Source organism: Robbsia betulipollinis, from assembly GCF_026624755.1.
Classification (GTDB): domain Bacteria; phylum Pseudomonadota; class Gammaproteobacteria; order Burkholderiales; family Burkholderiaceae; genus Robbsia; species Robbsia betulipollinis.
The window spans coordinates 227,494-458,179 of the sequence record NZ_JAPMXC010000010.1; the positions used below are offsets into that span (position 1 = coordinate 227,494).

Below are 230,686 nucleotides of genomic sequence, written 5' to 3' on the forward strand. Positions count from 1 at the left end.
CGCGCCCAGGTGCAGCGCGGCTTCCTCGTGATTGTTCGCGGAAATCATGTGGATCGGCAGGTGGCGCGTGCGCGGGTCGCGCTTCAGGCGCTCCAGTACCGTGAGACCGGAATCGTCGGGCAGGCCGACATCGAGCAGGATGCCGCTGGGCTGCAGCAGTTGCGCCAGACGGGTGCCATCCGCACCGGTGGCGGCATGCACGCAGTCGAAGTCGAGTTCGTGCGCGAGTTCGTACAGGATCTGCGCGAATGCCATGTCGTCCTCGATCACGAGGATCAGGCGGCCCGGGCGCGTGAGCTTGTCGCGGTCGTCGGCCACGCCGGTGCGCGGCACGGGGCCGGTCGGCGTGGCATCCGCGCCATCGTCGGTCCCCGCGCCCGACGGGGCGGCAAAGGCGCGGGCGCTGTCGCGTGATGCGCCTGGGAGTCCGGGCACGCCCGGGCGCGCCGGACGCGTGAAATGCGGCTCCAGACTGGGGCCGGTGCGCCCCGGGGAAAGCGGTTTCACGGGCCGCGAGACCGGTGCGGCCGCGCGGGCGGACGCGGGCGTCTGTTGGGCGGTGCCGGTGGGCGCCTTCGCGTCCGGCGTATATTCGATCGGCAGCGTCAGCGTGAAGGTGCTGCCTTGTTCGAGTTCGCTCGTCACCTCGATGTCGCCGCCCAACAGGCTGGCGAATTCGCGCGAGATCGACAGGCCCAGACCGCTGCCGCCATATTTGCGGCTGGTCGTGCCGTCGGCCTGCCGGAAGGCATCGAAGATCGCCGACAGGTTCTGCGTCGCGATACCGATGCCGGTATCCTGCACCGCGAAGCGCAGATGCGCGGGCGGCGCGGCCAGTATGTGCAGGACGACTTCGCCCTGCGCGGTGAACTTGAATGCGTTCGACAGCAGATTTTTCATGATCTGCAGCAGGCGCTGGTGATCGGTGACGATCGATTTCGGCGCATCCGGAGCGCGCTCGACACGCAGGCCGAGCTTCTTTTCGGTCGCGACCGGTTCGAACGTCTGCAGCAGCGACTGCACGACCGAATCGATCGTGATCGGCTCGGCCTCGACTTCCATGTGTCCGGCCTCGACTTTCGCCAGGTCGAGAATGTCGTTGATCAGCGAAAGCAGGTCCGTGTTGGAGGAATAGATGGTGCTGGCGTAGCGCACCTGTTCGGCGCTCAGGTTGCCATGCTTGTTGTCCTGCAGCAGCTTCGACAGGATCAGCGAACTGTTGAGCGGCGTGCGCAACTCGTGCGACATGTTCGCCAGGAATTCGGACTTGTACTGGTTCGCGCGCTCCAGTGCCCGCGTATTCTCGGTCAGATCGTGTTGCGCGTTCAGCAGATCCTGCTTTTGCCCTTCGAGGCGTTGCGCGTGTTCCTCGAGCTGCACGTTGGTCTGTTCGAGCTCCGCCTGCTGCGTTTCGAGCCGGGCCTGCGAATCCATCAACGCCCGGCCGCGTTCCTCCAGTTCTTCGTTCGACACCCGCAGCTCTTCCTGCTGGACCTGCAATTCCTCGGCCTGATGCTGCGTTTCCTCCAGCAGCAATTCGAGCCGGCCGCGATACAGCGCAGCACGTACCGCCATGCCGATGTTTTCCGCGCCGGCGGTCAGCAGTTCGACGGCGTTGTCGGCCTGCCGGACGTTACCGGAAAAACCCAGTTCGACGATGCCGCTCACGTCGCCGTCGGCGGTCAGGGGGGCGGCCACGACATGCGTCGCCTGACCGTCGCCCAGCGTGGAATTGATGCGCAGGTAGTCCGAAGGCAGGTCGTGCGCGATGATCGGCTTGCGTTCGATGAGGACCTGGCCCGTCAGGCCGGTGCCGGGCGCCACCGTGGCGGGCGTGCCGGTATCGGCCAGCGCCCAGGCCGCGAGGCGCTGCAACTGACCGTTGTCGAGCACGTAGAGCACGCCGACCTTGGCGCCGCTATAGCCGACGATCTTGCGCAGCACGGCCGTGGCCACCTCCGCCGCGCTCAATGCGCCGCGGGTGGCCTCGGCCGTCTCCGTCAGTCCCTTTTGCAGCCAGGCGTGCCGCCGCAGCTTGTTGCGCGAGGCGATGTACAGGAAGGCCGCGATCGCGATCGCCCACATCGTCAAGCCGCCCATGCCCCGGTTCAGGACCGAATAGGCATTGCCCATACCGGGCGAGAGAATGAAGCCCACCGCGATCAGTACGCAATTGACCGCCGCGGCGGCCAGGGGCAGGACCGGCCGGTCCACGAACAGACAGAGCGCGACCGGAATCAGATACAGGATCCAGAGCGCGACATTGCGTGGCGTGAAGGCGTCGGCCACGAAAATCGCCACTATCAGGGCAACGATCGCGATGTGAAGGATGGACAGGCGGTTGCGGCGGGTTTGCGGCATGGTGAAGTCGGTGAGCAGACGATGAAATCGGCAAGGTATTTGCCCGGACAGCCGCGACGTTGCAAATCCGCATGTTTGCGTGATGGGCGTTGCGACGCACGGACCATGCGGCAAGCGAGCGCGCCACCAGCGGCAGGAAAGCGCGCAAGCAAGGAAAAACGACCGTCCTAGATCATACTAAAAGTCGGCCCGAATATCCCGCAATAGAAATACCCGTGTGCCGCGCCGGCGTCGCGCTTCCACGGGCTGCTTTTTCAGGACGGGGCGTCGGCATCCGCCGCTTCCGGTGCCGGCCAGTCGAACGGCGCGAGCGCGGTGATGCGCTCCGCGAGCCAGCGGGCGGCGGGACGCGGATGCGTATCCGCGCGGGCGATGAGATACAGACTGTAGGCGAATGCATGGCGGTCCGCCGGCCGGATGCGCACGAGACGGCCGGCGGCGAGATCGGCGGCGACCAGATGTCGCGGCATGCCGCCCCACCCCAGGCCGGCGAGCAACAGACGATGCTTGGCGCCCAGATCGCCGATGCGCCAGCTGTGGTTGGCGTAGACGCCATGCATCGGACCTTCGGCGAGCCGCGAGCGGTCGGTCAGCACCAGCTGCGTATGCTCGCGCAGTTCATGCGTGGGGATGCGCCCGTCGCGGCGCGCCAGCGGGTGGCCCGGCGCGGCGACGCTGATCAGACTGATCGCGCCCAGCAGGTTCGGCGCGATGGCGTCGGGCCAGCTCCCGAGCGGCCCGGAAATGCCCAGTTCGCATTCCCGTTCGACCACCAGCTTGAGCACGCCGCCCAGGGGCTCCATGCGCAGGCGCAGCGTCACGGTCGGAAACACGCGGGCGAAGTCCTCCAGGATGCCGACGAGGGGATCGATCGGAAACATCACGTCCACCGCCAGCGAGACCTCGGCTTCGAGCCCCAGCGTCAAACCGGCGGCGCGTGCCTGCAAGTCGTGCATCGTCGTGTCCACGCGCCGGGCATCGGCGAGGATCGCCCGGCCCGCCTCGGTCAGCACCGGGCGCCGCCGGGTGCGCTCGAACAGTGTCAGACCCAGCAGCGCCTCCAGATTCGCGACCGTGTAGCTCACGGCGGATTGCGCGCGTTCGAGCCGCTGCGCCGCCAGCGAAAAGCTGCCGGCGTCGGCGACCGCCGCGAACACCTGCAATTGATCCAGCGTCGGGCCGCGCGCTTTCTGTGGGGTGTCCGGAGGCTTGGGCATGCGCGGTTGCCATCGATTTTCAAGATATTGATAATCGATTTTACGCGATTGATTCGATGGCTGGGTCCGCGTACAGTGCTCGCTCTGGGGCGACGCGTGCGAATCCGCAACATGGTATTGTCCGGATCGCGGCAAAGGCGTAAAAAGCGCAGAGTGCAACCGTCCCGCCCGGCCCGCGTGCCCATTTTCGGATCGCATGGATGAACCCCTCTCGCCGTCTCGCCGTTCGCCGGTATTCCGGACCCGCCATCGCGTTGCACTGGCTGATCGCGGTGCTGATCGTCGGGGGGTTCGCGTTGGGCTGGGTGATGACCGACATTCCCGGTTTCACGCCGACCAAGCTGCGCTATTACGCCTGGCACAAGTGGATCGGGGTGACCGTGCTGCTGTTGGCGGTCGTGCGGCTCGCGTGGCGGGCGACGCATACGCCGCCGCCGCTGCCCGAGAGCACCGGCCGCCTGAACGCCGCCGCGGCGCACGGCACGCACCACCTGCTGTATCTGCTGATGTTCGCGGTGCCGGTCTCGGGCTATCTGTACAGTTCCGTGGCGGGCATCCAGGTCGTCTATCTCGGCGTGCTGCCGTTGCCGACGCTGCTGGCCCCGCACCCGGCGTGGCGCGACACGATGCGCACCGTTCATGTCTGGCTCGACTGGACGCTGGCAGGGTTCGTCGGCCTGCACGTGCTCGCGGTGATCAAGCACCAGTTGCTGGATCGCGACCGGTTGCTGGCGCGCATGCTGCCCCGCGCACGCCCTTCCCCGCACGACTAGCGGCCACGGTCCGCCCGCCGCGCGCCGCGTCGTTTTCCGCATTTTCCTTTCCCAACCCAGGACGTTCACCATGAAGCTTCGCACCCTTGCCGCCGCCGTCATCGCTTTCGCCGCGGCGCCGGCCTTCGCCGCCAGCGTTACCTACAATCTGGACCCGTCGCATACCTATCCGAGCTTCGAAACCGACCACTTCGGCGGCGCGTCGGTGTGGCGCGGCAAGTTCACGAAATCGAGCGGCACGGTGACGCTGGATCGCGCGGCGAAGACCGGCAGCCTGGATGTGACGATCGACGCGAGTTCGATCGACACCGGCAACGCCGCGCTCGACAAACATGTCGCGGGCCCGGAAATGCTCGATGCGGCGAAATTCCCGACGGCCGTCTACAAGGGCACGAGCATGCGCTTCAAGGGCGATACGCCGACCGAAGTGATCGGCACGCTGACGCTGCACGGCGTGACGCGGCCGTTGAATCTGAAGATCGATTCCTTCAAGTGCTACACGAACCCGATGATGAAGAAGGAAGTCTGCGGCGCGGACGCGAAGGCCGAGTTCAACCGCGACGATTTCGGCGTCGATTACGGCAAGACCTATGGTTTCAAGATGTGGACCCGCCTGGAAATCCAGGTCGAAGGCGTGAAGGCGGACTGACCCGCACCGCTGCATCCTATAATGTCGTCACGCGGCGGGCACCCGCCGCGAACTCGGACGACATGAGGGAAACGACATGGCGCAGCGCGTCGTATTGATAACGGGCGCCGCGAAACGCGTGGGCCGCACGATCGCCGAGCGTTTCGCCCGCGACGGTTACCGGGTGGCCGTCCACTATGGCAGTTCGGTGGAGGACGCGCAGGCAACGGTCGATACGCTGCGCGCGCGCGGCGTCGATGCCCACGCGCTGCATGCGGACCTGAGCGACGCGGCGCAGCTCGACGCGCTGGTCGCCGGGGCCTACGCCCTTTTTGGACGCTTGGATGTCCTGATCAATTCGGCGTCCATCTTTCCCGATGACCGGCTCGAGGATTTTTCGGTCGAGACCTTCGACCATGCCTGGGCGGTCAACGGCCGCGCGCCGCTGCTGCTGACGCGGGCCTTCTACGCGCGCGCCGGCGCGCTGGGGCACACCGGCGTGGTGATCAACGTCGTCGACCAGAAAGTGCGCGGCAATTTTCACCGCGACCACTTCTCCTATACGGTCGGCAAGACGGCGATCGGACACCTGACGACGATGCTGGCGAAGTCCGCCGCGCCGGTGCTGCGGGTCAACGCGGTCTATCCGGGGCTGATGCTGCCCAGCGGCGATCAGACCGACGCGGACTTCGCCTATGCCGAACGCCGCGCCACGCCGCTGCACCGCGTGGCAACGCCGGGGGATCTCGCCGACGCGATCCTGCTGCTGACCGGCCCGGCCTACAACGGCGCCGACTGGGTCGTCGACGGCGGGCAGAACCTGGTGCCGGTCGACCGCGACGTGGTGTTCGAGTACCGCAGCCCGGCAGCGTGAGCGAGCGGTCGCGGGTCGCGGGCACAGCGGCGTACGTTGCGCTCAGGCCGCCGGGTCCGCCTGGCGCACCGCCTGCAGCAGGGTCTCCCCCGCGGTATCGAGCAGCGAGCCCTTGCGCAGCACGCGGAACACGGTGTCGGTGGTCGCGGGCATGCCGCGCGGCGTGACCGTGCGTACCCGCCTGGCGCGCAGTGCGGCGTCCAGCATATAGGCGGGCACGATCGACAGGCCGCGTCCGGCCGCGACCATCGCGATCGCCTCCTCGATTTCCGTACACCGCCCCATGGTGCGCATCTGCGGCGGCATGCCGCCCAGCTGCGCACCGAACCAGCCCGCGAACGCGGGTTCGCAATCGTCGTAGGTGATGAAGCCGGCGTCGGCGACCCACTTCGCCAGCGCGCCCGAGGGCTTTTGCGCGAACGGCGCGATCAATACCAGCGGATAGCGGTAGACCAGCTCGAAGGTCAGGCTGTTCGAGGCGACCATCGTGTACGAAAACCCCAGGTCCGCCCGCCCCGCCGCCACCGCCGCGCAGACATCGTCGTCGATCCCGAAGCGCAGGTTGATGACCGTATCGGCGAACGCGTCCTGGCTCAGGATGGGCGTGAGCACATAGCGGCCGAACGACGAGCCGGTGGCGATGCGCATCGCCTCCCGGGTCGCGCCCGCGCGCCCGCGCGCCGCCGCGCGCAGCGTGCCGATCTCATCGATGAACTGCCCGCAGATGGCGAACAGCCGTTCCGCGAGCGCCGTGGGCAGCACCTTGCGCGCCGAGCGCTCGAACAACGGGGCGCCGATCCATTCCTCCAGTTGGCGGATCTGGTAGCTCACGGTCGACGGCGTCACGTGCAGTTGCTCGGCGGCGCGCACGAAGCTGCCCGCCTCGATCGCGGCGACGAAGGTATCGATATATTTGGTCTGGGTGCGCATCGTTCGATTATCGATCGAAATTCTCGAACCATTCAAGTGAAACGTTTCGCTGGATTCGTTCTTTTTACTTCCTTATGATCCGCCTGGTCCATACGCTCCAGGAGGCCGAGATGAACACCGCAACCGCTTTTCCCGATGCCACGCTGACGGACCTGCCGCCCCTTTCCGCGCGTGTGACGCAGACCCTCGCGCTCGACGCATGCGTCAACGCGCCGATCTACGCGTCCCTGCCGATCGTCGCGACGCGGGCCGAGGGCGCCTGGATCTGGGACGTCGACGGGCGGCGTTATCTCGACATGATGAGCGCGTATTCCGCCGTCAGCTTCGGGCACGCGCATCCGCGCCTGCTGGCGGCGCTGGTGGAGCAGGCGGGCCGTCTCGCGGTAACCTCGCGCGCGCTGCACTCGGATCAGCTCGCGCCGTTCCTCGCCGACCTGGTGCGGGTCACGGGGTACGACAAGGCCCTGCCGATGAACAGCGGCGCCGAGGCGGTCGAGACGGCGATCAAGGCGGCGCGCAAGTGGGGTCATCGGATCAAGGGCATCGCCGACGGCGCGGCCGAGATCATCGTGTTCGACAACAACTTTCATGGCCGGACCACGACGATCGTCAGTTTTTCGTCGCATCCGGAATATCGGGCGGGTTTCGCGCCGCTGACGCCGGGCTTCGTTCGCGTGCCGTATGGCGATGCGGCGGCGGTGGCGGCGGCGATCACGCCCCGCACCTGTGCGGTGCTGGTCGAGCCGATACAGGGCGAGGGCGGTGTCGTCGTGCCGCCGGCGGGATTTTTCACGGCCCTGCGCGAGCTGTGCGACACGCACCGCGTGTTGCTGATCGCCGACGAGATCCAGACGGGGCTGGGTCGCACCGGCCGCACGCTGGCGCTCGAACACGAAGGGGTGCGGGCGGACGCGGTGTGCCTGGGCAAGGCGCTGGGCGGCGGCCTGCTGCCGGTGTCCGCGCTCGTCGGCACGAATGCGGTGATGAACGTTTTCGAACCGGGCGACCACGGCAGCACGTTCGGCGGCAATGCGCTGGCGGCGCGGGTCGCACGCGAAGCGCTGTCGGTGCTCGAAGAGGAGCAGCTGAATGCGCGTTCAGCGGCGTCGGGCGCGGCGCTGCGCGGCTGGCTGGAAGCCGCGCGGCATCCGGCGATCGCGGAAATCCGCGGCCGGGGCCTGATGCTGGGGGTGGAAATCGTCGCGTCGATCGACGCGCAGGACGTCGTCGACGGGCTGGCGCGCGCCGGCATCATCACGAAGCTCACGCATCGCAACACGCTGCGCCTGTCGCCCCCGCTGACGATCGCGCTGGACGACCTGCGGTGGGCGACGGACCGCCTGCTGGAGGTACTGGATCACACCACCACCGGACGCCGTGCGCGTCCGCACCCGGAGTCGCTGTCGTGAAGAAAAGGATTGAACTCGTCACCGCCGTGATCGGCGCGGGCGCGCAGGTCACCGGCTGCCGTTTCGGGCCGGATGCGCTGATCGCGTCCGGCATCGTCGCGGCATTGCGCGATGCCGGGCACGCCGCGTTTCACGATGCCGGACGGAGCGCCGTGCGCGACCTGTCATGCGACGCGGACCCGGCTCAAGCGGCTCAAGCGGCCGACAAGATGGCGACGGTGAGCGCCTTCACGCCGCGGCTCGCCGACACGGTGCGCGGCGTGGTCGCGAACGGCCGCTTTCCGCTGGTGCTGGGCGGGGACCATTCCTGCGCCGTCGGCACCTGGAGCGGCATCGCCGACGCCTGGCATGCCACCGGCCGCATCGGCCTGATCTGGATCGATGCGCATCTCGACAGCCACACGCCGCAGACCTCGGACAGCCAGGCGCCGCACGGCATGCCGCTGGCGGCGCTGCTCGGACACGGCGCGCCGGCGCTGACCGATCTCTACGACTGGCGGGCGAAACTGTTGCCGCAGCACGTGGTGGTGATCGGCGCGCGCAGCTACGAGCCGGGCGAAATGGCCCTGCTGCAACGCCTCGGCGTGCGGGTGATGGATATCGACGAAGTGGAGCGACGCGGGCTGAACGCATGCGTCGCGGAGGCGATCGACATCGTGTCGCGCGGCACGCACGGGTATGGCGTGACCTTCGACCTCGATGCGATCGATCCGGGCGATGTGTCGGCGGTGGGTTCGCCGGAGGCGCGGGGCATCGGCGCGGATGCGGCCGTCGCCGCGCTGCGCGGCTTCGCGGGCGACGCACGCCTGCTCGGTTTCGAACTGGTGGAATACAACCCGGAACTCGACGACGCGGCGCGGCGCGGCGCGGCGGTCTGTCGCGAATTGGTGATGGCCGCGCTGGGCACGGATGCAACGGCCGGGGCACCCCCCCACGCCGCCGCCGGGTACGCGCCGCTGGCGGCCTAGTTTCAGAACGTGGTGCCCACGCCGACGCCGATGATCCAGGGGTTGATCTTCAGCGTGCCGAGCGGCGCGCCGCCCATCGTCGCATCGGTCTTGATCCAGAGTTTCTTCAAGTCGACGTTGACGAAGATCCGCTTGCTGACCTGGTAATCGAGGCCGACCTGCAGGGCCGGGCCGAAACTGTGGTTCTTGACGGCGATGTCGGCGCCGCCCGCGGAAAGCTTGTCGTCGTAGAACAGCGTGTAGTTGAGGCCGGCGCCCACGTACGGGCGCAGCTTCGCGGCCGGCGTGAAATGGTATTGCAGCGTCAGCGTGGGCGGCAGGTGGCTGATGCGGCCCAGCTCACCGATGTTGGAGGTGACGGTGTGACGCGCGGTGCCGGCGATCAGCTCGATGCCGATATGGTCGCGGATCATGTAGGTGAAATCGACTTCCGGGACGATCGCCGGATTGACGTCGACGCCCAGCGTGGACAGGGTGTTGCTCGTCGATACGTCAGGCTGGATGCTGAGGGCGCGCACGCGCGCGATGATGTCGCCTTGCGCCGCCATGGCGACCGAACTTGCCATCAGGCCCAGCGCGGCCACGGCAATTTTCCACTGCTTCATTTTTTTTGCCCTCGAACGAGACATTCTCGATTGTGTAAAACGAGATCATCATCGGACAAGGCCGGGGGGGCGGTATTGATCGGGATCAACAAGCGATCCTTCAGACCGCTTTCAGGCGCTCCAGGTCCAGGATGCGCACCAGACGGCCGCGGGCGTCGATCAATGCCTCGCGCTGGAAGCGCGAAAACATCCGGCTCACCGTTTCGAGCTTCATGCCCAGATAGCTGCCGAGTTCGTCGCGCGTCATGCGCAGGTTGAATTCGGTGGGCGAGTAGCCGCGCGCCTTCATGCGTTGCGAGATATTGAGCAGGAACGCCGCGACGCGTTCATCCGCGCGCATATTGCCCAGCTGCATCATCAGGCCGGACTCGCGAACGATTTCGCCGCTCATCATCTTGTGCAGGTGGCGCTGCATCGCGCGCACTTCGCTGCACAGGGTTTCGAGCCGATGAAACGGAATGATGCAGACGACGCTGTCCTCGAGGGCGATCGCGTCGCAGGTATGGCGGTCGTCATGAATGCCGTCGAGACCCAGCGCATCCCCGGCGAGATCGAAACGGGTGACCTGCTGCCGTCCGTCCGGATGCGCGACCACGGTCTTGAACGAACCGACCCGCACCGCGTAGATGCTGTGAAACGGCGTACCGGCGCGAAACAGGGAATCGCCGCGGGCGACGCGCCGCGAGGTGCAGATCACTTCGTCGAGCCGGGCATACGCCTGCGCGTCGAGTCCGGCGGGCATGCAGATGTTGCGCATCGCGCAGCTGGAGCAGCGCCCGGATTGCTCGGTCGGCAGGTCGGCGGCGGAGGTGGCGCAGGGGCGTGCATCGCCGGGGCATGCGGCGCCCGCGTCCGAAAGGGAAAAGGTCGAAGAGCTCATGCCCGCAGTATCCGCGCGCGCGCGCGCGGCGCCAATCAGGGTTGGATGGAATTGCGGTAAGGAAAGCGCGGCCCGGTTTGTCGGGGTTTCCCTACAGCGCACGTGGCACGCCTGCGCGTGCCGGCGCGGCTGCTATCATCGGTCTGCTCCCATTCCGCCGACCTCATCCATGCCAGAAATTTCGAGATATGAAGCCGCCGCGCCGGATGCGGGTGCATCGGGTGCATCGGGTGCATCGGGTGCATTGGGTGCATTGGGTGCATCGGGTGCATCGGGTGCCGGTGCATCCGGCCCGGCGGCTTCGGTTCCGGGCCTCGCGGCGCAGCGCCGGCTCGAAGGCATTATCCGTTTCGCCACCGAGGCCATCATCACGGTGGACGACGCGCAGACCATCCTGCTGTTCAACCCGATGGCGGAGAAACTGCTGCGGTGCGCGGCCGGCGACGCGATCGGCACGTCGCTGGCGCGCTTCATTCCGGCGCGCTACCGCGCGGCGCATGGGCAGCAGGTCCGGCAGTTCGGTGTCACCGGTATTTCCGAGCGGCAGATGGGTCCGCAGCGGCCGCTGTTCGGCCTGCGCGCCGACGGGGAAGAGTTTCCGATCGAGGCGTCGATCTCGCAATTCGTCGATGGCGGGTCGCGCCTGTACACGGTGATGATGCGCGACATCACCGCCCGGCTGCGGGCGGATGCGGAACTGAAGGCTTCGCGCAACGAGCTGCGCGAATTGTCGGCCAGCATCCAGACCGCGCGCGAGGCGGAAAAAGCCCGGATCGCGCGCGAGCTGCACGACGATCTGGGACAGCGCCTGACCGCGTTGAAGATGGACGTCTCGCGGCTGGAGAGCGAACTCGACGAGCGGGACGCGAAGGGCGACTGGCGCGCGCGCACGCAGGCGATGCAGCGTCTGCTCGACGACACGGTGACGGCCGTGCGCGGTATCGCCGCGGATCTGCGCCCGGTCATGCTCGACGATCTGGGGCTGGTCGCGGCGGTCGAATGGCTGGCGCACGAGTGGCGCACGCGTCACGGCATCGTCGTGCGGCTGGAGGATGAGGGCGTTGCGGTGCGAATGAATCTCGATGCGTCCACGGCGATTTTCCGCATCGTGCAGGAAGCGCTGACGAATGTCGTGCGGCATGCGAATGCGACGCGCGCCACGGTCAGCCTGATCCGCGAGGGGGCGGCCTACGTCGTGCGGATCGCGGACAACGGCGTGGGCGGCACCCCGGCGCCGCGCCGGGCCGCTCCTGCCGCTCCTGCCGCGCCTGCCGCTCCTGCCGCGCCTGCCGTGCGCCAGTCGTTCGGCCTGATCGGCATGCGCGAGCGCGCCCGTTTGCTGGGCGGCGACATCGTGTTCGACAGTCCCGCGGGCGGAGGTTTCGTGGTCACGGCGACCTTGCCGATCGCGACGATCGAGCATGCCGCGGCGCAACCGGCATCGCGCCCTGACACCGCCCCCCGGACGGATGACGGCGACCGGGCCAGCCGCGCCGCGCCGACCGGTTCCGCTTCAGACCAGACGAGGACCTAGCATGGTGCGCATCCTGATCGCCGACGACCACGCGCTGGTGCGCGACGGTCTGCATCACATTCTGCGCAAGGCCGAGGGCTTCGATGTCGTCGGCGAAGCGGCCGACGCCGCCGGCGTGATGGCGCTGGTGGAGCGCGAGCACGCGGACGTGCTGCTGCTCGATCTGTCGATGCCGGGTGGCAACGGTCTCGACCTGATCCGCAAGATCGCATTGCTGCGTCCCGGGCTCAAGGTGCTGGTGCTGACGATGCACGCCGAACAGCAGTACGCGGTGCGCGCCTTCAAGGCGGGAGCGTCCGGCTATCTGACGAAAGAGAGCGCCTCGGCCGAACTCGTCAACGCGGTGCACCGGATCGCCGCGGGACATGTGTATGTGAGCACGGCGATGGCCGAGAATCTGGCGCGGGCGCTGACGCGGCCCGCCGGCGAGGACGGCGCCCGTCCGGAATCGCTGTCCGACCGGGAGCTCGACGTCTACCGGCGGATCGTCGACGGCGAGTCGCTTGCGCAGATCGCGGTGGCGCTGAGCGTGAGCCCGAAAACGGTCAGCACCTACAAGGCGCGGTTGCTCGAAAAAATGCGGATGGGCAGCGATGCGGCCTTGATCCGCTACGCGGTGAAGCACGCACTGTTCGACTCGGACGGCGGTTGAGGCCTGACGGCACGCCGCGCCAGGCACATCGCATGGCTCCGGTTTTCGTTTTCGTTCGCCGCGGAAGCATTCTCTTCGGATGTCGCCTGCCTGCCAGGCGACGACGGCTCGTAAACCGCCGCGATCAGAAGATCGTTCGTGTTCGTCTCATCGGCAATCCTGCCTTTCGAGTCGTCGTCACCCGCAACGGAGCATCAACGAATACCATCGAGATTGGAAAATACCGGGTCGTGGAGCAGGGGCAGCACAAGGTACTCCGAATGGCGGACAACGAAACCTGCAACCTCAGCGTCATGGACCCCCTCAACCCGGCACGCTCGACCTCCCGTACGTCAAGGTGATGCTGCAACCGCTCGTATTTTTCGCGTCGCCGCGGGAGGTGCTCCTGATCGGTCTCGGCGGAGGACGGCAGGCGAAATTTCTGCATCGCCATTTTCCTTCGGTGAATATCGTCGCCGTGGAGATCGATCCGGTCGTGGTCGATCCGGCGCGCTCGCATTTCCAGTTGCCCGGCGACGACGAGAGGCTGCGCGTGGTCGTCCAGGACGCCGCGGCGTGTGTGCACGAGGACGATGGCAGCTGTGATTTGATCGTGTCGGATGGCTTCATGGAAGGCGACCAAGTCGTGGCGGCGTTTCATACGCCCGACTTTTATAAAGCCCGCCATCGCAAGCTGAGCCCCGATGGCATCATGACCGTCAACGTTTTCCGCCCCTCCTCGGATTGGGCGAGCGCGAACGGAACGGCGTTTGATACCGCTCGATGCCGCTGGCGATGCCCGCGGCGACGTCGTTTGCGATCGGCCCACCGCACGACGCCATGTCGCGATCGTTCGCACGGCCCGGCCGGGCGCGCCGGGATGTTGATCCAGATCAAAAAGGCGCGATGGCGGTCCCGCTAGACTGGGAACCTGCCTCTCGACCGCGCTTCCCGCGCCCCCAGACCATGAACGCCGTGATCGACCTCCCCGCCGTGCGCGCCTATCTGCTCGCCTTGCAAACCCGTATCGTGGCCGCGCTGGAAACGTGCGACGGCACGCCTTTCCGGCGCGATGTCTGGCGCAATGCCGACGACGCGCGGCTGCGTGGCGACGGCGTCAGTTGCGTGATCGAGTCGGGCGGTGTGTTCGAGCGCGGCGGCTGCAATTTCTCGCACGTGCGCGGCGATGCGCTGCCGGCGTCGGCGACCGCGTCGCGCGCGCAGCTCGCCGGCCGGCCGTTCGAGGCACTGGGCGTGTCGATGGTGTTGCACCCGCGCAATCCTTATTGCCCCACCACGCATATGAACGTTCGCCTGTTCGTCGCGCTGCCGCGCCCGGGCAGCGGCGAGCAGGCGGTCTTCTGGTTCGGCGGCGGCATGGACCTGACGCCGATCTACGGTTTCGAGCGCGACGCAGCGCATTTCCATCGGGCCTGCGCGGACGCGCTCGCCCCCTTCGGCGACGATCTGTACGCGGGTTTCAAGCTCTGGTGCGACGAGTATTTCTTCCTGCCGCACCGCGGCGAGGCGCGGGGCGTGGGCGGTATTTTCTACGACGATTTTTCCGAAGCCGGTTTCGACGCGAGCTTCGCGATGACGCGCGCGGTGGGCGATGCCTTCATCGACGCCTACCTGCCGATCATCGCGCGTCGTCGCGCGAACCGCTACGGCGAACGGGAACGGGCGTTCCAGTCGTACCGCCGGGGCCGCTATGTCGAGTTCAACCTGGTGCACGACCGCGGCACCCACTTCGGCCTGAAGACCGGCGGCCGCACCGAGGCGATCCTGATGTCGATGCCGCCGCTGGCGAGCTGGCGGTACGATTGGACGCCGCAGCCCGGCAGCGCCGAGGCGCGCCTCCATACCGATTTCCTCGCGCCGCGCGACTGGCTGGCATACCGGGATGCGTGCCGCGAAACCGAGGTGGCGGCGGTTTAAGGGGGCGTTTTAAAGGGACGGGGTAAAGAGACGGGTTAAAGAGGAGGGGTAAAGGGGTGCCCGACGCGCCCGCTTTGTGGCCCCGGCCCGCGCGGCGACCACGGCGGGCAAATGCAGGCGCGCTAGTCGCTCCAGGGCGTGGCGTCGCGATCCAGCACTTTGTCGAGCTTGTACGCGGCGCTGATCAGCGCGAGATGCGGCAGGCCCTGCGGAAAATTCCCGAGCGGGTCGCCGGCGGCGGAGATCTCCTCGGAATACAGACCCAGGTGGTTTGCATACCCAAGCATCTTCTCGAACACCAGCCGGCCCTCGTCGACGCGTCCGGCGCGCACCAGCGCCTCCGCGTACCAGAAGCTGCAGGCCGTGAAACTGCCTTCCTCGCCGTCCAGGCCGTCCTTGCCGTCCGGCGGATAACGGTACACCAGCGGGTCGTCGACCAGATGCCGGCCGATGGCTTCCAGCGTCGACAGCCAGCGCGGGTCTTTCGGCGCGATGAATTTGACCAGCGGCATCATCAGCGCCGCGGCGTCGAGCCGGTCGCTGCCCTTCGATTGCACGAAGGCCTGCAGATCCTCGTTCCAGAAATGATCGAAGATATCCTGGTGGATCTCGCTGCGGACCTGCGTCCAGCGCTCGGTGGGGCAAGGCAGCGAGCGCTTGCCGGCCAGCCGCAGCGCGCGGTCGATGCTGACCCAGCACATCAGGCGCGAGTGCAGCAGTTCGCGCTGCGCGTCCCGGAATTCCCAGATGCCGGCGTCGGGCTCGCGCCAGTGCGCGGCCACGTAGTCGACGATCTTGACGATATGCTGCCAGCCTTTGTACGACGTCGCGGTACCGTATTTGTTGTACAGGTAGACCGCGTCCATCAAGGCGCCGTAGATGTCGAACTGCAACTGTGTGGCGGCGGCGTTGCCGATCAAGGGCGGCTGGCGCGCATGGCCGTCGGCGAGCGAAGGCAGCGCGACCTCGGTCGCGGGGCATTCGCCATCGATCGCGTAGACCAGGTTGATCCGCCCGTCGAAGGCGGGATCTTCGGTGCGCCGTCCGGTCCAGGCGACGAAAGCCGATGCTTCGTCGACATGACCGAGCCGCAGCAGGGCGTAGACCGAAAACGCCGCGTCGCGGATCCAGACATAGCGGTAATCCCAGCGGCGCGCGCCATCGGCGGTTTCCGGCAGGCCGAAGGTGGGCGCGGCGATGATCGCGCCATGCTCGCGTGAACTCAGAAGCTTGAGCAGCAGCGCGGAACGGTTGACCATCTCGCGGTAGCGGCCGCGGTAGGTCGAGCGCGCGCTCCATTCGCGCCAGTGCGCGATGGTTGCGTTCAGGCAGGGGTCCGTATCGAGCGCCGCCTCGGAGGGCGCGCAGAGATCCTCGCCCGCGGCGCCCGGCCCCAGGATGAACGTGGCGCTTTCCTTGTGACCGAGCGTGAAGCGGGCCACCGCATCGCCTGCTTCGAGGGTCAGCGCCACGGAGGCGAAGAGTTGCATCACCGGCTGGACCGCGGGTGCGGCGGCAGCGGTGGGCGCGTCGCGAGCGGCTGCGGCGGCGCGATCGGGTGTGAACGCGACCGACCGTGCGCCGAGCATGCGCGCCTGGTGCGGCGTGCGTGCGTAGTCGAAGCGCGGCGCGCAGCGTACCACCAGGCCGACGGTTCCCCGCACGACCGTGATGAGCCGTATCAGCCGGTTCGGATCGTTTTCCGCCGTGCGCGTGATCGGCATGAAATCGGTGATCTCGACGACGCCTTCGACGGACATGAAGCGCGTGAGCAGCACGTTCGTGTCGGGCACGTAGACCTGCTTGACCCGGGCATCGGTCAGCTCGGGCGTGATCGAGAACGCGCCGCCGCGCTCGGGGTCGAGCTGCGCGGCGAAGATCGTCGGCGAGTCGAAGGCCGGAAAGCACATGAAATCGACCGCCGCCGCCGTGTTGACGAGCGCGACGGTGCGCATATTGCCGATGACGCCGTGCTTGCCGATCGCGCTGGCGTCGGGGTGGCGCTCGGCACGGGTCTGCCCGGGCCGTTCCGTTCTGGCAGTGCCGGCGGCGCCGGGATCGGGCATCGGGTCAGCCATTGTCTTCGAAGCCCGGGTACAGGGTCATGCCGCCGTCGACGAACAACGTCGTGCCCACGACATAGTCGCTGTCGTCCGAGGCCAGCCAGACCGCCGCATTGCCGATGTCTTCCGCTTCGCCGATGCGCTTGTACGGCACCAGCTTCATCAGTTTTTCGAGCGCCTCGGGCGTCGACCAGGCGTCCTTGTTGATCGGCGTGCGGATCGCGCCCGGCGCGATCGCGTTGATCCGGATCTTGTGGGGCGCGACTTCCTGCGCGAGCGAGCGCATCAGCATCGCGATGCCGCCCTTGGTGGCGGCGTAGTTGACGTGACCGGCCCAGGGAATCACTTCGTGCACCGAACTCATGCAGATGATCTTGCCGAGCGCGCGCGAGACCTCCGGACGCGGGCCGCGGCGCAGGAATTCACGGATCGCCGCCTGCGCGGTCAGGAACTGGCCGGTCAGATTGGTCTCCAGGACCGCGCGCCACTGCTCGATCGTCATGTCCACCACCGCGGCGTCGCGCTGGATGCCGGAGTTGGCGATGACGATATCGATATCGCCCAGCGCGTCGCGGGTCTTCTCGAACAGCCGCGCGACGTCTTCCGGCTGGCCGACGTCGGCCTGCAGCGCGACCGCGCGGCCGCCGCCCGCGGTGATCTCGGCGACGACTTCGTCGGCGCTCTGGCTGTTCGAGTGGTAGTTGATCGCCACCGCCGCGCCCGCGCGGGCCAGCGCCAGCGCCACGCCGGTACCGATCCCCGAACTGGCGCCCGTCACCAACGCAGTCTGTCCCGTCAGTTTGTTTTGCATCGCGCTTTTTCCTTGCTGTTTACTGGTATGGATAGCGGAGCGCCACCCTGCAGGGCGGCAAGTCCCTGGCAGGATGCAGCAATCATGCCACCCGCCGTGTCGGTTCGCGGTGACGCGCGAGAAAGGCGGGGTGCCGTCCGGTGCGTCCTACGCAACGTGTAGGAACTACTGTAGCGGATGCGAAGACACGGCGTGTGGCACGCAAATATTAGGATTTGTCCGATGGCGAATGATCGGCAATCCGGGATGATCGGCTTCTCGTCCTCCGGCCCGCCCCATGCACAGAAAGCCGCTCCCGCAGACGCCATCCCGGCCGTCCCGTTACCGCGCCCATGCGACGTCGCCCATGCTGCGTTGCGCCACGACGCTGCCGGCCTGGCGTTCGCGCGTGCTGCTGGTCATCGTGCTGCTGGCGTTCGCGACGCTGCTCGGACGCGCGGCATGGGTCCAGCTGATCAACGGGAAATTCTATGCCGAGCAGGGGCGCAAGCGTTTCGAGCGCATCATCGACATCCCCGCGGCCCGCGGCGAGATCTTCGACCGCAACGGGCGCCTGCTGGCGATCAGCCGGCCGCTGCGCGCGGTCTACGCGATGCCGGCGGCCTTCCCCGGGCCGATCCCGGCCGACAGGGTGGCGGCGCTGGCCGGGCTGCTCGACGTGCCGGTCGCGGACGTGGCGGCGCGCCTGCAGGGGGATCGCGCCTTCGTTTACCTGAAACGGCAGGTGCCGCTCGCCGTGGCGGCCCGCATCGATGCGCTGGGCATCGCCGCGGTGCGGTCCTTCGACGAATGGAAGCGTTTCTATCCCGACGGCGATGCGTCGGCGCAGGTAGTGGGCTTCGCCGGCGTCGACGAACACGGGCAGGAAGGGATCGAAGCCTCGCAGGATGCGCGACTGCGCCCCCGGCCGGGGCGGCGCATGGTGATCCGCAACCGGTTGGGTGATGTCGTCGAGGATGCGTTGATCCAGGCGCCACGCCCGGGCGAACCCGTGCACCTGACGATCGATGCACGTTTGCAGCACATGGCGTTCGCGGCATTGCGCTCGGCCGTCGCGCAGCATGGCGCGCAGGCGGGCGGCGCGGTCGTGGTCGACGCGTTGAATGGCGAGATCCTGGCGCTGGCGAACTGGCCGTCTTTCGATCCGAACGCGCCGCGCGGCAGGCAGCCGGGCGCGGTGCGCAACCGCGTCGTGACCGATACCTTCGAGCCGGGTTCGACGATCAAGCCCCTTCATGTCGCCACCGCGCTGGAGAGCGGACGGATCACGCCGCAGACGGTTTTCGATGTGTCGCCGGGGTGGTTGCAACTCGGCAAGTTCACGGTGCGCGACGTCTCGCCACAACGGGCGCTGTCGGTCGAGGATATCGTGCAGCGTTCGAGCAACGTGGGAATGGTGCGGATGACGCAGCACGGCAGCCGCGAGGAGATGTGGCGCTCCCTGCGGCAGGTGGGATTCGGCGAGGCGCCGGACATCGGTTTTCCGGGGGCGGCGGCCGGGCGGCTGCGGGACGTGCGTGCGTGGAGCGGCATCGATCAGGCGGCGCTCTCCTATGGGTATGGGGCGTCGGTGTCGCTGCTGCAACTGGCGCGGGCCTATACGATGTTCGGCGCCACGGGCCGGCCGCTGCCACTGTCGCTGGTCGGCCCTGCGTCCGGCATGTCCGGTGCGTCCGGTGCGTCCGGTGCGTCCGGTGCGTCCGCCGCCGCCCCGATGGCGCCGGCGCCAGGCACCTTCCCGGGCCAGGGCGTCTCGCCGCGCACCGCGTGGCAGGTGCGGCACATGCTGGAGCGCGTGACGGAACCGGGAGGCACCGCGCGGCAGGGGCGGGTCGCGCATTACCGCGTGGGCGTCAAGACCGGCACCACGCGCAAGATCGACGGCGGTGTGTACGCGCAGCGGCGTTATCTGGCGACGGCGGTCGGCATCGCGCCGGTGGGCGCGCCACGCTTCGTCGTGGCGGTGATGATCGACGATCCCACGGGCGGCACACGCGGTGGCGGCGCGGTGGCCGCGCCGGTGTTCTCGCGGATCATGGGGGAGACCCTGCGGTTGAGCAATGTGGCGCCGGACTATGTACCGCCTGACTCGTCCGCGATGTGAACGCCGGCACCCGATTTCCCCTCGTGACGTCCCGCATGCGCAGGACTTGCCGGGCATTTCCCCCGCGAAACTGGCACACTCGGTAAGATTCGCGCAAGATGCCGATTATCCGATCGGCGCATCCCGCCATCGTAGAAGACAACCCGCAGGCCGGCCGGTCCCGCGCGCCCCACCGGCGAGCGGCCCCGCGCGCCGGATTAGGAGAGGACCATGCCCCGTTTCGCCGCCAACCTGTCAATGATGTACCAGGAGTACGCCTTCCTGGACCGCTTTTTCCCGGCCGTCGACGATGGCTTCAAAGGCGTCGAGTTCCTGTTTCCCTACGAATTTTCGATCGCGGAAGTCGCGTTGAAGAAAAACGACTCGGGCCTTAACGTGGCCCTGTTCAACGCGCCGCCGGGCGACTGGTCGGCCGGCGAGCGGGGCATCGCGTCGCTACCCGGGCGCCAGGACGAGTTCAAGCGCAGCCTGGATACCGCGCTCGAATATTCCTCGGCGCTGGGCAACAGCCGCCTGCATGTGATGGCCGGCCTGCTGGAGCCGGGCGCGGACCGCGCCGCGCATCGCGCGGTCTATCTCGAAAATCTCGCCTACGCGGCGCAGCAGGCCGCGCCGCTCGGCCTGACGATCGTCATCGAACCGATCAACGTGCGCGACATCCCAGGGTTCTTCCTGAACCGTCAGGACGAGGCGCACGCGATCTGCCGCGAAGTGGGCGCGACCAATCTGAAAGTGCAGTTCGACTTCTATCACTGCCAGATCACCGAAGGCGATCTCGCCACGACGCTGCGGCAGTACATCGAAAGCGTGGGCCACATCCAGATCGCCAGCGTACCGGACCGGCACGAGCCGGACGAAGGCGAGGTCAATTTCGCCTACCTGATGAAGCTCGTCGACGAACTGGGCTACCACGGCTGGGTGGGCGCGGAGTACCGCCCGCGCGGCAAGACCAGCGAGGGGCTGGGCTGGCTGCGGGCATGGGAGTGATGCCATGACGGATACCCTGCCTCCCCATTTCGAAGACGGCCTGCTCGACGTCGGCGACGGGCATGCGCTCTACTGGCGCGCGCACGGCGATCCGGCCGCGCCGGTGATGCTGGTCGTGCATGGCGGCCCGGGCGGCGCGCACAACCCGAGCTGGGGCAAGTTCTTCGACCCCGCGCAATGGCGCGTCGTGTTCTTCGACCAGCGCGGTTGCGGCCGCTCGACGCCGTTCGGCAAGACCGCGTGCAATACGCTGAACGACCTCGTCGGCGATATCGAGAAACTGCGCACCGCGCTGGGCGTCGAACGGTGGGCGCTGTTCGGCGGCTCGTGGGGCACGACGCTGGCGCTCGCATACGGCATCGCGCATCCGCAGCGTTGTACCGGTTTTCTGCTGCGCGGCATCTTCCTCGCGCGGCAGCAGGATATCGACTGGTTCATCTGGGACGTGCGCCGCATTTTCCCCGAGGCGCACGCCGCCTTCCTCGACGCGATCGAACGCGCGAGCGGCAGCCGGCCGCGCGACCGCGACGAAGTGCTCGCGCTGGCAGCCGCGCCGCTCGCCCGCTACGATGCCGCGGGAATCGCGCTGGCGCGCGCCTGGTCCGGTTTCGAGGCCAAGCTGTCGTCGGTGCAGCCCATGCCGGCCGCGCCCGTGGTGCTCGCCGCGGGCGCGGCGCCGGGCGATGTCGCCGCGCCTCCCGGCGTCGCCGCGCCGTCCACGCCCGCCGCCACGGCGCCGGCCGGCACGGCCGGCACGCCGGCGGGCGGTGCGGCCGTGCCGCCCGATCCGCTCGAAGGACAACGGCGCGCGGTCTCGATGGCCCTGCTCGAGCATCACTACATGGCGCACGAACTGCCGGCGCCGGACTTTCTCGGTCGCCTGTCCGCGCTCCAGGACCATCCCTGCCACATCGTCCATGGCCGTTTCGATATGGTCTGCCCGGCCGAGCAGGCCCTGTCGCTGGCCCGCGCCTGGCCCGGAGCGACGGTGAAAATCGTCGACGCCGCGGGCCACTGGACCTTCGAGCCCGGCATCGAGAAGGCGTTGTTCGCGGCCAGCGCCGCGCTGCGCGACACGCTGCAGAAGGCATGACGCCTTCCGGTGCGCCGCGACGGCCGTCGCGCGGCCGTCGCGGCGCGCTGTCGCGAAATTACCGCATCCCGACACGATTCTGGCGAGGTAGGATGAGGCGTGAAACGCCGGCCCGAATCTCCTCCACACATCATGCTCAGGGTTCTCCTCGCGGTCGATACGGACCGCTCGATCGCCGGCATGCGCGACGCGCTGCAACGCGCCGGCTATGACGTCATCGCCGAGGTGGCGTCGGCGCGCGCGCTGCTGCGCGCCGTCGAGACCGAACGCCCGGACGTGGTCATCATCGATACCGAATCGCCCGCCCGGGACACGCTCGAACAACTGGCGGCCATGAACTCGGCCGCGCCGCGGCCGGTCGTGATGTTTTCCGGCACGGGCAATGCGGCGATCATCCGCGCGGCGGTGAGCGCCGGGGTGACCGCCTACGTGGTCGACGGGCTCGCCCCCGAGCGCCTGGCGCCGATCCTCGAAGTGGCGCGCGCGCGCTTCGACGAGGAGTCGCGCCTGCGGCAGCGGCTGGCCGACGCGGAGCAACGGCTCGCGGACCGCAAGCTGATCGAGCGCGCCAAAGGCATCGTCATGGCGCGCCGGGGGCTGACCGAGGACGCGGCGTTCGAGCTGATGCGCAACAAGGCGATGCAGCAGGGCCTGACGATCGCCGACATCGCCCGCCAGCTCATCGCGGTGTCGGACCTCCTCAGTTGACGACCTTGCCATGACCGACCTTCCCGACGCTCCGGATTCCTCCAACGCCCGCGCCGTGCCCGCCGTGCCCGCGGCGCATGCCAGCGGCAGCGACGCCCCGGAAAAACGCGTGCTGCGCGTCGGCTTCGTGCCGCTCAGCGATTGCGCGCCCCTGGTGCTGGCGGTCGAACGCGGCCTGGACCGGCGGCACGGCATCGAAATCGAACTGTGCCGCCAGCCTTCCTGGGCAGCGGTGCGCGACAAGTTGCTGTCCGGCGAACTGGATGCGGCGCACGCGCTCGCCGGGCTGCCCATCGGGGTCGAGCTGGGCATCGGCGGCCCGCGGCATCCGATGGCGGTGCTGATGACGCTCAACCAGAACGGGCAGGCGATCACGCTATCGCGCGCGCTGGCCGCGCGCTGGACGGCGTCCGGCGGGGTAGGCGAGGCTGGCGCACTGGCGCGCGCGCTGCACGCCGGCGCGCGTCCCGGACCCGACGGGCGGCCCGTGTTCGCCCACACGTTTCCCACCGGCACCCATGCGATGTGGCTGTATTACTGGCTCGCGGCGCAGGGCATCGATCCGCTGCGCGCGATCGACAGCGTCGTGATCCCGCCGCAGCAGATGGCCGCGAGCATGGGAATCGGGGAACTCGACGGCTTCTGCGCGGGCGAGCCGTGGAGCGCGCAGGCCGAGGCGGGCGGCGCGGGCGTGACCGTGGCCACCACCGACGCGGTCTGGCCCGATCATCCGGAGAAGGTGGTGGCGACCACACGGCGCTTCGTCGACACGCATCCGCATGCGGCACGCGCGCTGGTGACCGCCTTGCTCGACGCGTGCCGGCGGCTCGACGCCCCCGCCGAGCGCCGCGTCGCGGCCGAACTGCTGGCGCGGCCGGGCTGGATCGATGCGCCGTACGCGCTGATCGCCGGGCGCCTGTGCGGCGACTATCGCCATACGGCGGGCGGCGTAACGGCAGGCGTTGCGCCGCCACGCTGGCCGGCCCTGCACGTGGCCCGGCCGTTGCGCTTCTTCGGCGACGGCGCGGTCAATTTTCCGTACGTGTCGGATGCGGTCTGGTTCATGACGCAATACCGCCGCTGGGGCATGCTGAGCGTGCCCTGCGACTATGCGGCGGTTGCGGCGACGCTGTGCAGGACCGCGCTCTACCGCGAGGCCGCCGGCCGCCTCGGGGTCGCGACGCCCGCGCGCGACGCCCGCGCGAGCGTGCTGATGGACGGCCGCCGCTGGGATGGCAGCGCGCCGTGGGACTGGGACGGATCGGGCGCGCCGGCATAAGACCCGGCGAGACCGGCCAGGGTCGCTGGCGATCAGCGATCAGCGGCGGTCGGCAATCGTGCCCGCGTGCACCGTGTTCGCGCGGCATCGGGGCCCTATCGCACCGCGGTGGCGCCAGACTGCGTACGGCAACAGTGCGCGCGTGCACCAAGGCGGTTCGTCGCACGGTTCCCGTTGCGCGTCCCGGGCGGCGGCGGCGTCGCGGCCATGTCGCCGAAATGCGCCTTCCCTGTCGATAAACAAAGGCATTGCACTCCGAAAGTCCCTTCGAAAATGCAATATATCTCCCGCACGCGACAAACCGGCACGACCATTGCATAGTCCTCGTGGGGCCGCAACGGCGCGGTGCCCGCTTCGCGGCAGCGCATCAACGACGATGGGTTGCCGCACGAACAACGGCGTTCGCTCCGTTCCGGCCATATCGGAGCGAGGCGAACGCCGTTTTTGTTTTCGGGCGACGAATTCTCCCTAGGCGAGGACATCATGCGGCGCGGTTTCTGGCAGTCTGGGCATACGCCCACCTTGTTCAGTGCATTCCTGTATTTCGACATGAGTTTCATGATCTGGTATCTGCTCGGCCCCTTGCAGATCCAGATCGCGCAGGACCTGCATCTCAGCGCCCAGCAACGCGGCCTGATGGTCGCCACGCCGATCCTCGCCGGGGCGATCCTGCGGCTGGGCATGGGCGCGCTGGTCGATCGCATCGGTCCGAAGCGCTCGGGGCTGGTCGCCCAGGTGGTGGTGATCGCGGCGCTCATCGCGGCCTGGCGTCTTGGCGTGCATTCGCTGCCGCAGGCCTTGCTGCTGGGCCTGTTTCTCGGCGTCGCGGGGGCCTCGTTCGCCGTGGCGTTGCCGCTGGCGTCGCGCTGGTATCCGCCCGAGCACCAGGGCACCGCGATGGGCATCGCCGGCGCGGGCAATTCGGGCACCGTGTTCGCCGCGCTGTTCGCGCCGGTGCTGGCCGTCGCCTTTGGCTGGCGCGCGGTCTTCGGCCTGGCCGCGCTGCCGATGGTCCTCGCACTGCTCGTCTACTGGATCTGCGCCAAGGATGCCCCCGGTGCCGCGAAAAAGAAATCGATGGTCGATTACCGGCGCATCCTGGCGTCGAAGGATGCATGGGTGTTCATGGGCCTGTACGCGATCACCTTCGGCGGTTTTTCCGGCTTCGCCAGCGCCCTGCCGGGCTATTTCCACGACCAGTTCGGCTTCGGACCGAAGCTGGCGGGCTGGAGCACCGCGGGCTGCGTGTTCGCCGGCTCGGTGATGCGGCCGATCGGCGGCGTGATCGCCGATCGTATCGGCGGCACCCGTTCGTTGCTGGTGGTGTATCTGGCGTGCGCGGTGCTGATCGCCGCGGCCGGACTCGGTTTGGGCGGCCCGGCCCTCGCGCTGGCCCTGTTCGTCGCCGCGATGTTGTGTCTGGGCGCCGGCAACGGCGCGGTGTTCCAGCTCGTGCCGCAGCGCTTCGGCGCCGACATCGGCTTGATGACGGGGCTCGTCGGCATGGCCGGCGGCGTGGGCGGCTTCGCGCTGGCCGCCGGTCTGGGCGCGATCAAGCAGGCCACGGGCGGGTATGCGGCGGGGCTGTGGGTCTTCGCCGCGCTGTGCGTGGTCGCCTGGATGGGGCTGCGCAGCGTCACCACGCAATGGCGCAGCAATTGGGGCATGGCGGCCACGCGCGTCTGACATTTCGTCTCTGATTCACCCGTTCGAGAATCTCATGCACAAGCGCAAACTCGTCGTCGTCGGCAACGGCATGGCCGGCATCCGTACTCTCGAGGAGCTGCTGCACCTGGCGCCCGAGCAGTACGACATCACGGTATTCGGGAGCGAGCCGCACCCGAACTACAACCGCATCCTGCTGTCGCCGGTGCTGGCCGGCGAGCAGGAGTTCAAGGACATCATCCTGAACTCGCTCGAATGGTACGAGCAGAACGGGATCACGCTGCGGCTGGGCTGCACGGTGACGAAGATCGACCGCGTGCGACGCGTGGTGATCGCCGACGACGGCAGCGAGGCGCCGTACGACCGGCTGCTGCTGGCCACCGGTTCGCGGCCGTTCATCATCCCGGTCCCGGGCGCGGACCTGAAGGGCGTGATCAGCTATCGCGACATCTACGACACCGAGGCAATGATCGCGGCGGCGCGCGTCAGGCGACGCGCGATCGTGATCGGCGGCGGGCTGCTCGGGCTGGAGGCGGCGAACGGCCTGAAACTGCGCGGCATGGATGTGCAGGTCGTGCACAACGGCGAGACGCTGCTCGACCGGCAACTCGACGCGACCGCGGGCGAGCTGCTGCGCCAGGCCCTGGAGGCGCGCGGTATCGGCTTCCTGATGGCGCATGGCACCGCCGAGATCCTCGGCGACGCGGGGGGGCAGGTACGGGCGCTGCGTTTCGCGAACGGCGAGGAAGTCGCCACGGAACTGGTCGTGATGGCCGTGGGCATTCGTCCGAACACCGCGCTGGCGGAGGCCGCGGGGCTGTATTGCCGCAACGGCATCGTCGTCAGCGACGTGCTCCAGACCTTCGACCCGCGCATCTACGCCGTGGGGGAATGCGTGAACCATCGCGGTACCGCCTACGGCCTCGTCGCGCCGCTGTTCGACATGGCGAAGGTGGCGGCGAACCATCTCGCGGGTCTGGGGTACGGGCGCTATTCGGGTTCGGTGCTGTCGACCAAGCTGAAGGTGACCGGCATCGACCTCTTCTCCGCCGGCGATTTCAAGGGCGGCGAGGGCACCGAGGAAATCGTCCTGTCGGACCCGTCGGGCGGCATCTACAAGAAACTGGTGCTGCGCGAGGACAAGCTCGTCGGCGCCTGCCTGTACGGCGACACCAGCGACGGCGCCTGGTACTTCAAGCTGCTGCGCGAGGGGCGCGCGATCGGCGAGCTGCGCGAGTCCCTGATGTTCGGCGAATCGAATCTGGGCGATGCCGGTCACCAGGGGCAGAGCCGCGCGATGGCGATGCAGGACAGCGACGAGGTCTGCGGCTGCAATGGCGTCACCAAAGGCAGGATCGTCAAGGCGATCCGGGAACAGGGCCTGTTCACCCTCGACGAAGTGAAGAAGTGCACGAAGGCGTCGGGTTCGTGCGGTTCGTGCACCGGTCTCGTCGAGCAGATCCTGATGAACACGCTGGGCAGCAGCTTCCAGGAAACGCCGAAGACGCGCGCGGTCTGCGGCTGCACCGACCACGGCCACGCGGACGTGCGCCGCGCGATTCGCGAGCACAAGCTGCTCACGCATGCGCAGGCGTACCGGTTTCTCGACTGGCGCACGCCGAACGGTTGCGCGACCTGCCGCCCGGCGATCAATTACTACCTGCTGTCCACCTGGCCGCGCGAGGCCGTCGACGATCCGCAAAGCCGCTTCATCAACGAACGCGCGCACGCGAACATCCAGAAGGACGGCACGTTCTCGGTGATCCCGCAGATGAAGGGCGGCGTGACGAACGCGGCGGAATTGCGGCGCATCGCCGACGTGGCCGACAAGTACGCGGTGCCGATGGTCAAGGTCACCGGCGGACAGCGCATCGATTTGCTGGGCGTGAAGAAGACCGATCTCGTGGATGTCTGGCGCGATCTGGGCATGCCGTCGGGGCACGCGTACGGGAAATCGATCCGCACCGTGAAGACCTGCGTGGGCAGCGAGTTCTGCCGCTTCGGCACGCAGGACAGCACCAGCATGGGCATCGCGCTGGAGACGATGCTCGGCTATATGTGGAGCCCGCACAAGGTGAAGCTCGCCGTGTCCGGTTGCCCGCGCAACTGCGCCGAGTCCGGTATCAAGGATGTGGGCGTGATCGCCGTCGAGAGCGGCTGGGAACTGTACGTGGGCGGCAATGGCGGCATCAAGACGGAGGTCGCGCAGTTCCTCGTCAAGGTGAAGACGCCGGAGGAAGTGAAGGAATACACCGGGGCCTTCCTGCAACTGTACCGCGAGGAAGCCTTCTATCTGGACCGCACGGTGCACTACATCGCGCGGGTCGGACTGGAGTACGTGAAGGCGCAGGTGGTCGCCGACGCGGCGAACCGGCGCGCCCTGTACGAGCGGTTGCTGTATTCGCTGGAAGGCATGTCGGACCCGTGGGCCGAGCGCATCGCGGGCAAGGCGCATGACGAATTCACGCCGCTGACGGTATCGGTATGACCCCGGCGGGCGGATCGCGGCTGTGGATAATTTTGTGGATAAAACGTTCCCGCCGATTGAATGCCCTGTGTGCAAGCCGTGCATAAGCCTGTGGGCAAGGCGTTGACAAGATGTGGGCAGCCTGTGGGTAACTGCTGTGCATAAACCGGTGTATAAGGCGGTGCATAAGATCGCCCGCAGAGGATGGAAAAATGGACGGACATGCGGTGGAGCGGCAATCTGCATGGCGTCTCGGCGTATTCCGGGCTGGCTTGACGCAGCCTGTTAACAAGTCTGTGTATAACTCGGTAAAAGGCGGGAATCGCGATGAGCGTCATGACGATCGATCACTGGACGCGGGTGTGCCGCGTCGACGACATCCCCGCGCTGGGTAGCCGGGTGGTGGTGCGCGAAAGCGGCAATCTCGCGCTGTTTCGCACGCAGGACGACGCCGTGTTCGCGCTGCTCGACCGCTGCCCGCACAAGGGCGGCCCGCTCTCGCAGGGCATCGTGCATGGCGAGACCGTGACCTGTCCGCTGCACGGCTGGCAGATCGCGCTCGACACCGGCACGGCGCGCGCGCCCGACGAGGGGTGCGCCCGGCGCTTTCCGGTGCGGGTGGAGGGCGGCGACGTCTATCTCGACCTGTCATGACCGCGCCGCTCGCGCTGGTCACGGAGATCGCGCCGACGGTCGCGCCGACTGCCGAGGTCGCCTCGACCTGCTGCTATTGCGGCGTCGGCTGCGGCGTGCTGATCGAGACCGATGGCCGGCGCATCGTCGGCGTGCGGGGCGACCCGGATCATCCGGCGAACCAGGGCCGGCTGTGCAGCAAGGGTCTGGCGCTGGCCGATTCGGCGCGCAGCGCGCGCGGCCGCCTGCTCCATCCTGAAATGCGTCGCGCGCGCGCGCTGCCGCGCGAGCAAGTGGCGTGGGATGCCGCGCTCGACGAGGTCGCGGACCGGTTCGCGGCGATCGTCGCCGAGCACGGTCCCGATGCCGTGGCGTTCTACGTTTCCGGCCAGTTGTTGACGGAGGACTACTATCTTTTCAACAAGCTGGCGAAGGGGCTGATCGGCACCAACAACATCGATACGAATTCGCGGCTGTGCATGTCGACCGCGGTGGCGGCCTACAAGCTGGCCTTCGGTGCCGATGGCCCGCCCGGCTGCTACGAGGATCTCGATCACGCGCGCACCGTGCTGTTCGCCGGCAGCAACGCGGCCTGGGCGCATCCGGTGCTGTTTCGCCGGCTGGAAGCGGCGCGCGCGGCGCATCCGGGGACCCGCTGGATCGTCGTCGACCCTCGCGTCACCGACACCGCCGCGATGGCCGACCTGCATCTGCGCATCCAGCCCGGAACCGATGTCGCGCTGTTCAACGGCATGCTTCATCATCTCATCTGGGAGCAGCACGTCGATCCGGCCTTCATCGCCGCGCACACGCAGGGCTTCGACGCATTGAAGCAGCGCGTGCGCGACTACACGCCGCGCTTCGCCGCGGAGATCTGCGGCATCGCCGAACAGGACCTGCTGACCGCGGCGCAATGGTTCGGCGAGAGCCCCGCCTCGCTGTCGCTGTACTGCATGGGCCTGAATCAGTCGAGCCACGGCACCGACAAGAACCTGGCGCTGATCAATCTGCATCTGGCCAGTGGCCAGATCGGCCGCCCGGGCGCGGGGCCGTTCTCGCTGACCGGTCAGCCGAACGCGATGGGCGGGCGCGAGGTGGGCGGCATGGCGACGATGCTCGCCGCGCACCGCGAGATCGGCAATGCCGACGACCGGGCGGAGCTGGCGCGGCTCTGGGGCATCGATCGGGTATCCGACAAACCGGGTCTGCCGGCCGTGGCGATGTTCGACGCGATCGCCGACGGCCGGATCAAGGCGGTATGGATCGCCTGCACGAATCCCGCGCATTCGATGCCGGATATCGGCCGCGTGCACGAGGCGCTGGAAACCGCCGAGTTCGTCGTGGTTCAGGACGCTTTCGCCGGCATCGACACCGCCGCCTACGCGGACGTGCTTTTGCCCGCCGCGAGCTGGGGCGAGAAATCGGGCACGGTGACGAATTCGGAACGGCGCATCTCGCGCGTGCGGCGCGCGGTCGACGCGCCGGGCGAGGCGCGCGCCGACTGGCGGATCGTGCGCGACGTGGCGCGGCGCATCGAGGCGCGGCTGGCGCGCGGGCGTGGCGTGGAGAAGGCGGGCCGCTCGGCGAACGGGGACGGCGGGATCGGCGGTACCGACGCGGTATCTTTCGCATCGCGGCTGTTCGCGCACGACGGCGTGGAGGCGGTTTTCGACGAGCACCGGCTGCTCACCGAAGGGCGCGACCTGGATATCGGCGGGCTCAGCTACGCGACGCTCGAACGCGACGGCCCGCAGCAGTGGCCTTATCCGGCGCATGCCGCGGCGGGACAGGCACGCCGCTATACCGATGGCGTGTTCGCGACGCCCGACGGGCGGGCGCGGTTCCACGCGGTGGACTATCTGCCGGTGGCCGAGCCCATCACCGCCCGTTTTCCGTTCCAGTTGACGACGGGCCGGGTGCGCGACCAATGGCACGGCATGAGTCGTACCGGGCGCGTGCCCGGCCTCGCGACGCATGCGCCGGAACCCACGCTGACGATGCACCCCGGCGACGCGCTGCGGCGTGGTTTCGCCGACGGCGAACTGCTGCGCATCGCCAGCCGCCGCGGCGCGCTGGTGTTGCCGCTGGCGACGTCCGCCGACGTCTCGCCGGGCAGCGTCTTCGCGGCGATGCACTGGAACGGGCAGATGCTCAACTCGGGCGGCATCAACGAGACGACCATCGGCGCCGTCGATCCGCGTGCGTTCCAGCCGGAACTCAAGCATGCCGCGGTGCGCATCGAACGCGCGCTGCTGGGCTGGGCGGTGTCGCTGGCGCGGGTCATCGGCGACCTGGATCACCTGCTGGACCTTCAGGCGGGATTGGCGCCGTTGCTCCGGGAGTGCGGCTACGCGGCGGTGAGCGTGCATCGGGTGATGGCGGCAGCGCCCGCCGGTGCGGCGGTGGCGGGCGCCGCGAGCCAGACCGGCCAGGCGGATGCTGCCGGGGCGGGAGGCGCCCACCCCGGCGCGCAGCGAGAGCGCGACGACGGCCCCTGGGTGTTGGCCCTGCGCGCCGCCGCCGATACGCCGCGGGACGACTGGCTTGAGCGCGTCGCCGTGCTGCTGTCGCTACTGCCGGGGCCGGATGCGCTCGATTATCGCGATCCGCGGCGCGGCACGCTGAAACGGGCCGTCTGGGCCGGCGCGCGGCTCGATGGATTCATCTTCGCGGGCGAGGCGGCCAGCATCGCGCTGGGCGAACGCCTGCGCGGGCAATTGATCGACGGCGCGCCCTGGCAGGGCTCGCGGCTCGCGGCCTTCGCGCCCACGGGCGCGCAGCCGGACACGCCGCGCGACCGGGTGGTGTGCAGTTGCCGGAACGTGCGTGAATCGGTGATTCGTCGGGCGGTGGCGAACGGCGCGGACGTGCCCACGTTGAAGCACACCTTGGGCTGCGGTACGGTATGCGGCTCCTGCGTGCCGGAGTTGACGCGGCTGTGCGCGGCGCGCGTGCCGGCCTGAACCCTGAGTCGGCCGCGAATGGCAGGGCAAAGCGGCGAAATCCGTCAGGATCGATGATAATCGTCCGATAACATCCCAAAATTCCTGGCGTTCAGGCGCCTTTGCCCAAAGGAAGCAGATCCATGACGAAGCAACAGCTTTTGAATGTACGTGCCCGCCGGTCCGTCGTCGGTGTGATCGCGGGTGCCTGCCTGGCCGTCGCATGCGGGCAGGCGCTGGCCGAACCGGCCGCCGCCGCGGCTTTCGAGAGGCCGTCGGCGAAAAGCCCGCACCGGCAGTCGCCGCAGTTCGTCCTGTCGGTTCCCGGCAGCCCCGACGGCGCGACGTTTCCGCCGCAGCGCGAGGCCAACGGCGGCTCCTGCCACAGCGACAACGTTTCGCCGCCGCTTGCCTGGACGGGCGTGCCCGCCGGCACGCGCAGCTTCGCCGTCGTGATGTCGGACCCGGACGGGCGTAGCGGATTGGGCGTCGTGCACTGGATTCACTACGGTCTGCCGGGCGACCTCACGCAACTCGCCGAAGGCGCGGGCACGGCGGCCGACCTGCCGGGCCGGGGCGGACGCAACAGCGGCGACACGCTGGACTATCACGGCCCCTGCCCGCCGCTGGGCGAAGTCGCGCATCACTACGTGATCCAGGTCTTCGCGCTCGATTTGTCGCCCGAAGCGCTGCCCCTGGCGATGAAGCGCGAAGCGCTGTTCGCCGCGATGGACGGCCATGTGCTGGCCGCAACCAGCGTGGTGCAGCGTTACGGGCGTTGAGGGAGCGGGCCCGGGGCCGCATGAATCTCATGCGGCCCCGGCCGGTCGGCCGGGAGGCCGTTGCTGCACGGCCCCTCAGTTGCCGCCCAGCGCCGGATAATCCGTATAGCCCTTCGCGCCCGGCGTATAGAACGTGTCCGGATCCGGCTTGTTCAGCGCCGCATGCTCGGCGAAGCGCTCCGGCAGGTCCGGATTCGCGATGAAGAGCACGCCGAACGCGAACGCGTCGGCCTCGCCCGCGTCCAGCGTCGCCTGCGCGGTCTCCGGCGTGAACTTCTCGTTGGCGATGTAGACGCCACCGAAGGCCGCCTTCAATTGCGGTCCGATACGGTTCTCGCCCAGGCTTTCGCGCGCGGCGATGAAGGCGATCTTGCGCTTGCCGAGTTCCCTGGCGACATAGGTGAACGTCGCCAGCGGATCGGCATCGTGCATCGTGTGCATGTCGCCGCGCGGCGAGAGATGCATGCCGACCCGCCCCGCGCCCCAGACGCCGATCACGGCATCGGTGACTTCGAGCAGCAGGCGCGCGCGGTTCTCGATCGTGCCGCCGTACTGGTCGGTGCGCTTGTTGGTGCCGTCCTGCAGAAACTGGTCGAGCAGATAGCCGTTCGCGCCATGCACTTCGACGCCGTCGAAACCGGCCTTCTTCGCGTTCTCGGCGCCCTTGCGGTAGGCCTCGACGATGCCGGCGAGTTCGGCGGTTTCGAGCGCACGGGGCGTCTTGAACGGGGTGATCGGACGCAGGAGGCTGACGTGCCCTTCGGCGGCGATCGCGCTCGGCGCGACCGGCAGCTGGCCGTCCAGGAAGCTCGGGTCCGAAATGCGGCCGACGTGCCAGAGTTGCAGCGCGATGCGCCCGCCCTGCGCGTGCACCGCGTCGGTGATCTGCTTCCAGCCCGCCACCTGCTCGTCGCTCCAGATGCCCGGGGTGTCGGCATAGCCGACGCCCTGCGGGGAGACGCTGGTGGCCTCGGTCAGGATGAGTCCGGCGGACGCGCGCTGCGCGTAGTACTGCGCCATGAGCGCGTTCGGCACGCGCGCGCCGCCGTTGGCGCGCGAACGCGTCAGCGGCGCCATGATGATGCGGTTCGGCAGGTTCAGGTCGCCGACCTGGAGGGGATCGAAAAGCGTAGGCATCGTAGAGGTCCTTGAAGAAGGGTTGAATCGCGCACGGGGTTACGGCGCGAGGGGGGAGGCCGCTTGCGGCAGGGCGCGGCGCGCCAGCCGCAGGGACTGCAGGGTCGTGCACAACGCGATCACGGCGAGCAGCGCGGCGGCGGGCGTCACCGCGCGCAAGCCGAGGTGGTGATCGATCACCGATCCTCCCACCCAGGCGCCCAGCGCGTTGCCCAGATTGAAGGCGCCGATGTTCAGCGTCGAGATCAGATTCGGCGCATTGCTGCCGAAGGTCATGACATTGATCTGCAGGGCGGGCACCGCGGCGAAGGTGACGATCGCCCAGAGCAGCAGCGTGAGTTCCGCGGGAAGCCATGCGCGGCTGCTCCAGAACAGGGCGAGCGCGGTCAACGCCATGCCGATGAAGGCCCCGATCAGCGTGTTGCCGAGATGGCGGTCGGCGCTGCGCCCGCCGATGAAATTGCCCAGCGTCAGCCCGACGCCGATCAGGAACAACGTCCAGGTTACGCCATGCGGCGCGAGACCGGTGATCTGTTCGAGGATCGGCGCGATGTAGGTGAAAAGCGCGAACATCGCGGCGGAGAAGAACATCGTCGTCAGCAAGGCCATCGCGACGCCCCAGTTCTTCAGCGCGCGCAACTCGGCGAGCAACTGCGGCGGGCTTTCGTCGTGACCGGCGGGCATCACGCGGGCGAGCCCGACGAAAGCCAGCACGCCGATCACGGCGACCGCCCAGAAGGGCGTGCGCCAGCCGGCCGCCTGGCCCAGCGCGGTGCCCAGCGGCACGCCGAGCACGTTCGCCAGCGTGAGGCCGGTGAACATCAGGGCCACCGCCGAGGCCTTGCGGTTCGGCGGCACCAGACCGGCCGCGGCGACCGAGCCGATGCCGAAGAAGGCGCCATGGCACAGCGCGGTGACGATGCGCGCGACCATCAGGAAACCGTAGTTTGCGGCAAGCGCGCACAGGATGTTGCCGGCGATGAAGATCGCCATCAATACCAGCAGGGCGGTCTTGCGGCGCAGGCGCGCGGTGGCCGCCGCCATGAGCGGCGCACCGATCGCCACGCCCAGCGCGTAGCCGCTGATCAGCCAGCCCGCGGCGGGAATCGAGATGTCCAGATTGCGCGCGACGTCGGGCAGCAGGCCCATGATGACGAATTCGGTCGTGCCGATCGCGAAGGCGCTGAGCGCGAGAACCAGTAGGGCCAGGGGCATGAGGTGCGGAGTTAGAGGTCGGTATCGATGTGCCGCTTGAAACGGGCGATCGTCGCGTCGTCGCGCTTGAAGAACACCCACTGTCCGATCCGCTTCGACGTCACCAGCCCGGCGCGTTGCAGCGTGGCCAGATGCACCGAGACGGTCGACTGCGACAGCCCGGTGCGCGCGTCGATAAGGCCGGCGCAGACGCCGACTTCGAGCGGCAGATGGTCCTGCATCGAAAAATACGCGGCCGGGGTTTTCAGCCAGTCGAGAATCTGGCGTCGTACGGGGTGACTCAATGCCTTGTGGATGGCGTCGACGTCCATGCCTGTTTCCAGGAAAAAAGAGATATCGCGAAGGGGCGCGCCGCGACGCACGTATCGCCATTTCTCGAATTACGTATCGTCATTCTACGATATGCGGTTCGCCCTGGTGGTAGAGGGGTCAAACCGAAGGGTCAAACCGAAAGGCGATCGTCAGCAAACCGTCATCGGCGCGTCTTGGCCGTCGCTTAATGTTACGCGGCCTTCCCGGAAAACCGCCTCCGGCACCCGCCGGAACAAGAGGATGTATGCCGCGCCCCCCCTTTGCCCTCCATGCCGTGATTCCCGTAATGTCGATTGCGCTGCTGTGCGCGATGCAAGCCGCCTGCGGCGGTGGATCGTCGGCCGCGCTTACCGCGCAGGATGCGGTGTCGACCGCGACGCCGATCAAGCACGTGGTCGTGATCTTTGGCGAGAACATTGCGTTCGACCATTATTTCGGGACCTATCCGAATGCGACGAACCCGACGGGCGAGCCGGCATTCACCGCGCTGGCGGGTACGCCGAGCCTGAACAATCTGACGACCGCGTTGCTCACCGCGAACCCGAACAGCACGAATACCCTCAACGGCACCGGCGCGGCGAATCCCTTCCGTCTGGACCGGTCGCAGGCTCTCACGGCGTCGCAGAACCATAACTACACGCCGGAGCAGAACGCGTTCGACGGCCTGAAGATGGATCTTTTCCCGCTGTACACGGGGCGCACGTCGGCGTCGGGCGGCGCCGGCCCGTTCTATACCACCGGCCTGGTGATGGGCTATTACGACGGCAATACCGTCACCGCGATGTGGAACTACGCGCAGCATTTCGCCCTGAACGACAACTCCTTCGACACGCAGTTCGGACCCTCGACGCCGGGCGCGCTGAACCTGATTTCCGGGCAGACCAACGGTGCGGTGGCGGCGGTGGGAACGGCCACCGCCAACGCGCTGATCGCCGACGGTCAGGGTGCCTACACGATGATCGGCGATACCGATCCTGCCGGCGACGTGTGTTCGTCGACCACGGCGAACGCGTCGATGAGCGGACGCAACATCGGCGACCTGCTGAACGCGGCGCATGTCAGCTGGGGCTGGTTCGAGGGCGGTTTCGATCTGACGGCGACGAACGCCAACGGCACGACCGGCTGCGCGCGCAGTTCGTATTCGGCGGTGGTGGGCGGCTACAAGGCGGACTACGTGCCGCATCATCAGCCGTTCCAGTACTACGCGTCCACGGCAAACCCGAAGCACGTGCGGCCGACCTCGACCGCGCTCATCGGCAACAGCGCCGACGCGGCCAACCACGGGTACGACATCAACGATTTCTACGCGGCGATCAACGCGGGCAATTTTCCGTCGGTCAGCTTTCTGAAGGCGCCGGCGTATCAGGATGCGCACGCGGGCAATTCCGATCCGCTCGACGAACAGACCTTCGTGACGACGGTGGTGAATTTCCTGCAGAAGCAGCGGGACTGGAAGGACACGGTGGTGATCCTGGCCTATGACGACTCGGACGGCTGGTACGATCATGCGAACCATCTCGTCAATCCGTCGTTCTCGACATCCGATACCCTCAGCGGCACGTCGGCCTGCGGCAGCGGCACGCCGCTGGCGGGTCTGACCGGCAAGCCCGTGAACGGCCGATGCGGGTATGGCCCGCGCCTGCCGCTGCTGGCGATTTCGCCCTACGCGAAGGCGAATTACGTCGACCATACCCTGACCGATCAGACCTCGGTGCTGCGTTTCATCGAGGACAACTGGCTCTCCGGCGCGCGCATCGGGCAAGGGTCGTTCGACGCGATCGCCGGCACGATCGACAATATGTTCGATTTCTCGGGCGGCGGCCAGACACCGAAGCTGTTCCTCGACACGGGCACCGGCCTGGCGACGACGACCGCAACCGTGGCGACAACGGCCACCTCCACCACGACGACCGAGACGACGAGCGGTGAGTGAGATGCGCTGGCTGGCCGCTCTGCTGGCACTGCTCTCGCTGAGCGCGTGCGAAAAGGTCGCGCCGGCATCCGGTGCGTCCTCGGCCGCGACGCCGGTCGTCGCGCCCCTTTCCGCCTCCGCGCCGGTGCCGCTCGCCACGCCCGTCACGGCGGCCGTTCCCGGCGCCCCAGGCCGCGGCGCGCCGTACCATGCCGCGCCGCTGGCCGGCCGCCCCGTGACGTTGAGCGCGGCGGCGGAACTCGGCAGGCGGATGTTTTTCGACGCGTCCCTGTCGGCTTCGGGACGCATGGCCTGCGCGTCCTGCCACAGTCCCGAGCATGCGTACGGGCCGCCGAATGGCCTGGCCGTGCAGCTGGGCGGCACGCGCCTGCGCGACCAGGGCACGCGGGCGGTGCCGTCGCTGCGCTATCTGGAACACAATCCCAATTTCACGATCGGGCCGAACAGTTCGGTGCCGGATACCGATGCGGCGCTCGCGCCGCCCCCGCCGCCGGCCGGCGACGTGAAGGTGGCCTCGGTGGCGAAAGGCGGCAACGCCACGGGCGCGCAGGCGGCGCAGCAGGCTGCTGCGGCGGCGAACGTGCCGCAGGGCGGCCTCGACCGGGACGGCCGCGCCGACTCCTTCCAGGATCAGGCCGACGGCCCGTTTCTGGACCCGCACGAGATGGCGAACGTCAGCGACGCGGCGGTGCTCGAGCGCCTGCGCCGCACGCCGTATGCGGAGGACTTTCGCAAGCTGTTCGGCCCAGCGGTGTTCGACAACGCGCCGCTGGCGATGAGCGAGGCGCTGTTCGCGCTGGCGCGCTACCAGTTCGAGGACCCGAGCTTTCATCCGTACGACAGCAAATACGATTACTACCTCGCGGGAGACGCGACGCTGACGCTCCAGGAAGCGCGCGGTCTGCAATTGTTCGAGGATCCGAAGAAGGGCAACTGTTCGTCCTGCCATATCGACAAGCCGTCGGTCGACGGCATGTTTCCGCCGGTGTTCACCGATTTCCAGTTCGAGGCGTTCGGCGCGCCGCGCAATATGACGCTGCTGGCGAACCGCGATCCGCATTATTACGATCTGGGCCTGTGCGGACCGATGCGCCGGGACCTGCGCGGGGCAAGCGCGTATTGCGGTCTGTTCAAGACCCCGACGTTGCGCAATGTCGCCACGCGGCAGGTGTTTTTCCACAATGGCGTGTTTCACACGCTCGACGACGTGATGCACTTCTATGTGGAGCGCGAGACCGATCCGGCCCGCTGGTATCCGCGCCGTCGCGACGGCACGATCGACGTCTACAACGATCTGCCGGCGCGCTACAGGAAGAACGTCGATACCGCGGATGCGCCGTTCGATCGCAAGGCCGGCGACGCCCCGGCGTTGAACGCCGCGGAGATCCGCGACGTGATCGCCTTTCTCGGCACGTTGAGCGATGGGTATCGACCGGAGCGGCCGGTGGCCGCCGCACGCCGCCAACCGGGCTGACGGGGCTAACCGGGCCGATGAGGGCGAGCGAAACCCCCGAAGAACTGCGCCATATTGTCCTGTAGTGATGCGATATGGTAGCCGCCTTCCTGGACGATCAGCGTCGGCACGCCGAATGCCGCGACGGTTTCGCCCAGGCGGCGAAAGCCCTCGCGGGTCACCGCGACCCGCGTCTGCGGGTCTTTCTCGAAAACATCGAAGCCGAGCGCGAACACCAGCGCGGCGGGTGCGAAGCGTTCGATGGCGGCCACCGCCTGGTCGATTCTTTCGAAGAAGACGGCTTCGCTCGCGCCGTGCGGCATCGGCAGATTGAGATTGCAGCCTGTGCCCGGGCCGTGGCCGGTTTCATCGTCGAAGCCGGCCACGACCGGATAGAAGTTGACCGGGCTGCCGTGCACCGACGCGTAGAAGACATCGTCGCGATCGTAGAAAATTTCCTGGATGCCCTGGCCGTGATGCATGTCGGCGTCGAACACCGCGACGCGTCCGAAACGTTCGCGCAATACCTGGGCGGCGATCGCGGCATTGTTCAGATAGCAGAAGCCGCCCGCGGCCGCCCGGCGCGCGTGATGGCCGGGCGGCCGGCACAGCGCATAGGCGGACGGCACGCCGTCGAGCAGCGCCTGCGCGCCCGCGATCGCGTCCTGCGCCGCCCAGTAGGCGGCGCGCCAGGTCAGCGCGCCGATCGGGCAGCTGCCGTCGGCGAGGTAGTACGCGGCTTTTCCGAGGATGCTGCGCAAGCCATTGGGGTCGCGCACGAAGACGTTGGACATGACTTCGTCGCCGAAATCCTCCGGGACGGCCTTCCACGCCGCGTGCGCGGTTTCGAGAAACTGGAGATAACCGGCGTCATGGACCGCCGCGAGCGCCCGCAAGCCGCTGTCGCCGGGCTGCCGGACGTCGAAGCCGAGCGCGTGCGCGCCGGCCACCAGTTGCACCGCCCGCTCCGGCACTTCCTGCGGGGAACGCATCTGTCCTCGGGACAGATAGCTGCGGGGATGATGGAGCAGTTGGTCGGGGTGGAAGAAGGTCAGCATGTCGGAGGCCTTTGTTCACTGCGCGAGGGCGTGCGGGGGAGCACGTGAACACAGTGTAGCCTGCCGAAATTCAGTCCCGCATCAGGCGTACGCGCACCGTCTTGCCCTTGATCGTGCCGGCGTTCAGGCGCCGCGCGGCCTCCTTCGCGATGCTGCGCTCGACGGCGACATAGGTGGAGAAGTCGGTGATGTTGATCTTGCCGATCTGCGCGGCGGTGTAGCCCGCCGCGCCGGTCAGCGCGCCCTGGACGTCGCCGGGACGGATCTTCTCCTTGCGCCCGCCGAGGATCTGCAGCGTCGCCATCGGCGGCAACAGGCGGCCGCTGCCGGTGGGCGCGAGCTGGTCGAGCGGCTCCCAGCGGATCTCGTTGCCGAGCGCCTGTTCGACCGAGGCGACCCGGCCCATCTCGTCGAGGCTCGCGAGCGTGACCGCGGTGCCTGCATGATCGGCGCGACCGGTGCGACCGACCCGGTGAATATGCACTTCGGGGTCCGGCGTGACGTCGACATTGATGACGAGCGCGAGTTGGTCGATGTCGAGACCGCGCGCGGCGACGTCGGTGGCGACGAGCACCGAGCAACTCCGGTTCGCGAACTGGATCAGCACCTGGTCGCGTTCGCGCTGTTCGAGTTCGCCATGCAGCGCCTGTGCCTCGAAACCCTGGCCGCGCAGGAATTCGACGAGTTCGCCGCAGCGCCGCCGCGTGTTGCAGAAGGCGAGCGCGCTCACCGGCCGGAAGTGGTCCAGCACCTGCGCGACGGCGGGCAGGCGCGCGGCCTTGTCGATCTCGTAGAACACCTGCCGGATCTTGCTGGGTGCGTGCTGCGCCTCGACGGTGATCTGCTGCGGCTTGCGCAGGAACTGCTGGCTCAGCTTGCCGATGCCCTCGGGGTAGGTGGCCGAGAAGAGCAGCGTCTGCCGCTCCTTCGGGCAGCGCTGGGCGATCGCGGCGATGTCGTCGTAGAAGCCCATGTCGAGCATGCGGTCCGCTTCGTCGAGCACCAGGGTGCGCAGCGTGTCCAGTTGCAGGCTGCCGCGATCGAGGTGGTCGATGATGCGCCCGGGCGTGCCGACGACGATATGCGCGCCGTGTTCGAGGCTGGCGATCTGCGGGCGCATCGAGGCGCCGCCGCACAGCGTCAGGATCTTGATGTTCTCCTCCGCGCGGGCCAGCCGGCGGATCTCCTGCGCCACCTGGTCGGCGAGTTCGCGCGTGGGGCACAGCACCATCGCCTGCAGGTCGAAGCGGCGCGGTTCGAGGCGCGTGAGCAGGGCGAGCGCGAACGCGGCGGTCTTGCCACTGCCGGTCTTGGCCTGCGCGATGAGGTCATGGCCGGCAAGCGCGACCGGCAGGCTGGCGGCCTGGATCGGCGTCATGCTCCGGTAGCCCAGTTGCGCGAGATTGGCGAGCATCGCCGGCGACAGCGGCAATTGTTCGAAGGCGGCGGCGGCGGCGTCGGGCGCGGCGGGAGGAGTCTGGGATTCGGTCATCCCCGATTATAGCGGGCGGCGTGCGGCGCATCGCGATCGCGCCGCCGAATACGCGCGATATCGTCGAAATACCCGTACAAGACCGCAGCCTGCGGTTATTCCGCTTATTTCGCCACCGAGGCGATCTGCCGCAGCCGGCGCGCGAGCGCGCGCGACACCACCGGTGCGCGCCGCGCCGCGCCGCTCGCCGCGGCCTCGCTTTCCCGCAGGAACACCACGGTTTCCCGGGCGACGATCTCGCGCTCGTTGTCGACCGTGATCATATGGTAGGAATCGTCGAGAAAGATCGCGCGCTGGAATACCGAGCCGATGCGCGCCAGCACCAGGCGCGCGTTTTTCGGGCTGGCGGTTTCGTCGTCGATCGCATGGATCAGCAGACAGTCGCTGCGGATGACCGGCAGGCGTTTCCTGACATGAACGGCGAGACGGCTGGCCTCGTGGATCGCCGGCAGGGACAAGGTAGCCGGTCCGATTTCGCTGAAGTCGGTATTTTCCATCGAGCGCGCCACCTTGGCGCGCAGCGCCGCGTTCCTGAGTCCGAACGGCGCGGTTTCCCGGTAGCGCCAGCGCCGCCGCCATGGCGAATAATAGAGCCAGCTCAGCACAAAACGGTACCAGGGAATCGCCCAGCCGTCGTAGTCGAGCGTGGTCGACAACAAGGCGAGCGCCTGCGCCGAGGGCCGGCGCTGCGCGACCGCCAGCGCCAGCGTCGCGCCCATCGACAGGCCGCAGACCGACACGAACCGGTACTGCCGCGCGAGGGCGTCGAATTCCGCGACCGCGGCGTCGATCCAGCCTTCCATCGCCGGCCGGGCCGGGTCGAGGCTGTAGCCGTCGATCATCGGGGCGCTGACGGTGAAGCCTTCGCGATGCAGCGCCCGCGCGAGAAAGCGCATTTCGAGCGGCGAACTCGACAGGCCGTGCAGCAGCAGCACGGCGTGGGCGTCGCCGGCGTGGAAGATCGCGCCGTCCGTGCTCATGCCGGCACCTGCGCGCGAGAAAAGCGGTGCACCGGCATCACGCCTCCAGTCTCAAAATGAAGAAGTCGCCGGCGGGCGTCGTGAAGCGTTCGCAGAGTGCGTCCGTCAGCCGATAGTCGCCGGCGGCGGTGAGCAGCCTGACGCGATGCGCGCCGGGCGTCAGCACGGTCAGCACGCGTTCGATGTCCGCCGGGTGCACGGCGTCGAAGCGGTCGCCGGCTTGCAGACCGTTGCCCAGCGAGCGGGTGGCCGGCCGCGTGCCGGGCACGACCTCTGGCGCGATGGCGGGTACCGCGGCGGGATCGTTCGCCAGCGGCGTCGGGTTCACCGCCCGGATGAACACCAGCTGGTCGCGGCGGTGCGTCAGTTCACGCAACAGGCGGTGCGTTTCGTCGGCGTGGCGGCGCGCCAGCAGCCGCTCGTTGTCGGATCGCAGCAGGATCTCGTAGCGGCACTGCGCCACCGAGGCGACCAGCTCGCTGCGATATTGCGCACGCCGCAGCCGTTCGATCAGCACGATCACCACGATCGTGATGAGGGGATAGGTGACGAGCAAGGTCACGTCGCTGCGGTCGAAATACGTGAGATCGCCGTAGGGCGGCACGAAGAGATAGTCGGCGATGACCAGACCGACCGTCATGACCGTGAGCGCGGGGGCGAGTCCGAAGAAATATTCGATCAGCGCGGCGGCGATGCAGAAGGCGAAACCGGGCGACGCCGGTCCCAATACCGGGTGCAGGGAGCCGCGCACGGCGCTGGCGAGCAGCAGGGACAGCGCCGCGAACAGCCAGGCGCGCGGACCCGTGGGTGCCCAGCGTCGGGCGTTTTGAACTTTCATCGAAGGCGGGCGACGCGTCGCGCAGGGGCGCCGTGGGAATCATTGGGATAAGGCGGATTCTACGATACGGCCATTCCGGCTTTTGTAATCGTTTGTGCCTGTGCCGCGCGCGCCACGCCGCCGCCGCGGTCCGAGCGGTTTCCGCTGCCCGGCGCGCGCCCGATCTTTCAGCGGTGGGACAGGAACTCGGCGACGACCCGCTGCACCTCGCCCAGCGAGACCGGTTTGACAAGGTAGGTGTCGAACCCCGCTTCGAGCGCCTCCTGTACGTCGTGAGGCTGCCCGAAAATGGTCAGCGCGACGGTCACCAGTTTCCTGTCCGAAGGCAGGGACTTCAGTGTCGTGCCCAACGGATGGCCGCGCATTTCCGACATGCCGGGGTCGGCGATCAGCAGGTCGTATGCCTTGCCGTCCCGCAACTGTCGCGCCGCTTCGGCCGCTGGCGCGACGGTGACGATGGCGCCATCCGTTTCCAGCAGCGCTCCCAGGGCCTCGATGGATTCGGGCATGTCGTCCACCAGCAGGATGTGCCATCCGTGCAACGATGGCACCATCGGCCGCGAGGGATCGGGGTCCTGCTGCTGGCGGTCCTGCAGCGGAATCCAGACGCTGAATTTCGTGCCCTGGCCGATCCCCGCGGAACGGGCTTCCACGCGGCCGCCATGCGCGCTGGCCAGCTCCTTCACCAGTGCCAGTCCGATGCCCAGCCCGCCCATGCTTTGCGGGCGACCGTTCGCCTGTTTGAACAGATCGAAGACGAGCGGCAGAAAGGCCGGATCGATGCCGTCGCCGGAATCCGCCACGTCCAGTCGCGCGCACGATCCCTCGACCGTGGCGTGAAGGCGGATCCGGCCATCCACCGGCGTGAATTTCAGGGCGTTGCTCACCAGGTTCCAGATGATCTGCTCGATGCGGACCCCGTCGGCGAAAACCGGCAGCGAGGGGGCGCTGCTGTCGAAGGTCATCGTGATCCGCTTCGCCGCGGCGGCCTCCCCGGCGGCCTTGACGATCGACTGAATGCACGGGACGATGTCGAATGGCGCGCGATTGAGCGCCAGCTTGCCGGTGTTGACGCGCGAGAGGTCGAGCAGGTCTTCGATGATTTTCGCCTGACTCTTGACGGCCTTGCTGATGGTGCCGAGCGCGCGCTCCATCAGGCCATAGCCCTGTACGCCGGGCAGCCGGCTCGCCAGTTCGGCGTTGACGCTGATCAGGTTCAGCGGGTGCTTGAGTTCGTGCGACATGATCGCCAGGAACTCGTCCTTGAGGTGATTGGCCTGCTGGCTGGCCTGCCGCACCTCTTTTTCGCGCACCAGCCGCTTCGCGCGATAGTGGGCGAGGCGCTGTTGCTGGGTCATGTTGCGCGCGATCTTCGCGAAGCCTTCGAACGTACCGGCCTCGGTATAGAGCGGCACCGTGATGCCGCTGCAGAAAACCGGGGTGCCGTCCTTGTCGACATACCAGCGCTCGTCCTCGACGCGGCCCTGCGTCAGGGCATTATGCATTTCGGCTTCGAAGGTGCCTTCTTCCCGGCTTTCGGTTCTGAAAATCCGCGAGCCGTGCGCACCCATCGCCTCCGCTTCGGTATAGCCGAAAATCTTCTCCGCGCCCAGATTCCAGGTGACCAGCGTGCCGTGCGGGTCGAGCATCACGATCGCGTAGTCTTTCAGGCTCTGGGCGACACGCTGCATCCGCGTTTCGGTGGCGCGCGCGCGCGCTTCCGCATCGCGCAGGCGGGTGACGTCGACGAACGTCAGCACGGCGCCCTGCACTTCGTCCGCCCCGGTGCGGTAGGGCGAGATGCGGGCGATGTAGAAGCGCTTGTTGATGCTCTCGATCTCGCGCTCCACCACGCGGTTCGATCGCAGCGTCTCGTGCAGGTCCTCGACGAGCGTTTCCCATTGCAGGTCGTGGGTGATGTCGCGCAGGGGCCGTTCGATATCCGAGGTGATCAGCCTGAAGAGATTCAGCGCGCGCGGCGTGAAGCGCTTGATGCGCAACTCGCAGTCGACGAAGATGGTGGGAATGTCCGAGGACGCGATCAGGTTCTGCAGGTCCTCGTTGGCCTTGGCCGATTCGTCCACCTTGGTCTTGAGTTCCGCGTTGACCGTGATCAGCTCTTCGTTGATGGACTGCAATTCCTCCTTGCTGGTTTCCAGTTCCTCGCTGGCCGAGCGCAGTTCCTCGTTGACCGACTGGAATTCCTCGTTGGAGGCCTTCAGCTCCTGACTGGAGAAATCCGCGTCGTCGATGGTTTCCTGGAGCTGCTGCTTGAGATTGCGCACCTCTTCCTCGAGCTGCGCAATGACCACGCTGTGGCCCGCGCCGGTTTCCATGCCGGTGTCGATGGTGCTGCCGACGGCGTCGAACAGCACCAGGATGTATTTCCGGTCCTCGATCGAAACGGGCTTGGCGGTGATGTTGACATTGACGACGCCGTCCCTGAGCGAGAAGCCGCGACGGCGCGCGTCCACGCTCGTGCCGGACTTCACCGCCTGATAGAGCGCGGTGCGCAGATCGAGCCGCAGGTCCGGGTGCACCAGGGTCAGCAGATTCAGGGTGGGGACGCCGCTCACATAGCGAAGGAACTGATCGACGCGGTCCGTGATGTGAACGATGTTGTAGGCGGCGTCGATCAGCACGCTCGGGGGCGCATACTGGCTCAACAGCAACTGGTGCGCGTCGCCGAAAGGAATGGCGTCACGGTGGGGATAGGGACTCACAGACTCCTTGTATGGGCGCTTCCCCCCGTCATCGGCGAGTGCCTTGCTCGACAGATAGGTACGGGGCCGCGAGACCACGTTTGCTCGATAGATGCGGTTCTTCTTGTCGATCACGCTGAACAGCGTCCCGGCCATGTCCGCGGATTCGGAACTGCCGAGAAACAGGAATCCGCCGGGTTTCAGCGCGAAATGGAAGGTTTCGAGAACGGCCTGCTGCGCTTCGCGTTCGAGATAGATGAGAAGGTTGCGGCAGCACACCAGATCGAGGCGCGAAAACGGCGGGTCCCGCAGGATGTTGTGCGGCGAGAACAGCACCTTGTTGCGGATGATTTTCTTGATGCGATAGCCATTGTTTTCCCTGGAAAAAAAATGGCGCAGCCAGGCCGGCGGAATATCGACGGCGATCGACTCCGGATACAGGCCACCGCGGGCGAAAGCCAGCGCCGGCTCGTCGATGTCGGTGGCGAAGATCTGGATGTTGTCGCGTTGCTGCGGCGACGCGATGTGATCGCACAGCAGCACGGCGAGCGAGTAGGCCTCTTCGCCCGTGGCACATCCGGCGACCCAGGCGCGCAGGGGCTGCTCGGCGCGATCGGGCGAGGCGAGATGATCGATGACCGCGCGCTCCAGCGCTTCGAACGCCAGGCGGTCGCGGAAGAAGTTGGTCACGGAAATCAGCAGATCCTTGAGCAGGCCGGCCGTTTCTTCGGGATAGGCGCTCAGGAAATCGAGATAGGCGGGCGTGTCGCGCAGACCGTTGACCTGCAGCCGGCGCTCGATCCGGCGCAAGATCGTCGCGCGCTTGTAATGCGTGAAATCGTGGCCCGTGCGCGCGTAGAGCTTTGCCATCACGCCGCGCAGCGCGTGTTCCGACTCCTCGGGCGAGACGCCTTCCACTTTTTTCCCGACACCGGGCTTCAACCACAGACCTGGCAGCGCGATCGCCTGCGCGTTTTGCCAGAGCGCCACCAGTTTCGCGGGCATGTCCGCCACCGGCATGACGAAGTCGATCAGACCGGTGGCGATCGCGCAGCTCGGCATGCTGTCATATTCGGCGTCGTCGGGCGTCTGGGCGAAGGCCAGGCCGCCGCATTCCTTGATGCGCTGGATGCCCACCGAGCCGTCGGCCCCGTTGCCGGAGAGGATGACGCTGATTGCCTGCTCGCCGTGCGCCAGCGCCAGCGTGCGGAAAAAGATGTCGATCGACGTGCGCGGCCCTTTCATGATCTCGCCGGCGCGCAGCTCCAGCTTGCCGTCGTTCATCAGCAGCGTGTACGCGGGCGGAATCACGTAAACGTGGTTGACCTCGATCGCCGTTTCTTCCGTCACCTGCCGCGTGGGCAGTTTCGTCACGCGCCGCAGGATTTCCGCGATGCTGCTCTCGTGCGCCGGCGACAGGTGCAGCACGAGCACGAATGCCATCCCCGGGGAATCGGGCATGTTTTCGAAAAACCGGACGAGCGCCGGAATGCCTCCCGACGAGGCACCGATGCCCACGACCGCGAAGTCCAGCACGCTACGCTTGATATAGGTGTCATCCTCTGGCGACGACGGATTGCCGTTGTCTTCATCTACCATGGGTCATTCGCGGGCGGCGTGCAATCGGTGGAAACGGGGGCATGGCGGGAACAGGCTGGTAACTGCTCAATAATGGCACCGGAATTGCACGAGAGCCAGCCATTTGCATGCCGATAGGCCAACATTCGACGAATATGCGCGCCGCGGGCGGGGGCGACGCGCTATTTTCGGCGCCGTCGCACGCCGTCGCACGCCGTCGCATGCCGCCGGGCCGCCGCGCGCTCAGCCGCGGTTGAAACGCGCCAGGAAGGCCCGGGTGGCCGGTTCGACGGGCGCGTCGATGACCTGCGCCGCCGGGCCGGCCTCCACGACGACGCCATCGCGCATGAAAACCACCTGGTCGGCCACTTCACGGGCGAACGCGACCTCGTGCGTCACCAGCACCATCGTCATGCCTTCGTCCGCCAGCGTCTTCATCACCGCCAGCACTTCGCCGACGAGTTCCGGATCGAGCGCGGAGGTGGCCTCGTCGAACAGCATCACCTCCGGGCGCAGCGCGAGCGCCCGGGCGATGGCGACGCGCTGCTTCTGGCCGCCGGAAAGGCGGTCCGGATGGCGCTCGGCCAGCGCCGCCAGACCGACGCGATCGAGCAGGGCGAGGGCGGTCGTGCGCGCGGTGGCCGGGTCGAGCTTGCGCACCGTCACCATGCCTTCCATCACGTTGCCGAGCGCCGTCATGTGCGGAAACAGATTGAAATGCTGGAAGACCATGCCGGTACCGGCGCGATAGGCGGCGAGCTCGCGCGGGCGCGGCAGGGCCGGCGCGCCCGCGCCGAAGGCCAGGGTGCGCGCGCCCACCCGGATGCTGCCGCCATCGGGTACCGTCAGCAGGTTGATGCAGCGCAGCAGCGTCGATTTGCCGGAGCCCGAGGGGCCGATCAGGGCGACCACGCCGCCCTGGTCCACGCGCAGCGAGATGTCCTTCAGGACGACGTTGTCGCCGAAGCGCTTGCTCAATCGCTGGATCTCGATCATCGGCGGTGCGATCAGTGGCGGCGGTGTCATGGGCGACGGTATCGGGGGGACGGCCATGTCAACCATGGTCCTGGCGGGCAAGCCGGCTCTCGAGGCGTTTGGACGCGAGCGTCGCCGGGAACAGCACGAGGAAATAGCACAGCGCGACGATCGTGTAGATTTCCAGCGGCCGGTAGGAGTCGTGGGCGGCGGACTGGCCCTGGTACAGCAGGTCCGGCACGGCGAGCACCGACAGCAGCGACGTGTTCTTCAACTGCATGATCGACTGGCTCATCAACGGCGGCACCATCCGTTTGAACGCCTGGGGGAGAATCACGCGGCGCATCACCTGCGCGGCCGTCATGCCCATCGCCATGCCCGCCTCGGTCTGCCCGGGGTCGATCGAATTGACGCCGGCCCGGACGATTTCCGAATAGAACGCGCCGCCGTACAGGGACAGCGCCAGCACCGACGCGGTCACCGGCGTCATCTCGATATGCATCAGTACCGGCAAGGCATAATAGAACCATATCAACTGCACCAGCAGCGGCGTACAGCGAAACACCTCGACGTAGGCGCGCAGCGGTCCCGAAATCAGGCCGGACGACGACAGACGGCCGATGCCCACCACGCAGCCGATCAGCAAACCGAGCGCGATGCAGACGGCGGTGTAGAGCACGGTGTAGAAAAGACCGCTGGCGAGCAGCGAGCGGTAGACCCAGATGGCGCCAAAATCCCAGTGATACACAGCAGCTCCAGAAGGGCAGTGTTGGCCGATGATTCCCGGCGGGGCGCGGATGTCGGTGTCGGATGCCGCCATGCGGGCCCGCGTCGGCGCGGCACGCCCTTCGACACGCACCCAGGCGCGATTGTAAGATAAACGTTTTTTTGCCGGACGTTACGTTGCCCGAGGATTCGATGACCGCCCCCGGAACGCTGGGCATCCTGATGCTCGATACCCGTTTTCCCCGGCCGCCGGGCGACGCGGGCAATCCCGCGAGCTACCGCTATCCCGTACGGCGGCGCGGCGTCGCCGACGCCACGCCCGCGCGCGTCGTCCACGACCGGGCCGCCGGTCTGGTCGATGGCTTCGTCGAGGCGGCCGTGGCGCTGGAGCGGGCCGGCTGCCGCGCGTTGATCACCAGTTGCGGTTTCATGGTGCTGCATCAGTCCCGGCTGGCGGCGGCGGTGCGCATACCGGTCGCCGCGTCGGCCTTGCTGCTGCTGCCTTTGCTGCAGGCGAGTTTCGGGCCGCGGGCGCGCATCGGCGTGCTGACCGCTTCCGCCGCTGCGCTGGGCGCCGCGCATCTGGCCGCGGCCGGCGCCCGGTCCGACACGCCGGTGGCGGGCGTGCGCGCCGACGGCGAATTCGCCCGCGTCATTCTCGGCGACGCCGCCACCGGGGACTTCGCGCGCATTGGCGAGGAGATCGTCGATGCTGCCGTTCGCCTGGCGCAGGCCACGCCGGGGCTCGCCGCGATCGTCCTCGAATGCACGAACATGCCGCCGTACCGCGATGCGATCCGGGTCCGTTGCGGCGTGCCGGTCTTCGACCTGATCGATCTCGCCGATCTGCTGATGCGCTGACGCGCGGCCTGCCGGAGGGCGCATGACACCCTCTAGAACGTCACTTCCTTCGGAAAGGCCGCCGGGTCGATACGGGCAAGTGCCTGCATATTGTTCAGAATGGTCTTGCGCACGTCGCCCGCGGCCCGCGTCTTCGTCAGCCACGCATTGATCTGATCCAGCAGCGCGGGGTCGGTTTCCTTTTGCACGCCGATCGCCGTCGGCGCGAAGCTGGGTGGCGTGGGCACGATGAGATGCCCGAGCGACGGTGCCTTCGACAGTACCGTGGCCGCGAGCAGAACGACCAGGACCTGCGCATCGACCTGACCGGTCTGCAGCGCGAGCGTGGCATCGCCCGACGTATCGAAGCGCCGCAGCGCCGCCTGTTTGAGGTTTTGCGTGGCGAAGGTGTCCTGGTTCGATCCGATGTCGACCGACAGCTTCACGCCCGGCCGGTCGACCTCGGCCCAGGTCTTCGGCGCGAAACCCGGCCGCGCCACCAGCGTGAAGGTATTCTGGAACAGCGGTTTGCTGAAGCCGACCATTTTTTCACGTTGCGGGGTGGGCGCGAGACCGAACATGCAGTCGATCTTGTTCGCCTGCAGATCGAGTACCGAATTGCCCCAGGTGGTCTCGACCACCTGCAGGCGCACGCCGAGAAACGCGGCCAGGGAATTCGCGAAATCGACGCAGAACCCCTGCCACTGGCCGGTCGCCACGGATTTCGTGTAGTACGGTGCGGCGCCCGCGACGAAACCGGTACGCAACACGCCGGTGCGCTTGATGCGCGCGAGCGCGGATTCGCCGGCTTGCGCGAAGGCGAGCGAGGGCAGGGCGCAGCCGAGGCCCACTACCGCGGCGGCGGTGACGAATTCCCTGCGTGTCCAGCGCTTTGACATCGTTCGTTTCTCCGGTTGGCGGACGACGTGCGCGGGGGTGCGCGTCCGCCGTCATTGTAAGTGCTGTGCGCGCCCTGACAAAAAGCAATGGCGGTGATACCGTATTCAGTACATATGCACCGGGAGGTGTCACGGATGACGGATCTGGGAAAGGACGGCGCTGCCGAAGCGGGCGGCGTGGGCGAGCGATTCGTATTGAAGTCGGGTGACACCTTCGTCGTCAACGATGTCTTCGGCAACGTGGGCGGCGCGCAGCAGGGTCTGTTCGTCAACGATACCCGTGTGCTGTCGCGCTTCGACCTCAGCCTGGGAACGCGCGCGCCGTCCCTGCTGTCGGGGAATGTCGACGACAGCAATACGGTGTTCACCGCGCATCTCACCAACCTGCCGCTGCCGGGGCTGGGCGAGCGCAGTCCGGCGGGCGGCACGATCCATCTCAAGCGGATGCGGGTGCTGACCGGGGAGGGCATGGACGAGGCGATCGCCGTGACGCATTACGGCCTGACGGCGCCCGCCGAGGGCGGGTCCGCATCGGCCACGGATGAGCCGCCCGCCGCGCCCCTGCCCCTGTCGGTCGCGTTCGCGGCGGATTTTCGAGATATGTTCGAGGTTCGGGGCTCCGACCGTGCGCAGCGCGGGGAGACCTTCGCGCCGGTCATCGAGGATGGTGTCGTCGTGCTGCGCTACCGGGGTCTCGACGCCAAGGAACGCATCGTGCGGGTCAGTTTTTCCCCGGCGCCGCATGCGCTGACGGTCGACCGTGCCGATTACCTGCTCGAATTGATCCCGGACTGCTGCACCACGCTGTATCTGTCGGTGGCGTACGAAGAACGGGCCATGCCGGGCACGGCGCCCCTGCCCGCCCTCGATATGCCCGATGCACCCGATGCGCCGGTGGCCCCGCCCGCCGTGGCCGGCCGTGCCGGCATGCGCGCCGCGCTGCTGGGCGCGCACACCGCGATGCGCGTGCGCCACCATGCCGGCGCGGTCGTCCAGTCGCGCAATACCCTGTTCAACGCGTGGCTGGCGCGTTCGAAGGCCGATCTGGACCTGCTCACCACGGACCTTCCGTCCGGCCCCTATCCCTACGCCGGCATTCCGTGGTTTTCGACCGCCTTCGGCCGCGACGGCATCATCACCGCCTTGCAGATGCTGTGGCTGCAGCCGGCACTGGCGCGCGGCGTCCTGCGCTTTCTCGCGCAGCATCAGGCGCGGGATACATCGGCGTTCCGCGACGCGGCGCCGGGCAAGATCCTGCACGAGACCCGCAAATGCGAGATGGCGACCACCGGCGAGGTGCCATTCGGCATGTATTACGGCGGGGTGGACACGACGCCGCTGTTCGTGGTGCTGGCCGGCGCCTACCACACCCGCACCGGCGACGATGCGCTGATCGAGGAACTCTGGCCGGCGCTGCAGGCCGCCACCCGGTGGATCGCCGATGTCTGTGACAAAAGCCCGTTCGGCCTGCTGGCCTATCAGCGCGGTGCCGAGAGCGGCCTGGCGAACCAGGGCTGGAAAGACAGCCAGGACTCCGTCTTCCATGCCGACGGCCGTTTTCCCGAGGGCCCGATCGCGCTGGTCGAGGTGCAGGCCTACGCCTGCGTGGCGTTCGAAACGATGACGCGCCTCGCGGCGGGGCGCGAGGCGGCACAAACCCCGCAACCCTCCTACGCGGCACGCGCGGCGACGCTGCGCGACCGCCTGGAGACGATGTTCTGGATGGAGGATCAGCAATTCTACGGAATCGCCGTTGATGGCAAGGGCGCGCTGTGCCGGGTGCGTGCATCGAACGCGGGCCATCTGCTGACGTTCGGGTTGCCGTCGCCTGCGCGCGCCGACGCGGTGATCGGGCATCTGCGCGCCAGCGAATTCCAGAATGGCTGGGGGGTGCGCACCCTGGCATCGGGCCAGGCGCGCTACAACCCGATGTCCTATCACAATGGCTCGGTCTGGCCGCACGACACCGCGCTGTGCGCGAAAGGCATCGCGCATTACGGCGACAAGCACACCGCGGTGCGTCTGTTGCAAACCCTGCATGAAGCCGCCGTGGGTTTCGGCATGCGTCTGCCGGAACTGTTTTGCGGCTTTACGCGTTCGCGCGGCGAGGTGCCCACCGCCTATCCGGTTGCCTGCCTGCCGCAGGCCTGGGCGACCGGCGCGCCCTTCATGATGCTCGAAGCCTGCCTCGGGCTGGAGATCGATGCGGCGCGCGGCGAAGTCACCGTCACGCAGCCGGCGCTCCCCGACGGCATCGACCATCTCGCGATCACCGATTTGCAGGTGGGCGAGGCGACCATCTCGCTGGTCTTCGAGCGCGAACGCGGTCGCATCGGCGTGACCGGCACGGACAGCGCGTTACGCCTGCTCACGCCGTCGGCATGAACGACGGGCGGTGCGGGGTGCCCGGGCGCCAGCGCCCGGGGATGTCGGTGCATGACACCCTCCAGGCATCCGTGCCCGGGCGTCGTTGCCGAACCTCAGTGCCCCAGCGACAGCGTGCCTTCGGCATCGGCATGCTTTTCCGCATAGGCCTTCGCCTCGGGCGACACGCGCAGGAAGATCGTCAACACGGCCGAGAGCACGTACATGCCGGAGAAAATCCAGACCACGCCCTCGATGCCGACGCTGCTGCGAAACAGCGTGACGACCAGCGGGCCGAGCCAGACGCTGATGCCGGCGCCCAGCCCCAGGATCGACAATGCCGCGGCTTTTTCCTTCGGCGCCAGTTGCGGCACCAGGCCGGACAGCGGCACGAAGCAGGCGAGCGTCGCGCCATAGAGGACGCCGAACACCGCGATCATCGCGAAGTCGCCCTTGAACAGCAGCGGCATGTAGTACATCAACGGCACGCTGATCGCCGAGCCGAGACCGCCGGCGAAGCCGATCACGCGCCGGTAACCGATGCGATCCGCGGCGATGCCCGACGCCAGGTTGAAGACGATATTGCTGAGGAAAATGATCGACAGCAGGTGCAGCCAGTCCTGCAGCGTGAGGCCGATGACCTTCGTGAAGAACGCCGGCATGATCACCAGGAACGCATATTCGGACGAGGTATTGATCGCGCGGGTGATGCCGGCCATCATGATCTTCGGCTCGCGCCAGATGATGGTGACGCTGCCGAACACGATCGCGAACGGGCTGTGACCGCCGCGCGCCATGCGCGCCGAGCCGGATGCGTCGCGGCAGCACAGCAGCGTGATGCCGCCGCCGAGGACGACGAGGCCGAGGGACGCCCAGAATGTCGCCACCTCGCCGATCAGCGGAATCGTGATGCTGGCGAACAGGGAGCCGAGCGTGGGCAGGCCCGCGGCGAAAGCGAACCAGAACCAGCCGACCGCCGATCCCAACTGTTTCGACGGCGTGGCCGCCGCGATCCAGACGAGAAAACCGAACGCGAACAGCGGATAGCCCAGGCCGCGCACCGCGTAGGCCAGCAACATGGCCGCGTAGCTGTGCGTACGGACGCCGAAGGTCAGGAACACCACTTCGAAGACCATCCAGATCAGCAGTCCGATCGTCATGACGCGCTTGGGCCCCCACAGGTCCGACAGGGCGCCCGAGAGCCAGGAGGAGATCGATACCGTCAGACCGTAGACGGTGAAGAGCAGGGCGATCCTGCTGTTCGAAATGCCGTGACTGGAGAGGAAAGGCGCGAGATAGCCGGCTTCGACCCCATCGCCGATCATGAACAGCAGCAGGCCGAGGAAACCGACCGCAAGCGAACGGGGCAGGCCGATCCGGTCGAACAGGCCGGTGCGGGAAGAGGGAATCGTATTGTCGAGGGACATCTGGTGCATAGCTCCGTGTGAAGGTGCCGGCGCGGTTCCGGAAAAAGACGAATCCGCAGGCGAGCACGTGCCTGCCCGGGCGCGAGGCCGCAGAGGACCCGGCGCGCGAGCGCAGGCAAATCGCCGGCATTGCGCCGGGCGGTGGCGTTGAGTCGGTGGCGCTAGGCCGGTGACGCTAAGCCGGTGACGCTAAAAGTCGGTGGCTTTGAATCAGCGCGCCGCTAGACGCGAAAACGCGTGTCGTGAGAGAAAATCATGACTTGGCCGTCCTGGTTGGAACCGTTTCCATCGATGCCCCACGTCATTCGGGGTGTTCATCGCTTCGACGATTCGAAGGGGTTGTCGCACGATCTGTAGCCGCACTTCGGGGAAGTCGCCAGCGTCTCCTCTGGCCCTTCACCGCCTGCCTTGCAGACGACATCCCGGTGTTTTTCACATCCGGGAGAGTGACATGTCGACGGCGACGCGCTGCGTTGCCGTGCATGATTGAACCGCTGATTGTTCGATACTGCGCTGTACTGCCGATGTCGTCCTGCCGTACAGCGACAAGGGCGAATCGGAATTATACCCAGGGTCGCGACATGTATCAAAATATAACCGCCGTTCGGCATGCGACACGCGGTCCCACCCCCGCGGGATGCGACGCTCTGCCGGCGCGGCGCGGCGCACCCCATTTTTCATCAACCGTTCGCCATGACATTACGGACTCCCCGACAATGATGCAACTCACGCCTGAAATGGCCGTTAAATTCAGTACCCTCGCGCTGGACCATCTGACGCGCGAATACCCGAACAAGCTGACGCACGTGCTGGCCGGGCCCGACGATGCGCGCGGCCCGCGGGAGCTGCATCCCATTTTTTATGGCAGTTACGACTGGCACTCCTGCGTACATGGCTACTGGCTGGTGCTGCGCCTGCTCGATCGTTATCCCGATTTCACCCCGGCAGCACGCATCGTTGCGCTGGTGGATGCGCATTTCACGCCGGCCAATGTCGACGTGGAGATGGCGTACCTGACGCAGGCGCACAACCGCGGCTTCGAGCGCCCGTACGGCTGGGCCTGGCTGCTGGCGCTGGCGGGTCAGCTCGAGGCGTCGACGCTGCCGCAGGCCGCGCGCTGGGCACGGACGCTTGCGCCCATGACCGAGTTCTTCGTCGCCAGTTTCGTCGCGTTTCTGGAAAAAGCCGATTACCCGCTGCGCGTGGGCACGCATTTCAATACGGCCTTCGCCTTGTCGCTGGCGCTGGATTTCGGCCGTCGGACCGGGCGCGTCGCGCTGGTGGCGGGGATCGAGGCCGCGGCGCTGCGCTGGCATGCCGGGGACCGCGACTGCCAGGCATGGGAGCCGGGAGGCGACGAGTTCCTGTCGCCGGCGCTGATGGAGGCGGCACTGATGCGCCGCGTGCTGCCCGCGGCGGCGTTTCTCGACTGGTTCGGCGCGTTCCTGCCCGATCTGGCCATGCGGCGGCCGGCAGCGCTGTTCGTGCCGGCGACGGTTTCGGACCGCAGCGACGGCAAGATCGCGCACCTCGACGGCCTGAACCTGAGCCGCGCCTGGTGCCAACGCGATCTTGCCGCCGCGCTGCCGCCCGAGGATGCGCGCCGCGCGGTGCTGCTGGACGCCGCCGCGCGGCATCTGGACACGGCGTTGCCGCATGTGGCGGGAGACTATATGGGCGAACACTGGCTTGCGACCTTCGCGCTGCTCGCGCTGGAGGCATAGGACCGGGGCGCACGCCGCTTGCATCCCGTGCACGGGCGCGCCGCCGCAGCGGTCCGTCCCCGCAATGCACGACATGCGCTAGCGCGCGGCCGGCCTGCCGGCGTGTGCGGCCAGCACCGTGAGCAGGCCGTGAAAATCCACCGGTTTGGTGAAGTGGTGGTCGAAGCCGGCGGCCGCCGCGTCCCGTTTGTCCTGTTCCTGGCCCCAGCCCGTCAACGCGATGAGCAGCAGGCGTTTGCCCCAGCCGGTTGCCCGGATTCGCCGCGCCACCTCGTAGCCGTTGATATCCGGCAGGCCGATGTCGAGGATGACGACATCGGCGCGAAACGTTTCGGCGGCGTGGAGACCGGACAGGCCCGTGAAGGCCGTGCGGACTTCCTGATTGCCCGATTCCAGCACCATCGACAGGCTCAGCGCCGCGTCCTCGTTGTCGTCGACGATCAGGATGCGCCGCCCGTCCCGCGAGGCCAGCGGCAGCAGGCCGGACTCGGGCGCCGCGGGCGGCACCGGGACGTCGCAGACCGGCAGGCGCACGGTGAAGAGGCTGCCCCGGCCGTCGCCGTCGCTATCGGCGCTCACCTGGCCGCCGTGCAGTTCGGTCAGGGCCCGCACCAGCGACAGGCCGATGCCCAGCCCGCCCTGCGCGCGGTCGAGCGCCGGCGAAAGCTGCGAGAACATCTCGAAAATGCTCGTCAGATGCTCCTGCGCGATGCCGATGCCCGAATCGCGCACCGAGATCACCGCCTCGTCGCCGACGCGTTCGGCGCTCAGGGTGACCAGGCCGCCCGCGGGCGTGTATTTGGCTGCGTTGTTCAGCAGGTTCTGCAGCATTTGCGACAGCCGGGTGGGGTCGGCATCCAGCACGATCGGCGCGTTCGGAAACTGTACGACGAGCTGGTGCGCGCCGGCGAGCATCAGCGGGCGCGACGTTTCCACCGCCGCGCTCATCACGCTGGCGAGTTCGACCGGCTGCTTGCGCAGTTCGAGCTTGCCCTGGGTGATGCGCGACACTTCGAGCAGATCGTCGACGAGGTGCGTCATGTGCTGCAACTGGCGTTCGAACACCTCGCGCGACCAGAGCACCTGCGGATCGCTGAATTCCTTCTGCCGCAGCAGTTCGAGCACGTTGCGCATGGGCGCGAGCGGATTGCGCAGTTCGTGGGCAAGCGTCGCCAGGAACTCGTCCTTGCGCCGGTCCGCGTCGGACAGTTGACGATTCAGCTGCGTGAGCAGGGCTTCGCCCTGCTTGCGTGCGGAAATATCGATAAAGAGCCCGTGTAGCGACAGCGCCTGGCCGTCGGCATCGTACAGCGCGCGGCCGCGCCCTTCCATCCAGCGCCATTGCCCGTCACCATGGAGCAGGCGGAATTCGACCGTATAGTCCGCGCGTTGCGTCAGCGCCCGTTCGACCGCCTGCCGCACCATCTCGCGATCGTCGTCGTGCACGCGCGCATAAAACGCCGCGACCGACGCCTGGAAGCGGCCGTCGGAGAGGCCGATGAGTTCCTCCAGTTCGCGGCTCCAGGTGATCTCCTGCGTCGTCAGGTCGCGCGACCACACGCCCATGCGCGCGCCGCGCAGCGCCAGACTCAGGACGTCGCGGTTTTCCTCGAGCGCGCGCTGCGCGACCAGGCGTGCGTCCAGCGCGGTCTCGGCGTGTTTGCGCGCGAGCAGCAACTCGCTTTCATAGCGGTGCCGCTCGGTCACCACCATCACCGCCAGTTCGTCGAACTCGCCTTCGCCATAGCGCCGCCGGGTCGCGTTGATCAGCATCGGCACGAGCCGCCCGTCGCGATGCATGACGTCGAGCTTGACCTCCGCCACGGAGCGCTGTATTTCCAGCAGCGGTGCCCAATGGGTCTGGTGGAAGGCGCGCCCGGCAAGCGTGAGGAAATCCTGAAGCCGGCGCTGCGCGATGATTTCCCCGGCCTCGTATCCCAGCCACCGGCTGAACGTCGCATTGGCCCGCACGATCAGGCCGCGCGTCGTCGTGACGAGCAGCCCGCAGGGCGCGTGCTCGATCATCTGCGCATAAGGTGGCAGCGCCGCTGGCAGCGTGTCCATCGCTCAGAGACCGCGCCCGTGCAGGTAGGACGCGATGGCGTCGGTACAGGCCGCGGGCGCGCTCAGATGCGGGCAGTGGCCGGTGTTCTCGATGACGGAGAGGGTACAGTCGGGGATGTTCCGCTGCATGTATTCGCCGACGGCGAGCGGCGCGAGGAAGTCCTCGCTGGACTGCAGGATCAGCGTGGGAACGCGGAGCTTGTCCAGTTTGTCGCGGGAATCGGTGAGAAAGACGACGCGCGCGAAGTGCTTGGCGATGTCGGGGTCGGCGCGGCACAGGCTGGCGGCCATCTCGTCGCCGAGTTCCGGCCGCTCGGGCGCGCCCATGATGGTGGGCGCGATGCCGTTGGACCAGCCGAAATAGTTGCTCTCCAGCGTTTCCAGCAGTTCGTCGATATCGGCGCGGCCGAAGCCGCCGATATAGTCGCCGCTGTCGATGAAGGAGGGGGACGGCGCGACCATCACCAGCGCGGCGAAGCGCTCGGGTGCCTGGATCGCGGTCAGCATGCCGATCGTGGCCGAGACCGAATGCCCGATGAACACGACCGGCGCATCGGTGAATTCCGTGAGGATGTCCAGCAGATCGGCGGCATAGCCGCTCAGGGAGGCGTACTTCGTCCGATCGTAGGCGCCGAGGTCGGAACGGCCGCTGCCCACCAGGTCGAAGACCACGATGCGGTACCGGCCCTCGAACGCCGAGCGCAGGTAGCGCCACATCGCCTGGCTGCCGCCGAAGCCATGGCCGAAGACCAGGGTCACGGGGCCGCTGCCGCTGACATGGACGTTATTGCGCTGCTGCACACTCATTGCTTCCCTCGGAAAGATGTCTCTCCGAGCATTCTTTCACAAGCGGCGGGAAAGGGGCACTGCCGCGCGTCGCGGCCGTGCGATTCGGACCCGAGCGTCGGGTCCTTGCCACACCGGCTCCCCGCCGTGAGTCGGATCAGAAAATGACGTAGATCTTGCGCATCGTTTCCTCCACCACCCACAGCCCCTCGGTATTCGCCTCGAAGAACAGCGTGTCGCCGGCGGTGAAATGGATCGTCTCCTCGCCGTCCGCGGTGAAATGGCCGCGCCCGGCGATCATGTGCATCACCTCGGCCTGCTTCACCGAGCGGCGATAGGTGCCCGCCGAGCACTCGAAGACGCCGGTATCGACGGCCTCGCTGCCCTTGATGACCTTTTGCACGCCGGACACGTGCACCGGCGGCGTGTCGGGCAATCCGGCGCTTCCCCAATCCTCCAGGTCCGTCAGATTGACGCTTTGCTTGATTTGCTGAACCTTCACGATAGATGTTCCCGGTAGAGGAGGGGCGTGTTCAATCCAGGCCGCCCTGGCACAGGTACTTGATCGACAGATAGTCGTCGAGGCCGTATTTCGAGCCTTCGCGGCCGTAGCCCGATTCCTTGACGCCGCCGAAGGGTGCCGCTTCGCTCGCGAGCGCGCCTTCGTTGATGCCGACGATGCCGGCTTCCAGCGCGCGCGAGACACGGTCGATGCGCCGCAGGTCCTGGCTGTAGAAATACGAGGCCAGGCCGAACGCGGTGTCGTTGGCGGCCTGGATCGCTTCGGCTTCGTCGACGAAACGGAACAGCGGCACGACGGGTCCGAAGGTTTCCTCCTGGTTCAGCTCCATCGCGCTGGTGGCGTCGGCGAGGACCGTGGGGGCGAAATAGTTCACGCCGAGTTCCGGCAGGCGCTTGCCGCCCGCCAGCACCCGCGCGCCGTGCGCGAGCGCATCGTCGACGTGGCGCGCGATCTTGTCGATCGCGCGCGCGTTGATCATCGGGCCGATCTGCGCGGCGGGATCGGTCGCGGGCGCCACTTTCAGCGCGCTCACCCGTTCGCTCAGGAGTTTCCCGAATTGCTCGTAGACGCCGGCCTGTACGTACACGCGGTTCGGACAGACGCAGGTCTGGCCGCCGTTGCGGAACTTCGCGGCCAGCAGGCCGGTGACGGCCGCGTCCAGATCGGCGTCGTCGAACACGATGAAAGGCGCGTTGCCGCCCAGTTCCAGCGAGAGCTTTTTCAGCGTCGCCGCCGATTCGCGCGCCAGATACTTGCCGACCGGGGTCGAGCCGGTGAAGGTGATCTTGCGCACCCGGCCGTCCGCCAGCCAGTCGCCCACCGCCGGCACGGTCTTCTCGCGCGACGCGGTGATGATGTTCAGCGCGCCGGCCGGCACGCCCGCCTCGTGCGCGAGCATGACCAGCGCCAGCGCGGTCAGCGGCGTGTCCTCGGCGGGTTTGGCGACCACCGTGCAGCCGGCGGCCAGCGCCGGCGCGATCTTGCGGGCGATCATCGCCAGCGGGAAATTCCATGGCGTGATGGCCGCGACGACACCGATCGGCTCCTTCACCGCCATCATCCGCTTGCCGCGCTGCTGCTGCGGAATGATGTCGCCGTAGATGCGCGTCGCCTCGTCGGCGAACCACGCGACGTAGGAGGCGCCATAGACGGTTTCGCCGCGGCCCTCGGCCAGCGGCTTGCCCTGTTCGAGCGAAATGAGCTGGCCGAGCGCGTCCTGGTTCGCCAGGATCAGCGCATTCCAGCGGTGCAGGATCGCGCCGCGCTCCTTGGGCAGCAGGTTGCGCCAGGCGGGCAACGCGCGTGCCGCGGCATCGGTCGCCGCGCGAGCGTCCGCGGCACCGCTGTCGGGCACCTCGACGAGGGTCTCGCCGGTCGCCGGGTTGGTAACCGCGAAGCGTGCGCCATCCTGCGCGTCGGTCCACTCACCCCCGATGAAATTCTGCGAACGGATCAGGGACTTCAAATCAAAAACCTTGGACATCGTGCAACTCCTTTCTGGCTTGCGCGGCGACGCCGCTGTTCGCTCACGCGGCGATGCGTCGAGCGATCGCCTGACCGACTTCCGTCGTGCCCGCCTTGCCGCCGAGGTCGCCCGTCAGCGGGCCTTCCTTCAACGCCGCCTGCACGGCCGCCAGCATCGCGTCGTGCGCCTCGCGCTCCACGCCCTGGCCGTTGCCGAGGAAGTCCAGCATCATGGCCGCGGACCAGATCATGGCGATCGGGTTGGCGATATTGCGCCCGGCGATGTCGGGCGCGGAACCGTGCACGGGTTCGAACAGCGACGGGAATTTGCGGTCCGGATTGAGATTGCCCGACGGTGCGAGACCGATCGTGCCGGTGCAGGCCGGGCCGAGATCGGAAAGAATATCACCGAACAGGTTGGTCGCCACCACCACGTCGAAACGGTCCGGCTGCAGCACGAAGCGCGCGCACAGGATGTCGATGTGCTGCTTGTCCCACTTCACGTCCGGATACAGCGCGGCGACTTCCGCTGCGCGCGCGTCCCACCAGGGCATGCTGATGCCGATGCCATTGCTTTTCGTCGCCACCGTGATCTTCTTCTCGCGCTGCTGCGCGAGATCGAAGGCGAACTTCAGCACGCGCTCGGTGCCGTGGCGGGTAAAGACCGATTCCTGCAGGACGAACTCGCGCTCGGTCCCTTCGAACATGATGCCGCCCACCGACGAATACTCGCCCTCGGTGTTTTCGCGCACGATCATGAAGTCGATGTCGCCCGCCTTGCGGCCGGCGAGCGGCGACGGCACGCCCTCGAACAGCCGTGCCGGACGCAGATTGATGTACTGGTCGAATTCGCGCCGGAACTTCAGCAGCGAACCCCACAGCGAGATGTGGTCGGGCACCTTTTCCGGCCAGCCCACCGCGCCGAACAGAATCGCGTCGGCACCGCCGATCTGCGCCTTCCAGTCGTCGGGCATCATCTTGCCGTGTTCGAGGTAGTAATCGCAGCTGGCCCAGTCGATGTGCTGGTATTCCAGCTCGATGCCGAAGCGCCGGCTCGCCGCGTCGAGGGCGCGCAGACCTTCGGGCATCACTTCGACGCCGATGCCATCACCCGGGATGACGGCGATGCGATATTTCTTGCTCATGTCGTGGTTCCTTCCAGAGGCCTGCGTGTGGAGGGCGTCCGGGGCGCGCATGACGCGTCTCGAAGCCAGTGGGGGATAGTCTATTCCTGCTGGGCGAAGATAGAATGGTTGTTTTGGTTAATCCACTGAACACAATTCGTGAACAATCCCGTCGCCCCTTCCGTCCCTGGCCTGCCATGTCGTCCTCCGCGCTTCCGCCCGCTTTCCCGCCCGCTCTTCCCCCTGTGTCCCCCACCGCCCATCCCGCGCCGCACGCCCGCGCGCCGCATATCGACGACCTGCGGGTATTCTGCGAAGTAGCGCGCCGGTGCAGCTTCAGCGCCGCGGCCGAGGCGCTGGCCGTGTCGCCTGCCTACGTCAGCAAGCGCGTGAATGTTCTGGAAGAGACGCTGGGCACGCGGCTGTTGTTTCGCTCGACGCGGCGCGTCGCGGTCACCGAGGCGGGCGAGCGCGTCTACGCGTGGGCGGAACGCATCCTCGACGACGTCGACCAGCTCGTCGAGGACGTCTCGACGACGCGCCGCGTGCCCCGGGGTACCGTGCGCATTTCGAGCAGTTTCGGTTTCGGCCGGCACATCGTCTCGCCGGCGCTGTCGCGCCTGACGGCGCAGTATCCGCAGCTGAGCGTGCGGCTCGACCTGTTCGACCGGCTGGTCGACGTCGCGGGTGAGGGGTTCGATCTGGATATCCGCATCGGCGACGACATCGCCTCGCACCTGATCGCCCGGCGGCTCGCGTCGAACCACCGCGTGCTGTGCGCCGCGCCCGCCTATCTGGCGCGGCACGGCACGCCGCGCCAGTTGTCCGAGCTGTCCGGGCATGCCTGCCTCGCCATCAAGGAACGCGATCATCCGTTCGGGCTGTGGCGGCTGCACGAGCGCGGCGAGGTGGTGTCGATCAAGGTCACCGGGCCGCTGTCGACCAACCATGGCGAGGTGGCGGTGCAATGGGCGCTCGACGGGCGGGGCATCGTGCTGCGCTCGGTGTGGGACGTCCAGCCATTGCTGGAGAGCGGCGCGCTGCTGCGCGTGCTGCCCGAGGTCTGGCAGCCGGCGAATGTGTGGGCGGTGTATCCGGCGCGCCTGGCGTCGTCGGCGAAGGTGCGGCTGTGCGTCGATTTCCTCGGCGAGGAGTTTGCGCAATGGAACGTGACGCCGCCGCGCGGAGGCGCCACGGCGACCGGCGAGCCGTGATCAGCGGCCAGTGATCAATGATTCTGGGAAAACAGCGATTCGAGCGGGTAGTGGGTCTTCACGAACGGCGACTTGATGATCACGAAGCTGAAATATTTCTCGATGCCGATGTCGCGTTCGAGCAGACCTTCAATGATGCTCTGGTAATGGCTGACGCTGCGGGTGACGAACTTCAGCAGATAGTCGTAGCCGCCGCTGGCGAGATGGCATTCGACGATCTCGTCGATGTCGCGGATCGCCGCCACGAATTTGGTGAAGTCCTCGCGCCGGTGGTCGGCGAGCGTCACTTCGGTGAAGACGGTCTGCACGTCGCCCAGCTTTTCGAGCTGGATCTGCGCGCCGTAACCGGCGATGAAGCCGGCTTTTTCAAGACGCTTGACGCGGATCAGGCAGGGGCTGGGGGACAGGCCGACTGCGTCGGCAAGCTCGACATTGGTGATGCGCCCCTTTTTTTGCAGCTGGGCCAGGATACGCAGGTCGATTCGGTCAAGCTTGCTGTCGCTACTCATCTCTATGGTGTCGGTCCGGGCGGGTCGGGAAAGAAGGCCGCGCCCGGAGCCCTTCCTGCCGTCGCACCGCGGCCGGCGCCATGCAGCGTGCCTGAAGCACGAGGCGTCGGCAGGGCCGATGCGCGGTCGGGTCAGCGGCGGAAAGCAGCCGGAACGCGCATCGATCTTATCATGCGGTGACGGCCGCCCTGGGCTCTTTCGTGCGCAGCGCCGCGCGGACTTCGGGCTGGTCGAGCACGTCGTCGAGCGTCTTCTTCAGGCGCGCGAACAACAGGTCGAATTCGTCGGCCGTGTAGCACAGCGCCGGCGCGAAGCCCAGGATGTTGTCGCCGAACGCGCGGAACACCAGGCGGTTCTGGTAGGCGGACGCCGCGATGCGTTCCGAGAGTTTCAGCGCCGGATCGAAGCCTTCCTTGCTGTCCTTGTCGGCCACGAGTTCCAGCGCGCCGAGCAGGCCGCGATGCCGCGAATCGCCAACCAGCGGATGCGCGAGCAGCGCGTCGAGCCCGGCGGCAAAGCGCGGACCCTGGGCGACGCCGTTCGCGAGCAACCCGCCTTCATGATACAGACGCATGACTTCGAGACCGATCGCGGCGCTGACCGGGTGCGCGGAGTAGGTGTGGCCGTGACCGACGATCGCGGTCGCGTCGCCATCGGCGATGCCTTGGTAGACGGCGTCGGACATCAGGACCGCGCCCATCGGCGCATAGCCGGAGGTCAGCCCCTTGGCCACCGTCATCAGGTCGGGCTCGACGCCTTCGGCCGCGCAGGCGAACAGCGGGCCGGTACGACCGAAGCCCGTGATGACCTCGTCGGCGACGAACAGGATGTCGAGCTTGCGGCACGCCTCGCGCATCGCCTTGAGCCAGCCGAACGGCGGCACGATCACGCCGCCGGAACCCTGGATCGGCTCGCAGAAAAAGGCGGCGACGTTCTCGGCGCCGAGTTCCGCGACCTTCGCCTCCAGCGCGCCGACCGACGCGGCGATCAGCGCCTGCGCGTCATTGCCGTGTGCGCTGCGGTAGGCATATGGCGAGGGCAGATGATGCTGGGTGGGCAGCGGCAGGTTGAAATTGCGATGGAAGGCCGGCAGCGCGGTCAGGCCGGCGCCGACCGACGAGGAGCCGTGATAGCCGCGCTGCAGCGCGATCATGTGCTTCTTCGCCGGGCGGCCGGTCGCATTGTAGTAATGCGTGATGAAGCGCAGCGCGGAATCCACCGCGTCGGAGCCGCCGAGCGTGAAATACACGTGCTGGAGGGAGGCGGGCGCGAGATCGACGAGCTTTTCCGCGAGTTCGATGGCCGGCGCCGAGCCGAAATGGAAATAGCCGGTGGCGTAGGGCAGGCGGGTCATCTGCTCGGTCGCCACCTTGACGATGCTGTCCTGGCCGTAACCGACGTTCACGCACCAGAGCCCGGAGAAGGCGTCGAGCAGTTCGTTGCCGTTCGCGTCGCGCAGGAAGGCGCCGTGGGCGGATTCGAGGACGGTGACGCCGCGCGCTTCATGCGCACGGTAGTTGATGACGGGGTGGATCAGGTGCTTGCGGTCGGACTCGATGAGCGTTTGGATCGGCAGGGTGGGCATGGTGGGTCTTCTCGTCGCGGAAGTGGGCTGCGGGGTGAGCGCGGGACTGAACGGGATGGTGACTCCATACTACTGATTCCTTCCCCGTGCCTGTACCGCCAAAAAAAACCCGAAAGAGCGCGAGAATGGCGTTTTGCCCCGCGCATCCGGCATTTTCTGCTGCCGGCCCTTCCGGCCGGCGCCCCCCCCAAAAAATCTGACCCGGCACCGCCGGGGCGCTTACCCGAGCGCCTGGCTGATGATGCCGAACGCTTTCGGCGCCGCGGGCGCATTGGCATCGGCACCGGCCTCGCCCACCAGCGGGCCCGACGCTGCGCCGCGAACCATCTTCACGACGGTATCCACGCGCGGCATGCCGAGCCCTTCGAGCCATTGCGTCAGGCCGCTGTCGCCGGGCGTATCCATGCGCACGAAGACGCCTTCGTTCAGGGCCAGCCAATGGCTGATCAGCGCCTTCGCGCGGCTCGATCCGGGGGCATCCGGCGCCACCACCGGGCCGATCGTGAAACCCCGGCCGAAGCGGCGGAACAGCGCGAAGCCCAGCAGTTCGCCGTCGCGATCGAGTGCGATGCCGTCGGCGACGTCGAGCAGCAGCGGGAACAGCGCCTGGCGCTCGAGCCCGCACGCGCGCGAGGCGAGTTCCGCCAGCCGCGGCGCGTCGTTCGCGCCCAGCGGGCGCAGGCGTTCGCCGGGCGGCAGGGAGATCAGCGGCGGCTGGAACACGGTGCCCTGGTGCTGATCGACGGTGCCGACCGCGCGGAAACCCAGTTTCTCGTAAAGCGGCTTGCCGGCCGGCGTGGCATGCAGCAGGATGGCGCGGCCCTCCAGCGCGGCGATCAGCCGTTCCATCAATTGCCGGCCGATGCCCTGGCCCTGGTGGTCGGGCGAGACGATCACCATGCCCAGCGAGGCGCGATCGGCGCCATACCGCCAGGACAGCCCGGTACCGATCACCTCCCCGTCCCGCTCCGCCACGAAGCCCGTGCCGGCGGTTTCCAGCAGGCGCCAGTCGTCGGCGCGGTGCGGCCAGGCGACCTTGACGGACAAGGCATGCGCCGCGGGGATGTCGTCGGCGGTGAATGGGCGGTAAGAAATCGGACCGGCATGGGAACCAGGCACGGCGTACTCCTGTAAAGGCGTGAAAAACGAACCAGCAAGCGGGAAAGCAGGCGTTTGTCCGTGGAAGGGGACGCTACCGGCACTCTGGCAGCGGTGGACGGCGATGACTAGGACGATCTTTCTATCTCGCGGGGGGCTGCCCGCAAACGGGGAAATCGATGCAAAACACGGCGTCGAAAACGACATTACGCGTGCGATCTGCCGAATCGGGTTTTTTATCGGCGCAATATGCGGCGCCCGCGGGCATACGATTCCGGTATGGGTTTTTCAGCGGCATTTCCGACCGATGCCGCGCTCGATTTTTCCACGCCGCCGGCCGGTGCCGGAGCGATACAGGGGACGCGTCATGGACAGTTTCGACCCGAAGGGGATCACGGTGCGCAGCGGCCATTTCATCGGCGGGGAGTATGTCGCGGAACATGCCCATGAGGGGTCGCGGCGCATCGATGTGTCGCGCCCTTCGGACGGCGTCGTCTACGCGTCCGTGCCGCTCGCCGACGCGGCGCTGGTCGACCGCGCGGTGGAAAACGCCTGGCAGGCGTTTCGCACCAGCGGCTGGGCGACGATGGCGCCGCGCGAGCGCGCGCGGATCCTGCGCCGCTTCGCGGACCTGATCGCCGCCGACGTCGCCACGCTCGCTCCGCTCGAGGCGCTCGGCTCCACGCGCCCGGTGCGCGACGCGGCGGCGTGGGACGTGCCCTTCACCGCCGAAGGCATTCGCTTCTACGCGGAATTCGCCGACAAGGTGGGCGGCGACGTGGCCGCGACCGACCACGATCACCTGGGCATGACGATCGCCGAGCCATACGGCGTGATCGGCGCGATCGCGCCCTGGAACTTCCCGCTGGTGATGGCGTCCTGGAAAATCGCGCCGGCGCTCGCCGCCGGCAACGCGGTGGTGCTCAAGCCCTCGGAAATGACGCCGTTCTCGATCCTGCGTCTGGCCGAACTCGCGATCCAGGCGGGCGTGCCGGCCGGCATCCTGAATATCGTCCAGGGCGACGGCCAGGTCACGGGCGACGCGCTGGTGCGGCATCCCCGCATCAGCAAGGTCACCTTCACCGGCTCGACGCGCACCGGCGCATCGATCATGGCGGCGTGCGCGCAGTCGGGCACCAAGCCGGTGACGCTGGAGCTGGGCGGCAAGAGTCCGCAGATCGTGTTCGCCGACGCGCCGCGTCTGGACGACGTCGCGCGCCGCATCGCCGGCGCGATCTCCGGCAACGCCGGCCAGGTCTGCGTCGCGGGCTCGCGCCTGCTGGTCGAGCGGCCCCTCGTCGACGCGCTCGCCGACCGGATCCAGGCGGCCTTCAAGGATCTGCGCCCCGGCGCGACCTGGGCTGCCGGAACGACGCTCTCGCCGATCATCTCCGAGCCGCAGGCGGCGCGCATCGACGCGATCATCGGCCGCAGCGTGGCCGCGGGCGCGACGCTGCGCTATGGCGGCCATCGCGCCGTCGTGGCCGGCCACGACGGCGCGACGCGCGGCGTATCGACGCGCGGCGCCTTCTACATGCCGACGATCCTGACCGATGTCACCGCGCAATCCGAAGCGGTGCGGGAAGAGGTGTTCGGCCCGGTACTGACGCTGCAGGCGTTCGATAGCGAGGACGAGGCGCTGGCGCTGGCGCAGCATCCCGATTACGGCCTCGCCGCCGGCGTGCACACCGCCGATCTCGGCCGGGCGCTGCGCCTGGTACGCGGTCTGGAAGCCGGCACGGTCTGGGTGAACCGGTACGGCCGCACGTCCGATTTCATGATCCCGACCGGCGGCTACAAGCGTTCGGGCATCGGCAAGGACCTGGGCCGTCAGGCCTACGAGGCCAATCTGCGGTTCAAGAGCGTACTGATCGACATCCGCCCCTGACGGCGGCAACCGCAGAGTGTGCTGCGCGGGCCCCTCAAAACGCCGCTTTTTGCGTGCTTCGCGGGCCCGATTCAGGAACATCGAAGTTTTTTGCGCTGGTTAAATCTTTCCTACCGGCTTCATCATTGGCCTCGCTCTTACCGACGCGGCCGTTCGACATTGCACGCGCAAGCGCTTATCCACAGGACGCTACTGACACCATGATCGATTTCGAACCGAAATACATCACTTTCGATTGCTACGGCACGCTGACCAAATTCCACATGTCCGACATGTCGCGCGAGTTCTTCGCCGGCCAGCTGGAAGGCGCCGACATGGACAGGTTCATCGCCTTCTTCGCCGGTTACCGCCGTGACGAGGTGCTGGGTGCATGGAAGCCGTATCGCGACGTGATCGCGAATGCGTACGAGCGCGCCTGCAAGCGCATGAACGTGAAGTTCGTCGAGTCGGATGCCGAGAAAATCTACGAGGCCGTGCCGACCTGGGGCCCGCATCCGGACGTCCCGGAAGGCCTCGCGCGCCTGGCCAAGAAGTACAAGCTGGTGATCCTGTCGAACGCGTCGAACAGCCAGATCCAGAGCAATGTCGACAAGCTCGGCGCGCCGTTTCACGCGGTGTTCACGGCGGAACAGACGGGCGCGTACAAGCCGCGCATGCAGGGCTTCGAATACATGTTCGACAAGCTCGGCTGCAAGCCCGAAGACGTCCTGCACGTGTCGTCGAGCCCGCGCTACGACTTGTTCACCGCGCACGACATGGGCGTGAAGCACAAGGCGATGGTGCTGCGCGAGCACGAACAGCCGACCCCGGGCCACGACTATCACCTGGTCAAGGACATCCCGCACCTGGCCGCGGAACTCGGCCTGTAGGCGCGGCGGTCGAACGCCAGCCCGCGCCCCGCGCATTTCGTCATCCTGCCACCCGAGCGAGCCGAGCCCGACATGAAGCTGGAATCCTACTGGCTTGATCTGCCATTACCCACGCCGTTCCTCGCGCAGGGGCCGGTGACGGGCCGGGTGGACGTCGCCGTGGTTGGCGGCGGCTTCACCGGGCTGTCGGCCGCGCAGGCGCTGGCCAAGCGCGGCGCGTCGGTGACGCTGGTGGATGCCGGGCAGATCGGCGGCGGGGCGTCGGGGCGCAACGGCGGGCAGGTCAATACCGGCGTCGCGCACGATTTCGCCGCCCTGTACGCGCAACTCGGACCGGAGCGCGCGCGTACCTGCTACCGTGCGTTCGCGTCCGCGGTCGATACCGTCGAGCGGCTGATCCGCGAGGAAGGCATCGATTGCGATTATCTGGCGAACGGCAAGCTCAAGCTCGCCTCGAAGCCGCACCATTTCGCGCATATCGAGCAGACCGCCGAACTGATCCGGCGCGAAGTCGATCCGAATATCGAGATAATCAGTCGCGACCGGATCCGTAGCGAGGTACAGTCTGACCAGTTCTACGGCGGTCTGCTGCAGAAGCACGGCGGACAGATGCATATGCGCAAGTTCGCGGTCGGCCTGGCCAGGGCCGCGGCAGGCCATGGCGCGCAGATCTACGAGAATGCGGGTGTCGCGTCGATTCAGAAAGAAGGCGACGGTTACCGTCTGGTCACCGCGCGCGGCGAGGTGCAGGCGAAGCAGGTGTTGATCGCCACCGGCCCGTCGCGGCAGGGACCGTTCGGCTGGTATCGGCGGCGGCTCGCGCCGGTGGGATCGTTCATCATCGTCACCGAGCCGCTGCCGGCCGAGCAGCTCGCGGCGATGCTGCCGAACCGCCGGGCCTATACGACCAGCCGCATCATGCACAACTACTTCCGCGTCACGCCGGATTCGCGGTTGCTGTGGGGCGGCCGCGCGCGCTTCACCGCGTCGGAGCGGCCCTCGGACGCCAAGAGCGGACGCATCCTGCGCACGGGCATGATCCGGCATTTCCCGGCGCTGGCCGAGACGCGCATCGATTACTGCTGGGGCGGGCTGGTGGATATCACCGCCGACCGCCTGCCGCGCGCCGGGCAGCACGACGGCCTGTATTTTTCGATGGGCTATAGCGGCCATGGCACGCAGATGTCCACCCACATGGGCCAGGTGATGGCCGACGTGATGGGCGGGGACGACCGCGGCAACCCGTGGCGCGAGTCGGAGTGGTCGGCGATTCCCGGGCATACCGGCAAGCCCTGGTTCCTGCCGCTCGTCGGCGCGTACTACAGCGTCAAAGACATCTTTTATTGAAATACAAAATATGGCAGCGTCGCTCCGATAGCGTCGCTCCCTTCGCGGAGATGTTCGATGAATAAGAAAAATGTGCAAAACGACAACGCCCTGATCGGCGTGGAGTTCGAGCGGCTGAGCCGTCAGGGCGCATCCCGGCGCGATATCCTGCGCGCGATGGCCGCGGGCGGCATGCTGTCCGTGGGCGGCGCCGCGCTGCTGGCCAGCGGCAATGCCCATGCACAGGCGAAGCCGAAGCAGGGCGGCAAGATCCGCGTGGCCACGCAGTCGGCCTCCGCATCGGATACGCTCGACCCGGCCAAGGGCGCGCTCGCGACCGACTACGTGCGCGGCAATATGTTCTACAACGGCCTGACCGAACTGGACGCGCATCTGGGCGCGAAGATGGCGCTGGCCGAAAGCCTGGAAACGAAGGACGCGATCACCTGGGTGGCGAAGCTGCGCAACGGCGTGCAGTTCCACGACGGCAAGGCGCTCGCGCCGGCCGACGTCGTCTACTCGATCATGCGGCACAAGGATCCGGCCGTGGCCTCGAAGGCCAAGACGCTGGCCGACCAGATCAGCGACGTCAAGGCCACCGGCCCCAACGAGGTGACGATCACGCTCGCCGGCGCCAACGCGGACCTGCCGGTGATCCTCGCGACTTCGCACTTCCAGATCATCAAGGACGGCACGAAGGATTTCAAGACGGCGGTGGGCACCGGCCCGTTCAAGGTCAAGGAGTTCTCGCCGGGCGTGCGCACGGTCGGCGTGCGCTTCGACAAGTACTGGAAACCCGGCCTGCCGCATCTCGACGAGATCGAACTGATCGGCATCGGCGACGAGTCGGCGCGGGTCAACGCGCTGCTCTCCGGCGACGTGCAGTTGATCAACGCGGTCAGCCCGCGCTCGACCGACCGCATCAAGGGCACGGCGGGTTACAAGGTGCTGGAAACGAAGACCGGCCAGTACACGGACCTCGTCGCCCGCGACGAGGGCGGCATCACCGGCAACGCCGATTTCCGTCTGGGCCTCTTCAACCTGCTGGACCGCCAGCAGCTGCGCACCACCGTGTTTCGCGGTTTCGGCGCGATCGGCAACGATCAGCCGATCGACCCGACGAACAAATACTACCTGGCCGGCATTCCGCAGCGCACCTTCGACCCGGACAAGGCGAAATTCCATTTCAAGAAGGCCAAGCTCGGTAGCACGCCGCTGCAGATCTACGCCACGCCGGCCGCCGAAGGCTCGGTGGAAATGGCGATGCTGCTGCAGCAGGTCGGCCCGCGTGCCGGACTGAATCTGCAGGTCACGCGCGTACCCGCCGAGGGATACTGGTCGAACCACTGGATGAAACATCCGCTAGGTTTCGGTTCGGTCAACGCCCGGCCGAGCGCCGACGTGCTGTTCACGCAATTCTTCAAGTCCGACGCACCGTGGAACGAGGCAAACTGGAAAAGCGCGAAGTTCGACCAGATGCTGATCGCGGCGCGTGGCGAGCCGGACGACGCGAAGCGCAAAAAGATCTACGGCGACATGCAGGTGCTGGTGCACGAGGAAGGCGGCGTGGGTATCCCCCTGTTCCAGAGCTCGCTCGATGCGTTCTCCGACAAGCTCCAGGGTCTGGGCTCGATTCCGCTGGCCGGATTGATGGGCTTCGCGTTCGCCGAACACGTCTGGCTGGCGTAGGCGCGCGGTCGCGAGCGCTCCGTCGCAGGTGTTCCGTAGCAGGTGTTCTATCGTAGACGTTCTTTTCCTCCAGGCGATGACGGGCTGCGTGCCGGTCGTCGCGGGCACGGGCCGGCGGTGACCGGCACGCGGCACTCACTCCGAAGGCGGATTCCGATGAAATCACATGCGCAAAGACTCATCGCCGCGCGCCTTGGCCTGGCCGTGCTGACCCTGTTGCTGGTCTCGGCGGTGGTGTTCGCCATCACCGGCCTGATTCCCGGCGACGCGGCGCAGCAGGCGCTCGGGCAGGCGGCCACGCCCGAGGCGGTGACCGCGCTGCGGCATCAGTTCGGACTCGACCAGCCGGCGCTGCAACGCTACTTCGAGTGGCTGTTCCTGATTCTGCAGGGCAACTTCGGCACCTCGCTGTCGAACAGCCTGCCCGTGCTGCAATTGATCGAAACGCGCCTGCCGAACACCCTGACGCTGGCTGCGCTGACCACGGTCGTCTCGGTGCCGGTGGCGCTGGTGATCGGCATCGTCTCCGCGATGTACCGCGGCTCGCTGCTGGACCGCGCGCTCAATGTGCTGACGCTGGCCACGGTGGCGGTTCCCGAGTTCCTGGTGGCCACCATCGCGGTGCTGATCTTCGCGGTCAAGCTGCGCTGGCTGCCGGCGCTGTCCTACCTGTCCGATGTCCATTCGCTGAGCGACGTGCTGCGCATCTACGCGATGCCGGTGATGACGCTGTGCTGCGTGATCGTCGCGCAGATGGCGCGCATGACGCGCGCCGCGGTGGTGGATCAGCTCACCGCGCCGTACGTGGAAATGGCGATCCTGAAAGGTGCTTCGCCGATGCGCGTCGTGCTGCACCATGTCTTGCCCAATACCATCGGCCCGATCGCCAACGCGATCGCGCTGAGCCTGTCCTATCTGTTCGGCGGCGTCGTCGTGATCGAATCGATCTTCAACTATCCGGGGCTCGCGAGCCTGATGGTCGATGCGGTGACGAATCGCGACATGCCGCTGGTGCAGGGCTGCGTGATGGTGTTCTGCGCGGCCTACCTGGTGCTCGTCCTGTTCGCGGACCTGTGTCAGATCGTCTCCAACCCCAGGCTTCGTCAACGGTGACCCTGATGAACCGACCTCTCACGCCTTCCCCGTCGCACGCCGGCACCGTGCTGCAGAACGACCTTGAAGCCGATCCGCAACACGGCGGCGTGCCCGTCGCCGACGACGCAAGCGTGCAACGGGACGAACGCACGGATCTGGCTGCCGCGAACGCAGTGACGGCCGATGCCGTTGCGGGCGACGTCGGCGCCATCGGCGACATCGCGCCGCGCAGGCTGAACCTGCTGCAACGCGCGGTGCGGCGCTTTTCCTGGCTCGGCCTGCTGGGCCTGGCCATCGTCGTGTTCTGGGTGCTGGTCGCCTTCGTCGGCCCGCTGGTCGCGCCATACCAGGGCGGCGCGCTGACGTCGACGGAAGTCTTCGGCGGCTATACGGCCACCAATCCGCTCGGCACCGATTATCTCGGCCGCGACATGCTCAGCCGCATCCTGTTCGGCACCCGCTATACGGTCGGCCTCGCGCTCGCCGCGGCGGTGCTGGCCAGCACCAGCGGCATCCTCTTCGGGCTGATCGCGGCGGTGTCCGGGCGCTGGGTCGACGAGGGCATGAGCCGCCTGTTCGATGCGCTGATCTCGATCCCCAGCAAGGTGCTGGCGCTGGTCGTGATCGCCGCGTTCGGCTCCTCGGTCACCGTGCTGACGCTGGTCGCCGCGTTCGCCTATCTGCCCGGCGCGTACCGGATCTCGCGCTCGCTCGCGGTCAGCCTGATGACGCTCGAATACGTCCAGGTGGCCCGGGCGCGCGGCGAGCGGCTGGCGTACATCGCCCGCGTCGAGGTGCTGCCGAACATGGTGCAGCCGATGCTTGCGGACTTCGGCCTGCGCTTCGTCTACATCGTGCTGCTGCTGAGCGCCTTGAGCTTCCTGGGGCTGGGCGTGCAGCCGCCCGACGCGGACTGGGGTTCGCTGGTGCGCGAGAACATCGGCGGCCTGGCCGAGGGCGCTCCCGCCGTGCTGATGCCGGCGATCGCGATCGCGACCCTGACCGTCGGCATGAATCTGCTGATCGACAATCTGCGCCGCCGCGGCGGCCTGGGCAAAGGAAACGCACAATGAAATCGGATCCGACGCCGCTGAATACGCCGCTGAATACGTCCGCCCGGATGGGCCGGGACGAACCGGGCAGCGAGGACATGATCGTGGTGAGGGGCCTGCGCGTGGTCGCGGGCACGCCGCCCGACGGGGTCGTGGAGATCGTCAAGGGCGTCGATTTCACCGTGCGCCGGGGGCAGGTGCTGGCGCTGATCGGCGAGTCCGGGTCGGGCAAGACGACGATCGCCCTGTCCCTGCTCGGCTATGCGCGCGCGGGATGCCGGATCAGCGGCGGCAGCGTGCGCATCGGCGACGTCGAGGTACTGTCGCTCGATCAGGCGGGACGCCGCGCGCTGCGCGCGAAGACGGTCGCCTACGTGGCGCAGAGCGCGTCGTCGGGCTTCAACCCGGCGCGCACGATCATCGATCAGGTCACCGAACCGGCACTGCTGCACAAGCTGATGTCGCCCGTGGCCGCGCGCGCGAAGGCCGTCGCGCTGTTCCGGGCGCTGGCGTTGCCGGCGCCGGAGAGCATCGGCGAGCGTTACCCGCACCAGGTATCCGGCGGACAGTTGCAGCGCGTGATGGCGGCGATGGCGCTGATCACGGATCCCGCCGTGGTGGTCTTCGACGAGCCGACCACCGCGCTCGACGTGACGACGCAGATCGAGGTGCTGGTCGCGTTCAAGCGGGTGATCCGGGAGTTGGGCACGACCGCGATCTACGTATCGCACGATCTCGCGGTCGTCGCGCAGATGGCGGACCGCATCGTCGTGCTCAACAGCGGCCGGGTGCGCGAGAACGGGCAGGTCCAGCAGGTGCTGGACGCGCCGGTGGATGCCTATACGCGGCAACTGCTGGCCGCGAACCGGCACGGGGAGAGTGCGGTACCGTCCGCGGCGTCGCCTGCCGCAACCGCGGCGCCGCGCCCCGCGGCCGCGACGATCATCGCGACCGCGGCCACCACCGCGAGCGCGACGCTCGCCGCCGGCGCCGCCCTCGCCGCCAGCGGTCGGGCGCGCGCGGAGGGCGCGCCGGCTTCCCCGGTTCCTTCGGTGCCGCCGCTGCTGGAGATCCGCGCCCTGAGCGCGGGCTATGGGCGCATCGATCAGTACGGCAATCCGGCGGTGCGCGTGCTCGACGACATCGCGTTGACGATCCGCCGCGGCAGCACGCTCGGCGTGATCGGCGAGTCGGGTTCGGGCAAGACGACGCTGGCGCGCGTGGTCGCCGGTCTCGTCGACCGCGCGCGCGGCGAGGTGCTGTTCGACGGCACGCCGCTGCCGGCCAAGCTCTCGCAACGCACGATGGCGCAATACCGGCAGATCCAGATCGTTTTCCAGAACGCCGACACGGCGCTCAACCCCAGTCACACGATCGCCGAGATCCTGTCGCGGCCGCTGCGCTTCTACCACGACATGCGCGGCGCGAAGGCGCGGAAACGCATGCTGGAACTGCTCGACCTGGTGCGTCTGCCGGCGGCCATCGCGCAGCGCCCGGCGAGCGGCCTGTCGGGCGGACAGAAGCAGCGGATCAATCTCGCCCGTGCGCTGGCGGCCGAACCGGCGCTGATCCTGTGCGACGAGGTGACCTCGGCGCTCGACACCGTGGTCGGCGCGGCCGTGCTCGACCTGCTCGCCGAGTTGCGCCGCGAACTGGGTGTGTCGTATATGTTCATCAGCCACGATATCTCGACGGTGCGCGCGATCTGCGACGAAGTGGTCGTGCTGTACGCGGGGCATCGCGTCGAGGCCGGCCAGCGCGATGTGCTGGCCGCGCCGCCCTACCATCCCTACACCGGGCTGCTGGTCGATTCCGTGCCGGCGCTGCGGACCGGCTGGCTCGACGCGCATACCGAGATTCGCAGCGCCGCGTTGCCGCCGCTGGGCGCCAGCACCGATATCCCCGAGCTGTGCACGTTCCGGGCGCGCTGTCCGGTCCGCATCGATGGAACCTGCAACGTGACGCCGCCCTCGATCAAGAAACTGGGTTCGGGCGCCGAGATCCTCTGCCATCATTCGACGGCCGAACTGCTGCGCCTGCAAACGCGCGAGGCGGTGAGCGCATGAGCGGCGGTTTTCCCGGTTCCACCCCCGCTCGCGCCGTGCGCTTCGTGCGCGTCGCCGAGACGGAGCGTCCCACCTTCACGATCCACATCGACGGCCGCGCGGTGCCGGCCGCCGCCGGCGACACGCTGATGGTCGCCTTGCTGACGCAGGTCGACACGCTGCGCGATGGCGATTTCGGCGATACGCGGCGCGCCGGTTTCTGCCTGATGGGCGCCTGCCAGGACTGCTGGGTCTGGACCGCCGACGGTGCGCGGCTGCGCGCCTGCACGACGCCGGCGGCACCGGGCATGGCGATCGTGACCCGGCTCGGCGGCGTTGCCAGGGGTTTCCCGAGCGCTGCGCCAGGCGACGCTTCGGCCGGTACGGTAGAAGACATTTCGCAAGGCGCGGCAAAAGGCGTCGGTGTCGCGGCGACTGTCGCCAGGGAGGGCGTATGGCCCCGCGTATAGTCGTTATCGGCACCGGTCCGGCCGGCGTGCGCGCGGCGCAGGCGCTGGCCGACGCGGGCCTGCGCCCGACCGTGATCGACGAAGGCTCGCGCGATGGCGGCCAGATCTATCGCCGGCAACCGTCGGGCTTCACCCGCTCGTACGAAACGCTGTACGGTTCCGAAGCGAAAAAGGCGAGCGCGCTGCACCAATGCTTCGACGCGCTGCGTCAGCAGGATCGCATCGACTATCTGCCCGATACGCTGGTCTGGAACATCGCGCCGGGCATGCTGTATCTGGCCGGCGGCACCCGCTATTCGACCCGGCCCTTCGACGCGCTGATCGTGTGCAGCGGCGCCACCGACCGTCTGATGCCGGTCCTCGGCTGGGATCTGGCCGGCGCCTACAGCCTGGGCGGCGCGCAGGTCGCGCTGAAATCGCAGGGCTGCGCGATCGGCCGCCGCACCGTGCTGATGGGAACGGGGCCGCTGCTGTATCTGGTCGCCGCGCAATACACGCAGGCCGGCGCGCAGATCGCGGCGGTGCTCGATACGTCGACATCGCTGCAGCGCCTGCGCGCGCTGCCCGGTCTGCTGGCCGTGCCGGCGGCGCTGGGCAAGGGCGCCGCGCTGATCGCCCTGCTGCGCCGCGCCGGCGTGCCGATTCACCGTGGCGTGACGCCGCGCGCGATCCACGGCTCGGCCGAACATGGCGTGACCGGCGTCGCCGTCACCCTGCGCGACGGCCGTGCGTTCGAGGTCGCCTGCGATGCGGTGGGCATGGGCTATCACCTGCGGCCCGAAACGCAGCTTGCCGACCTGGCCGGCTGCACGTTCGCCTTCGACGCCGCCGTGCAGCAATGGTTGCCCGAGATCGACACCGACGGCCGCAGCAGCGTGCCGGGGGTCTATCTCGCGGGCGACGGCGCGCGCGTGCGCGGCGCCGACGCCGCCGAGGCGAGCGGGCGGCTGGCCGCGCTGGCCGTGCTGCTGGACCGGAGCGCCAGCGGCACGGCGGGCACGGCGGCTACCGGTATGACGGCGACGGGTACGGCGGCTACGGCGGGCGGTACAGGAGGCAGTACGGCGGGTGGTACAGGAGGCGGTACGGCGGGCGGCAAGGCGATCGACGTCGCCGCACTCACGGCGCAAGCCGTCGTGCTGCGGCGCGATCTTGCCCGCCTGGGCCGTTTCGCCGCCGGTCTGCGCACGGCTTTTCCCTGGCCGTCCGCGCTGGCCGCCACCCTGCCCGATGCGGCGGTGGTCTGCCGCTGCGAGGCGATCACCGCCGGTGAGCTGCGCCGTGTCGTGCGCGAGACCGGCGCGCGCGAAGCCAACCGCGCGAAGGCGTTCTCGCGCGTCGGCATGGGCCGTTGCCAGGGGCGTTTCTGCGCGCACGCCGGCGCCGAGATCATCGCGGCCGAGGCGCGCGTGCCGCTCGCGACGGTCGGCCGGTTGCGCGGTCAGGCGCCGGTCAGGCCGCTGCCGATGGCGCTTGCGGTGGAGACGGAAACCGGGACGGACGTGGCCGATGCCGCGCGCGTCGCTGCGGCCAACGGCGTGGCGGACATCGAGTCCGCAGGCACGGTCGACGGCGTGGATGCCACAGAAGGCGTGGATGCCGCCGACGACGCGGGCCTCGCCGGCAGTACCGGCACGGCCGGCGGCGCGAGCGGCCAGCACGCGCATGCCGACGGCATGGCCGTGGCCCGCGCCACCGCGATTGTCACCCCCCCGGAGCCGCGCGCATGAAGCCGATCCAGCAATCCGACGTCCTGGTCATCGGCGGCGGCATCATGGGCACGACGACCGCATTCTTTCTGCGCCGCCGCGCGAATCCGCGCTCGGTGACCGTGCTCGAGCGCGGTCTGACCGGGCAACAGGCCAGCGGCACGAATTTCGGCGGCGTGCGTCGGCAGGGACGGGTGTTGCCGCAGTTGGGCATGGCAAACCGTGCGCTGCAGACGTGGTACCGCTCGCGGGAACTGTTGGGCGAGGATGTCGAATTCCTGCCCTCGGGGCACACGCGGGTCTGCTACCACGCGCACGACGCCGACAACTTCGACCAGTACGCGCTGGCCGCCCGGGAATACGGGCTCGAACTCGAAGTGCTGCATGGCGCGAAGATGTTCGCGCGCTTTCCCTTTCTCGGCCGCGAGGTGCGGGCCGCGTCGATCTCGCCGCTCGACGGCCATGCCAATCCGCGTCTCGCGGCGCCGGCGTTCGGCCGCGCTGCGGCCCGGCTCGGCGCCACGATCGTCGAAAACACCGAGGTGGTGAGGGTCGAGAAGGACGGCGGCGGCTTTCGCGTCGAAAGCGCGGCGGGCGAGCGCTTTCGGGCCGAGCAACTCGTGGTCTGCGCCGGCGCCTGGGCTGGCGCGTTGAGCACGCAATTCGGCGAGCCGGTGCCGCTGAGCGCGCGCGGGCCGCAGATGGCGGTCACCGAACCGGTGCCTTACGTTTTCACGTCCTCGATGGGCGTCTTCACCTCCGTCAAGGAGGAGAGCGTGTATTTCCGGCAGATCCCGCGCGGCAACATCATCCTCGGCGGCGGTCCGTCGGGTCCCGCCGACGCCGTCACCCGGCGCGCCGGCGTGCTGCCGGAAAATACCGTCAGGCAGCTTGCCCAGTTCCGGCGGCTGGTTCCGGCGATGGCGCCACTGCACGTCATTCGCGTATGGAGCGGCGTCGAAGGCTATCTGCCCGACAGCGAGCCGGTGATCGGCGCGAGCAGCACCACCGCCGGCCTGTTCTACGCGTTCGGTTTCAGTGGCTCGGGCTTCCAGATCGGCCCCGGCGTGGGCGAGACGCTCGCCGAACTGCTCGATACCGGTGCCACCGCGATGCCGCTGGATGCGTTCTCGATCGGACGGTTTCAGCGCACCGCGGATGGCGGTACGCCCGGCGGGTCCCCCGCTGCAAACGGCAGCCGCCCGCTTCCTGCCACGAGCGGTGCGACCTGATGGCGCCGCGCGCGCTGGCGGGCCGTTCGGCGACGCCGCTCGACGACGCGCTCGCCTTCATCGAGGCGCATTTCGACGAACCGGTGCGGCTCGAACAGCTCGCGGCGCTCTCGGCGCTGAGCATCTCCCATTTCGTCACCGCGTTTCGCAAGCGCTTCGGCCTGTCGCCGTATCGCTATCTGTGCGACCTGCGCATCCAGCGGGCGCAGACGCTGCTGCTCAGCGGCATGCCGGGTTCGGTGGTCGCCGCCGAGGTCGGCTTCTTCGACCAAAGCCACTTCGGCCGTCATTTCAAGCGGTCTTGCGGGATGACGCCGAGCGGCTATGTGCGCTGGAAACGGGCGGGCAAAGAGGAGCGACTGATGCCGGCCGGGGAGGTCGAGCGGGCGTACGCCGCCGGCTGAGGAAACCTGCCATATCCCGTCGAGGGTTGCTGTGGCCGGACACTGCGGGCGACGAACAGCAGGTGGGCCAGAGACCGGTGGAACGGCTCGCGGAGGGCGGTGGCGACGGCCTGAGGGTCGCATGACGCTCGCCGGCATCCTGCTTACTTATTGACAAATAGTAAGGATTTTAATATCTTTACTATGTTCGTAAAGTAAGTCCGAAAAGGGGTGCAACATGTCGGTACTGAGCCAGAAGCGGCAGATCACGCTGCCCAAAGCGTTGTGTGAACGGCTGCTTGTGCAACCGGGCGACGACCTGATGTTCTTGGAGCATCGGGGACGCATCACCATCGTCAAAAAGGAGAAGGGTGGTAGCGACGGCATCCTGCACCACTTGAAAGGCGATGCGCCGTCCGATGAGGAATCGCTACACGACGCCGTGGCAAAGAAATACGGTTCTCGGACGCACAGCAAGCGTGTCGCATGATAGCGGTCGACACCAATGTCCTGTTGCGGCGCGTTCTCGACGACGACGTGGAGCAAGCCGCGAAAGCGCGCAAGCTGTTCGATGGCACAGCCCCGATTTTGGTGACGGACATCGTTTTGGTTGAAGCCATCTGGACCCTGAAAGGCAAGCGCTACAGGGCATCGAAAGACGATATCGTGGTTCTCGTAACGAAGCTGTTGGAAGAGCCGAACGTGGTGTTTGAAAGCGAGCGAGCCATATGGTCGGCTCTCAACGAGTTCATCGAAGCGCCTTTGGTCAAATGCCCGGATGGCATGCGGCACGCGGACTTTTCCGACGCGCTCATTGTTGCAAAGGCGATGGATGCGATGGACCGGTGGGCTGTTCCCTATGACGCGACCTATACGTTTGATGTTGCCGCTCAAAGTCTTCACGGCACAAAATCACTGGATGAACCGGCGCCTTGAGCACGCAATTCATCGCTCCCAACGCGTATTGCGAATTTCGCTCCGGATACCACGCCTTCGGATACGGCGGCGGGCACATGACGCCATGGCAATACATTCGGAGGCCATATCATGATAATTGCCTCTACACCATGCGAATCACGCCCACGGGAAGTCCGGATCAAACGTCGCGGGCCCCCGATAACGCGCAGGAGCGCGAAACGCCGCCTCCCCGAGGCACGTCCGTCGAAACCCGTTCATCCCCGGAGTTAAGCGCATTGCGCCGCCGTCGTTCGACGTCGCCACCCGGCGAAAGCGCAACACGGCCGCCGAAACGCCGTGAGATCATGCGCGCCTCCCCGGGCGTGATGGGCCGATCGAATTCTCCTGCCGGGTCGACGGGCTCGGCCCCGGGGGCTGCCTCTGGCGAAATGGAACGCGTCGGCCCCGTCATGATGAGGAACGTCGAGCACTATCCCGACGGATCGAGCGTGGGAGAGATCGATCCGCATGATGAAGATACCAAAAACGAACTCATCAGTTTCCTGTTCGACGTCGATGCCGAGGACCGCGCCGGTCTGGAAGCACGTTTCGAACGCAACTACCCGCCTGATGCCTTTTCGCCGGACGTCTACGATGGCCTGGTCGTTACGGTCAAGAACGACCTGATCGCGGGTTTCATGGACTATTCGAAAACGGAATTGCACGACCCGAAGCGCGTCGCGCAAATCAATATTCTGGTCGCCCGCGAGCATCGCGGAACCGATATCGCCAGGAATCTCGCGAAGCGGACGGACGAAGTGCTGATCCGCGACGGATATCAATATAAATTTTCCCGGGTCTGGGAAGGTAACGCCAACCAATTGGAAAGAAAGCATACGCGAGGGTGGCGCCTCGACCCGTCCCTCACCGCGAGTGGCGCGACGCGCGCATTTTGGATCGCTCTGGACCCGCGTCTCAAAGACCTTCCGCCGCCTCGACTTCGCACCGCCCAGGCGCATCCGCCAACCGGATCGCGCTAACCTCGTCGCGCTAACCCCGTCGCGCTAACCCCGTCGCGGCCGCGCGATAACGCATCCACGCTCTCCGACAATCCTGGCGGCCACGCGCCGGTAATTCGAAGCAAACCGGTCCGGCGCTTGTCACTGACCGATAGATATTTTCGCCATACGCGATGGTCGTTGTGCGTCGTCATGCTTTTGGGGAAGTCGCTTGTTCCAAGAGCCATTACCAAGACATCAACTCGTCTCCCGCCGCACCAGCTCGAACCCCACATCCACCACCCGCTGCGCCACCTCGCCACGCGCGATGCGCTCGACCAGCAGCGACGCCGCCAGCGTGCCGATGCGCGTGCCGTCGATGCGGATGGTCGTCAGCGGCGGGTCGGTGTCCTTCGCGAAATTCGGGTCGCCATAGCCGATCACCCGCAACGCATCCGGCACCGCGATGCCGCGATGACGCGCCTCGATCAGTACCCCCAGCCCGAGGATGTCGGCCACGCAGAACACGCCGTCGATCGGCACCTGTGCGTCGAGCAGGGTCGCCAGCGCGCGCCGGCCGTCGCCCAGGTTGGCCGGCGCGCGCACGGTGACGAGGGGAATGTCGGCGAGCGGCGCATAGGTTTTCAAGAACGCCTGCACGCGTACGGTCGCGCGCCGGTCATCGGGCGCGATCACCGCGGGACGCGTCACGCCCGCCGCCTGCAGGTGGCGCGCCGCCGCCTCGCCGGCCTTGCGATGTGAAAACCCCACGAGCATGTCGATCGGTTCGCGGGTCAGGTCCCAGGTCTCGACCACCGGGATCCCCGACGCCCGCAGTTTCTGCCGCGCATGCTCCGAATGCATGACGCCGGTCAGTACGATCCCGGCCGGCCGACGTCCGACGACCGCGTCGATCAGCGCGTCCTCGCGTGCATCGTCATAGCCGCTCTGACCGATCAGCAGTTGATACCCCTGCGCGGCAAGTTCCCCGGTCAGCGCCTCGACGGTCTCCTGAAACACGCTGCCGCCGATCGCGGGAATCAGCGCGACGATCAGGCGGCTGCGATTCGACGCCAGCGATCCGGCGACGAGATCCGGCGTGTAGCCGGTCTGTCGCACCGCCTCGCGTACCCGGGCCAGGGTGTCGGCCGATACCAGCGCCGGATCGTTCAGCGCGCGCGACACCGTGACCTTGGTTACGCCGATGAGCGCCGCGAGATCGCTCAGCGTCACGCGCCCGGTGCGCTGCCGCGCGCGCCGCGCCGCCGGAGCGGCCGTTTCGGCCGGAACCGGCGGGGTGGTCGGGGCAGGCACGACGACACGCGCGGGCGCGAGGATGCCCGCGCGATGCCGGCGCGAGGACGGGAGGGCGGGAGCACGGACGGTTTTCGGCTTGTTCATCAAGCGCAACCCTAGGGAAAAGGTGAATGGCAATTGTCAAAAAATCATATTACTATGCACGCTATGTTACCGGTTACATATACCGGTAACAGCCGCTGCGGGCTCGCGGCGCATCCCCCAATATAACGTCACCCCACGCGGGCCGTGACGGGAGGCCATTCCGATGTCGCACGTATTTGCCGACCTTACCACCGACCGCCCCACCGGCCCGCAAGCCGATCCGGCGGCCGCTCAGACGGGCGTCCTGACGGGCGCATTGATCCGCCTCAACGATGCCGACAACGTACTGATCGCGCGCGTCGCGCTGTCGCTGGGTCAGCCGGTATCCCTCGACGGCACGCCGGTGCGCATGCGCGCCCAGGTGGCCGCCGGCCACAAGATCGCCGCGCGTGCGATCGCGCAGGGCGAGGCGATCCGCAAGTACGACACCGTGATCGGCCGCGCGGCGCGCGATATCGCGCCCGGCGACCACGTCCACTCCCACAATATCGAATTGATAGATTTCGCGCGCGATCCCGGCTTCTGCCAGGACGTGCGGCCGGTCGATTTTCTTCCCGAAGCCGAGCGCGCGACCTTCATGGGCATCGTCCGCGCAGATGGCCGCGTGGCTACCCGCAACTTCATCGGTATTCTCGCCTCGGTCAACTGCTCGTCCACCGCGATCAACCGGATCGCCGCGTGGTTCACGCCGGAGCGTCTGGCCGACTATCCGAACGTCGACGGCGTCGTCGCATTCGCGCAGACCAGCGGCTGCGGCATGTCCTCGCCCAGTGAGCACTTCGACGTGCTGCGGCGGACCATCGCCGGCTATGCGCGGCATCCGAACTTCGCCGGCGTGCTGATCGTCGGACTGGGATGCGAACGCAATCAGGTGGCCGATCTCGTTAGTTCGCAGGGTCTGGATCAGCCATCGACGGACGGCCCCGGCGTGCAGACGCTGGTCATGCAGAACACCGGCGGCACGCGCGCGACCATCGAGGCCGGCATCGCCGCGGTACAGGCCATGCTGCCGGCCGCGAACCAGGTGCGACGCCAGCCGGTATCGGCCAGCCATTTGAAGATCGGCCTCGAATGCGGCGGCTCGGATGGTTTCTCCGGCATCACCGCGAACCCCGCCCTGGGCGCGGCGATGGACATCCTGGTGCGCCATGGCGGCACCGCGATCCTGTCCGAAACGCCGGAGATCCACGGCGTCGAATACATGCTCACGCGCCGCGCGGTGACACCCGAGGTCGGGCAGAAGCTGCTCGACCGGCTGGCCTGGTGGGAACGCTACACGCACGGACACAACGGTCAGTTCAATGGCGTGGTGGGGCCGGGCAACCAGCAAGGGGGACTGGCGAACATTTTCGAGAAATCGCTCGGCTCGGCGATGAAGGGCGGCACGACGCCGTTGCAGGCGGTCTACGAATACGCGGAACCGATCGTGCAGAGCGGCTTTGTCTTCATGGATTCCCCCGGCTACGATCCGGTCGCCGTGACCGGGCAGATCGCCAGCGGCGCGAACCTGATCTGCTTTACGACCGGCCGCGGCTCGATGTTCGGCTCCAAGCCCGCGCCCACGATCAAGCTCGCCAGCAATACTCCGATGTTCGAACGTCTCAACGAAGACATGGACATCAACTGCGGGCAGGTGCTCGATGGCGAGCGCTCGGTACAGGAAATGGGACAGGCCATCTTCGAGCACATCCTCGAGGCTGCATCCGGCACCCGCACCAAGAGCGAATTGCTCGGTCTGGGCGACCATGAATTCGTGCCCTGGCATATCGGCATCGTCAGCTGAGCGCCATCCGCACGACAGACGGCCGGGTCGGCCCCAAAAAAAATAACGGAGACAGGGTATGAGGGAAACGCTGCAGGCGCAGGGGCGAACGAGAGTGCGCTGGGTCGTCGCCGGGATGATGTGGGCGGCGATCGCGATCAACTATATCGATCGCACGGTGTTGTCGGCGGCGGCGCCGCGCATCCAGTCGGACTTTCATCTGAGCGCCGTGCAGATGGGCATCGTGATGTCGGCCTTTTTCTGGTCGTACGCGCTGTTGCAGTTGCCCGCCGGCATGCTCGCCGACCGCTTCGGCCAGAAGAAGATCCTCGGGCTGGCGGTGCTGTGGTGGTCGCTGGCCACGGCGGTCACCGGCGTCGCAACCGGTTTCAAGTCGCTGGTGGCGTTGCGCGTCGCGCTGGGCGTGGGCGAGGCGGGCGCGTATCCGAGCAACGCCGGCATCGCCTCGCGCTGGTTTCCCAGAAAGGAACGCGCCACGGTGGCGGGTATTTTCGACAGCGGCTCGAAGCTGGGCGGCGCCGTCGCGCTGCCCCTGATCGCCTTCATGCTGGCGCTGTTCGACTGGAAGATCACGTTCGCGATCACCGGCGTGCTCGGCATTGTCTGGTGCATCGTCTGGCAGTTCGTCTTCCGGGATTCGCCGGGCGAGCATCCGCGCGTCAACGCGGCGGAACTTGCGCACATCCGCGATGGCCAGACCCCGAATGCCGGCGACACGGCGCGCAACACGGTGCCGTGGCGCAAGCTGTTTGCACACCGCAACATCTGGGCGATGTGCATCGGTTTCTTCATGATCAACTACAACTCCTATTTCTTCATCACCTGGCTGCCGACCTACCTCGTCAAGGAACGCGGCATGGGCCTGATGGAAATGGGCGTGATGGCGTCGCTGCCGCTGCTGATCTCGATGTTCGTCGAGGTGCTTGCCGGCTGGGCATCGGACCGGGTCTACGCCTCCGGCCGGCTGTCGCTCACGGCCACGCGCAAGCTGTTCCTGATCGTCGGCCTGCTGATGGCGTCGAGCATCGGCCTGGCGGCCTTCGCCCACTCCGCGGCGATGGCGGTGGTGCTGCTGTGCATCGCCAAATCGGGCATGACGGTGGCCGCCTCGCAGGTCTGGTCGCTGCCGGCCGATGTCGCGCCGAAGAACATGGTGTCGATGGTGGCGGGCGTGCAGAACTCGGTGTCCAACATGGGCGGCGTGGTCGGGCCGATCGTCACGGGCGCCATCGTCGGCGCGACCGGCTCCTTCGTCTACGCGCTGCTTTTTTCCGCGGCGCTGATCGTGCTGGCCATCATCAATTACCTCTTCCTGCTGGGCAAGGTGGAGCCCATCCAGTTCGATGAATATCCTATGGAGCTGATGCATCATGAACCAAGAAAAGTCTAATTCTCCGGCCACGGTCCTGGCCGACCTGGCCCGCGCGCCGCTGAAGACCGCGCTCGCCAACCGGCAGCCGCAGATCGGTCTGTGGCTGTCGATGGCGGACCCCTATCTCGCCGAGGTCAGCGCGACCGCGGGCTTCGACTGGCTATTGATCGACGGCGAACATGCGCCGAACGATCTGCGCACGATCCTCGGGCAGTTGCAGGCGATCGCGCCCTACGGCGGCGAAGCGGTGATCCGCCCGGTCCACGGCGACGTCGCGCTGATCAAGCATTTGCTGGATATCGGCGTGCGCAACCTGCTGGTGCCGATGATCGACACCGTCGAGGAAGCCCGCGCGATGGTCGCGGCGGTCCGTTATCCGCCGCATGGCGTGCGCGGCGTGGGCAGCGCGGTGGCGCGCGCCTCGCGCTGGAATGCACGGCAGGGGTATGTGGACGTGGCCGACAGCGAAATCTGTCTGCTGCTGCAGGCGGAAAGCGTCGCCGCGCTCGGCAATCTGGAAGCCATCTGCGCGGTTGATGGCGTGGACGGCGTGTTCATCGGTCCCGCCGATCTGGCGGCCTCGATGGGACATCGCGGCAATCCCACGCATCCGGACGTGCAGGCGGCCATCGACGGCGCGATCCGCACGATCGTCAAGAGTGGCAAGGCGGCGGGCACGCTCACCTCGGACGCCGCGCTCGCGCGTCATTACCTGGAAATCGGCTGTACCTTCGTCGCCACAGGCATCGACGTGCTGTTATACGCGAACGCCGCCCGCAAGCTGGCCAAGGACTTTGGCCGGGGCGGTGTCTGAGACAGGCCATCGTGTCTTCACGGCGCCCGTAACGGGCGCACGTGAGGCACGCGCCCCGAGGTGGCGCTCCCTTGCATGCTTCGGGGGGCGTGCATCGTCTTACGCGCTCATCACCAGCGTGCCGTTGACGCCGGCCGGGAAGAACCCGCCTTGCGTCACGGCCGTTTTCGTCAGATAGACGATGTTCAGCACATTCCCGTAGTTGCGGCTGTATGCCAGGCCATTCGCGTCGAGCGGGACGATATTCGAGATGGTGGAGTTCGCGCCGCTGATGCCCTGGTCGTCCGCCCCGTTGTTGTCGAGACTGTCGCGCGCGGCGGAAATCGCATCCGCGCTGGAGGACAACCCCTTCGTATACAGGACCGTGCGGATAAGCCCCGCGTGGTATGCCTCGGCGGCCAGGATGCCGGCAGCGGCTTCCAGATAGGTTTTGCTGGTGATCAGCGGTGCCGCGCCCTTGTAGGCGGTCACGCCGACGTCTTCGAAGAGAAAGGCGCCGAGCAGGAAATTCGCATCGCTGGCATACGGATTGAAAGCGACACCCGCGCCCACCAGGCCCGCCGCGCGCGCGGCCGTCGAGAACGCGCCGTTCGGATCGGTGCCGCCGATATCGATCGCCGGCTGTGCCACGGCGGCCGTTCCCAGCGCCGAACGCAGAAAGGCCACGTGCTCCTGCTCGTCCTTGGCGATTTCCGTCGCGTACTGCGCCACGAGCGGATCGGCGAACGGCACCTTGGTGCCGCCGATTACCGCGCCCTGCGTGCCGGTGCCGGTCAGCATATTCGCCGCGAGCCCGGTGCCGAACACCGCGTGTTGGTAGAACTGGGCTTCCAGGTATTCGAGATTCAGCGCGAAATTCAGGATTTCCACGTCCGTCGGCGCGCTGGCGCTGGCGCTCGCGTTGCTGCCGGAGCCGCCGCCGCAGGCGCTGATGATGGTGCCTCCCGCGAGGCCCAGGCTCAGACCGCCGGCATTGCGGAAAAACTGTCGGCGTTTCTCGCGCCGTTCGACCCGTGCATCCAGCGTGCCTATCAACAGCTTTGAATCCGTCATGACCGTCTCCTCGTGGGTGGAGCAGCCCAGCGAAAGCCGGGCCACTGCACTCCTCTACGAGCGGTTCATGATTTTGGATGTGTTACGGCGGTAACTTTCCGTAAAATACGCGATTTCAAGGGTAAACACCTATCAAGAAATCCTGATGTACGGCAATGCTAAGTTTTCAGGACATTCCGAGCCGCGTCTGCACAGCGCTTTTTCGGTACAGCGACAGCGTCGCGACCAGTCCGCAGACGGCGGCGAAGCTCAACCAGTAGGCAGGTGCGGCCTTGTCGCCGGTCAACTGGATCAGATAGGTCGACACCGCCGGCGTGAAGCCGCCGAAGACGGCCGTCGCGAGACTGAAGGCGAGCGAAAAGCCCGCGACGCGCACTTCCACCGGCATGACCTCGGTCAGCGCCGCCACCATGGCGCCGTTGTACATGCCGAAAAAGAACGAGAACCAGAGCAGCACCAACAGCATCCGGCCGAAGCCCGGCGCATGCGCGAGCCAGGCCAGCGCCGGGTAGGCGGTGAAGATCGCCAGCAGCGTGATCGCGACCATGACCGGCTTGCGGCCGATGCGGTCCGAGATCATGCCGCCGATCGGCAGCCAGATGAAGTTCGACAGCGCGACGAACAGCGTCACGACCAGCGCATCGCGCGTGCTCAGGTGCAGCACGCTCTTGCCGAAGGTCGGCGTGTAGACGGTGATCAGGTAGAAGGTCGTCGTGGTCATCGCGGTCATCAGCATCCCGGCGAACACCACCCGCCAGTTCTGTCCCATCAGACGGAACACTTCCCGCGAGCTGGGCCGATGCGCGCGCGCGGCGAATTCGGCGGTTTCCAGCAGCGAGCGGCGCAGCACGAAGATCAACGGCACGATCGCGCAACCGACGATGAACGGAATCCGCCAGCCCCACGCGGCGACCGTCGCGCTGGCCATCCAGACGTTGAGCGCGAATCCCAGGCCGGCGGCGACCATGATCGACACCTGCTGGCTGGCCGATTGCCAGCTCGTGTAGAAGCCCTTCCGGCCGGGCGTGGCCATCTCCGCCAGATAGACCGACACGCCGCCCAGTTCGGCGCCCGCCGAGAAGCCCTGCAGCAGGCGGCCGATCAGCACCAGTGCCGGCGCCAGCAGGCCGATGGTCGCGTACCCGGGCACGCAGGCGATCAGGAAGGTGCCGCTCGCCATGATCGACAAGGTCACGATCAGCCCCTTGCGCCGGCCGACCTGGTCGATATACGCGCCCAGCACGATCGCCCCCAGCGGGCGCATCAGGAAGCCGGCGCCGAATACCGCGAACGTCAGCATCAGCGAGGCGAATTCGCTCACCGCCGGGAAGAAGACCTTGGAAATGGACGTGGCGTAGAAGCCGAACAGAAAAAAGTCGAATTGTTCGAGAAAATTGCCACTCGTGACGCGCAGTACCGCGCCGATGCGGGTGGCATGCGACGCGTTGGATTGCAGGGCGGGGCCGGTCATGCGGTGTCTCCTCGGGGGCGGTCGCCGCAGCCTTCGCAGGATGTCGTCCGCACGAACCGCCGGGTTGGTTTTTTTAATTTTCGTCAGGGATTTGTTCGTATCCCTATTTTTATCATGACGTCATTCTAGCGCGACTTATTCTCCGCCGATATTCAGTCTTGGCGGGTTGCGCTTTTCGACGTTCCATTTCAACAGGGCGGCGCTGCGGTAGATGCCGTGCGCGAACTTGCCGTAGGGCAGTGTCAGGAACAGTGCCATCACCGCGCCCAGGTGCACCGCGAGCAGCAGACTCATCGCGCCGGTATCGCGCGCGGCGAGCAGCACCAGGCCGGTGACGCTGACGAGCAACAGCAGCAGGATGAAGCCCCGGTCCATCGGTTTCTGCCGGGCGTCGCCCTGCAATGGCTGCCGCGTGAGGTTGAGCCACAGCAGGCCCAGCGGCCCCGCCAGCAGGCCGAGGCCGCCGACCGTGCCGAGGATCACCGGCGCGCTGGTCAGCGCGTAGGGCGCTTCCCAGGCAAACAGATAGTGATACAGCGTTGCCACGCAGGTGGAGGCGAAACACAGCATGAAGCCGTAGAAGGTCAGGTGATGAAAACGCCGCCGCGCGAGCGAGAACGCATCGTCGGCGTTGTTGCACCCTTCGCCATGGCCGCCGCCGAGATAACGCAGGCTCAGCGCGTCGTGCGTGGCTTCGGCCAGTGCGGCGGCGGAGACTGGCGCACCGGGGGCCGCCGGTTGGGCCGCGACGGCGGGGCCCGCGCGCGCGCCGGCGCTGGCCGCGACACCCGCCCCCATGGCGGCCGTCGGCGCCACCAGTTCGCGGCGCCAGAAGCGCCGCACGCCGATGCCCAGGGCCAGCATCGCGAACAGGAATACCACGCCGAACAGTCCCGCCAGCAGATTGTGCGGGAACACCGCGTAGAAATGTCCTGCCAGCGGACCGGTGAACAGCGTGCCCTTGAGGGCCATCGCCAACGCGAGAAACACCGCGAGCGCGGCGGCCAGCGCGACGGCCAGCGTCGCGCCGTTGTGCTTGTACAGCACGCCCAGCGCCGGCGGCCATGCGTATTCGGTATAGGTTTCGAGGCGTACCTGCGACATCGCGCGCGGCACGTTGACCGCGAATTCGTGCGGCGGCGCGTACTGGCACGCCTGCAGGCAGGAGCCGCAGTTGTGGCAGAGGTTCGCCAGGAAATGGATGTCGTTCTTGGCGAAAGCGAGGCGGTGCGTCATCGCCGGGAACACCGCGCAGAAACCCTCGCAATAGCGGCACGCGTTGCAGATCTGCATGACGCGCGCCACTTCCGCCTCGGCCGCGCGCGCCGCGATCCGGTTACTCCCCAGGTCGGCGGCTTCGCGCGTCAACGCCTCAAGCTGCAGCATATCGTTCTCCGTCGATGGAAGTAAGGGGACGCTCGCCGCGCGCGGCGGCGGCCGCCTGCGTGCCGGCGATGCGGCCGAACGCGGTGCCGATCGCCATGCCGACGCCGGCCGTATAGCCCTTGCCCAGCACATTGCCGGCCATCATCTCGCCGGCGACGAACAGATTCGGGCTGGGCCGGCCGCCGAAATGCACGGTGGCGCGTTCGTCGACCTTCAGCCCGAGGTAGGTGAAGGTGATACCGGGGCGCAGCGCGTACGCATAGAAGGGCGGCGTGTCGAGCGGCGTCGCCCAGTGGGTCTTCGGCGGCGTCAGTCCCTCGGTATGGCAGTCGTCGAGTTCCGCGTGGTTGAAGCGGCCCACCCGGCATGCGGCGTTGTATTCGTCGATGGTCCGGACGAAGGCCGCCTCGTCGAGCCTGAGCGCGCGCGCCAGTTCCGGGAGGGTGTCCGCTTTCTCGCCGGGGAACACCGGCGGCATGAAGCGGCCGACCGCTTTCGCATCGATGATCGAATAGCCGATCTGCCCCGGCTGCTGCGCGACGAGGCGGCCCCAGATCGCATAGCGCTTGGGCCAGAAATCCTCGCCTTCATCATAGAAGCGCCGGGCGTCGCGGTTCAGCACGACGCCCAGCGACACGCAGTCGACGCGGGTGCAGATGCCGCCGTCGTAGAGCGGCGAGCGCGCATCGATCGCCACGCAGTGCGACTGCGACGGGTCGCCGATCATGTCGGCGCCCGCGTCCATCATGAAGCGCAGCAGCACGCCCATGTTGAAACGGGTGCCGCGAATCAGGAAATTGTCGGCCGGCCATTCGCCGTTGACTTCGCCCCAGGCCTCGCGCAGCCAGGCGCGGTTCGATTCGAAGCCGCCGGCGGCGAGCACGCAGCTGCGCGCCTCGATGCGCTCCGCGCCGATGCGCGCGGCGACGAAGCGATCGCCGTCGAGTTCGAGCGCGTCCACGGGCGCGTCATAGCGGATATGCACGCCCAGTGCTTCCGCGCTGCGGAAGTACGCATTGATCAGCGCCTTGCCGCCGCCCATGAAAAAGGCATTGGTGCGCGCCACATGCAGCGCGCCCGACAGCGGCGGCTGGAAATGCACGCCGTGGTGGCGCATCCAGTCGCGGCAGGTCGCCGACGCGCGGATCGCCAGGCGCGCCAGCGTCTCGTCGGTCATGCCGCCGGTGACCTTCAGCAGGTCCTGCCAGTATTCTTCTTCCGGGTAGGCATCGATCAGCACATCCTGGGGTGCGTCGTGCATGCAGCGCAGGTTGCGGGTGTGCTGCGAATTGCCGCCGCGCCATTCCCGCGGCGCGGCTTCGACCAGCATCACCGAGGCGCCCGCCTCCCGCGCCATCAGCGCCGCGCACAAGGCGGCGTTGCCGCCACCGATTACCAGAACGTCGATCATGATGTCTCCTCCGAGCCAGCGACTCTAGCGTCGAACGCCGGCCTGCGCCAGCAGGGCGCGCGCAACGGCCCTTCACGATTTGTGAATGCGGGGGGTGCCGGCCAGGTGTCCGGGCGAATGCGCGGCCGGCGCGGCGCGCGCCTCGGCGGAAACGCCATCGGCGGCTGGCAGCCGCGCGCCGCGCCAGCGTCCTTCCCGGACCAGCGCGCGGGCCACCTCGCCGAGCACGACGCGTGCGGCGAGTCCCGCGGGCGACAGTTCCGCCTCGGGCAGGCTGCACAGCAGATTGGGGCGCCGCGCATGCGCGTCGGTGACGCGCAACGCCCTTAGCGCCCCATCCTTATGCAACGCCCTTAGCGCCCCGTCCTTATGCAGTGCATTCGGCGTCCCGTCCTCATGCGGCGCCGTCGGCGCCTCGGTCGCATGGCGCGACAGGGCCGCGCCGGGCTGGATCGTCGCGCCCAGGCCGCCGCGCACCGCGTCCATCAGCATCGCCAGCCCGTCGATCTCCGCGACGATCATCGGTTCGTGCCGTGTGCGGGCGAAGGCCTGGTCCAGCAGCGCGCGCAGGCCATGCGAGCCGCTGGGCATGATCAGCGGCAGCCTGGCGAGGTGCGCGAGCCGTACCGGGCCCTTGCGCGGCACGCCGGGCAGTGCAGCGGCCGCCATCAGGAACAGCGATTCGTCGAGGAGGTGGATGGCCGGCCCGCGATGCGCCGGTTCGACGCGAAACAACACCGCCAGATCGAGCTGCCGCGCGGTGAGCATCGTCGCGAGATTGCCGGACAGCGCTTCGACCATATGCAGCCGGATATCGGGATAGCGCGCGCGCATCGCCTGCATGAAGGGCAGCCCCAGGATACCGGCGGTGCTGGGCGCGAGCCCGACGCTGACGTGGCCCGCGAGCCGCGCCTGCTGTGCGCCCTGCACCGCGGCGTCGATATTGCGCAGGGCGAGTTGCGCCTGGCGCCAGAAGGCCACGCCGGCATCGGTCGGCGCGACGCCGGTGGACGTGCGGTGCAGCAGGCGGATCGACAGTTCGCGCTCGAGCTTGGCGATCTGCTGGCTGAGCGCGGAAGTGACGATGTCGAGATCGACCGCCGCCCGGCCCATGCTGCCGCGTTCCACCACCCGCACGAAATACCGGAGTTGTCGCAGTTCCATGGACCGGCTCCGTGGTTGAGGAATATTCCGCGCGGGGTGTCAGGGACCCACGCCGCCGGCCGGCGAACCGCCCGGGATGCTGGCCTCGCGGGTGCCGATGCGTTCGAACTCGGCGATCAGCTGCGCGCCGAACAGCATCAGGGTCGCCAGCGCTTCGAGACTGAACAGCACGACGATCGACGTGGTCAGCGAGCCGTAGACGACGCTGACCTGCGAAAGCGTCGCGAAATACCAGACCAGCACATGGCGCGTGATCTCCCAGAGCAGGGCGGCGGTGACCGCGCCCAGCAGCGCGTTGCGCAGCGACGGCCGCCGCGCCGGCATCACCAGATAGATGGCGGTCAGCAGAAAGACCTCGCCGGCCAGGCCGAACAAATAGAGCAGCACGCGCGACAGGTCCGTCAGCGACACATGGTACCCGAACAGTTCGACGCCGTTCGCGCCCACCGCTTCCAGACCGCTGGAGACGAAGGTGACCACCAGCACGCCGACGCACAGGAACAGGCTGCACAGATAGGGCAGGATCGCCGACACCAGGAAGTGCCGGCGGCGGCTGACCACCCGATGCACGAAGATCACCGACATCGCGTTCTCCAGCACCGTGAACGCCAGCGAACTGAAGAAGATCATCGTCAGGCCCAGGAACCAGCCCAGCGCCGCGCGGTGCGTGACGAAGGTGTTCAGCTCCTTGACGATGGCGTGCGCCTGCCCGGGCGTCAGCCATTCGAGCAGCCGGTCGAGCGTGTCGAACAGCTCATGCCGGTCGACGACGTGCGACAGCGCGATGACGATCAGGATCATCAGCGGGACGATCGACAGCAGCGCGTAGTACGCGACGGCGCCGGCGAGCAGCAGGCCCTGGCTCGCGCGGAACGCCTTGATGGCGCCGATCGTGAACGCCAGCGGGTGCCGGGCGACGGCGTGCAGGTTTTCGCTGAATGAGGATGGCATGGGGGACTCCGCGTCCGCGTCATTAGAACACGCCCGCGGCGGGAATGGCGTTTGCTCGGTATCGGATCCTGTTGACATGCACGATCGGTCGGGCAGCGACATCCACCATCAGACATCACGAGGCCATCATGGGAATTCTTTCAGCACTGGGCATGGGCAAGAAGGTCCGGTATGCCGTGGTCGCACTGGGCGACATCTCGCAGGAAGCGATGCTGCCGGGTTTCGCCCACACGGGCAATTCCGAAGTCACCGCCTTCGTGACCTCGGATCCCGAAAAAGCCCGCAAGGTCGGCGCGCAATACAAGGTCACCGACACCTATTCCTACGAGCAGTTTGGCGAGATGCTCGCCTCCGGCAAGGTCGACGCGATCTATCTGGCGACGCCGAACTGGCGCCACGCCGAGTTCGCGATTCCGGCGCTTGCGGCCGGCATCCACGTCCTGACCGAGAAACCGCTGGAAGTGAGCACCGCGAAGTGCCGGGACATCCTGGACGCGGCCAAGGCCTCGACGGCGAAACTGATGGTCGCGTACCGGCTGCATTTCGAACCGGCGACGCTGTCGACCATCCGGGCAATCCGCGACGGCGACCTGGGCGATCTGATCCTGTTCTCGTCGACCTTCACGCAGATGGTCGATCCCGAGAATCACCGCGCGAAAAACGGCATCGCGGGCGGCCCGCTGTTCGACATGGGTCCCTATCCGGTCAATGCCGCGCGCTATGTGTTCGGCGCGGAGCCGACCGAAGTGGTGTCGGCCGTCGGCGTGCGCCATCCGGACGCGGGCCTGGGCGACTTCGACGACACGATCGCGGTCACGCTGCGGTTTCCCGGCGAGCGTCTCGCGCAGTTCGTGGTTTCGTACTACGGCAATACGCTCGATTCCTACTTCGTCGTCGGCAACAAGGGCAGCATCCACATGCAGCCAGGCTATATGTACGGCAAGCCGCTCGAACAGGTGACCACCATCGGTCAGGAAGAAAGCAGCAAGTCCTTCAAGAACACCGACCATTTCGGCGGCGAACTCAAATATTTTTCGGATTGCATCCTGAACGACACGCCGCCGGAGCCGGATGGCGAGGAAGGATATGCCGACGTGCGTGTGCTCGAAGGCATCGTGCGGGCGCTGGAGAGCGGTGGCTCCTGCAAGCTCGAACCGTTCGAGCGCACACGGCGCATCGATGTCGACCGGCAGGAGATGACGCTTGCCGCGCAGAAATCGCCGGAACTGGTCAACACGTCGAGCCCCGGCAAGGGCGTGGACAAGACGCCGAAGAACTAGCCGATGCATCACACCCGCTAGGCCGGCGGCAAGCCCGCCAGCATGCGCCGCGCATCGGCGGGCGACAGCGCATACGCGAAGAAGCGCGCATAGAAGTCGCGGGTGCGGCGCACCATATCGGCTTCCGGAACCGGTGCGCCGGAGATGATGCCGGCTGCCCAGGGCAATTGCAGCGCCAGTTCCGGGCCGTAGCGGTCCCATGGGAACACCCCGGCCGGATTGCGATACACCCGATGCCGGCGCACCGCGTCGAGGCTGTTCCACAGCGCCGCCTGCCGGGAGGTTTCCAGCCGTCCCGCGTTCGCCGCCAGGATGATGACGTCCGGTGCCCATGCAACCACCTGCTCGATCGATACCGGCTGGAGATTGCCCTTCAGTCCCGTGGCGGCGTTGCGCCCGCCGGCCGTGCGGATCCACTGATCGACGATCGTTTCCGAACCGTCGATCTTCAGCGGTTCGACCGAGGCGATGTGCAGCACGCGCGGCCGCCGTGCGATCGGCGTGCGGGCGGCAAGCGCGTCCTGCCGGACGACCGCCGCGTCGAGATACGCGCGATACGCCTGCGCGCGCTGCGACGCAAGCGGCGTGTCGAGCGTGGCCGCGCTCAGATCGATGCATTGCAGCATCGACGCGAAATCCGTGAAGCCGACCGGCACCACGTCGAGTCCGGCACGCCGCAAGGCGGCCGCGGAAGGGTCGGCAGGCGTCACGAACACCACATCGGCCCGCGCGCGCAGCAGGGTTTCGGCGTTCATCGTCGCGCCGTCGATATGCCGCGCGCGGGCGAGCCCCGGCGCCACGCGGAACATCCAGGGCAACGCGTCGGGCCGCGCGACGGTCGCCACCACGCGGTCGGCCGCGCCGAGCATCATCAGCACGGCGTTGTGCGCGTACCAGGCATCGGCGATCCGCTCCTTGGGTGGCGCCGCGCCCGCCGGCAGCGCGGACAGCGCGAAAAGTACGAGCAGCGCCCGCCCGCCAACCTGTCGCACCGCCCCCCCGGCCGCCCGGGTCCTGCTCACGAAGCCGTGCAACATGGCGATCTCCCTCACAGTTCGAACTGCACCGACGCCTGCACGGTGCGCGGCGCCCCCAGCTGCGCGGTCGCGTTGCCGGCGCCGGTATAGCCGGTCAGGGCGCCCGGTACGATATTCGTCCAGTAGCGGCGGTTGGTCAGATTGTCGAGCGCGAGCCGGAAGGTTACCGCGCGATTGAACATGCTGGTGAGGTACCCCGCGCCGAGATCGAAGGTCGTATAGGAACTGACCGAATAGGTATTGGTATTGTCGGTCGGCCGTGCGCCGACGAAGTGGGTGTTGAAGGTCGTGAACAGCCCCGGCACCTGCGGTACCTTGTATTCGGCGAGGAAATTCATCGCGAACACCGGCAGCCCGACGATGCGCTTGCCCGCGGTCGCGGTGGTCGCCGTGTTGTACAGGCGCGGGTCGAGCCAGGTCACGCCGCCGAACAGCGACAGGTCGCGCGTCGCCTCGCCGTCGAGCATCAGTTCGATGCCGCGGTTGCGCTGTTCGCCCGCGACCGCATAGACGCCGTCGGCCTGCGTATAGGCATAGGGTCGCGTGATGCGGAACGCCGCGAGCGAGGCATTGACGCCGGCGACCGCGACCTTGTACCCCACTTCCCACTGCTTGCTGCGGTACGGGTCGAGGATGTTGCCGACATTGGTCGAGCCCGTGGGCGCGGTGTCGCCCTGTTGCAGACTGTCCGCGTAGGTCACGTAGACGCTCATGTTCCTGCGCGGCTTGAAGATCAGACTGGCCGCGCCCGACAGCCCCTGATTCGCCGACTCGCTCGTCTGCACGCTCTTGGTGTTGTAGTTGTGCGTCGACAGCCAGCTCTGGCTCCCCACCAGCAGCGCCGACCATTGCGGCGAGAAGGTGATGTCGTCGCCGGCGATCAGCGACTGTTGCGCGCTTTGCGCGGACTGGTAGCGATGCGTGAAATCCGGCACGCCGGTGAGCGCGAAGGCCTGGGGATTCGCCAGGCTGGCGGTGCCCAGCGTCGTCGTGGCGCCCGCGACCGGATTGTAGTTGTTCCAGGTGAAGCCGCTCGTGCCGAGGGTGATCGCATGCCGCAACGGCCCGGTATCGACGGTGCCGTTGAGCGTGACCAGATTGCTGGTGATCGTGAAACGGCTCGCGGTGGCGGTGGCGATCGTCGACGTGTAGCGGCCGGCATTGTTCGTCAGCGTGTCGGTCGGCGTCGTCGATTCGCGGTCCGCGATCTGGCGCAGGATGGCCGCGCTCACATGCCAGTTCGGCGAGAAGTCGTGGCGGATGCGGATCGAGCCGGTCTCGGTCGTGTTGTTGGCGCCGCCGTCGGACGACCCATACGCCGAACTCGTCGGGTCGAGCGCCGCCGGGTAGTGCACGCCGCTGCCGAGCGCAAAAGTGGTCGACAGCCCTTTCGCCACGTAATGGTAATGGCTGAAATTGGTTTCGACGACCGTGTCCGGCGACAGATGGAAATCGAGCGCGAGGCTGCCGAGCTGCCGGCGGATCGTGCTGTGGTCCGCGTAGCCCGTGCCGGTTTCGTCGAGCAGCGTCAGCCGGTAGCCGATTGCCCTGGACGGTCCCACGCGGTCGGACAGATCCGCCTCGCGCAGGAAGCGGGTCTGCGAGGTGAAGCCGAAGGTAAAGCGCGTCAGGCGCTCGTCGGTCGGGCGCTTCTGGATGTAGTTGAAGGTGCCGGCGGGGTTCGCCGGCCCATACAGGGCGCCCGCGAGGCCGTTCATCACCTCGATGCGGTCGAACTGTTCGAGCGGGTAATCGGTCGTCGACACCGCGTTCAGGCCGTCGAGGCGGCTGTTCTGCACGACGCTGCCCTGGATGCCCCGGGTCTGCGGACGCGTGCCGTCGCCCTGCACCGACGGCAGGTAACGCAGCGCGTCGGCGATGCTCTTCAATTGCTGGTCTTGGATCAGACGCTGCGGCACGACGTTGATCGTGTACGGCGTGTCGAGCCGGTCGAGCGCGCCGAGCGGACCGACGGTGGCGGTGTCAGTGCGCAGCGTACCGCGCGATGGCGCCTGCGCGGTGACCGTGACGGTCGGCAGGGCCGTGACGGCGGTGCCGTCGGCGGCAGATGCGGCAGATGCGGACGTGGCGGACGTGGCGGACGTGGCGGACGCGGCAGCAGCGGGCGAGGCGCCCGCCGTGGCCGACGGCGCCGGGGCGGCGGTGCCCGGCGCCGGTACCGTATCCGGCGTGGCGGCGCGGTCCGCCGTCTGTGCCCAGACCGGCGCGGCCACCGGCCCGAACAGCGAGACGGTGGTGAAGGCGAAGCGCATGGCGCGACGGCGGGAAGGGAATGTTTTCATAAGGGAACGGCAGCGACCATCAGGTAAGAATCACGACGCATCGTGAAGAAAGAAACGGTAGCGGTCGACATCCGCCTGGGCGACGGGAATGTCGTACAAGGCGCTCATCGCGCGCGCGTCGACGACGGCGTGCGGTGCGCCATCGGCGATCACGCGCCCGCGGTCCAGCAGGATCGCCCGGGTCGACCCATGAAACGCATCGTCGGGCCGATGGGACGTGTGCAGAATCGTGTAGCCCTCCGCCGCGAGTTCGGCGAACAGCGTCAGCATCCGCAATTGGTGACCGAAATCGAGTCCGCTCAGCGGCTCGTCCATCACCAGCATCGCCGCCTGCTGCGCAAGCGCCCGGGCGAGCAGCACGCGTTGCCGCTCCCCGCCCGACAAACGCGTGTAGTCGCGGTCTGCGAGATGCGCGATGGCGAGCCGCTCGAGCGCGGCGTTGATCGCGTCGCGGTCTTCCCGCGCCAGCGGCTGGCCGAGGCCCGCGTGCGGCACGCGCCCGAGCGTGACCGCCTGCAGCACGGTGTAGGGAAAGGCCGCGACGTGCGACTGCGGTACGTAGGCGAGCCGCCGGGCGATATCGCGGCGGCGCCAGGCGCCCAATGGCCGGCCGTCGAGCAGCACCTGGCCGGCGTCGGGCGCGAGCAGGCCCAGAAGCAGCCGCAGCAGCGTGCTCTTGCCTGCGCCGTTGACGCCGAGCAGCGACACGTTCTCGCCGGCGGCGAAGTCCAGATCGATCGCATCGAGGACGCGCGCGTGGGCCCGCCGGTAGACCAGTGCGCGACACGCGAGCGTGATGGCGGGACGGGGCGCCCTCATGGCTGCGCGTGGCGCAGGCGCCGCAGCACGACGATGAAAGCGAGCGCGCCGATGAGTTCGGTGATGATGCCCAGCGGGATCTCGCCGGGTGCGAGACTGCGCGCGGCGGTGTCGGCGAGCATCAGTCCCGCCGCGCCGAGCAGCGCGCTCAGCGGCAGCAAACGCGTATTGGATGCGCCGACGATGGCGCGCGCGATATGCGGCACGAGCAGGCCCACCCAGCCGATCATGCCGGCGAGCGATACCGTCAGCGCCGACACCAGCGTCGCCACCGCGATGACGCCGAAGCGGATCGCGGTGACCGGCACGCCGAGGCTGAGCGCTTCATCGTCGCTGAGGGTCAGCGCGTCGAGCACCCGGGCGCACGCGCACAGCAGCAGGATGCCGACGAGCAGCGGCGGCGCGAGCCGCGCGAGGTCCGGCCAGCCGGTCTGCGCGAGGCTGCCCAGCATCCAGTAGACGATCGCCGGCAACTGGTTCAGCGGGTCGGCCACGTATTTGACGAGCGACAGCAGCGAGGTGAACAGCGCATTGCTGATCAATCCGCCCAGCACCAGCATCAGCACGCCCCCACCCCGGATCAGACCCGCCACGGCCAGCCCGACCAGCACCGACAGCACGCCCGCGCCGAACGCGAACCCCTGGATCCAGGCGCCCTGCGCCCCCACGACGATGCCCAGCGCCGCCCCGAACGCCGAGCCGCTCAGCACACCCAGCAGCCCGGGCGAGACCAGCGGGTTGCGGAACACCGCCTGATAGCTCGCACCGGCCACCGAGAGCGCCGCGCCGACGAGCGCCGCCGCCACCAGACGCGGCAGCCGCGCGTCGACGACGATCGCGCGCAGCAACGCCTGGTGGGCGGTATCGGGCGCTGGATGCAGCGCCGCACTCGCCGCCGCGGCCAGCGTGCGCGCCACGTCCACGGGACCGACCGGATAGCGCCCCGCGCACAGTCCCGCGAGCGCGCAGAACACGAGCAGGAGCAGGGCGGCCGGCAGCGCATGCGGCGCCCGGTGCGCACGCGGCCAGGAAAGCGTCGGGCGGGCCTGGCGCGTGACGGCATCGCCAGGTGGCTGGCGGGAGGAGGTCGACATAGGGAAGCGGAACAGGGGCGCGCGGGCGCGCTCGATGGAACGACGTGGGATGTCGTGGACTGTATTACCGGCGCATTCGTTATATATTACCGTATATAACGAAATCTCGAGAGCGACGAATGGTCGCGGATCCGTGCGCCGCTGTCATATCTCGTAAAGGCAGGAAAGCGCCGACATACGCTAAGATAGGCATACACCCAACCTCCGACGATTTTGCGAACCGTGGCGCATTGCGCGGCGGCCGCCGCACTCCTTTATGACAGATGCTTTTCCACGCCGCTCCCCGCGTTGGCGCCGTTCACTGCTTCCCGTGGTTGTCGGTCTGCTGCTCGCAAGCGGCGGCGCGCGCGCCGACCCCACCACGCCGCTGATCGATTGCGGCCCCGAGGACAACTTCCTGCACAAGGCGTGTCTGCCGTTGAAGCGGGTCGCCGAAGACGGCAAGTGGGATATCTTCCTGACCGGCTATGGCTGGCACATCAACGGTTACGACGGCCGGCGCGACGAGCTCAATTCCCGCTCGTGGGGCGGCGGTTTCGGCAAGCACTGGGTGGATGCGAAGGGCAACGAGGATATCCTGTTCGCTTTCCTGTTCCTCGACTCGCACCGGGATCCCGAACCGCTGCTGGGGTATTCGAAACAGTGGTACACCCCGCCGGTCGCCGATTTCTCGCTCGGCGGCGGTTATCTGGTGGGTGTGACCGCACGCAACGACGTCGCGCACTACGTTCCGTTTCCGCTCGCGCTGCCGGTCGGTTCGATTCGTTACAAGAAGGCATCGATCATGGGCACCTTCATTCCGCGGCTGGGCAGCGCGAACGACGGCAACCTGCTGTTCGTGTGGGGGCGGTACGAGTTCTGATGTCCGGCGGCGCGAGGGCGTGCACGGCGGGACATGAGCGGCGATTGTCCGGCATGACTGGAGAAAGCGATGGCGCTGGAAATCCGTACCGTGGGCGCATCCGACCACCGCCACTGGCTGGCGCTATGGCGGCAGTGACACGTCCGCGATCAGCGCTGCGTCGAAAGCGCCGCCGGCTTCGTCCGATAGCGGCGAACAGCGTATTTGCCACATCCAGCATGCCCCCGGCCGCATGCATCCCGCGCTACCTTAAGTCATGCAAAGCATCTCGCTATGGCACGCTTACGGGAGTCAGGCATGGCGCTGGAAATTCGTTACGTGAAGGAAGCCGATCACCCCTCCTGGCTGGAAATGTTCAAGCTTTACTGCATTTTCCACGACGTACCGTTGACCTCTGAGGTGACCGAGCGCGCCTGGGAGCGTATCTTTACCGAAGGAACGCCGCTGCGCGCGCTCATCGCGCTGGACGAAGACGGGCGCGCGCTGGGCATCTGCAATTATGTTTGCCATGAGGACACGTTCAGCAGCAAGGCGATGTGCTATCTCGCGGATCTCTATGTCGATCAGGCGAGCCGCGGCCGGGGCGTGGGACGGGCGCTGATCGCCGAGGTGACGCGCATCGGACGCGAGCAAGGCTGGTTTCGCATCTACTGGATCACGGGCGAGGACAACCAGGCCGCCCGCAGCCTGTACGACGCCGTCGCGCGCAATACCGGCCACGTCCGGTACGATATCGCGCTGTGCTGAACGCGACGCCGCGCGCCGCGCGTCAGGCTCGCCCGCCCGCCAGATCCAGCGCGAGCGCCTCGGCCACCTTGATACCATCGATCGCGGCGGAATAGATGCCGCCCGCGTAGCCTGCGCCTTCGCCGGCCGGGAACAGGCCCCGCACGTTCATGCTCTGGTAATTGTCCTGGCGTTTCACCCGGATCGGCGACGACGTGCGCGTCTCCACCCCCGTGAGCATCGCATCGTGCATCGCGAAGCCGGGCAGCTTGCGGTCGATCTGCGGCAGCGCCTCGCGGATCGCCTCGATCACGTAGTCCGGCAGGGCGGTGCTCAGGTCGGTCAGGTTCACCCCCGGCTTGTAGGACGGTTCGACCGCGCCCAGTGACGTCGACGCGCGCCCCGCGATGAAATCGCCGACCTTCTGCGCCGGCGCCCGGTAATCCCCGCCGCCCAGTTCGAACGCCCGTTCTTCCCAACGCCGCTGGAACGCGATGCCGGCGAGCGGGCCGCCGGGAAAGTCCTCCGGCGTGATGCCCACCACGATGCCCGCGTTCGCATTGCGCTCGTTGCGCGAATACTGGCTCATCCCGTTCGTCACGACCCGGCCCGGTTCCGATGCCGCCGCCACCACCGTACCGCCCGGACACATGCAGAAGCTGTAGACCGCGCGGCCGNGCGCACTACCAGCGGTCAATTTGCGTGGCCTTCGGCTTCGTTCACGCCGTGCGCGATACGCCTTTGCAGCGGCAGTGGCGTCATAACACCTGCGCGTCTCAGTCCGGTTACGCGCGAGTTCTCGGCTGATGCTAGACGCGTTGCGTCCCAGCAGCCTCGCTATCGACCGGATGCTCGCGTTTTTACCGCTTTCGATCATGATTGCCGCGCGCTCTTCCGCGCTCAGATGAAAATATCTTTTTTCCATCCCAACACCCTATATCAATATGGGTGTTGCACTTGATGGTTGAGTCTAAGCAGTGTCGATGATTATCACGACCCCGACATTGATTTCAGCCGCGTCGTCAACGCTTGGCGCGCGAGCAAGAACAAGGGCTTCGAGAGCGTCGTGATTGCCAACTGCTTCGGCCCCGAATCCCGCATCACCACCGAATTCATCCGTGGGCACCTGCAGGAGGAACTGCCGGCGTTCTGGGACGATCAAGGGCTGCCAAATTCGATAGTCGAGTCCTCCGCGGATGGCACCCGCTACCTTCTGTCCAATTCCCGCCTACAGCGACTCGGGCGCGGCGCTGACATCCCCGACGACGCGCTTTTGTTCCCTGAGCAGGAGCAACTAAACCAGCCATGTCCGTGGGCAGTGAAGAGCGCGGCACTGTCGGCTGGCAGCCATCTCGTCGCCTGTTGCGGTACTGAAGCGCATGGAAACGAGTTCCTAGATTTCGGCGATGTCAGAGACACCGACATCGGCGTGTTGCTCGACCAAGCCAACCGCAGCGTCGTGGTTCGAGCGATCAACAAACTGGGGCCATATTTTCTAATGCATTTCGTGCGCTCATACCTCGGTGAGGAGCGGATTTTTAAGGATCGATACGCTTCGGTATGCGAAATTTGCGAAGACGTGGTGCATAACGCTCAATCCAGGGAGATTATTAAGAAGTACCTCCCGGAAATCTCTTTGATCCTGTAGCAAGGTCCTGACCATGAACAATCTCAAAGCGTTTCTGGATGCGGTCGGCTATGCCGACCTGTGCGGTTCATTCTTTCCCGGCGCACCTCGCCTGGAGGTCTGGCGCGGAGTGGACAAGAACCTCACCGACAAGCGCCTGCGTCGTTTCTATAGCCTACTGCTGACAGGCACCAAGGTGGCTACGGCTGAGTTCGAGCCGGGCGAGATGGAAATCCTCGAGCCGCTCATCCAGAAGAACGTATTGATCCGCAAGCACGATTGTTTGTATTCAAATGGCCTGTCGCTGTACATGGTGATGGGCTACTGGCTCTTCTTCGAAACGCCGAACGTCAACCCTAAGGTGTACTACGGCGACGATTCGTTCGGCTTGGTCAGCCGGCTGCGCCCCGTGCGCGGCGGAGCGACACTGGATCTGTGCGCCGGCCCCGGCGTGCAGTCGTTGATATCGTCTGCGATCGCTTCGCGCGTCGTGTCCATCGAGATCAATCCCTACGCCGCTGCCATCGCTGAACTGAACTGTGACATCAACGGCATCGACAACTGGGAGATCCGCGTCGGTGATCTGTACGACGCGCTACCGCCCGATGCTGTGTTCGACCACGTCGTCTGCAATCCGCCGCTGCTGCCGTTTCCCGATGACGAGTTGTATCCGTTCGTCGGCCACGGTGGCATCGACGGTTGGTCCGTGGCATGGCGCGTGCTGGAAGGCCTGCCACGATTCTTGAGCCGGAAAGGGTTAGCGCAGATCATCGGCACGACGCTCAGCGACGGCGTGGAACCGATGATCCTCGAACGGCTTGGTGCCTGGGCGAAGACCGAAAAAATGGACTGCGACCTAACGGTCATCGTCCAAAAGGCGTTGGACCGAGAATCGGAGTACTTCAAGGGGCTCGTGTATTCCGCCTCGGCGATGGGCGACAACTCCGAATCGAACCTGTCCGATTCCTATGCTCGCATGCTGTCCGAGACCAACATGAACGCGCTAGTCACCCACTCCCTGTCGGTGCGCCACGGCTCGGGGCAGGTGAAGGTGACAGACCTGTTCAACAAGTCGGTCAGTTCGGGCTCGCTCTGGTACGTCTAAATTCGCGTGCACAACGGGCGGCGCCCGTTGGTTCGATGGCCCGCCCGAGCTGCGTAATGTAAGGCACAGGATTCGCGGAGGCAATGCTCTACCCATGCATGAGATATCAGAATTCATTGCGCCGTGTTTGGTTCCCTTCGAGGTGTACCGGCGTCCGGATGGTGAGGTCGTCTATGCGAGCGAACGCCTGGCAATGTCGGAAAGCGACCTGCTAAATGCATTTTCTTACTCAACCGATCGCTACGCCGACGATGGCTGCGGCGAGGTCGCCCGCACGCTGTTTGCCGAGCGCTACGGTGGCGCCGGCGTCAGTGTCAATGGCGGCGGCGGACGCTGCGGGTTCGACGGTAAGCGGTTTCAGATAAAAGGCGTCGGCAGTAATCCGCTCGTGGGCGGTGCGCCCGGCAGCCCGCATAGCGACGGCATCCTGCCGATGTCGTTTGCGCTCTATGAGATGATTTGGAGTCGGATACTACGGGACAAGCTGCCGTTCGGCGTCGTCGATTGCCAGGCCGTGATCGCGATCGCGTCGCCGAGGCCGATCGGCGGCACCAATACGTTCGGGCGCGCGCTGTTGGTGCGCGAGGTCTGCGTGCGGCCCGCGCATTTCGAACGCGCGGCGTATTTCCGGCGCAAAGAGGTGAGCGTCGCCGCTGACCGCGATGCCGACGTGCATCGGGTCGTCCGGATGCAGCGCGGCATCGAGCCGATCCTCCAGCACCTGTTCGCGCTCGACGCACCGCCGTCCGAGTTCGAGATACTTGCCGGTCTCGGTGAGTTCGCGCGGCGTCAGGCGCATCAGCTGGCTTTCGCGAGAGCGAATTTTCTTCTGCACAGCATCTCGTCGTCGAACCTTTCGATGGACGGACGCTGGCTTGACCTGACATCGATCGCCTCGCTGCATCCACAGCAAGCGTTCGCCGCCGACACCATCGGCAGCGCGTGGTCTAGGCTCTGGGATCACGAATTCATCATTTGGGAAATCCTGGGTTCAATGATGTTCCATTACGCGAAATACCGACGGCGTTCCGATGCATTCCTGACCGATGCGCTGGCGTCGCTGCGCAAGACCTTCTTTACCGCGCTCGACGAAGCCGGCGCGCAATATTTCCTTTGCACGATCGGCGTGCCGATGATCGTCGCTCAGCGGATCGGCTACACGCGCGCGGTGCGCGAATGGGCTCGATGTTACGCGCAGAGGCTCAAGTTGGATTTCGCGAACGCGGCTGCCAATCGTCGGCGCATGGCAGACCCGGAATCGATGCACGGCGCCGGCTTTAGCTTCCTGCCGCTGTCCGCGTTCGTCGCGCTAGCGCGGGACCGTCACGCAGCGGCGCACGAACAGGGTGTGACCACCGACTACGAACGTTGCCTCGACGAGGTGATGGTGGAAGTGCGCTGCGGCGCGTCCGATCTCGGCATCGGCCCGCGAGCGCTCGAAGCCGCGGTTGCTATCAACGCGGTGAAATACTTGACCGAGAAGGCTGGGCTCGGCTTTGACGAGCTGCGAGGAGGCCTGTCAAGCCTCATCGAAATCGATCCGGGCGACGTCGCAGCGATGCAGGCGCGGATTACGAGCCATGCCAACCTTCTCGTCGAGATCGGCACGTTCCGGGTCGGCTTTGATCCGGGTATGACGCTCGGATGCTGGCGCGCGGCCGGCGTGGCGATCGACTATGACATGCGCGGAGACTGTTTCGTGGTGCATGACCGCGGGCGGCGCGAAACCGTCGAACGCGCGTGCTGGAAGCCGGGTGCCGAGGGCCGGCCGGCGTGGCGCGCGATGATCGACTTCTACGAACGACACGACGCCCACCTTATCTTCCAATGACGATGGCAGCTCAAACAAACCCTTTTCGCCAAGAGGCGGACCGCCGTAAATTCGAGCAACTCGGTTGCATCGCCAACATCTTGGCGCGCCACCCTGCCCTGTCGGCGCGCACGCTCGCGTTCCTGAGAGGCTGGACCGAAAACGCCGTTGCCCATGGGCAGACCGAGATATTTTTTTGCGATGGCCTGCCGCTCGGCTATGTCGCCTGGGCCTATCTGAGCGAAGAGGTGATCGGCAGGCTCCTGTACACGGATTATTTTCCGCACTGGTCCGAGTGGAACGAGGGGCGCTATGTCTGGATCATGGACATGTGCCTGGTGTCCGACCTGCTCAACGTCGGCATCGAGGATTTCTACTGCGAGCGGTTCGCCGATGAAGGTTCGATCTTCTGGTCGTCTGAACTCAGCGATCATGTCTATCGCTTCGACGTCAAGAGCCGGCGCACCTCGGCAATTTCAAAGGCCGGCTTCCTTGAGCTGATCGGGCGTGAGCGGGAGGCTGCCGAATGATGCTGCCGCTACGCCTTTTCCCGAATCCCGGCCTTTCGTAAACCATGCCACCATCCGGTTTCCGCGAGAAAGCCCGCGAGGGTCAGTATACGCCGATGATCGGCGGGATCATGCTGGTGCGTCCGGTCTCGTTCACCCTGTTCACCTGCGGCGCGCTCGGCATGGCTTTGCTCGTCGTACTGCTATTCGTGCTGGGCAGCTACACACGCCGGATCCGGGCCGACGGCGTCGTCTCGCCAAGTACCGGCCTCGTCAAGGTCTACGTGCCGCAGTCGGGCGTGGTGTTGAACAAGTCCGTCACCGAGGGGCAGCACGTGACGCGCGGCATGGCGCTGTACCGGATTTCGCTTGAACTGCAGAGCGCCGCCGACGGCCACACGCAGGCCGCGCTGATCGAACAGGCGCGTCAGCGCAAGCAGTCGTTGCTGCAGGAGATCGACAAAACGCGAGTGCTGCAGCGCGATGAGCGCGGCACTCAGCAGGCCCGGCGCGACAGCCTAAATACAGAGCTGGCGCGGCTCGACGACCGGCTCGCCGCGCAGCGGCAACGAGTGGCGCTGGCCGCCGATGGGGTGGTGCGCTACCAGAGCCTGCTCGCCAAAGACTACATCTCGACCGACCAGTTCCAGCAGCGCCAAGCCGACTTGCTAGACCAGCAATCGAAGCTGCTTGACTTGCGGCGCGACCGGTCTGGCGTAGCGCAATCGTTGAAAGAGATCGAGAGCCAGCTCTCAGGGCTCACGCTGCGCCAGCAGAACGATCTCGCTAGGATCGCCCGAGGCGTGATCGACGTCGACCAGACCTTAATCGAGACTGAGGCCAAGCGCGAACTCGTCGTGACTGCGCCCGAGAGCGGGGTGGCCACCGCGGCGATCGCCGAGCCCGGGCAGATGGTCGACGTCACGCATCCGGTCGCGAGCATCGTGCCTGACAGCGCCGGATGGCAAGCGTTCCTATTCGTGCCGAGCACGGCCATCGGCTTCGTGCGGGTTGGCGATCCGGTCCGGATTCGCTACCAGGCGTATCCCTACGTAAAATTCGGCCAGTACCGCGCGCACGTCGTATCGGTGACGCGTACGGCGCTGCCGCTCGCCGAATTGTCGTCCAGCGGCATGGTGGCCGCGAACCTGCCCGGCGACAAGATGTTCTATCGCGTTACCGCCGCGCTCGATGCCCAAACCGTGAATGCTTACGGTCGACCCCAGCCGCTGCAGGCCGGCATGAGCCTGCAGGCCGATATCCAGCAGGACCGGCGGCGCCTCTATGAATGGGTGCTTGACTCCCTCTACAGCCTCACAGGCAAACTTTGATCCGCGCATTCATCCATGTCTCTTCTTGATCGCCTCTCGTTCGGCCTCAGCAGCCGGCTGCCGATGATCCTGCAAACCGAAGCGGCGGAGTGTGGGCTCGCATGCCTCGCAATGATCGCCAGCTACCATGGGCATCACGTCGACCTGTCCGTGCTGCGCACCCGTTTATCGATTTCGCTCAAGGGCATCAACCTGCGTCAGATCATCGAGTTCTCGCAGCGGCTCGATCTCGGCACGCGCGCGCTGAGGCTGGACCTCAGCCAGCTCGCGCAGCTGCGTCTGCCCTGCATTCTGCATTGGAACTTCAATCACTTCGTGGTGTTGAAGGAGGTGTCGGGAAAGCATGCGGTGATCCACGATCCGGCCCAGGGCATTCGTCGGCTGCCGCTGGAGGTGCTGTCGCGCTCGTTCACCGGTGCGGCGCTCGAGCTGTGGCCGTCGAAAGGCTTCGAGCGGCGCGAGGCGCCGCCCCGCGTCAGACTGCGCGCGCTGCTCGGCCCGGTATCGGGGCTGTCGCGGTCGCTTGGCCAAGTACTGCTGCTCGCGCTGGCGCTCGAAATCTTCACGGTTGCGCATCCGTTCTTCCTGCAATGGGTCATCGACGAGGTGATCGTCAACGTCGACCGCGACCTGTTAAACGTGCTGGCGATCAGCTTCGGCCTGCTCTTGGTGATGCAGTCGGCCACTAGCGCGATTCGTGCCTGGGTACTGATGTACTTCGGCACAACGCTCAACCTGCAGTGGCGCGCCAACGTCTTCACCCATCTGCTGAGCCTGCCGGTGCGCTATTTCGAGCAACGTCACCTGGGTGACGTTGTATCGCGCTTCGGCTCGATCGAGGCGATTCAGCAGACGCTGACAAGCTCGTTTCTCGGCGCGGTGATCGACGGGCTCATGGCTGTCGTCACCCTGGGGATGATGTTCGTCTATAGCCGTGCGCTGGGTGCCATCGCGTTGATGGCAATGGCGGCCTACGCGTTTTGGCGTACCGTGTGGTATCAGCCGCTTTGGAGCGCCACCGAGGAGCAGATCGTGCATGCCGCGAAGCAGCAGACGCATTTTCTCGAGATCGTGCGCGGCGTGAAGACCATCAAGCTTTTCAACCGGCAGAGCGAGCGGCGATCCAGCTGGCTGGTGCTGCTGGTCGAGCAGATCAACGCGGGCCTGCGCGTGCAGAAGCTGCAGCTTGTCTACCAGCAGCTCAACGGCCTGCTGTTCGGCGCGGTCGAGATACTCGTCATCTGGCTCGGTGCGCGGATGGTAATGAACGGTGAATTCACCGTCGGGGTGCTGATGGCATTTACCGCATACAAAACCCAGTTCGACCGGCGCGTCAGCAGCCTCATCGACAAGTACTTTGAAATCAAGATGCTGCGGATTCAGGGCGAGCGCCTGGCCGACATCGTGTTCGCTGAGCCGGAATACGGCGCAAAGGCGCGCCAGGCACCGGGTGAAGCGGATGACCTGCCGGGCAGCATCGAGTTTGGTGCCGTCGGCTTTCGCTATGCGGATGGCGAGCCGGCCGTGCTCGACGGCGTGTCGTTCACCATCTCGCCTGGCGAGTCGGTGGCGCTGGTCGGCCCGTCGGGCTGCGGCAAGACCACACTCGTCAATGTGCTTCTCGGTATCCTCGAACCGACCGCGGGCAAGGTGCGCGTCGGCGGCGTCGACGCGCAGCGCCTTGGCATCGAGCCGCTGCGTGAGCTGATCGGCACGGTGCTGCAGGACGACGTGCTGTTCGCCGGCTCGATCGCCGACAACATCAGCTTCTTCGATGGCAACGCCGACTTGAGATGGGTGGCCGAATGCGCGCGGCTCGCTTCGGTGCATGACGATATCGTCGCGATGCCGATGGCCTATAACACGCTGGTCGGCGACATGGGCACCGTCTTGTCGGGCGGCCAAAAGCAGCGTGTGTTGCTCGCGCGCGCGCTCTATAAGCGCCCGAGGATATTAGTGCTCGACGAGGCGACCAGCCACCTCGACGTGCTACGGGAGCAGGAGGTCAACGCGGCGGTGGGCGCACTGCGGATGACGCGCCTGATCGTGGCCCACCGTCCGCAGACCATTGCGTCCGCGACGCGTGTCATGAGGCTCGATCGCGGGCGCATCGTGTCCGACCGGCCGACGGCTGGGGCCGAAGCGGAGGCCGAAGCCGAAGCGGGAGCGGGAGTGGCTAGAGCCGGCATCGGGGCGCCGGACAGGATGGTTGTGGCCGAGCCGGTCGCTGATCAGCGGACGGGCCCATGACGGGCGTCCGGCCTCTGGCCTGGCTGGTCGCGGCGATGGTGGGAGTCGCGGGCAGCGCCCACGCGCAGATGCTCGATGTGCTCCGTACACACGGCGAGGTCGCTGTTTCACCGGCCGCGCCGCTAGTGCGCGACGCCTCATGCGCCGTAACCGACGAGACCCGCCCGATTGAACTCGAGGACGCGATCCTGATGGCGGTCTGCGCGAATCCGCGCGCCCGCCAGGCGTGGGCCGACGCACGCGCGCAGGCTGCCGCGCTGGGTCAGGCCGATGCCGCCTTTCTTCCAACGCTGAACACCACGGCCGGTGTCGAGCGCGATACATTGGCCACCACCTACGGCACGAGTGTGTTCAACGCCCAGCCGATCGAGCAGACGCAGAATTCATCGAGCCGCTATGCGATCCTGAACCTTAGCTGGGTGCTGTTCGATTTTGGCAAGCGCGGCGCGGCGCAACGGCAGGCGCGAGCCCTGCTCTCGGCCGAAAACGCGGCCCAGGACGAGGTGCTGCAGACCGTATTCTTCGACGCGACGCGTACTTTCTACGGATTACGCGACGCGCAAGCGTCGCTCGCCGCGGCCCGACGCACCGAGGTGATTGCGCAGGAGAGTCTCGCCGAAGCTGGCGCCAAGCACGCAGCGGGGGCGGGCACGCTTGCCGACGAGTTGCAGGCACGCACCAGCTACCGCCGCGCGTTACTCGACCGCGTTGACGCCGAGGGGGCGGAGCGCGATGCAACCGGTGCGCTTGCCGTGGCGCTTGGCCTCAACGCGAACGCGCCGCTGCGGATCGCCTCGCCGGCAGTTGACGCCAATGTCGGCGGCGAGCCCGGGCTCTTCGACACCGGCATCAACCAGTTGATCGCCGAGGCCGAGGCGCGCCGGCCGTCGCTGCTCGCTGCTCGGGCGCGGCTCAACGCGGCGCGCGCCAACGTCGACGCCATGCGCGCGCAGGGGCGGCCGACCATATCGCTGGTCGGCAGCTTTACGCAGAACAATCCGTCCTATCAGAGGCAACCGCAAGAAATCCCGGTGACGAGCAGCCGTGGCAGCACGCTGGGTATCCAGGTCACGATTCCGCTGTTCGAGGGGTTCGCATTAGGTTATCGGATTGAGCAGGCGCAGGCGCAGGCCGATTCGCAGGAGGCGGCGATGCACGACGCCGAACTCCAGGTATCGCTTGAAGTCTGGCGCGGCTATAACGGCGTGCAGACTGATGCGGACAACCTCGCCAATTCGCGCGACTTGCTCGACGACGCACAGCAGGCGCTCGACGTGGCACGCGGCCGCTACAAGGAAGGCGTTGGTACGTTCACCGAGCTGTTAAACGTACAAATGGTGCTTGCCGACGCGCAGCGCCAGCGTGTATCGGCGCTGTCGAAATGGCGGGCTGCGCGGCTCGCTCTGGCGCGCAGCCTTGGCAAACTCGGCGTCTGGCGTCCCGAGCCATGACGACAGAGCGGTTCGGGTTCAGGCAAACGGGTTCCGGCCGAGATGCGTATCAAAAAACGTAACCATCGCTTCGTAGAACTCGAACCGGTTTTCCTCGTTCTGGAATCCGTGTCCCTCGTTGTCCTTAAGCATGTATTGGACCTCGACGCCTCGCCCTCGCAGCGCTTCGACGATGCGATCGCTATCCGAGCGGTTCACGCGCGGATCGTTGGCACCCTGCGCTACGAACAGCGGCGTCACGATGCGATCCGCGAAGAACAGCGGCGAGGCATCGTGTAGCGCACGCCGGCCTTCCGCAGTGCGCGGATCGCCGATCATTTCATACATCATCTCAATCATCGGCTTCCAGTAAGCCGGTACCGACTCGAGCAGAGTGAACAAGTTTGACACGCCGACATAGTCGACGGCCGCAGCATAGCGCTCCGGCGTAAAGGCGATGCCGGCCAGCGTGGCGTAGCCGCCGTAGCTCACACCGTAGATGCCGATACGCTTCGGATCGACGACGCCGCGCGCGATCAGCCAGTCGACGCCGTCGTCAATATCGTTCTGCATGGCTCTGCCCCATTGCCCGAACCCGGCCTCCCAGAATGCGCGACCATAACCCGTCGAGCCGCGGAAATTGACCTGCAGCACCGCGTAGCCGCGATTGGCGAGCAACTGCGCCTCCGCGTTGAAGCCCCAGTGATTGCGCGCCCATGGGCCGCCGTGCGGATTCACGATCAACGGCAGATTAACCGGTTCGTCGTCGAGGGCGAGGCCGTCGGGCAACGTCAAGTAGCCGTGTATCGTCAGTCCGTCGCGCGAGGGGTAGGCGATCGCGTGCATCGCCGCCATGTCCTCGGGGGCAAGCCAAGGCAGTAAGTCCGCAATCTTCGTCAGGCGCCCGGATGCGAAATGATAGATCCATGTCCCGCCTGGCGAGCAATCGTTAGCGGTTCTCACCAGCGCGAGTGACTCGTCGCGCGTGACGCTAGCTAAATTGACCTCGGTGTCAGGCAGCAGCGCCTCAAGCTTGGCATAGATGCGTGCGGTATGGTCGTCGAGGCAATGCCGCCGGACGCGGTTGTCGGCGTACCAGACGGTGGTGAGGGTACGACGGCGCCGTGAATACGACATGCCGGTCAGGTCGACTTCGTCGTGTTCGAACACGAGCGCACCTTCCCGGCCGGTCCTTGGATCGAATTCAAAAATCGCGATCCGATCGCGGCTGCGGTTCGACAGCACATACAGGCGCCGCTCGTCGAACGTGAAGAACAGCGGCGAGATCGTCTCGCGAAAACTCATCGTGGCGACCACCCTGAACGGCTCGGTCTCGTCGTCACGATATAGCAGCGTCTTGCCGACGCCGTTAGAGGCGATGGCCACGCGCAGCCGGCCCGCGTGGTCCGTCATCCAAGCCACGATGTTGCCCGGGTTGCGGGCGATCATCGTCGCCTCGCCGTTAGTCACGTTGATGCGCAGTACGTCGAATACCTGCGGGTCGCGCTGGTTATGGCAGATCAGAATATGTTGATCATCGTCGATCAGACCGTCTACGATCGATGCGCAGATTCCTTCGTGGGGCGTGAGGTCGAGCGGCTCGCCGCCGGCGATCCGTACGGCCACCACGTGATAGTTCTCGTCGCCGCCGAAGTCCTTCAGGTAAAGCAGATGGCTGCTGCCCTTCCAGCAAAAGCCGAGGATGTCGCGGGCCGTTTCATGCGTCAGCACCGTAGAGTCGCCGCTCGGCACGCCTTGCGCGTCGAGTTTCTGCACAAACAGATTGAGGCGGCCAGCGTGAACGGCGAGATAGGCGAGGTGGCAGCCGTCTGGTGCGAGCTGGAATCCGGTGCGCTCTGGATAGCGGAAGAAATCGCGGACTTCGTAGGTTCTAACTGGCGTTGCGGGTTGGGTTGAACTTGGCCGGGATCCATTCATGTGTCCGTTCGCTCCGGTGGGGTCGATAATCGGATACTGTGCGAGATGCGTTGCGTATTTTAGCAGGCCGCTGAAATACCCGTCACTGATGCGTTCGGATATGCCAACTGACGGTGGAAGATGACATCAGAAACTGCCGGCTCCAGCGGCGATCTGGGGGCAGCATTAACAGCATTTTATTTTCGGTCGAACGTGAAAACTAGGCCAGACACGCGTGATCTGGCCCGGTTCCCACGTACATCAGAATCTTGGTATTTTCTGATGAACGGAGAAGCGAAATGGATAAACGAAATGGCGCTCCCAATCGAAGCTATGCGCACGAGTCCAGGGTCGAAGCGGTGCGCCTTGCAAAGTCCGTAGGCGTAAACGAAGCTCCCAAACGTCTAGGCATTCCTCAATCCAGTGTGGGTAATTGGGTGCAGCGAGCTCGCGGAGGCGAGGCAGTATCGGCGGCAGGCGGCACACCCAAGGACAAGATGGCCGTGGTGACGATGACAGAACTCGAAGCTGAGGTATCGCGCCGGCGACGGGAGCTGGCGAACGCCAAACTTGACCTTGAAATCGTAAAAAAAGCGGCGGTATACTTCGCGAAGGAGTCGCAGTGAAATATACCTGGATTACGCAACACAACGACATTTTTAACGTCAGCCGGATGTGCCGACAACTTGGTGTATCGCGTTCCGGTTACTGCCAATGGCGAGTGCTGGCACCCAGCAAACGCATCTGCGAGAACACACTTTTGGATGCGCAAGTCGCCCAGATTTCTACGTCTGGGAAATATGGTGTCATCTTCAGCTTGTCATTTTATCGCGGTAATTCATTAAGAAGAGGAGCTTTGAACTTAAATTATGATGTATTTCGAACAGGGATACTTTAGATGTCGGTTTTTCTGCCAGGGCGGTCGTCTGCCTGGACTAACGTCAATGACTGTATTCGACTGGAAAGCGGCTATGCTAGTTAAAGATATCATGCAGACGTTGCTTAGCAATTCGATCTTCGGTCGAGCAAAGCTCCAACGGTGGTTATTGTACGTATTACCGTGATTGATCCATAATCTAAGCTTAACTAGATCGCATTAAGGGTACAGTGTCACACCAAGGACCTGATGCTTGTCTTTTACGTACGGTCAAATACGTTATAGTCGAGAAAATTGAGTTAGGAGACGTAATTTGTGTGTTGGAATTTTCTGAAATTAAAAAATAAAAAAGACAATGAAAAAGACGGAGGCGGGTGGCTTTAGATCTTGAACCGCGCCGGGTTTCGTGGGGGCTATTTGGTTTAAGTTGATACAGTTTCGGCGTAGGCAACTTTGGACTGACCATGCCTCGAAACGATGTACAGCAGAGCTCAGCCAATCCGTTCAATGTCCAGTTGCGTATGGCGAGTCTCAAACATGTAATGCAAATTAATTTTATACCAAGGTATCATTTGAGTTTCCTTTGTATTGGCAGACGTTCGTGGCCGCGATCATCTATGCGAAGTACTGCGGCGATCTGGCGACGAATCGAAATTATTTCCGGGGTCTCTGCCATTGCGTACTTTATTTTTTGAATAGTGATTGCATCATAGGAATTTCTTATGCCAAGTTCAATAATTGCGTCACGAGGATCGAACGAATTCATACGTGAACGGACCCAATTGAACTGCTCTGGATCCAATAATTCAGTTTTGACTTTTATTCCAATAAAAAGAAGTTCGCGCCGAACCATTTTTGGATCATGAGAAATAAAAATTTGTTTATGGAAAAATAATCCAAAAATTGGTATGCCAATAATTATTACGAAAACCGCAATAATCCATGGGCCGGACGCGTGGCTGGAATTGTATAGCCTCAAGCTGCTCGCAGTAACCGCCGCCATATATGCAAGGGTGGGCCACATGCGGCCACGCGTTGAGAAACGAATAGTGATCTCCGACAACATATTTGTTCTCCGCCCTGATATTATCGTGCTATATCTATTCCTGCCTGCTGACCCGCCAGATTTCCTACGACCAATCGGTCCTAACAATAACTGCGATCATAGATCCTCAAGCAATTCTTCCGATAATTTTTATATCTCATCAGAATAATCCAGTCATCCGATCTCATTATGAAATCGGAGATCCTCCCAGGCTTGGATTGGCCCGGGAAGATGCCCTGGCTGGACGCTTACCACCTATGAGTCACAGGAGCTATTTAACGCGCTGCGGTATGAGCGGCTGCCAGAAACCTTGGCAGGTCTGCATTTCGTCGTCTTTGCCATGCTATGCTTTCCCTCACTGTTCCGATTATGCAAAATGCATAACACCGGTCTAGGTCAGCGAAAACGTCTTGACGGCGTCTTCTAGTTGCACGGACTGCGCTTCCAAGGACTGCGCGGCCGCGGCAGCCTCCTCGACTAGAGCGGCGTTCTGCTGCGTGGCCGCGTCCATCTTGTGCACAGCTTGATAGGCCTGCTCGATGCCGCGGCGTTGTTCGTCGGACGCGACCGCTATCTCGCCGATAATGTGAGTGACATGCTTGATGGAAGATTCCACTTCGGTCATCGAAGTGCCTACATCCTTGGCCTGCTCCACGCCCACGTGCACCATCGATACCGCAGAGCCAATCAGATCCTTGATTTCCTTGGCGGCGGTGGCCGAGCGTTGCGCCAAGTTGCGCACCTCGCTGGCAACCACGGCGAAGCCGCGGCCCTGTTCGCCGGCGCGCGCTGCCTCGACCGCGGCGTTGAGCGCGAGAATATTCGTCTGGAAGGCGATGCCTTCAATGACGCCAGTGATTTCGGACATCTTGACCGCGCTGCCGCTGATGTTCTCCATCGTCACAGCCATCGTCCGGACTGCCTCGCTGCTGGCCACGGCTCGGTCCGCAGACGCGGTTGCCAGCGCGTTCGCTTCCTTCGCGTTGTCCGAGTTCTGTTTCACCGTTTCCGTCAGTTTCGTCATGCTTGCGGCTGCCTGCCCGAGGGACGCTGCCTGCTCTTCCGTGCGCGCGGCCAGGTCGTTATTGCCCAGGGCAATTTCCCTGCTGCCGGAAGCGACGTTGGCCGCGTTCGCGCGTACGGCGCTGACCACCTGACGCAATGCGCACTGCATTTCGTACATCGCGGCGATAATGCTGTTCGGCGCCGCCTTGTGCGCGTCGCGCGACGCCAGGTCGCCCTGCGCGATCGCCTGGGTCAGCGCGCGCACTTCGTGCGGCTCAGCGCCCAACTGCCGGACAATCGAACGGGTCAGAAGGAAGCCGAGAGCAACGGCCAGGGCGACAGCGGCGAGCAGCGTGCCGAGGACTAGCACCCGTGCCTGTTGGAAATTGCGCTGGCTTTGTTCGCCGATAGCGACGTTGTATCGGGTTTGAGCGTTCAGGAAGCGAGTGATGGTGTCCTGCAACGCCTGCATCGCGGGGGCCGCGCGTGTTACCAGCCAGGCGCCTGCCTCCTCGCGGTGCCCCTGTTGCGCGAGTTCCACAAAATGGTTGAAATCCGGCGCGGCGTGGCTCGCATTCATATCCGCGATGTCTTTCGCCAGACGTGACGTGTCGGCGTTTCCCTCACTGATTTGACGCAGTTTGTCGAGTTGCTGCACGAAACGCAGCTTGGCCGCCATGGCGCGTTGCACCGCAGCGTCAATCGCGGCCTTGTCGCTGACGATCAGCGTCGTCTGGATGCCATCCACGCCGATGCGTACTTGGCGGGACAAGTCCTCTGCGATCGCCAGCTTAACGTTAGCGTCGTTGACAACGCTCGACAGATTGACGTTCAGCACCGAGATTTGCCAGAGCGCCATCGCGCCCATCATGCTGCATACCAGGACCACTGCGGCGAACGACAATTGCAATTGGCTGGCGATCTTCATCTTGTTGAACATCAGGAATTTTTCCGTTTTGGCTGGGAAGGCCGGTTTGCCGCCTTTCGATAGAAAGCACATCGCTATGCATTTCCTTTGGATCCGACTGATCGGCGACCGCCCGACGAGAATCGTCTTTTCCGTGTTAACAACGGCAAATTTGGAAATAAGTTGAATATTCATACCCAACTATTTTTACTTCTGAAATCAAGGTGTCGGTAGATCTGAATCGTGTTGGTTGCGCCTCTGATCGTAAGCGGACGCCCTGCACCGTCTTTCGGCTGCCGCCGATTTGAGTGAAGCTGATCAGCTCGGCGCCGATCACCGCATCGGCCTCCCGCATCTGGCGCACGCGAACGAGGCCGGCGCGCTCTTCGAAACATAACGCCTCGGGCAATGGCGTCCCGCGCTCAGCGGCAACGCTCTCCATCACGAAGTCCGTACCGATGGTTGGTCTCCAGGTGCGTGCCGTCCGGGATCGACCATGTGCCGATAAAGCGCCGCACGGTTTCAAGGTCCCCGGGAGCGACCTGCGTGTGTTCGACCGGGCGTCATGAGACTGCGCGTCGCGCATGCTGACCCGATATTCGTCGCCTTCGTCCCGTCGATGGTGGCGAACGCGATCCTGACGAGTGAATGGCGGCGTTTGAAGACCTGCGCCGGTTGCCGACGGGTGTTCTACGATCACACGCGCAATGGCAGCAAGCGATGGTGCGGTATGACGAAGGGCGGACCCGATGGCCGGGCCCGGTAACTGGCGAAGCGGGTCCTGAATCACCCTGCCTCCTTGATACTCGGGGCCGTTCAGAATGCCTACATCGAAAGCTACAACAAAACAGAAGTTAACTATCGCGATTTAGCCTCTACCCCCGACGACCGTTAAAAATGGCGGGACTACCGGGTACCGGTGGCCACGATCGGCAATGAGGCATGAAGCCAATTGAGACAACATGGTATTCGGAAAACGCCAGGATCGCCGACACGGCCGGACCGACAGGATGGAGGATGGTTTTAAGATAGGCGTCTTCGTAGTTGAAGATGTGACTGCCGACGCCGTTGATGAACACGGCGTTCACAATGCCGAAACGGTCGCTGCGCCCCGGCAAGCTGGCCTATGGCGGGCCCGAAAACGGACGCGAAGCGGCAATCGCACACTTCACCGGGTTTTCCCGCGATCCGCCGACGGCGCCGCCCACCCAATTCAGAAGCGTACGTGTGCCTTCCTTGCGCACCTCCGCGGGCGGATCGTCATAGCGCGCGTTGACGTGATAGTTGGCGAGGATGCGCGCGACCCGGGGAACGGTTGTCAGACCGGTCGCGGCTGCTTTGCCACCAGCGGCATCACCGCCTGCCCCGTTGTTCCCGGTCAGGGCTGCGAACACCGGTTCATGGAAGCCATGGACGCGACTGCGACGGTCTTAGGAAATTGACGGCTGCACGGGGCGTGTCTCCGCTTGTTGTGCCGTTCGACCATACCACGACGGATCGGACAGCGTGGATTCCCGGAGGCCTTCGCATCGAACCGTTCGAGCGGATTCTCGCGTCAGGACCGGTGTTGAAGCATGGGCGGATCGAACGCTTCATCCACCTGCAGTTCGTCGACGGCCATGATGAATTCCCATGGGGTTTCCAGGCGGGACTGTCCCTCTGTCGTTATGTTGGGAAATTCGAACACCACCCTGCGCAGTTTCTCTCGCCGTTGCGGGTAGCGCGGGCCGTCGACAAACAATTGGCATACGCCTTCCCACAACAGGGTGCGGCCCATTGGATCATGGCCGAACGTACTCTCTGCGAGATTCGGCAGAATGCTGTTGAAGGTGCGCGAATTCGGCTCTTTCTCGCCTTCTTCCGTCATTTTGAGGTTGGGCAGACACAGTCCGGCGAAAGCGCGCTCCCCCATGAAGCGGGCAAGGGTCTGCCTCCCAGGGACGGTCATTTCGGCGATGAGGTTTAGTAGAAGATCCTGGTCCATCTGCGAGTGGCCGGTTCGCGCGAGCGCTGTTCGCAACTCGTCCCCGACTTTTGCAATGTGCTCCGCACCGAGCATCGAACAAATCGCTTCGATAGCCTGAAGATAGGTCCATGCGCCGTCAACGGGCCGTTGCGGCCTGCCTGCCTCGGGCGCGACGGCACATCGGACGGCAAGCTGCTCCGCCACGTCGCGCACGCGTGCCTTCAGGCCCGGCGGCAGGCACGCGCCGAGGTCGTTACCGGCAAGCATGGCCTCACGCTCGAGCGCGACGGCCTTCATGTCGGCGATGCGTTTCATCTGGCCGGCAGCCACACGGCGGATATCGGCCAGCGGCCGCTGCACAGGACTGCCGAAAAATGCGCCGCCGCCGCGAGTCGCCCGGCTCGGCAGATCAGCGAGCGATGCATCGCCCGAAGTCCGGCGCGTTTCCAGCGGAGCATTTGTCGAGACGTTGCCCGCGGCAGGAGGGGTGTCGATGGGGGATGCAGGGAGTTGTTGCGTATCGGGTATGCGCATTACCTGTATTTTGTATTAAAAATCGATGGTGCCTTTGGCGCGGAATCTCCATACCCATGGGTAGCGAAATTCCGGGGCAATACGCGAAGCTTTGTCCGCGTTTGCCGCCATGATCGATCGGTTTTCTCGAACGGGCGGCGCTCACGCCCAAGAGGGTGTGGGCGAAATGAATGGGTTCAAGCGAGTCTATTGAGCGGGATACGCGCCTCATCGAGCAGGCTGCGCTGCTCGGGCGGGAGGAATATCGCCCAGGGGTTGCATGAGGCGGTGATGGTTGCACCAAGCCGCCCGTTAGGTATTAGGGAAACATTTTTTGCTGGCTGGCGAGTGTAAAGTGCCTGCTCCAATGCATTTAAAACGAAATCCGTCGTCATGGACGCGCTTACGCGCCCTCCGGCAATACGTCGGGCAAACACGTCGATCACGAACGCTACGTGCAGCCGGCCTTGCCAGGGCGACACATAAGTGAAGTCCGACACCCATAGTGGGGTTGGACGTTCCGCCTTGAAATGACGGTTGACGCGGTCCATCGGGCGCGGAACCGTCGAATCGGGCGAGCTTGCGCGAACGCGCCGGCCCGGCATCACACCGCATAGGTCTTCGCGTCGCATCAACCGTTGCACGGTGCAACGCGCTACCAGAATGCCTTCACGGTTCAATTCTTTCCAGACCTCGGACACCTCATAGACCCGCATGTTGGCCTGCCACGCGCGCTTGATCTCGGATTGCAGCCGCTTATCTCATATCGCCCGGGCACAGCGCTGCGAAGGATCGCACGAACGCGACACATGGTGCCAATACTTCGACGCGGTGATCTGTAAAACCTTACAGATCGGCTCAACCTCGAAAACATTGCGATGCCGGTCCACAAAGTCTCTCAGGACTTCAGCCGGCGGCCGAGCTCCGACTGGGCAAAAAAAAACGTTGGCACGGCGTAGTTCCTTGACCTCGCCTTCCAATGCCTTTACGCGCTCCGCTTCCTCTCGCCTGACCCGCTGGAGCAGCGCATGGCTGGAGCAGCCGATCAGGGGGGAAATCGAGCCGACCGCCGCCCATAATGACGCGTGCCCGCCACGCCTGCGCAGGCCTTTAATTTGGCAGCGCCGACGTGCGCAGGTTCCGACAGGTCATTACATCTTTTCGAGGCATGGTCAGGAAAAATTTCGGAATGGCATTAGATTTTCGTATTTTGATCCGGGGTGAAAACGGGTTCGTGATACGTTTTGATATTTCGACTTGCTTATTTGGAATATACATCATGCCGACCATCAATCCCGCGTCGTCGGCCTTGCGTTCCCGAGGGGAATCATTCGATTCCAACGAACATGTTCAAAAGAACACCGAGAAGGGAAAGGAAAGAGCAAGGTCGCCGGGCGCCACGGGAATTCTTTCGGGCTTGCCGATGCGGCGACGCGGCTCCACCGCATCCGAACCGGACTATACGTCTCACAGACGCGATTCCTCACCTGACTCCCAGGAAGTCGTGTCCGGCAACGAACGGCTGTTGACAATGAACGAGTTCGAAAAAACGATGGAACGTTTCGGAGAGTTCCACATCGGCGAGATGTCCAGCCTCGCGGGCAGGGTGCATAAACTGCAGGATGAGGTCGGTTCCCTGTCAAAAACGCTCGTGCATGCTCAAGACCAGCGCGATCAACGGACGGAGGCCGCCAAGTTGAGGGCAAAAAACAGGGCGGTGTCCAGGGAGCAGACGATCAGTGATTTGAAATCCGAGAACGACGCGTTGATCGCCGAGAGCAGCGACACGCGCAGAGCGGTTGATCATCTGCAGGACAAAATCGCCTCGATGGAAAACCAACTTGGTTTTCTGAACACGGAATTTGAAAGAAAGACGAAAGTCGTTTCGAGTCAAAGTAAATTGATCAGATCTACGAAGTCGACCATCAAAGACATCAAGTCCGGACAGGACGAGATGTTGCGGGAAAAAGATCTTGAAATTTTCAGTCTCAGGCAAGATCTTGACGCGGTGAGATCCGAACTCGCCGAGACGCGGGAGGAAAACCACGTGTTGCAGCGGAAGATCGACGTCGTGGCCACCACCGGGTCCGGAATAACCCCTGGAAAAACGGCGGCGCTGGTGAAGTCCGGGGAAAAAATCAACGATCGCTTGGATGTTTTGCAATCGCTGAACAAAAAATTGCTCGAGGAACGTCGGGTTTTGATTGCCGAAAACTCTGCTAATTTGGCGGAGCTACAAAAACTCAAGAGGGCGTTGGAAGCGTTTATGACGAAGGTCGGCGGTGATCCGTCGAAATTGCCGGGACGGTCATAAATTTCGTGTGCGAGGCCAACATGTCGAAAAAGGACGATGTAACGAACCACGCCGGGTTTGAACTGACCTCCAAGAGTTGGACGGTGAAACGTTAGTACTTTCCCGTCCGCATGCGATATGCTGCCGGGCTCGATCCACCGAGTTTCGCTTTGATGCGGTGTTGGTCATAATCGTCTATGTAGCTTCTCAGCCCGAAGCGTAGTGCGTCAACATCTTCATATTTCGTGAGATGGAAGCACTCGGCTTTCAGTGCCGAAGTAGCCAAGCGCCATGGCGTGAGCGACGCGTCGATATGCGCTTGGCGCAAGCGTTTCGGCGAGATGGTCGGCGACGACGTGAAGCGGTTGAAGGCCTTGAAGGTCGAGAACGGCCGGCTGAAGAAGCTAATGCCTGAGAAGAACCTGGAGATCGAGGTGATGAAGGAGATTTCCGCAAAAAAATGGCGGGCGCACAGGTACGTCGCGAGCAAGCCCGCTATGCCATTTCGCGCGGTTTGAGCCAGCGACGCGCGTGTGCGCTGATCCAGGTGAGTCGATCCAGCCTCGGTTATGTGAGCAAGATGCCGGGCAAGAATGATGCCGTCGTCGAGACGATGCGCCGACTTTCTGGCAAGTATTCTCGATTCGGCGCACGCGGCATACGGATCGTGCTCGGCCGTGAAGGCACCGTCGTGGGGAAGGAGCGCTGCAGCCGATGATGGGCGCAAAATGGCCTGCGTATCGCTGGAACTGGATGGTCTTAGGAAACCAGGCCACCACCGACGAGAACATAAAGAAAATCCGGATTTCGCCGAACCGCCTGGCCTTCCTGTGTGCCGCCGACGTGGGCGCGCTGGCGCCCGTCGCCGTGATCGCCCGGACGGACACGGCCACGGCCACGCCGTACGCCGGGGGGGGCGCTCCAGCACGTGCAGCGGCCTCGCCACCCCGGCGCGGACACGGTCTTCGACCACCCGTTGTCCTAGATGCCGCGCGATATCTGACGCAAGGCGCTGCCGAATTTTGCGGCGATGGCGCGCGACGCGTTCGGCAGATCCTTCGAGGACCGCGAATCCGCGTGGGCCGACAATCCAGCAACCTACCCTCCAGCTCGCCAAACTCGAACGCATGCAATTCGGGCGCAAGTCCGAGAAGCTGGATCGCCAGATCGCGCAGCTTGAAACGCGTCTGGAAGATCTCGTCGCAGAAGAAGGCGTACGATACCACCGCTCTATGAGTCATTGAAGGTCGATGCTATTTCGCCCGGCCTTCCGTTCGCACCCCGCGTATCGATGATCTCTTCAAAATCGGCGGTAGGGCTGCCCATGCTTTGGCTGGCCGCACTAAAATGCTATTTTCGGCAATTTTGGTGGGGCCCATAGCCATGCATTCTGGACCAGCCGAACTGCGGCCAAACTTTTGAACAAACGCGACAGAATGAATACGTCAGATACCCAGTTTCCCGAGTCGTGGCAGGAAGAGGATCGCCTCGCGGCACTCTACAGTTATGGCATCCTCGATACGCCCCGGGAAACCGAGTTCGACGACATTACGCAGATGGCCGCCCGCGCGTGCGGCGCGCCCATTTCCCTGTTGAACCTGATCGACCACGACCGACAGTGGTTCAAGGCCGAGACCGGACTGGGCATCCGGCAAATGCCGCTCAAGCCCTCGATCTGCACCAAGGCCCTGAGCGAGGCGGAAATCCTGGTTGTCCCCGATACCAAGGCGGACCCACGTTTTGCGGGCAATCCCCTGGTCGAGGGACCGCCTCATGCCCGCCTTTATGCGGGCGTTCCCCTCCGTACGCCAGAGGGTTGGCCGATCGGCGTGCTGTGCGTGGTGGATCAACAACCCCGTCAGCTGACCGAAGAGCAGATCTTCATCCTCAAGGCCCTGGCCCGGGCGGTCATGGCGCGACTGGAGCAGCGCAAGGCGATCGCCGAACGCGACCGGGCGCTCGCCGCCGAACGGCGCATGGAAGCGCGCAGTCAGCAGATCCTGAACAGCGCCATTGATTACGCCATTGTCAGTTTCGACCTTGAGGGCCGGATCACCAGCTGGAATGAGGGTGCTCATCGCATCATGGGCTGGACAAAAGAGGAAATGGTCGGTCAGCCGGCAGACCGTTTCTTCACCCCCGAAGACGTTGATGCGGACCGTCCCGCCATGGAAATGGGCGAGGCCCTGCGTAACGGGCATGGGATCAACGAACGCTGGTACATGCGCCGAGACGGCACGCGTTTCTATGCGTCGGGGGAAATGACGGCGCTGCGCGATGAGGAGGGAATCGTCACTGGCTTCCTGAAGATCCTGCGCGACCGGACCGAACAGCGCCGCGCCTCAAAAGCGTTGCGTGATAGCCAGGAACGCGTCGAGACCGCGCTGGGTACCGGATTGGTCGGCTTCTACGACTGGGACATCGCAGAGGATACGATTCGTGGCGATGCCTGTTTCGCTGTCTTTTACGGCCTCGACCCTGCTCGCGTCGGCAATGGTGTCCCGCGAAGCGAAATTTTAGCCGCCGTTCATCCCGAGGACCGCGACGCCGTTGTCAGGAACGGGGAAGGCGTCATTACCGCCTGCGGCGACTATACCAAACAACTGCGTACCGTCAGCGATGACGGTCAGGTGCGCAGCCTCCTGCTGCGTGCCCGTTGCTATGAAACGGATGGTGAGCGCGCATTGCGCTTTACGGGTATTGCTGTCGACGTTTCGGCAACCGTGAAAGCACAAGAGGCGCTTCGCACCAGCGAGGCGTTCAACCGGCAGGTACTGACGAGTTCCGCCGACTGCATCAAGGTGCTGAGCCTGGACGGCAGTTTGCAGTTCATAAGCGAAGGCGGCCAGCAGACCATGGAGATAGAGGATCCCTCTGTTTTCGTTGGCTGCCCCTGGCCCGATTTCTGGCAAGGGCAGGGAAAGCAATCGGCTCTGGGCGCCCTGGAAACTGCCAGACATGGGGGACGTGGGCAGTTTCAGGGCTATGCGGACACCGCGAAGGGCAACCGTCGATATTGGGACGTGGTGGTCACGCCCATGCTGGGCGCGGACGGCCGCCCTGAACGCCTGCTGTCGATCTCTCGCGATATTTCGGAGGCGCATGCCACGGCAGAACGCGTCGAGCTCGCGCTAAACGCCGGCGCCATCCTTGGCACCTGGGTCTGGGACGTCGCCAAGAACCGCATCACCGCCGATCGACGTTTCGCCGGCACGTTTTTTCTCGATCCAGACACGCTGAAAGCAGGGGTTCCGCTCGAAGAAGTTGTGCAATCTATTCATCCCGAGGACCTTGAGCACGTCGAGCATACCATCTCTCGCGCTTTAGTGAAGGGTGGCCGGTATCGCGCGGAGTACCGCATACGTCAACCCAACGCGTCGTGGCGATGGGTTGAAGCAAACGGTCAATGCGATCTCGATGCGGCAGGACGAGCAGTGCGCTTTCCTGGTGTACTGGTCGACATCAACCACCGTAAGCAACAGGAACTGCGGCAAGCCGCCTTGATTGCATTGGGCGACCAGCTTCGCGATCTGCACGATCCGTCGGCAATGGTTTCCATCGCCGCCGCGATCCTTGGCAAAACCCTGGAAGTCAGTCGCGCAGCTTACGGCCGCATGGACGTAGTTCACGAAATTGTCACTGTGGAAAACGACTGGCGGGCCAGCTCCGAGATCAGTTGGATTACGGGAAATCATGCGGTGCGGGATTTCGGTTCGTACATCGACGATCTTAAACGGAACAGGGTAGTCGCCATCGCCGACGTAACAGTGGATCCGCGTACCCAAAACAGGGCCGAAGCCCTAGGGAAGGTTCAGGTTCGCGGCTTGCTCAATGTGCCATTGATGGAAAGTGGGCAACTCGTCGCCATGGCTATCCTTAATTCCGTCACGGTTCGGGAATGGACGGAGGAGGAGATCGTATTCACTCGCGCGGTGGCCGATCGTACATGGGCCGCGATAGAGAAGGCGCGAGCCGCGGCCGAATTGCGCCACATCAATGAAACCCTTGAAGCTCGAGTGACCCAACGGACACAGGAACGTGATGGTATCTGGAACGCATCGCGGGATTTGCTCGGCGTAACGGATGCCGAGGGTAGGTGGCTCAGCGTGAACCCGGCCTGGAAGAAGCTACTGTGTTGGAACATTACAGAGATCGTTGGGCGCACTTCCGAATGGATGGAACACCCGGACGACCGTCAACGCACGCGCCTGGAGCTCGGCCGGCTCTTCAGCGGTGAGCCGGCGACCGATTACCAGAACCGGTTTCGGACCCGCGACGGCAGCTACCGCGTCTTCTCGTGGAGCGCCGTGCCGGTGGAAGGCAAGTTCTATTGTTCCGCCCGCGACATTACCGAGCAGCAGGCGGCGGCAGAAGATCTCGCTCGAACACAGGAAGCGCTACGTCAAAGCCAGAAAATGGAGGCGGTCGGCCAGCTAACAGGTGGACTTGCGCATGATTTCAATAACCTGCTGACGGGCATTACCGGTTCGCTGCAACTTCTGGGCACGCGCGTAGCGCAGGGACGCTATCAGGACGTAGACCGCTATATCGATGCGGCGCAGGGCGCAGCCAAACGGGCGGCGGCGCTGACACACCGATTGCTGGCGTTCTCGCGACAGCAGACGCTCGACCCAAGGCCCACCGATGTGGCCCTGCTGGTGGCGGACATGACAGAGCTGATCGAGCATACCGCGGGGCCAGCGATCGCTGTGCGGGTGACGGCGGCCGATGCTCTCTGGCCCACGCTGGTGGATCCCAATCAGCTGGAAAACGCCCTGCTCAACCTGTGCATCAATGCCCGCGACGCCATGCCGGACGGAGGGGAATTGCACATCGAGACTCAAAATCTTGCTCTTGACAACCGCGCGTTGTGCGAGCGGGATCTGCCGCCGGGCCAGTATCTGGTAATCAACGTCAGCGATACGGGCACTGGCATGTCTCCCGAAATCATCGCCAAGGCGTTCGATCCGTTCTTCACCACGAAGCCTATCGGACAGGGCACCGGCCTCGGTCTGTCCATGATCTACGGCTTCGCCCGGCAATCGGGCGGGCAGGTGCGCATACACTCGCACGAAGGGCTCGGCACGACGGTGCGCCTGTACCTGCCCCGGTATCTCGGGATCGTCGATGCGGAGCCCGTGTTCGATACGGTAACGGCACCGCGCGCCAGACAGGGCGAAACCGTACTGGTGGTAGACGACGAGCCGACCATCCGCATGCTGGTCACGGAAGTGCTGGAAGAGCTGGGCTATGCGGCTATCGAGGCAAGCGATGGCGCGTCGGGGCTGAACATACTGCGCTCGAACGCGCGCATTGATCTGCTGGTCACGGACGTGGGTTTGCCAGGCGGCATGAACGGCCGGCAGATGGCCGACATGGCGCGCGTCGGCAGGCCGGATCTGAAGGTGCTGTTCATCACGGGCTACGCCGAGAGTGTCGTAATCGGCAACGGCAATCTGCCGCCCCAGATGCACGTGGTGACCAAGCCTTTTCTCATGGAAGCGCTCGCTTCCCGCATCAAGGAGTTGATTGATTCGTAGCGGTAACGCATATGAATCGAAGTCGTTGCCGGCGATGCATGGTCCAGATTCTCCTGAACGATATGGAATGGGACGCCTGCTTCGATCGCCCCGGTACCAAAGATGTGCCGCAAAGTCATTGACACGTTCCGCTCGGAATAATTCGCGCGTAGCGAAAGCGCTTGAACCCAGGCATCCGTCGAATGATGCGTTTGATGGCGCAAATCATCCGCCTCGCTTCATGGAACCTCGTCGGTTGCGGCGACGTCCAGCGGCCAACCCTGGAACCGCTGCAGCAGGGCAGGTTCCAGCGTGCCGCCAACGATGATTTTGGAAAACACGTCGAGTGAACCGAAAAAGGCGGCGCGCATGCGTCCCAGCTTGCTTTCGTCGACCACCAGGAAACACTGTGCGGCGTTACGGATGGCCGCCTGCTTGATCGGTACCTCGTGAAAGTTCGAACAGCTCACGCCGCGCGCCGGGTCGGCGCCGCCGGCCGAGATGAAGGCCTTGTTCACCCCCAGCCGTTCCAGATATTGCACCGACTCTTCGGAATAGTAGGTCGCCGATGACGGCTGATACACCCCGCCAAGCAGGATCAACTGCGTGTTCGGGCGTTTGCTCACGATGTCAGCGATGTTCATGGAGTAACAAACCACGCTCAGCGTCATGTCGGACGGCAGCGCCGTCGCGAGATGGACCATGGTGGTGCCACAGTCGATGAACAGACTGTCGCCTTCCTCCACGAAACTGGCGGCACGCTGGCAAGCCAGGCGCTTGCGCGCGGCGTGCTGGTCGAGTTCCTCGGCCAGCACGTATTTTTCGCCGGTGGTCGGCAGGGTAGCCTCGAGCACGTAACCGCCCAGGCAGATCATGGCCGAGTCGTTCCCGGCGAGGTCTCTGCGTATGGTCATTTCCGTCACGCCGAGCACTTCGGCAACCCGGCTGAGCAGCGTCGGACCGTTGCTACCGACCAAGGCCTGCATCCGTTCGCGTCGAAGCTTGCGCGCCTTGGCGCCCGCAGTTTCCCGCATGGTGGTTCCTTCGATCCACAGCAAATTCAAAATCGCGATCTTAGCAGTCCCATCCGTCGATTGTTACTGGGGAAAACATTTTTATCCGTAAAAATTTATTGGCGTATCATAAATTTGATGGCTCTCGCTCAGACCCGGCGTTCCTGGCGGTCGCATACCCATGGCAAAAACACATCCAGTGCGCTTGCACAGGCGACACGACAGGCCTGCCGCCTACCTGCACGCGTGCCAGTCAGGCGGCCCGAGAGCGCGTCTGCGGCCAAGCCAAACAATGTAGATGAATGTCCGGAGACGCATATGTTGAAAAAAATTGATCCGCTTTTGAATGCGGACGTGTTGTACGCGTTGCGCGCCATGGGCCACGGCGATGAACTGGTCCTGTGCGATGCCAATTTCCCGGCCGACGCCATTGCCCGCCGGACCGTGCTCGGCAAGGTGCTGCGTATCGACGGCGCGGGCACGAAGGAAGCGGCCCGCGCCATCCTGTCGGTGATGGCGCTCGACACGGCCGTTGACACGCCGGCGCGCCGCATGGAAGTGGTGGGCGAGCCGGACAACGTCCTGCCCGTGCAGCAGGAAGTGCAGCAGGAAATCAACCGCGCCGAGGGCCGCGAGTGCTTGCTCGGCTCGATCGAGCGCTTCGCCTTCTACGATGTCGCGCGCACCGCCTACTGCGTGATCGCCACCGGCGAACGGCGCTTCTATGGTTGCTTCGTGTTCAGGAAGGGCGTCCTCGCCCCCGAGGCATGACATGGCGACCCGTACCGGCGCCAACGCAGGCGGTGGTGTGGGTTTCATCCCGCATAAGTGCCCCGGCTGCCTGCGCAACTATTTGGAAACCCGATGAAGCGCCATTTTTCCGATCCCCAGCTGAACTTTCTGGTGGGCATCAACATCCTGATCCTGGTCGCGGCCACCGCGCTGTCGCATGGTGGCTTCCTCGATGTCTATAACTTTCAGTCGATGGCCAGCCAGTTGCCCGAGTTGGGCCTGCTGGCCATCGGCGTGTCGTTGGCGATGATCTCCGGCAATGGCGGCATCGACCTGTCCGGCGTCGGCATGGCGAATCTGGCCGGCGTGGTCGCCGCCGTCGTCACGCCGCTGGTGGTCGACGGCGACGCGTCGCCATGGGGTTATACGGGTGCCTTCATCGGCGTGGCCTTGGCGACCGGACTGGCTGGCGGGCTGTTGAACGGCTGGCTGATCGCGCGCGTGGGCCTGACGCCGATCCTGTGCACGCTCGGCACGCAGCTGATCTTCACCGGGGCGGCCGTCGTGCTCAGCCACGGCACCAGTGTGCGTATCGCCAACGCGGACCCGATGTCCTCGCTCGGCAACGACAACGTCTATGGTGTGCCGATTCCGTTCGTGATCTTCATGGCCGCGCTGCTGGCCGTGGGCTGGCTGCTGCGCTATAGCCCGTTTGGCATACGTCTGTTCCTGCTGGGGACCAACGCCAAGGCGGCGCGTTATGCGGGCATTCCGGGCGAACGCATGCTCCTGTCCGTCTACGCCACCTCCGGCCTGCTGGCCGGCATCGCCGGCATCATCATCGCGGCGCGCACGGCGAGCGTGAAGTCCGATTACGGCAGCTCCTACCTGTTGATCGCCATTCTGATCGCCGTGATGGCCGGGGTGCGCCCGCAAGGCGGGTACGGACGCATGGTGTGTCTGTTCTTTTCGGCGATGGCGCTGCAGTTCTTGTCGAGCACGTTCAACCTGCTCGATATCTCGAATTTCTTCCGCGACTGCGCCTGGGGAGCGCTGCTGCTGTGCTTCCTCGCCTCGGCGCGCATCAACCCGCGCGATTTCGCGCTTTTTTCACCGCGCGCGAGCGCGACGTTGGACCAGACCCCTCCTGAGCCAGCGAACCATCGACAAGAGGGTTAGGAGACATCATGCTTAAAAAAACCAAATGCGGCGCCGCCGCCATCTCGTGCGGATCCCTCGTCGTCGCGGGCGTGCTGCATGCGCAGCCCAAGCCGGTGGACATCGTCACCGTCGTCAAGATAACCGGCATCAGTTGGTTCAACCGCATGGAAGTGGGCGTGAAGCAATTCGCCGCGGAAAACGTCGGCGTGGCCACCGCTCGCCAGATCGGCCCGGCACAGTCCGACGCGGCGCAGCAACAGCGTCTGGTGGAGGACCTGGTCGCGAAAAAAGTGGACGCGATCGCCGTCGTTCCGATGGACCCGCCCACGCTCGAGCCGGTGCTCAAGCGCGCCATGGCACGGGGCATCAAGGTCGTCACGCATGAAGCGGACAACCAGAAAAACACGATGGTCGACATCGAAGCGTTCAACAACACCGCCTACGGCGCGCGCTTGAACGAACGCCTGGCCGCTTGCATGGGCCAGGCCGGCAAATGGACGTCCCTGGTGGGCTCCCTGGGCAGCCAGTCGCAGGTGCAGTGGGCCGACGGCGGCGCCGACAATGCCAAGAAATATCCGAAGATGATGTTGGTCGACGCCAAGAACGAGTCGGCCAACGACGCGGAAAAGGCGTACGGCAAGGCCAAGGAAATCCTGCGCAAGTATCCGGACATCAAGGGCTTCCAGGGCTCGTCCTCGCTGGACGTGCTCGGCATCGGGCGCGCGGTCGAGGAAGCGGGATTGACGGGCAAGGTATGCGTCTACGGCACCGGCCTGCCGAGTGAAGCGGCCAAATACCTCGAGTCGGGCGCCGTTGGCGGAATCGCGTTCTGGGACCCGAAAGATGCCGGCATCATGATGAACAAGGCCGCGCTGATGCTGGTGCAGGGCAAGACGATCACCAACGGCATGGACATGGGCGTGCCGGGCTACAACAAGGTCACCGTGAAGAAAGGCCCGGGCGTGGGCATCATCGTGACCGGACAGGCCTGGGTGGAAGTCGACAAGAACAATTATAAGAAATACGCGTTCTAAGACGCGCGCGCACTGCTCCGACGGCATGCTCGTCGGGGCGCGGCACCATCCATCGCAGGGGAATCGATTCATGACGAGTGTTTGTTCCGGCCCGGCGCCTGCAACCGGGCATGCCACGTTTCTGCAGCTGGAAGGCATCCACAAGCGCTATGGCGGCGTGCATGCGCTGCGCGGCATCGACCTGCGCATCGAAGCCGGCGAGATCTACCATCTGCTGGGCGAGAACGGCTGCGGCAAGAGCACGCTGATCAAGATCATCTCGGGGGCCCAGCCGCCGACCGAAGGCCGGCTGGTGGTGGGCGGCGTCACGTACGGCGAGTTGACGCCGCTGCAGGCGCTGGCGCTCGGCATCGAGACGGTCTACCAGGACCTGTCGCTGCTGCCGAACCTGAGCGTCGCGGAGAACGTCGCGCTGAGCGGGCAACTGGTGGCCGGCAACGGCCGGCTCGCGCGGCGCTTCGACCGCCGCGCCGTCGACGCGACCGCCGCCGTTGCGCTGGAAGCCATCGGCTTGCCCACCGACGCCCATTTCCTGTCCACGCGCGTGGACGAATTGCCGATCGCGACGCGCCAGCTGTTGGCCATCGCGCGCGCCATCGCCACCCGCGCGCGCATGGTGATCATGGACGAACCGACCACCGCGCTCACGCAGAAGGAAGTCGACAACCTCGTCGCCATCATCGAAGGGTTGCGCAAACAGGGCGTGGCCGTGCTGTTCGTCAGCCACAAGCTCGACGAGTGCTATGCGATCGGCGGCCATGCCATCGTGTTTCGCGACGGCGCCAAGGTGGCGCAGGGGCCGATCCAGGATTTCACCAAGGCCGAGTTGGCGCACTGGATGACCGGCAAGGATCTCGACGGGGCACGATACCGCAGCCGCTCGCGCGGGGATGGCGAATTGCTGCGCGTGGCGGGCCTGGGGCGGCGCGGCCGGTTCGGTGACGTGAGCTTCACGCTGAACAAGGGAGAAATCCTGGGCATCACGGGCCTTCTCGATTCGGGCCGCAACGAACTGGCCCTGTCCCTGGCCGGCGTGCAGGCGGCCGACAGCGGCGCGATCTTTCTCGACGCGCACCCGGTCACGCTGCGCAAACCGGGCGACGCCATCCGCCACGGCATCGGTTATGTCCCCGAGGACCGTCTCGGCGAAGGCCTGTTTCTCGATAAGTCGATCCGCGACAACATCGTCACCACCGTGCTCGACAAGCTGCGCAGCCGTTTCGGCGCGCTCGACGCGCGTCGCGCGCAGGCGCTCGCCGACGCGACGGTCAAGGACCTGCAAATCGCCACGCCCGACGTCGATCGCCCCGTGCAATCGCTCTCCGGCGGCAACCAGCAGCGCGTGCTGATCGGCCGCTGGCTGGCGATCCATCCGCGCATGCTGATCCTGCATGGTCCGACGGTGGGTGTCGATGTCGGCTCGAAGGACATCATTTATCGCATCATCCAGCGCCTGGCCGGGGAGGGGCTCGCCGTGGTGCTGGTCAGCGACGATCTGCCCGAACTGCTGCAGAACTGCGACCGCATCCTGTTGATGCGCAAGGGCCGCATCGCGCAGGAATACGACGTCGACGGCCTGCGTGAAGACACCCTGTACCAGGCCCTCATTTCCGACCATACCGGCAAGGCCGCTTCATGAATACCTCCGTCACGCCTTCTCCCCCTGTCGCCATCCCACCCGCGCAGGCGCTGCGGCGGCGCCTGGCGCGCCAGCCGCACCTGTTCACGCTGGCGCTGATCGTTCTGGTCAGCATCGTCATCGGGACGCTCAACCACGATTTCCTCCAGCTGGCCATGCTGTTCGATATCGTCCGCGCCTGCACGGTCCTCGGTCTGTTCGCGCTCGGTGTCATGATCGTGCTGGCGGCGGGCGGCATCGACGTCTCCTTCGCCGCCATCGCGGCGCTGACCATGTACGGCATCACGAAGCTCGTGCTGACGCGGTTTCCGGACACGAGCATGCCGGTCATCATGGTGGCCGGCGCCGCCGGCGGCGCTGTCCTCGGCATATTGAACGGCTTGCTGGTCGATTTCCTGAAAGCGCCATCGCTGATCATCACGATCGGCACCCAGTACCTGTACCGCGGCGTGCTGCTGACGTTCATCGGCACCGTGTTTTTCATGAACATTCCCCATTCGATGGACGCGTTCGGCAAGCTCGCGCTGTGGCGCCACGACACCGCCACCGGTGTGCATGCCGTGCTGCCGGCCACCGTGCTGGTGCTGGCCGCCGCCGCGCTGCTGACGTGGTGGCTGCTCAACCGCACGCTCATGGGCCGCGCCGTGTACGCCATCGGCGGCAGCCTGGCCATCGCCGAGCGACTCGGCTACAACCTGCGCACCGTGCACGTCTTCGTGTTCGGCTATGCGGGCTTTCTGTCCGGTCTGGCGGGCATCGTGCATGTGTCCAGCACGCGTCTCGCGAATCCATTCGATCTCGTCGGCAGCGAACTCGATGTGATCGCCGCCGTCATCCTGGGAGGCGCGCGCATCACGGGCGGCAGCGGCAGTGTCGTCGGCACCTTGCTGGGCGTGCTGCTGGTCACATTGATCAACAACGTCCTGATCCTGGCCGGCGTGCCGAGCACCTGGCAAAAGGTCATCGTCGGCATTTTCATCGTTATTGCGGGAACGGTGTTCGCCAGCAAGCGGGCGGCGTGAAGACTGAACCGCACCGGCCCTTGCAGCCGCCATCCGGGTCAAGGCGCGCCGACGAAACTGGATCAGACGGACGGGAACCGCGCGATCATTGATGGCAATCGAACGGTGCGATACGAACGGTTATTTCAGGACTGTTATCTCAAGGGTGAGGGCGGGAATCCGCCGGTTGCGTGCTCGCGATCATTTCCAGCGATGTCGCCTGCGCGGGCATTTCCCGCTGTGCAAGATCGAGCGCCTTGCCCACGACAATTTTGACCGCGGCGCCGAACGGGCCCGCGACCAGCAGATTCGCCGCGGTCAACGCACCCGCGCCCACCAGCATGTTCTTGTCAGTTCGCTCGACCGGATTGCCCGCGAGCAGGTTGCCGGCCTGCATGGGCGCCATCACGAGGCTGAGAGACGTCCAGTTCTTGAACGTATCCAGCGATTGCTGCCAACTCACGTTCGGGTCGAGCGCCTGATTGAGACCGTTGTAGATATTGAACAGGGCATCCACGCCCATATCCACCGCGGTGATCTTGTTCTGATAGAACTCGGCGGTCACGCCGGCGCAAATCGTGCCGGACATGATGGCCAGCGCGAGTTTGGCGGTGCGATCGGGATCGTGAACGCTTCCGTTCGCCGGACCGGGAGACGCCGTGAAGGCCTCCAGGTCCCGGGCGAGGTTGTGATAGCCCTTGAGCATCTGCCCGAACTGCCAATCTGCGGTGTCGCTCAATGTCTTTCCGGCATCTTTGAAACCGTGCCTTTCCGACGCGAGTGAGGCGCGTGCCTGAAATACCTGTCCGCCCAGGGCATGGAGGCCCGCCTTGCTTTCGTCGGACACGCCGCTGGCGTCGACGCCGCCTACCCGAACGGACTGCTCGCGCGGGGGAAGCGGACCGTTGCGGGTAATCAGGCTGGCGACCTGCTTCACCGTACGCACGACGTGACCAGGCAACGACTTCACCTGGTCCGGATAGAAGGTATAGGCCAGCGCGGCCGCCGACGCGACGGCGGCGCCGACACTATAGGCGGGATTGTCCGCGACGCCACGCGTCCTGCCGAACAGATTCAGCGACAGTGCGAGGCTCTGTATCACATTGGCATAGTCGCGATTGAGGTAGAGATTGGTGATCGCGGCGTTGTTGGCGCTCGCCCGCATCGCGAGACCGCCGCGCAGCATCGTTGTCTTCACGTAGGACGCGATAATGACGTCCATTTGCTGCCGCTCGATCGGCACCGCGAACAAAGGCAGCACGATCGGCAGCGGCGTGCAAAGGATGGCCTGTGCGACGAGTTTCGCCGTTCGCGACCAGGGATTCGCGTTCCTGATCAAGCCGTCGATCGTGGAAATCGTATCTTGGATACTGTCACGAAAGTGCTGCTTCAGATTGTCCGGCAACGCCATTCGCGCGATCTCGTTCGCCCATCCGGTGAGTTGTGCCTTGCGCTGCGGGAGCGACATTTGATCGTGTGGCGGATGCATCATGCGTTCACGAAACGCCGCGTCGTCGCCTGCGTGCAGACCGGTGTAAAGATCCGTTTGTTTCCAGATTGCCGTCGCCGCATTCGACAACATCGTTGAAAAACGTCTTTCCGGCGGGAGTGTCGAGGCGGTGTGCGATTCGCCCTCGGTGGCGGCCGCCGCCGCAACCGAAGCGGGCGTGGGAGCGGCGGGAGCGTCGACGGCCGCGCTGCCACCGAACTGGGCCGCGGGTGCGTGTTCCGCGGCCACGGCGTCTTCCAGCGTGACGGCCGTTTCCGTAGGCGATGTTTCGCGCTGGCGTCCCAGTCCATACATGAGGGGCAGACTGGCTGCGGCCAGAACGATGGCCGTGGCACCCAATGGCACGGCGAACTGATCCTGGAACCGCGCGCTTTCCAGCGGACTGGGTTCGTGAGCATGTCGTGGCCGCGCAGCCGGGGCCGGGTTTGTCATGTCAGACAGCGGCATCGCGAGGTCGCGTGCCGGGGTCGGTGGCTCGGACATGGCGAGGCTCAAGCTGGCATTTTCAGGCCGCGTGGCCATCGCCTTGCCGCTCGCGGCAAGCGCCAGCGCCGCGATGTTCCGAAGCGACGGCAATCGCGCCCCGGACCGATTCGGCGCGCGCTGCGTTCCGCGACGATCGGCTCGGGACGATGGTCGCGCCGTCGCGCCGATTCCAGAGCCGTTCGACGGGGCGGGCGCGGAGAGATCCTTCAAGCCGCCGAGTACGGAATCGTGGGGGCGCTGCGGTGCATTCGACGATTTGCCCGGCGCGCGACCGTCCCGGCTGGCATCCCTGTTTTCGCGTTCGGTCACCGAAGGCAGCGTGGCGCCATGAGCGTGCGGATCAATCTTTGGCATTTCGATCTTTTACTGAATCGTGAAGGGCGCCCAATGGTATTTTCCCGACCGTCATGGCCCGGTTGTCTTGCGAAAAATGAACAGCGATTGCGAAATATCGCTTCCAACCATTTCTGGTAAGGAAAGCTGCAGGCGGGAGGCTGGAACACGCCATATGGGATATCGCCGCTACACCTGGAATGCGGAGGCATTCGAGGTTCGCCACGGCGAAAGATTGGGTATTACGACGCATAGTTTTTATGCATGGCGAGCTAACTCCAAGCGCTGAACTCCGCCGATCGCCATCGTGATGCGGTATTGATTCCCTCTGACCAACTCCACGTTGCAGGACGGACAAGGGGGCAATTCCATGCATTTTTTTAACTTCGCAAACGCCGGTCAAATTCAATCGGCACGGACGACGGGTACTGGATAAGAAGTCGGATTTCCTGGCTCATCGACCGACGCGGTGGGGCGCCAGCCGACAATGCTGCGTTGGCGCCGGGAAATCGCCGTGACGACGAATGCGGCGTCGCGCCGCCGTTGACAAACCATCCCCTGTTTCTGGCCTGCGTTCTCGCCTGATTGAGTGGCGAGTCTGGAATTGCGCCTTAGTGGGGGATGATTCCGCGGCGTGCGAGCGGCGGGGAGCACGCGCCAGGCACCGCTCTGGCGCCTGGCAAACCCGGTGCGGCATGAAGCGAAAACGCGTCCGCATGCCGTAATGGAACCGCTCGTGCAAGACAGGACGCGCTGGGATCAGGCCGATGCATTCGAGACCCTAGCCAAGGCGTTGCGGTGAGTAGCCAAGGAGGTCGGCTTGGAGCGACACCTGAAGATGAAGGATCGAATGCATCCGATTAAATGGCTGAACCTACGTTGTACATTGCAACATCCCCTTCCTTCACCATCGGCTCTACAGAATCAAGGACATTTCGATCGCCTTCGGTTCGTACCAGTTCCACTTTCTGATTGTCCGGTCCAGGCGTGCCAAACGTCCCGGCCCGCGGCAGGGCCGCATTTGCATGTATAACCATTGAGGTGGCGTCGTATTTGCCCGCGGGGTTACTTGCAGCTACGCCATCGGAGTTTACAAAGTGAACAGCGCCAGCCGAATTTGCGGTGTTCACCGCGTGGTCCCGACAGATCTCCTGGGTGGCATTGCTTCCGTTGGGCAAGACATGCGCGCCACCGTGATCGCTTCCCGCGACGAACTGGACTTTTTGCCCATCACCAGATCCAAGAACCTCCTGCATGCCTACGACTTTATGGTATTTGTTGACCTGTTTGCCCCCCCAATAAGTAAGCACTGTGTTGCGGGCCAAATGAGTTGTGTCTTCGGCAATTTTGGGGAAATCATGGCTGAATCGCGGGCCTAATTTCGCGAGACCATCGTCGTGGGCTCGTTGGGCTTTTTGCGCTCGAGGTTCCAACGCGCTTGAAACTTCTTTGTTCGTCCACCGTTTTTGATAATGCGCGTGGAGCAGGCTCGCGGGATCTTGTGCTGCTTTCGATTTCAGGTACGCATCCTGAGTCTCCGGACGATCCATGGGTTTCTTCCACGCAATCGGGATTTTAATCAGGATGTCGGGAAATCGATTACTGAGTTCCCGCATCGCGACGTCGATTTGGTGATACTCCGGCTCCGAAAGCTGCCTGACGTCGGTGCCACGGTGCCTGAGCATACCCGGTCGGGGGGTGAGATGTGCATCGAAGAAATATTCCGGTGCGGAAAAAATCTTAGTGCTGCCCTGTTGCGCATGCTGTTCCATCAGGCTTGCAGCTTGTTCAACGTAACGCGATACGGCCGCGATACGCTCATCGACGCCTTTGGCTTTCGAGGGCAGTGATTCCGGTATGGGCATGGCTACTTGATAGCCTCCTTCGGGCAGGGGCGCGCGGGGGGGGCGTGAACTCGCGCCGGCAGCAAGCTGCGGGCCGCGGGACACCGGCATGCGGTCGTCCCGGACATTCCGGTTTGCACCAGGCACGCGTTGCGGCCTGGTAGTGTCGCCGTCATCGAATGACAAAGCCGACACGCCAGAACCAGGACTACCAGAAATCCGTTGCATATCAAATTTCTCCATTTTCTTCGCGTTGCCGCAATGTCTCGCACTATCTCTCAAAATACTGCTTTTCAAACGAAAGACTGTCACGTTTTGCGAATTACCTTCAGCACGTATGTCTTGACGCGCGACGAATACGAACGCGTCATCGTGCATGTACAGGCGTAAATGAAGGCGAAAGCCGACGCTACCGAAAGCGGATAGGGCGTTGCGCGTCGCCATCCATCCTTCGTCGACGTTTCTCTCATGTCCGCGTTCCCACAATTCGCTCGTGCCGTGCAGGCTTGCGCCTGCCAAGCAGCAGGTCCTTCTCCTTTCGCACGCCGCCATCGATACCGTGGCCCTGCGCCGCCATGCAAACCTTCAAGCCGTGCGCATGGGGCATGGCGGACCTGACCAGATTGAAACATTAGCCGCGGTACTGCTGCTGGTTGGCACGCTCGCCGACGCGGGTAACGGTGACTTGGCGCAAGACATTGACGAAACGGCGAAAACGGCATTGACCGACGCCGTGAGGCGGGGCAATCTCGAGGCGCGATGGGAGATCGATGCCGCCGGCCTTGATGCACTTGTCGCCGCCTCGAGCCCGAGCCAGCGCGGCTGCCTCACCCGACTCCCGAGCCCGTGCCGGTGATGATGTTCAGGGCGTGTCGCCCCCGCCCACGCTGCGGTACGACAAACGGGCGACCACATCGAGCAGAAAGCCGAGCGCGCCGATCACGACGATTACCGCCGTCAATTCCGAATACGCGAGCTGGTCGCGCGCGTCCAGGACCAGATAGCCGAGTTCCGCGTTGACGCCCAGCATCTCGGCGGGAACCAGCACGATCCATGGAATGCGGATCGCCAAGCGTACGCCGGTAAGCACGTGCAAGGCGATACCCGGCGCATGGATATGCCAGAGCATCTTCCAGCGGCTGGCTGGAAGGCTCTCGCCGGGTTGTACCCAGCGCCCGTCTATGCGCGAGACACCGGTCGCGGTGCCCGTCACGAGGGGCCATACTGCCGCGAACAAGAGCAGGGAATACACCGCGCGATTGCCGATGCCCACCGACATGACCACGATCGGCATTCAAGACAACGGCGAAACCATCCGCAGGCCGGTCCGTCGGAGGGCCACGGCACCGTGGATTTTTTACGTTCGCTTTCCCTGCCTGTACCGCGCTGTCGATCTTGCTGCGGTCGTTACCTACCCAAAAGCAAATATCGTTATCCTCGTTGCGGCAATTGAAACACCGACATGGTCTGTACGAGGGACTGCGCTTGATTCAGCAGACTCTGAGCTGCCGCGGCGCTTTGCTCCACCAGGGCGGCGTTCTGCTGGGTGGTGGCATCCATGCTCTCGACCGCCTGCCGTACCTGTCCTACGCCTGCCTGCTGCTCGGAACTGGCGGTGCTGATCTCGCCCAGAATCACGGCGAGCCCCTCGTTCGAGGCGATGATGTTTTTCATCGTCGAGCCGGCTTGCTCCACCAGTTCGGATCCCTCCCTTACCCGCAACGCGCTGGTGGATATCAGATCCTTGATTTCCCTCGCGGCGATGGCGCTGCGTTGCGCCAACGTCCGCACTTCGCCGGCCACCACCGCGAATCCCCGTCCCTGTTCGCCCGCTCGCGCCGCCTCGACGGCGGCGTTGAGGGCCAGGATGTTCGTCTGGAATGCGATCCCGTCGATCACCCCGATGATGTCCGTGATCTTGCGGGAGTTGTCGTGGATGCTCGCCATGGTGGTGACGACCTTGTCCACGATACCGCCGCCGCTCATTGCAATGCCTCGAGCGTCGTCCGCCATTTTGTTCGCCTGCTGGGCGTTATCGGTGTTGCGTTGCACCGCCGAATGTAATTCATCCATGGATGCCGACGTTTCCTGGAGCGCGCTCGCCTGTTCCTCGGTTCGGCTCGCCAGATCGTTGTTGCCCTGGGCAATTTGCATGGACGCCGCGGAGACGTTTTCGGCATTCCGCCGCACCTGGTCGGCCAGGCCCGAAAGCGAATCCTGTACGGTCTGCATGGCGCGAAAGACCGGGCTGAACTCGTCCTGCGCCATATCGTTCACGGCGATGGTGAAGTTTCCATCGCGCATGCGAGCGGCCACGTCCTGGAGCGCGTTGGCTCGCGCATGGAGTTGCCGGGTCGTGTTCCAGGAGAAGAGGAAAAGGCTCAGGGCGATCAGCATGACGATCACGGTCAGCTGCGTCCGGATGCGGCCCGCGTCCGCCTGGATATCCGTCACCGAGGCGGTCAGCAATGCTTTTTGACCGTTTCTTTCTTTATCGAGCCATTGGCTCATCGCGTGCATGCCCGGCAACGTTGTCGTGCGCAGCGATTGATAGCCCGCTTCCGCATCGCTTTTCGCCGCAAGCGCGACCGTGGCGTCCATCGGTGGCCATGCCCGCGCCTCGAGGTCATTCCACTGCGAGAACTGACGTTTTTCGTCCTCGGTCTGGAGGTTACGCTCGAACGACGCATCGTTCTGCGCGATGACCTGGCGCTGTTTGGCGATGTCGGCGATCGCCGCGTCGCGATTCTCGGGATTGGCCTTGGCGAGCAAGGCTTCGCGTATGTCCATACGCACGCGCATGATCGCGGTTTCCGTGGAGCCGATCAGTCCAAGCTGCTCGACGCGAACCCGCCCGGCCACCTGCGCCAGTTCCGCCACGTTGGTTAGCTGGGACCAGGTGAATGCCGCTACGACGCAAAGACCGGCGATGAGCGCGAGCGAGACGCCGTAAAGACGTTGCGCCAGACTGAGTCTGTTTAAAGAAAACATTGTATTCCGGTCCCAGATTTTGATATGCGATGAAAAGTAAACGGCACATCCAGGGATAACTTTAGAGCGGCCCATGCAGGATGCGCGACGACCCTGCAAGTAACGATGGCGTGGTCGCCGGGCGCGGCGGCGGCGATCGGGTGGTGGCGCGGCGGCCGGACATCGGTCTCTGACGCATCGCGCGATGCAGCGAGGAGAATTCGAGAAACCAGCCGCAGTTTCACCGCCGGCACCGTTTGCGCGGGCGGGCGGGATGCGCTATCCCGAAAACAGTCCTACGGCACAACGGTAGTCGGCGCCGCTTAGATCCGATCGAAATCCATAGACGACCGGTCTAATTCTTGATATAGTGCGTTTCATGAACTCACATACCGCCCACGAGAATTCCGAGGTACGGCAAAACATCCTCGATACCGGCCAGCGCATCATGGCGGGCAAGGGATTTTCCGCGGTCGGGCTCAATGAGATCCTGACGACGGCCGGCGTACCGAAAGGGTCGTTCTACCATTACTTCAATTCGAAAGATGCATTTGGCGAGGCATTGCTGGAGCGTTACTTCTCGGAGTACCTGGCCGAATTCGACGCCACGCTCCGGAAGCCGGGTGCGACGACGGCGCAGCGCCTGATGATTTATTGGCAGCAATGGCAGGATAACCAGTCGTTTCTCGACTGCCAGGGCAAGTGCCTCGCCGTGAAGCTGGCGGCGGAGGTGGCGGACCTTTCCGAATCGATGCGATCGGTCCTGAAACGCGGCACGTCGGGCATCGTTGGCCGGATAGCGGGGGCGATCGACGCGGGCATCGAGGATGGATCGTTGTCAGTGAGCCATGATCCGGCGGCGGTCGCGCAAAGCCTTTATCAACTCTGGGTGGGCGCGAGCGTGATGGTGAAGATCGTTCGAAATACGGAACCGTTCGGGACCGCGATGATCACGACGCGTGAGATGCTCCATCTCGCTTCCTGAACGGGAACGGGTTTCCTCCGCACTTCGTAAAGAGGTGTTTTTTGTGACAAAAATATAGACGACCGGTCTAATATTTAAAATACATTGCATTCAGGAGCAACGAAATGAAAGTCCTCATGGTGTTAACCTCGCACGATCAACTGGGTGATACCGGCCGCAAGACGGGCTTCTGGCTGGAAGAACTGGCCGCGCCGTACTATGCATTCAAGGATGCAGGCGCCGAAGTCGTGCTGGCCTCGCCCAAGGGCGGCCAACCGCCGCTCGACCCGAAAAGCAACGAACCGGGCTTTCAGACCGAACTGACCCATCGCTTCGAGGCGGATGCCGCAGCGAACGCGCAACTCGCCGGCACCGTGCGCCTGGAGAGCGTTTCGCAGGCGGACTTCGACACCGTTTTCTATCCGGGCGGTCATGGCCCGCTGTGGGATCTCACCGCAGACCCGCACTCGATTGCGTTGATTCAAGCCTTCATTGCCGCGAACAAGCCGGTCGCGCTGGTCTGCCATGCGCCCGGCGTGCTGCGTCATGTCAAAACGTCCGCCGGCAGACCGCTCGTGGAGGGCAGGCAGGTCACGGGCTTTGCGAATACGGAGGAAGCGGGCGTGGGCTTGAGCGAGATTGTTCCGTACCTGGTCGAAGACGTGCTGAAGGAAAACGGCGGCATCTATTCCAAGGGGGAAGATTGGGGACCTCATGTCGTGAGGGACGGGCTCCTGATCACGGGACAAAACCCGGCGTCGTCGGCGCTCGCCGCGGCCCGCCTGCTGGCGCAGCTTGCTTCGCGGTAGCGGCATGCGCCGAATCGACGCCTCGCTCATGCGGTGGCGCTGCCGCTGACGCGATGCTCCGACGCCGGCGCCGCCGCGTTCGCCAATGCGGTGTTCGATGCAACGGGCAGGCGGATCCGGCGCTTGCCGGTTCGGCGCGAGGATTTCGTGCAACGGGTATCTGCCCCGTTACGTCGAGCCCGGGCAGCGGGTCGGGAACGGCGCGCGCGCATTTCCGCCGAACGCGTTCACGACTCCCGCGGCTGCGAGGGCTGCATTTCGATATCCGACGATGCCGGCGCCTTCGCGCCAGCATACCCTCTACCCACGGCCGCGACACCGATCCCGACGGCACCCATGCCCGCCACGAAGGCCGCGGTCCCCAAGCTATCGGACGCCGGACCCTCGAACGCCGCACGTGTGAACAGACCCGTGACGGTGAGGGCGGTTCCCGCTGCTGTCGATAGCGCCCCGCCGACCATCAGTTGCCGTTCCGACAAGCGCGCGTGCGGTTGCGCCGGCGCGGCGGGCCCGGCCCGATCGGTCGATGGGGCGCGCGCCATCGACCGGGGCGTGCCCTGCCACTGACCGTGTAACTGCTCCAGGTTCACACGGGGAAGCGCCGCGTGCGGGGGATTCGGCGTGGATCCGGGTGCTCGTTCACGCGGCGCGATACCGGCAAGCTCGCCAGTCGATCGGTTCGACGGTGATCCGGATCGGGGCGCGCGCGACGCGTCGGGACCGGACGCGGGCTCCCGCGGTGTTGCCGCGGGACTATGGAGGGCGCTATCGGGAAGTCGAACAGAACGCATCGGAAATCATCCAGGTTGTGGCGGGCGTTGGTAAACACGCATTGACGTCGGTTCCTGGATGCTAATGGCGGCGGTGCGAAAAGCCGTGCCGTATGCCGAAGGCGTTCGGGTCAAAACGAAAATATCCCGGTGAACCGCCCGCTTCCCTGGGTTCACGTACGGCCGGTGGTCGAATGCGCGTCGAGGCGCCGGGACAGGAGGCGCACGAACGGCGTATCGCCCAGACCGTTCAGGGCCAAACGCATGTGGTGTCGTCTCGTCGATGTCGCGAAGGGCGAGCGGCCTTCGTCGTCTTCCGCGCAAAGAATGATCATTTTCACCCCATCGTCGACCGGCAGCGCCGAGATCGCATGCACGTAGGCCGTCGTCGCCTCCGGGTAGTGGTTCAGCAAGTGGAAAAAGAGCGGTACCCCTTCGGGATTGCAGGGAGCGATCACGGCCTGCAATCGATCCCGATCGACGCGGCGCGCGAATTCGCGCAGCTCCGGCTGGAGATCTCGCCAACTGCCCATGAGACGCGCCCGCAGCATCAGGTACATCGTTTGGGGCGTGAATTTCGCGGCGCCTTCCGGAAGGCGCCGCGCGAAACGCGCGGTGTCGCGCGTGCGCGGTAGAGGACGGCCTTCGACCAACGCCTCGACCGCGTCCCGCTGGCAGCGGAACACGAGGATGCGCCGCTCGCCGTCGGGAAAGCTGTTTTCGTGGGCATCGGGATCCTCGTGGCCCGACTCCAGGCTCCAGCGTTCAACGTCCCGCGCGTCGCGCGTGCTGGCACGCGTTTGCAGATAGCGGTTGTTCGGGTCATTCAGAAGACGCACGAATCGGGGCGTGCCGTCGGCCGCTTTTTTTGTTTTCAGCTCACAGGCAAGCGCATGGGTCGGCGTGATGATGCCGTAAAACGCGTGCGGCTCGGCGGAACCTCTCCGGCTTTCTTCGTGGAGGCGATCGAACTCACGCCGGGTGAACGCCGGCCAGTCGCATGCATCGATGATCTCGATATCGTTCGACACGCCCGCGAGATCCGAGAGGCCGTGCCTGAACCCGTCGGGAATCTCGCGCTGCACCCTGTCGGGGGCGAAGACGCCGGCATCGAACCGGGGAAGCGTCCGTACGCCGGCGCCGAGGTCGCGCATCCGCGCGCGCGAGGCTTCGTGCTGCAAACGGCACCAGATCCAATAGGCCGCCAGACTATTGCAGCGCAACGGTTGGCCACGCTGGAATGTCAATTCGAGGTTGTTGATATTGGTGCCAAGATCGTGTCGTATGCCTACATAGGGAAAGCGCTTCAAAAGTTCGTCGAAGGCGGGGCTTTTGAAGCGAAAGGCCTGGTGAAGCAGGCTCAACGCAACTTGCTCGTCATCGCCGCTGTCGAAGTCCTCGCGGCGCTGCGAGAGCTCGTGCAGCCAGTCGTCGGGAACGAGCAGGGCGATGGCACAGGCCATGTCCAGACGGTCGTCGCGCACCGAGCGCTCCCACAGCGCGACGATCGTTCCGCGTTCCAGCGGAATCGTCGACGCCTCGACGAGACGTTCGCGTACGGCGACGAGGTCGTTCGCGATCAGCGCTTGCGCCAGCGGCGAGATCGGCTCTCGGGAGGAGCCCGCTGCGGCGAGCGCGCGCGCCACGATGCGCGAGGTGGCGGCGCCACGCGGAACCCACGACGGACCCGCGGTGCGCCTCGGAAGCGACGGCCCTGCTTCGCCCGCCCCGATCCGAGCACGTTTTCCCTGCCGGGCGGGGCCCGCATCGTCTGCCGCCGGATCCGAAGGACCGGGCGCGAGCGGGTGCTTGGGGCCAGTGTCATGGGGTATGCGCATCGAGCGTCCCGGAAGCTTAAAAACGCAATTTAACACGCTTACCGGACGTCTTTTCAACCGCTCATCGCGGGCCGGTGCGCCCCCGATTCACGGGCGGCGGGCATCGACCAACCTGGGATCCGTTGGCGCGCCCGACGCCCGATGCAGCAAAGCAAGCGCCGCGGCGCAGTAGCCGAGTGCGCCCGCGACGAACAGCGCGGCGGCCATCCACCCACGCAAAAACAAAGCGCAGGACGCCAGCAACGGCAGCGCCTGCATGGCATGCACCCCCAGAAAGTGCGCGATCCGAACCGGCCCGCCCGCGATGCGCCATCCGAGGATCGGCAGGATCAGGTCGGCCGGCGCAGCCGTTCCCAGCGCGAACCGTCCCATGCGCGCACCCGTGAGCGCGCTCAGCGCGAGCGTGAGCACGAGGCCGCCGACGATTGCGGCGATCATCAGCGGCGCGGCGCGGCGCCGGGGCGGGGCCATCGCGCGACCTCCCAGGCCAGGGGCAAAAGCATGCCGACGAACAGGATCACCATGATCCCCATCGTTGCCGAGATCGCGGCATCCATGGGCGTGGAGGTGTTGAAGTGAGAGCGCCGTCCCCGCGCCGCCTGCAGCACGATGCAGAGAAGTTCGACGGCCGCGCCCCCCAGCAATCCGAGCGTCGCGGCCCGCACGGGAAACGACGTGAGCCGTTCGGCGCGAACGTAGCCCAGCATCCAGGAGACGGTGAGAAGATAGACCCCGATCGACAGCGCGAACTTGATCGGTTTGATCGCCACCATCTCGCGGTGAATGAGCCGGTGATCAAGCATCGCCCACACCATGCCCACCGGCACCAGGGCGAGCGCGGCGAGACCGGCGATCGTCAGGGAAGGCTGGGCGAACCAGCGACCGGCGTTCACGAGCGAGACCGCCCATGGCGATGCGTCGGTCATGCCGCACCCGCGTATCGGCGATGGGCTCGCGCGGACGGCACCCTTCGTTTTCGTGACGATATTGAGACGGGGGGCTCATTCATCGCATATCTTTTGTGGTCCTCATGCCGACAGAATAGACCATCGTCGATGGACGATTCTATCGCCATTCGTCCGTCAATCCATCGCATCGTCCATGCCCGCCGATCCCTTTCCGAGATGCTGGCGCCGCCCGGACCCGCGCGTTCGCGGAATCCCTCCGGTTTGTTTCGCACCCATCGGACGGAGTGCCGAACCGCCTCGTCGAGGAGCAACTGGTCGATGGTCGCGTACACGCGTTCGCCGGCTCCATTCTAGATCTCGATGGCCCGCCGCAGCGTCTCGCCGCCGAGCGGCAGGTCCCGAAAGCGCTGTCCCGTGGCGTCGCGCAGGGCGTTGGCGATCGCCCCGGCCGTCGGTCCCATCGCCGCCTCGCCACAGCCGAGGAACGGCATGGCCGGCCGGTCGATGAGATGCACCGTCACCTCGGTGGGCACCGACGAGAAACGCATGATGGGATAGCTGCCCCAGTCGAAACTGCGGATCCGCTCGGCGTCGTAGGCGAGCTGCTCGTACAGCGTCCAGCTGATGGATTGCAGGATGCCGCCCTCGATCTGGTTGCGGACCCCGTCGGGACTGACGATATGGCCGGTATCGACCGCCGCCACGGCGCGCTGGACGCGCACGTCGCCCGTCTCGCGCTCGACCCGGATCTCCACGGCGACGGCCATGTAGGCCATGAGGTTCTTGTACCGCGCGAAGCCGAAGCCGATGCCGTGCCCGGGCGCGCGGGCCGACGCGCGCCGCGCCGGCCAGCCGAACGCCTGCGCGGCGCGGTGGACCACCTCGATGGCGCGCGGGTCGCGCAGATGGCGCAGCCGGAACGCCACCGGGTCGGCATGCGCGGCATCCGCCAGTTCGTCCATGAAGCTTTCGATCGAGAACACGTTCATGTGCGCGCCCAGGCCCCGCATGGCCGACGAGCGCAACGGCATGGCCGGGATGAAATGATTGACCACGTAGGCGTTCGGAACGTCGTACAGCGGGATGCCGTTGCGATCGCCGCCGCCCTCGGGCTGGGGTATCGGCACCGGCGGCAGGGGTACGAGCGGCGTCGCCAGCGCCCATGTCGGCATCAGCTTGCCCGGGTCCGACGGGCGCTCGTTGTGCGAACTGCTCCACAACGCGTAACGCCATTCGGTGATGCGACCGTCTGCGTCGACCTTCGCGCTCGCCTCGGTGACCATCGCGGGGGCGAATGCGTCCCACCGATGCTCGTCCTCGCGCATCCACTGGACCCTGACCGGGCGCCCGGGAAACGCGCGGGCAATGAGGACCGCGTCGGCGGCGACGTCGTCCGCCCCGTTGTGGCCGTAGCAGCCGGAACCCTCGACATGGATGCAGCGGACCTGCGCATCGGCCATCGACAGCATCTTCGCCAGGCTGGCGCGCAGTGGGTAGACCCCTTGCGAGTGCGTCCAGACGGTCATCCGCGCGGCGGCGAGCGTATCGGAGAAAAGCGCGATCGCGCACGACGGGCCGATCGACCCATGCAGCAGATAGGGTTTGGTGTACGTGGCATGGAGCGTCGCGACCGACGGTGCGGCGGCGCCCCGCCTGTCGGCGATGACGATATCGCGCGACGGCAATGCCCGCAGGGTCGCGTGGATCGTTTCCGGCCGGGGCAGCGCGCGGCCGCCGGACCAGACGCAGCTAGCCGCCAGCGCGCGCTGGGCGCGGATCGCCCGCCACTCGTCGGTGGCGACGACGGCGAGGTAACTGCCGTCGCGCACCACCTTCAGCACGCCGGGCAGCGCCGCGACGCCGCGCGCATCGCACCGGACCAGCGTCGCGCTGTAGACGGGCGGGCGAACCACCCGCGCATGCACCATGCCGTCGAGCCGCATGTCCTGCACATAGCTGGGGCCGCCGGTGACTTTTCCGGGAATGTCGACGCGGGGCAGGGACGTGCCGATCAACGACAGTTGCGACGCATCGGTCAAGGGCGACGCGGGCCGAGCGAAACGGTGCAGATCGACGCGTCGGACCGCGTCGCCGTAGCCGACGCGGCGGCCATCCGGCGCCGAGATCACGCCGTCGCGCGTCCGGAGCGTTGCGACATCGCCGTCGAGGATCTGCGCGGCGGCGTCCAGCAGCAGGCCGCGCACCTGCGCGGCGGCGTTGCGCAGCGCCGTGCCGCTGTCGGCCAGCGTGTGGCTGCCCGCGGTCACGCCTTCGTTGGGCGACAGCGCCGTATCGGCGGTGAGGAAGGCGATGGCGGACGGGGCCATGCGCAACTCGTCGGCCGCGACCTGCAGCAAGGCCGTCCGGATGCCGGTACCCAGTTCGACCTTGCCCGTGAACACCGTGACATGGCCCGCGGGATCGATCTTGATCCACGCGTCGAGGAAGGGATTCGTCTTCAGGCTTCCCGGGAGGTCTTGCGTCGCCTTGGCGATCTGTACCGGGGCGCCCTCGCCGGCCTGGGTCATCTGCGCGAAGACCCGCGCCTGCGGCAGGATCGTGAAACCGACCACCAGCGCCCCCGTCTTCAGCAACCGGCGCCGTCCGGCATCGAACCCGTCCGCGCGGCTCATGCTTTTTTCCCCGGCGCGTCCGCGTCGCGGCGCCGCATGTCGGCGGCGGCCTGCCGAATGGCCGCGAGAATCCGCATATGCGTGCCGCAGCGGCACAGATTGGGTTCCATCGCGACGCGCACCTGCGCATCGGTCGGCGCGGGGTTTTTTTCGAGAAATGCCTGGGCGCGCATGATCATGCCGGCGATGCAATAGCCGCACTGGGCCGCCTGCTTGTCGAGAAACGCCTTTTGCAACGGTCCCGGTTGCGCGGCCGACCCCAGGCTTTCGATGGTCCGCACGGCGCGCGCGCCCACCGCGGCGACCGGCAGCACGCAGGAAAACATCGCCTGCCCGTCGACGATCACCGTGCAGGCCCCGCATTGCCCGAGTCCGCAACCGTATTTCGCACCGTGCAGGCCGAGCTGATTGCGCAGCGCGTACAGAAGCGGCGTATCCGGATCCGCGTCGATCCGATGAGAAACGCCGTTGACGTGTATTTCAAGCATCGCGCTAATCCTTCCCGCGCAGGGCGGCGACCGACTTTTCGGTGGCGTTCCAGGCAGGCTGTGTCGAATAGGTCGCACGCACGTAATTGGCGATGTCGGCGACCTGTCGATCATCGTACGTTTGCGCGAAAGCGGGCATGTAGTCCGTCGCCTCCGCGCGCTGCCAGGCGATGCCCTGCAGGATGACCCGGACCGCATTGCGCGGACGCTCCGCGCGCACGTCGTCACTGCGGTCCAGCGCGGGCCGGCGACCGATCATTTGCATCGGCGCGGCCGCGCCGTGGCAGGCCGCGCAGGATGCCGTGAACAGCGACCGCCCCCGCGCCACGCTGGCATCGAGCATCGGCGTCGCCGGTGGCACACCGGCCGAAGAGACCGGCCGCGCGGCCGGGCGCGGCGTGTGCAGCGACAAAAAGTACATGGCCATGCGTCGCACGTCCGCCTCGGGGACGCGCGCCAGATCGCGGGTGACGGCGCGCATCGGCCCGGCCGCCACGCCGTGCTCGCTATCGCTGCCCGTGCGCAGATAGCCGGTCAACTGCGCCACCGTCCAGGGCCGGTTCCCTTGCGCCAGGGCGTTCAGGGGCGGCGCATCCCAGCCCTCGATCACGCCGCCTTCGAAGGCATGATCCGCGCGTTCGGCGCCCAGTACGTTCAGCGGCGTGTGGCAGGCCGCGCAATGTCCCAGCGCGTCGGCCAGGTAACGGCCGTCGCCGACGTCGCGGTCGGCGGGCGACATGTCCCGCGCGACGTCCGTGGCATGAGGACCGGGCGCAAGAAACAGAACATTCCAGAATGCCAGCAGCGGCCGCCAGCCCAGCGGAAAGATCAGGTGGTTGGCGGGCGCCGTCGCCCGTACCGGCGTGCGGCTCATCAGATAGGCGTAGGCAGCCTGGATATCCGCATCCGACATCCGTGTGAAATGCACATACGGGAACGCCGGATAGAGCAGCGTCCCGTCGCGGGAGCGCCCCTCGCGCAACGCGCGCGTGAAGGCGGCGAGCGACCATGTGCCGATCCCGGTCGCGCGATCCGGCGTGATGTTCGTCGCGTAGATCGTGCCGAACGGCGTTTTGAGCGGCACGCCTCCCGCGAACGGCGCGCTCCCTTCCGCCGTGTGGCACACCATGCAGTCCCCCAGGGCGACCACGCGCGCACCCGCAGCGCGCAGGTCGCGGGGAAAAGCGTCGGGCGCGGGCGTCGACACAGGCGCCAGCGCCGGCGCCCGGGCGAGCGCGAAACTCGCCGCCGCGGCCATGGCGACGACGCCCGACAGGGAAAGCCACACGACATTGCTGCGTTTCATCGAAGACCGTCCCGCCTCATGGCCTGCCTGCTGTCGGTCTTACGCAATCGTAAGCCTGGTCGCCGTTTCAGGGCCGAGACCGTGTCCGGAGATTCAAGGAGCCGTTCCCTATAGTCTACCGCCGCGTCGGCATACGGGTAAGGCGGTGCTCCGCGTCGCTTTTTCGCGCAGCGACGAAAAGATCCTGCGGCGCCGCGAACCTTGCAGCCCCTCGGCTTGAAGAAAAAATTCCCTGTCCGTGACGCCGCCATGGACAGAGGCCTCGTGATGGTCCGACTCGCCATTCGACGCACCGATGGTTTGCATCAGCATGGACTTGGTCGTAAAGTGCGTCGATGAACTCATCACCCAAATTAACAGATATGGACCAGATCAAAGTTATTCTGACAGGCCACACCCGCGGGTTGGGAGCATCGATCGCCGAACGATTGCTGGCGCGTGGCGTCCACGTATTGGGACTTTCCCGCAGGACGCATCCGACGCTTGCCGCGTCCGTTCCCGGCCGTTTTGAACAGGTGGCTTTGGACCTTGGCGACACCGCCGGGCTGGCACGCTGGCTGGCCTCGGATAGCTTGTCGCGCTTCGCAGCCGGGGCCAGCCAGATCCTGCTCATCAACAACGCCGGCACCGTACAGCCGGTCGGGCCGCTGGAAACGCAGTCGCATGACGCGATTGCCCGTGCGGTGAGCGTGAATGTCACCGCGCCATTGATGCTGTCCGCCGCATTGATGGCGGTGACCTCCACACCCGCGTTCGCCGGGGTGGATCGACGGATCATGCATATCTCCAGTGGCGCGGGGCGGAACGCGACCGCCGGCTGGAGCGTCTATTGCGCGACGAAGGCCGCGCTCGACCATCACGCCAGGGCCGTTGCGCTTGATCAGGGCTTGCCCTTGCGCATTGCCAGCGTTGCGCCAGGCGTCGTCGACACGGATATGCAAGGAGAGATCCGCAGCAGTGCAGAGGAAAAATTTCCCGCTTTGCGCCGCTTTGAAGCGCTGAAGAGCGAGGGAAAACTTGTCACCCCGGCAGAAACCGCCGAGAAGCTTTTACACCACTTGTTCAGTGCTGATTTTGGCGAAAGGGTCATCGCCGACGTACGTGAACTGTCGACAAATTGACGGGTTGCGACTCTTAAAGTTCCGAATAATAAAATGACAGACTCCGGCGATATACGGTTCCTGATGACCATTCGCGACAGCGGCAGTCTCACCGCGGCATCGCGGAAATTGGGATTGTCCCCTTCCGCGGTGACCCAACGCCTGCAGCTGTTGGAGAGGAAGTTATCCATGAGACTGGTGGACCGCACGGCGCGCAAGCTTCTCTTTACCGAGGAAGGCCAGTTGCTATGCGAGCGCGGAGGAAATCTGGTACAGCAATTCGACGCGCTTTTCGACGATTTACGCGAACGCAGCGGAGAACTGGTTGGAACGTTGAGGATCAATGCACCCTTCGGCTTCGGACGTCGATACATATCGCCGGTCATCGCCGATTTTCAACAGCAGAACCCGGAAGTCTCGATCATGCTCAGCCTCTCCGATCGTCCTCTGACGGAAACGATCGATCGTTTCGATGTCGTCGTGCATATCGGTGGACTCCAGGCGTCCAATCTGATCGGCCATGCCCTGGCGCCGAATGCGAGATTTGTTTGCGCTTCTCCATCGTTTATAAAGCGTTTTGGGAATCCAGCTACACCGGATGAGTTGATGAAGGTGCCTTGCATCGTGCTACCGGAAAACAACGAGGATGTCTCGCTGTGGAATTTCAGTAAAGGGAAAATAAGCCGTAGCGTTCGAGTGTCGTCGAAACTGAGTTGCAACGACGGCGATGTGATTCGACGCTGGGCATGCGAGGGTCGCGGCGCGATTCTTCGGTCCGAATGGGATGTCGCCGACGACCTGCGGAGCGGGCGGCTGATCAGACTTTTGCCGACCTGGAAAACGTCGGACGCAAACGTCATCGCATTGACCCACAGTCGCACTGGTTTGCCCGCGAGGACCCGGCACTTCATGGCGTTTCTGCGGGACAGTTTCAAACCGACACCTGAGTGGCGGTCTTGATGACGTGTTGCGCATCGCCCTGGACGTCAACCAACCGCAACGATTCATCCGCACGATAGTTCATCTATTTTAAATATAAGATTAAAAGTATGTTAAAGAAAAACAAGTTTTTGGAATTTATAATCGGACGCAGCGATTTGGTGAGCCACCGGATTCGGTGCGACGACGTGTAACCAGGACAATAACTCGATGATGCTGGATCTGCTTGATACACCCGCCGCGGTGATCGATATCCCCCGGATGGAAAAGAACATCGCCCTGATGCAGCAGCGCATGAACACGCTTGGCGTGAACTTTCGTCCTCACGTGAAGACGACCAAATGTGTCGAAGTCGTTCGTGCGCAGATTGCCGCAGGCGCGAAGGGTATAACGGTTTCCACATTGAAAGAAGCGGAAGCATTCTTCGCCGCGGGCGTGGTGGATATCCTCTACGCCGTGGGTATCGACCCGTCCAAGTTATCGAGAGCGATGATGCTCAGGAAAAAAGGATGCGACTTGAAGCTCGTGGTCGACAATCCCGCCGCGGCGGCCGCGGTGGGTGAGTTCGTTCGCCGGCATGGTGTTCGCTTCGAGGTCTGGATCGAAGTCGACACCGACGGGCATCGATCAGGCATCACGCCCGGCGAGGACACGCTCCTCGAAGTGGGCAGGATCCTGCAAGACGCCAAAATCGAGGTGGGTGGCGTCTTGACCCATGCGGGTTCCAGTTATGAATTGAATACACACGAAGCTTTGCAGGCGCTGGCCGAACAGGAACGGGCAGGGTGCGTGCAGGCGGCACGACGACTGCGCGATATCGGCATAGCGTGCGAGGGCGTCAGCGTGGGTTCGACGCCGACGGCACTCGCCGCACGTAGTCTGGAGGGCGTGACGGAAGTACGCGCGGGTGTCTATGTGCTGTTCGATTTGGTGATGCGCAATGTCGGCGTCTGCGCTTTCGACGATATCGCCCTGAGCGTACTTGCCACGGTTATCGGCCATCAACCGGAAAAGGGCTGGGCGATCCTGGATGCAGGCTGGATGGCGATGAGCCGCGACCGCGGCACTTCGAAACAGTCCCATGATTTTGGTTACGGCCAACCCTGCATGCTTGACGGTACGCCACTTCATGACTATATATTGAGCGGCGCCAATCAGGAACACGGCATTCTCTCGCCCGCCGAATCGGAATACGGCGACGCGTCGACTTCGCAGGACATACGCGCACGCTTTCCGATTGGAACGAAACTCAGAATCCTGCCGAACCATGCCTGCGCCACGGGAGCGCAATTTCCCGAATACCATGCCCTTCAAGCGACGGGCGAACTGACCGTCTGGCAGCGCTTTTATGGATGGTGAGATTGCTGCGCTACGGGTCCAAAACGAAACGAGAGGCGGCAGCGGCCGGCGGCGGGACCGCCGGCGATCCGATATGACACGGGACCGCCGTTAGTCGCGCCCTTCGCGACCGGCTGGCCGACCTGTTTGGTCAGCGTCTCGACCGCATCCTTCGAGGATAGCGGGCCGAGTGTCGTTTTCGGATCCAGAGGCTCGCCCATCGTCACACCCTGCATTTGCGCGGTGACGGCGGCAAGGAATGCGTCGGCCACGGCCTCATGGACGATGAAGCGCTTGGCCGCGGTGCACACCTGCCCGTTGTCGGCAAGCCGTCGAGGTATGATTTTCATCATCACCGAGATCACGCAGGCTTGTTTCGTCAGGGGCGGGCGATCGCCTTTTCCCTGTTTTGCAATACTTCGGCGAGGAACCAATACGCTTCCTTCCATGCCTCCAGGATGGAGGCGTCGACGGCGTCGCCCAAAATATCCTTTATGGCAGGCAGCAACGCATCGGCCACCGGGCCGTAGTGTTCGGGCGCGATATGGGCTGCTACGTGGCGCTTCGCCACGCGCTCGATCGCGCCATGCAGGGCGGACAGATTGTCGACGTTCTGGGCATATGCCAGGATCGCGGCCGCCAGCCGTTTGGGTTGTTCGCCGGGTGCCGAACCGGCATTGTCGAAGAGTGCTTTCATCTTCGGGTCGGTAAAAAGTCTGTCATACATTCGGGTCGTAATCGCGAGACCGTGCTGCTGCATGATGGGCGCGGTGCGTTTGACGATGGCGATGACTTCGGGCGAAAGCGGTTTGCTCATGGCGAAAACTCGAAAAGGTGGAGAAAAAGGCGCCGCGCGTGAACCGGACATCCCGGCGTGCGGCTCGATCCGTTAGAGACGCATGCTGATCAGAATTCCCAGAATCAGGGCCGCGGATGCCGCCATCAGCGATCTCGAAAAGTCGTGGCTTTGCGCATAGAGCGCTTGGGCAAGGACGGGGCCGATAACCTGCCCGAGGCCGTACACGAGCGTCATCGTCGCGAGCAGATTGATTCCGGCCTTTCCCGCCGCGCGCTGCGCTGCCGGCATTGCGATCGTGACGGTACCCATGAAGGTGCCGCCCACCAGCAACGCGCTCAACAGACAGTTGACGGTGGATGCGGAGAATGCCGGCAGTACGACCCCGACCGCCTGGACCGCCAGATTGATGCGCAATGCGGTTCGCGTTCCCCATCGCCCGTGAAGTCGGTGCCAGAGAAAGCAGGACGGTGCCGCGCCGAGTCCGAAGACGGCCCAGACGTGCGCCGGGTCCAGGTCGGGCAATGCCGATTTCACGAGGAGGGGAAGATACGTGGCCGTCACGATATAACCCAGGCCAGCCAGTCCATAGAGCCCGACCAAGGGCCAGTGCGAGACCGGCATCGCCGTGGACGCCGTGCCCTGGCTGGCGCTCTCCAGGCTTTCCGAACCGCGGGCGGCAATCCCAGGCGCGGCGCCCAGGCCAATCACCAGGGTCACGGCCGCCAACACCAGCCACATGGTGGGGCTCCGCAAACCGGCATGGGCCGCGATGACGAGGATTTCCGCGGATACGGCGATGCCCACTCCCACACCGGCATAAAGCCATGGCGTGCCGCCAAAGTGCTTGCGGTATTCGAGCAACCACAGGGAGGCGGAGACCATCGACAGCGCGCTGAACACGCCCGCGCAGCCGCGCACCACGATGATCGCCCAGAGCGGCGTGAAAAAAGCCATGGCGACCAGGCAAAGCGTCGTTCCCACGACCGACCAGAGGCAGAAACGGTGGGCATTCCCGGCTCGGGCCCGTACCGAAATCAGCGCGCCGAGCAGATAACCGCCATAGTTCGCCGATGCCGCGAAGCTGCCGCCTCGCAACGTCAAAAGGCCTTCATCGACCATATGCGGGTACACGGCCGTGAAAGCGAAGCGGCCGAAGCCCATCCCGATCGCCATGATCAGCGCGGCTTCGATCGCCGAGCGCAGCTTGAAATTCCGTTTGCGCAGTACCGTTGCGGGCGCCGTCATTTCGCTGCCTCCGGTAGTAGCGTCAAGAGCTGGCGAAAAGCGGGGACGTCATAGCCTTCGCGCCAGACCAGCAACGTGTCGCTCTTCCCGGCGGGAAGTTTTTTCAGTCCGGCGGGGGCTTCCGAAAGACGGAGCGCGCTTTCCGGTAACAGCGTGACGCACGCCCCGGCGGCGACGCAGGCGATCATGGCGTGAAACGACGCCATTTCCTGAACCATCCACTCGGTCGAGCCGGCCGTGCCAAGCAGATCCTCGGCGAGGGTTCGGTAGGTACAGCCCTGCGGAAAAGCCGCTAACGAACGCGTGCGCACATCTACCGCCCGCCGCGCACCGGCTTCACTGGCGGGGAGCAGCAGTTGCAGTTTTTCGGACCAGATGACGCGCGCGGACAGCCCGAGTTCGCTCAGCGTCGCGGGGCTACCGAACGATGGCGGCAGGGCGACCAGCGCGCAGTCGAGTTTGCCCGTGCGCACGTGCTCTATGAGAGGGCGCGAGGGCCCGGTTCTCAGCTCAAGACGCGTTGCGGGGTGCGCTGCGTGATAGCGGGCGAGAATCGATGGCAGGCGGCTCGCCGCGGTGGTGTCCATGCTGCCGATGCGCAGCGTGCCGCCATCGCGACCGCCCGTGACGACGTGCCTGGCCTCGCCTTCCAGCGCCAGCATTCTCTGCGCGTATTCGTGGAAGCGCTCGCCCGCAACGGAAAGCGAAATACGCTTGCCCGTGCGCACGAAAAGATCGCTGCCAAGATCCATTTCCAGTTGCTGGATGCGGGTAGTCACATTGGATGGGACGCGGCCCAGACGCGTCGCCGCGGCGGTGATGCTCAGTTCGCTGGCAACGGCACAAAAAATTCTCAAACCATCGAAGTCCATCTCATTGTCTATTGAAGAATGATGTTAGTATTTTATTCTCAGATAAAGAATATGTCGCGCCTTATCTCATTATTTTCAGAAACGGGAGACCCTGGATGCAAACGATGACGCCGTTCCTCGAGCGATTGGGTATCCGGTTGCCGATCATCCAGGCGCCTATGGCGGGCGTATCCACGCCGCGATTGGCCGCCGCCGTATCGAATGCCGGAGGGTTGGGCTCCCTCGGCATCGGTGCCAGTACGAACGCGCAGGCGCGCGCGGCAATCGATGCGACGCGATCCCTGACGGACCGCCCATTCAACGTCAATGTGTTTTGCCATGCATCTGCGCGTCGCGACACGGCCGCGGAGTCTGCGTGGCTGGCGCATCTGGCGCCGCTGTTTGCGGAAGTCGGCATGGAACCGCCAGCCGAATTGACGGAGATCTACAAAACGTCGGTCGACGACGATGAGACGTTCGACATGCTGCTCGAGCAGCGTCCCGCCGTCGTCAGCTTTCACTTCGGCGTGCCGGGAAGGGAACGCGTTCACGCATTGCACAAGGCAGGCATCCGCACCTTCGCAACGGCGACCAGCTTGCGAGAAGCGAAAATGATCGAAGAAGCGGGTGTCGATGCGATCGTGGCCCAGGGCCTGGAAGCCGGCGGTCATCGGGGAAATTTCGATCCCGCCATGACGGACGAGCACCTCAGTACCGCCGTCCTGGTGCGGCTTCTGGTGCGGAACACACGCCTGCCGGTGCTCGCGGCGGGCGGCATCATGGACGGGCAGGGAATCCGCGCGGCGCTGGCCCTGGGCGCCAGCGCCGCGCAATTGGGGACCGCTTTCGTGCTGTGTCCGGAATCCGCAGCCGACGAGCATTACCGCGCAAATCTGAAAAGCGAGCGGGCGTCGGAAACCCGTCTGACGAGTGTGTTGTCGGGACGCCCGGCCCGCGGTATCGTGAATCGGCTGATACAACATGGCGATGCCGCCGGCCGTCCCGATGTGGCGGCCTATCCGCTTGCCTACGATGCCGCGAAACGACTTCACGCCGCGGCGATGAAGAATGGCGACCATGCATTCGCCGCGCATTGGGCAGGGCAGGGGGCGCCGCTCGCGCGGGAAATGCCGGCCGACCGTCTGATGTCGATCCTGGCGCGGGAACTGGCTGAATGAAGAACGTACATTCGCGAAAGTGAAAGGGCGTCCATCAGCGCAGTTGGAAAAATGTAAGGAAGCGGTCCTGAACAAATTTTCGATGCCGTACAACCTTACGATTGCCTACCTCGTCCTGACGTGAACTGGCCCGAGAAGTGTCTTTGCCGATGGGTCCATTTCAGGCCCTTCCGGGTCCACGGATTGCATTTTCGCGACACGCATCACGGTTCTCGAAAATCCATTGACATGGCTCTGCGCCGACACTTAGAATCCGTCCGTCACGACCAAAGAGATTGCCATCTTGGACTGTAGTAGTTGTCGCTTCCCCGAAGATTTCGCCGCCTGAACAGCAGGACGTCCACGCTTTCCATTGGCCGCCGTCTTGCTTGCAGGCAAGCGGTGCGCGTCGTAGTCTTTACTTCCGTACCCCCATACCGATAGCGCCTTGTCACGGCGGCGGCGACGCTCGTCCGTACGGCACGCGTTGCGCGTTTCGACGCGCGGAGTGTTTCGTGGCGGTCCCATTTCCAGTGGGACCGCCACGAGACGCACGCACCAACACGCCCATAGGAAACGGCGAAAGGAGCGGTCATGCCCGACCCTGATAGTTGCACCTCATGCTGCATGCGTTGTAACGACTCTACGTTCATCGCGGAAAACGAATCGGGCAGATAGCATTGCGCAAGCGCGCACGAACCGCATGTCGAACGATTTCCGCGATGGCACCATGCCACACGTGAAGGACATTTTCATGCGCTTCGGATTGCTCGTAGAACACCGGCCGTACCCGGCCGACGCCCCTCCGCCACACCTCCCCGTACCGGTCATCCCGCGCATTCTCGCGGCGCTATGGCGCCCTATTACAAAGCGCCGCGCCTAACGGCACTTTCGATACCGCGATTGCAGTGACGTCCTTCCCCGAGGGGAGACGTCCGCCTCGCGTCATCCTGCGTTCCCGCGTTCCCGGGTCTGCTCGTCGTCGACCGTCTTTTTGCGGTCGTGTCCACGGCGTGGAGCGCGATCGACAACGGCCCCGGCAACACGTATTGCCCGAGGGGCTCTGCTGGCATATCTCAAAATGAAAACCACCCGTCGTTATCGGATTTTTACCGTACTGCGCCTTTCCCTGCTCGTTTCGCTTTGTGCATCGTGCCTCATTCAGGCGGCGGAACGCGACAGAGAGCGCGATGCGGCGCCGGCCCAATCGTTCATCGTCGAGCATGGCGTCTACCGTGTGCCGCCCGGTTCTGCGTTGCGGCAACGGCTCATCGTCGCCGCGGTAGGTCAGGAGAACCGACCGCATCGAATGATCGTTCCCGGGCAGGTGGACGCATTGCCCTCGCGCACGATCAACCTGTCGGCGCCGCTCACCGGTCGGGTCACCGAACTCCATGTCGAGTTGGGCGACACGGTCAGGAAAGGTCAGCTCCTGGCCGTGCTCGCTTCGGGCGATATGGCGCAGGCTGTCGCGGATTATGACAAAGCCCGCGACGCGCTCGATCTGGCGAGGAAAACGGCGATACGGACAGCCGGCGTCGAGAAAGCCGGTGCAAGCGCCGCGAAGGATCGCGAGGCGGCGGACAGTGCGCTCACCCAAGCGAATGCGGAAATGGTCCGGGCGAAAACGCGTTTGGATGCATTGCGCGGTTCCACGGGCAAACCGGTCAGGACCGGGCAACTGACGATCTTCGCGCCGGTTTCCGGCGTGGTCACCGCGTTGAATATCGGCCAAGGGAGCGTGGTGGGCGATCCGACGGCAACGTTGATCACGCTTACCGATATCGGCGCGATCTGGGTGAGCGCCGATGTGCCGGAGGATCAGATCGGCGCCGTGCACCTTGGACAGGACGCGAGCGTGACGTTTTCGGCCTATCCAGGCGCTCGCGCCGAAGGCAAGGTTGCCGTCATCGGCAGCGCCATCGCAGCCGACACGCGTCGTTTGCCCGTGCGCATCGCCCTGCCCAATCCGGCCGGTCATCTGAAACCGAATATGTTCGCCACGGTTTCATTGAGCGTCGCCGACGACAGGCATGTCGTGGTGCCGCAATCCGCCTTGCTGATGAACAACGACAGTACGACGGTCCTGGTCGAACGGTCGCCCTGGACATTCGTGCGGCGCCGCATCGAGCTGGGCACGGATGAAGACAGCCAGGCGCGCGTGTTGTCGGGATTGAAAGCCGGCGACCGTATCGTCGTTCGAGGCGGAGTCTTGATGAATGATTAAAAAATGGATGGATCTATTTATCGCGCGCTGCTTCCAGCGGCGTGCACTGGTGTGCCTGCTTGCGGTTGCCGTGACGGTATTCGGTTACTACTCGTGGACGCAGATGAGCGTCGAGGCCTATCCCGAACTCAGCGACGTGACGGCTCAGGTCACGACCCAGGTGCCCGGTCTCGCCGCCGAGGAGATCGAGCAGCAGATCACGATGCCGCTCGAACGCGCGCTGGCCGGCACGCCCGGCGTGGCGACCCTGCGGTCCAGCAGCACCTTCGGACTCTCGTTGATCACGCTGGTCTTCCGCGATAACGCGGAGGACTATTGGTCGCGTGCGCGCATTACCGAAAGGATCGCGACGGTGTCCCTCCCGGGTGGCGCGACGCCGAGCCTGGATCCGGTGTCGGGGCCGGCCGGTGAAATCTATCGCTATACGCTGGAATCCGATAGCAAGAATCTCATGGAACTTTCGGAGATTCAAAATTGGATCGTCATCCGCGCGTTGATGAGCGTGCCGGGCGTCGCCAATGTCGACAATTTTGGCGGGTTCACCAAAGAGTACCAACTGGAACTCGACCCCCAGCAGCTTCTTCGCTACAACGTCGCAGTCGGCGATGTCGTCACCGCGATCAATGCGAACAATGCCAACGCCGGAGGCGGCCGCGTCACGCGCGGAGAGCAGTCGTATATCGTGCGCGGCATCGGCCAGATCCAGACGCTCGCGCAGTTGGGGGACACGGTGATCACCCAACGCAATGGGCAACCGATATTCGTGCGGGACCTGGGCAAGATCGTCTACGGGCATCAGGTCCGCGAAGGCGTCGTCGGCAAGGACAACAATCCCGATACGGTGGAGGGCATCGTCGATTTGCTGAAGTATGAAAACCCATCGAAGGTATTGCAGGGGATTCATGCCAAGGTCGACGAGTTGCAACGGCAACTGGCACCCATGGGGGTGCGCATCGTGCCGTATATCGATCGCGATGATCTCGTTAAAGCGACTGTCGATAAGGTCGCGCGCACCGTGGTCGAAGGTGTCGGCCTCGTGATCATCATCTTGATCTTGTTCCTCGGCAGCCCCCGCGCCGCCATCGTCGCGGCGCTGACGATTCCGCTTGCCCTGGTCGCCGTGTTCATCCTGATGCATTTCACCAGGATGCCCGCCAATCTGTTTTCCTTGGGGGCAATCGATTTCGGGGTGATCGTCGACGGGGCGATCGTCGTGACCGAGGCCATTCTGCGCGTGCGCGAGAGCCGGCCGAGCGACGTGCTGACGCGCGAGATGGTTCTGACCGCGACCCGGCAGGTCGCCCATCCCATCTTCTTTGCGACGCTCATCATCATCACCGCCTATCTGCCCTTGTTTGCCTTCGAACATGCGGAGGGAAAACTGTTCACCCCGATGGCCTATACCGTGGGCTATGCGCTGTTCGGTGCCTTGCTGTCGAGTCTGACGCTGATACCCGCACTGGCGTATAAAGCACTCAAACAACCCCGGCGGCTGTTTCATAATCCCGTGCTCGCGGTCGTGCAGCGCGGTTACGCCCGTTCGCTCGACGGTTTTCTGTCCCGGACACGACTCGCTTACCTCATCGGTATCGTTTCGCTGGCAGGGGTGATCGTGCTGGGCGCGAACGTGGGCCGCGAGTTTCTGCCCGATCTGGATGAGGGAGCGCTTTGGCTGCAGGTGCAGATGCCAAGCGGGATTTCGCTCGACAAAGCCATCGAGATGTCGAACGAATTGCGGCATGCGGCACGGGAGTTTCCCGAGGTGTCGTACATCGTCACCCAACTGGGTCGTAACGATACCGGCACGGATCCCTGGACCCCTTCCCATATCGAATCGGCGGTTGGCCTGACCTCGTACGACAGTTGGCGGGGAGAGACGAAAGCGCAGTTCATTCAACGGCTGGACGCGCGGTTCAAGCGCATCCCGGGGATGTCGGTAGGCATCAGCCAGCCGATCGTCGATGGCGAAAACGATATGGTCGGGGGTGCCCACAGCGCCCTGGTGCTGCGCGTCTACGGCGATGACTTCAAGGAGATGCGGCGCATCGGCGACGACATCGTTGCGGTCTTGAAAACCGTTCGCGGCACGAACGATGCCTCGATCTTTCAGGAACCGGAGATTCCGCAACTGGTGATCGCGACGGATCGTGCGGCGGCCGCGCGCTACGGCGTCAATATCGCCGACGTCAATGTCCTGATTCAAAACGCGATCGGTGGCGCGCCGATCACGCAGGTGTATCTGGCGGACCGCACGTACAACGTCACGCTGCACGTGCCCCGCAGTACCGTTGCGGATCGCGAGGCGTTGGGGCGGTTGGCGCTGACGTCGACGTCGGGCGCCAGGGTGCCGCTGGCGATGATCGCGCATATCGGCTTGAGAACCGGAGAAAGCACCATCGCACACGAGCAGGGAAAACGGCAGATCACCATTCGCATCGACAACCGCGATCGTGCGTTGTCCGACTATCTCGCCGATGCACAGCGAAAAATCGACGCCGACGTGCATTTCGATCGTGTTCGCTATCACCTCGAATGGGCCGGCACGTTCGAAAACGCGCGGCGGGCGCAGACCCGGATGGCAATTTCTCTTTCGATCGTGATGGGCATCATGCTGGTGCTCCTGATCGCGAATTTCGGCAACGCGCGCCAGGCCGTGCTGGTTCTCGGCGTGGTGCCTCTCGCGACGCTGGGGGGATTGACCGCATTGCACCTGCGCGGCTACACGCTGAACATCGCCACGGCGGTAGGCTTTATCGCCCTGTTCGGCGTGGCCGTTCAGAACGGCATCATCCTCGTGTCCAACGTCAATCGCGTGCGCGAGCAAGGAGGTCCGCTGCGGGACGCCGTCCTGGCCGGTGCCGTGGAACGGTTTCGTCCCGTGCTGATGACGGCGACCGTCGCCACCGCCGGCATGTTGCCCGCCGCGCTGGCGACGGGCGTCGGCACGGATGTCCAGCGTGGGCTGGCGACCGTCGTGGTGGGCGGTCTGGCCGTGGCCACGTTCATGACGCTGTATATCCTGCCCGTTTTTTATTTTGCCCTCGAACGCCATATCGAACGGCGCGCGGGCAACCGCATCGATAAGGAGACCCGGCAATGACCGACGCGCTCATCCGCTCGCACGGGAAACGTTCCCGCATCACGCTGCTGACCGGCATCCTGACTTTGATGTGTTCGGGTTGCACGGTCGGTCCGGATTTCCATTCGATGGCGGCACCGAACACACCGCGCTATGGCGCGCAGCCGTTGCCGGAACGCGTTGGCGGAAGCGCTGCGGGCGAGGTACAGGCCCTTGCGCTGGATCGCGACATTCCGGCGCAATGGTGGCAACTCTTTCACTCGCCGGAACTCGATACCCTGGTGGTGGCGGCACTCGAACACAACCCGACGATCGATGCCGCGCAGGGAGCCTTGCGTCAGGCGCATGCGTTCACCGCCGCCCAGCGCGGCGCTTTTTTCCCGACGGTGAGCGCGAACCTGAATCCCGTCCGTGAGAAGACGGCGGGCACGCTATCGAGCCCGCTTGAATCGGGTGCGAACTATTATTCCCTGCAAACCGCTCAGTTGAGCGTCGGCTTCACGCCGGACATCTTCGGTGCGAACCGGCGGCAAGTCGAATCGCTCGAAGCGCAAGCCGACGCGGCGCGATTTCAGTTGGAGGCCGCGAAACTGACGCTTGCATCCAATGTCGTATTGGCCGCGATTCAGGAAGCGTCGCTACGGGCGCAAATCGATGCCACCCGCCGGTTGATCGACAGCCAGAATACGGTGCTGGCCGCGTATCGGGCACAACTCGCGCTCGGTCAGGTCAAGGAACTCGATGTTTTGTTTCAACGCTCGCAACTCGCGCAATTCGCGACGACACTGCCGCCGCTGGAAAAACAGCTCGCCCAGCAACGCGATCTGCTGACGGTACTCGCCGGACGCCTGCCCGCGGATGAAATCGCGCAAACGTTCACGCTTGCCAGTCTGACGCTTCCGACGGAGTTGCCGGTCAGCTTGCCGTCGCGGCTCGTTCGACAGCGGCCGGATATTCGCGCCATGGAGGCCCAGCTGCATTCCGCGAGCGCTCAGATCGGCATCGCGGCCGCCAACCGGCTGCCGAACCTGGCGATCAGCGCAACCTGGGGCAGCGCGCCGGCAAGTTTCGCGCTGAATCAACTGTTCCGTTCGGGCACCGGCTTCTGGAGTATTGCCGGCGATCTGACTCAGCCGATCTTTGACGCCGGCGCGCTGAAACAGCGTCAGCGCGCGGCCGTTGCCGCGTACCGCCAGACCGCGGCACAATATCGAGCGACCGTGCTCACGGCGTTTCAGAACGTCGCGGACAGTCTTGGTGCGATCGTCGCCGATGCCGACGCGGCGGATGCGGCCCACAAGGCCGAGGATGTCGCGAATCGGACGCTCGTCATTACCCGGCAGCAACGGGCACTGGGGGATGTGGCCAGCCTGGCGGTCGTTGTCGCCGAGCAAGCTGCGATACAAGCGCGGTTGAGCTTCATTTCGGCACAGACCGCCCGGCTGAGCGATTCGGCGGCCTTGATCCAGGCGCTCGGCGGCGGTTGGTGGAACGCGCCACGCGACGACGGGGGCGACGGGGGTGACGGTCAGGGTTGATCGAAGCCTTACACTGCCTACTCGGGCGGCGACTCGGTCGGCTTCACAGCCGGCCCTGCCGCGGTGCGTTCGACGATCAAGCGGTAATGCTCCGGGCGGCGGTGCTTCGCGAAGTTGAAGACGTGTTCGCGGAAGGTGTCGCCGATGGCGAGATCGATGTTCGCGAAGATGACCTCGTCCTCCTCCGACGACGATTGCGCGGCGATCTCGCCGGACGGCGCGACGATGACCGAACCCCCGATCATGTGGAAACCGTCTTCGGACCCGCATTTCGCCGCCGCCCCGATCCACATCGCGTTTTGATAGGCGCTGGCCTGCAGCGCGATGAGGTGCGTGTGCATGCGCAGGTGGACGGGCTCGTTCCAGTGAATGTTCCAGGACGGCGTGTTGTAACCGACCAGACCCAGTTCGGCACCTTGCAGCGACAGCACGCGCCATGTCTCCGGCCACCGGCGATCATTGCAGATGCACATGCCGATCGTCGCGCCCAGGGCGTCGGCAACGGTGAAGCCGAGATCGCCGACGTCGAAGAACTTCTTTTCGAGATGCTGAAAAGGGGCGTTGACTTTGTGATCGGCATGTCCCGGCAGATGGATTTTGCGATACTTCTGCACGATCCGTCCGGTCTTGTCGACCAGAATGGCGGTATTGAAGCGTCGCCGTTCCGGCGTCAGTTCCGCATACCCCAGATAAAATCCGATTCCCAGTTCCACCGCGAGATCGAACAGCGGTTGCACTGCCGCGTTCGGCATGGACTTTTCGAAGAACTTGTCCTCCGCCTCTTTTTCAAGCATCCAGTAGCGCGGGAAAAACGTCGTCAGGGCCAGTTCCGGAAATACGACCAGATCCGCGCTGCGGCTTTTCGCCTCGCGCATCATCTCCATGAGCCGCGCCACCGCCGCCGCCCGGTCATCCGCGAGATGCATGGGCCCCATCTGTGCAACCGCCAGGCCAATCTTTCTCGAAGTTTTCATACCTAAGCCGTCCAATGATAGGGGTGACAGTGAAGCGGCCCCCCCGCGACTCCCGCGTTCAGGGCGGTCGGGAAATGGAGATGGCCGAGGGGAAACGGGGTGGAAACGGCGCGGCGCCGAATCCGGGAAACGTCAGCGCGCCCACGATATCAAGGTATTTTTCGTGCGTAAAATAGGTCAAAATTGGTCGTCCATAGCCTGACCACATGGGACGCCCGCGTGCGATCGGGCGAGCGCCGGGGCGCGCATGTGCGCTGGATTCAGCGGTTCAATGGGGGGCTTGCCGAAGATCTTCGTCAAGCAGTTCGCGCAGCAGCCGCAGAAAACCGCGGGCCGAATGAGAGAGTGGCTCCGCGCGCGAGTAGGCGGCCCGCACCGTCAACGTCCGGCCTGGGGCCAGCGGGCGGACGTCGATCCGCGTGCGGGCCAGGGCATCCACGCAGAAGGGATCGATCAGCGCCACGCCCACTCCCTCCTGCACGAGGGCGCAGGCGCTGATCGCCGAACGCACCTCGACGATCGGCGCGGGCCGCGGCATATCGCCGAAGGCGGCGCCTACCACGCGGCCCAGCGGCGTGTCATGACCGTAATCGATCCAAGGCTGCCCGTGCAGGTCCGACAGTGTCAGTGTCGTCTTCGCACCGGCCTGGCCAAGCGGCACCGCGCAGACTATCGGCACCGTGCTCAGCGGTTCGGTTTGCACATTCGGGTGCGCCACCTCGAACATCGTGATGCCCAGATAGTGTTCGCCGAACAGGACGCGCGGCACCAGATTGTTGTGCGTCAGGGGCTCGAAGTGCACCGGTAATTCGGGATAGAGCCGGTTGAACCGTGCGATCGCGCGTGGCACGACGTGCACGCCCAGACTCGGGCTGCATACCACCGTCAGCTTGCCGCCGCGACCGGCCACCAGCGCGCGCACGAGATCGTCGACCCGCTGGATGCCGTCATAGGCGACTTCCACCTCCTCGAAGATGCGTTTCGCCTCGGGCGTCGGAAACAGGCGGCCGCGGCTGCGTTCGAACAGCAGGAAGCCAAGCCGTTCCTCGGTCAATTGCAGGACCCGGCTGACCGAAGGCTGGGCGATCAACAGCGACCGCGCCGCCTCGCTGATCGAACCCGCGATCATGATGGCGCGAAATATCTCGATCTGACGCAGGCTCATCGTCAGCCGGCGTTGCGGCGTGTCATCGTAATTCAAGAAAAATCCTTGCAATGGCGCGGTACTGGAGCGAGCCCATGCCTTTGGGCTATGGAAGAGTAATTTTGTACTATTTCCCAGTGCCGCGTGGTCTTGCTATGGTGCGTCATCGAGGGTGCGTCATGCGCTGCTCATGCATGCGCTACCCATTCGTTGTCCATTCGCCGCTTGCCCATGCCGACACACGAACTTCCGCTGATTTCGCAGGCACGCTTGCCCGACGTCACCGCCTACCGCATCGTGCCGCGCCGCTACTGGGGGCGCTGGCTGGCGGCCGTGATCCTCGTCGCCCTGGTAGCTGGCCTGTTGCGCGCGTTCGCCCATGGAGACATCGAATGGGGCACCGTCGGCCGTTTCCTGACCGCGCCTGTGATCCTCAAAGGGCTGGCGAACACGGTCGCGATGTCGGTGGCGGCGATGGCGTTGGGGATCGCGTTCGGCGTTTGCGCGGCGATCATGCGCATGTCCACGAACCCGGTGCTGCGCGGTGTGTCGAGCGCCTATGTCTGGCTGTTTCGCGGCACGCCCGTGATCCTGCAACTGCTGCTGTGGTTCAACCTGGCGCTGGTGTTTCCGACGCTCGGCATCGAGGGCCTATGGCAGGTTCGCACCGTGCAGGTGATGACGCCGATGCTGGCGGCCCTGCTGGGCCTGAGCATCAACCAGGGCGCCTATACCGCCGAGGTGGTGCGGGCCGGATTGCTGTCGGTCGACCCCGGCCAGGTGGAGGCGGCGAAGGCGATCGGCATGACCGGGATGCGGGCGCTGCAACGCATCATTTTCCCGCAAGCCATGCGCGTCATCATTCCGCCGCTGGGCAATGAATTCATCGGCATGGTCAAGCTGACCTCGCTGGCCAGCGTGATTCAGTTCACCGAGATCCTGCATAACGCGCAGAACATCTACTACGCGAATTCGCGCGTGATCGAATTGTTGATCGTCGCGGCGATCTGGTACGTGGCGGTGATCACGGTGCTGACGCCGTTGCAGATGCTGCTCGAGCGCCGTTTCGCGCGCGGCACGCGAGGTGGGCGATGAGCTTGCCGCTGCAAGCCGATGCGGTACCGATCGTTTCGATCGACCGTGTCTCGAAGCGCTTCGGCGATTTCCAGGCGCTGCGCGAGGTATCGGTCGACGTCGCGCAGGGCGAGGTGCTCTGCCTGATCGGTGCGTCCGGTTCCGGCAAGACCACCCTGCTGCGGTGCATCAACCAATTGGTTGGCATCGATAGCGGCGCGATCTGGGTGGACCGCCAACTGGCCGGTTATCGCATCAGCGGCCATCGGTTGCACCGGCTCCCGGAACGCGACATCGCCCGTCAGCGTCTGTCGACCGGCATGGTGTTCCAGCGCTTCAATCTGTTTCCGCACATGACCGCGCTGGAGAATGTGATGGAGGGACCGGTGCAGATCCTGCGACGGCCGCGCGCCGAGGTGGCGGCGGAGGCGGCGACGCTGCTCGACCGGGTCGGCCTGGCCGCGAAGCGCGATGCGTTTCCGGCGCAGTTGTCGGGCGGCCAGCAGCAGCGCGTGGCGATCGCCCGCGCCCTGGCGATGCAGCCGAAGGTCATGCTGTTCGACGAGCCCACCAGCGCGCTCGATCCCGAAATGGTCGGCGAGGTATTGGCGGTGATGCGCACGCTCGCGCGTTCCGGCATGACGATGATCATCGTCACCCACGAACTGGCGTTCGCGCGCGAAGTGGCGGACCGGGTGCTGTTCATGGATGCGGGCGCGATCGTCGAACAAGGACCCGCCGTCGAGGTGCTGAACACGCCGCGCGAGGCGCGTACGCGGGCGTTTTTGGCGGCGGTGCTCTGAGACGGCGGCACTCCGGTGGAGGCCGGCGGCGAGATTTTCCGCACCGCTTTCGTTGTGCCTGATGGCGTCGTCATTGCGTCGTCGCCACGTTGTTTTCGGAACTGTTCCATGCGGTGCTTCCCGCGCTGCTTCCTGCGATGTTTTCCGCGATGTTTCCCGTCGTGCCACCGAGGAGTTTCGATGCGTCGTGCACTTGCCACCCTGGCCATGCTGGCCATGGCCGCCACGTTGTCTGCGCCGGCCCATGCCGCGGCACTGCCCGCGGCGATCACCTCGCGCGGCATCCTCCAGACGGCGGTCGTGCCGAATTATCCGCCGCTGGAATTTCGCGATTCCGCCAGCGGCACGCTGACCGGCTTCGACATCGAACTGGGTGACGCGCTCGCGGCGAAGCTCGGCGTGAAGATGGGATGGCAGGAAACCAACTTCGAGCAGATGCTCAGCAGCGTCAAAACCGGCCGTCTCGATATCGTGCTGTCGGGCATGTCGGATCTGCCCGCGCGCCGCGACACCGTGGACTTCATCGATTACCTGCGTTCCGGCGTACAGTTCTTCACGCAGGCGAGTCACGCGCAGGCCTACGGCAGGATGACGGCGCTGTGCGGCAAATCCGTGGGTGCGAGCCGGCGCACCAGCCTGCCCGGAGAAATCAAGACGTGGAGCGATGCGCATTGCGTCGCCGCCAGGCTGCCGCCGATCAATGTCGTGGGCACCGAGGGCTCGGCCGATGCGCGCACGCAGTTGCGCCAGGGCCGTATCGATGCCGCGGTGCAGGGTAGCGAAACCCTGCCTTTCATCATGAAGAACGAGCCGAACACGTATGCGGCGATCGGCGAGCCGATTCGCTGGACGCTGATCGGCATCGCCGTCGGCAAGGATCAGGTCGCGCTGCGCGATGCCCTGTCCCAGGCGCTGGGCGCGCTGATGGCCGACGGTACCTATCGCAAGCTGCTCGACAAATGGCAGCTCGGGCCCAACGGCGTTGCCGCGCCCCAGCTCAATCAAGGTCAATGACATGGACTCCGTTCCCTTTTTTCCCGCCAATCGCGCCGCCCCGGCACCGCTCTATCCCTGGCCGGACAACCAGAAAAGCGCCTTGTTCCTGGCGGTCGACGTCGACGCCGAAAGCGCCTGGACGGCAAAGGACCCGAAGAACTACGAACGGCTCGTCACGATGTCCTACGGCGGCTACGAGGCCCGCGTGGGCGTGCCGAAAATGCTGCAACTGTTCCGGGACCTGGAACTGAAGGCCACGTTCTTCATCACCGGCTGGGCCGTCGAGGCGCATCCGGCGATGGCCGAAGCGATCCTGCGCGACGGCCATGAAATCGGCCATCATGGTTTCGCGCATCTGCTGCCGGACCCCGGCGACCCGATGATCCTCGATGAAATGGACCGCGGCCTCGACGCGCTCAAGCGCCGTCTGGGCGTGGTGCCGGTGGGCTATCGCGCACCGTTGGGCGAGAGTTGCGAGCAGCTGCGGGTGCTGCTCAAGGAGCGGGGTTTCGTCTATTCGAGTTCCTGGCGCGACGACGTGCGCCCCTACCGGCAGATTCTCGCCTCGGGCGCGTCGGGCGTCATCGAGCTGCCGGCCTCGATGAGCTTCGACGACTGGATGTTCGGCCTGACGCATCGTTTCAGTCCCCGGCCGATGTTCCCGCGCGAGCATGTCCTGTCGATCTGGAACGACGAACTCGAGGAAACCCGCGAGTGGGGCGGTCTGATCACGACGATCCTGCATCCGCAAGTCAGTGGCCGGCCGATCCGCTTCAAGATCCTGCGCGAATTCCTGCATACCGCGCTGGATTATCGGGACGTCTGGATCACGACCGGGGAAAAGATCGCGCGCCACTTCGCCGAGTGCGAAGCCGGCGACCCGACGATGCCGCCCGTTTGAGGGACATGCCACGATGGATCTCCTCTTTACCGACGCCGTCCTGCTGAGCTGCGACGCCCATCACCGCGCGCTGGATCATGCTGCGCTCGCGGTGCGGGGCAACCGCATCGTCGCGCTCGGCAAGCGCGCGGAGGTCGAACGCCAGTATCCGGACCTGCCGCGTTTCGACGCGCGGGGTCTGGCGATCATGCCGGGGATGGTGAACGCGCACACGCACACGGTCCTGATGGCGCTGCGCGGCACCGTCGAGGACTGGTCCGGCGACAGCATCTACCGTTACATGACGCCGATCTCCTACGCGATGACGCCCGCGGAGCGCGCGGTGATCGCCACGCTCGGCTGTGTCGAGGCGATTCGCAGCGGCACGACCACGCTGGTCGATCCGTTTCGCTACGTGGCGGGGTATGTGGACGCGATGGCCGCCACGGGTTTGCGTCTCTGGGTGTCCGAGGCCTGCGCGGATATCGATACGCGACGCATCCGGCACGGCGACTATTCGATCGACCCGGCGTTCGGCGAGGCGTTTTTCGCGCGCGCGACCGCGTTGATCGACGATTACCATGGCAGCTATGACGATCGCGTGCGCTGCCAAGTGGCCGCGCACGCGCCGGACAATTGTTCCCCGGCCATGCTGCATCGGCTGCACGAACTGGCGCGCACGCGCGGCTTGAGCCGCACCATCCATCTCTCGCAAAGCCCGCTCGAAGTCGCTGCGGTGCGCGCGCGGCACGGGCTCACCTCCGCCGCCTATCTGGCGCGCGAGGGCTTCCTGGGGCCGGACCTGATCGCCGCGCACTGGACGTTCTGCGACCGTGCGGACATCACGCTGCTGGCCGAACATGGCGTGCAGATGGCGCACACGCCAGCCAGCATCTCGCGCCGCGGGCTGCACAAGGCTTTGCTCGGGCCCATCCGCGACGCGGGCGTCAGCGTCGCGTTCGGCACCGACAATATGAGCGAAGACATGTTCCAGGCGATGGCGGTCGGTTCGATCGCCTGGCGCACCGGCCGCGGACGCGGCGACGGCATCGCCCAGGAGGGCGGCGTCGATCCCAGTCCGCAGGACATTCTTGTCGCGGCGACGCGCGCGGGGGCGCGGTCGGTGGGCGCCGAGCAGGAGATCGGCTCGCTGGAAATCGGCAAGAAAGCCGACCTGACCCTGATCGATCTGAACACCCCGGCGATGCGGCCCATGATCCGTCTGCCCTCGAACCTCGTGCATTACGGTCATCCCGGTATCGTGCATTCGGTGATGGTCGACGGCGAATTCGTGATGCGCGAGCGCAAGGTGCTGACCGTGGACGAGCCCGCGCTGCTCGCCGAGGCCGAGGCGGTGACGCGCCGGGTCTGGCGGCGCATGCTGGAACAGAACCCCGATATCCGCCGGCCCGAAAGCGAACTGCCCTGGCTCGAGGGATGACGCCGCCGCGCCGCCTTTCCTTCCTCCGACGTTCTCATAAAAAAGACATGCAAAAAAACCGCGCCGTGCCTTCGTCTTCGTTTGCGTTTGGGTCTGCGCCCGTATCCCGGATCGTGCCGTCGGCATGGCGCGCCGCGCCGTCATGGGTCGCCACGCTGGCGCTGATCGCCACGCTGGGCGTGACGCACGCCGCGTGTGCCGCTTCCGCGACGATTGCGGCGGGCATCTATCCCAGTTATCCGCCGCTCGACATGCGCGACCCGCAGACCGACAAGCTGACCGGCTTCGATGTCGATCTGGGCAACGCGCTGGCGGCGAAACTGAGCGCCCGGCTGGATTGGGTCGAGACCAATTACGCGGAGCTGATCGCGGCCGTCAAGACCGGGCGTATCCAGATCTTCTTCAATGGCATGTCCGATACCGCCGAGCGACGCGAACAGATCGCCTTCGTCGACTATCTGCGCTCGGGATCGCAGTTCATGACCATGGCGACAACGCCGCTGGCTTCCCCTGAAGCCTTGTGCGGCAAGAAAATCGGCATTAGCCGCCTGACGAACATGCCCGCCGCGCTGCAGGCCTGGAGCGCCCAGCATTGCGAGAAAGCCGGCAAGCCGGCCGCCATCTACGTACCGGCCGACAACAGCATCGACGGCCGCATCCAGATGAAGCAGGGCCGCACCGAGGCGGTCCTGCAGGACAGTCTGACGGTGCCGCGCACCCTCGATCAGGAAAAGGGCAAGTATCTGACGGTGGGCGAGCCGTTCGCCTATTACGAAATGGGGGTGGGGGTCGGGAAGCAGGATGCGGCCCTGCAGAAGCGGATCGCGCAGGCGTTGCAGCAACTGATCGATGACGGTACCTACGCGAAAATGATGGCGAAATGGGGTTTGCCCGCCAGCAGCGCGCTGCGGCAAGTGACCATCAACGACGCACCCATCCCGAAATAACGCATTCCTCCACAGGCCGCGCCGATGCTTCCGCTCTACATCATCAATCCGAACTCGCTGGGCGAGGTGACCGCACGGATCGCGCGCGCGAGCCAGACGCAGGCGGGGACGAACGATCCACCGCTGCGCTGCGTGACGCTCGACGCCGCGCCGCCGGGCATCATCTCGCAGCGGGATGCCGATCTCGCCGCCACGCTGGTGGCGGATTTCGTCGAGCGGCATCACGCGCAGGCGAGCGGTTTCGTCATCGCCTGCTATAGCGATCCGGGCCTGAGCGCCGCACGCGAGCTGACGCGCAAGCCCGTGATCGGCATCGGCCAGGCGAGCCTGGCGACGGCCCTGAGTCTGGGCGAGCGGATCGGCGTCATCGCGGTCAGTTCGCGCGGCATCGCCCGTCACTGGCGCGCCTACCGGGCGTTCGGCTGCGACGCGTTGATCGCGGGAGAGCGGGCGATCGATGTGTCGGTGGCCGAATCCGGCGATGAAGGCCTCGCGTTGCAGCGTCTGATCGATACCGCATGCCGGTTGCGGGACGACGACGGCGCCGGCGTGATCGTGCTCGGCTGCGCCGGCATGGCCGAGTTGCGCGCGCGCGTAGAGGACGCGGTGGGCGTGCCGGTCATCGACCCCTGCGGCGCGGCCGTGGCGCTCGCGCTCGCGCGGGTGCGCGAGATTCGGCAGGGCGCCGGACATGTCGCAACGCCTGCTGTAATGCCTGCCATAACGCCTGCCGCAGCGTTTTCCGCTTCTCCCACTTCGACGGTGCCATGATGAACGAGATTTTCGATCTGACGATTCGCGGCGGCACCATCGCGGACGATACGCGCGTGTTCGAAGCCGATATCGGCGTCATCGATGGCCTGATCGCGGCCGTCGGCCCGAATCTCGCCGCCGGGCGGCGCGACATCGATGCGCGCGGGCGGCTCGTGCTGCCCGGCGGCATCGATACGCACTGCCATGTCGAACAGCGCTCCGGCATGGGCATGATGTGCGCCGACGACTGGTATTCGGCCAGCGTCTCGGCGGCATTCGGCGGCACGACGATGATCGTGCCGTTCGCGGCGCAGCATCGCGGCATGTCGCTCAAGCAGGTGGCGCATGACTACGCCGCGCTGGCGGCCGAGAAATCGGTCATCGACTACAGCTATCACCTGATTCTGTCCGAGACCGACGCGACCACGCTCGACACGGATCTGGTGGAACTGATCCGTTCGGGCATCACGTCGTTCAAGGTCTACATGACCTACGACCAACTCAAGCTCGACGACTATCAACTGCTCGACGTGCTGGCGGTGGCCGCGCGCGAGCAGGCGCTGGTGATGGTGCACGCCGAGAACAACGACGTGATCCGCTGGGTCTCGCAGCGCCTGCTCGAGCGCGGCAAGGTCGCGCCGAAACATCATGGCGTCAGTCACGTGGTGCTCGCCGAAGCGGAAGCGACGAACCGGGCAATCGCATTGTCCAGCCTGCTCGACGTACCGATCCTGATCGTGCACGTCTCCGCCCGCGAGGCCATCGGCACCATCGCCGCGGCGCGCCAGATGGGCGCGGCCGTCTACGGCGAAACCTGCCCCCACTACCTGACGCTGACCGAGGACGCGATGGACGCGCCGGGCATGGAAGGCGCGAAATATTGCTGTAGTCCGCCGCTGCGCGATGCCGACGCACAGGAGGCCCTGTGGGCGGCATTGAAGGAGGGCGTGCTGCAGACGGTATCGTCGGACCACGCGCCTTATCGTTTCGACGCGAGCGGCAAGTTGCCGTTCGGCGACGCGACCACCTTCAAGCAGATGGCGAACGGCATGCCCGGTCTCGAATTGCGTCTGCCGCTGCTGTTCTCCGAAGGCGTCGCCAAGGGAAGGCTGACCCTGCCCGAATTCGTCGCGCTGTCGGCGACGAACCACGCGCGCATGTTCGGGCTGTATCCGCGCAAGGGTCACCTGGCGGTGGGTGCCGATGCCGACATCGCGATCTGGCATGCCGAACGCGAGACGACATTGACGAGTGCCGCGCTGCACGACCGGGTCGGTTATACCCCGTATGAGGGCATGACGATCACGGGCTGGCCGGAGACCGTCATCAACGCGGGGCGCGTGATCGTCGAGGCGGGCGCGCTGCACGCCGAACGCGGCAGCGGCCGTTTCATCGCGCGCACCGCGCCGCTGCCGTGCACGGCGCCACGGCCGCTATCGCCACGCGGCCGGTTTTTTCGCGCGCTGGCCGACGACGCGGCAGCCCGGACGCCGGCAGCCCGGACGCCGGAAGCCCGGATGCCGGAATACGGCGCGGGCTACCCGGAATCGAAACCGCACCCGGCGGAACTCCACGTTTACCCGGAAGCGCCCCTGGAATAGCAAGGCTTCCACGTCCGCGCACGCCTTTCGAGGTTGACGCCTCCAAACCGCGATCCTATGATTGTTCTATTGGATGAATTAATGTTCTTTCTGATAGAACTGCGGAGGCCGGTATGGTTCGTTCACGCGCGGAGGCCGTCCTGCCCTTGGACGTTTCCCCCAGCGGGGTCGATGTCATCGACCGCGTGGTGGCGATACTGCTCGCATTTCGCACCGGCGATCCGCCGCTGACATTGACCGAGATCGCCAATCGCACCGGCCTGTACAAAAGCACCGTGCTCCGTTTGACCGCCGCACTCGGTCATCATCATTTGCTGACCCGATCGAGCGACGGACGCTATCAATTAGGCATATTGAATTACAGCATCGGGAAACGCTACGAATCCAATCTCAATATTGGCGACGTCCTTCTGCCGTTGATGCGCGACCTGAATGAAAAGCTCGGAGAGACCGTGGCGTTTCATATCCGCTCCGGGAACGTACGGGTTTGTCTTTTTCGCATCGATTCCCGGTTTTCGGTTCGTGCCGACGTCAAGCCCGGCGATATCCAGCAACTCGAGCGGGGCGCGGGCGGCCGGGTTCTGCTGGCCTTCTGCGGCCAGACGGGCGACCCGTACGAAGCGATTCGAAACGACCATTGCTATCTTTCGATGGGCGAAAGAGATGCGGAAACCGCGGGCGTGTCGGCCCCCGTATTCGGTCCGATGCAGGAACTCATCGGAGCCGTCGGCATCGTCACGCCCATCACGCGAATGACAGCCGATCAAGCCGACCCTTTCACAGTGTCGGTACTCGATACCGCCGCGCGGGCGACGGCCCGGCTCGGTGGGGACAACACCGGAATGCTGGCCGCGTTGGCACGCAGGCAGTAAGGCAGACGATCACGCGCCCGGGCCGGCAGCGCCGGCCGGACCCATAGAATTCGACGAAAAGCGTCTCCGCCGCGATGCGATCCGCCCGGAGGCGAAGACAAATGGAGACAACCATGACACCGTGGTACAAGGAACTCAGCAGGCCCGAGAAGCGTACTTTCTGGGCCTGTTTCAGCGGTTGGGGGCTGGATGCCATGGACACGCAAATGTATGCGCTGGCCATTCCGACGCTGATTGCGATCTGGGGCATGACCCGGGGTCAGGCGGGAATCCTGGGCACCACCGTGCTGATCATGGCCTCCCTCGGCGGGTGGGCCGCCGGTATTTTGTCGGACCGTTTCGGCCGGGTTCGCATCCTGCAGATCACGATCATCTGGTTCTCGTTCTTCACTTTCATCTCCGCCTTCACCGATTCCTTCTGGCAGTTGCTGGTCACGCGCAGCCTGCAAGGCATCGGCTTTGGCGGGGAGTGGGCGGTCGGCGCGGTGCTGATCAGCGAGACGATCAACCCGCGCGTTCGCGGCCGCGTCGTGGGCGCCCTGCAGGCGGGCTGGGCGATCGGCTATGCGATCGCCGTCCTGATGTCGACGGTGCTTTTCAATTACCTTCCCCCGGCGACCGCATGGCGCGTCATGTTCGCGGCCGGTGCCGTGCCGGCTTTGCTGGTCATCTGGATTCGTCGCAATGTCGAGGAAGCGCCGTTGTATCGCGAAGAGCGGGCACGCGTGGACGCGAGCGGCGATCAACCACGTATCGGCGAGGTCTTCGCACGTCCGATTCGCGCCACGACGTTCAAGGCCATCCTTCTGACCTTCGGTATCTATGGCGGCAACTACGTCATGATCACCTGGTTGCCCGCGTACCTCAAGCTGGTTCTGAACCTGTCGATCAACAGCATCGGCGGCTACCTGGCGATCAATATTCTCGGCTCCTTCGCCGGCGCGTTCTTGAATGGCTGGCTGGCCGACAGCATCGGCCGAAGAAAAACCTTCGTGACGATCGCGTGCTGTCAGGCGATCGCCGTCGCCATCTACACCATGACGCCCATCAACCTCACCGCCACGCTTGTTCTGGGATTCGTGCTGGGCACCCTGCAGTCCGGCACCGCCGCCGGCACCGGGGCCTATCTCGCGGAGTTGTTCCCGACGCGTATCCGCGGTTCAGCCCAGGGGCTCTGCGGCAATGCCGGCCGGGCGATCGGCGCGGTGATGCCGACGATCGTCGGCTTGATCAGCATTCGCCTGCATCTGGGTCTCGCCATGGGCTTGTGCGCCGTGGCGTCCTATCTGATCGTCGTGATCGCCGCGTTGTCGTTGCCGGAAACGCGGGGGCGGGATCTGTCGGGCAGCGGTGGCGTGGTGCATTGAGCGCATCCGCTTCAGGCGCCGCCCCACTGCATCGTCAGTCCACCGTCGATCGTCCACGTCTGGCCGGTGACGTAATCGCCCGCGTCGCTTGCCAGCAAGAGGGCGACCTGTGCGATTTCCTCGGGTTGCCCGGCGCGGTGCCAGGGAATGTTTTCCATCGCCTTGGCGCTGGCCTTCGGATCGTCCAGTCGCTCTTGCGTCATCGGTGTCTGGATCAGGCCGGGCGCGACGCCGTTCACATTGATCTTGTGCGGCGCAAGTTCCCGCGAAAGACTGCGGATCAGCGAATTGACCCCTGCCTTGGCCATTTCATAGGGCGCGCTTTCCGGTGTCGGCAGGTGTCCCGCGACCGAGGAAATCAGCACGATACGGCCTTGACCACCCTGCGCCAACCGGTGTTTCGCGAATTCGCGACAAAAAAAGAAAGGCCCTTTGAGATCGGTGTTCAAAATCACATCCAGTTTTTCGTCGGTCATCTCGACAACCGGGACGCCGCCCATTCCCTTGCCCGCGCTGTTGACGAGAATGTCGACCCGACCCAGCTCCTCGACCACCGCGCTCATCGCAGACGCCACGGCACGGGAGTCCATGACATCGTTTTGAAGCACGAATGCCTTGCGTCCGTGCGCCTGAACGTTACGCGCCGTCCGATTCGCACCGTCGTGATCCGTGTGATACAGGATTGCCACATCCGCGCCCGCCTTCGCGAACAACTCGGCGATCGCCGCGCCAATTCCCGAGTCCGCGCCCGTGATCAAAGCCTTTTTTCCGTCAAGTTTCATGGTCCTCTCCTGTGCGAAAGCAGGGCATGCCCGCCCCGTTCCGTGAAGCGGCGCAATGCCCGTTCCCGGGCACGTGGACGTCAGATCTGCGCATCCTGCTGGTACGACCCTTGCTGACCACGTTGCCGAAGGGTGGAACGGCCAGGGCGGCGTTCTGCCGCGCGATCCGCCCGCATGAGGCCCATCCCGCCCGGTGCACGACTGCCGGGCGGGCCTTTCAGATTCGACGCAAAGAGGAAGCGATGTCGACTTTGACGACAGACCTGCTTGATATGACTTATCAAGACAACGGTCCGAAAGACGGTCCCGTTGTCCTGCTCATCCACGGCTGGCCCGACGATGCATCGACCTGGGACGCCGTCGCAGTGCAGTTGAACCGCACCGGTCTCCGAACGATCGTGCCGACACTGCGTGGGTTCGGCGCGACGCGTCTTCACGAAGGGGAGGCGCGTACCGGAAACAGTGCCATTCTCGCGATGGACATGATGGCGTTGATGGATGGGCTCGGCATCGATCGCTTCATGGTTGCAGGCCATGACTGGGGATCGAACGCGGCTGAAGCGCTTGCCGTGGGATGGCCCGAACGTGTTGAGCGGATGGCGATGCTGTGTACGCCCTCTCGCCTGGGTGGCATGCCGACTCCGCCCTTCGAGCAGGCCCAACGGCAGTGGTATCACTGGTTCATGGCAACGGGCCGCGGCGCTCAGGCAGTGCGCGACGACCGGCGAGGGTTCGCGCACCTGCATTGGGTCAACTGGTCCCCGCCCGGCTGGTTCGACGAGGCGACCTTCAACCGTGTCGCGGCAGCGTTCGACAATCCCGATTGGGTGGAGGTCACGCTGCACAGCTACCGGGCGCGTTGGGACGAGGCGACGCCCGATCCGAGCAGTCAGTGGCTCGAGGACAAAATCAGGACGACCCGGACACTCTCGCTGCCGACCGTCTATATCCAGGGTGCCGTCGACGGCGTCAATCCGCCATCGGCCGCGAAGGGCGTTCCCTCCAAATTCACGGGACCGTTCGCTTTTATCGAGTTGACAGGGGTGGGTCACTTTGCGCAACGCGAGAACCCCGACGCCGTTGCGAAGCATCTTCTCCATCTCTTTACAGGCGATCCCGCTACGTTGGCCAGCCTCGTCGACTGAAGCGAAATACCCTGAGCGAGAGTCCGAGGGGTTTCCGCTCGTCCTGCGAAGCGGAGTTTCCCGGATGTCGATCGAGGGATCCATCGCGCCAGGAGAAACGAGAATGACGGAATTCGTCGGTTTGCTTGCTATCAGCCTCGGGGCCGCAATCGGCGCCGTGGCGCGGTATGGCTTGAGCCTCGGTCTCAACCTGCTGCTCCCTTACATGCCGCTCGGCACACTGGCGGCCAATTTGATCGCGGCCTTCATCGTTGGGGCGGCCATCGCGTTTTTCGGTTCTTCCCCCAACCTGTCGCCGATGTGGCGCCTGTTCATCATTACCGGGCTTGCAGGCGGTCTTTCTACGTTTTCGACCTTCGCCGCGGAATTGTTGACGCTGCTGCGGGAGGGGCGGTTCGGATGGTCCGCGGCAATGCTGTTCATGCATGTCGGAGGCTCGCTTGCGGCTACCGCCGCGGGAATCCTCGTCGTCAAATGGCTGGGTCACAGGTGACGCCAGCACTCACCCAGCTACCGTCGACGACATTCAACCGTGTTCGCCCGCTCGGCAGCGATCTTCGAAATTCCAATAAATTGAAATTTCGCTGCTGGAAATTGAAATTATTGATGAGTCAATTATTTCCCGATATAAGTGGGTTCTGACGCGGATGTTCAACCTGGGATGTCGCGATGCTACGTGTGGATGAAGTGCGGGATAGCGAGAACTTCCCCGAATCGGTCGATGTCGTGGTGGTGGGAGGCGGCATCATCGGGGTATGTACCGCGTATGAACTCGCGCGCCGCGGGGTATCGGTGGTGCTGCTGGAGAAGGGCTTCATCGGTGCGGAACAGTCCGGCCGCAACTGGGGCTGGGTCCGGCAGCAGCACCGCGATTTTCATGAGTTGCCGCTGGCCATGCGCAGCCTGCAACGCTGGGAGGCGCTGACGTCGGAAATCGGTATCGATCTCGGGTTCCGGCGCAGCGGCATCTCGTACGGCACGACGCAGCCCGCTGAACTCGAACGGTGGGAGCGCTGGAACAAGCGTGCCGCCGAGATGGGTTTCCAGAGCGAGATGCTGTCGGGCGAACAACTGAAGACGCAGTTTCCTACCAGCGCCGCATCCTGGGTGGGCGGCATCTGGTCGCCCACGGATGGTAAAGCCGAGCCATCCAAGGCCGCGCCCGGCATTGCCGAGGGAGCGAAGCAACTCGGCGTGCAGGTGTTTCAGACTTGCGCGGTGCGCGCGCTCGACATCGGCGCGGGCCGGGTCGCGGGCGTGTGGACCGAGCGCGGCCGGATCCGCGCATCCACCGTGGTATGTGCTGGCGGCGCCTGGACTTCGCGATTTTTGCATGCGCACGGCATCGATTTGCCGGTGGCCAATATCATCGGCACGGCCATGCGCACGAGCGCCGCGCCCGCGCCGGTAGCCGGGTGCTTCAACGGGCCGGGGTTCGCCATGCGGCGCCGTCTGGATGGCGGTTATACCATCGCGGTGCCCGGCCATGGCCGCTTCGAACTGACGCCGCAGAATATCCGCCATTCGATCAAGTTTTATCAGATGATGCGAAGCAAACTGGCAAAGAAGCTGAAAATCCGGCTGGGCGGCAGTTTCTTCGATGGCCCCGGTTCTTCCGGGCGCTGGACGCCAGACGACGTGTCGCCGTTCGAGCGGATCCGTGTACTCGACCCCCTCCCCGATCGCGAGTGGGCCGAAGCGGCGCTCGGGAATGTCACGAAGACGTTCCCTGAAATGCAGGGCGTGCGCGTCGTTCAAACCTGGGCGGGCGTGATCGACACATCGCCGGATCTGATTCCGGTCATCTGCGCGAGCCGCGCCATTCCGGGCGTCGTGATCGCCTCCGGTTTCAGCGGACACGGTTTCGGGCTGGGACCGGGCGCCGGACAGCTGGTGTCCGAGGTCGTCATGAACGATCTTCCCTATGCCGATATCACACCATTCCGTCTGGAACGGTTCGTGTCGGGCGAAGCGATACGTCCGCCAGAGATGATGTGATGGCGCAGGCGATGCTCGAGGGGTTTGGCGCCAAGCTGCGGCGCTACCGCGAGGAGCGCAACCTCACATTGAAGGAGTTGGCGGAAAACGCCCGGGTATCCATCGGCATCCTGAGTCAGATCGAACGCGGACTGAGCAGTCCCTCGTTGAAGACCGTCGAAAAAGTGCGTAATGCGCTGGGTCTGCGAATCGGCGATCTGTTCTCGGACGAGAAAACGCCCGCCGATGATCAAAGCAGCCTGGGCGCGATCGTATGTCGGCAGGAAGAACGGCCGCAGCTGCATATTCCGAACAACAACATCAGCAAGGCACTGTTGCATCGCAATGTGTCGCGCGTTTTCGAGATGATGATCATCACCCTGCCGCCGGGTTCGTCGACCCGCAATTCCTGCTATCCCTCCGAGAAAGGCGGAATGATATTGAAGGGCGAGATCGAGATGACGATCGGTGAGGAGACGTGCACCTTGCATGAAGGCGACAGTTTTCTCTTCGATGGCAATCGCACGCACAACATCGCCAACCAGACGTCGATGACGGCCGAGGTAATGTGGGTGGTCGCGAAGCTGCCGAACGAAATTCTGTATTGAAATGGTTGCGTACACCGGCGCGGCGATGCGTGGAGCATGCCGGGTGCCCAGCGTCACAGCCTTGCACGGATAGACGTTTCATTTGCAGTGGGGAAAGACGCTTCCTTCCTGCCATTTCGGGCTCGATCACCATCCGGGGAATATCTCGATGTACAAGAAGATGATGCGCAGTACGCCTGTCGACGCTGGCCGGCGCGCTTCCGGAAAACTCGTGTTGGCGATATCGCTTGCGCTGACGACGTTATCCGTGCAACACATGGCACTGGCCGCCGACAGGATTCAGGTGGGAACGACACCATCGAGCCCACCGAGTGCCTTCCTCGACGTGCAGACGAAAACGATGCAGGGCGTGATGCCCGATGTGATGAACGAGATCGCGAAACGCGAAGGGCTCGATATCACATTCGATACGATGCCGTTCTCGGCGCTGGTGCAGTCGGTGGTCTCCGGGAAAATCGATGTCATCGTCGCGGGCATGAAGCCGACGCCGCGTCGCGAGGAAGTCGTCGATTTCGCCGCACCGGTTTTTTCGTTCGGCGAGACGGTGGTGCTGCCCGACGGCGATCGGACGAAATACCGGCATGCGGCCGATATGAAGGGCAAGGTACTGGGTCTGCCCGCCGGTACGACGTATGCGGAAGCCATCGCGAAATTAAGCGGCTTCAAGGAGATCAAGTACTACGAGTCGAGCGGCGACGGCGTCATGGATCTGTCGCACGGCCGTATCGACGCGTTCTTTGGCGATGCGCCCATCATGAACTGGATGGCGCAACACGGGCAATTGCGTGGCATGCACGTGGATGTCGACTACGTACCGATTCAGGTGGGAGGCGTCGCCATTGCGGTCAAGAAAGGCAATAAGCCCTTGCTGGACAAGATCAACGCGGGCATTGCCGCGATGAAGGCCGACGGCACGCTGCGGAAAATCCTGCAGAAGTGGCATTTGCAGTGATGGGGCATCGTGACGGCCCGACCCGAAGCACTACTTTCGCGTGAGGATGTATGCATTTGAGCGACGTGGTAGCGTTCACGCCGATACTCCTGACCGGCGCCTACATGTCGATCCTGATCGCGGTCTGCTCGCTGTTGATCAGCGTTCCGCTTGGCATGGTGTGGGCATTCGGCAGACTTTCTTCGATCCGCATGTTGTCCACCGCCGTCGAGTGGCTGGTGAACGTCGTGCGGGCGGTGCCGATCATCGTCTGGCTGTTTTATATTTATTTCGTCATGCCCGAACTGGGCATCACCATGTCGTCTTTTCAGGCCGCCATCATCGGTCTCGGTTTCGCGCACTCGGCCTATATGTCGGAAATCTTCCGGGGCGGCATCCAGGCGGTGGACGTCGGGCAGATGGAGGCCGCGCGATCGATCGGCATGGGAAGGATCAAGGCGATGTGGCGTGTGGTATTGCCGCAGGCCTTTCGTGTCGCGTTGCCGCCGTTCAGTAGCGGCGTGGTCACGCTGGTGAAGGATTCGGCGCTGTCATCGACGATCGCCGTGACCGAGATGACCCGTCAGGGTCAATTGCTGGCCTCGTCGACGTTTCAGAATACGACGGTGTACACGATGGTGGCGATCGGCTACCTGATCATCAATTTGCCGTTGATCCGCGTGACGAAGTTCTTCGAACACCGGATCGGCAAATCTTTGTGAGAAGGTTGCGGAGATGATCGATATCAAGGAAGTTCACAAACGCTTCGGCGACATCGAAGTGCTCAAGGGCGTCAGCGCACGGGTCGACCAGGGCGAGGTGGTGTGTCTGATCGGACCGTCGGGATCGGGCAAATCCACCTTGCTGCGGTGCATCAACGGTCTCGAGACCTATGAAAACGGCGCGATCACGTTTCACGGCGAGGTCATTGGCGCTCGGGTGGCGCATATCAACCAGTTGCGCCAGCGGGTGGGCATGGTGTTTCAGCGTTTCAATCTTTTTCCACATCGTACGGCGCTGGAAAACGTCATGGAAGGCCCGGTGCATGTCAAAGGAGTATCGCGGGGAGAGGCGAAGCACGCGGCCGAGCGTTTGCTCGGACGAGTCGGCCTGGGCGACAAACTGCATGCCTACCCGCGGCAATTGTCGGGCGGTCAGCAGCAACGCGTGGCGATTGCCCGGGCGCTGGCCATGTCGCCGGACGCGATCCTGTTCGACGAGCCGACATCGGCGCTGGATCCGGAACGCGTGGGCGAAGTGCTGCATGTGATGCGGGAGTTGGCGCGGGACGGCATGACGATGATCATCGTGACGCATGAAATGCAGTTCGCGCGCGAAGTGGCGGATCGCGTTCTGTTCCTGCATGGTGGCCGCATCGTCGAAAGCGGCTCGGCCGACCAGGTGCTCGGCGCCCCTCAGGCACCGCAGACGCGGGATTTTCTACGCCGTGTGATTCAGCCGAACAGCCTCTGAACTTTCGGGCGGACCTGGCAATGGCGCGCATCGTTGGTACGCCGTGCCGGGGGACGTGTTTTCGAAACCATCCGCTAGTCGCGCCCGGATTTCGTCGACAGGGCGACAATGGCGGCACCCGCGGCGATCATCAGCGCGTCTTCGATCAGCCCGCTGCGGGTCTGGCCGATGCGCGCGATGGCGCGCTTGCGGCCGGCAAGCGTGAGATAGGCAAGCGGTACGGCGGTGGCGATCGCGACAGCCGCTCCGGCCGTCTCTCGATCCTCCGGCGCCAACGCGGCGCCTGCGATCCCGGCGCTCATCACGCGTGCCAGCAGTCCCAGAAAAACCGTGCGGTCAGGCGCGGTCTTCATCTTGTCGCCCATCAGCTCGCCGGCTCCCATCGCCAGCGCACCGAATTTGAACACGGGGTGGTCCAGGACGAATAATCGTCCCGGTGTACGACGGCCCGCGAGACGCGCCGCCGCCAGGGTGGCCATGGGCGTCATGGAGCGCGCGCTGGCAACGGCACCGATCATCGCGGAAGAGAGCAGGCTGCGAAGGTTCATCGTGGTTGGCCTATGCAAGTGGAAAGGTCTCGGGCCGCCCGGTCGGGGCGACGCTGGCGAGACAGTCAACCAAGCAAATGTCGTTCCAGCATTGAAAGCGGGACGACCCGCGTAAAATGGCGGTCGCCGGCAAACAAACCCGCGGTGCCAACCGGCGCGGGTGGCGGTGGCTGTTGCCGGCCGTTTCCGCCAATCCGCACGCATTGCGGGTGCCGTCCTTTCGAACCCACTACATGGATGCGATGTCCTCCGTTCCCTACCGCCGCGCACAGATCACCCACTGGCTGGGTTCGCATACCGTCGCCAAGGCGCGGGGCTATGTGAATGCCGTATCGGGTTTGCGCTGGCGGCACCAGACGCTCAGCGGCGAAGTCAAAGGTTCGGCACGGCACCCCTACGTCACCGCGGTGCATTTCTATGATTCGGAAAACGGCCTCTGGATCGAAAGCGAATGCACCTGTCCGGTCCGATACGACTGCAAACATGCTGCGGCCGTGCTCGCTGCGGGGCTCGAAACGTTTCCTCCGGATCTGGCCCCAACCCCAGCCCCAGCTCCGGTTTCCGCCCCGGTCCGAACGCCGTCACCGGTGCCGGTCGCCCCCCCGCCGCCAGCCATGCGTCCCGAACTGGCAAGCTGGCTCGAATCCTTTCGCGAGCAACGTGCCACCGCGCGGCCCGATACGAAAAAAGCCGCTGCGCGACCCACGCAGGCGCTGGCCTACGTATTGATCTGGGTGGATCACCGGCAACGTCACGAAGTCCAGCTCTACAAGGTGGCGCTGGGCAGGGATGGCGCGCTGGGCGCACGCGCGGAATCCTGGAGCAACGTCGAAGCGGCCCTGGTCCGACCGCCCAGATTCGTCACCACGGACGATCTGACGCTGTTGCGCGGATTATGGCTCGGGCGGTCCCGCGGGGACCATGGGGTGTATGCGTTGAGCGGCGCAGATGGTGCCGACGTGCTGTCGAAGCTGGTCGCGAGCCAGCGCTTTTTCGTGGCGCGCGGCGCGGCGCCGATGTACGGGCACCTGGATTTATCGGCGAATGGTCCTGCATTGGTGCAGGGCTCGGCGCGACCGGGCCGGATCGTGTGGCAGACGCAGCCCGACGAGCGTGTGCGGCCGGTGGTCGAAACGGATCCCGAGTCCACCCTGATCATCGCGACGGAACCTTCCTGGTATGTGGATACGCAGCGCGGCGAGGCGGGCATCGTCACCCTGCCGATGTCTTTCGCGTCGCTGCGCGACTATCTGTCGATGCCGCCGATTTCCTTGGCCGAAGCGCCGCTCGTGGCCGCGGTGCTGCGCGAGAGCGCACCCGATCTGCCATTGCCTCCTGCGCATGACACCTCGGCGATCCATACGATCGATACCGAACCCGTGCCGGTTCTCTCGCTCGACACGCGGACGGTGCATGCACCGGGTCGCGGTTATCGCGATCCCCGCGGCACCGCCACACCGGTACAGCTGTCCGATTTCGCGACGGTCCGGTTCGACTATGCGGGAACGCGGGTCGAAGCGGACGATGCCCGATCGCTGTTCGTGGCCGGCAATGGCGACGTGACGCAGATCAAGCGTCGCCTCCATGTCGAAAAGCAGCGTCTGCTGGAACTGCGCAAGGCGGGATTGGAAAAAATCGTTCCGGCGTATGCAGCACAACCTTTCTCGGAATCGATATGGGGGTTGCCCGGGTCCGCCGCCTGGCCGGTCTTCGTGGATCGATCCGTGCCCGTGCTGCGCGACAAGGGCTGGCGCATCGACATGGGTGCCGAGTTCCGCTTCAACGTCGTCGAGATCGATACCATCGACGGGATGGCGCGTCACACCGGCGATGGTTGGTTCGATCTGGAGATGGGCATTACCCTGGGCGACCGCGCGGTGCGCCTGGAGCCGCTGCTGGCGGACCTGTTCCGGCGCGACCCGCGCTGGCTGTCGGGCGCGCTCGATGGCATTGCCGACGACGAAGCGATGACTTTCACGACCGACGAGGGCGATCGGCTGCGCGTGCGTGCGGACCGTCTCAAGCCCATCGTCCGCGTGCTGGCCGATCTGTTCGACGCCGCCGATGGCGGTGCCGACGGTGCCTTGCTACGCGTCATGGCACTGGACGCGGGCCGACTCGATGCACTCGACGGCACGGGACGCTGGCAGTTTCAAGGCGACGCCGCCATCCGCGAGCGGATGCGACACCTGCGCACGGGTTCGGGTTTGCGCGAAGTGCCGGTGCCAAAAGGGTTGAAAGCCGAACTGCGCGTGTATCAACGCGAAGGCCTGAACTGGATGCAGTTTCTGCGGGAACAGGATCTCGCGGGCATACTCGCCGACGACATGGGCCTCGGCAAAACCCTGCAAACGCTTGCCCACGTCCTGGCCGAAAAGGAAGCGGGGCGCCTCGACCGGCCCGCCTTGATCATCGTGCCGACAACGCTCGTGCATAACTGGTGCGAGGAAGCCCGGCGCTTCGCGCCGCATCTCAAGGTCCTGGATTTGAATGGGCCCGCGCGCCGGGACCGTTTCGACCGGATCGGGGAGCACGATCTGGTTCTGACGACCTATGCGCTTCTGTGGCGCGACCAGGACGTTCTCGCGGGGCACGACTATCATCTGCTGATTCTCGACGAGGCGCAGTACGTCAAGAATGCCACGACCAAGGCGGCGGCCACCATCCGCGCGCTGCACGCTCGCCATCGCCTGTGCCTGACCGGCACGCCGCTGGAGAATCATCTCGGCGAGCTGTGGTCGCAGTTCGATTTTCTGCTGCCGGGTTTCCTCGGAACCCGGAAGGATTTCACGAAGCGCTGGCGTACCCCCATCGAAAAAGGCGGCGACACCGTGCGGCGCGATTTGCTCGCGCGCCGCATTCGACCGTTCATGCTGCGCCGGCGCAAGGACGAGGTCGCGAAGGAGCTGCCGCCGAAAACGACCATCGTCCGCACCGTCGATCTCGAAGGCGCGCAGCGCGATCTGTATGAAACCGTGCGTGCGGCGATGCACGACAAGGTCCGCGCCGCCGTGGCGGAAAAAGGGTTGGCGCGCAGCCATATCGTGGTGCTCGAAGCGTTGCTCAAACTTCGGCAGGTGTGTTGCGATCCGCGACTCGTCAAGCAGCAGAAGGTGGGGCAGAAGACGGTCGGACGGCAGAAGACCGGGACGCGCAATGCCGCCCCCGCCGCGTCGGCGAAGCTCGACCTGCTGCTGACGATGCTGCCGGAGTTGATCGACGAAGGCCGCCGCGTGCTGTTGTTCTCGCAGTTCACCGGCATGTTGGCGCTGATTGGCACCGCCCTGGAGAAAGCCGCCATTCCCTACGTGATCCTGACGGGCGATACGAGCGATCGCGTGACGCCCGTGCGGCGTTTCCAGCAAGGGGAGGTGCCGTTGTTCCTGATCAGTCTGAAGGCGGGCGGCGTGGGCCTCAACCTGACCGCCGCCGATACCGTGATCCATTACGATCCGTGGTGGAATCCCGCCGCCGAGAACCAGGCGACGGACCGCGCGCACCGTCTCGGTCAGGACAAACCGGTGTTCGTCTACAAGCTCATCGCGGCGGGCAGCATCGAGGAAAGGATCGTCGCCCTGCAGGAAAAGAAGGCCGCGCTGGCCAACGGCATCCTGTCCGAGGATGCCGCCGGCGCCGTCAAGTTCTCCGCTGCCGACCTCGATGTCCTGTTCGAGCCCATTCCGGATGTCGGGTCGACGGCGACGGCGGCGCGGGGTTCAGAGGAACATGCCGCCCGAGGCTTCGATGCGCTCGCCACTGACCCAGCCCATTTCCGGAGATAAAAGTGCCGCCACCGCGCCACCGATATCGTCGGGCTGACCGACGCGTCCCAGGGCGGTATTGCCGGCCACAAAAGCGTTCACCTGCGGGTTGTCGCGCACGGTGCCGTTGCCGAAGTCGGTGGCAATGGCCCCGGGGGCCAAGGTGTTGACGCGAATGCCGCGAGGGCCCAATTCCCTGGCCAGGTAGCGGGAGAACACTTCGATCGCGCCCTTCATGGTGGCGTAGGTGGTCTTGCCCGGCGAGTAGAAGCGGGCCAGGCCACTGGAGATGTTGATGATGCGGCCGCCGTCGGCCAGCAGCGGAACCAAAGCCTGGGTCAGAAAGAACACACCTTTGAGGTGAACGTTCATCAACGAATCGAATTCCTGCTCGCTGGTCTCCAGGAACGATACGTTGGAGCCGTGCCCCGCGTTGTTCACCAGTGCATCGAAACGGTCGGTATCGAATGTCTTGCGCAAGGCCTCGCGCAAGCGCTGGGCGAACGCCTTGAAACTGGCGGTCTCGCCGGTATCGAGCTGCAACGCGACTGCCTTGCGTCCGGCTGCCTCCACGGCGGCGACCGTGTCCCGTGCGGCATCGGCGCGCTCGACATAGGTGATGACGACATCCCAACCCCGCTTTGCGAGATGGATGGCCGCGGATTTTCCGAGGCCGCGGCTGCCGCCGGTGATCAGTGCAATGCCCTGGGAAGAAGCGGAAGACGTGCTCATGGTGGACCCCGACTGGTTGGGTGATGGAAGAATTTCGGTTACTCTACTGGTCGAAAGACGATGGATAAATCCCTGAATTTCGACATGACCTGTCGAAAAAATCGACCAATCGCATGAGTGCCGTCCTGCCCGCCACCGATGACTTGAGAACCTTCGTTTTCGTGGCGCGACTCGCCAGTTTCACCCGCGCGGCCTTGCAGTTGCAGGTGCCGCGTTCCACGGTGTCGACGACCATCAAACGGCTCGAGACCCAGCTAGGGGCCCGGTTGTTGCAACGTACCACGCGCAGCGTGGTGCTCACGCCCGAGGGGCAGGCCTTGCTGGGGCGCAGTCAGCGTCTGCTGGACGAATTCGAAGAGCTGGCGTTTTTGTTCCGGGGTGGCGACGGCCACTTGCGAGGTCGTTTGCGGGTCGATCTGCCTCTCGGAATGAGCGCCGGCATCGTGATGGCGGCACTGCCCGAATTCATGGACCGCCATCCGGCATTGCAGGTTGACGTATTCAGCACCGATCGACGCGTCGACGTCATCGCCGAGGGTTTCGACTGCGTGGTCCGCGCGGGAAGCGTGGCGGACGAGACGCTCGCTTGCCGCCGGTTGGGCGAACTGCCTTTGCGCAATGTCGTCAGTCGTCGATATATCGAGATGCATGGTGAGGCCGAGAGCGTGCCGGACCTCGCCAGGCACTGTCTGGTGAGATATCAGCCCAATCCGTCCGACCTGCCGGTCGGCTTCGAATATTGGGATGGCCGTGCCACGGTCTCCGTACCGATGGCGCATCGCGTGACGGTGGACAACAGTGCCGCCTATGGCGCGGCCTGCCGGGCGGGTTTCGGGATCGCCCAGCTGCCGCAGACGTCCGTCGCCCAGGATGTGCGGTCCGGCTTGCTGGTGGAGGTGATGAAGCGTTACCTGCCTGCGCCGATGCCCCTTAATTTGCTGTATCCCCATCGCAGCAATATTCCGGCACGCGTGCGCGTGTTCGGGGATTGGTTGCTCGACATCCTGGGGAAGTCGATGTCGGTCGCGTGACGCCGAGACGGCTCGTTTCGGTCCTTCGCTCCCGTAGCGACGGGGATCGCGTGTGGCTCAGTCGATATCGGTGACGAAGTTGTCGCGGCTGCGTCTGACCTTCTTCAGGTTCGCGAGCCAGTCGCCTTCGGTTGCGCGGTAACCGAGCGGCAACATGACGACGCTGCGCAGGTGCTTCGCTTTCAGACCGAGGATCGCGTCCACCGCCTCCGGGTCGAACCCTTCCATCGGCGTCGCGTCGACCTCCTCGAAAGCCGCGGCGATCACGGCCGCTCCCAGGCCGATGTAGGCCTGCCGCGCGGCGGCCTGATAGTTCGCCTCGGTTCCCCGCTGGGCGACGATGCCCAGCAGCATCTGGCGGTAGTTTTCCCAACCCTCGTTCTTGAAACCCCGGACGTCGTTGGTCAGGTCGAACATCATGTTCACCCGGTCGGCCGTGATGTCGTCCCAGGCGGCAAATATCAGCAGGTGCGAACAATCGGTGACTTGCGCCTGATCCCAGGCCACGGCGCGAATCTTTGCGCGGATATCCGCATTGCTCACGACGAACAGCTCGAACGGTTGCAGCCCGCTCGACGTCGGCGCGAGCCGGACGGCTTCGACGATACGTTCGAGGGTCTCGGCAGCGAGGCTTCTGGTCGCATCGAACTTCTTGGTGGCATAGCGCCATGCCAGTCTTTCATTGACTGTCGTCATGGGGTTTCCTCTCAAAGGTGAACGTGGATGGGAAGGCGGACGGCGCCGGCAACGCGCCGCGATGAACTAATCTCGTGCCCTGTCCTGGCGGGCATGCGTCGTCTCTGTCGTTTCCCCCGGACCGCGAGCGGCAAAAGCGCATTGCGCCGCCCTGATTTCCTGGCGATGCGCTTCCACCCAACCGAGAAGCGCCTGCAGATGCGGCTCCAGGGAGCGGCCCAGCGGCGATATCGCGTACATGACGGCGACCGGCGCCGTACACACCACCGAGCGCGTGATGAAACCACTGGCTTCGAGACGCCGCAGGCAATGCGTCAGGGCCCGTTGGGTGATCGCGTCGTTTGCCCTGCGCAGGGCGTTGAAGCGCATGGGCCCACCGCACAGGTGGCCGAGAATCAGCAGTGACCACTTGCTGGTGATTTCTTCGAGCACGAGACGGTTGAGTTCGAGCGCTTCCTGGGATGAGGCGGACATCGGTCGGGATACTCCGTGATACCTGGTTGTAATAAAGTGCCTAATTGCGTTCAGGTATAAATTCTATACCATTGAGCTCCACAACCCAGTGGAGAACTACCGTGTCAATCCCCGTTCATGAAAGCGCCGGCACCGACATGCGGAACGCATCGGCCGACAAGAGCGTACTCGTCTTCGGCGCGACCGGACAACAGGGCGGAGCCGTCGCGTGCGCGCTCCGGGCGACGGGGTGGCCGGTTCGCGCGCTCGTCCGGGATCCGAACAGCGTCAAGGCGAAAGCATTGTCGCGTTCAGGCTTGGAACTCGTTCAAGGAGATTTTTCGGATGCAGCATCGCTTGAACACGCCCTGACCGGCGTCCATGGCGTGTTCAGCGTGCAGCCGAGTTCCGGACAAGGGGCGGCGTATGGGGTGTCCGACGAAGATGAAGTCCGCTATGGAGCGGCCGTGGCGGACCTCGCCATGGAAGCGGGAGTTCGGCACTTCGTCTATACGTCGGTGAACGCGGCGGGTCCCGAGAAGACGGGAATGGGACACTTCGACAGCAAGTCCGAGATCGAGACGTATATCCGGCGCCTCGACATGAGGAGCACGATCGTGCGTCCCGCCGGATTCATGGAACTCCTGATGCTTCCCGGAATGGGGCTGGACAAGGGTGTCTATATGTCTTTCCTGCGGCCGGACCAGACCGGGCAGGTCATCGCAACGCATGACATCGGGCGGATCGTCGCGACCATTTTTTCGAACGCGGACCGTTTCGCCGGCAGGACGATCGAAATCGCGGGAGACGCGATCACCGGCGCGAGTTTGCAGGAAAGTTTGAGTCGCGCCGCGCGCAAGCCCATCGCATACCAGCGGTTTCCCGACAGCCTTTTGCAGGAAAACGCTTTCCTCGGTCGTCTTGCCGAACGGTTCGACGACGGGCGACTTGCCGGGAATGCGGATATCGCGATGCTAGAAAAGGAATTCGGACCGCTGTTGCGTTTCGACGCATGGCTGGCGGGTCCGGGCCGACCGGCTTTCGACGCCGCGCTCGGTGCCGGGGATGCACCGATTGCGCTTAGATGACGTGCCGGACCGCCGTCTGGAACCGGCGCGATGCAGCTACTCGTTGTTCGTTTGTAAGGATTTTGCCAGCTTGCGTAAGGGATGCGAAATATCGGCTCACATCGAATCGGATCGTCGTTCTGCTGTACGATGAAACCACGATGCTGTCCGAAATGCGAATCTCCACATAGGAATGTCCATGGATCCGATTGCAAAAGTGACGTCGCCCGCGCTGGCGAGTCAGCCTCCCGCCCCGCCCTCGGTCAAGCAAGCGCCTCCTTGCACCCTGGTGATTTTTGGCGCGCATGGCGACCTGACCAAACGTCTGCTGACGCCGGCGTTGTACAACCTGATCGGCTCGAATTCGCTCGACGACCACTTTCGCGTCATTGGCGTCGATCGGATCGATGGCAGCGACGCGGCATGGCGCGAGGAACTGGGCCAGACGATGCAGGAATTCACCAAAGATCCCGACGGAGAATTCTACACGCCGCAAATCAACGATCAGTGGTGGCAGGACCTCGCGTCGCGCATCGAGTACCACCAGGCCGATTTCACCGATCTCGCGCAAATGACCGCGTTGGGGCAAAAGATTTCCGGCAACGCGGTTTTCTATCTGGCTGTCGCTTCACGTTTTTTCGCGGTCGTCGTCGAAAACCTGGCGAAAGTCGGATTGACGAAGGAAGCGGACGATGCATTCCGGCGCGTGGTGATCGAAAAGCCCTTCGGTACCGATCTGGAAAGCGCCCGCGTGTTGAATGAACATATCCTGCGCGTGCTTGATGAGCATCAGATTTACCGCATCGACCATTTTCTCGGCAAGGAAACGGTGCAGAACATTCTGGCGATGCGTTTCGGTAACGGTATTTTCGAGCCGCTGTGGCGTCGGGAATATGTCGATCATGTGCAGATCACCGCCGCCGAGACGGTCGGGGTAGAAGGGCGTGGCGCGTTCTACGAGCCTACCGGCGCATTGCGCGACATGATTCCGAACCACTTGTTTCAATTGCTGGCGATGGTCGCGATGGAACCGCCGAATTCCTTCTCCGCGGAAACCGTGCGCAATGCAAAGGAGCAATTGTTCGAAGCGATCCGACCAATCGCGCCGGAAAACGCCGTGCGCGGTCAATACACGGCCGGTACCGTCGACGGTCGCGCGGTAACGGCGTATCGCGACAGCGCCGGCGTCGCGAAAGATAGCGATACCGAGACCTTCGTCGCGTTGAAACTCGAAATCGACAACTGGCGATGGTCGGGCGTGCCCTTCTATATGCGCACCGGCAAGTCGATGACCGGCCGTCGCACCGAGGTCGTCGTGCGATTTCGCACGGCGCCCTTCGCGATGTTTCAGGATACGCCGGTCGACGAATTGACGCCCAACGATCTGGTGCTGAACATCCAGCCGGCGCAAGGCGTCACGCTGAACATCAGCGCCAAGATTCCGGGGCAGAAGATGCAGCTATCGGGCGTCGAAATGAAATTTCGCTACGAAGACGCGTTCAAGCTGACACCGAACGTGGGCTACGAAACGTTGTTGTACGATTGTCTGTGTGGCGATGCGACGCTGTTTCAGCGAGCGGATAATATCGAGGCTGCGTGGCGTGTGGTCGATCCCGCGCTGAAGGCGTGGGCCGCCGACAGGAACGGACCGGAACGCTATGCGGCGGGTTCCTCGGGGCCCGAAGGCGCGGAGGAGTTGCTGCGCAAGGATGGGCGTTCCTGGTCGCGACTGGATAAAGCGGGCTGAAGGATGGATAGCTGCTCGCGGCGGCCCGGCGGCCATGAACGCGCCGGCGCCGCGGCCCAATCAGGAAACCGGTGCATCCTTTCCCGCCCGCTGCTGGTGGGCGCGGTGCGTCGGATGATCGTGCAGTAGTTTGCGCGTCACGCCATTGGTCCAGCCGAAGCCATCCTGCAAGGGGTACTCGCCACCGCCGCCGCCTGTCACGGCGGAAGCGTTGCCGGTGTCGAGCGCGTATTTCTCGACGAGCTTGCTTTCACGGCCATAGACGGCGCTGACGGTGTCCAGCCAGCGGTGCGCGATATCCCGGGAAAGCGCCTGCTGCCCATACCGCCACAGTCCCGTGATGGCGATCCACTGCAGCGGCGCCCAGCCGTTCGCGCGATCCCATTGCTGCGGGCTGGCCTGTTCCGTGGTCATCAGTCCACCCGCTGCCAGCAGGCGGGACGCGAGCGCGTCGGCGACGCGCTGCGCCTGCTGCGGATTCGCCATCGCGACGTACAACGGCGTGGCCGTGGCCGCGGTCACGATCCTGGCTTGTTCGTTGGTGCCGAAATCGAAGTCGACATAGGCACCCAGCGCCTCGCTCCACAGATAGCGGTCGACCGCAGCCTGGCGCGCCGCGGCTTTTTGACGAAACAGTGCGGCGGTGGCGGTGTCGCCACCGGCATCGCTGAGGCGTTCTATCTGCGTTTCCAGCTTGTAGAGAAAGCTGTTCAGATCGACCGGCAGAATCGCCGTCGTGCGGATCGTCGACAAATCGTTCGGGTCCCCCAGCCATCGCGAACTGAAATCCCAACCGGAAGCGGCACCGGCGCGCAAATCGCGATAGACGTCGCCGGCCGGACGCGACGAACGCCGCGCGGTCTCGACATCTTCCAGATAACCTTCCTCGCGAGGCGTGTCGCGGTCGTCCCAATAGCGGTTCAGATAGGCGCCATCCGGCAGTCGAACGACGTGCCGGCAGGCGCCGCCGGGATGGATCGTTTCCGCGCCGTCCATCCAGAACGCGTGCTCGCGCTTCAATTGCGGAAGATACCGGAGCGCGTGTTCGATACCCTGTTGTTCGAAAAAATCGATCATCAGCGCGAACACGGGCGGTTGCGACCGGCTCAGATAATAACTGCGGTTGCCATTGGGAACATGCCCGTAGGTGTCGATCAGGAAAGCGAAATTGTCGGCCATCGCGCGCAGCAGATGGGGGCGGTCGCTCTCGGCGAGACCGAGCATCGTGAAATACGAGTCCCAGTAATACATCTCCCCGAATCGGCCGCCGGGGACGACGTATTCGTAAGGTAGCGGCAGCAACGAGCCCTGCTTCGGATGTTGCGACGGGTCGCGTGTCAGCACGGGCCACAGACCATCGATATGCGCGACCATCGTCTGGTTCGGGTCGGATACGTAATGGCTGTGGACGACCTGTTCGTGCACGAAATGATCCGCGACGAACGTTTTCAAATCGAAATCGGCCTGATCTTTCCCGGCACGATAGCGCTCCAGTATCTCGGCGGGGTCGCGCAACGGGATGCAGTCGACGAACGTCTTGCTGTCCCCGAACACGCGGCCGCCCTGCACGGCGACGAACAACTCCTGATAGCGATCGGCCGGCGTCAGGACGTCCGCTGGCGCGACATGCTCGACCCCGGGTGCCTTGCCGCCTTTCGAAAGCGCTTCGTCGCTGGTATGGGTCATATTCTGTCCATTCTCTTAAATGTCGGTCCCGCGAGGTTTCCGGGGATGTCGCCAGCGCCGCGCGTCGAGTCGGCCCGATGACGCGTGCTTTTCAACCCAAAACATTATCAGAGAATGTCGAACGGTGAGGCCGCGGTGCGCGTATGGCTCAACCCAGCGCCGTCACCGTGATCTCCACCAGCAGATCCGGCGCGGCGAGCGCCGACTGGACCGTGGCGCGGGTCGGGGCGCAGCCGGGCGCGACCCACGCGTCCCAGACTTCGTTCATGCCGGCGAAATCGCGCGCGATGTCGGCCAGCCAGATCTGCGCGGAGACCAGACGGGTCTTGTCGATGCCGGCCTGCGCGAGGAAGCCGTCGATCTTGGCCAGCACCTGCTCGGTCTGGCCCTTGACGTCCAGCGTGCGGTCGCCCGCGGTCTGGCCGCCGACGAAGACCAGGCCGGCGGCCTTGACGACGCGGCTCATGCGCTGGTTGCTGTCGATGCGGATGATGTCGCTCATGGGTGTTGCTCCGTAGAAAAAAGAAAGAATGAACCGGCCAGCTGGCGCCGGTGGGGGCGGCGGACGGCACCGGGACGCATCGGTCCGTCGCCAGAAAGCGCCGGCCGTCAGGCCGGCACCGGAAAACGGTCGATCGCGAAGGCGTCCAGCGGCAACGATGCCTGGCCGTCCAGCACCAGTTCGGAGACGAGTTTGCCGCAGCCCGGACCGAGCTGGAAGCCACTGCCGCAATAACCGAAGGAATAGGTCAGGTTCGCGGCGCGACGGCTTTTCGAGATGACGGGCAGGCCATCGTCGATGAAGGCCTCGACGCCGGCCCACGCGCGGTTGATGCCCAGATGCCGCAGATGCGGAAACAGGTCGACCACCGTGTTCGCGCTTTTGACCAGACGCGCGAAGTCGACTTCGCCATGACGCGCGGGCAGGTCGGCGATGCCGATCAGCTTGCCGCCGATCACCACCGTGCCGTTGTCGAACTGTTTGAACGACAGCGGCCGGCCGGTGGCGCCCAGCGTGGCGCGGCAGAACGGGGCGGCCCGGTGCGTGACCATCAGCATCAGGCCTTCGGGATGCATCGGCACCGGCTCGCCCACCTGCGCGGCCAGTTCGCCGGCCCATGCGCCGGCGGTCACCACCAGATGCTGCGCGTCGAGGCGGCCCGCCGGCGTCTGCGCGAACCAGCGCGCGCCGCTTTGTTCGATCCGCGTAACGGGCGTACCTTCGTGGAACACCGCGCCGCGCGCCTGCGCGGCCCGGCGAAATGCGGCGGTGGCCCGAAACGGCAACGCGTAGCCGTCGTCCTCGACCCAGATCGCCCCGGTGACGTGCGGGGCGATCGCCGGTTCGAGCGCCAGCACGGTCTTGCGGTCGATGATCTTCTCGTGCGTGAAACCGTGCGTCTGGAGCAGGTCGACCCGCGCCTGGCATTCGGCGAGTTCGGCGTCGCTCTCGGCGATCTTCATCTGCCCGGACGGCACGAAGCCGGCGTCGTCACCGATCGTCTCGACGATGCGATGCCAGATCTCGCGCGACATCAGCGCGAGCGGAATTTCGGGAAGAGGACGGCCAAGCGTGCGCACGCCACCGGCATTGACGCCGGACGAATGACGTCCGACATAGTCCGCCTCCAGCACGATGACGCGCGCGCCGCGCTGCGCCAGATGGAAGGCGGTGCTGGCGCCATGCAGGCCGCCGCCGATCACGATGACGTCGGCGCCCGTGCCATGCGCGGCTTTCGCGGCGCCGCCGCTGGCGGCGTCGTTGGCCCGATCCGGGCGGGCGTGCGCCGCGGACCTATTCACCGGCGAGCTCCCCGAGCGTCAGCGGTTTGATCGGCGGCCGAATGCGGTAGTACCCGACTTCGGCGGGCGGCACGTCGCGCGCCTGCGCGATCACTTCGGTCACGGTCAGGCCGCACATCCGGCCCTGACAGGGGCCCATGCCGCAGCGGCCGAAGGACTTCGCCTGGTTCGGGCCGAGACAGCCCAGCCGGACATATTCGCGCAACTGGCCGGCGGTGACTTCCTCGCAGCGGCAGACGATCACATCGTCCTTCGGCACGCGGTTTTCCTGCCGCGGGCGATACAGGCTGTCGAGAAAGGGGCGGATGCGCAGCGCGCCCGCGAGCGCGGCGCGCAGCGGCGCGGCGTGCCGGTCGCGCGCGGCGGGATCGATCGCGCCGAGTTGCGCGGCCACCGCCAGCGCGGCGATCTCGCCCTGCAGCGCCGCGGCCTGCGCGCCGCCGATACCGCCGCCGTCGCCGGCGACGAAGATGCCGTCGGTATCGAGTTCGCCCCAGGCGTCGGTGTCCGGCGTGAAGCACAGTTGCGCGTCGTCCCAGCGGTGCCGGGCGCGCAGCGAGAGCGTGAACTGCGTGTTCGGCACGACGCCCTGGTGCAGCAGGATGACGTTCGCTGCGAGGCGGTAGGCCGCGCCGCCGATCGTGAAGCGCAGCGCGGCGGCGTGTTCGACACCGTCGGCGTCCCGCACGCCTTCGATGCGCAGGTCGTCGGCGGCTTCATACATCGGCACGCCCGCCTCGCGCAATGTGCGCATCAGTCGCAGGCCCTTGCTCAGGTAGGGCCAGGCGCGCAGTGCGGACAGCGTATGCCGTTTCGCCCGCCAGCGGTCTTCGTGCCGCGTGGTGTCGACCAGCGCGCGGATCGGCACCCCGGCACGCACATACTGCCAGCCGAGCAGATAGAGCAGCGGGCCGCAGCCCACCAGCACGGGCGGCTCGGCCGGCACCTCGCCGGCGCTTTTCAGCAGGATCTGCGCGGCGCCGGCGGTGAGCACGCCCGGCAGCGTCCAGCCCGGGATCGGAAACGGCCGCTCCAGCGCGCCGGTGGCGAGGATCACCCGCTGTGCGTCGAAGTTCGCCACCTTGCCGTCTTTGAGATAGTGGACCGAACGTTCCCGCGTCACCTGCCAGACCGAGGCGTGCGAAATATACCGCGCACCCGAGCTGGCGAATGCCTCGGCCAGCGCGGCACCGGCGGCATAGTCGGGTCCGAGGATCGCGCGCCGCTGTGGGCCGCTGCGCTCGATGGCGCGATAGATCTGGCCGCCCACGGCGTCCTGTTCGTCGAGCACGACCACCCGCAGGCCGGCCCGCGCGGCACGGGTGGCGGCGGCCAGACCCGCGGGGCCCGCGCCGATCACGACGACATCGATCGTTTCACTCAGCATCGCGTTGCTCCGGTGCCGCTGCCGGCACGTGAAAGGACGGGGGCAGGTCGCTGGCGCCTTCCTGCGAGCGGATTCGCATGCCGTCGACGACCGGGACCAGACAGCTTTGGCGGCTCGGCACGCCGTCGATCTCGACCAGACATTCGAAACAGGCGCCCATCATGCAATACGGTGCGCGCGCCGTCCCGGAAACGGGTGTCGCGCGAAACCGGCGCACGCCCGCGGCGAGCAGCGCCGCGGCGACCGAGCGGCCGCCCGGCACGGCAAGGGGCTGGTCGTTGAACCAGAGGGTGATGTCGGCGTCCGGAACAGCGTGTGCATCGGCATGCGCGTCGCCGGAGGCGGGCGCGCTCGCGTCGGCGGCAGCGGGACTGACGGCGGTCAGCACCTGGAACAGCGGTTTGGCGGTCATGGCTCGATTACCTTGTCTCAAAAATTTTCTGCTGCAAAATTTCCTGCTGCACATCGTCTTGCTGCGGGCATGCCGCCTGGATCGTTCCGTCTCGATCGTTCCGTCTCACGGACTTTGCAGAAATCGTCCACCGGGGAAGGCGGCGAGTTCGTCGGGCATGTCGCCCCCGACCACCCACGGCGCGATGCGCATCGCGTGCGCGGCGGCGAGCGTCACGCCGCTGTGGCAGGTGACGACGAACGCCCCCGGGTGCCGTGTCGATTGTTCGTAGATCGGAAAGCTGTCCGGGCTGTAGACGCGCAGCGCCGCCCACATGCGTACCAGGCGCACGTCCTTGAGCAGCGGAAAGGCGCGCAGGCCGCGGCGCGCGATCTCCGACAGCACGTCGGTGGTGGTGAAGTCGTCGAAGCCCGCTTCCTCCATCGAGTCGCCGAACTGCACCGAGCCTTCGTCGGTCTGCCGGACGTTGATCGTCGGATAGTTCAAAAAGGGCGCGACGCGCTCGCTGACCAGCACTTGGCCGCGGTTCGGCGCGACCGGCGCGTGCAGGCCGACCTGCGGCGCGAGTTCCCGGTTGCCGAGCCCCGCGGACAGCACGATGCGCGGCGCGCGCCAGACGCCGTGCTTGCCGTGCACGGCGAAACCGTTCCGCTCCGGGACGATGCGCCCGACATGCTCGTTGTTGACGAGCGTGACGCCGCGCTGCTGCATCGCGTCGTGCAGCGCACGCAGCAGCTTCAATGGGTTGACGTGCCCGTCCATGGGCGTGTAGCTCGCGCCCACCACTTCCGGGCCGATGGCCGGCAGGCGCTCGCGCACCGTCTTCGCGTTCATCAGTTCGTAGGGGTAATCGCCGCCGAGTTCGCGTTGCAGCGTCGACAGGCGCAATTCCCGGTCCGCCATCTCCTCGTCGGAGAAGCACAGGTAGAAGCCGCCGGGCTGCTTGAGCGCGACGTCGACGCCGGTCTCTTCGAGCAGATGCGCGGCCAGCCCCGGCCAGCGTTCGGCGGAACTGCGCGACCAGCGCGCATAGGGCGAGAGGCCATAGCCCTTGCCCTGGATCCAGACCAGCCCGAAGTTGCCGCGCGACGCGCGGAAACCGCCGTCGCCCTGGTCCAGCGCCGTCACCTTCGCGCCCTGTCGCGCGAGACCGTAGGCGACGGCGCTGCCGACCAGGCCGCCGCCGAGCACCAGCACGTCGGCGCTGCCGCCTGCGTTGCCTGTCATCGTGTTTCTCCAATCAGTATCCGGTCCAGTCCGACCATGCGGTCGAGAACCAGCATCAGGACGACCGTGCCGACGATCATGACGGTGGACACCGAGGCGACCAGCGGATCGATCGTCTGCGCGATCTGGTTGTACATCGCGACCGGCAGGGTGGTCGTGCCGGGCGTCGCGACGAAAATCGTCATCGTCAATTCATCGAAACTCTGGATGAAGGCGAGCACCCAGCCGCCGGCCACGCCGGTGCGGATCATCGGCAGCACGACGCGCCGGAAGGCGGTGAAGCGCGAGGCGCCGCACGAGAGCGCGGCGCGTTCGGCGTCGCGGTCGAGTCCGATCGCCGCCGACAGTACCAGCCGCAATGCATAAGGGAACACGATGATGACATGGGCCGCGGTCAGGGACCAGAACGAGCCGTTGACCCCCAGCAGCGACAGGAAGCGCAGGAAGGCGATGCCGAGCACCACCGCGGGGATCATCATCGGCGAGAGGAAGAAGCCCGTCAGCGCGCCGCGCCCGGGAAAGCGGTAGCGCGCGATCGCGAGCGCCGCGGGGACCGCCAGCAGTACGCCGACGGTGGCCGCCACCAGCGCGAGTCGGATCGACAGCCAGAACGCGTCGACGATCTCGGTATTGTCCAGGATCGCGCGGAACCAGCGTAGCGAGGCGCCGTCGAACGGCATCGCGATGAAGCCCTTGTCGGTAAAGGACACGGCGATGACGACGACGAGCGGCGCGGCGATGAACGCGAGAAACAGCGCGTTGTAGAGCAGGCCCCAGAAACCGTTCTGTCGCATGGCTTACTCGAAGATGTGCTTGAAGCGGCGCTCGGCGAGCCGGCTGCAGCCCATGACGATCGCGACGTTGGCGATCAGCAGCAGCACCGCGATCGTCGCGCCCAGCGGCCAGTTCAGGGTGCCGAGGAATTCGTCGTAGGCGGCGGTAGCCACCACCTTCAGGCGGCGCCCGCCGATCAGCGCGGGGGTGGCGAAGGCCGATGCCGACAGCGCGAAGACGATGATCGATCCGGACAGCACGCCCGGCAGGATCTGCGGCAGCACGACGCGCCACAGCACCCGCAACGGCGAGCCGCCCAGCGACATGCCCGCCCATTCGACCTGCGGGTCGAGCTTTTGCAGCGTGGCCCACACCGACATCACCATGAAGGGCACGAGCACATGGGTGAGTGCGATCACGACGCCGGTCATGGTGAAGACCAGCCGCACCGGTTCCGACGTGATGTGCAATGCCTGCAACGCGCCATTGAGCACGCCGTTGTTGCCGAGCAGGATCTGCCAGCCCAGGGTGCGCACCACCACCGAGATCAACAGCGGCCCGAGTACGATCAGCAGGCAGATCGACTGCCAGGGGCGCTTCATGCGCGCCAGCACGATCGTTTCCGGCACGCCGAGGACGACGCTCAATGCGGTGACCGCGAGCGCGAGACCGGCGGTTCGGGCGAAGATCGTCGCGTAATAGGGGTCCGTCAGAACCGCCGCGTAATGCTTCAGGGTAAAGCCGGCCGTGGTGCCCTGGCTGCCGTCGAACACATGAAACGACAGCACCACGGTCAGCAGCAAGGGCACGAGCAGGAGCGCGCAGAACAGCAGCAGCGCCGGGGCCGACAGCAGCCAGGGGGCGGCGCCGGCGCGATCGGCGTCGGAACCGGCACCGGTATTGTGGCCGGGGGAGGGATTGGCGCGGGTGCTAGGACTGGCCATGAGCGGGCTCCCGTTCCAGCACGCGCAGATCGTCGTCCGCCCAGCGGATGCCGACGACATCGCCTTCCTCGGGTGGTGGCACGCCATTGTTGGGACGCGCCAGCGCGAAGGCGCCCAGCGGGGTGTCGACCTGCAGTAGCCACTGGTTGCCGACGAAGACGCGGGTGACGATGCGCCCCCGGGTGCGTGCCGCCTGTGCTGCGAGTCCGTTGTTCGCGTCGTTCGCGAGGTGCACCTTCTCCGGGCGGATATAGACGGTGACGGCACCCTGCACCCGGCGCCCTTCGTGCGGCACGGCCAGCAGCGTCCCCTCGTGATCGAGCGTGACTTCCGCGCAGCGCGCGTTGCGGCGCAGCACGGTGCCGGCGAGCGTGTTGGTCTTGCCGAGAAAGGTCGACGCGAACGGCGTGCGCGGCCGCTCGTAGGCTTCGAACGGCGTGCTGAGCTGGGCGATCGTGCCGCGGTGCATCACGGCGATGCGGTCGCTCATGGTCATCGCTTCCACCTGGTCGTGGGTGACGAGGATCGTGGTGATGCCCAGGCGGCGCTGGATCGCGCGCAATTCGATATGCATCTCCTCGCGCAGTTTCGCATCGAGGTTCGACATGGGTTCGTCGAGCAGCAGCAATTCGGGCCGCATCGCCAATGCCCGGGCGATCGCCACGCGCTGGCGCTGGCCGCCCGACAGTTCCTTCGGATAGCGCCCGCCCAGGCCGCCCAGCCGCACCAGATCGAGCGCCTCGGCGACGCGATCGGCGCGCTGCGCGCGTTTCACCTTCTGCATTTCCAGACCGAACCCGACGTTGCCGTCGACCGTCATGTGCGGAAACAGCGCATAGCTCTGGAACACCACGCCCATGCCGCGTTTCTCGGGCCGTTCCTGCGTGATGTCGCGCCCGTCGAGCAGGATGCGGCCGGTCGTGGGCGCGACGAAGCCGGCGATCATCTGCAGGGTGGTGGTCTTGCCGCAGCCGGACGGCCCGAGCAGCGACAGAAACTCGCCGCGCTCGACGTCCAGGTCGATCTGCTCGATGGCGGTGAAGTCGCCATAGCGCTTGGAGATTCCCTTGAGTGTCAGGAATGTCATGTGCGTCGCCTCATCGGGACTGCTTCATCGGGACTGCTTCATCGGGACTGCTTCAGCGGGTTCGCTTCGTCGAAATCATGCGTGCGATCACCGCTCGACGGTGCGGTTCCAGCGCTCGGTCCATTCCTGACGGTGCTGGTTGATCGTCGTCCAGTCGACGCCGATCAACTTGGCGACCTGTTCCGGGCCGTACGGCACGCGCGCGGCGATCTCGGGCGGGAGCTTGACGGTCTTGTTCACCGGACCCAGGCCGCTTGCCTGCGCTTCGAGCACCTGGACCTCCGGACTCAGCAGATACTGGATGAATTGCTGCGACAGCGCCGGTTGCGCGTTCTCCACCACCGGGCAGGCGGCCACCTGCAGCGCGACGCCGCCTTCCTTTGGATAAAAGAACTTCAGCGGAAAGCCGGTGTTCTGCAGCGCGACGGCGCGTCCGCTGCCGTACGGCGCGATGATCACGTCGCCGCTTTGCATCAGGCTGTCCATCTCGCCCGGCGTCGATGGCCAGGACAGCACGTTCGGCGCCACCTGCCTGGTCATCGCCGTGAAGCCCGGATCGATGTTTTTCTCGCCGCCGCCGTTCATGCGTGCGAGCATCACGAGCGCATGCAGGCCGTAGGTGTTGGTGATCGGCGGCATGCCGAGCTTGCCCTTGATGCGCGGGTCCGCGAGCGCCTGCCACGAGTCGGGCGCGGGCAGACCCATTTTCTTGAAGGCGTCCGCGTTGTAGCCGATGCCGGTCGCGACCATGCCGACGCCGACGGCGGTCGGTCCCAGGCGTGCCAGCGGATACAGATCCTTCATCACCGGCGCCTCGTCGACCTTCGCGCACAGGCCCATCTGCATCGCCTGATACATCGGACCGTCGTCCATGACCGCGACGTTGATCTGTTCGTGACCCTTTTGCGCCTGGAGCTTCGCCAGCGTATCGCTCGAATTGCCGGCGACGTAGACGATCTTCACGGCATGCGCCTTTTCGAAGACCGGGATGATCTTCTGGCGGAACAACTGCTCGCTCGACCCGCCGACATTCGCCACGTAGAGCGTCGCCTCGGCGTGCGCAAACGTCGGCCCAAGCAGCGCGCCCGCGCAGGCAAGCGCGGCGAGCAGCGGACGCAGCGCCGTATGCGGTGACCGCGGCGATGACCGCGGCGAGGAACCCACAAGGGATGACGCGCGACGGGTCTGCCGAGATGCTTTCATGAACGGAATTCTCCAGACGATGCCGGTTCGGGTTGGACGGGTGGGGCTTTCGAGGAAAGTGTGGCTTTTGCGATGCATATCGTCCAATACGAATAAAATAGCAATCGATACCGCAGTGATATGGGTTGGAACCAGGGGGTGGGAACCGCGGTGACGAAGTGCGCCGATTGAACAGCGGGGTCCAGCGAGAGACGGCAGCGATGAATCTGAAACACATAGAAGCGTTTCGTGCGGTGATGGTGGCGGGATCGATGACGGCGGCCGCGCGGGAGTTGTTCACGTCCCAGCCGAACGTCAGCCGCCTGATCACGCAGCTCGAGCGCGACACCGGCTTGCTGCTGTTTCAGCGCAGCGGCGTGCGGCTGATTCCCACCAGCGAGGGCAACGCGTTTTTCCGGGAAGTGGAGCGGGCCTTCGTGGGGCTGCAGGGGCTGGCGTCGGCGGCCGAGCAGATCCGCAACCTCGGCAGCGGCCGCCTGCGGATCGCGGCGATGCCGTCGGCCGGGATGACGCTGGTGCCGCACGCGATCAAGCGTTTTCAGGATACCCACCCGGGGGTGACGGTGTCGCTGCACGTCAACGCGTCGGGGACGGTCAACCACTGGACGGCGTCGCAGTTCTGCGATCTCGGGCTGGCGGTGTACACCAGCGAGACGTCGGCATGCGACGTCGAACTGCTGGCGCAATCTCCCGCGGTCTGCGTGCTGCCGGCCACGCACCGGCTCGCGAAACGCGCGTGGTTGAAGCCGCAGGACTTCGCCGGCGAGCGTTTCGTGTCGCTGTGCAACGGCGACGGCACGCGGGCGTTGATGGACGACGTCTTCGCGCGTGCCGGAGTGGAGCGGGTGCTGGCGATCGAGGCGCAATACACGGCGATCTGTTGCGAGATGGTGCGCTGCGGGATGGGGATGACGTTGTCGCATCCGATCGTCGCGCGCGATTTCGCCGGCCCGGATATCGCGATCCGGCCATTCCGGCCGTCGATCCTGTTTCCGATCTATCTGCTGTTCCCTCCGCACCAGCCGCGTACCCGGTTGAGCGTCGAATTCGTCGATCTGCTGCGCGACGAGCACGATGCGGCATTGCGCCAACTCGAAGGTTTGTTGCGGCCGGCGGGGGCCGGCGGCCGCTGAGCGCGCGCCTCCGGTTTGCCTGTCGGCGCCCTGCGCGGGGCGCCGCACAGGGCCGGGGTCAGGCGTCGCCCAGCGTGCGTTTCAGGGCCGCGAAGAACAGTTCGCCCTGCAGGCGTTCGCCATGCATCTCGGCCGCGACGCGCGCGGCGAGTTCGGGCGGGTTCGACCGCACTTCCAGGCCGGTGGAGCGCGCCAGCACTTCCGCGGCGCACGCGCGCTCGAGAAAATACAGATCGTCGTAGGTGTGATCGAGGCGATCGCCGCAGACCACCACGCCATGGCTGCCCAGAAAAACGATATCGGCACCGTGCATGGCGCGGGCGATGCGCTCGCCCTCGGCCGCATCGAGCGCCAGGCCGTTGTAGGTGTCATCGATCGCGATGCGTCCGTGAAACCGCATCGCGTTCTGCGACAGCGTCGTGTCGGGTCCGCGCTGCCGCGTCAGGGTCAGCGCCGTCGCGTATGGCATATGGGTATGCATCACGCAGGCCTTGCCGGCGAGCCGATGGATGCCCGCATGGATGAACATCGCCGTGCTTTCGACCGGATGACGGCCGTAGCGCTTCGCGCCGTGCGCATCCACCAGCACGATGTCGTCGCCACGCACTTCGTGCCACATCAAACCGCGCGGGTTCAGCAGGAAAAGATCGGGATGGTCGGGCAGCGCGACGCTGAAATGATTGCAGACCCCCTCGCCCAGCCCATGGTGCGCGGCGGCGCGCAGCGCGAAGGCGAGATCGTGACGCAGGGCGGCAACCGGTGCGGCGTCGAAAAGGGCGAGAGCAGCATCGGGATGCATCCCATTCTCCGTGGTGTCGTGGGTCCGAGGGGGTAAGGCGAAAGAACGATGAAAGCCGCACGCGCGCACGCATTGGGGCGGCGCCATCTTAACATTCCTCACAAACCGTTACACGAAGGCCGCCACGAATGACGCGGGAAGCGGTTTAATGAGATGTCGATTCCCCGATCCGGCATCATGCGACTTCCGATCTCCAAGCGGTTTTCCGGCATCCTGTACATCGTCGCATCCCTGCATGCGTGCCGGCGTTCACGCCACCGTCTGCATCGTCCGCGAATGCTGACGGGCCTGGCGGTCCTGCTCGTCGCATCGCTGTGCGCGACGGCGTCCGCACGCAGTTTGCCCGATGGCCAGGCGGCGCGTTCCGGCGGGAGCGCGGCGGCGGGGGCGAGCACCGGAGCCGACGCCGCGCGTGCGGCGAATACCGATGACGGCCGCATCATGAACGGCGACGACACGCGGTTTCTGCTCACGCGCACCGGATTCGCCCCCGACCGTCAGGAAGTCGCGAACGACATTGGCCTCACACGCGCCCAGGCCGTCGACCGGTTGCTGGCGGCCGGCCGCACCACGGCCTTCACGCCGCCGCCGGACTGGGCGTTTGCCTCGTTGCCGCTTCCGCAGGACAGACAACGCGATACTCCCGAGCAACGTCGCGCCGAGCAGCGCCTGCGGGGTCAGCGCTATGCCCAGGCACGTGCGTGGTGGGCGGGAGAGATGGCGCTCACGCCCTCCCCGCTGACGGAGCGCATGACGCTTTTCTGGCACAACCATTTCGTCTCCGGTCAGGACAAGGTGCCCTGGCCGCAACTCATGCTGGCGCAAAACGCACTGTTGCGGCGCGAGGCGCTGGGCAATTTCGGCGCGATGCTGCACGACGTCGCGCGCGACCCGGCGATGCTGCGTTATCTCGACGGCGCCAGCAACCGCAAGGGCCATCCGAACGAAAACTTCGCCCGCGAGGTGATGGAATTGTTCACCCTGGGCGAAGGGCATTACACGCAGCAGGACGTGGCCGAATCCGCGCGCGCCTACACCGGCTGGAGTCTCGACGCGCAGCAACGTTACGTCTGGAAGCCTGCGCTGCACGACGCGGGCATCAAGACCGTGCTGGGGCGTACCGGCGCATTCGACGGCGACCAGATGCTCGACGTGCTGCTCGACCGGCCCGAAACGGCCCGTTTCGTCACGGCGAAGTTATGGCGGGAGTTCATTTCCGATACGCCGGACCCGGTGCAGGTGGCGCGCATCGCCGATGGGTTCCGGGCATCGCACTACGACATCCGCACCGTTCTGCGCGCGATTTTCCTGTCCGACGATTTCTGGGCACAGGAAGGGCAGGCCACGCTGGCCCGTTCGCCGGTGAGTTTCGTGATCGGCACGATCAGGGCGTTCGACGTCCGTTACGACACCCCGCAGTTGCTTGCCGACACGATCCGCGGGCTGGGCGAGGATCTGTTCGAGCCGCCCAACGTCAAGGGCTGGCCGGGCGGTCAGGCCTGGATCAACAGTTCGACGCTGCTTGCGCGCGAGCGGTTCGTGGCGCTGCTGTTTCGGTCCTCGGGTACGGGCAGGCCGACGCTGCCGCGTGCGGCCATGGCCGGCACGGGCGGGCTGCATTTCGATCCCGCCGTCTGGCTCGCCGCCTATGGCGCGTCGCCCACGGCGGTGCCCGACGCGGTGGTACGCCGGCGCATGATCCGCGCGGTGCTGCCCACCCATCCGATCGAACCCGTCGAGGACGACGGAACCGGCAGCGCGTTCCTGCAGGGCTTGCTGGCGGACCCGGTGTATCAACTCGAATGACGGCCGCCGCGCGCGCCGCGCCTGGCTTACTCAGGAATCTCGACCATGAAACGACGTGATGTGCTTCTGACGTGCGCGGCGGCGCTGGGTGTGGGCTGGGCGGGGACGGGTTGGGCCGCGCGGACGGCCCTGGCGACAGGGGCCGGCCTGGCACCGCGTTACGACCGTCTGCTGATTCTGATCGAGCTCAAGGGCGGCAATGACGGCCTCAACACCGTCATTCCGTATGCCGATCCCGCCTACGCGCGCCTGCGTCCCACCATCGGCATCGCCCGCGACGCGGTCATTTCGCTGGACGAGCGCACGGGACTGCATCCGGCGATGCGCGCCTTGCTGCCGCTGTGGGAGGACCGACAGCTCGCGATCGTGCAGGGCGTCAGCTATCCTTCCCCCAATCTTTCGCATTTCCGGTCGATCGAAATCTGGGATACCGCCTCGGCCGCGGACGAGTATCTGCGCGCCGGGTGGTTGTCGCGCGCGTTCGCGCAGCAGCCGGTGCCACCGGGTTTCGCGGCCGACGCGGTGGTGATCGGCAGCGCCGAGATGGGGCCGCTTGGCAACGGCGCGCGCGCGATCGCGCTCGTCAATCCGGCGCAGTTCATGCGCGATGCGCATTTGACGCGGCTGGTGAACACGCACGGCGACAACCCGGAGATGGCGCATATTCTCGACGTGCAGCGCGACATCACGCGGGCGGCGGACCGACTGCGCCCCAGCGGCGCGCAACGTATCCTGAAAACGGGCTTTCCCGCCGGCCAGTTCGGCAACGCGGTCAAAACGGCGATGCAGGTCGTCGCCGCCACCGATGAGGGTGCCGCCGGACAGCCGCCGGGCGCAAGCGCCGGCGTTCCGGTGCTCAAAATCACCCTCAACGGTTTCGATACCCACCACGATCAACCGGGGCAGCAGGAAGCCTTGCTGCGCCAGTTCGCCGAAGGCATGGCGGCGATGCGCGGTGCGCTGGTCGAAATGAACCGGTGGGATTCGACCCTCGTCATGACCTATGCGGAGTTCGGACGGCGCGCGCGCGAAAACGACAGCCGCGGCACCGATCACGGCACCGTCGCACCGCATTTCGTGGCTGGCGGCGCGGTGGCGGGCGGTCTTTACGGCATGCCTCCCGCGCTGAGCCAACTGGATGGCAACGGCAATCTGCCGACAGGCGTCGATTTCCGCTCGCTCTACGCCACCGTCCTCGACCACTGGTGGGGCGTGGACGCGCGACGCGTCCTGAATCAGCGGTTCCCGACGCTGCCCCTGTTGCGGGTGTGAGACCGGCGAGTCGTCACGCAAGGTCGCGGTGCATCACACCTTCCTTTTCCCACGATGCGCCGAATGCCTCGGGATGGGCGCGTAGCCCTTCCGGACGGAGCCTGCGAAAGTCGTCGGCATCCCCGGCATTCAGGCGCCGCAGGATAGGAGACGGTTGAGTCTGGTTCACGAGGCGATCCGTGTCCGAAAGCCGCCAGACGGTTCCGGAAAGACGCATGACCGCGCCGGGTGCAGGCTATCTCATATATAAAAATTATCAATTATCCGAGATCGATAGTATCGAATATGATGCCTTCATCGACACTTTCACGGAAGACCATCATGACGCCATTTCCCGCTTATCTCGGTTCCTCGGCCATTGGCACTGCCGGTCCGCGGCGCTGGTCATTGCTGCGCGGCATGGTGACGCGGGGCCTCTCGCGGCTGGCACTGGCGCTCTGAAGCGTCGCGCACCGCCCGGACGGATAATGAGAGGCTGATCGCCAGGTCGGTCGAAATCGGCGGCGCCTTCGGTGGCGGTCCGCACCCGCGCCGCGCCTTGGCGCATGATTCCGGCAGCCTCCGGCATGCGCACCCCGGCGTTCAACCGGAATGCGTGGCGTCAGACGGTCATTTGGAGAACGGCATGGCGAACTCGGCGCCCTTGCCGATGCTCTCCGGCCAGCGCTGCAGGATCGACTTTTGTTTCGTGTAAAAGCGGACGCCTTCCTCGCCGTAGGCATGCATGTCGCCGAACAGGCTGCGTTTCCAACCGCCGAAACCGTGCCATGCCATGGGAACCGGAATGGGCACGTTGATGCCCACCATGCCTACCTGGATCTGCCGCCCGAATTCCCGAGCGACATTGCCGTCGCGGGTATAGCACGCGACGCCGTTGCCGAACTCGTGACGGTTGACGAGTTCCACCGCCTCGGCGAAATCCCTGACGCGCACGCACGCCAGAACCGGGCCGAAAATCTCCTCTTTATAAATCCGCATTTCCGGCGTGACATGGTCGAACAGCGTGCCGCCGGTGAAGAAACCGCCTTCGCGGCCCGCCACCTTCAGTCCGCGGCCATCGACGACAAGCTGCGCACCTTCTTCCACGCCGATTCCGATATATCCCTCGATGCGTTCGAGGGCCTGTCCGGTCACCACGGGTCCCATTTCCGCGTCGGGTTCCATGCCGTCCTTGATCACCAGCTGGCGCGCGCGTTCCGCAAGACGCGGAACGATCTGGTCGGCAACGTCGCCGACCAGGACCGCCACCGAGATCGCCATGCAGCGTTCTCCGGCCGACCCATAGCCGGCACCGATCAAGCCGTCGATCGCCTGGTCCAGGTCGGCATCGGGCATCACGACCATATGATTCTTCGCGCCGCCCAAGGCTTGCACGCGCTTGCCGTTCCTGGCTCCGGTTTCGTAGATATAGTTCGCGATCGGCGTCGAGCCGACGAAACTCACCGCCTGCACATCGGGGTGTTGCAGGAGGGCGTCGACCACCGTTTTATCGCCCTGCACGACATTGAAGACGCCGTCGGGGAGGCCGGCTTCCCTGAGCAATCGCGCCATGAAAATTCCGGCGGACGGGTCGCGCTCGCTGGGCTTCAGAATGAAGGTGTTGCCGGCGGCGATGGCTACCGGATACATCCAGCACGGTACCATGCAGGGAAAATTGAACGGCGTGATGCCGGCGACCACGCCAAGGGGCTGGCGGACCGTCCAGTTGTCCATTCCGGTGGAGACTTGCTCGGTGTAGTCGCCCTTCAACAGCTGCGGGATGCCGCATGCGAACTCGATGACGTCGATGCCGCGGGCCACCTCGCCCTGCGCGTCGGAAAATACCTTGCCGTGTTCCGCCGTGATGATGGCGGCCAATTCGTCCTTGTGCCGGTTCATCAACTCGAGGAATGCGAACATGACACGCGCGCGGCGGATGGGCGGTACGTTGGCCCACTTCGGGAAAGCCGCTTTCGCGGCCGCGACGGCAGCCTCGACGTCGGCGATCTCGCCAAGCAAAAGTCGACGCGGTGATTGGCCCGTCGCGGGATTGAAGACAGGTTGCGTCCGCGAGCCTGAACCACGCACCTCGGCGCCGCCGATGAAATGCATGACATCGGACGTTTCTTGATAACTTTGCACGTGACACCTCGCCGGTTGACTGTTCGGTAGGGGTAGTCTATGGCGGAAGAACCGCACCGGAAAGCGGTGCTTTCAAAACTAATTGTTTTCCCTGGTGAACAATTGCATGAATGAGATCCGCAGCGTCGAAGGTTTATGGTTCCATCTCCACTGGCTCGTCGTACTCAGCGAGCAGGGATCATATACGCGGGCTGCCGCGCGGTTGAATGTCAGCAAAGCTGCCATGAGCCAGAAAATCGCCGAGTTGGAACGCGTCGCGGGCATCGCGCTCGTGCAACGAACGACCCGCAGCGTGCGCTTCACCGATGCCGGGGAACGTTTGGTCGAAAGCACGCGATTGCAGTTCGAAGAAATCGCATCCAATTTTCTGAATGTGCGGGAGATGGCCGGCGTGGCGCGTGGTCTGATAAGAGTGACCGCGCCGGTCGCATTCGCCCGTCAGCAGCTGGTGCCGAGGATGGCGCCGTTTCTAAGGGACAATCCCGAGGTCAAGGTGGAATTGGAAGTCTCGGATCGGCTCAGTGCCATTTCCACGGAGGGATTCGATCTGGCGATCCGCCACAGCGCGCATGTTCCCGATACGCATGTCGCCCTGAAGCTTTGCGAGACGAAATCCGTGATTGTCGCCACCCGGGAATACCTCGAGAGAAAGGGACGTCCCGAGCATCCCGGGGATTTGGCGCGGCACGACTGCCTGTTTTACCTGCGTGCGCGCGGGCCCGCCGAATGGGCCTTCCGATCGAATGCGGAAAAACGGACGCCGGAGCCGGTGCAGGTGGTGAAAGTCGACGGCGCATTTGCCGCGAACAACAGCGAATCGCTACGGGATGCCGCGCTCGACGGTCTCGGCATCGCGCTGCTGCCGGATTTCACCGCGCAGACGGCGGTACAGGATGGCCGGCTGGAAATATTGCTCGATGACTGGCATCCAACCAATGCTTTTGCCGATCAGTTATTCGTCGTGCGGCCTTACGCGGCACAGGTCCCGAGAGCCATCGATCTGTTTACAACCTATCTTCGTGAAAAATTCGTCGGCGGTTTTCCGTTACGCCGATGAACCCCGCGGTGGGGAGCGGTCCGCTGGCCGCCATACGCGCTTCGGCATGAACCCCGGCCACCTGACCGGCCATTTGCCCGATGACGTCGCCGATATGCGCGCCAAACGTTCGGCCAGTTGCCGCGTCGCGCCGTCCAGTTGCGCCAGCGCCGGCGACGTGTCTGCGGGTAGGGCGTCGATAGGCGTTTCGCTGGATGCGCTCACGGTGGCCAGCCTGTTTCGACCCACTGCGTCCGCGCCGCCTTCCGGGGAAGATCCCGCTGTGCCGTTATCCGCCGCATGGACCTCGATCAAGACATCCAGCCGATGCATGATTGCGTCGAGGTGTTCGCGCTGCCGGTCGCGCGCGTTCGCATCCGTCGCCCCCGCCGTTCCCGCCGTTCCCGCTGTCGCGAGCCGGCTCAGTTCCCGCGCCGCGTGCAGACAGGCGAACAAGGAACCCAGCGCCAGTTCGTGCCCGGGATTCCAGGCGAAGACCCGCTGCGTCTGAAACGGCCGCCATGCAACACGCAGGTCATGCCAGCTGCGGTCCAGCCGGCGCATCGCCGTGCCAGGAGTGTCCGGCGTGGCCTGAGGTGCGCCGGTGCTTGCCTGGAGGCTCATGCGCAGGGCACGCAACACCGCCAGCAAACGGGTTTCGATATGACGCGTCGCCGTGAGCGGCATCAGCACGAAGGCGACGGCGAACGACACCAGACAGCCGGTCAGCACTTCCTCGATGCGCGCGGTCACCAGCGGCCGGATCGCGAAGCCCAGTTCGGCGTACACGAGTCCCACCAGCACGGTGATGAAAAAGACGCCGCGGGAATAGGCATGGAGGATGGTATAGGCCCAGCCGAACACGCAAAGCACCATGACCAGGACCATCAGGACAGGTGTGGCATGCAGGGCCGTCGCCAAAAGGACGCTGGTCAGCGCGCCTGCCAGCGTGCCGGCCAATCGTTCCATGCCGCGGTAAAGGGTATCGGCGCGGGACCGCGTGCCCAGGAACACGACGAAGGTGGTGATGACCGCCCAGAACCAGCGTTCGGGCGAGAGCGCATGACCGATCGCCATGGCGATCACCGCGGCGCTTGCAGCCCGCAGCGCGTGGCGCCAGGCGAGCCGGGCCTGCAGGTCGGCCCAGCGTAGCCGCGCGGGGGCGTGGCGCGTAACCGGCGCGAGCGCGGGCGCGTCCCATAGGCGTTCACCCGCGTCGAGACGCGCGATCGCCCGTGCCAGGCGCTCGACGCCGGCCTCGACCGCTGCCGTTGCCGAAGCCGAAGCCGAAGCCAGCTGACCGGCGGCGACTTCGAGTTCCACCAGCCGTTCGCGTATCGGTAGCGCGTCCGCTTCGCCGAGCAGGGAAAGATGTTCCTCGACGGCGAGCGCCGCTTCGTTGAGCGCCGACAGGGGCACGTCGAGCGCGGCATCGGGCGCGGTGCGATGCAGCGCCAGTACCCGGCGCGCACGCAATGTGACGGTGCGCAGCGCCAGCCGGCGCATGCGCGCCGGATGGGCGGGCAGGATCAAGCGTCCGACCAGCGACACCACGACCGGGCCGGAGACGGACAGCGCGAGCATGGTGAGCGCCTGCGCCGGCGCGGGATGCAGGTACAGACCCAGGTAAAAGGTCACGAAGCCGGTCATCGCGCAACCGAGCGCACGCGGGCCGCAGGCCTGGCAGAGAATGCCGACGAACAGAATCGCGACGAAGCCGAGATCGGCGAGGCGGGCATGCGGCGCCAGCAGCGACGCCAGCGCGAAACTCGCGGAACTGCACAGATAAAGGGAGAGCAGGGAAGCGTACCAGCCGGCACGGCGCGGTTCGCGGATGAAGAGCGGCGCGATCATCGCGAACAGCATGCCGAGCGCGGCGAGCGTGGGCGGTTGCCGGTGCAGCACGGTCCAGCCGATGCCGAGCGCCCCCGTCGAGGCGCAGCCCAACGCCGAGCGAAAGGCCGTGCGCAGTCGTACGAGGCCGGGGTCCACCAACCGCAAACGGTCGGCGACGCGCGAGAACGCGACAATGATCATGATCGATGATTCCAGTCCTGGCGCGCGTTTCCCGCTTGTGACGGAAAACGCGCGCGGCGGCCATGCCGCCTTTTTTCGACGAGCGCCGCCCGCGCCGCCCGCCGGGATCACCGGTGGCGTGCGCGAGGCGACGGTAAGTACCGCGTGCTACGTATTGCTGTCTCTTCTACTGATGGGTTCGCCCGTGGCGGCATGCATGCATGCGGCGGCAGGGCGGGGTCGCGACGACGCCATCACCCGTGCGGGCGGGACATGACGGGCATGATAGCGGGAAAAAAATGACCAGGGAGCAGGCAGTGGTCTACAGCGCACAGCGGGCGATCGCGAAGCGCACATCCGGCTCGATCGCATCGCCGCCGCCGCCGCGATGTGCGGCGATCAGCGTGCCCTCGCGCGACGGCGAGACATCGATCAGCCATGCGCGCCCGGACACCCGCACTTCCTCGCCGTCTCCCGCGGGCCCGGGACCCAGTTGGGTGTCCGGCAGGCGTCGCGCGAGACAGGCGGCGAGCCCCTCGGGCGCCTGGCGCGACTGCAGGTAGATGGTGGGGGCCGACGCCCGCATCGCCGGCGCGCTCGTCGACGAGCAGGCCGCGAGCACCATGCAGGCGCCGGCCAGCGCGGCGGCCAGCGTCCGCGAGGCGCGGCGGTTGACGGCGGGGGGCGACGATGGCCTTGGCGAGGAGGGTATCGACACGATGGCGCGGGACCGATAAAAGGAAAGCACGGGGAAGAGCACGGAATCTGTCCACGGCATGGTAGCACCGGGATTCGCCGCTGTCGGGGGGAAATTACCCTCAGGACCCGGCCCGCAGCTCCTGCTCGCGGCGCACCCGTGCCTCTTCTTCCAGTCGGGTTTCCTCGAGTTCGTCCATCAGGCCTTCCAGATCGACCGGCGTCGTGTCGGCGGCGACCTGGCCGGTGAGTGGAACGTCCACGCTCAGCGCGCCCGCTTCGTAAAGATTCCAGATTTCCTTGCCGTACTGCGCATCGAGCAACGCCGGCACGAAGCGGCCGAAGTAGGCGGCGAGGTTGTCGACGTCGCGCTCCAGCATGGCCGCGGCCTCGTTGTTGCCGGAAGCGTCGACCGCCTGCGGCAAATCGATGATCACGGGACCGTCCGCCGCCAGCAGGATGTTGTACTCCGACAGGTCGCCATGGATCATGCCGGCGCACAGCATGCGCACCACCTCGGCGAGCAGCGCCGCATGAACCTCGAGCGCCCGCTCCGGCGTCATGTCGACATCGTTGAGCCGGGGCGCGACATCGCCGTTGCCGTCCACCACCAGTTCCATCAACAACACGCCATCGGTACAGATATAGGGTTGGGGGACCCGCACGCCGGCGTTCGCGAGCCGGAACAGCGCGTCCACCTCGGCGTTCTGCCACAGCTCCTCCTGCATCTGGCGGCCGTAGCGCGAACCTTTTTCCATCGCGCGCGCCTGCCGGCTGTTCTGCACCTTGCGGCCTTCACGGTAGGAGGATGCCTGGCGGAAGCTGCGCTGTTTCGCATCCTTGTAAACCTTCGCGCAGCGGATGGCCTCGCCGCTGCGCACCACGTAGACGGTGGCTTCCTTGCCACTCATCAACTGGCTGATCACCTCGTCGACCAGTCCCTCCTCGACGAGCGGTATGAGGCGCTTGGGCGTTTTCATCGGGCGCGGCTCCGGGCGGTGTGGCGATTGACGGCGCGCAAGGCGGAAGGAAGACGGAATGGCGTTACGGCCAGGTCGGCGGGCATGGCGGGGCACCCGCCCCGAAAGAAAGTAAGGGTCATGGGGCGATTATACGGGGGCCGCGCCGGCGATGGCCGCGCGGATGGCGCGACGCCGCCCTTCTCATGGGCAATGACGGTATTTTTACGAAGGTGGGCAGACGGATAGGCTTCCGGCGAGGCGGCTGGCCTATAATCGATGTCACATTGAATCGGCAAAAACGATAAAGACATCTGGAGAGAGCATTTTGAGCAAATCGACGGGTCTGGAAAAAATCCTTCACGATCACCAGACCGAGATTCTGACAAGCTGGATCGCGGGGCAGCTTGCCGAGGCGGGCGTCCGCGCGCCGCAGATCGAAGCAGGAGTCAGGGAAGCATCGCGGGTTTTTCTGGGGCTGTTCGCCGCCGGCGTCAAAAATGATTATCGGGAGGCGCTCTCGGGACCGGTGTGGGACGAGGTGCGCAGCCATCTCGCGGCGTTCTCGCGCGAGCGCGTGATCCAGGGGTTTTCGCCGGAGGAAACGGCAACCTTCATCTTTTCGCTGAAGAAACCGCTGTTCGAGGCGCTGCGCAAGGACATCAAGGACGGCGAGCGCCTGTCCGACGAGCTGTGGGCCCTGTCGCTCGTGATCGACAAACTCGGTTTGCTGACGTTCGCGGCCTATCAGAAGAGCCGGGAGGAGGTCATAGAGCGCCAGCAGGAGGAACTGCTCGACCTGACCACGCCGGTGGTCAAATTGTGGGATTCGATCGTGGCGCTGCCGCTGATCGGCACGCTCGACAGCGAACGCACCCAGGTCGTGATGGAAAGCCTGCTCGATGCGATCGTCGCGAACGAAGCGGCCATCGCGATCATCGACATCACCGGCGTGCCGACCGTGGACACGCTGGTCGCCCAGCATCTGTTGAAAACGGTCGCCGCGGCGCGCCTGATGGGCGCCGAGTGCATCATCAGCGGCATCCGTCCGCAAATCGCGCAGACCATCGTCCATCTGGGCGTGGAACTGGGCGACGTCGCGACCAAGGCGACGCTGGCCGAGGCGTTGAAGCTGGCGCTGAAACGCGTCGGCATGACCGTCGTGCAACTCAGCGCGATCAAGTCGGGCAACTGACCATGGAGCAGATTCCGGTCCTCAAGCTGGGCGAGTTTCTGCTGGTATCGATTCAGGTCGAGCTGCACGACGAACTGGTCGTGAGTCTGCAGGACGACCTGAGCGCGCGCCTGGAGAAAACGCGTGCCCGGGGCGTGCTGATCGATATCTCCGCGCTGGAGATCGTCGATTCCTTCATCGGACGTACCCTGGGCCATATCGCGGCGATGGCGCGCATCATGGACGCGGCGACGGTGCTCGTCGGCATGCGTCCGGCCGTGGCGATCACGCTGGTGGAACTCGGCATGACCCTCAAGGGAATCCGGACCGCCCTGGACGTCGACAAGGGCATGGCGCTGCTGCGGGCTTCGCTGGACGATTCCGGAGCATTTTCATCATCGCCGTGACGCCGGTCATCCTGGATATCCGGACGCCGGACCAGGTCAACCTCGCGCGCAAAACTGTGCAGGAGCAGGCGTCGAAGATGGCGTTCGGCACGCTGGAAAAAACCAAGTTCGTCACCGCCGCGAGCGAACTCGCGCGCAACACGCTGGTGCATGGCAAGGGCGGCACGATGACGATGACGCAGATCGAGCACGGCGGACGTACCGGGCTGCATCTCGTGTTCGCCGACGCCGGCCCCGGTATCGGCGATATCGAGCAGGCGCTGCAGGACGGGTTTACGACGGCCAGGAGCCTGGGCCTGGGCCTGGGCGGGGCACGTCGCCTGGTCAACGAATTCGCGATCACGTCCGTGCCCGGCGTGGGCACCACAGTGAGCATTACCCAATGGAAGAGACGATAACGCTGAGCGACGCGAGCGGCGTGGCCGAGGCCCGCCGCGCGGCGATGTCGCTTGCCCAGTCACTTGGCTGCTGCGAGATCTGCAGGGCCGGCGCCGCGCTGGTCGTCACCGAAGCGGCCACCAACATCCTGAAATACGCGGGCCGGGGCCGGATCGATCTCAGGCCGTATCGCGATGCCGGCAGCCACGGCATCGCGATGATCGCGCTCGATAACGGGCCGGGCATCGCCAGCGTCGAGCGCGCGATGGTCGACGGCTATTCGACGGGCGGCAGCCTGGGTGCCGGTCTCGGCACGATCGCCCGTCAGGCGAAGCTTCTCGACATCTATGCGCGGGAAGGGCAGGGCACGGCGCTGCTCGCGCATATCGGCTGCGACAAGCCCGGAACCGCCACGCGCGCGGCGCTGGCCGCAAAGGCGCAGCGAAGCCTCGCCGACGTGGGCGTGCGTTCCTCGCCGAAGGCCGGCCAGGAAATCTGCGGCGACGCCTGGGCGTTGCGGCAGACGGACGGCCGTCTCTGGCTGGCGTTGCTCGATGGCCTGGGCCATGGCCCGCTCGCCGCCGATGCATCGCGTGCCGCGGTGAAGGTGTTTCACGACGCCACGGCGGCATCGTGCCCCGCGGATATCCTGCACCAGGCCCATGCGGCGTTGAAAACCACGCGCGGCGCGGTGATGGCCGTGGCGCTCTTCGAGCCCGAGCGCCATCGGGTCACCTTCGCCGGCGTGGGCAATATCGTGTGCAGCGTGCATTCCCGGGCCGGATCGCAACATCTGCTGTCGACCGACGGCACCGTGGGCTACAACATGCGGCTGGTCCGGGAAAACGGCGCGGACTGGCATGCCGGGGCGGTGTTCATCGCCAGTACCGACGGCCTGTCGACCCGCTGGAATCTGAACCGGCATGCCGGACTGATCGATCATCATCCGAGTCTGATCGCCGCGGTGATGCATCGCGATTTCGGCAAGGATAGCGACGACGCCACCGTCGTGGTGGTGAAGGCACACTGACCATGCTCCATCGCATTCTTTCCACCCGCATCAACAGCAGCCTGAGTTTCGTCACGCTGCGCGACCGCTCCCGGCAGGTGGGGGAGTTGTTCGGGCTGGACAATCTGCAACGCACGCGCTTCATCACCGCGGTGTCCGAAATCAGCCGCAACGCCGTGCAGTTTGCCGGCGGCGGCACGGTCACCTTCTTCAGCGGCGCCGCGAGCGATGCGCCCGCCCAGCAATGCGTGGTGGCCGAGATCAGCGACGAAGGCCCGGGCATCCCGGACCTGGAGCGGTTGCTCGCGGGTTCGCCGAGCGGTACCGGAAAGCCGGCGCTTGGCATTGCCGGAAGCCGGCGCATGGTCGACGGCTTCTCGATCCGCTCGTCGCCGGGCGCGGGCACGACGGTGACGCTCGAGATGCTGTTGCCGCGCGATACGCCGCAATTGACCACGGCCCGCCTGAATACGCTCGTGGATCAACTGACGCGGCGCAAGACGCAGACGCCGGTCGAGGAGCTGGAGCAGCAGAACCGCGAGATGCTGGTCACGCTGGAGGAATTGCGCAGCAGGAAGCTGGATCTCGAAGAAGCGGACCTGCGCAAGAACGAATTCCTGGCGATGCTGGCCCACGAGCTGCGCAATCCGCTGGCGGCCATCAGTCTCTCGCTGGAGCTGATCAGCCGCAAGGCCGCGCCCACCGCCGACGAAACGCGCAGCGCCCACGCGGTCATCGGCCGGCAGACCGCGCAACTCTCGCGCATGGTCAATGATTTGCTGGACGTTTCGCGGCTGACGCGCGGCAAGGTCGAACTGCATCGCGAGATCGCCGACGTCAATGGCCTGGTGGATACCGCGATCGAGATGACGCGCGCGGAGATCGCGCGGCGTGGTCATACGGTGCGTGTGCAGCACGCGCCGCAGCCGGTGCTGGTCGATGTCGACGTGGCGCGCATCCGGCAGGTCCTCAACAACATCATCCACAACGCCGCGCGCTACACCGCGAACGCCGATGAAATCCGGGTGGGCGTGACGCAGGACGAGACCCACGTGCATATCGAAGTGGCCGATCGCGGCATCGGCATCGCCGTGGATCTGCAGCCCCGTATTTTCGATCTGTTCGCCCAGGGCGACACCAGCATTTCGCGGCAGGACGCCGGGCTGGGCATCGGCCTGACCGTGGTGCGGCGGCTGCTCGACGACCATGGCGGCGCGGTGCGCGTGTTCAGCGACGGACACGATCGCGGCAGCCGCTTCGTGGTCACGCTCCCGATCGCGCGCGGCGCGGCGCTGGCACCGCCCGCGCAGGCGGCAAGTACGCCCGACGGCCGGTTGCAGCCCGTCCTGGTGGTCGACGACAACCAGGATTCGGCGGATGCGCTGGAGGCTTTGCTGGATATGAGCGGCTATGTCTGCCGCAGCGCTTACGATGGCGGCACGGCGCTGACCTACAGCGAAACGTTCCGGCCACGCGTCGGCATCATCGACATCGGTTTGCCGGATATGACCGGCTTCGAACTCGCCGCCGAACTGCGGCGGCGCTTCCCCGGCGACGGGTTGACGCTCATAGCGCTGAGCGGCTATTCGTCGGCGGATGTCCGGCAGGAGGCGATGGACGCCGGCTTCACCCACTACTTCTCGAAGCCCTTGCCGCTGGACCAGTTGCTCGTGCTGCTCGCCGAGACGATGGGCACCTGAGCGGGCCGGGCGCGGCTTGGCGCCGCCCCGCGGGCGCGACTGCCGTTCAGGCCGTTTCGAGACCTTCGTGCTTCAAAGCCAGCTCGACTGCCGGACGCGCTTTCATGCGCTCGCCGAACTGCTGCAACGCCGCCGGCACATCGAGCTTGACCCGCTTTGCCCACAGCAGCATGACGAACAGGTAGGCGTCTGCGACCGTGGCGCTCTGGCCGAACAGGTAGTCCCCGGTCAGCGTGCTCGCCAGGAAGTCGAAGCGCGTGGCGATCTTCTGGCGGGCGGCTTCCGCTTCGGCTTCGGAAGACGGCTTGAAGATGCGGCCGAACTGCTTGTGGATCTCCGTGGAGATGAAGGCGAGCATTTCGAGCAGGCGCACCGGCCCCATGTCGCCGGGCGGCACCAGCGCCGGCGTGCGCTGCGCGACCCACGACAGGATCGCAATGTTCTCGGTGAGCCGCTGGCCGTCATCGAGTTCCAGCGTCGGCACATACCCCTTCGGATTGATGGCCATGTAATCCTCGCCGTGTTCCGTCTGCTTGGTCTTGGTGTCGACCTTGACGCGCTCGAATTCCATCTTGGCTTCGTGCAGCGCGATATGATCGGCAAGGCTGCAAGCGCCGGGAGCCATATAGAGTTTCATGTTCGGATTCCGGTAGAGTGAACGTCTGATGACGGATGCTGCGTGCCCACAGCGCAGCAAACCGCATGCCACCTTTTCACCGAGTTTCGGACACAGCCCCTCCTTATGCGTTTTTTTCATACTGCGGACTGGCAGATCGGCCGCCATTACGGCCAGTTCGACCCGGACGACGCGGCGGTCCTCGCCGAGGCGCGGCTCGATGCCGTGGCGACGCTCGCCGCGCGTGCCACCGAACGCGGGGTGGACGCGATTCTGGTGGCCGGCGACGTGTTCGACCTGCAGGCGGTCGCCGATCGCACCGTGCGGCGCCTGTTCGCGGCGCTCGACGGTTTCGTCGGACCCTGGGTGCTGATCTCCGGCAATCACGACGCGGCGCTCGCCGACAGCGTCTGGACGCGGGCGCGCCGGCTCGGCTGCATTCCACCGCAGGCGCGGGTGGCCGAGCGCACCGGCATCGTCGCGCTGGAGGCGCTCGGCGCGGCCGTGCTGGCCGCGCCCCTGACCCAGCGTCGTACCTACGACGACGCGACCGCGCCTTTCGACACGCTCGACACGCCGGCGGGCTGGCTGCGCATCGGTCTCGCGCACGGCAGCGTCGCCGGCCGGTTGCCGGACAGCGCCGACCTGAGCAATCCGATCGCCGCCGACCGGGCGCAGCGCGCGCGGCTCGATTATCTCGCGCTGGGCGACTGGCACGGCTGCCTGGAGATCGATGCGCGCACCTGGTACGCCGGCACGCCCGAGCCGGACCGCTTTCGCGGCAATGCGCCGGGCGCGGTGCTCGATGTGCGGCTGGATGCGCCGGGCGCGCTGCCGGTGGTCGAGCGGCTCGAGGTCGGGCGCTTTCGCTGGACCGCGCTGGCGGAGCGGATCGTCGTCGCGGCCGATGTCGAGCGCGTCGCGGCGCGACTCGCGCAGGCCGGCGCGAACGATGTCCTGCAACTGGCGGTCTCCGGCGCGGTCAATCTGGACACCTGGGAACGGCTGCGCGCGGCGGTCGCTGCGGCTTCCGCCCGGGTCAGGAGTCTGCGCTTCGATGCGACCGGCCTGGACCTGCAGCCGGACCATGCCGACCTCGCGGCACTGGGCGTGTCCGGCTATGTCGTCGATGTCGCGCACGCCTTGCAGGCACTGCAGGAGGACCCCGCGCGCGGCGACATTGCGCGCGAGGCGCTGCGTCTGCTGCTGCAATTCGAACAGGAGGGCGTGCGCGCCACGGGACGGGAGGCGCGCGCATGACGACCGATGGCCGCATGAAGATCGACCGGATCGCGCTCGCGGAATTCCGGCGGTTTCGCGAACCGCTCGTGCTCGACGGTCTGAGCGACGGCATCAACCTCTTCGTCGGCCACAATGAGGCGGGCAAGAGCACCATCGCCATGGCGATCCGGGCCGCTTTTCTGGAGCGTTCGCGCACCCGCACCGTGACCGATTTCGCGCCGTGGGGCACGAGCGGCGCGCGGCCGAGCGTCGATATCGATTTCCGTATCGGCGCGCGCACCTACGCGTTGCGCAAGCGCTTCCTGACGCGCAGCCGCTGCGAACTGGCGATCGGCACGTGCGATGCGCCGGGTGGCGCCGATATGGCCGGTATGGCCGGTCATGCCGGGGGCGGCGCGGCGACCCGGCTCGAAGGCGAGGCGGCCGAGGACGCGCTTGCCGCGCTGATCGGTTTCGAATTTCCGTCGAAGGGGCAGAGCCAGCCGAAGCAGGCCGGCGTGCCGGGGCTGCTGTGGATTCGTCAGGGCGAGGGGCAGGAACTGGTCGATCCGGCCGCGCATGCCGGCACGCATCTGCGCGACGCGCTGCAGCGGCTGTCCGGGGAAATGGCCTCGGCCGACGGCGATCGGCTCTTCTCGCGCGTTGCGGCGGAACGCGGCGAACTGCTCGACGCGCGTCTGGGCCGTCCCAAGGGCATCTACCGGGAGGCCGAGGACGCGCTGAGCGCGAGCCGGCAGCAGGTGGACGCGCTGCGCCGGCAAAAGATCCAGTTCGACAGCGACGTCGACCAGCTTGCGCAACTGCGCGCGGCGCACCAGGCGGTGGCGTCCGAGCAGCCGTGGGCCGCATTCGAGGCACAGGCGGATGCCGCGCGCAGGCAGCTTGCCGCGGTCGTCGAGGCGCGCGACCAGACGCTTGCGCTGCGGCGCGAGCAGGCGCAGGCCGAGGCGCTGCAGGCGGAGCTGCACGCTCAGGTGCGGCGCGATCAGGACGAAGACGATGCCCTTCGGGCACAGTTGCGCGAAGCCGCGGCGCAGGGCATCGCCGCCGAGGAGGCGCGCACCCTGCTGGACGATGCGCGCGCGCGGCACGATGTCCGGGCCGCCGCGCTGGCGCAGGCGCGCGAGCGTCACGCGGCCGCGCAATCGCTGGCGGAGCGGCGCGACATCGACGCGCAACTGGCGACGTGGCGCCGCGAGGCGGCGCAACTGGACGCCACGCTGACGGAAGCGGTGCGTCTGCAGGGCGACATCGAGGCGCTCGAAATGGCCGCACGCTCCGACACGCGGGCGCCGTCACTGCCTGCGGACCTGGACGCGCTGCGCCGCGTCGAGCAGACGCTCGCCGAATGCCGGATCCGGCAGGAAGCGGCGGCGACGCGGCTGCATTACTGGCTCGACGCGGGTACGGCGCTGCGGCTGGCGCATGCGCCGGGCGAGGGCGCGGCGGACGGCCTCGCCGGCGACACCGCCGCCCGGGCGGTCGACACCGATACGGCAAGTGCCGGCGGCACCGCGGCGAAGTCGGTCGCTACCGACACGGCCGGTGCCGTCGACGCTACCGCGGCCGTGTTGTCCGGCGCAGGCGAGCGATGGCTGACGGCCGGTACCGACCTCCATCTGCCGGGGATCGGCCGCCTGCGCATCGCGCCCGGTGGCAGAGACCTGCCGGAACTGTCGCGCCAGATCGAGCACGCCCTGCGCGCGCGCGCGGATTTGCTGCAGCGTCTGGGTGCGGAATCGCTGGCCGCCGCGCAAGTGCGGCAGGAAGACCATGCGCGGCGCCTGCGGGATCTGGATGCCGCGCGCAAGGAACTGGCGATCCGCGCCCCGGAAGGGCCCGCGGGCGTGCGCCGCGCGCTCGATATCGGGCGGCAACGCGAGCAGGCGCTCGTGCTGCGCCGCGCGACGCTGCCCGGCGGGGCGGAGGGTGGGACGGAGGGTGGGGCGGAGGCGGCGGCCGGAGCGTCGATGGCCGCGGGCGACGTTTCCCACCGGCTCGTCGCGCAGACCCGGCTCGAATGCGACGCCGCGCAGACCGCGCTCGAGCGGGCGCTCGCCGCGCGCACGCTCGCCGAAGCCCGCTTCAACACCGCGCTGGCGACGGCGCGCCTGCTCGACGAACAGTCCCAGGCGCGGGCGCGAGCCCATCGCGACGCGCTCCGGCAGCAGGAGCGCGCGGCGCTGGTCGCGCGTCTCGTCGAAGCGCGCGGCCTGGCCGACGACTTGCGGCGTCGCGGCGACGCCGTGGCCGCCGCGCTCGATGCGCAACATGGCGAACTGCTCGAGCAGGACGTGCAGCGTTTCGAGCGCTCCGCGGCGATCGCCCGCGAAGCGCAGCAGCGTCGCCACCACGACATTCTGATATTGACGGGCGCGCTGGAGCAGGCCGGGGCGAGCGGCGTCGGCGAGGCGCTGCTCCTGGCCGAGGCCGAGACCGAACACCTGGGCCGCCGCCGCGACGAGATCGCGCGGCGCGCCGACGGTCTGCAACTGCTTTGGACCCTGCTGAACGAAAAGCGCGACGCCGCCACGCTGCGGCTGCAGGCGCCACTGGTCCGGCGCCTGAACCATTACCTCGCGCTGCTGTTTCCCGGCGCGCGCCTGCAACTCGGGGACGATCTGCTGCCGGTCGATCTGCATCGCGCGGATCAACAGGACGCGCTCCACAGCCTGAGCTTCGGCACCCGGGAGCAGCTCGGCCTGCTGGTACGGCTGGCCTACGCGGATCTATTGCGCGAAGCCGGACGGCCGACCCTGCTGCTGCTCGACGATGCGCTCGTGCATGCGGACGCGCAACGCCGGGCGCTGATCAAGCGCGCCTTGTTCGATGCGGCGTTGCGGCATCAGATTCTGATGTTCACCTGCCATGGCGAGGCCTGGCAGGATCTGGGCGCGGCGCAGCGTACGGTCGGGTGAGTGCCCCGGCGTGGGCGGTGCCGGTACCGGTTCCAGCGCTCGACCATCGGACGGCACGTTTCTTGCAAGATCCAACCGTTGGGCCGAACCCGGCGCCTCGCCATCCCGTACCTCACCTGGAGAACAATGACCGAAACGATATGGTTCCTCGTCGTCGGCGGCGTCCTGATTTTCATGGGCCTGGCCAGTACCACATTCAATCGTCTTCCCATCAGTACGGCAATGGTGTATCTGGCGATCGGCGTGGGACTGGGACCTTTCGGATTGCATCTGCTGCATATCGACCTGCTGCAGGGTTCGGCCATGTTGCGCCAGATCACCGAGATCGCCGTATTGGTATCGTTGTTCGCCATCGGTCTGCGCATGCGTGTGCCACCCACCGACCGCATCTGGCTCCTGCCTTTACGGCTGGGCATCGTCGCCATGATCGTGACCGTCGCCCTGATGACGCTGGCCAGCGTGTTCCTGCTGCATATGAGCTGGGGGCCCGCACTGCTGCTGGCGGCCATGCTGGCACCCACCGACCCCGTGCTCGCGCACGATGTGCAGGTGGAGGCGCCGGGCGACGTGGACCTGCTGCGGTTCTCGTTGACGGGGGAAGGCGGACTCAATGACGGCATCGCGCTTCCCTTCGCGCTGCTCGGCATCGCGGTGTGCAACTACGAGGCGTCGCCCACGCAGGCGCTTACCTGGCATTTCGCCCTTGGCGTCACGTGGGGTGTCGGTGGGGCGGTGGCTACGGGCTGGTTGCTCGGCGACATCGCCGTGCGTCTGATCGCATGGCTGCGCACGCGCTACAGCCTGGCGCTGGGACCCGAGGGCTTCTATGCGCTTGGCTTGATCGCGCTGGCGTACGGGTTCGCGGAACTGATCCACACCTACGCTTTTCTGGCCGTTTTCGCCGCAGGTCTGGCAATGCGGCGCGTCGAACAGCTGTCGAGCGGCGACAAATCGGCGAGCGAAGCGGTCGGTACCGTCGACGTGGGCGACATCGGTTCGACGGCGGCCGATCCGAACCGGGCGCACGCTTTCGTCGCGCAGCGGGTACTGGGTTTCACCGTGGAACTGGAGCGTATCGCCGAAGTGGTCGTGATGCTGATGGTGGGCAGCGTGCTCGCCAGTTTCTGGCATGAACTCTTCACCTGGCGCGTCGCGTTCGTCGTCGCCGTTCTTTTTCTGATCGCACGGCCGTTGTCCGTGCAGGCGTCGCTGCTCGGCTCCGCGACGACGCGACCGCAACGTTGGCTGATCAGCTGGTTCGGCATTCGCGGCGTGGGGTCTTTCTATTACCTGTTGTACGCGCTCGAGAATGCCTCGCATGCGGCGGTGCGGCCGTTGATTCCGCTGATCCTCGGCGTGATCGCCGCTTCCGTCATCCTGCACGGCATCACGTCCACGCCGTTGATGAACCGCTATCGCCGATGAGGCGCGACGGCGCCCTGCCGGCTCATGCCGGCAAGGCCCGATCCGTTCCGCTTACATCCCGTTTTTCATTCGCCGGTATTTTCGAATCCGACCATCGTGACCTTGCCAGAACTGGATTATGCGGGGATCTTCGATGTCTCGCCCAACCCTTATCTCATTCTCGACCTGCGGTTGAACGTGGTTGGCGCCAACCGCGCCTATCTCGCTTCGACGGGGTGCGACCTGTCCGATCTCCTGGGCCGGCGGGCCTGGGACGTTTTTCCCGCCGACGCCGAGACGCGTGAGCGTTCGATCGCTTCCTGCGAGCGCGCCATCCGGACGCGGCGAGTCGACATCATGGCACCACAGCGCGATGACGGCCCCCGCGTGCAGGCCACGGGCGATGAGGCCGGGAAGCGGTACTGGTGTGTCACGCACACGCCGCTCCTCGGCCGTGACGGCGCGGTGACGGCCGTTTTGCAGCACCCCGTCGATGTGACGGAACGGGAGCGATTGCGCAATATTGTCGGCGCCACGCGGGGCGACGGTGCGCCCCCGGCGCCCGCCCCGGCGCAAAGCGGGATGGCTCCCCGCGTGCCGGGCAGCCACGAAGCGAATCCCGCGATCCAGGAAGAAAGCGACCGGCTGCGCGGCCTGTTCGAACAGGCGCCCAGCTTCATGGCCATCGTGCGTGGCCGCAACCACTGCTTCGAGTTGACCAACCGTTCGTACACGCAGCTCATCGGTGGCCGTAAGGTCATCGGCCTGCCTGTCCGGGAAGCGTTGTCGGAACTGAAAGGGCAGGTGTTTTTCGATTTGCTCGACAAGGTCTATGCAAGCGGTCAGCCATTTGTCGGCAAGGGCATCGAAGTGTGGTTCGAGAACGGCGCGGGCGAGGACGGTGACCGGCAGCGGCGAATCATCGATTTCGTCTATCAACCCATCCTGACGCCCGACGGCGCCGTCTCCGGCATTT

At 65.5% G+C, this 230,686-nt stretch carries 192 protein-coding genes, 6 pseudogenes and 1 other annotated feature (2 of these 199 running past the window's edge); of the genes and pseudogenes, 108 read left to right on the forward strand and 90 right to left on the reverse strand.

The genetic code is table 11. The annotated features are described in order from the left end of the window. Both OVY01_RS18830 and OVY01_RS18835 read right to left on the reverse strand, forming a co-directional pair. On the reverse strand, positions 1-2,361 hold the 5' portion of the coding sequence (locus OVY01_RS18830; protein WP_267849105.1) for a response regulator. Its footprint begins 888 nt before the window's first position; the window shows 2,361 of its 3,249 coding nt (coding positions 1-2,361); it begins with the start codon at positions 2,359-2,361; the stop codon falls past the left edge of the window. 254 nt (positions 2,362-2,615) lie between these two features. After that, the gene (locus OVY01_RS18835) at positions 2,616-3,578 is read right to left on the reverse strand and encodes a LysR family transcriptional regulator (RefSeq protein ID WP_267849106.1); all 963 of its coding nucleotides are present in this window, start codon (positions 3,576-3,578) and stop codon (positions 2,616-2,618) included. 200 nt (positions 3,579-3,778) lie between these two features. Here OVY01_RS18835 and OVY01_RS18840 point away from each other — a divergent pair, with 200 nt between their 5' ends. The 3 genes from OVY01_RS18840 (at position 3,779) to OVY01_RS18850 (ending at position 5,853) form a co-directional block, all read left to right on the forward strand. Next, positions 3,779-4,351, forward strand: coding sequence for a cytochrome b (locus OVY01_RS18840; protein ID WP_267849108.1), 573 nt, complete (start codon positions 3,779-3,781; stop codon positions 4,349-4,351). A 70-nt stretch (positions 4,352-4,421) separates the two neighbouring features. After that, the gene (locus OVY01_RS18845) at positions 4,422-5,000 is read left to right on the forward strand and encodes a YceI family protein (RefSeq protein ID WP_267849109.1); all 579 of its coding nucleotides are present in this window, start codon (positions 4,422-4,424) and stop codon (positions 4,998-5,000) included. Between the two features lie 76 nt (positions 5,001-5,076). Continuing rightward, positions 5,077-5,853: an SDR family oxidoreductase gene (locus tag OVY01_RS18850; RefSeq protein WP_267849111.1), complete on the forward strand. Its 777-nt coding sequence runs from the start codon at positions 5,077-5,079 to the stop codon at positions 5,851-5,853. Positions 5,854-5,895: 42 nt separating this feature from the next. On the opposite strand, the gene OVY01_RS18855 is transcribed toward OVY01_RS18850, so the two are convergent. Then, on the reverse strand, positions 5,896-6,783 hold the full coding sequence (locus OVY01_RS18855; RefSeq protein WP_267849112.1) for a LysR family transcriptional regulator: 888 nt from the start codon (positions 6,781-6,783) through the stop codon (positions 5,896-5,898). Positions 6,784-6,893: 110 nt separating this feature from the next. Here OVY01_RS18855 and rocD point away from each other — a divergent pair, with 110 nt between their 5' ends. Both rocD and OVY01_RS18865 read left to right on the forward strand, forming a co-directional pair. Continuing rightward, entirely contained in the window at positions 6,894-8,192 is a 1,299-nt protein-coding gene (rocD, locus tag OVY01_RS18860; RefSeq protein ID WP_267849113.1) for an ornithine--oxo-acid transaminase, read from the forward strand. After that, positions 8,189-9,160 (forward strand): arginase, encoded by a 972-nt coding sequence (locus OVY01_RS18865; RefSeq protein WP_267849114.1) that lies wholly within the window; start codon positions 8,189-8,191, stop codon positions 9,158-9,160. The genes rocD and OVY01_RS18865 overlap by 4 nt, the downstream gene beginning before the upstream one ends. Positions 9,161-9,162: 2 nt before the next feature. On the opposite strand, the gene OVY01_RS18870 is transcribed toward OVY01_RS18865, so the two are convergent. Continuing rightward, positions 9,163-9,765, reverse strand: a complete 603-nt coding sequence (locus OVY01_RS18870; protein WP_267849115.1) for an OmpW/AlkL family protein — start codon at positions 9,763-9,765, stop codon at positions 9,163-9,165. A 100-nt stretch (positions 9,766-9,865) separates the two neighbouring features. Further along, a complete protein-coding gene (locus OVY01_RS18875; protein WP_267849116.1) occupies positions 9,866-10,645 on the reverse strand; it encodes a helix-turn-helix domain-containing protein in 780 nt (259 codons plus the stop codon). Between the two features lie 169 nt (positions 10,646-10,814). Here OVY01_RS18875 and OVY01_RS18880 point away from each other — a divergent pair, with 169 nt between their 5' ends. From OVY01_RS18880 to hemF, 4 genes are all read left to right on the forward strand, one after another. Further along, complete coding sequence (locus OVY01_RS18880; RefSeq protein WP_267849117.1) at positions 10,815-12,179, forward strand: PAS domain-containing sensor histidine kinase; 1,365 nt, start codon at positions 10,815-10,817, stop codon at positions 12,177-12,179. Between the two features lies 1 nt (position 12,180). Beyond that, positions 12,181-12,831: a response regulator gene (locus OVY01_RS18885; protein ID WP_267849118.1), complete on the forward strand. Its 651-nt coding sequence runs from the start codon at positions 12,181-12,183 to the stop codon at positions 12,829-12,831. Between the two features lie 340 nt (positions 12,832-13,171). After that, entirely contained in the window at positions 13,172-13,732 is a 561-nt protein-coding gene (locus tag OVY01_RS18890; RefSeq protein ID WP_267849119.1) for a spermidine synthase, read from the forward strand. 44 nt (positions 13,733-13,776) lie between these two features. Continuing rightward, positions 13,777-14,748 (forward strand): oxygen-dependent coproporphyrinogen oxidase, encoded by a 972-nt coding sequence (hemF, locus tag OVY01_RS18895; protein ID WP_267849120.1) that lies wholly within the window; start codon positions 13,777-13,779, stop codon positions 14,746-14,748. 122 nt (positions 14,749-14,870) lie between these two features. On the opposite strand, the gene OVY01_RS18900 is transcribed toward hemF, so the two are convergent. Next, positions 14,871-16,814, reverse strand: coding sequence for a glycoside hydrolase family 15 protein (locus tag OVY01_RS18900; protein WP_267849121.1), 1,944 nt, complete (start codon positions 16,812-16,814; stop codon positions 14,871-14,873). A gap of 4 nt (positions 16,815-16,818) precedes the next feature. Beyond that, positions 16,819-17,622, reverse strand: coding sequence for a glucose 1-dehydrogenase (locus tag OVY01_RS18905; protein ID WP_267849122.1), 804 nt, complete (start codon positions 17,620-17,622; stop codon positions 16,819-16,821). Positions 17,623-17,899: 277 nt separating this feature from the next. On the opposite strand from OVY01_RS18905, the gene OVY01_RS18910 reads away from it, so the two are divergent. The 10 genes from OVY01_RS18910 (at position 17,900) to OVY01_RS18955 (ending at position 32,282) form a co-directional block, all read left to right on the forward strand. Continuing rightward, a complete protein-coding gene (locus tag OVY01_RS18910; RefSeq protein WP_267849123.1) occupies positions 17,900-19,726 on the forward strand; it encodes a peptidoglycan D,D-transpeptidase FtsI family protein in 1,827 nt (608 codons plus the stop codon). Positions 19,727-19,936: 210 nt separating this feature from the next. Further along, positions 19,937-20,713 (forward strand): 2-oxo-tetronate isomerase, encoded by a 777-nt coding sequence (otnI, locus tag OVY01_RS18915; RefSeq protein WP_267849124.1) that lies wholly within the window; start codon positions 19,937-19,939, stop codon positions 20,711-20,713. A 4-nt stretch (positions 20,714-20,717) separates the two neighbouring features. Beyond that, entirely contained in the window at positions 20,718-21,806 is a 1,089-nt protein-coding gene (locus tag OVY01_RS18920; RefSeq protein ID WP_267849125.1) for an alpha/beta fold hydrolase, read from the forward strand. A gap of 132 nt (positions 21,807-21,938) precedes the next feature. After that, positions 21,939-22,514, forward strand: coding sequence for an ANTAR domain-containing response regulator (locus tag OVY01_RS18925; protein ID WP_267849126.1), 576 nt, complete (start codon positions 21,939-21,941; stop codon positions 22,512-22,514). A gap of 10 nt (positions 22,515-22,524) precedes the next feature. Beyond that, entirely contained in the window at positions 22,525-23,793 is a 1,269-nt protein-coding gene (locus OVY01_RS18930; RefSeq protein WP_267849127.1) for a CmpA/NrtA family ABC transporter substrate-binding protein, read from the forward strand. 483 nt (positions 23,794-24,276) lie between these two features. Continuing rightward, positions 24,277-25,479 carry a nitrate/nitrite transporter gene (locus tag OVY01_RS18935; protein WP_267849128.1) on the forward strand — a complete coding sequence of 401 codons (1,203 nt, stop codon included), beginning with the start codon at positions 24,277-24,279 and terminating at the stop codon, positions 25,477-25,479. Between the two features lie 34 nt (positions 25,480-25,513). Continuing rightward, the gene (gene nirB, locus OVY01_RS18940; protein WP_267849129.1) at positions 25,514-27,946 is read left to right on the forward strand and encodes a nitrite reductase large subunit NirB; all 2,433 of its coding nucleotides are present in this window, start codon (positions 25,514-25,516) and stop codon (positions 27,944-27,946) included. Positions 27,947-28,252: 306 nt separating this feature from the next. Further along, positions 28,253-28,579, forward strand: a complete 327-nt coding sequence (gene nirD / locus OVY01_RS18945) for a nitrite reductase small subunit NirD (protein WP_432422281.1) — start codon at positions 28,253-28,255, stop codon at positions 28,577-28,579. Continuing rightward, a complete protein-coding gene (locus tag OVY01_RS18950; protein ID WP_267849130.1) occupies positions 28,576-31,521 on the forward strand; it encodes a nitrate reductase in 2,946 nt (981 codons plus the stop codon). Before nirD ends, OVY01_RS18950 begins: the two co-directional genes overlap by 4 nt. 122 nt (positions 31,522-31,643) lie before the next feature. Next, positions 31,644-32,282: a YbhB/YbcL family Raf kinase inhibitor-like protein gene (locus OVY01_RS18955; protein WP_267849131.1), complete on the forward strand. Its 639-nt coding sequence runs from the start codon at positions 31,644-31,646 to the stop codon at positions 32,280-32,282. A gap of 75 nt (positions 32,283-32,357) precedes the next feature. Here the strand turns inward: OVY01_RS18955 and OVY01_RS18960 are convergent, their stop codons facing one another. Genes OVY01_RS18960 through OVY01_RS18970 form a run of 3 tightly spaced genes read right to left on the reverse strand, consistent with a single transcriptional unit; the run spans position 32,358 to position 34,945 of the window. After that, on the reverse strand, positions 32,358-33,419 hold the full coding sequence (locus tag OVY01_RS18960; protein WP_267849132.1) for an alkene reductase: 1,062 nt from the start codon (positions 33,417-33,419) through the stop codon (positions 32,358-32,360). A 39-nt stretch (positions 33,420-33,458) separates the two neighbouring features. Then, on the reverse strand, positions 33,459-34,634 hold the full coding sequence (locus OVY01_RS18965; RefSeq protein WP_267849133.1) for an MFS transporter: 1,176 nt from the start codon (positions 34,632-34,634) through the stop codon (positions 33,459-33,461). An 11-nt stretch (positions 34,635-34,645) separates the two neighbouring features. Beyond that, positions 34,646-34,945: an ArsR/SmtB family transcription factor gene (locus OVY01_RS18970; protein ID WP_267849134.1), complete on the reverse strand. Its 300-nt coding sequence runs from the start codon at positions 34,943-34,945 to the stop codon at positions 34,646-34,648. 287 nt (positions 34,946-35,232) lie between these two features. Between OVY01_RS18970 and OVY01_RS18975 the strand changes: the two genes are divergently transcribed. After that, positions 35,233-36,879: a phospholipase C gene (locus OVY01_RS18975; protein WP_267849135.1), complete on the forward strand. Its 1,647-nt coding sequence runs from the start codon at positions 35,233-35,235 to the stop codon at positions 36,877-36,879. A gap of 1 nt (position 36,880) precedes the next feature. After that, entirely contained in the window at positions 36,881-38,353 is a 1,473-nt protein-coding gene (locus tag OVY01_RS18980; RefSeq protein ID WP_267849534.1) for a cytochrome-c peroxidase, read from the forward strand. Between the two features lie 5 nt (positions 38,354-38,358). On the opposite strand, the gene OVY01_RS18985 is transcribed toward OVY01_RS18980, so the two are convergent. The 7 genes from OVY01_RS18985 to OVY01_RS19015 all read right to left on the reverse strand — a co-directional run bounded on the left by OVY01_RS18985 (position 38,359) and on the right by OVY01_RS19015 (position 48,703). Further along, entirely contained in the window at positions 38,359-39,390 is a 1,032-nt protein-coding gene (locus tag OVY01_RS18985; RefSeq protein ID WP_267849136.1) for a histone deacetylase family protein, read from the reverse strand. Between the two features lie 70 nt (positions 39,391-39,460). Further along, a complete protein-coding gene (gene dbpA, locus OVY01_RS18990) occupies positions 39,461-40,882 on the reverse strand; it encodes an ATP-dependent RNA helicase DbpA (protein ID WP_267849137.1) in 1,422 nt (473 codons plus the stop codon). Between the two features lie 104 nt (positions 40,883-40,986). Further along, positions 40,987-41,862, reverse strand: a complete 876-nt coding sequence (locus OVY01_RS18995) for an alpha/beta hydrolase (RefSeq protein WP_267849138.1) — start codon at positions 41,860-41,862, stop codon at positions 40,987-40,989. A 37-nt stretch (positions 41,863-41,899) separates the two neighbouring features. Then, positions 41,900-42,700: a DUF4118 domain-containing protein gene (locus OVY01_RS19000; RefSeq protein ID WP_267849139.1), complete on the reverse strand. Its 801-nt coding sequence runs from the start codon at positions 42,698-42,700 to the stop codon at positions 41,900-41,902. Between the two features lie 167 nt (positions 42,701-42,867). Continuing rightward, a complete protein-coding gene (locus tag OVY01_RS19005) occupies positions 42,868-47,001 on the reverse strand; it encodes a CheR family methyltransferase (RefSeq protein ID WP_267849140.1) in 4,134 nt (1,377 codons plus the stop codon). Between the two features lie 222 nt (positions 47,002-47,223). Next, positions 47,224-47,976 (reverse strand): amino acid ABC transporter ATP-binding protein, encoded by a 753-nt coding sequence (locus OVY01_RS19010; protein WP_267849535.1) that lies wholly within the window; start codon positions 47,974-47,976, stop codon positions 47,224-47,226. Positions 47,977-48,034: 58 nt separating this feature from the next. Next, positions 48,035-48,703 carry an amino acid ABC transporter permease gene (locus OVY01_RS19015; protein WP_267849141.1) on the reverse strand — a complete coding sequence of 223 codons (669 nt, stop codon included), beginning with the start codon at positions 48,701-48,703 and terminating at the stop codon, positions 48,035-48,037. 170 nt (positions 48,704-48,873) lie between these two features. Here OVY01_RS19015 and OVY01_RS19020 point away from each other — a divergent pair, with 170 nt between their 5' ends. Beyond that, on the forward strand, positions 48,874-49,542 hold the full coding sequence (locus OVY01_RS19020) for an aspartate/glutamate racemase family protein (protein WP_267849142.1): 669 nt from the start codon (positions 48,874-48,876) through the stop codon (positions 49,540-49,542). A gap of 32 nt (positions 49,543-49,574) precedes the next feature. Here OVY01_RS19020 and OVY01_RS19025 read toward each other — a convergent pair whose 3' ends face one another. Continuing rightward, complete coding sequence (locus OVY01_RS19025; RefSeq protein WP_267849143.1) at positions 49,575-50,420, reverse strand: transporter substrate-binding domain-containing protein; 846 nt, start codon at positions 50,418-50,420, stop codon at positions 49,575-49,577. A 135-nt stretch (positions 50,421-50,555) separates the two neighbouring features. On the opposite strand from OVY01_RS19025, the gene OVY01_RS19030 reads away from it, so the two are divergent. Beyond that, positions 50,556-52,805, forward strand: a complete 2,250-nt coding sequence (locus OVY01_RS19030; RefSeq protein WP_267849144.1) for an amylo-alpha-1,6-glucosidase — start codon at positions 50,556-50,558, stop codon at positions 52,803-52,805. Positions 52,806-52,900: 95 nt separating this feature from the next. Here OVY01_RS19030 and OVY01_RS19035 read toward each other — a convergent pair whose 3' ends face one another. After that, on the reverse strand, positions 52,901-54,211 hold the full coding sequence (locus tag OVY01_RS19035; RefSeq protein WP_267849145.1) for an MFS transporter: 1,311 nt from the start codon (positions 54,209-54,211) through the stop codon (positions 52,901-52,903). Positions 54,212-54,927: 716 nt separating this feature from the next. Here OVY01_RS19035 and OVY01_RS19040 point away from each other — a divergent pair. Then, complete coding sequence (locus OVY01_RS19040) at positions 54,928-55,935, forward strand: DUF2891 domain-containing protein (protein WP_267849146.1); 1,008 nt, start codon at positions 54,928-54,930, stop codon at positions 55,933-55,935. A 78-nt stretch (positions 55,936-56,013) separates the two neighbouring features. Here OVY01_RS19040 and OVY01_RS19045 read toward each other — a convergent pair whose 3' ends face one another. The 5 genes from OVY01_RS19045 to OVY01_RS19065 all read right to left on the reverse strand — a co-directional run bounded on the left by OVY01_RS19045 (position 56,014) and on the right by OVY01_RS19065 (position 61,917). Then, the gene (locus OVY01_RS19045) at positions 56,014-57,999 is read right to left on the reverse strand and encodes a hybrid sensor histidine kinase/response regulator (protein WP_267849147.1); all 1,986 of its coding nucleotides are present in this window, start codon (positions 57,997-57,999) and stop codon (positions 56,014-56,016) included. 3 nt (positions 58,000-58,002) lie between these two features. Beyond that, positions 58,003-58,806, reverse strand: coding sequence for an alpha/beta fold hydrolase (locus OVY01_RS19050; RefSeq protein ID WP_267849148.1), 804 nt, complete (start codon positions 58,804-58,806; stop codon positions 58,003-58,005). Positions 58,807-58,942: 136 nt separating this feature from the next. Then, on the reverse strand, positions 58,943-59,287 hold the full coding sequence (locus OVY01_RS19055; protein ID WP_267849149.1) for a cupin domain-containing protein: 345 nt from the start codon (positions 59,285-59,287) through the stop codon (positions 58,943-58,945). A 31-nt stretch (positions 59,288-59,318) separates the two neighbouring features. After that, the gene (locus OVY01_RS19060; RefSeq protein ID WP_267849150.1) at positions 59,319-60,791 is read right to left on the reverse strand and encodes an NAD-dependent succinate-semialdehyde dehydrogenase; all 1,473 of its coding nucleotides are present in this window, start codon (positions 60,789-60,791) and stop codon (positions 59,319-59,321) included. Between the two features lie 43 nt (positions 60,792-60,834). Further along, on the reverse strand, positions 60,835-61,917 hold the full coding sequence (locus OVY01_RS19065) for a tartrate dehydrogenase (protein WP_267849151.1): 1,083 nt from the start codon (positions 61,915-61,917) through the stop codon (positions 60,835-60,837). A 224-nt stretch (positions 61,918-62,141) separates the two neighbouring features. On the opposite strand from OVY01_RS19065, the gene OVY01_RS19070 reads away from it, so the two are divergent. Then, complete coding sequence (locus OVY01_RS19070; protein ID WP_267849152.1) at positions 62,142-63,110, forward strand: LysR substrate-binding domain-containing protein; 969 nt, start codon at positions 62,142-62,144, stop codon at positions 63,108-63,110. 14 nt (positions 63,111-63,124) lie between these two features. Here the strand turns inward: OVY01_RS19070 and OVY01_RS19075 are convergent, their stop codons facing one another. From OVY01_RS19075 to OVY01_RS19085, 3 genes are all read right to left on the reverse strand, one after another. Beyond that, entirely contained in the window at positions 63,125-63,619 is a 495-nt protein-coding gene (locus OVY01_RS19075; protein WP_267849153.1) for an Lrp/AsnC family transcriptional regulator, read from the reverse strand. A 169-nt stretch (positions 63,620-63,788) separates the two neighbouring features. Next, the gene (locus tag OVY01_RS19080; protein WP_267849536.1) at positions 63,789-65,195 is read right to left on the reverse strand and encodes an aspartate aminotransferase family protein; all 1,407 of its coding nucleotides are present in this window, start codon (positions 65,193-65,195) and stop codon (positions 63,789-63,791) included. 228 nt (positions 65,196-65,423) lie between these two features. Then, a complete protein-coding gene (locus OVY01_RS19085; protein ID WP_267849155.1) occupies positions 65,424-66,323 on the reverse strand; it encodes a GNAT family N-acetyltransferase in 900 nt (299 codons plus the stop codon). Positions 66,324-66,669: 346 nt separating this feature from the next. On the opposite strand from OVY01_RS19085, the gene OVY01_RS19090 reads away from it, so the two are divergent. The 14 genes and pseudogenes from OVY01_RS19090 (at position 66,670) to OVY01_RS19155 (ending at position 81,997) form a co-directional block, all read left to right on the forward strand. Then, positions 66,670-68,190: an aldehyde dehydrogenase family protein gene (locus OVY01_RS19090; RefSeq protein WP_267849156.1), complete on the forward strand. Its 1,521-nt coding sequence runs from the start codon at positions 66,670-66,672 to the stop codon at positions 68,188-68,190. Positions 68,191-68,390: 200 nt separating this feature from the next. Then, a complete protein-coding gene (locus tag OVY01_RS19095) occupies positions 68,391-69,059 on the forward strand; it encodes a haloacid dehalogenase type II (protein WP_267849157.1) in 669 nt (222 codons plus the stop codon). 72 nt (positions 69,060-69,131) lie between these two features. Next, the gene (locus OVY01_RS19100; RefSeq protein WP_267849158.1) at positions 69,132-70,406 is read left to right on the forward strand and encodes an NAD(P)/FAD-dependent oxidoreductase; all 1,275 of its coding nucleotides are present in this window, start codon (positions 69,132-69,134) and stop codon (positions 70,404-70,406) included. Between the two features lie 57 nt (positions 70,407-70,463). Beyond that, on the forward strand, positions 70,464-72,074 hold the full coding sequence (locus OVY01_RS19105; RefSeq protein WP_267849159.1) for an ABC transporter substrate-binding protein: 1,611 nt from the start codon (positions 70,464-70,466) through the stop codon (positions 72,072-72,074). A 156-nt stretch (positions 72,075-72,230) separates the two neighbouring features. Then, on the forward strand, positions 72,231-73,187 hold the full coding sequence (locus OVY01_RS19110; RefSeq protein WP_267849160.1) for an ABC transporter permease: 957 nt from the start codon (positions 72,231-72,233) through the stop codon (positions 73,185-73,187). A gap of 5 nt (positions 73,188-73,192) precedes the next feature. Continuing rightward, positions 73,193-74,242, forward strand: coding sequence for an ABC transporter permease (locus OVY01_RS19115; RefSeq protein WP_267849161.1), 1,050 nt, complete (start codon positions 73,193-73,195; stop codon positions 74,240-74,242). 47 nt (positions 74,243-74,289) lie between these two features. Then, the gene (locus OVY01_RS19120; RefSeq protein WP_267849537.1) at positions 74,290-76,287 is read left to right on the forward strand and encodes an ABC transporter ATP-binding protein; all 1,998 of its coding nucleotides are present in this window, start codon (positions 74,290-74,292) and stop codon (positions 76,285-76,287) included. Beyond that, a pseudogene (locus OVY01_RS19125) lies at positions 76,284-76,613 on the forward strand ((2Fe-2S)-binding protein); the annotation flags it as partial. The gene OVY01_RS19120 and the pseudogene OVY01_RS19125, both read left to right, overlap by 4 nt. Positions 76,614-76,720: 107 nt before the next feature. Continuing rightward, the gene (locus tag OVY01_RS19130; protein WP_267849162.1) at positions 76,721-78,466 is read left to right on the forward strand and encodes an FAD/NAD(P)-dependent oxidoreductase; all 1,746 of its coding nucleotides are present in this window, start codon (positions 76,721-76,723) and stop codon (positions 78,464-78,466) included. Beyond that, a complete protein-coding gene (locus OVY01_RS19135; RefSeq protein ID WP_267849163.1) occupies positions 78,463-79,677 on the forward strand; it encodes an NAD(P)/FAD-dependent oxidoreductase in 1,215 nt (404 codons plus the stop codon). The genes OVY01_RS19130 and OVY01_RS19135 overlap by 4 nt, the downstream gene beginning before the upstream one ends. Then, on the forward strand, positions 79,677-80,081 hold the full coding sequence (locus tag OVY01_RS19140) for a helix-turn-helix domain-containing protein (RefSeq protein ID WP_267849164.1): 405 nt from the start codon (positions 79,677-79,679) through the stop codon (positions 80,079-80,081). Before OVY01_RS19135 ends, OVY01_RS19140 begins: the two co-directional genes overlap by 1 nt. Before the next feature lie 217 nt (positions 80,082-80,298). Then, a complete protein-coding gene (locus tag OVY01_RS19145) occupies positions 80,299-80,550 on the forward strand; it encodes an AbrB/MazE/SpoVT family DNA-binding domain-containing protein (protein WP_267849165.1) in 252 nt (83 codons plus the stop codon). Next, positions 80,547-80,996 carry a type II toxin-antitoxin system VapC family toxin gene (locus OVY01_RS19150; protein ID WP_267849167.1) on the forward strand — a complete coding sequence of 150 codons (450 nt, stop codon included), beginning with the start codon at positions 80,547-80,549 and terminating at the stop codon, positions 80,994-80,996. Before OVY01_RS19145 ends, OVY01_RS19150 begins: the two co-directional genes overlap by 4 nt. A gap of 326 nt (positions 80,997-81,322) precedes the next feature. Continuing rightward, positions 81,323-81,997, forward strand: a complete 675-nt coding sequence (locus OVY01_RS19155; RefSeq protein ID WP_267849168.1) for a hypothetical protein — start codon at positions 81,323-81,325, stop codon at positions 81,995-81,997. 216 nt (positions 81,998-82,213) lie between these two features. Here OVY01_RS19155 and OVY01_RS19160 read toward each other — a convergent pair whose 3' ends face one another. Beyond that, entirely contained in the window at positions 82,214-83,182 is a 969-nt protein-coding gene (locus tag OVY01_RS19160; protein WP_267849538.1) for a LacI family DNA-binding transcriptional regulator, read from the reverse strand. A gap of 337 nt (positions 83,183-83,519) precedes the next feature. Here OVY01_RS19160 and OVY01_RS19165 point away from each other — a divergent pair, with 337 nt between their 5' ends. Genes OVY01_RS19165 through hpaI form a run of 3 tightly spaced genes read left to right on the forward strand, consistent with a single transcriptional unit; the run spans position 83,520 to position 87,325 of the window. Next, complete coding sequence (locus OVY01_RS19165) at positions 83,520-85,139, forward strand: UxaA family hydrolase (RefSeq protein WP_267849169.1); 1,620 nt, start codon at positions 83,520-83,522, stop codon at positions 85,137-85,139. A gap of 58 nt (positions 85,140-85,197) precedes the next feature. Beyond that, complete coding sequence (locus OVY01_RS19170; RefSeq protein WP_267849170.1) at positions 85,198-86,529, forward strand: MFS transporter; 1,332 nt, start codon at positions 85,198-85,200, stop codon at positions 86,527-86,529. After that, positions 86,510-87,325: a 4-hydroxy-2-oxoheptanedioate aldolase gene (gene hpaI / locus OVY01_RS19175; protein ID WP_267849171.1), complete on the forward strand. Its 816-nt coding sequence runs from the start codon at positions 86,510-86,512 to the stop codon at positions 87,323-87,325. Before OVY01_RS19170 ends, hpaI begins: the two co-directional genes overlap by 20 nt. A 99-nt stretch (positions 87,326-87,424) precedes the next feature. Here hpaI and OVY01_RS19180 read toward each other — a convergent pair whose 3' ends face one another. The 6 genes from OVY01_RS19180 to OVY01_RS19205 all read right to left on the reverse strand — a co-directional run bounded on the left by OVY01_RS19180 (position 87,425) and on the right by OVY01_RS19205 (position 94,761). Further along, the gene (locus OVY01_RS19180) at positions 87,425-88,378 is read right to left on the reverse strand and encodes a ferritin-like domain-containing protein (RefSeq protein WP_267849172.1); all 954 of its coding nucleotides are present in this window, start codon (positions 88,376-88,378) and stop codon (positions 87,425-87,427) included. A gap of 166 nt (positions 88,379-88,544) precedes the next feature. After that, positions 88,545-89,849, reverse strand: coding sequence for an MFS transporter (locus tag OVY01_RS19185; protein ID WP_267849173.1), 1,305 nt, complete (start codon positions 89,847-89,849; stop codon positions 88,545-88,547). A 135-nt stretch (positions 89,850-89,984) separates the two neighbouring features. Continuing rightward, complete coding sequence (gene tcuB / locus OVY01_RS19190; protein ID WP_267849174.1) at positions 89,985-91,235, reverse strand: tricarballylate utilization protein TcuB; 1,251 nt, start codon at positions 91,233-91,235, stop codon at positions 89,985-89,987. Beyond that, positions 91,222-92,646 carry an FAD-dependent tricarballylate dehydrogenase TcuA gene (gene tcuA / locus OVY01_RS19195; protein ID WP_267849176.1) on the reverse strand — a complete coding sequence of 475 codons (1,425 nt, stop codon included), beginning with the start codon at positions 92,644-92,646 and terminating at the stop codon, positions 91,222-91,224. The genes tcuB and tcuA overlap by 14 nt, the downstream gene beginning before the upstream one ends. A gap of 72 nt (positions 92,647-92,718) precedes the next feature. Next, entirely contained in the window at positions 92,719-93,810 is a 1,092-nt protein-coding gene (locus OVY01_RS19200; RefSeq protein ID WP_267849177.1) for a LysR family transcriptional regulator, read from the reverse strand. A gap of 39 nt (positions 93,811-93,849) precedes the next feature. Next, positions 93,850-94,761 carry a YihY/virulence factor BrkB family protein gene (locus OVY01_RS19205; RefSeq protein ID WP_267849178.1) on the reverse strand — a complete coding sequence of 304 codons (912 nt, stop codon included), beginning with the start codon at positions 94,759-94,761 and terminating at the stop codon, positions 93,850-93,852. A 128-nt stretch (positions 94,762-94,889) separates the two neighbouring features. On the opposite strand from OVY01_RS19205, the gene OVY01_RS19210 reads away from it, so the two are divergent. Next, positions 94,890-96,041: a Gfo/Idh/MocA family protein gene (locus tag OVY01_RS19210; RefSeq protein ID WP_267849179.1), complete on the forward strand. Its 1,152-nt coding sequence runs from the start codon at positions 94,890-94,892 to the stop codon at positions 96,039-96,041. Positions 96,042-96,058: 17 nt separating this feature from the next. Here the strand turns inward: OVY01_RS19210 and OVY01_RS19215 are convergent, their stop codons facing one another. The 4 genes from OVY01_RS19215 to OVY01_RS19230 are packed head-to-tail and all read right to left on the reverse strand — an operon-like array spanning position 96,059 to position 101,294. Continuing rightward, positions 96,059-97,078: an ABC transporter substrate-binding protein gene (locus OVY01_RS19215; protein WP_267849180.1), complete on the reverse strand. Its 1,020-nt coding sequence runs from the start codon at positions 97,076-97,078 to the stop codon at positions 96,059-96,061. Positions 97,079-97,089: 11 nt separating this feature from the next. Next, the gene (locus OVY01_RS19220; protein ID WP_267849181.1) at positions 97,090-99,351 is read right to left on the reverse strand and encodes a TonB-dependent receptor; all 2,262 of its coding nucleotides are present in this window, start codon (positions 99,349-99,351) and stop codon (positions 97,090-97,092) included. A gap of 60 nt (positions 99,352-99,411) precedes the next feature. Beyond that, positions 99,412-100,200, reverse strand: a complete 789-nt coding sequence (locus OVY01_RS19225) for an ABC transporter ATP-binding protein (protein ID WP_267849182.1) — start codon at positions 100,198-100,200, stop codon at positions 99,412-99,414. Continuing rightward, the gene (locus tag OVY01_RS19230) at positions 100,197-101,294 is read right to left on the reverse strand and encodes a FecCD family ABC transporter permease (RefSeq protein WP_267849183.1); all 1,098 of its coding nucleotides are present in this window, start codon (positions 101,292-101,294) and stop codon (positions 100,197-100,199) included. Before OVY01_RS19230 ends, OVY01_RS19225 begins: the two co-directional genes overlap by 4 nt. A gap of 310 nt (positions 101,295-101,604) precedes the next feature. Here OVY01_RS19230 and OVY01_RS19235 point away from each other — a divergent pair, with 310 nt between their 5' ends. Beyond that, complete coding sequence (locus tag OVY01_RS19235; protein ID WP_267849185.1) at positions 101,605-102,156, forward strand: antimicrobial peptide resistance and lipid A acylation PagP; 552 nt, start codon at positions 101,605-101,607, stop codon at positions 102,154-102,156. Positions 102,157-102,453: 297 nt separating this feature from the next. Then, entirely contained in the window at positions 102,454-102,903 is a 450-nt protein-coding gene (locus tag OVY01_RS19240; protein WP_267849186.1) for a GNAT family N-acetyltransferase, read from the forward strand. A gap of 22 nt (positions 102,904-102,925) precedes the next feature. Here OVY01_RS19240 and OVY01_RS19245 read toward each other — a convergent pair whose 3' ends face one another. Both OVY01_RS19245 and OVY01_RS23355 read right to left on the reverse strand, forming a co-directional pair. Further along, positions 102,926-103,579 carry an NAD(P)/FAD-dependent oxidoreductase gene (locus OVY01_RS19245; protein ID WP_432422290.1) on the reverse strand — a complete coding sequence of 218 codons (654 nt, stop codon included), beginning with the start codon at positions 103,577-103,579 and terminating at the stop codon, positions 102,926-102,928. Positions 103,580-103,678: 99 nt separating this feature from the next. Then, a pseudogene (locus tag OVY01_RS23355) lies at positions 103,679-103,807 on the reverse strand (helix-turn-helix domain-containing protein); the annotation flags it as partial. 39 nt (positions 103,808-103,846) lie between these two features. On the opposite strand from OVY01_RS23355, the gene OVY01_RS19250 reads away from it, so the two are divergent. From OVY01_RS19250 to OVY01_RS19280, 7 genes are all read left to right on the forward strand, one after another. After that, on the forward strand, positions 103,847-104,530 hold the full coding sequence (locus OVY01_RS19250) for a hypothetical protein (RefSeq protein ID WP_267849187.1): 684 nt from the start codon (positions 103,847-103,849) through the stop codon (positions 104,528-104,530). A gap of 13 nt (positions 104,531-104,543) precedes the next feature. Beyond that, the gene (locus tag OVY01_RS19255) at positions 104,544-105,614 is read left to right on the forward strand and encodes a methyltransferase (protein WP_267849188.1); all 1,071 of its coding nucleotides are present in this window, start codon (positions 104,544-104,546) and stop codon (positions 105,612-105,614) included. A gap of 127 nt (positions 105,615-105,741) precedes the next feature. Further along, on the forward strand, positions 105,742-107,445 hold the full coding sequence (locus OVY01_RS19260) for a hypothetical protein (protein ID WP_267849189.1): 1,704 nt from the start codon (positions 105,742-105,744) through the stop codon (positions 107,443-107,445). Positions 107,446-107,447: 2 nt separating this feature from the next. Then, positions 107,448-107,954: a toxin-activating lysine-acyltransferase gene (locus OVY01_RS19265; protein WP_267849190.1), complete on the forward strand. Its 507-nt coding sequence runs from the start codon at positions 107,448-107,450 to the stop codon at positions 107,952-107,954. A 44-nt stretch (positions 107,955-107,998) separates the two neighbouring features. Next, the gene (locus OVY01_RS19270) at positions 107,999-109,264 is read left to right on the forward strand and encodes an HlyD family secretion protein (protein ID WP_349293538.1); all 1,266 of its coding nucleotides are present in this window, start codon (positions 107,999-108,001) and stop codon (positions 109,262-109,264) included. A 15-nt stretch (positions 109,265-109,279) separates the two neighbouring features. Next, positions 109,280-111,514 carry a peptidase domain-containing ABC transporter gene (locus tag OVY01_RS19275; protein ID WP_267849192.1) on the forward strand — a complete coding sequence of 745 codons (2,235 nt, stop codon included), beginning with the start codon at positions 109,280-109,282 and terminating at the stop codon, positions 111,512-111,514. Next, complete coding sequence (locus OVY01_RS19280; protein ID WP_267849193.1) at positions 111,511-112,965, forward strand: TolC family protein; 1,455 nt, start codon at positions 111,511-111,513, stop codon at positions 112,963-112,965. The genes OVY01_RS19275 and OVY01_RS19280 overlap by 4 nt, the downstream gene beginning before the upstream one ends. Positions 112,966-112,983: 18 nt before the next feature. On the opposite strand, the gene OVY01_RS19285 is transcribed toward OVY01_RS19280, so the two are convergent. After that, complete coding sequence (locus OVY01_RS19285; protein ID WP_267849194.1) at positions 112,984-114,882, reverse strand: alpha/beta hydrolase family protein; 1,899 nt, start codon at positions 114,880-114,882, stop codon at positions 112,984-112,986. A gap of 278 nt (positions 114,883-115,160) precedes the next feature. Between OVY01_RS19285 and OVY01_RS19290 the strand changes: the two genes are divergently transcribed. Together OVY01_RS19290 and OVY01_RS19295 are read left to right on the forward strand one after the other, a co-directional pair. Continuing rightward, positions 115,161-115,487: a transposase gene (locus OVY01_RS19290; protein WP_267849195.1), complete on the forward strand. Its 327-nt coding sequence runs from the start codon at positions 115,161-115,163 to the stop codon at positions 115,485-115,487. After that, complete coding sequence (locus OVY01_RS19295; RefSeq protein ID WP_267849196.1) at positions 115,484-115,759, forward strand: hypothetical protein; 276 nt, start codon at positions 115,484-115,486, stop codon at positions 115,757-115,759. The genes OVY01_RS19290 and OVY01_RS19295 overlap by 4 nt, the downstream gene beginning before the upstream one ends. 547 nt (positions 115,760-116,306) lie before the next feature. Here OVY01_RS19295 and OVY01_RS19300 read toward each other — a convergent pair. Continuing rightward, positions 116,307-116,804 carry a hypothetical protein gene (locus OVY01_RS19300; protein ID WP_267849197.1) on the reverse strand — a complete coding sequence of 166 codons (498 nt, stop codon included), beginning with the start codon at positions 116,802-116,804 and terminating at the stop codon, positions 116,307-116,309. A gap of 268 nt (positions 116,805-117,072) precedes the next feature. On the opposite strand from OVY01_RS19300, the pseudogene OVY01_RS23360 reads away from it, so the two are divergent. Beyond that, a pseudogene (locus tag OVY01_RS23360) lies at positions 117,073-117,167 on the forward strand (IS5/IS1182 family transposase); the annotation flags it as partial. A gap of 7 nt (positions 117,168-117,174) precedes the next feature. Here the strand turns inward: OVY01_RS23360 and OVY01_RS19305 are convergent. Both OVY01_RS19305 and OVY01_RS19310 read right to left on the reverse strand, forming a co-directional pair. After that, positions 117,175-118,890, reverse strand: coding sequence for a methyl-accepting chemotaxis protein (locus OVY01_RS19305; protein WP_267849198.1), 1,716 nt, complete (start codon positions 118,888-118,890; stop codon positions 117,175-117,177). Continuing rightward, positions 118,853-119,137: a hypothetical protein gene (locus tag OVY01_RS19310; protein WP_267849199.1), complete on the reverse strand. Its 285-nt coding sequence runs from the start codon at positions 119,135-119,137 to the stop codon at positions 118,853-118,855. Before OVY01_RS19310 ends, OVY01_RS19305 begins: the two co-directional genes overlap by 38 nt. 123 nt (positions 119,138-119,260) lie before the next feature. Between OVY01_RS19310 and OVY01_RS19315 the strand changes: the two genes are divergently transcribed. Then, a complete protein-coding gene (locus OVY01_RS19315) occupies positions 119,261-119,461 on the forward strand; it encodes a CGNR zinc finger domain-containing protein (RefSeq protein WP_267849201.1) in 201 nt (66 codons plus the stop codon). A 109-nt stretch (positions 119,462-119,570) separates the two neighbouring features. On the opposite strand, the gene OVY01_RS19320 is transcribed toward OVY01_RS19315, so the two are convergent. The 4 genes and pseudogenes from OVY01_RS19320 to OVY01_RS19335 form a co-directional block, all read right to left on the reverse strand. Further along, positions 119,571-119,813 carry an MmgE/PrpD family protein gene (locus tag OVY01_RS19320; protein ID WP_267849202.1) on the reverse strand — a complete coding sequence of 81 codons (243 nt, stop codon included), beginning with the start codon at positions 119,811-119,813 and terminating at the stop codon, positions 119,571-119,573. A gap of 6 nt (positions 119,814-119,819) precedes the next feature. Beyond that, positions 119,820-120,089, reverse strand: coding sequence for an MmgE/PrpD family protein (locus OVY01_RS19325; RefSeq protein WP_267849203.1), 270 nt, complete (start codon positions 120,087-120,089; stop codon positions 119,820-119,822). A 161-nt stretch (positions 120,090-120,250) separates the two neighbouring features. Then, entirely contained in the window at positions 120,251-121,195 is a 945-nt protein-coding gene (locus tag OVY01_RS19330; RefSeq protein ID WP_267849204.1) for a hypothetical protein, read from the reverse strand. A gap of 275 nt (positions 121,196-121,470) precedes the next feature. Then, positions 121,471-122,271: pseudogene (locus tag OVY01_RS19335) on the reverse strand (IS3 family transposase); the annotation flags it as partial. Then, positions 122,002-122,118: a sequence feature (AL1L pseudoknot), on the reverse strand. (Overlaps the previous pseudogene by 117 nt.) 182 nt (positions 122,272-122,453) lie before the next feature. On the opposite strand from OVY01_RS19335, the gene OVY01_RS19340 reads away from it, so the two are divergent. Continuing rightward, positions 122,454-123,488 (forward strand): hypothetical protein, encoded by a 1,035-nt coding sequence (locus tag OVY01_RS19340; RefSeq protein WP_267849205.1) that lies wholly within the window; start codon positions 122,454-122,456, stop codon positions 123,486-123,488. Between the two features lie 91 nt (positions 123,489-123,579). Here OVY01_RS19340 and OVY01_RS19345 read toward each other — a convergent pair whose 3' ends face one another. Next, positions 123,580-124,194 carry an IS3 family transposase gene (locus tag OVY01_RS19345; protein ID WP_267849206.1) on the reverse strand — a complete coding sequence of 205 codons (615 nt, stop codon included), beginning with the start codon at positions 124,192-124,194 and terminating at the stop codon, positions 123,580-123,582. A gap of 376 nt (positions 124,195-124,570) precedes the next feature. Here OVY01_RS19345 and OVY01_RS19350 point away from each other — a divergent pair. Both OVY01_RS19350 and OVY01_RS23190 read left to right on the forward strand, forming a co-directional pair. Then, positions 124,571-124,681, forward strand: a pseudogene (locus OVY01_RS19350) (IS66 family transposase); the annotation flags it as partial. A 222-nt stretch (positions 124,682-124,903) separates the two neighbouring features. Then, positions 124,904-129,007, forward strand: coding sequence for a PAS domain S-box protein (locus OVY01_RS23190; RefSeq protein WP_349293540.1), 4,104 nt, complete (start codon positions 124,904-124,906; stop codon positions 129,005-129,007). Here OVY01_RS23190 and OVY01_RS23365 read toward each other — a convergent pair. Next, positions 128,890-129,210 carry a tyrosine-type recombinase/integrase gene (locus tag OVY01_RS23365; RefSeq protein ID WP_432422282.1) on the reverse strand — a complete coding sequence of 107 codons (321 nt, stop codon included), beginning with the start codon at positions 129,208-129,210 and terminating at the stop codon, positions 128,890-128,892. The two genes, OVY01_RS23190 and OVY01_RS23365, sit on opposite strands and share 118 nt — an antisense overlap. A gap of 15 nt (positions 129,211-129,225) precedes the next feature. Next, entirely contained in the window at positions 129,226-130,044 is an 819-nt protein-coding gene (locus OVY01_RS19365) for a DeoR/GlpR family DNA-binding transcription regulator (protein WP_267849207.1), read from the reverse strand. Positions 130,045-130,317: 273 nt separating this feature from the next. Between OVY01_RS19365 and OVY01_RS19370 the strand changes: the two genes are divergently transcribed. The 5 genes from OVY01_RS19370 to OVY01_RS19390 all read left to right on the forward strand — a co-directional run bounded on the left by OVY01_RS19370 (position 130,318) and on the right by OVY01_RS19390 (position 135,587). Continuing rightward, positions 130,318-130,770: an RbsD/FucU family protein gene (locus OVY01_RS19370; RefSeq protein ID WP_267849209.1), complete on the forward strand. Its 453-nt coding sequence runs from the start codon at positions 130,318-130,320 to the stop codon at positions 130,768-130,770. Between the two features lie 93 nt (positions 130,771-130,863). Further along, positions 130,864-131,910 (forward strand): ABC transporter permease, encoded by a 1,047-nt coding sequence (locus OVY01_RS19375; protein WP_267849210.1) that lies wholly within the window; start codon positions 130,864-130,866, stop codon positions 131,908-131,910. Positions 131,911-131,918: 8 nt separating this feature from the next. Then, positions 131,919-132,926 carry a substrate-binding domain-containing protein gene (locus OVY01_RS19380; protein WP_267849212.1) on the forward strand — a complete coding sequence of 336 codons (1,008 nt, stop codon included), beginning with the start codon at positions 131,919-131,921 and terminating at the stop codon, positions 132,924-132,926. Positions 132,927-132,996: 70 nt separating this feature from the next. Further along, positions 132,997-134,565 (forward strand): sugar ABC transporter ATP-binding protein, encoded by a 1,569-nt coding sequence (locus tag OVY01_RS19385; RefSeq protein ID WP_267849213.1) that lies wholly within the window; start codon positions 132,997-132,999, stop codon positions 134,563-134,565. Then, a complete protein-coding gene (locus tag OVY01_RS19390; protein ID WP_267849214.1) occupies positions 134,562-135,587 on the forward strand; it encodes an ABC transporter permease in 1,026 nt (341 codons plus the stop codon). The genes OVY01_RS19385 and OVY01_RS19390 overlap by 4 nt, the downstream gene beginning before the upstream one ends. Before the next feature lie 139 nt (positions 135,588-135,726). Here the strand turns inward: OVY01_RS19390 and OVY01_RS19395 are convergent, their stop codons facing one another. Next, entirely contained in the window at positions 135,727-137,559 is a 1,833-nt protein-coding gene (locus OVY01_RS19395; protein ID WP_267849216.1) for a hypothetical protein, read from the reverse strand. A gap of 1,196 nt (positions 137,560-138,755) precedes the next feature. Continuing rightward, positions 138,756-140,183 (reverse strand): hypothetical protein, encoded by a 1,428-nt coding sequence (locus OVY01_RS19400; RefSeq protein WP_267849217.1) that lies wholly within the window; start codon positions 140,181-140,183, stop codon positions 138,756-138,758. Between OVY01_RS19400 and OVY01_RS19405 the strand changes: the two genes are divergently transcribed. Continuing rightward, positions 140,170-140,595, forward strand: a complete 426-nt coding sequence (locus OVY01_RS19405; RefSeq protein ID WP_267849218.1) for a hypothetical protein — start codon at positions 140,170-140,172, stop codon at positions 140,593-140,595. The genes OVY01_RS19400 and OVY01_RS19405 overlap by 14 nt on opposite strands. 6 nt (positions 140,596-140,601) lie before the next feature. Here the strand turns inward: OVY01_RS19405 and OVY01_RS19410 are convergent. After that, positions 140,602-141,060, reverse strand: a pseudogene (locus OVY01_RS19410) (ABC transporter permease); the annotation flags it as partial. 110 nt (positions 141,061-141,170) lie between these two features. Beyond that, the gene (locus tag OVY01_RS19415) at positions 141,171-142,805 is read right to left on the reverse strand and encodes a methyl-accepting chemotaxis protein (protein WP_267849219.1); all 1,635 of its coding nucleotides are present in this window, start codon (positions 142,803-142,805) and stop codon (positions 141,171-141,173) included. Positions 142,806-143,088: 283 nt separating this feature from the next. On the opposite strand from OVY01_RS19415, the gene OVY01_RS19420 reads away from it, so the two are divergent. Beyond that, a complete protein-coding gene (locus OVY01_RS19420; RefSeq protein WP_267849220.1) occupies positions 143,089-143,694 on the forward strand; it encodes a TetR/AcrR family transcriptional regulator in 606 nt (201 codons plus the stop codon). A 104-nt stretch (positions 143,695-143,798) separates the two neighbouring features. Beyond that, a complete protein-coding gene (locus OVY01_RS19425) occupies positions 143,799-144,482 on the forward strand; it encodes a type 1 glutamine amidotransferase domain-containing protein (RefSeq protein WP_267849221.1) in 684 nt (227 codons plus the stop codon). A gap of 227 nt (positions 144,483-144,709) precedes the next feature. On the opposite strand, the gene OVY01_RS19430 is transcribed toward OVY01_RS19425, so the two are convergent. The 7 genes from OVY01_RS19430 to OVY01_RS19460 all read right to left on the reverse strand — a co-directional run bounded on the left by OVY01_RS19430 (position 144,710) and on the right by OVY01_RS19460 (position 152,425). Next, positions 144,710-145,024, reverse strand: coding sequence for a hypothetical protein (locus OVY01_RS19430; protein WP_267849223.1), 315 nt, complete (start codon positions 145,022-145,024; stop codon positions 144,710-144,712). A gap of 401 nt (positions 145,025-145,425) precedes the next feature. Beyond that, the gene (locus OVY01_RS19435) at positions 145,426-146,898 is read right to left on the reverse strand and encodes a hypothetical protein (RefSeq protein ID WP_267849225.1); all 1,473 of its coding nucleotides are present in this window, start codon (positions 146,896-146,898) and stop codon (positions 145,426-145,428) included. Between the two features lie 279 nt (positions 146,899-147,177). Further along, a complete protein-coding gene (locus OVY01_RS19440) occupies positions 147,178-147,561 on the reverse strand; it encodes a hypothetical protein (protein WP_267849227.1) in 384 nt (127 codons plus the stop codon). Beyond that, positions 147,528-148,016 (reverse strand): hypothetical protein, encoded by a 489-nt coding sequence (locus OVY01_RS19445; RefSeq protein ID WP_267849229.1) that lies wholly within the window; start codon positions 148,014-148,016, stop codon positions 147,528-147,530. The genes OVY01_RS19440 and OVY01_RS19445 overlap by 34 nt, the downstream gene beginning before the upstream one ends. Before the next feature lie 332 nt (positions 148,017-148,348). Then, positions 148,349-150,631: a xanthine dehydrogenase family protein molybdopterin-binding subunit gene (locus OVY01_RS19450; RefSeq protein WP_267849230.1), complete on the reverse strand. Its 2,283-nt coding sequence runs from the start codon at positions 150,629-150,631 to the stop codon at positions 148,349-148,351. After that, the gene (locus OVY01_RS19455; protein ID WP_267849231.1) at positions 150,628-151,119 is read right to left on the reverse strand and encodes a (2Fe-2S)-binding protein; all 492 of its coding nucleotides are present in this window, start codon (positions 151,117-151,119) and stop codon (positions 150,628-150,630) included. The genes OVY01_RS19450 and OVY01_RS19455 overlap by 4 nt, the downstream gene beginning before the upstream one ends. A gap of 4 nt (positions 151,120-151,123) precedes the next feature. Continuing rightward, complete coding sequence (locus OVY01_RS19460; RefSeq protein ID WP_267849232.1) at positions 151,124-152,425, reverse strand: cytochrome c; 1,302 nt, start codon at positions 152,423-152,425, stop codon at positions 151,124-151,126. A gap of 362 nt (positions 152,426-152,787) precedes the next feature. On the opposite strand from OVY01_RS19460, the gene OVY01_RS19465 reads away from it, so the two are divergent. From OVY01_RS19465 to OVY01_RS19475, 3 genes are all read left to right on the forward strand, one after another. After that, positions 152,788-153,546, forward strand: a complete 759-nt coding sequence (locus OVY01_RS19465; RefSeq protein WP_267849233.1) for an SDR family oxidoreductase — start codon at positions 152,788-152,790, stop codon at positions 153,544-153,546. Between the two features lie 33 nt (positions 153,547-153,579). Next, entirely contained in the window at positions 153,580-154,485 is a 906-nt protein-coding gene (locus OVY01_RS19470) for a LysR family transcriptional regulator (RefSeq protein WP_267849234.1), read from the forward strand. A gap of 189 nt (positions 154,486-154,674) precedes the next feature. Continuing rightward, positions 154,675-155,823, forward strand: coding sequence for a DSD1 family PLP-dependent enzyme (locus OVY01_RS19475; RefSeq protein WP_267849235.1), 1,149 nt, complete (start codon positions 154,675-154,677; stop codon positions 155,821-155,823). Here the strand turns inward: OVY01_RS19475 and OVY01_RS19480 are convergent. From OVY01_RS19480 to OVY01_RS19495, 4 genes are all read right to left on the reverse strand, one after another. Then, a complete protein-coding gene (locus tag OVY01_RS19480) occupies positions 155,811-156,167 on the reverse strand; it encodes an aldehyde dehydrogenase family protein (RefSeq protein WP_267849236.1) in 357 nt (118 codons plus the stop codon). The two genes, OVY01_RS19475 and OVY01_RS19480, sit on opposite strands and share 13 nt — an antisense overlap. A 14-nt stretch (positions 156,168-156,181) precedes the next feature. Continuing rightward, positions 156,182-156,619 carry a globin domain-containing protein gene (locus OVY01_RS19485; RefSeq protein ID WP_267849237.1) on the reverse strand — a complete coding sequence of 146 codons (438 nt, stop codon included), beginning with the start codon at positions 156,617-156,619 and terminating at the stop codon, positions 156,182-156,184. Between the two features lie 72 nt (positions 156,620-156,691). Further along, on the reverse strand, positions 156,692-157,846 hold the full coding sequence (locus OVY01_RS19490; protein WP_267849238.1) for a YbfB/YjiJ family MFS transporter: 1,155 nt from the start codon (positions 157,844-157,846) through the stop codon (positions 156,692-156,694). Then, positions 157,843-158,718 (reverse strand): LysR substrate-binding domain-containing protein, encoded by an 876-nt coding sequence (locus OVY01_RS19495; protein WP_267849239.1) that lies wholly within the window; start codon positions 158,716-158,718, stop codon positions 157,843-157,845. The genes OVY01_RS19490 and OVY01_RS19495 overlap by 4 nt, the downstream gene beginning before the upstream one ends. Positions 158,719-158,813: 95 nt before the next feature. Here OVY01_RS19495 and OVY01_RS19500 point away from each other — a divergent pair, with 95 nt between their 5' ends. The 4 genes from OVY01_RS19500 to OVY01_RS19515 all read left to right on the forward strand — a co-directional run bounded on the left by OVY01_RS19500 (position 158,814) and on the right by OVY01_RS19515 (position 166,698). Next, positions 158,814-159,875 carry an NAD(P)H-dependent flavin oxidoreductase gene (locus OVY01_RS19500; RefSeq protein WP_284700930.1) on the forward strand — a complete coding sequence of 354 codons (1,062 nt, stop codon included), beginning with the start codon at positions 158,814-158,816 and terminating at the stop codon, positions 159,873-159,875. Positions 159,876-160,935: 1,060 nt separating this feature from the next. After that, complete coding sequence (locus OVY01_RS19505; protein WP_267849240.1) at positions 160,936-162,081, forward strand: efflux RND transporter periplasmic adaptor subunit; 1,146 nt, start codon at positions 160,936-160,938, stop codon at positions 162,079-162,081. A gap of 7 nt (positions 162,082-162,088) precedes the next feature. Beyond that, positions 162,089-165,181, forward strand: coding sequence for an efflux RND transporter permease subunit (locus OVY01_RS19510; protein WP_267849241.1), 3,093 nt, complete (start codon positions 162,089-162,091; stop codon positions 165,179-165,181). Beyond that, positions 165,178-166,698, forward strand: coding sequence for an efflux transporter outer membrane subunit (locus tag OVY01_RS19515; protein WP_267849242.1), 1,521 nt, complete (start codon positions 165,178-165,180; stop codon positions 166,696-166,698). The genes OVY01_RS19510 and OVY01_RS19515 overlap by 4 nt, the downstream gene beginning before the upstream one ends. A 17-nt stretch (positions 166,699-166,715) precedes the next feature. Here OVY01_RS19515 and OVY01_RS19520 read toward each other — a convergent pair whose 3' ends face one another. Together OVY01_RS19520 and OVY01_RS19525 are read right to left on the reverse strand one after the other, a co-directional pair. Beyond that, positions 166,716-167,672, reverse strand: a complete 957-nt coding sequence (locus tag OVY01_RS19520) for an N-carbamoyl-D-amino-acid hydrolase (RefSeq protein WP_267849243.1) — start codon at positions 167,670-167,672, stop codon at positions 166,716-166,718. A gap of 268 nt (positions 167,673-167,940) precedes the next feature. Next, on the reverse strand, positions 167,941-168,873 hold the full coding sequence (locus OVY01_RS19525) for a LysR substrate-binding domain-containing protein (RefSeq protein ID WP_267849244.1): 933 nt from the start codon (positions 168,871-168,873) through the stop codon (positions 167,941-167,943). A gap of 174 nt (positions 168,874-169,047) precedes the next feature. Between OVY01_RS19525 and OVY01_RS19530 the strand changes: the two genes are divergently transcribed. From OVY01_RS19530 to OVY01_RS19575, 10 genes are all read left to right on the forward strand, one after another. After that, entirely contained in the window at positions 169,048-169,911 is an 864-nt protein-coding gene (locus OVY01_RS19530) for an amino acid ABC transporter permease (protein WP_267849245.1), read from the forward strand. Beyond that, complete coding sequence (locus tag OVY01_RS19535) at positions 169,908-170,693, forward strand: amino acid ABC transporter ATP-binding protein (RefSeq protein WP_284700931.1); 786 nt, start codon at positions 169,908-169,910, stop codon at positions 170,691-170,693. Before OVY01_RS19530 ends, OVY01_RS19535 begins: the two co-directional genes overlap by 4 nt. Before the next feature lie 180 nt (positions 170,694-170,873). Beyond that, positions 170,874-171,707, forward strand: coding sequence for an ABC transporter substrate-binding protein (locus OVY01_RS19540; RefSeq protein WP_267849246.1), 834 nt, complete (start codon positions 170,874-170,876; stop codon positions 171,705-171,707). A gap of 1 nt (position 171,708) precedes the next feature. Continuing rightward, complete coding sequence (locus OVY01_RS19545; protein ID WP_267849247.1) at positions 171,709-172,590, forward strand: polysaccharide deacetylase family protein; 882 nt, start codon at positions 171,709-171,711, stop codon at positions 172,588-172,590. Between the two features lie 13 nt (positions 172,591-172,603). Beyond that, positions 172,604-174,010 (forward strand): amidohydrolase family protein, encoded by a 1,407-nt coding sequence (locus tag OVY01_RS19550; RefSeq protein ID WP_267849248.1) that lies wholly within the window; start codon positions 172,604-172,606, stop codon positions 174,008-174,010. 113 nt (positions 174,011-174,123) lie between these two features. Then, positions 174,124-174,957 (forward strand): ABC transporter substrate-binding protein, encoded by an 834-nt coding sequence (locus OVY01_RS19555; protein ID WP_267849249.1) that lies wholly within the window; start codon positions 174,124-174,126, stop codon positions 174,955-174,957. Positions 174,958-174,981: 24 nt separating this feature from the next. Further along, positions 174,982-175,728 carry an aspartate/glutamate racemase family protein gene (locus OVY01_RS19560; RefSeq protein WP_267849250.1) on the forward strand — a complete coding sequence of 249 codons (747 nt, stop codon included), beginning with the start codon at positions 174,982-174,984 and terminating at the stop codon, positions 175,726-175,728. Beyond that, positions 175,728-177,311, forward strand: coding sequence for a dihydropyrimidinase (hydA, locus tag OVY01_RS19565; protein ID WP_267849251.1), 1,584 nt, complete (start codon positions 175,728-175,730; stop codon positions 177,309-177,311). Before OVY01_RS19560 ends, hydA begins: the two co-directional genes overlap by 1 nt. A 113-nt stretch (positions 177,312-177,424) precedes the next feature. Beyond that, positions 177,425-178,183, forward strand: a complete 759-nt coding sequence (locus tag OVY01_RS19570) for an IclR family transcriptional regulator (RefSeq protein ID WP_267849252.1) — start codon at positions 177,425-177,427, stop codon at positions 178,181-178,183. A gap of 113 nt (positions 178,184-178,296) precedes the next feature. Further along, positions 178,297-179,550 carry an MFS transporter gene (locus OVY01_RS19575; RefSeq protein WP_267849253.1) on the forward strand — a complete coding sequence of 418 codons (1,254 nt, stop codon included), beginning with the start codon at positions 178,297-178,299 and terminating at the stop codon, positions 179,548-179,550. A gap of 11 nt (positions 179,551-179,561) precedes the next feature. On the opposite strand, the gene OVY01_RS19580 is transcribed toward OVY01_RS19575, so the two are convergent. Further along, complete coding sequence (locus OVY01_RS19580; RefSeq protein WP_267849254.1) at positions 179,562-180,332, reverse strand: SDR family NAD(P)-dependent oxidoreductase; 771 nt, start codon at positions 180,330-180,332, stop codon at positions 179,562-179,564. Positions 180,333-180,442: 110 nt separating this feature from the next. Between OVY01_RS19580 and OVY01_RS19585 the strand changes: the two genes are divergently transcribed. The 7 genes from OVY01_RS19585 (at position 180,443) to OVY01_RS19615 (ending at position 186,466) form a co-directional block, all read left to right on the forward strand. Next, positions 180,443-181,477: an alpha/beta fold hydrolase gene (locus OVY01_RS19585; protein ID WP_267849255.1), complete on the forward strand. Its 1,035-nt coding sequence runs from the start codon at positions 180,443-180,445 to the stop codon at positions 181,475-181,477. Positions 181,478-181,541: 64 nt separating this feature from the next. Further along, positions 181,542-181,970, forward strand: a complete 429-nt coding sequence (gene crcB, locus OVY01_RS19590; RefSeq protein WP_267849256.1) for a fluoride efflux transporter CrcB — start codon at positions 181,542-181,544, stop codon at positions 181,968-181,970. Between the two features lie 176 nt (positions 181,971-182,146). Further along, on the forward strand, positions 182,147-183,475 hold the full coding sequence (locus OVY01_RS19595; protein WP_267849257.1) for an NAD(P)/FAD-dependent oxidoreductase: 1,329 nt from the start codon (positions 182,147-182,149) through the stop codon (positions 183,473-183,475). Beyond that, positions 183,475-184,062 carry a helix-turn-helix domain-containing protein gene (locus tag OVY01_RS19600; RefSeq protein ID WP_267849258.1) on the forward strand — a complete coding sequence of 196 codons (588 nt, stop codon included), beginning with the start codon at positions 183,475-183,477 and terminating at the stop codon, positions 184,060-184,062. Before OVY01_RS19595 ends, OVY01_RS19600 begins: the two co-directional genes overlap by 1 nt. A 148-nt stretch (positions 184,063-184,210) precedes the next feature. Then, entirely contained in the window at positions 184,211-185,014 is an 804-nt protein-coding gene (locus tag OVY01_RS19605; protein ID WP_267849259.1) for an ABC transporter substrate-binding protein, read from the forward strand. Positions 185,015-185,064: 50 nt separating this feature from the next. Further along, positions 185,065-185,715, forward strand: coding sequence for an amino acid ABC transporter permease (locus OVY01_RS19610; protein WP_267849260.1), 651 nt, complete (start codon positions 185,065-185,067; stop codon positions 185,713-185,715). Positions 185,716-185,728: 13 nt separating this feature from the next. Beyond that, positions 185,729-186,466: an amino acid ABC transporter ATP-binding protein gene (locus OVY01_RS19615; RefSeq protein WP_267849261.1), complete on the forward strand. Its 738-nt coding sequence runs from the start codon at positions 185,729-185,731 to the stop codon at positions 186,464-186,466. Between the two features lie 74 nt (positions 186,467-186,540). On the opposite strand, the gene OVY01_RS19620 is transcribed toward OVY01_RS19615, so the two are convergent. Beyond that, positions 186,541-187,014 carry a hypothetical protein gene (locus OVY01_RS19620; protein WP_267849262.1) on the reverse strand — a complete coding sequence of 158 codons (474 nt, stop codon included), beginning with the start codon at positions 187,012-187,014 and terminating at the stop codon, positions 186,541-186,543. Between the two features lie 242 nt (positions 187,015-187,256). Between OVY01_RS19620 and OVY01_RS19625 the strand changes: the two genes are divergently transcribed. Continuing rightward, positions 187,257-190,796, forward strand: a complete 3,540-nt coding sequence (locus tag OVY01_RS19625; protein ID WP_267849263.1) for a DEAD/DEAH box helicase — start codon at positions 187,257-187,259, stop codon at positions 190,794-190,796. Here OVY01_RS19625 and OVY01_RS19630 read toward each other — a convergent pair. Further along, entirely contained in the window at positions 190,731-191,507 is a 777-nt protein-coding gene (locus OVY01_RS19630; RefSeq protein ID WP_267849264.1) for an SDR family NAD(P)-dependent oxidoreductase, read from the reverse strand. The two genes, OVY01_RS19625 and OVY01_RS19630, sit on opposite strands and share 66 nt — an antisense overlap. 113 nt (positions 191,508-191,620) lie before the next feature. Between OVY01_RS19630 and OVY01_RS19635 the strand changes: the two genes are divergently transcribed. After that, on the forward strand, positions 191,621-192,538 hold the full coding sequence (locus OVY01_RS19635) for a LysR family transcriptional regulator (RefSeq protein WP_267849265.1): 918 nt from the start codon (positions 191,621-191,623) through the stop codon (positions 192,536-192,538). A 57-nt stretch (positions 192,539-192,595) separates the two neighbouring features. Here OVY01_RS19635 and OVY01_RS19640 read toward each other — a convergent pair whose 3' ends face one another. Further along, the gene (locus tag OVY01_RS19640; protein ID WP_267849266.1) at positions 192,596-193,234 is read right to left on the reverse strand and encodes an NAD(P)H-dependent oxidoreductase; all 639 of its coding nucleotides are present in this window, start codon (positions 193,232-193,234) and stop codon (positions 192,596-192,598) included. A 66-nt stretch (positions 193,235-193,300) separates the two neighbouring features. Further along, positions 193,301-193,708: a winged helix-turn-helix transcriptional regulator gene (locus tag OVY01_RS19645; protein ID WP_267849267.1), complete on the reverse strand. Its 408-nt coding sequence runs from the start codon at positions 193,706-193,708 to the stop codon at positions 193,301-193,303. A gap of 101 nt (positions 193,709-193,809) precedes the next feature. On the opposite strand from OVY01_RS19645, the gene OVY01_RS19650 reads away from it, so the two are divergent. Together OVY01_RS19650 and zwf are read left to right on the forward strand one after the other, a co-directional pair. Further along, the gene (locus tag OVY01_RS19650) at positions 193,810-194,775 is read left to right on the forward strand and encodes an NmrA/HSCARG family protein (RefSeq protein ID WP_267849268.1); all 966 of its coding nucleotides are present in this window, start codon (positions 193,810-193,812) and stop codon (positions 194,773-194,775) included. A gap of 178 nt (positions 194,776-194,953) precedes the next feature. Further along, the gene (zwf, locus tag OVY01_RS19655) at positions 194,954-196,501 is read left to right on the forward strand and encodes a glucose-6-phosphate dehydrogenase (protein ID WP_267849269.1); all 1,548 of its coding nucleotides are present in this window, start codon (positions 194,954-194,956) and stop codon (positions 196,499-196,501) included. Between the two features lie 60 nt (positions 196,502-196,561). Here zwf and treF read toward each other — a convergent pair whose 3' ends face one another. The 10 genes from treF to OVY01_RS19705 form a co-directional block, all read right to left on the reverse strand. Beyond that, on the reverse strand, positions 196,562-198,187 hold the full coding sequence (gene treF, locus OVY01_RS19660) for an alpha,alpha-trehalase TreF (RefSeq protein ID WP_267849270.1): 1,626 nt from the start codon (positions 198,185-198,187) through the stop codon (positions 196,562-196,564). Between the two features lie 148 nt (positions 198,188-198,335). Beyond that, positions 198,336-198,689 carry a RidA family protein gene (locus OVY01_RS19665; protein WP_267849271.1) on the reverse strand — a complete coding sequence of 118 codons (354 nt, stop codon included), beginning with the start codon at positions 198,687-198,689 and terminating at the stop codon, positions 198,336-198,338. 107 nt (positions 198,690-198,796) lie between these two features. Continuing rightward, complete coding sequence (locus tag OVY01_RS19670; RefSeq protein WP_267849542.1) at positions 198,797-199,894, reverse strand: NAD(P)/FAD-dependent oxidoreductase; 1,098 nt, start codon at positions 199,892-199,894, stop codon at positions 198,797-198,799. Between the two features lie 88 nt (positions 199,895-199,982). Beyond that, positions 199,983-201,377 carry an FAD/NAD(P)-dependent oxidoreductase gene (locus OVY01_RS19675; RefSeq protein WP_267849272.1) on the reverse strand — a complete coding sequence of 465 codons (1,395 nt, stop codon included), beginning with the start codon at positions 201,375-201,377 and terminating at the stop codon, positions 199,983-199,985. After that, positions 201,367-201,789, reverse strand: coding sequence for a (2Fe-2S)-binding protein (locus OVY01_RS19680; protein WP_267849273.1), 423 nt, complete (start codon positions 201,787-201,789; stop codon positions 201,367-201,369). The genes OVY01_RS19675 and OVY01_RS19680 overlap by 11 nt, the downstream gene beginning before the upstream one ends. Positions 201,790-201,894: 105 nt before the next feature. Then, the gene (locus OVY01_RS19685) at positions 201,895-203,016 is read right to left on the reverse strand and encodes an NAD(P)/FAD-dependent oxidoreductase (RefSeq protein ID WP_267849274.1); all 1,122 of its coding nucleotides are present in this window, start codon (positions 203,014-203,016) and stop codon (positions 201,895-201,897) included. After that, positions 203,013-203,810: an ABC transporter permease gene (locus tag OVY01_RS19690; RefSeq protein ID WP_267849275.1), complete on the reverse strand. Its 798-nt coding sequence runs from the start codon at positions 203,808-203,810 to the stop codon at positions 203,013-203,015. Before OVY01_RS19690 ends, OVY01_RS19685 begins: the two co-directional genes overlap by 4 nt. 3 nt (positions 203,811-203,813) lie before the next feature. After that, the gene (locus OVY01_RS19695; protein WP_267849276.1) at positions 203,814-204,734 is read right to left on the reverse strand and encodes an ABC transporter permease; all 921 of its coding nucleotides are present in this window, start codon (positions 204,732-204,734) and stop codon (positions 203,814-203,816) included. Beyond that, the gene (locus OVY01_RS19700) at positions 204,721-205,821 is read right to left on the reverse strand and encodes an ABC transporter ATP-binding protein (RefSeq protein WP_267849277.1); all 1,101 of its coding nucleotides are present in this window, start codon (positions 205,819-205,821) and stop codon (positions 204,721-204,723) included. Before OVY01_RS19700 ends, OVY01_RS19695 begins: the two co-directional genes overlap by 14 nt. 87 nt (positions 205,822-205,908) lie before the next feature. Next, positions 205,909-207,024, reverse strand: a complete 1,116-nt coding sequence (locus OVY01_RS19705; protein ID WP_267849278.1) for an ABC transporter substrate-binding protein — start codon at positions 207,022-207,024, stop codon at positions 205,909-205,911. 200 nt (positions 207,025-207,224) lie between these two features. Between OVY01_RS19705 and OVY01_RS19710 the strand changes: the two genes are divergently transcribed. Then, positions 207,225-208,157: a LysR substrate-binding domain-containing protein gene (locus OVY01_RS19710; protein WP_267849279.1), complete on the forward strand. Its 933-nt coding sequence runs from the start codon at positions 207,225-207,227 to the stop codon at positions 208,155-208,157. A gap of 58 nt (positions 208,158-208,215) precedes the next feature. Here OVY01_RS19710 and OVY01_RS19715 read toward each other — a convergent pair whose 3' ends face one another. Continuing rightward, positions 208,216-208,956: an aldolase gene (locus OVY01_RS19715; RefSeq protein WP_267849280.1), complete on the reverse strand. Its 741-nt coding sequence runs from the start codon at positions 208,954-208,956 to the stop codon at positions 208,216-208,218. A gap of 441 nt (positions 208,957-209,397) precedes the next feature. On the opposite strand from OVY01_RS19715, the gene OVY01_RS19720 reads away from it, so the two are divergent. Both OVY01_RS19720 and OVY01_RS19725 read left to right on the forward strand, forming a co-directional pair. After that, entirely contained in the window at positions 209,398-210,762 is a 1,365-nt protein-coding gene (locus OVY01_RS19720) for a DUF1800 domain-containing protein (protein ID WP_267849543.1), read from the forward strand. A gap of 45 nt (positions 210,763-210,807) precedes the next feature. Next, positions 210,808-212,034: a DUF1501 domain-containing protein gene (locus OVY01_RS19725; RefSeq protein ID WP_267849281.1), complete on the forward strand. Its 1,227-nt coding sequence runs from the start codon at positions 210,808-210,810 to the stop codon at positions 212,032-212,034. A 13-nt stretch (positions 212,035-212,047) separates the two neighbouring features. Here the strand turns inward: OVY01_RS19725 and OVY01_RS19730 are convergent, their stop codons facing one another. Both OVY01_RS19730 and OVY01_RS19735 read right to left on the reverse strand, forming a co-directional pair. Further along, positions 212,048-212,203, reverse strand: coding sequence for a hypothetical protein (locus tag OVY01_RS19730; protein WP_267849282.1), 156 nt, complete (start codon positions 212,201-212,203; stop codon positions 212,048-212,050). Positions 212,204-212,643: 440 nt separating this feature from the next. Next, positions 212,644-214,125, reverse strand: coding sequence for a CoA-acylating methylmalonate-semialdehyde dehydrogenase (locus OVY01_RS19735; protein ID WP_267849544.1), 1,482 nt, complete (start codon positions 214,123-214,125; stop codon positions 212,644-212,646). A gap of 136 nt (positions 214,126-214,261) precedes the next feature. Here OVY01_RS19735 and OVY01_RS19740 point away from each other — a divergent pair, with 136 nt between their 5' ends. Beyond that, positions 214,262-215,212: a LysR family transcriptional regulator gene (locus tag OVY01_RS19740; RefSeq protein WP_267849283.1), complete on the forward strand. Its 951-nt coding sequence runs from the start codon at positions 214,262-214,264 to the stop codon at positions 215,210-215,212. On the opposite strand, the gene OVY01_RS19745 is transcribed toward OVY01_RS19740, so the two are convergent. The 3 genes from OVY01_RS19745 to OVY01_RS19755 all read right to left on the reverse strand — a co-directional run bounded on the left by OVY01_RS19745 (position 215,201) and on the right by OVY01_RS19755 (position 218,883). Further along, positions 215,201-217,228, reverse strand: a complete 2,028-nt coding sequence (locus OVY01_RS19745) for an FUSC family protein (RefSeq protein WP_267849284.1) — start codon at positions 217,226-217,228, stop codon at positions 215,201-215,203. The genes OVY01_RS19740 and OVY01_RS19745 overlap by 12 nt on opposite strands. Before the next feature lie 301 nt (positions 217,229-217,529). Further along, on the reverse strand, positions 217,530-217,925 hold the full coding sequence (locus OVY01_RS19750) for a hypothetical protein (RefSeq protein WP_267849285.1): 396 nt from the start codon (positions 217,923-217,925) through the stop codon (positions 217,530-217,532). Positions 217,926-218,025: 100 nt separating this feature from the next. Continuing rightward, complete coding sequence (locus OVY01_RS19755; RefSeq protein WP_267849286.1) at positions 218,026-218,883, reverse strand: PA4780 family RIO1-like protein kinase; 858 nt, start codon at positions 218,881-218,883, stop codon at positions 218,026-218,028. 307 nt (positions 218,884-219,190) lie between these two features. Here OVY01_RS19755 and OVY01_RS19760 point away from each other — a divergent pair, with 307 nt between their 5' ends. The 5 genes from OVY01_RS19760 to OVY01_RS19780 are packed head-to-tail and all read left to right on the forward strand — an operon-like array spanning position 219,191 to position 223,530. Further along, positions 219,191-220,057, forward strand: a complete 867-nt coding sequence (locus tag OVY01_RS19760; RefSeq protein WP_267849287.1) for an STAS domain-containing protein — start codon at positions 219,191-219,193, stop codon at positions 220,055-220,057. 2 nt (positions 220,058-220,059) lie between these two features. Then, complete coding sequence (locus tag OVY01_RS19765; RefSeq protein ID WP_267849288.1) at positions 220,060-220,443, forward strand: STAS domain-containing protein; 384 nt, start codon at positions 220,060-220,062, stop codon at positions 220,441-220,443. Further along, a complete protein-coding gene (locus OVY01_RS19770) occupies positions 220,440-220,841 on the forward strand; it encodes an anti-sigma regulatory factor (protein ID WP_267849289.1) in 402 nt (133 codons plus the stop codon). Before OVY01_RS19765 ends, OVY01_RS19770 begins: the two co-directional genes overlap by 4 nt. After that, entirely contained in the window at positions 220,826-221,851 is a 1,026-nt protein-coding gene (locus tag OVY01_RS19775) for an ATP-binding SpoIIE family protein phosphatase (protein ID WP_267849290.1), read from the forward strand. The genes OVY01_RS19770 and OVY01_RS19775 overlap by 16 nt, the downstream gene beginning before the upstream one ends. A gap of 2 nt (positions 221,852-221,853) precedes the next feature. Continuing rightward, a complete protein-coding gene (locus OVY01_RS19780; RefSeq protein ID WP_267849291.1) occupies positions 221,854-223,530 on the forward strand; it encodes an ATP-binding response regulator in 1,677 nt (558 codons plus the stop codon). 46 nt (positions 223,531-223,576) lie between these two features. Here the strand turns inward: OVY01_RS19780 and OVY01_RS19785 are convergent, their stop codons facing one another. After that, on the reverse strand, positions 223,577-224,167 hold the full coding sequence (locus OVY01_RS19785; protein ID WP_267849292.1) for a glutathione binding-like protein: 591 nt from the start codon (positions 224,165-224,167) through the stop codon (positions 223,577-223,579). 105 nt (positions 224,168-224,272) lie between these two features. On the opposite strand from OVY01_RS19785, the gene OVY01_RS19790 reads away from it, so the two are divergent. From OVY01_RS19790 to OVY01_RS19805, 4 genes are all read left to right on the forward strand, one after another. Continuing rightward, positions 224,273-225,406, forward strand: a complete 1,134-nt coding sequence (locus OVY01_RS19790; protein WP_267849293.1) for a metallophosphoesterase family protein — start codon at positions 224,273-224,275, stop codon at positions 225,404-225,406. Then, complete coding sequence (locus OVY01_RS19795; protein ID WP_349293543.1) at positions 225,403-228,306, forward strand: AAA family ATPase; 2,904 nt, start codon at positions 225,403-225,405, stop codon at positions 228,304-228,306. The genes OVY01_RS19790 and OVY01_RS19795 overlap by 4 nt, the downstream gene beginning before the upstream one ends. A 126-nt stretch (positions 228,307-228,432) precedes the next feature. Next, a complete protein-coding gene (locus OVY01_RS19800) occupies positions 228,433-229,731 on the forward strand; it encodes a cation:proton antiporter (protein WP_267849294.1) in 1,299 nt (432 codons plus the stop codon). A 96-nt stretch (positions 229,732-229,827) separates the two neighbouring features. Next, positions 229,828-230,686: the beginning of a PAS domain-containing protein gene (locus OVY01_RS19805; protein WP_267849295.1), read on the forward strand. Its footprint extends 1,274 nt past the window's final position; 859 of the gene's 2,133 nt are visible here — the first part of the coding sequence; the start codon lies at positions 229,828-229,830; the stop codon falls past the right edge of the window.

What these genes read in the sequence shown, in the direction of transcription:
- OVY01_RS18835 (WP_267849106.1), bottom strand. Translation starts at nt 3,578, where the DNA reads ATGCCCAAGCCTCCGGACACCCCACAGAAAGCGCGCGGCCCGACGCTG.
- OVY01_RS18840 (WP_267849108.1), top strand. Translation starts at nt 3,779, where the DNA reads ATGAACCCCTCTCGCCGTCTCGCCGTTCGCCGGTATTCCGGACCCGCC.
- OVY01_RS18845 (WP_267849109.1), top strand. Translation starts at nt 4,422, where the DNA reads ATGAAGCTTCGCACCCTTGCCGCCGCCGTCATCGCTTTCGCCGCGGCG.
- OVY01_RS18850 (WP_267849111.1), top strand. Translation starts at nt 5,077, where the DNA reads ATGGCGCAGCGCGTCGTATTGATAACGGGCGCCGCGAAACGCGTGGGC.
- OVY01_RS18855 (WP_267849112.1), bottom strand. Translation starts at nt 6,783, where the DNA reads ATGCGCACCCAGACCAAATATATCGATACCTTCGTCGCCGCGATCGAG.
- rocD (WP_267849113.1), top strand. Translation starts at nt 6,894, where the DNA reads ATGAACACCGCAACCGCTTTTCCCGATGCCACGCTGACGGACCTGCCG.
- OVY01_RS18870 (WP_267849115.1), bottom strand. Translation starts at nt 9,765, where the DNA reads ATGAAGCAGTGGAAAATTGCCGTGGCCGCGCTGGGCCTGATGGCAAGT.
- OVY01_RS18875 (WP_267849116.1), bottom strand. Translation starts at nt 10,645, where the DNA reads ATGAGCTCTTCGACCTTTTCCCTTTCGGACGCGGGCGCCGCATGCCCC.
- OVY01_RS18880 (WP_267849117.1), top strand. Translation starts at nt 10,815, where the DNA reads ATGCCAGAAATTTCGAGATATGAAGCCGCCGCGCCGGATGCGGGTGCA.
- OVY01_RS18885 (WP_267849118.1), top strand. Translation starts at nt 12,181, where the DNA reads ATGGTGCGCATCCTGATCGCCGACGACCACGCGCTGGTGCGCGACGGT.
- OVY01_RS18890 (WP_267849119.1), top strand. Translation starts at nt 13,172, where the DNA reads ATGCTGCAACCGCTCGTATTTTTCGCGTCGCCGCGGGAGGTGCTCCTG.
- hemF (WP_267849120.1), top strand. Translation starts at nt 13,777, where the DNA reads ATGAACGCCGTGATCGACCTCCCCGCCGTGCGCGCCTATCTGCTCGCC.
- OVY01_RS18900 (WP_267849121.1), bottom strand. Translation starts at nt 16,814, where the DNA reads ATGCCCGATCCCGGCGCCGCCGGCACTGCCAGAACGGAACGGCCCGGG.
- OVY01_RS18905 (WP_267849122.1), bottom strand. Translation starts at nt 17,622, where the DNA reads ATGCAAAACAAACTGACGGGACAGACTGCGTTGGTGACGGGCGCCAGT.
- OVY01_RS18910 (WP_267849123.1), top strand. Translation starts at nt 17,900, where the DNA reads ATGCACAGAAAGCCGCTCCCGCAGACGCCATCCCGGCCGTCCCGTTAC.
- otnI (WP_267849124.1), top strand. Translation starts at nt 19,937, where the DNA reads ATGCCCCGTTTCGCCGCCAACCTGTCAATGATGTACCAGGAGTACGCC.
- OVY01_RS18920 (WP_267849125.1), top strand. Translation starts at nt 20,718, where the DNA reads ATGACGGATACCCTGCCTCCCCATTTCGAAGACGGCCTGCTCGACGTC.
- OVY01_RS18925 (WP_267849126.1), top strand. Translation starts at nt 21,939, where the DNA reads ATGCTCAGGGTTCTCCTCGCGGTCGATACGGACCGCTCGATCGCCGGC.
- OVY01_RS18930 (WP_267849127.1), top strand. Translation starts at nt 22,525, where the DNA reads ATGACCGACCTTCCCGACGCTCCGGATTCCTCCAACGCCCGCGCCGTG.
- OVY01_RS18935 (WP_267849128.1), top strand. Translation starts at nt 24,277, where the DNA reads ATGCGGCGCGGTTTCTGGCAGTCTGGGCATACGCCCACCTTGTTCAGT.
- nirB (WP_267849129.1), top strand. Translation starts at nt 25,514, where the DNA reads ATGCACAAGCGCAAACTCGTCGTCGTCGGCAACGGCATGGCCGGCATC.
- nirD (WP_432422281.1), top strand. Translation starts at nt 28,253, where the DNA reads ATGAGCGTCATGACGATCGATCACTGGACGCGGGTGTGCCGCGTCGAC.
- OVY01_RS18950 (WP_267849130.1), top strand. Translation starts at nt 28,576, where the DNA reads ATGACCGCGCCGCTCGCGCTGGTCACGGAGATCGCGCCGACGGTCGCG.
- OVY01_RS18955 (WP_267849131.1), top strand. Translation starts at nt 31,644, where the DNA reads ATGACGAAGCAACAGCTTTTGAATGTACGTGCCCGCCGGTCCGTCGTC.
- OVY01_RS18960 (WP_267849132.1), bottom strand. Translation starts at nt 33,419, where the DNA reads ATGCCTACGCTTTTCGATCCCCTCCAGGTCGGCGACCTGAACCTGCCG.
- OVY01_RS18965 (WP_267849133.1), bottom strand. Translation starts at nt 34,634, where the DNA reads ATGCCCCTGGCCCTACTGGTTCTCGCGCTCAGCGCCTTCGCGATCGGC.
- OVY01_RS18970 (WP_267849134.1), bottom strand. Translation starts at nt 34,945, where the DNA reads ATGGACGTCGACGCCATCCACAAGGCATTGAGTCACCCCGTACGACGC.
- OVY01_RS18975 (WP_267849135.1), top strand. Translation starts at nt 35,233, where the DNA reads ATGTCGATTGCGCTGCTGTGCGCGATGCAAGCCGCCTGCGGCGGTGGA.
- OVY01_RS18980 (WP_267849534.1), top strand. Translation starts at nt 36,881, where the DNA reads ATGCGCTGGCTGGCCGCTCTGCTGGCACTGCTCTCGCTGAGCGCGTGC.
- OVY01_RS18985 (WP_267849136.1), bottom strand. Translation starts at nt 39,390, where the DNA reads ATGCTGACCTTCTTCCACCCCGACCAACTGCTCCATCATCCCCGCAGC.
- dbpA (WP_267849137.1), bottom strand. Translation starts at nt 40,882, where the DNA reads ATGACCGAATCCCAGACTCCTCCCGCCGCGCCCGACGCCGCCGCCGCC.
- OVY01_RS18995 (WP_267849138.1), bottom strand. Translation starts at nt 41,862, where the DNA reads ATGAGCACGGACGGCGCGATCTTCCACGCCGGCGACGCCCACGCCGTG.
- OVY01_RS19000 (WP_267849139.1), bottom strand. Translation starts at nt 42,700, where the DNA reads ATGAAAGTTCAAAACGCCCGACGCTGGGCACCCACGGGTCCGCGCGCC.
- OVY01_RS19005 (WP_267849140.1), bottom strand. Translation starts at nt 47,001, where the DNA reads ATGGTAGATGAAGACAACGGCAATCCGTCGTCGCCAGAGGATGACACC.
- OVY01_RS19010 (WP_267849535.1), bottom strand. Translation starts at nt 47,976, where the DNA reads ATGATCGAGATCCAGCGATTGAGCAAGCGCTTCGGCGACAACGTCGTC.
- OVY01_RS19020 (WP_267849142.1), top strand. Translation starts at nt 48,874, where the DNA reads ATGACCGCCCCCGGAACGCTGGGCATCCTGATGCTCGATACCCGTTTT.
- OVY01_RS19025 (WP_267849143.1), bottom strand. Translation starts at nt 50,420, where the DNA reads ATGTCAAAGCGCTGGACACGCAGGGAATTCGTCACCGCCGCCGCGGTA.
- OVY01_RS19030 (WP_267849144.1), top strand. Translation starts at nt 50,556, where the DNA reads ATGACGGATCTGGGAAAGGACGGCGCTGCCGAAGCGGGCGGCGTGGGC.
- OVY01_RS19035 (WP_267849145.1), bottom strand. Translation starts at nt 54,211, where the DNA reads ATGTCCCTCGACAATACGATTCCCTCTTCCCGCACCGGCCTGTTCGAC.
- OVY01_RS19040 (WP_267849146.1), top strand. Translation starts at nt 54,928, where the DNA reads ATGATGCAACTCACGCCTGAAATGGCCGTTAAATTCAGTACCCTCGCG.
- OVY01_RS19045 (WP_267849147.1), bottom strand. Translation starts at nt 57,999, where the DNA reads ATGGACACGCTGCCAGCGGCGCTGCCACCTTATGCGCAGATGATCGAG.
- OVY01_RS19050 (WP_267849148.1), bottom strand. Translation starts at nt 58,806, where the DNA reads ATGAGTGTGCAGCAGCGCAATAACGTCCATGTCAGCGGCAGCGGCCCC.
- OVY01_RS19060 (WP_267849150.1), bottom strand. Translation starts at nt 60,791, where the DNA reads ATGTCCAAGGTTTTTGATTTGAAGTCCCTGATCCGTTCGCAGAATTTC.
- OVY01_RS19065 (WP_267849151.1), bottom strand. Translation starts at nt 61,917, where the DNA reads ATGAGCAAGAAATATCGCATCGCCGTCATCCCGGGTGATGGCATCGGC.
- OVY01_RS19075 (WP_267849153.1), bottom strand. Translation starts at nt 63,619, where the DNA reads ATGAGTAGCGACAGCAAGCTTGACCGAATCGACCTGCGTATCCTGGCC.
- OVY01_RS19090 (WP_267849156.1), top strand. Translation starts at nt 66,670, where the DNA reads ATGGACAGTTTCGACCCGAAGGGGATCACGGTGCGCAGCGGCCATTTC.
- OVY01_RS19095 (WP_267849157.1), top strand. Translation starts at nt 68,391, where the DNA reads ATGATCGATTTCGAACCGAAATACATCACTTTCGATTGCTACGGCACG.
- OVY01_RS19100 (WP_267849158.1), top strand. Translation starts at nt 69,132, where the DNA reads ATGAAGCTGGAATCCTACTGGCTTGATCTGCCATTACCCACGCCGTTC.
- OVY01_RS19105 (WP_267849159.1), top strand. Translation starts at nt 70,464, where the DNA reads ATGAATAAGAAAAATGTGCAAAACGACAACGCCCTGATCGGCGTGGAG.
- OVY01_RS19110 (WP_267849160.1), top strand. Translation starts at nt 72,231, where the DNA reads ATGAAATCACATGCGCAAAGACTCATCGCCGCGCGCCTTGGCCTGGCC.
- OVY01_RS19115 (WP_267849161.1), top strand. Translation starts at nt 73,193, where the DNA reads ATGAACCGACCTCTCACGCCTTCCCCGTCGCACGCCGGCACCGTGCTG.
- OVY01_RS19120 (WP_267849537.1), top strand. Translation starts at nt 74,290, where the DNA reads ATGGGCCGGGACGAACCGGGCAGCGAGGACATGATCGTGGTGAGGGGC.
- OVY01_RS19130 (WP_267849162.1), top strand. Translation starts at nt 76,721, where the DNA reads ATGGCCCCGCGTATAGTCGTTATCGGCACCGGTCCGGCCGGCGTGCGC.
- OVY01_RS19135 (WP_267849163.1), top strand. Translation starts at nt 78,463, where the DNA reads ATGAAGCCGATCCAGCAATCCGACGTCCTGGTCATCGGCGGCGGCATC.
- OVY01_RS19140 (WP_267849164.1), top strand. Translation starts at nt 79,677, where the DNA reads ATGGCGCCGCGCGCGCTGGCGGGCCGTTCGGCGACGCCGCTCGACGAC.
- OVY01_RS19145 (WP_267849165.1), top strand. Translation starts at nt 80,299, where the DNA reads ATGTCGGTACTGAGCCAGAAGCGGCAGATCACGCTGCCCAAAGCGTTG.
- OVY01_RS19150 (WP_267849167.1), top strand. Translation starts at nt 80,547, where the DNA reads ATGATAGCGGTCGACACCAATGTCCTGTTGCGGCGCGTTCTCGACGAC.
- OVY01_RS19155 (WP_267849168.1), top strand. Translation starts at nt 81,323, where the DNA reads ATGCGCGCCTCCCCGGGCGTGATGGGCCGATCGAATTCTCCTGCCGGG.
- OVY01_RS19165 (WP_267849169.1), top strand. Translation starts at nt 83,520, where the DNA reads ATGTCGCACGTATTTGCCGACCTTACCACCGACCGCCCCACCGGCCCG.
- OVY01_RS19170 (WP_267849170.1), top strand. Translation starts at nt 85,198, where the DNA reads ATGAGGGAAACGCTGCAGGCGCAGGGGCGAACGAGAGTGCGCTGGGTC.
- hpaI (WP_267849171.1), top strand. Translation starts at nt 86,510, where the DNA reads ATGAACCAAGAAAAGTCTAATTCTCCGGCCACGGTCCTGGCCGACCTG.
- OVY01_RS19180 (WP_267849172.1), bottom strand. Translation starts at nt 88,378, where the DNA reads ATGACGGATTCAAAGCTGTTGATAGGCACGCTGGATGCACGGGTCGAA.
- OVY01_RS19185 (WP_267849173.1), bottom strand. Translation starts at nt 89,849, where the DNA reads ATGACCGGCCCCGCCCTGCAATCCAACGCGTCGCATGCCACCCGCATC.
- tcuB (WP_267849174.1), bottom strand. Translation starts at nt 91,235, where the DNA reads ATGCTGCAGCTTGAGGCGTTGACGCGCGAAGCCGCCGACCTGGGGAGT.
- tcuA (WP_267849176.1), bottom strand. Translation starts at nt 92,646, where the DNA reads ATGATCGACGTTCTGGTAATCGGTGGCGGCAACGCCGCCTTGTGCGCG.
- OVY01_RS19200 (WP_267849177.1), bottom strand. Translation starts at nt 93,810, where the DNA reads ATGGAACTGCGACAACTCCGGTATTTCGTGCGGGTGGTGGAACGCGGC.
- OVY01_RS19205 (WP_267849178.1), bottom strand. Translation starts at nt 94,761, where the DNA reads ATGCCATCCTCATTCAGCGAAAACCTGCACGCCGTCGCCCGGCACCCG.
- OVY01_RS19210 (WP_267849179.1), top strand. Translation starts at nt 94,890, where the DNA reads ATGGGAATTCTTTCAGCACTGGGCATGGGCAAGAAGGTCCGGTATGCC.
- OVY01_RS19215 (WP_267849180.1), bottom strand. Translation starts at nt 97,078, where the DNA reads ATGTTGCACGGCTTCGTGAGCAGGACCCGGGCGGCCGGGGGGGCGGTG.
- OVY01_RS19220 (WP_267849181.1), bottom strand. Translation starts at nt 99,351, where the DNA reads ATGCGCTTCGCCTTCACCACCGTCTCGCTGTTCGGGCCGGTGGCCGCG.
- OVY01_RS19225 (WP_267849182.1), bottom strand. Translation starts at nt 100,200, where the DNA reads ATGAGGGCGCCCCGTCCCGCCATCACGCTCGCGTGTCGCGCACTGGTC.
- OVY01_RS19230 (WP_267849183.1), bottom strand. Translation starts at nt 101,294, where the DNA reads ATGTCGACCTCCTCCCGCCAGCCACCTGGCGATGCCGTCACGCGCCAG.
- OVY01_RS19240 (WP_267849186.1), top strand. Translation starts at nt 102,454, where the DNA reads ATGGCGCTGGAAATTCGTTACGTGAAGGAAGCCGATCACCCCTCCTGG.
- OVY01_RS19255 (WP_267849188.1), top strand. Translation starts at nt 104,544, where the DNA reads ATGAACAATCTCAAAGCGTTTCTGGATGCGGTCGGCTATGCCGACCTG.
- OVY01_RS19265 (WP_267849190.1), top strand. Translation starts at nt 107,448, where the DNA reads ATGGCAGCTCAAACAAACCCTTTTCGCCAAGAGGCGGACCGCCGTAAA.
- OVY01_RS19270 (WP_349293538.1), top strand. Translation starts at nt 107,999, where the DNA reads ATGCCACCATCCGGTTTCCGCGAGAAAGCCCGCGAGGGTCAGTATACG.
- OVY01_RS19275 (WP_267849192.1), top strand. Translation starts at nt 109,280, where the DNA reads ATGTCTCTTCTTGATCGCCTCTCGTTCGGCCTCAGCAGCCGGCTGCCG.
- OVY01_RS19280 (WP_267849193.1), top strand. Translation starts at nt 111,511, where the DNA reads ATGACGGGCGTCCGGCCTCTGGCCTGGCTGGTCGCGGCGATGGTGGGA.
- OVY01_RS19285 (WP_267849194.1), bottom strand. Translation starts at nt 114,882, where the DNA reads ATGAATGGATCCCGGCCAAGTTCAACCCAACCCGCAACGCCAGTTAGA.
- OVY01_RS19290 (WP_267849195.1), top strand. Translation starts at nt 115,161, where the DNA reads ATGGATAAACGAAATGGCGCTCCCAATCGAAGCTATGCGCACGAGTCC.
- OVY01_RS19300 (WP_267849197.1), bottom strand. Translation starts at nt 116,804, where the DNA reads ATGTTGTCGGAGATCACTATTCGTTTCTCAACGCGTGGCCGCATGTGG.
- OVY01_RS19305 (WP_267849198.1), bottom strand. Translation starts at nt 118,890, where the DNA reads ATGAATATTCAACTTATTTCCAAATTTGCCGTTGTTAACACGGAAAAG.
- OVY01_RS19310 (WP_267849199.1), bottom strand. Translation starts at nt 119,137, where the DNA reads ATGGAGAGCGTTGCCGCTGAGCGCGGGACGCCATTGCCCGAGGCGTTA.
- OVY01_RS19315 (WP_267849201.1), top strand. Translation starts at nt 119,261, where the DNA reads ATGAGACTGCGCGTCGCGCATGCTGACCCGATATTCGTCGCCTTCGTC.
- OVY01_RS19330 (WP_267849204.1), bottom strand. Translation starts at nt 121,195, where the DNA reads ATGCGCATACCCGATACGCAACAACTCCCTGCATCCCCCATCGACACC.
- OVY01_RS19340 (WP_267849205.1), top strand. Translation starts at nt 122,454, where the DNA reads ATGCCGACCATCAATCCCGCGTCGTCGGCCTTGCGTTCCCGAGGGGAA.
- OVY01_RS23190 (WP_349293540.1), top strand. Translation starts at nt 124,904, where the DNA reads ATGAATACGTCAGATACCCAGTTTCCCGAGTCGTGGCAGGAAGAGGAT.
- OVY01_RS19370 (WP_267849209.1), top strand. Translation starts at nt 130,318, where the DNA reads ATGTTGAAAAAAATTGATCCGCTTTTGAATGCGGACGTGTTGTACGCG.
- OVY01_RS19375 (WP_267849210.1), top strand. Translation starts at nt 130,864, where the DNA reads ATGAAGCGCCATTTTTCCGATCCCCAGCTGAACTTTCTGGTGGGCATC.
- OVY01_RS19380 (WP_267849212.1), top strand. Translation starts at nt 131,919, where the DNA reads ATGCTTAAAAAAACCAAATGCGGCGCCGCCGCCATCTCGTGCGGATCC.
- OVY01_RS19385 (WP_267849213.1), top strand. Translation starts at nt 132,997, where the DNA reads ATGACGAGTGTTTGTTCCGGCCCGGCGCCTGCAACCGGGCATGCCACG.
- OVY01_RS19390 (WP_267849214.1), top strand. Translation starts at nt 134,562, where the DNA reads ATGAATACCTCCGTCACGCCTTCTCCCCCTGTCGCCATCCCACCCGCG.
- OVY01_RS19395 (WP_267849216.1), bottom strand. Translation starts at nt 137,559, where the DNA reads ATGTCCGAGCCACCGACCCCGGCACGCGACCTCGCGATGCCGCTGTCT.
- OVY01_RS19400 (WP_267849217.1), bottom strand. Translation starts at nt 140,183, where the DNA reads ATGGCGACGCGCAACGCCCTATCCGCTTTCGGTAGCGTCGGCTTTCGC.
- OVY01_RS19415 (WP_267849219.1), bottom strand. Translation starts at nt 142,805, where the DNA reads ATGGGCCGCTCTAAAGTTATCCCTGGATGTGCCGTTTACTTTTCATCG.
- OVY01_RS19420 (WP_267849220.1), top strand. Translation starts at nt 143,089, where the DNA reads ATGAACTCACATACCGCCCACGAGAATTCCGAGGTACGGCAAAACATC.
- OVY01_RS19425 (WP_267849221.1), top strand. Translation starts at nt 143,799, where the DNA reads ATGAAAGTCCTCATGGTGTTAACCTCGCACGATCAACTGGGTGATACC.
- OVY01_RS19430 (WP_267849223.1), bottom strand. Translation starts at nt 145,024, where the DNA reads ATGGCGCGCGCCCCATCGACCGATCGGGCCGGGCCCGCCGCGCCGGCG.
- OVY01_RS19440 (WP_267849227.1), bottom strand. Translation starts at nt 147,561, where the DNA reads ATGGCCCCGCCCCGGCGCCGCGCCGCGCCGCTGATGATCGCCGCAATC.
- OVY01_RS19445 (WP_267849229.1), bottom strand. Translation starts at nt 148,016, where the DNA reads ATGACCGACGCATCGCCATGGGCGGTCTCGCTCGTGAACGCCGGTCGC.
- OVY01_RS19450 (WP_267849230.1), bottom strand. Translation starts at nt 150,631, where the DNA reads ATGAGCCGCGCGGACGGGTTCGATGCCGGACGGCGCCGGTTGCTGAAG.
- OVY01_RS19455 (WP_267849231.1), bottom strand. Translation starts at nt 151,119, where the DNA reads ATGCTTGAAATACACGTCAACGGCGTTTCTCATCGGATCGACGCGGAT.
- OVY01_RS19460 (WP_267849232.1), bottom strand. Translation starts at nt 152,425, where the DNA reads ATGAAACGCAGCAATGTCGTGTGGCTTTCCCTGTCGGGCGTCGTCGCC.
- OVY01_RS19465 (WP_267849233.1), top strand. Translation starts at nt 152,788, where the DNA reads ATGGACCAGATCAAAGTTATTCTGACAGGCCACACCCGCGGGTTGGGA.
- OVY01_RS19470 (WP_267849234.1), top strand. Translation starts at nt 153,580, where the DNA reads ATGACAGACTCCGGCGATATACGGTTCCTGATGACCATTCGCGACAGC.
- OVY01_RS19475 (WP_267849235.1), top strand. Translation starts at nt 154,675, where the DNA reads ATGATGCTGGATCTGCTTGATACACCCGCCGCGGTGATCGATATCCCC.
- OVY01_RS19485 (WP_267849237.1), bottom strand. Translation starts at nt 156,619, where the DNA reads ATGAGCAAACCGCTTTCGCCCGAAGTCATCGCCATCGTCAAACGCACC.
- OVY01_RS19490 (WP_267849238.1), bottom strand. Translation starts at nt 157,846, where the DNA reads ATGACGGCGCCCGCAACGGTACTGCGCAAACGGAATTTCAAGCTGCGC.
- OVY01_RS19495 (WP_267849239.1), bottom strand. Translation starts at nt 158,718, where the DNA reads ATGGACTTCGATGGTTTGAGAATTTTTTGTGCCGTTGCCAGCGAACTG.
- OVY01_RS19500 (WP_284700930.1), top strand. Translation starts at nt 158,814, where the DNA reads ATGCAAACGATGACGCCGTTCCTCGAGCGATTGGGTATCCGGTTGCCG.
- OVY01_RS19505 (WP_267849240.1), top strand. Translation starts at nt 160,936, where the DNA reads ATGAAAACCACCCGTCGTTATCGGATTTTTACCGTACTGCGCCTTTCC.
- OVY01_RS19510 (WP_267849241.1), top strand. Translation starts at nt 162,089, where the DNA reads ATGGATCTATTTATCGCGCGCTGCTTCCAGCGGCGTGCACTGGTGTGC.
- OVY01_RS19515 (WP_267849242.1), top strand. Translation starts at nt 165,178, where the DNA reads ATGACCGACGCGCTCATCCGCTCGCACGGGAAACGTTCCCGCATCACG.
- OVY01_RS19520 (WP_267849243.1), bottom strand. Translation starts at nt 167,672, where the DNA reads ATGAAAACTTCGAGAAAGATTGGCCTGGCGGTTGCACAGATGGGGCCC.
- OVY01_RS19530 (WP_267849245.1), top strand. Translation starts at nt 169,048, where the DNA reads ATGCCGACACACGAACTTCCGCTGATTTCGCAGGCACGCTTGCCCGAC.
- OVY01_RS19535 (WP_284700931.1), top strand. Translation starts at nt 169,908, where the DNA reads ATGAGCTTGCCGCTGCAAGCCGATGCGGTACCGATCGTTTCGATCGAC.
- OVY01_RS19540 (WP_267849246.1), top strand. Translation starts at nt 170,874, where the DNA reads ATGCGTCGTGCACTTGCCACCCTGGCCATGCTGGCCATGGCCGCCACG.
- OVY01_RS19545 (WP_267849247.1), top strand. Translation starts at nt 171,709, where the DNA reads ATGGACTCCGTTCCCTTTTTTCCCGCCAATCGCGCCGCCCCGGCACCG.
- OVY01_RS19550 (WP_267849248.1), top strand. Translation starts at nt 172,604, where the DNA reads ATGGATCTCCTCTTTACCGACGCCGTCCTGCTGAGCTGCGACGCCCAT.
- OVY01_RS19560 (WP_267849250.1), top strand. Translation starts at nt 174,982, where the DNA reads ATGCTTCCGCTCTACATCATCAATCCGAACTCGCTGGGCGAGGTGACC.
- hydA (WP_267849251.1), top strand. Translation starts at nt 175,728, where the DNA reads ATGAACGAGATTTTCGATCTGACGATTCGCGGCGGCACCATCGCGGAC.
- OVY01_RS19570 (WP_267849252.1), top strand. Translation starts at nt 177,425, where the DNA reads ATGGTTCGTTCACGCGCGGAGGCCGTCCTGCCCTTGGACGTTTCCCCC.
- OVY01_RS19575 (WP_267849253.1), top strand. Translation starts at nt 178,297, where the DNA reads ATGACACCGTGGTACAAGGAACTCAGCAGGCCCGAGAAGCGTACTTTC.
- OVY01_RS19580 (WP_267849254.1), bottom strand. Translation starts at nt 180,332, where the DNA reads ATGAAACTTGACGGAAAAAAGGCTTTGATCACGGGCGCGGACTCGGGA.
- crcB (WP_267849256.1), top strand. Translation starts at nt 181,542, where the DNA reads ATGTCGATCGAGGGATCCATCGCGCCAGGAGAAACGAGAATGACGGAA.
- OVY01_RS19595 (WP_267849257.1), top strand. Translation starts at nt 182,147, where the DNA reads ATGCTACGTGTGGATGAAGTGCGGGATAGCGAGAACTTCCCCGAATCG.
- OVY01_RS19600 (WP_267849258.1), top strand. Translation starts at nt 183,475, where the DNA reads ATGGCGCAGGCGATGCTCGAGGGGTTTGGCGCCAAGCTGCGGCGCTAC.
- OVY01_RS19605 (WP_267849259.1), top strand. Translation starts at nt 184,211, where the DNA reads ATGTACAAGAAGATGATGCGCAGTACGCCTGTCGACGCTGGCCGGCGC.
- OVY01_RS19610 (WP_267849260.1), top strand. Translation starts at nt 185,065, where the DNA reads ATGCATTTGAGCGACGTGGTAGCGTTCACGCCGATACTCCTGACCGGC.
- OVY01_RS19615 (WP_267849261.1), top strand. Translation starts at nt 185,729, where the DNA reads ATGATCGATATCAAGGAAGTTCACAAACGCTTCGGCGACATCGAAGTG.
- OVY01_RS19620 (WP_267849262.1), bottom strand. Translation starts at nt 187,014, where the DNA reads ATGAACCTTCGCAGCCTGCTCTCTTCCGCGATGATCGGTGCCGTTGCC.
- OVY01_RS19625 (WP_267849263.1), top strand. Translation starts at nt 187,257, where the DNA reads ATGTCCTCCGTTCCCTACCGCCGCGCACAGATCACCCACTGGCTGGGT.
- OVY01_RS19630 (WP_267849264.1), bottom strand. Translation starts at nt 191,507, where the DNA reads ATGAGCACGTCTTCCGCTTCTTCCCAGGGCATTGCACTGATCACCGGC.
- OVY01_RS19635 (WP_267849265.1), top strand. Translation starts at nt 191,621, where the DNA reads ATGAGTGCCGTCCTGCCCGCCACCGATGACTTGAGAACCTTCGTTTTC.
- OVY01_RS19640 (WP_267849266.1), bottom strand. Translation starts at nt 193,234, where the DNA reads ATGACGACAGTCAATGAAAGACTGGCATGGCGCTATGCCACCAAGAAG.
- OVY01_RS19645 (WP_267849267.1), bottom strand. Translation starts at nt 193,708, where the DNA reads ATGTCCGCCTCATCCCAGGAAGCGCTCGAACTCAACCGTCTCGTGCTC.
- zwf (WP_267849269.1), top strand. Translation starts at nt 194,954, where the DNA reads ATGGATCCGATTGCAAAAGTGACGTCGCCCGCGCTGGCGAGTCAGCCT.
- treF (WP_267849270.1), bottom strand. Translation starts at nt 198,187, where the DNA reads ATGACCCATACCAGCGACGAAGCGCTTTCGAAAGGCGGCAAGGCACCC.
- OVY01_RS19665 (WP_267849271.1), bottom strand. Translation starts at nt 198,689, where the DNA reads ATGAGCGACATCATCCGCATCGACAGCAACCAGCGCATGAGCCGCGTC.
- OVY01_RS19675 (WP_267849272.1), bottom strand. Translation starts at nt 201,377, where the DNA reads ATGCTGAGTGAAACGATCGATGTCGTCGTGATCGGCGCGGGCCCCGCG.
- OVY01_RS19680 (WP_267849273.1), bottom strand. Translation starts at nt 201,789, where the DNA reads ATGACCGCCAAACCGCTGTTCCAGGTGCTGACCGCCGTCAGTCCCGCT.
- OVY01_RS19685 (WP_267849274.1), bottom strand. Translation starts at nt 203,016, where the DNA reads ATGACAGGCAACGCAGGCGGCAGCGCCGACGTGCTGGTGCTCGGCGGC.
- OVY01_RS19690 (WP_267849275.1), bottom strand. Translation starts at nt 203,810, where the DNA reads ATGCGACAGAACGGTTTCTGGGGCCTGCTCTACAACGCGCTGTTTCTC.
- OVY01_RS19695 (WP_267849276.1), bottom strand. Translation starts at nt 204,734, where the DNA reads ATGGCCAGTCCTAGCACCCGCGCCAATCCCTCCCCCGGCCACAATACC.
- OVY01_RS19700 (WP_267849277.1), bottom strand. Translation starts at nt 205,821, where the DNA reads ATGACATTCCTGACACTCAAGGGAATCTCCAAGCGCTATGGCGACTTC.
- OVY01_RS19705 (WP_267849278.1), bottom strand. Translation starts at nt 207,024, where the DNA reads ATGAAAGCATCTCGGCAGACCCGTCGCGCGTCATCCCTTGTGGGTTCC.
- OVY01_RS19710 (WP_267849279.1), top strand. Translation starts at nt 207,225, where the DNA reads ATGAATCTGAAACACATAGAAGCGTTTCGTGCGGTGATGGTGGCGGGA.
- OVY01_RS19715 (WP_267849280.1), bottom strand. Translation starts at nt 208,956, where the DNA reads ATGCATCCCGATGCTGCTCTCGCCCTTTTCGACGCCGCACCGGTTGCC.
- OVY01_RS19720 (WP_267849543.1), top strand. Translation starts at nt 209,398, where the DNA reads ATGAACGGCGACGACACGCGGTTTCTGCTCACGCGCACCGGATTCGCC.
- OVY01_RS19725 (WP_267849281.1), top strand. Translation starts at nt 210,808, where the DNA reads ATGAAACGACGTGATGTGCTTCTGACGTGCGCGGCGGCGCTGGGTGTG.
- OVY01_RS19735 (WP_267849544.1), bottom strand. Translation starts at nt 214,125, where the DNA reads ATGCATTTCATCGGCGGCGCCGAGGTGCGTGGTTCAGGCTCGCGGACG.
- OVY01_RS19740 (WP_267849283.1), top strand. Translation starts at nt 214,262, where the DNA reads ATGAATGAGATCCGCAGCGTCGAAGGTTTATGGTTCCATCTCCACTGG.
- OVY01_RS19745 (WP_267849284.1), bottom strand. Translation starts at nt 217,228, where the DNA reads ATGATCATTGTCGCGTTCTCGCGCGTCGCCGACCGTTTGCGGTTGGTG.
- OVY01_RS19755 (WP_267849286.1), bottom strand. Translation starts at nt 218,883, where the DNA reads ATGAAAACGCCCAAGCGCCTCATACCGCTCGTCGAGGAGGGACTGGTC.
- OVY01_RS19765 (WP_267849288.1), top strand. Translation starts at nt 220,060, where the DNA reads ATGGAGCAGATTCCGGTCCTCAAGCTGGGCGAGTTTCTGCTGGTATCG.
- OVY01_RS19775 (WP_267849290.1), top strand. Translation starts at nt 220,826, where the DNA reads ATGGAAGAGACGATAACGCTGAGCGACGCGAGCGGCGTGGCCGAGGCC.
- OVY01_RS19780 (WP_267849291.1), top strand. Translation starts at nt 221,854, where the DNA reads ATGCTCCATCGCATTCTTTCCACCCGCATCAACAGCAGCCTGAGTTTC.
- OVY01_RS19785 (WP_267849292.1), bottom strand. Translation starts at nt 224,167, where the DNA reads ATGAAACTCTATATGGCTCCCGGCGCTTGCAGCCTTGCCGATCATATC.
- OVY01_RS19790 (WP_267849293.1), top strand. Translation starts at nt 224,273, where the DNA reads ATGCGTTTTTTTCATACTGCGGACTGGCAGATCGGCCGCCATTACGGC.
- OVY01_RS19795 (WP_349293543.1), top strand. Translation starts at nt 225,403, where the DNA reads ATGACGACCGATGGCCGCATGAAGATCGACCGGATCGCGCTCGCGGAA.
- OVY01_RS19800 (WP_267849294.1), top strand. Translation starts at nt 228,433, where the DNA reads ATGACCGAAACGATATGGTTCCTCGTCGTCGGCGGCGTCCTGATTTTC.